The organism is Olleya sp. KKT75 (genome assembly GCF_055635485.1).
In genome coordinates this window covers 280,514-511,199 of sequence record NZ_CM145759.1, presented here as the reverse complement: position 1 = coordinate 511,199, position 230,686 = coordinate 280,514, and the positions used below count along the sequence as shown (strand labels likewise).

At 32.9% G+C, this 230,686-nt stretch carries 185 protein-coding genes and 6 tRNA genes (2 of these 191 cut by a window edge); 91 read left to right on the top strand and 100 right to left on the bottom strand.

Annotation, left to right across the window (positions count from 1 at the left end; translation table 11 throughout):
• Positions 1 to 2,260: the 3' portion of a valine--tRNA ligase gene (locus ACZ2G2_RS02240; RefSeq protein ID WP_470393774.1), read on the top strand. The gene continues 377 nt to the left of window position 1, outside the view; 2,260 of the gene's 2,637 nt are visible here — the last part of the coding sequence; the start codon falls outside the window, past its left edge; its stop codon occupies positions 2,258 to 2,260.
• Between the two features lie 266 nt (positions 2,261 to 2,526).
• On the opposite strand, the gene ACZ2G2_RS02235 is transcribed toward ACZ2G2_RS02240, so the two are convergent.
• The 9 genes from ACZ2G2_RS02235 to ACZ2G2_RS02195 all read right to left on the bottom strand — a co-directional run bounded on the left by ACZ2G2_RS02235 (position 2,527) and on the right by ACZ2G2_RS02195 (position 13,236).
• A complete protein-coding gene (locus ACZ2G2_RS02235) occupies positions 2,527 to 2,712 on the bottom strand; it encodes a hypothetical protein (protein ID WP_470393773.1) in 186 nt (61 codons plus the stop codon).
• A gap of 508 nt (positions 2,713 to 3,220) precedes the next feature.
• On the bottom strand, positions 3,221 to 3,418 hold the full coding sequence (locus tag ACZ2G2_RS02230; RefSeq protein ID WP_470393772.1) for a hypothetical protein: 198 nt from the start codon (positions 3,416 to 3,418) through the stop codon (positions 3,221 to 3,223).
• A gap of 874 nt (positions 3,419 to 4,292) precedes the next feature.
• Complete coding sequence (locus ACZ2G2_RS02225; protein ID WP_470393771.1) at positions 4,293 to 5,582, bottom strand: HlyD family secretion protein; 1,290 nt, start codon at positions 5,580 to 5,582, stop codon at positions 4,293 to 4,295.
• Between the two features lie 60 nt (positions 5,583 to 5,642).
• Positions 5,643 to 5,870 carry a hypothetical protein gene (locus tag ACZ2G2_RS02220; RefSeq protein ID WP_470393770.1) on the bottom strand — a complete coding sequence of 76 codons (228 nt, stop codon included), beginning with the start codon at positions 5,868 to 5,870 and terminating at the stop codon, positions 5,643 to 5,645.
• Positions 5,871 to 6,078: 208 nt separating this feature from the next.
• Entirely contained in the window at positions 6,079 to 8,271 is a 2,193-nt protein-coding gene (locus ACZ2G2_RS02215) for a peptidase domain-containing ABC transporter (protein WP_470393768.1), read from the bottom strand.
• 101 nt (positions 8,272 to 8,372) lie between these two features.
• Entirely contained in the window at positions 8,373 to 8,549 is a 177-nt protein-coding gene (locus ACZ2G2_RS02210; protein ID WP_470393766.1) for a hypothetical protein, read from the bottom strand.
• Between the two features lie 120 nt (positions 8,550 to 8,669).
• The gene (locus tag ACZ2G2_RS02205) at positions 8,670 to 10,283 is read right to left on the bottom strand and encodes a vitamin K epoxide reductase family protein (protein ID WP_470393765.1); all 1,614 of its coding nucleotides are present in this window, start codon (positions 10,281 to 10,283) and stop codon (positions 8,670 to 8,672) included.
• A gap of 42 nt (positions 10,284 to 10,325) precedes the next feature.
• Entirely contained in the window at positions 10,326 to 12,881 is a 2,556-nt protein-coding gene (locus ACZ2G2_RS02200; protein WP_470393764.1) for a CHAT domain-containing protein, read from the bottom strand.
• Positions 12,862 to 13,236 (bottom strand): hypothetical protein, encoded by a 375-nt coding sequence (locus ACZ2G2_RS02195; protein ID WP_470393763.1) that lies wholly within the window; start codon positions 13,234 to 13,236, stop codon positions 12,862 to 12,864. The genes ACZ2G2_RS02200 and ACZ2G2_RS02195 overlap by 20 nt, the downstream gene beginning before the upstream one ends.
• A 149-nt stretch (positions 13,237 to 13,385) precedes the next feature.
• Here ACZ2G2_RS02195 and ACZ2G2_RS02190 point away from each other — a divergent pair, with 149 nt between their 5' ends.
• From ACZ2G2_RS02190 to ACZ2G2_RS02180, 3 genes are all read left to right on the top strand, one after another.
• Positions 13,386 to 13,949, top strand: a complete 564-nt coding sequence (locus ACZ2G2_RS02190) for an RNA polymerase sigma factor (protein WP_470393762.1) — start codon at positions 13,386 to 13,388, stop codon at positions 13,947 to 13,949.
• Positions 13,946 to 14,752 carry a tetratricopeptide repeat protein gene (locus ACZ2G2_RS02185; RefSeq protein WP_470393761.1) on the top strand — a complete coding sequence of 269 codons (807 nt, stop codon included), beginning with the start codon at positions 13,946 to 13,948 and terminating at the stop codon, positions 14,750 to 14,752. The genes ACZ2G2_RS02190 and ACZ2G2_RS02185 overlap by 4 nt, the downstream gene beginning before the upstream one ends.
• 121 nt (positions 14,753 to 14,873) lie before the next feature.
• Positions 14,874 to 15,680, top strand: coding sequence for a DNA/RNA non-specific endonuclease (locus ACZ2G2_RS02180; protein WP_470393760.1), 807 nt, complete (start codon positions 14,874 to 14,876; stop codon positions 15,678 to 15,680).
• 114 nt (positions 15,681 to 15,794) lie between these two features.
• Here ACZ2G2_RS02180 and ACZ2G2_RS02175 read toward each other — a convergent pair whose 3' ends face one another.
• The 4 genes from ACZ2G2_RS02175 to gcvP all read right to left on the bottom strand — a co-directional run bounded on the left by ACZ2G2_RS02175 (position 15,795) and on the right by gcvP (position 21,242).
• Positions 15,795 to 16,643: a glycosyltransferase family 2 protein gene (locus ACZ2G2_RS02175; protein WP_470393759.1), complete on the bottom strand. Its 849-nt coding sequence runs from the start codon at positions 16,641 to 16,643 to the stop codon at positions 15,795 to 15,797.
• Between the two features lie 34 nt (positions 16,644 to 16,677).
• Positions 16,678 to 17,199, bottom strand: coding sequence for a class I SAM-dependent methyltransferase (locus ACZ2G2_RS02170; RefSeq protein ID WP_470393758.1), 522 nt, complete (start codon positions 17,197 to 17,199; stop codon positions 16,678 to 16,680).
• A 36-nt stretch (positions 17,200 to 17,235) separates the two neighbouring features.
• The gene (locus ACZ2G2_RS02165) at positions 17,236 to 18,294 is read right to left on the bottom strand and encodes a 3-oxoacyl-ACP synthase III family protein (protein WP_470393757.1); all 1,059 of its coding nucleotides are present in this window, start codon (positions 18,292 to 18,294) and stop codon (positions 17,236 to 17,238) included.
• A 95-nt stretch (positions 18,295 to 18,389) separates the two neighbouring features.
• The gene (gene gcvP / locus ACZ2G2_RS02160; protein ID WP_470393756.1) at positions 18,390 to 21,242 is read right to left on the bottom strand and encodes an aminomethyl-transferring glycine dehydrogenase; all 2,853 of its coding nucleotides are present in this window, start codon (positions 21,240 to 21,242) and stop codon (positions 18,390 to 18,392) included.
• A 162-nt stretch (positions 21,243 to 21,404) separates the two neighbouring features.
• Here gcvP and ACZ2G2_RS02155 point away from each other — a divergent pair, with 162 nt between their 5' ends.
• Positions 21,405 to 22,232 (top strand): UbiA prenyltransferase family protein, encoded by an 828-nt coding sequence (locus ACZ2G2_RS02155; RefSeq protein WP_090837474.1) that lies wholly within the window; start codon positions 21,405 to 21,407, stop codon positions 22,230 to 22,232.
• Here the strand turns inward: ACZ2G2_RS02155 and ACZ2G2_RS02150 are convergent.
• From ACZ2G2_RS02150 to ACZ2G2_RS02105, 10 genes are all read right to left on the bottom strand, one after another.
• Positions 22,212 to 22,469 (bottom strand): glycine dehydrogenase, encoded by a 258-nt coding sequence (locus ACZ2G2_RS02150; protein WP_245741085.1) that lies wholly within the window; start codon positions 22,467 to 22,469, stop codon positions 22,212 to 22,214. The genes ACZ2G2_RS02155 and ACZ2G2_RS02150 overlap by 21 nt on opposite strands.
• A 2-nt stretch (positions 22,470 to 22,471) precedes the next feature.
• Positions 22,472 to 23,026, bottom strand: coding sequence for a sigma-70 family RNA polymerase sigma factor (locus tag ACZ2G2_RS02145; protein WP_090837472.1), 555 nt, complete (start codon positions 23,024 to 23,026; stop codon positions 22,472 to 22,474).
• 57 nt (positions 23,027 to 23,083) lie between these two features.
• Positions 23,084 to 23,983 carry a TIGR01777 family oxidoreductase gene (locus ACZ2G2_RS02140; protein WP_470393755.1) on the bottom strand — a complete coding sequence of 300 codons (900 nt, stop codon included), beginning with the start codon at positions 23,981 to 23,983 and terminating at the stop codon, positions 23,084 to 23,086.
• A 7-nt stretch (positions 23,984 to 23,990) separates the two neighbouring features.
• Positions 23,991 to 24,866, bottom strand: a complete 876-nt coding sequence (locus ACZ2G2_RS02135) for a methyltransferase domain-containing protein (protein WP_470393754.1) — start codon at positions 24,864 to 24,866, stop codon at positions 23,991 to 23,993.
• A gap of 16 nt (positions 24,867 to 24,882) precedes the next feature.
• Entirely contained in the window at positions 24,883 to 25,311 is a 429-nt protein-coding gene (locus ACZ2G2_RS02130; RefSeq protein WP_090837468.1) for a hypothetical protein, read from the bottom strand.
• A gap of 336 nt (positions 25,312 to 25,647) precedes the next feature.
• Entirely contained in the window at positions 25,648 to 25,986 is a 339-nt protein-coding gene (locus ACZ2G2_RS02125) for a hypothetical protein (RefSeq protein ID WP_281846974.1), read from the bottom strand.
• A 55-nt stretch (positions 25,987 to 26,041) separates the two neighbouring features.
• Entirely contained in the window at positions 26,042 to 26,545 is a 504-nt protein-coding gene (locus ACZ2G2_RS02120) for a GbsR/MarR family transcriptional regulator (RefSeq protein WP_281846975.1), read from the bottom strand.
• A 121-nt stretch (positions 26,546 to 26,666) separates the two neighbouring features.
• Positions 26,667 to 28,697 (bottom strand): M3 family metallopeptidase, encoded by a 2,031-nt coding sequence (locus ACZ2G2_RS02115; protein ID WP_470393753.1) that lies wholly within the window; start codon positions 28,695 to 28,697, stop codon positions 26,667 to 26,669.
• Positions 28,698 to 29,260: 563 nt separating this feature from the next.
• Positions 29,261 to 29,743: a 5-(carboxyamino)imidazole ribonucleotide mutase gene (gene purE / locus ACZ2G2_RS02110; RefSeq protein ID WP_090837461.1), complete on the bottom strand. Its 483-nt coding sequence runs from the start codon at positions 29,741 to 29,743 to the stop codon at positions 29,261 to 29,263.
• Between the two features lie 4 nt (positions 29,744 to 29,747).
• Positions 29,748 to 30,902, bottom strand: a complete 1,155-nt coding sequence (locus tag ACZ2G2_RS02105) for a 5-(carboxyamino)imidazole ribonucleotide synthase (RefSeq protein ID WP_090837459.1) — start codon at positions 30,900 to 30,902, stop codon at positions 29,748 to 29,750.
• A gap of 120 nt (positions 30,903 to 31,022) precedes the next feature.
• On the opposite strand from ACZ2G2_RS02105, the gene ACZ2G2_RS02100 reads away from it, so the two are divergent.
• Complete coding sequence (locus tag ACZ2G2_RS02100) at positions 31,023 to 32,138, top strand: adenylate kinase (protein ID WP_090837458.1); 1,116 nt, start codon at positions 31,023 to 31,025, stop codon at positions 32,136 to 32,138.
• A gap of 77 nt (positions 32,139 to 32,215) precedes the next feature.
• Complete coding sequence (gene obgE, locus ACZ2G2_RS02095) at positions 32,216 to 33,211, top strand: GTPase ObgE (RefSeq protein ID WP_470393751.1); 996 nt, start codon at positions 32,216 to 32,218, stop codon at positions 33,209 to 33,211.
• 113 nt (positions 33,212 to 33,324) lie between these two features.
• Here the strand turns inward: obgE and ACZ2G2_RS02090 are convergent, their stop codons facing one another.
• Positions 33,325 to 34,431, bottom strand: a complete 1,107-nt coding sequence (locus ACZ2G2_RS02090) for an alpha/beta hydrolase family protein (RefSeq protein ID WP_470393750.1) — start codon at positions 34,429 to 34,431, stop codon at positions 33,325 to 33,327.
• A gap of 165 nt (positions 34,432 to 34,596) precedes the next feature.
• Here ACZ2G2_RS02090 and ACZ2G2_RS02085 point away from each other — a divergent pair, with 165 nt between their 5' ends.
• The 7 genes from ACZ2G2_RS02085 to ACZ2G2_RS02055 all read left to right on the top strand — a co-directional run bounded on the left by ACZ2G2_RS02085 (position 34,597) and on the right by ACZ2G2_RS02055 (position 40,581).
• On the top strand, positions 34,597 to 35,418 hold the full coding sequence (locus ACZ2G2_RS02085; RefSeq protein WP_470393748.1) for a TolB-like translocation protein: 822 nt from the start codon (positions 34,597 to 34,599) through the stop codon (positions 35,416 to 35,418).
• 39 nt (positions 35,419 to 35,457) lie between these two features.
• Positions 35,458 to 36,876 carry an alpha/beta hydrolase family protein gene (locus ACZ2G2_RS02080; protein ID WP_470393747.1) on the top strand — a complete coding sequence of 473 codons (1,419 nt, stop codon included), beginning with the start codon at positions 35,458 to 35,460 and terminating at the stop codon, positions 36,874 to 36,876.
• 325 nt (positions 36,877 to 37,201) lie between these two features.
• Positions 37,202 to 37,717, top strand: a complete 516-nt coding sequence (locus ACZ2G2_RS02075; RefSeq protein WP_470393745.1) for a hypothetical protein — start codon at positions 37,202 to 37,204, stop codon at positions 37,715 to 37,717.
• 116 nt (positions 37,718 to 37,833) lie between these two features.
• Positions 37,834 to 38,382, top strand: coding sequence for an STM3941 family protein (locus ACZ2G2_RS02070; protein WP_470393744.1), 549 nt, complete (start codon positions 37,834 to 37,836; stop codon positions 38,380 to 38,382).
• A 2-nt stretch (positions 38,383 to 38,384) separates the two neighbouring features.
• On the top strand, positions 38,385 to 38,786 hold the full coding sequence (locus ACZ2G2_RS02065) for a hypothetical protein (RefSeq protein WP_470393743.1): 402 nt from the start codon (positions 38,385 to 38,387) through the stop codon (positions 38,784 to 38,786).
• Positions 38,787 to 38,791: 5 nt separating this feature from the next.
• On the top strand, positions 38,792 to 39,856 hold the full coding sequence (locus ACZ2G2_RS02060) for a sensor histidine kinase (RefSeq protein ID WP_470393742.1): 1,065 nt from the start codon (positions 38,792 to 38,794) through the stop codon (positions 39,854 to 39,856).
• Positions 39,853 to 40,581: a LytR/AlgR family response regulator transcription factor gene (locus ACZ2G2_RS02055; protein ID WP_282068883.1), complete on the top strand. Its 729-nt coding sequence runs from the start codon at positions 39,853 to 39,855 to the stop codon at positions 40,579 to 40,581. The genes ACZ2G2_RS02060 and ACZ2G2_RS02055 overlap by 4 nt, the downstream gene beginning before the upstream one ends.
• A gap of 11 nt (positions 40,582 to 40,592) precedes the next feature.
• Here ACZ2G2_RS02055 and ACZ2G2_RS02050 read toward each other — a convergent pair whose 3' ends face one another.
• The gene (locus tag ACZ2G2_RS02050; RefSeq protein WP_470393740.1) at positions 40,593 to 47,165 is read right to left on the bottom strand and encodes an alpha-2-macroglobulin family protein; all 6,573 of its coding nucleotides are present in this window, start codon (positions 47,163 to 47,165) and stop codon (positions 40,593 to 40,595) included.
• Positions 47,166 to 47,376: 211 nt separating this feature from the next.
• On the opposite strand from ACZ2G2_RS02050, the gene ACZ2G2_RS02045 reads away from it, so the two are divergent.
• Positions 47,377 to 48,321 carry a tetratricopeptide repeat protein gene (locus tag ACZ2G2_RS02045; protein WP_470393739.1) on the top strand — a complete coding sequence of 315 codons (945 nt, stop codon included), beginning with the start codon at positions 47,377 to 47,379 and terminating at the stop codon, positions 48,319 to 48,321.
• Positions 48,322 to 48,324: 3 nt separating this feature from the next.
• Here ACZ2G2_RS02045 and ACZ2G2_RS02040 read toward each other — a convergent pair whose 3' ends face one another.
• Positions 48,325 to 49,068 carry a hypothetical protein gene (locus ACZ2G2_RS02040; protein ID WP_470393738.1) on the bottom strand — a complete coding sequence of 248 codons (744 nt, stop codon included), beginning with the start codon at positions 49,066 to 49,068 and terminating at the stop codon, positions 48,325 to 48,327.
• 161 nt (positions 49,069 to 49,229) lie between these two features.
• On the opposite strand from ACZ2G2_RS02040, the gene ACZ2G2_RS02035 reads away from it, so the two are divergent.
• Together ACZ2G2_RS02035 and ACZ2G2_RS02030 are read left to right on the top strand one after the other, a co-directional pair.
• Positions 49,230 to 50,585: a UDP-N-acetylmuramate--L-alanine ligase gene (locus ACZ2G2_RS02035; RefSeq protein WP_470393737.1), complete on the top strand. Its 1,356-nt coding sequence runs from the start codon at positions 49,230 to 49,232 to the stop codon at positions 50,583 to 50,585.
• 118 nt (positions 50,586 to 50,703) lie between these two features.
• Entirely contained in the window at positions 50,704 to 52,116 is a 1,413-nt protein-coding gene (locus ACZ2G2_RS02030) for a hypothetical protein (protein WP_470393735.1), read from the top strand.
• Positions 52,117 to 52,253: 137 nt separating this feature from the next.
• Here the strand turns inward: ACZ2G2_RS02030 and ACZ2G2_RS02025 are convergent, their stop codons facing one another.
• Positions 52,254 to 53,435, bottom strand: coding sequence for an MFS transporter (locus ACZ2G2_RS02025; RefSeq protein WP_470393733.1), 1,182 nt, complete (start codon positions 53,433 to 53,435; stop codon positions 52,254 to 52,256).
• Between the two features lie 184 nt (positions 53,436 to 53,619).
• Here ACZ2G2_RS02025 and ACZ2G2_RS02020 point away from each other — a divergent pair, with 184 nt between their 5' ends.
• From ACZ2G2_RS02020 to ACZ2G2_RS01900, 25 genes are all read left to right on the top strand, one after another.
• On the top strand, positions 53,620 to 54,894 hold the full coding sequence (locus ACZ2G2_RS02020; protein WP_470393731.1) for a DUF2851 family protein: 1,275 nt from the start codon (positions 53,620 to 53,622) through the stop codon (positions 54,892 to 54,894).
• 12 nt (positions 54,895 to 54,906) lie between these two features.
• Positions 54,907 to 55,134 carry a PspC domain-containing protein gene (locus ACZ2G2_RS02015; RefSeq protein ID WP_028283630.1) on the top strand — a complete coding sequence of 76 codons (228 nt, stop codon included), beginning with the start codon at positions 54,907 to 54,909 and terminating at the stop codon, positions 55,132 to 55,134.
• 3 nt (positions 55,135 to 55,137) lie between these two features.
• Positions 55,138 to 56,163 (top strand): potassium channel family protein, encoded by a 1,026-nt coding sequence (locus tag ACZ2G2_RS02010; RefSeq protein ID WP_090837433.1) that lies wholly within the window; start codon positions 55,138 to 55,140, stop codon positions 56,161 to 56,163.
• Positions 56,164 to 56,254: 91 nt separating this feature from the next.
• Positions 56,255 to 57,844 carry an alanine/glycine:cation symporter family protein gene (locus ACZ2G2_RS02005; RefSeq protein ID WP_470393730.1) on the top strand — a complete coding sequence of 530 codons (1,590 nt, stop codon included), beginning with the start codon at positions 56,255 to 56,257 and terminating at the stop codon, positions 57,842 to 57,844.
• Positions 57,845 to 57,931: 87 nt separating this feature from the next.
• Complete coding sequence (locus tag ACZ2G2_RS02000; protein ID WP_470393729.1) at positions 57,932 to 58,744, top strand: ComEA family DNA-binding protein; 813 nt, start codon at positions 57,932 to 57,934, stop codon at positions 58,742 to 58,744.
• Between the two features lie 24 nt (positions 58,745 to 58,768).
• The gene (locus ACZ2G2_RS01995) at positions 58,769 to 59,938 is read left to right on the top strand and encodes an acyl-CoA dehydrogenase family protein (protein WP_090837427.1); all 1,170 of its coding nucleotides are present in this window, start codon (positions 58,769 to 58,771) and stop codon (positions 59,936 to 59,938) included.
• A gap of 275 nt (positions 59,939 to 60,213) precedes the next feature.
• The gene (locus tag ACZ2G2_RS01990; protein WP_470393728.1) at positions 60,214 to 61,641 is read left to right on the top strand and encodes a carboxypeptidase-like regulatory domain-containing protein; all 1,428 of its coding nucleotides are present in this window, start codon (positions 60,214 to 60,216) and stop codon (positions 61,639 to 61,641) included.
• Between the two features lie 81 nt (positions 61,642 to 61,722).
• The gene (rpsU, locus tag ACZ2G2_RS01985; protein WP_090837423.1) at positions 61,723 to 61,917 is read left to right on the top strand and encodes a 30S ribosomal protein S21; all 195 of its coding nucleotides are present in this window, start codon (positions 61,723 to 61,725) and stop codon (positions 61,915 to 61,917) included.
• Between the two features lie 113 nt (positions 61,918 to 62,030).
• A complete protein-coding gene (locus tag ACZ2G2_RS01980) occupies positions 62,031 to 62,921 on the top strand; it encodes a tyrosine-type recombinase/integrase (RefSeq protein WP_101203868.1) in 891 nt (296 codons plus the stop codon).
• Between the two features lie 25 nt (positions 62,922 to 62,946).
• The gene (gene hpf, locus ACZ2G2_RS01975) at positions 62,947 to 63,261 is read left to right on the top strand and encodes a ribosome hibernation-promoting factor, HPF/YfiA family (protein WP_101203867.1); all 315 of its coding nucleotides are present in this window, start codon (positions 62,947 to 62,949) and stop codon (positions 63,259 to 63,261) included.
• Between the two features lie 87 nt (positions 63,262 to 63,348).
• A tRNA-Thr gene (locus tag ACZ2G2_RS01970) sits at positions 63,349 to 63,422 on the top strand.
• Positions 63,423 to 63,498: 76 nt separating this feature from the next.
• Positions 63,499 to 63,580 (top strand) — tRNA-Tyr (locus ACZ2G2_RS01965).
• A gap of 53 nt (positions 63,581 to 63,633) precedes the next feature.
• Positions 63,634 to 63,706: transfer RNA gene (locus tag ACZ2G2_RS01960), tRNA-Gly, on the top strand.
• Between the two features lie 11 nt (positions 63,707 to 63,717).
• Positions 63,718 to 63,789: transfer RNA gene (locus tag ACZ2G2_RS01955), tRNA-Thr, on the top strand.
• A 68-nt stretch (positions 63,790 to 63,857) separates the two neighbouring features.
• On the top strand, positions 63,858 to 65,045 hold the full coding sequence (tuf, locus tag ACZ2G2_RS01950) for an elongation factor Tu (RefSeq protein ID WP_470393727.1): 1,188 nt from the start codon (positions 63,858 to 63,860) through the stop codon (positions 65,043 to 65,045).
• 62 nt (positions 65,046 to 65,107) lie between these two features.
• Positions 65,108 to 65,180, top strand: a tRNA-Trp gene (locus ACZ2G2_RS01945).
• 88 nt (positions 65,181 to 65,268) lie between these two features.
• Positions 65,269 to 65,466, top strand: a complete 198-nt coding sequence (gene secE / locus ACZ2G2_RS01940) for a preprotein translocase subunit SecE (protein ID WP_028290299.1) — start codon at positions 65,269 to 65,271, stop codon at positions 65,464 to 65,466.
• A gap of 6 nt (positions 65,467 to 65,472) precedes the next feature.
• Positions 65,473 to 66,027 (top strand): transcription termination/antitermination protein NusG, encoded by a 555-nt coding sequence (gene nusG / locus ACZ2G2_RS01935; RefSeq protein ID WP_090837417.1) that lies wholly within the window; start codon positions 65,473 to 65,475, stop codon positions 66,025 to 66,027.
• Between the two features lie 70 nt (positions 66,028 to 66,097).
• The gene (rplK, locus tag ACZ2G2_RS01930) at positions 66,098 to 66,538 is read left to right on the top strand and encodes a 50S ribosomal protein L11 (protein WP_470393726.1); all 441 of its coding nucleotides are present in this window, start codon (positions 66,098 to 66,100) and stop codon (positions 66,536 to 66,538) included.
• Positions 66,539 to 66,557: 19 nt separating this feature from the next.
• On the top strand, positions 66,558 to 67,247 hold the full coding sequence (gene rplA, locus ACZ2G2_RS01925; RefSeq protein WP_470393725.1) for a 50S ribosomal protein L1: 690 nt from the start codon (positions 66,558 to 66,560) through the stop codon (positions 67,245 to 67,247).
• A 19-nt stretch (positions 67,248 to 67,266) separates the two neighbouring features.
• Positions 67,267 to 67,788, top strand: a complete 522-nt coding sequence (gene rplJ / locus ACZ2G2_RS01920; protein ID WP_470393724.1) for a 50S ribosomal protein L10 — start codon at positions 67,267 to 67,269, stop codon at positions 67,786 to 67,788.
• A 58-nt stretch (positions 67,789 to 67,846) separates the two neighbouring features.
• A complete protein-coding gene (gene rplL, locus ACZ2G2_RS01915; RefSeq protein WP_470393722.1) occupies positions 67,847 to 68,221 on the top strand; it encodes a 50S ribosomal protein L7/L12 in 375 nt (124 codons plus the stop codon).
• Positions 68,222 to 68,345: 124 nt separating this feature from the next.
• Positions 68,346 to 72,158 (top strand): DNA-directed RNA polymerase subunit beta, encoded by a 3,813-nt coding sequence (gene rpoB / locus ACZ2G2_RS01910; RefSeq protein ID WP_470393720.1) that lies wholly within the window; start codon positions 68,346 to 68,348, stop codon positions 72,156 to 72,158.
• A gap of 70 nt (positions 72,159 to 72,228) precedes the next feature.
• Entirely contained in the window at positions 72,229 to 76,530 is a 4,302-nt protein-coding gene (gene rpoC, locus ACZ2G2_RS01905; protein WP_470393719.1) for a DNA-directed RNA polymerase subunit beta', read from the top strand.
• Positions 76,531 to 76,624: 94 nt separating this feature from the next.
• Entirely contained in the window at positions 76,625 to 76,945 is a 321-nt protein-coding gene (locus ACZ2G2_RS01900; RefSeq protein ID WP_090837402.1) for a DUF3467 domain-containing protein, read from the top strand.
• 217 nt (positions 76,946 to 77,162) lie between these two features.
• Here ACZ2G2_RS01900 and ACZ2G2_RS01895 read toward each other — a convergent pair whose 3' ends face one another.
• Complete coding sequence (locus tag ACZ2G2_RS01895) at positions 77,163 to 78,752, bottom strand: peptide chain release factor 3 (RefSeq protein WP_470393718.1); 1,590 nt, start codon at positions 78,750 to 78,752, stop codon at positions 77,163 to 77,165.
• 398 nt (positions 78,753 to 79,150) lie between these two features.
• Here ACZ2G2_RS01895 and ACZ2G2_RS01890 point away from each other — a divergent pair, with 398 nt between their 5' ends.
• The 7 genes from ACZ2G2_RS01890 (at position 79,151) to ACZ2G2_RS01860 (ending at position 98,443) form a co-directional block, all read left to right on the top strand.
• On the top strand, positions 79,151 to 93,949 hold the full coding sequence (locus ACZ2G2_RS01890; RefSeq protein ID WP_470393716.1) for an SdrD B-like domain-containing protein: 14,799 nt from the start codon (positions 79,151 to 79,153) through the stop codon (positions 93,947 to 93,949).
• 72 nt (positions 93,950 to 94,021) lie between these two features.
• Positions 94,022 to 94,957 carry a PorP/SprF family type IX secretion system membrane protein gene (locus ACZ2G2_RS01885; protein ID WP_470393715.1) on the top strand — a complete coding sequence of 312 codons (936 nt, stop codon included), beginning with the start codon at positions 94,022 to 94,024 and terminating at the stop codon, positions 94,955 to 94,957.
• A gap of 21 nt (positions 94,958 to 94,978) precedes the next feature.
• Positions 94,979 to 96,892, top strand: a complete 1,914-nt coding sequence (locus ACZ2G2_RS01880; RefSeq protein ID WP_470393713.1) for an OmpA family protein — start codon at positions 94,979 to 94,981, stop codon at positions 96,890 to 96,892.
• A 124-nt stretch (positions 96,893 to 97,016) separates the two neighbouring features.
• Positions 97,017 to 97,556, top strand: a complete 540-nt coding sequence (gene idi / locus ACZ2G2_RS01875; RefSeq protein WP_090838976.1) for an isopentenyl-diphosphate Delta-isomerase — start codon at positions 97,017 to 97,019, stop codon at positions 97,554 to 97,556.
• Positions 97,537 to 97,947 carry a 6-pyruvoyl trahydropterin synthase family protein gene (locus tag ACZ2G2_RS01870; RefSeq protein WP_090838978.1) on the top strand — a complete coding sequence of 137 codons (411 nt, stop codon included), beginning with the start codon at positions 97,537 to 97,539 and terminating at the stop codon, positions 97,945 to 97,947. Before idi ends, ACZ2G2_RS01870 begins: the two co-directional genes overlap by 20 nt.
• 94 nt (positions 97,948 to 98,041) lie before the next feature.
• The gene (locus ACZ2G2_RS01865; protein WP_470393711.1) at positions 98,042 to 98,311 is read left to right on the top strand and encodes a hypothetical protein; all 270 of its coding nucleotides are present in this window, start codon (positions 98,042 to 98,044) and stop codon (positions 98,309 to 98,311) included.
• 58 nt (positions 98,312 to 98,369) lie between these two features.
• Positions 98,370 to 98,443: transfer RNA gene (locus tag ACZ2G2_RS01860), tRNA-Thr, on the top strand.
• A gap of 120 nt (positions 98,444 to 98,563) precedes the next feature.
• Here the strand turns inward: ACZ2G2_RS01860 and ACZ2G2_RS01855 are convergent.
• The 5 genes from ACZ2G2_RS01855 to ACZ2G2_RS01835 form a co-directional block, all read right to left on the bottom strand.
• Positions 98,564 to 99,262 carry a DUF4369 domain-containing protein gene (locus ACZ2G2_RS01855; protein WP_282069600.1) on the bottom strand — a complete coding sequence of 233 codons (699 nt, stop codon included), beginning with the start codon at positions 99,260 to 99,262 and terminating at the stop codon, positions 98,564 to 98,566.
• A gap of 51 nt (positions 99,263 to 99,313) precedes the next feature.
• Positions 99,314 to 100,621 carry a DUF819 family protein gene (locus tag ACZ2G2_RS01850; protein WP_090838984.1) on the bottom strand — a complete coding sequence of 436 codons (1,308 nt, stop codon included), beginning with the start codon at positions 100,619 to 100,621 and terminating at the stop codon, positions 99,314 to 99,316.
• A gap of 611 nt (positions 100,622 to 101,232) precedes the next feature.
• Positions 101,233 to 102,156, bottom strand: a complete 924-nt coding sequence (locus tag ACZ2G2_RS01845; protein ID WP_470393708.1) for an alpha/beta hydrolase — start codon at positions 102,154 to 102,156, stop codon at positions 101,233 to 101,235.
• Between the two features lie 400 nt (positions 102,157 to 102,556).
• Positions 102,557 to 103,150 carry an alpha-ketoglutarate-dependent dioxygenase AlkB family protein gene (locus ACZ2G2_RS01840; RefSeq protein ID WP_470393706.1) on the bottom strand — a complete coding sequence of 198 codons (594 nt, stop codon included), beginning with the start codon at positions 103,148 to 103,150 and terminating at the stop codon, positions 102,557 to 102,559.
• A 3-nt stretch (positions 103,151 to 103,153) separates the two neighbouring features.
• On the bottom strand, positions 103,154 to 103,513 hold the full coding sequence (locus tag ACZ2G2_RS01835; RefSeq protein ID WP_470393704.1) for a DoxX family protein: 360 nt from the start codon (positions 103,511 to 103,513) through the stop codon (positions 103,154 to 103,156).
• A gap of 44 nt (positions 103,514 to 103,557) precedes the next feature.
• On the opposite strand from ACZ2G2_RS01835, the gene ACZ2G2_RS01830 reads away from it, so the two are divergent.
• The gene (locus ACZ2G2_RS01830) at positions 103,558 to 104,223 is read left to right on the top strand and encodes a M15 family metallopeptidase (protein ID WP_470393702.1); all 666 of its coding nucleotides are present in this window, start codon (positions 103,558 to 103,560) and stop codon (positions 104,221 to 104,223) included.
• A gap of 22 nt (positions 104,224 to 104,245) precedes the next feature.
• Here ACZ2G2_RS01830 and ACZ2G2_RS01825 read toward each other — a convergent pair whose 3' ends face one another.
• Entirely contained in the window at positions 104,246 to 104,842 is a 597-nt protein-coding gene (locus ACZ2G2_RS01825; protein ID WP_317042606.1) for an RluA family pseudouridine synthase, read from the bottom strand.
• Positions 104,843 to 105,246: 404 nt separating this feature from the next.
• Positions 105,247 to 105,894 carry a YceI family protein gene (locus ACZ2G2_RS01820; protein WP_470393699.1) on the bottom strand — a complete coding sequence of 216 codons (648 nt, stop codon included), beginning with the start codon at positions 105,892 to 105,894 and terminating at the stop codon, positions 105,247 to 105,249.
• A gap of 166 nt (positions 105,895 to 106,060) precedes the next feature.
• Between ACZ2G2_RS01820 and ACZ2G2_RS01815 the strand changes: the two genes are divergently transcribed.
• From ACZ2G2_RS01815 to ACZ2G2_RS01755, 13 genes are all read left to right on the top strand, one after another.
• The gene (locus ACZ2G2_RS01815) at positions 106,061 to 106,624 is read left to right on the top strand and encodes a nucleotide exchange factor GrpE (protein ID WP_090838998.1); all 564 of its coding nucleotides are present in this window, start codon (positions 106,061 to 106,063) and stop codon (positions 106,622 to 106,624) included.
• 7 nt (positions 106,625 to 106,631) lie between these two features.
• Positions 106,632 to 107,756, top strand: a complete 1,125-nt coding sequence (gene dnaJ, locus ACZ2G2_RS01810; protein WP_090839000.1) for a molecular chaperone DnaJ — start codon at positions 106,632 to 106,634, stop codon at positions 107,754 to 107,756.
• 707 nt (positions 107,757 to 108,463) lie between these two features.
• A complete protein-coding gene (locus ACZ2G2_RS01805; RefSeq protein WP_470393697.1) occupies positions 108,464 to 109,387 on the top strand; it encodes an ABC transporter ATP-binding protein in 924 nt (307 codons plus the stop codon).
• Between the two features lie 2 nt (positions 109,388 to 109,389).
• On the top strand, positions 109,390 to 110,703 hold the full coding sequence (locus ACZ2G2_RS01800; RefSeq protein WP_470393695.1) for an ABC transporter permease: 1,314 nt from the start codon (positions 109,390 to 109,392) through the stop codon (positions 110,701 to 110,703).
• Positions 110,704 to 110,714: 11 nt separating this feature from the next.
• Positions 110,715 to 111,665 (top strand): mechanosensitive ion channel family protein, encoded by a 951-nt coding sequence (locus tag ACZ2G2_RS01795; protein ID WP_470393693.1) that lies wholly within the window; start codon positions 110,715 to 110,717, stop codon positions 111,663 to 111,665.
• A gap of 11 nt (positions 111,666 to 111,676) precedes the next feature.
• Entirely contained in the window at positions 111,677 to 112,561 is an 885-nt protein-coding gene (locus tag ACZ2G2_RS01790; protein ID WP_470393691.1) for a DUF6268 family outer membrane beta-barrel protein, read from the top strand.
• Entirely contained in the window at positions 112,561 to 113,724 is a 1,164-nt protein-coding gene (locus ACZ2G2_RS01785; protein WP_090839013.1) for a sigma-54-dependent transcriptional regulator, read from the top strand. Before ACZ2G2_RS01790 ends, ACZ2G2_RS01785 begins: the two co-directional genes overlap by 1 nt.
• A gap of 6 nt (positions 113,725 to 113,730) precedes the next feature.
• Positions 113,731 to 114,609 (top strand): PPK2 family polyphosphate kinase, encoded by an 879-nt coding sequence (locus ACZ2G2_RS01780; RefSeq protein ID WP_470393690.1) that lies wholly within the window; start codon positions 113,731 to 113,733, stop codon positions 114,607 to 114,609.
• A 222-nt stretch (positions 114,610 to 114,831) separates the two neighbouring features.
• Positions 114,832 to 116,229: a M20/M25/M40 family metallo-hydrolase gene (locus ACZ2G2_RS01775; RefSeq protein ID WP_470393689.1), complete on the top strand. Its 1,398-nt coding sequence runs from the start codon at positions 114,832 to 114,834 to the stop codon at positions 116,227 to 116,229.
• 3 nt (positions 116,230 to 116,232) lie between these two features.
• On the top strand, positions 116,233 to 116,700 hold the full coding sequence (locus ACZ2G2_RS01770) for a hypothetical protein (RefSeq protein WP_470393688.1): 468 nt from the start codon (positions 116,233 to 116,235) through the stop codon (positions 116,698 to 116,700).
• Between the two features lie 61 nt (positions 116,701 to 116,761).
• Complete coding sequence (locus ACZ2G2_RS01765) at positions 116,762 to 117,298, top strand: M23 family metallopeptidase (protein ID WP_470393686.1); 537 nt, start codon at positions 116,762 to 116,764, stop codon at positions 117,296 to 117,298.
• Positions 117,299 to 117,300: 2 nt separating this feature from the next.
• Positions 117,301 to 117,867, top strand: coding sequence for a hypothetical protein (locus ACZ2G2_RS01760; RefSeq protein WP_470393684.1), 567 nt, complete (start codon positions 117,301 to 117,303; stop codon positions 117,865 to 117,867).
• 2 nt (positions 117,868 to 117,869) lie between these two features.
• Entirely contained in the window at positions 117,870 to 118,247 is a 378-nt protein-coding gene (locus ACZ2G2_RS01755; protein ID WP_272023920.1) for a VOC family protein, read from the top strand.
• Here the strand turns inward: ACZ2G2_RS01755 and ACZ2G2_RS01750 are convergent.
• From ACZ2G2_RS01750 to lysA, 3 genes are all read right to left on the bottom strand, one after another.
• Positions 118,244 to 118,642, bottom strand: a complete 399-nt coding sequence (locus ACZ2G2_RS01750) for a response regulator (protein WP_090839028.1) — start codon at positions 118,640 to 118,642, stop codon at positions 118,244 to 118,246. The genes ACZ2G2_RS01755 and ACZ2G2_RS01750 overlap by 4 nt on opposite strands.
• Positions 118,635 to 120,134 carry a sensor histidine kinase gene (locus ACZ2G2_RS01745; RefSeq protein WP_470393682.1) on the bottom strand — a complete coding sequence of 500 codons (1,500 nt, stop codon included), beginning with the start codon at positions 120,132 to 120,134 and terminating at the stop codon, positions 118,635 to 118,637. Before ACZ2G2_RS01745 ends, ACZ2G2_RS01750 begins: the two co-directional genes overlap by 8 nt.
• 275 nt (positions 120,135 to 120,409) lie before the next feature.
• Positions 120,410 to 121,618: a diaminopimelate decarboxylase gene (gene lysA / locus ACZ2G2_RS01740; protein ID WP_090839501.1), complete on the bottom strand. Its 1,209-nt coding sequence runs from the start codon at positions 121,616 to 121,618 to the stop codon at positions 120,410 to 120,412.
• 199 nt (positions 121,619 to 121,817) lie between these two features.
• Between lysA and sucC the strand changes: the two genes are divergently transcribed.
• Positions 121,818 to 123,008: an ADP-forming succinate--CoA ligase subunit beta gene (gene sucC / locus ACZ2G2_RS01735; RefSeq protein WP_090839032.1), complete on the top strand. Its 1,191-nt coding sequence runs from the start codon at positions 121,818 to 121,820 to the stop codon at positions 123,006 to 123,008.
• Positions 123,009 to 123,044: 36 nt separating this feature from the next.
• On the opposite strand, the gene ACZ2G2_RS01730 is transcribed toward sucC, so the two are convergent.
• A complete protein-coding gene (locus ACZ2G2_RS01730) occupies positions 123,045 to 123,365 on the bottom strand; it encodes a DUF1456 family protein (RefSeq protein ID WP_470393681.1) in 321 nt (106 codons plus the stop codon).
• 475 nt (positions 123,366 to 123,840) lie between these two features.
• Between ACZ2G2_RS01730 and ACZ2G2_RS01725 the strand changes: the two genes are divergently transcribed.
• On the top strand, positions 123,841 to 124,242 hold the full coding sequence (locus ACZ2G2_RS01725) for a hypothetical protein (protein ID WP_101203082.1): 402 nt from the start codon (positions 123,841 to 123,843) through the stop codon (positions 124,240 to 124,242).
• On the opposite strand, the gene uvrB is transcribed toward ACZ2G2_RS01725, so the two are convergent.
• The 8 genes from uvrB to ACZ2G2_RS01685 all read right to left on the bottom strand — a co-directional run bounded on the left by uvrB (position 124,239) and on the right by ACZ2G2_RS01685 (position 143,132).
• A complete protein-coding gene (gene uvrB, locus ACZ2G2_RS01720; protein ID WP_470393680.1) occupies positions 124,239 to 126,242 on the bottom strand; it encodes an excinuclease ABC subunit UvrB in 2,004 nt (667 codons plus the stop codon). The two genes, ACZ2G2_RS01725 and uvrB, sit on opposite strands and share 4 nt — an antisense overlap.
• 55 nt (positions 126,243 to 126,297) lie before the next feature.
• Entirely contained in the window at positions 126,298 to 128,628 is a 2,331-nt protein-coding gene (locus ACZ2G2_RS01715; protein WP_470393678.1) for a choice-of-anchor L domain-containing protein, read from the bottom strand.
• Between the two features lie 61 nt (positions 128,629 to 128,689).
• Entirely contained in the window at positions 128,690 to 133,507 is a 4,818-nt protein-coding gene (locus tag ACZ2G2_RS01710; protein WP_470393676.1) for a choice-of-anchor L domain-containing protein, read from the bottom strand.
• A gap of 123 nt (positions 133,508 to 133,630) precedes the next feature.
• Entirely contained in the window at positions 133,631 to 135,469 is a 1,839-nt protein-coding gene (locus tag ACZ2G2_RS01705; RefSeq protein ID WP_470393675.1) for a T9SS type B sorting domain-containing protein, read from the bottom strand.
• Between the two features lie 32 nt (positions 135,470 to 135,501).
• The gene (locus ACZ2G2_RS01700; protein ID WP_470393673.1) at positions 135,502 to 137,955 is read right to left on the bottom strand and encodes a T9SS type B sorting domain-containing protein; all 2,454 of its coding nucleotides are present in this window, start codon (positions 137,953 to 137,955) and stop codon (positions 135,502 to 135,504) included.
• 1 nt (position 137,956) lies between these two features.
• Positions 137,957 to 141,304 (bottom strand): T9SS type B sorting domain-containing protein, encoded by a 3,348-nt coding sequence (locus tag ACZ2G2_RS01695; protein WP_470393671.1) that lies wholly within the window; start codon positions 141,302 to 141,304, stop codon positions 137,957 to 137,959.
• Between the two features lie 70 nt (positions 141,305 to 141,374).
• Positions 141,375 to 142,199, bottom strand: coding sequence for an ABC transporter permease (locus ACZ2G2_RS01690; protein ID WP_090839050.1), 825 nt, complete (start codon positions 142,197 to 142,199; stop codon positions 141,375 to 141,377).
• A 24-nt stretch (positions 142,200 to 142,223) separates the two neighbouring features.
• Positions 142,224 to 143,132: an ABC transporter ATP-binding protein gene (locus ACZ2G2_RS01685; protein WP_470393670.1), complete on the bottom strand. Its 909-nt coding sequence runs from the start codon at positions 143,130 to 143,132 to the stop codon at positions 142,224 to 142,226.
• Positions 143,133 to 143,230: 98 nt separating this feature from the next.
• On the opposite strand from ACZ2G2_RS01685, the gene ACZ2G2_RS01680 reads away from it, so the two are divergent.
• Positions 143,231 to 144,289 (top strand): hypothetical protein, encoded by a 1,059-nt coding sequence (locus tag ACZ2G2_RS01680; RefSeq protein WP_101203073.1) that lies wholly within the window; start codon positions 143,231 to 143,233, stop codon positions 144,287 to 144,289.
• On the opposite strand, the gene ACZ2G2_RS01675 is transcribed toward ACZ2G2_RS01680, so the two are convergent.
• The 5 genes from ACZ2G2_RS01675 to ACZ2G2_RS01655 are packed head-to-tail and all read right to left on the bottom strand — an operon-like array spanning position 144,286 to position 148,317.
• Positions 144,286 to 144,804, bottom strand: a complete 519-nt coding sequence (locus tag ACZ2G2_RS01675; RefSeq protein WP_090839056.1) for an IS1096 element passenger TnpR family protein — start codon at positions 144,802 to 144,804, stop codon at positions 144,286 to 144,288. The two genes, ACZ2G2_RS01680 and ACZ2G2_RS01675, sit on opposite strands and share 4 nt — an antisense overlap.
• A 39-nt stretch (positions 144,805 to 144,843) precedes the next feature.
• Positions 144,844 to 145,860: a COX15/CtaA family protein gene (locus tag ACZ2G2_RS01670; protein ID WP_470393669.1), complete on the bottom strand. Its 1,017-nt coding sequence runs from the start codon at positions 145,858 to 145,860 to the stop codon at positions 144,844 to 144,846.
• Positions 145,861 to 145,877: 17 nt separating this feature from the next.
• Positions 145,878 to 146,327 (bottom strand): GNAT family N-acetyltransferase, encoded by a 450-nt coding sequence (locus ACZ2G2_RS01665; protein WP_470393668.1) that lies wholly within the window; start codon positions 146,325 to 146,327, stop codon positions 145,878 to 145,880.
• Positions 146,328 to 146,332: 5 nt separating this feature from the next.
• A complete protein-coding gene (locus ACZ2G2_RS01660) occupies positions 146,333 to 147,748 on the bottom strand; it encodes a CCA tRNA nucleotidyltransferase (protein WP_090839064.1) in 1,416 nt (471 codons plus the stop codon).
• A gap of 8 nt (positions 147,749 to 147,756) precedes the next feature.
• Entirely contained in the window at positions 147,757 to 148,317 is a 561-nt protein-coding gene (locus tag ACZ2G2_RS01655; RefSeq protein WP_090839067.1) for an L-threonylcarbamoyladenylate synthase, read from the bottom strand.
• A 238-nt stretch (positions 148,318 to 148,555) separates the two neighbouring features.
• Here ACZ2G2_RS01655 and ACZ2G2_RS01650 point away from each other — a divergent pair, with 238 nt between their 5' ends.
• The 3 genes from ACZ2G2_RS01650 to ACZ2G2_RS01640 are packed head-to-tail and all read left to right on the top strand — an operon-like array spanning position 148,556 to position 152,169.
• A complete protein-coding gene (locus ACZ2G2_RS01650; RefSeq protein ID WP_470393666.1) occupies positions 148,556 to 149,800 on the top strand; it encodes a glycosyltransferase in 1,245 nt (414 codons plus the stop codon).
• Complete coding sequence (locus ACZ2G2_RS01645; protein ID WP_470393664.1) at positions 149,801 to 150,949, top strand: glycosyltransferase; 1,149 nt, start codon at positions 149,801 to 149,803, stop codon at positions 150,947 to 150,949.
• Entirely contained in the window at positions 150,946 to 152,169 is a 1,224-nt protein-coding gene (locus ACZ2G2_RS01640) for a glycosyltransferase (protein ID WP_470393662.1), read from the top strand. Before ACZ2G2_RS01645 ends, ACZ2G2_RS01640 begins: the two co-directional genes overlap by 4 nt.
• On the opposite strand, the gene ACZ2G2_RS01635 is transcribed toward ACZ2G2_RS01640, so the two are convergent.
• Positions 152,159 to 153,049, bottom strand: coding sequence for a glycosyltransferase family 2 protein (locus ACZ2G2_RS01635; RefSeq protein WP_470393661.1), 891 nt, complete (start codon positions 153,047 to 153,049; stop codon positions 152,159 to 152,161). The genes ACZ2G2_RS01640 and ACZ2G2_RS01635 overlap by 11 nt on opposite strands.
• A gap of 91 nt (positions 153,050 to 153,140) precedes the next feature.
• On the opposite strand from ACZ2G2_RS01635, the gene ACZ2G2_RS01630 reads away from it, so the two are divergent.
• Genes ACZ2G2_RS01630 through ACZ2G2_RS01620 form a run of 3 tightly spaced genes read left to right on the top strand, consistent with a single transcriptional unit; the run spans position 153,141 to position 155,593 of the window.
• On the top strand, positions 153,141 to 154,052 hold the full coding sequence (locus ACZ2G2_RS01630) for a hypothetical protein (RefSeq protein WP_470393659.1): 912 nt from the start codon (positions 153,141 to 153,143) through the stop codon (positions 154,050 to 154,052).
• Positions 154,045 to 154,842 (top strand): glycosyltransferase family 2 protein, encoded by a 798-nt coding sequence (locus tag ACZ2G2_RS01625; RefSeq protein ID WP_470393657.1) that lies wholly within the window; start codon positions 154,045 to 154,047, stop codon positions 154,840 to 154,842. Before ACZ2G2_RS01630 ends, ACZ2G2_RS01625 begins: the two co-directional genes overlap by 8 nt.
• Entirely contained in the window at positions 154,829 to 155,593 is a 765-nt protein-coding gene (locus ACZ2G2_RS01620; RefSeq protein ID WP_470393655.1) for a lipopolysaccharide kinase InaA family protein, read from the top strand. The genes ACZ2G2_RS01625 and ACZ2G2_RS01620 overlap by 14 nt, the downstream gene beginning before the upstream one ends.
• Here ACZ2G2_RS01620 and ACZ2G2_RS01615 read toward each other — a convergent pair.
• The 4 genes from ACZ2G2_RS01615 to ACZ2G2_RS01600 all read right to left on the bottom strand — a co-directional run bounded on the left by ACZ2G2_RS01615 (position 155,590) and on the right by ACZ2G2_RS01600 (position 159,371).
• Complete coding sequence (locus ACZ2G2_RS01615; protein WP_470393653.1) at positions 155,590 to 156,339, bottom strand: glycosyltransferase family 2 protein; 750 nt, start codon at positions 156,337 to 156,339, stop codon at positions 155,590 to 155,592. The genes ACZ2G2_RS01620 and ACZ2G2_RS01615 overlap by 4 nt on opposite strands.
• A 25-nt stretch (positions 156,340 to 156,364) precedes the next feature.
• Positions 156,365 to 157,438: a CDP-glycerol glycerophosphotransferase family protein gene (locus ACZ2G2_RS01610; RefSeq protein WP_470393652.1), complete on the bottom strand. Its 1,074-nt coding sequence runs from the start codon at positions 157,436 to 157,438 to the stop codon at positions 156,365 to 156,367.
• Between the two features lie 2 nt (positions 157,439 to 157,440).
• Positions 157,441 to 158,493, bottom strand: coding sequence for a glycosyltransferase family 9 protein (locus ACZ2G2_RS01605; protein WP_470393651.1), 1,053 nt, complete (start codon positions 158,491 to 158,493; stop codon positions 157,441 to 157,443).
• A 62-nt stretch (positions 158,494 to 158,555) separates the two neighbouring features.
• The gene (locus ACZ2G2_RS01600) at positions 158,556 to 159,371 is read right to left on the bottom strand and encodes a 2,3,4,5-tetrahydropyridine-2,6-dicarboxylate N-succinyltransferase (RefSeq protein WP_470393649.1); all 816 of its coding nucleotides are present in this window, start codon (positions 159,369 to 159,371) and stop codon (positions 158,556 to 158,558) included.
• 102 nt (positions 159,372 to 159,473) lie between these two features.
• On the opposite strand from ACZ2G2_RS01600, the gene ruvX reads away from it, so the two are divergent.
• The 4 genes from ruvX (at position 159,474) to mazG (ending at position 161,897) form a co-directional block, all read left to right on the top strand.
• Positions 159,474 to 159,884, top strand: a complete 411-nt coding sequence (gene ruvX / locus ACZ2G2_RS01595) for a Holliday junction resolvase RuvX (RefSeq protein ID WP_272023897.1) — start codon at positions 159,474 to 159,476, stop codon at positions 159,882 to 159,884.
• An 8-nt stretch (positions 159,885 to 159,892) separates the two neighbouring features.
• A complete protein-coding gene (gene def, locus ACZ2G2_RS01590; protein ID WP_090839093.1) occupies positions 159,893 to 160,486 on the top strand; it encodes a peptide deformylase in 594 nt (197 codons plus the stop codon).
• Positions 160,487 to 160,591: 105 nt separating this feature from the next.
• The gene (locus ACZ2G2_RS01585) at positions 160,592 to 161,014 is read left to right on the top strand and encodes a DUF5606 family protein (protein WP_101017609.1); all 423 of its coding nucleotides are present in this window, start codon (positions 160,592 to 160,594) and stop codon (positions 161,012 to 161,014) included.
• 109 nt (positions 161,015 to 161,123) lie between these two features.
• Positions 161,124 to 161,897 carry a nucleoside triphosphate pyrophosphohydrolase gene (gene mazG, locus ACZ2G2_RS01580; protein ID WP_470393646.1) on the top strand — a complete coding sequence of 258 codons (774 nt, stop codon included), beginning with the start codon at positions 161,124 to 161,126 and terminating at the stop codon, positions 161,895 to 161,897.
• Positions 161,898 to 162,468: 571 nt separating this feature from the next.
• On the opposite strand, the gene ACZ2G2_RS01575 is transcribed toward mazG, so the two are convergent.
• The 38 genes from ACZ2G2_RS01575 to htpG all read right to left on the bottom strand — a co-directional run bounded on the left by ACZ2G2_RS01575 (position 162,469) and on the right by htpG (position 212,702).
• Complete coding sequence (locus ACZ2G2_RS01575; protein WP_470393645.1) at positions 162,469 to 164,373, bottom strand: DUF349 domain-containing protein; 1,905 nt, start codon at positions 164,371 to 164,373, stop codon at positions 162,469 to 162,471.
• 94 nt (positions 164,374 to 164,467) lie between these two features.
• On the bottom strand, positions 164,468 to 165,235 hold the full coding sequence (locus tag ACZ2G2_RS01570) for a shikimate dehydrogenase family protein (protein WP_470393643.1): 768 nt from the start codon (positions 165,233 to 165,235) through the stop codon (positions 164,468 to 164,470).
• Positions 165,204 to 166,223 carry a DUF368 domain-containing protein gene (locus ACZ2G2_RS01565; protein ID WP_470393641.1) on the bottom strand — a complete coding sequence of 340 codons (1,020 nt, stop codon included), beginning with the start codon at positions 166,221 to 166,223 and terminating at the stop codon, positions 165,204 to 165,206. The genes ACZ2G2_RS01570 and ACZ2G2_RS01565 overlap by 32 nt, the downstream gene beginning before the upstream one ends.
• Complete coding sequence (locus ACZ2G2_RS01560) at positions 166,224 to 167,237, bottom strand: DUF368 domain-containing protein (protein ID WP_272023890.1); 1,014 nt, start codon at positions 167,235 to 167,237, stop codon at positions 166,224 to 166,226.
• A 53-nt stretch (positions 167,238 to 167,290) separates the two neighbouring features.
• The gene (locus ACZ2G2_RS01555) at positions 167,291 to 168,679 is read right to left on the bottom strand and encodes a tetratricopeptide repeat protein (RefSeq protein ID WP_101203055.1); all 1,389 of its coding nucleotides are present in this window, start codon (positions 168,677 to 168,679) and stop codon (positions 167,291 to 167,293) included.
• A 142-nt stretch (positions 168,680 to 168,821) separates the two neighbouring features.
• Positions 168,822 to 170,009 carry an aspartate aminotransferase family protein gene (locus ACZ2G2_RS01550; protein WP_470393639.1) on the bottom strand — a complete coding sequence of 396 codons (1,188 nt, stop codon included), beginning with the start codon at positions 170,007 to 170,009 and terminating at the stop codon, positions 168,822 to 168,824.
• 3 nt (positions 170,010 to 170,012) lie between these two features.
• The gene (locus ACZ2G2_RS01545) at positions 170,013 to 171,821 is read right to left on the bottom strand and encodes an OstA-like protein (RefSeq protein WP_470393637.1); all 1,809 of its coding nucleotides are present in this window, start codon (positions 171,819 to 171,821) and stop codon (positions 170,013 to 170,015) included.
• A gap of 127 nt (positions 171,822 to 171,948) precedes the next feature.
• On the bottom strand, positions 171,949 to 173,220 hold the full coding sequence (locus ACZ2G2_RS01540) for an adenylosuccinate synthase (protein ID WP_470393636.1): 1,272 nt from the start codon (positions 173,218 to 173,220) through the stop codon (positions 171,949 to 171,951).
• A gap of 2 nt (positions 173,221 to 173,222) precedes the next feature.
• Positions 173,223 to 173,690, bottom strand: a complete 468-nt coding sequence (locus ACZ2G2_RS01535) for a Fur family transcriptional regulator (protein ID WP_090839114.1) — start codon at positions 173,688 to 173,690, stop codon at positions 173,223 to 173,225.
• A gap of 95 nt (positions 173,691 to 173,785) precedes the next feature.
• On the bottom strand, positions 173,786 to 176,005 hold the full coding sequence (locus tag ACZ2G2_RS01530; protein WP_090839116.1) for a RelA/SpoT family protein: 2,220 nt from the start codon (positions 176,003 to 176,005) through the stop codon (positions 173,786 to 173,788).
• Positions 176,006 to 176,141: 136 nt separating this feature from the next.
• Entirely contained in the window at positions 176,142 to 177,125 is a 984-nt protein-coding gene (locus ACZ2G2_RS01525; protein ID WP_101203051.1) for a peptidase associated/transthyretin-like domain-containing protein, read from the bottom strand.
• 506 nt (positions 177,126 to 177,631) lie between these two features.
• Positions 177,632 to 179,425, bottom strand: coding sequence for a DUF885 domain-containing protein (locus ACZ2G2_RS01520; RefSeq protein ID WP_470393635.1), 1,794 nt, complete (start codon positions 179,423 to 179,425; stop codon positions 177,632 to 177,634).
• A gap of 50 nt (positions 179,426 to 179,475) precedes the next feature.
• On the bottom strand, positions 179,476 to 180,717 hold the full coding sequence (locus tag ACZ2G2_RS01515) for a DEAD/DEAH box helicase (RefSeq protein ID WP_470393634.1): 1,242 nt from the start codon (positions 180,715 to 180,717) through the stop codon (positions 179,476 to 179,478).
• Positions 180,718 to 180,795: 78 nt separating this feature from the next.
• Positions 180,796 to 181,800, bottom strand: a complete 1,005-nt coding sequence (locus ACZ2G2_RS01510) for a transglutaminase domain-containing protein (protein WP_470393632.1) — start codon at positions 181,798 to 181,800, stop codon at positions 180,796 to 180,798.
• A 10-nt stretch (positions 181,801 to 181,810) separates the two neighbouring features.
• Positions 181,811 to 182,473, bottom strand: coding sequence for a carboxypeptidase-like regulatory domain-containing protein (locus ACZ2G2_RS01505; protein WP_281848040.1), 663 nt, complete (start codon positions 182,471 to 182,473; stop codon positions 181,811 to 181,813).
• Positions 182,474 to 182,636: 163 nt separating this feature from the next.
• Positions 182,637 to 183,542 carry a c-type cytochrome gene (locus ACZ2G2_RS01500; RefSeq protein WP_470393630.1) on the bottom strand — a complete coding sequence of 302 codons (906 nt, stop codon included), beginning with the start codon at positions 183,540 to 183,542 and terminating at the stop codon, positions 182,637 to 182,639.
• A gap of 43 nt (positions 183,543 to 183,585) precedes the next feature.
• Positions 183,586 to 185,844, bottom strand: coding sequence for an FUSC family protein (locus tag ACZ2G2_RS01495; RefSeq protein ID WP_470393628.1), 2,259 nt, complete (start codon positions 185,842 to 185,844; stop codon positions 183,586 to 183,588).
• Between the two features lie 51 nt (positions 185,845 to 185,895).
• Positions 185,896 to 188,280 carry a B12-binding domain-containing radical SAM protein gene (locus ACZ2G2_RS01490; protein ID WP_470393626.1) on the bottom strand — a complete coding sequence of 795 codons (2,385 nt, stop codon included), beginning with the start codon at positions 188,278 to 188,280 and terminating at the stop codon, positions 185,896 to 185,898.
• Positions 188,281 to 188,347: 67 nt separating this feature from the next.
• A complete protein-coding gene (locus ACZ2G2_RS01485) occupies positions 188,348 to 188,986 on the bottom strand; it encodes an MOSC domain-containing protein (RefSeq protein WP_470393625.1) in 639 nt (212 codons plus the stop codon).
• Between the two features lie 9 nt (positions 188,987 to 188,995).
• Positions 188,996 to 190,321, bottom strand: a complete 1,326-nt coding sequence (locus ACZ2G2_RS01480) for a hypothetical protein (RefSeq protein WP_470393623.1) — start codon at positions 190,319 to 190,321, stop codon at positions 188,996 to 188,998.
• A gap of 48 nt (positions 190,322 to 190,369) precedes the next feature.
• A complete protein-coding gene (locus ACZ2G2_RS01475) occupies positions 190,370 to 191,317 on the bottom strand; it encodes a tRNA dihydrouridine synthase (protein ID WP_281848044.1) in 948 nt (315 codons plus the stop codon).
• Between the two features lie 52 nt (positions 191,318 to 191,369).
• On the bottom strand, positions 191,370 to 191,981 hold the full coding sequence (locus tag ACZ2G2_RS01470; protein WP_470393621.1) for a YkgJ family cysteine cluster protein: 612 nt from the start codon (positions 191,979 to 191,981) through the stop codon (positions 191,370 to 191,372).
• A gap of 173 nt (positions 191,982 to 192,154) precedes the next feature.
• The gene (locus tag ACZ2G2_RS01465) at positions 192,155 to 192,499 is read right to left on the bottom strand and encodes a ribosomal protein L7/L12 (RefSeq protein WP_090839141.1); all 345 of its coding nucleotides are present in this window, start codon (positions 192,497 to 192,499) and stop codon (positions 192,155 to 192,157) included.
• A 2-nt stretch (positions 192,500 to 192,501) separates the two neighbouring features.
• On the bottom strand, positions 192,502 to 194,334 hold the full coding sequence (locus ACZ2G2_RS01460; RefSeq protein ID WP_470393619.1) for a Xaa-Pro dipeptidyl-peptidase: 1,833 nt from the start codon (positions 194,332 to 194,334) through the stop codon (positions 192,502 to 192,504).
• A gap of 205 nt (positions 194,335 to 194,539) precedes the next feature.
• Positions 194,540 to 194,749: a helix-turn-helix domain-containing protein gene (locus ACZ2G2_RS01455; protein ID WP_470393617.1), complete on the bottom strand. Its 210-nt coding sequence runs from the start codon at positions 194,747 to 194,749 to the stop codon at positions 194,540 to 194,542.
• Between the two features lie 790 nt (positions 194,750 to 195,539).
• On the bottom strand, positions 195,540 to 196,019 hold the full coding sequence (locus tag ACZ2G2_RS01450; protein WP_470393616.1) for a hypothetical protein: 480 nt from the start codon (positions 196,017 to 196,019) through the stop codon (positions 195,540 to 195,542).
• Positions 196,020 to 196,165: 146 nt separating this feature from the next.
• Complete coding sequence (locus tag ACZ2G2_RS01445; protein WP_470393614.1) at positions 196,166 to 196,645, bottom strand: hypothetical protein; 480 nt, start codon at positions 196,643 to 196,645, stop codon at positions 196,166 to 196,168.
• Positions 196,646 to 196,696: 51 nt separating this feature from the next.
• Positions 196,697 to 197,293: an outer membrane beta-barrel protein gene (locus tag ACZ2G2_RS01440; RefSeq protein ID WP_470393613.1), complete on the bottom strand. Its 597-nt coding sequence runs from the start codon at positions 197,291 to 197,293 to the stop codon at positions 196,697 to 196,699.
• Between the two features lie 1,052 nt (positions 197,294 to 198,345).
• Positions 198,346 to 199,272 (bottom strand): hypothetical protein, encoded by a 927-nt coding sequence (locus tag ACZ2G2_RS01435; protein WP_470393611.1) that lies wholly within the window; start codon positions 199,270 to 199,272, stop codon positions 198,346 to 198,348.
• A gap of 591 nt (positions 199,273 to 199,863) precedes the next feature.
• A complete protein-coding gene (locus tag ACZ2G2_RS01430) occupies positions 199,864 to 200,466 on the bottom strand; it encodes a hypothetical protein (protein ID WP_470393609.1) in 603 nt (200 codons plus the stop codon).
• Positions 200,447 to 200,959, bottom strand: a complete 513-nt coding sequence (locus ACZ2G2_RS01425) for an RNA polymerase sigma factor (RefSeq protein WP_470393607.1) — start codon at positions 200,957 to 200,959, stop codon at positions 200,447 to 200,449. Before ACZ2G2_RS01425 ends, ACZ2G2_RS01430 begins: the two co-directional genes overlap by 20 nt.
• 258 nt (positions 200,960 to 201,217) lie before the next feature.
• Positions 201,218 to 201,787 carry a hypothetical protein gene (locus ACZ2G2_RS01420; RefSeq protein WP_470393605.1) on the bottom strand — a complete coding sequence of 190 codons (570 nt, stop codon included), beginning with the start codon at positions 201,785 to 201,787 and terminating at the stop codon, positions 201,218 to 201,220.
• A 135-nt stretch (positions 201,788 to 201,922) separates the two neighbouring features.
• Positions 201,923 to 202,672 carry a hypothetical protein gene (locus ACZ2G2_RS01415; RefSeq protein WP_470393603.1) on the bottom strand — a complete coding sequence of 250 codons (750 nt, stop codon included), beginning with the start codon at positions 202,670 to 202,672 and terminating at the stop codon, positions 201,923 to 201,925.
• A 395-nt stretch (positions 202,673 to 203,067) separates the two neighbouring features.
• Entirely contained in the window at positions 203,068 to 203,268 is a 201-nt protein-coding gene (locus ACZ2G2_RS01410; protein ID WP_470393601.1) for a PspC domain-containing protein, read from the bottom strand.
• A 547-nt stretch (positions 203,269 to 203,815) separates the two neighbouring features.
• Positions 203,816 to 204,181, bottom strand: coding sequence for a hypothetical protein (locus ACZ2G2_RS01405; RefSeq protein ID WP_470393600.1), 366 nt, complete (start codon positions 204,179 to 204,181; stop codon positions 203,816 to 203,818).
• 256 nt (positions 204,182 to 204,437) lie between these two features.
• Positions 204,438 to 207,890, bottom strand: a complete 3,453-nt coding sequence (locus ACZ2G2_RS01400; RefSeq protein WP_470393599.1) for a pyruvate carboxylase — start codon at positions 207,888 to 207,890, stop codon at positions 204,438 to 204,440.
• A gap of 464 nt (positions 207,891 to 208,354) precedes the next feature.
• Positions 208,355 to 210,577: an ATP-binding response regulator gene (locus ACZ2G2_RS01395; protein WP_470393598.1), complete on the bottom strand. Its 2,223-nt coding sequence runs from the start codon at positions 210,575 to 210,577 to the stop codon at positions 208,355 to 208,357.
• A 208-nt stretch (positions 210,578 to 210,785) separates the two neighbouring features.
• Positions 210,786 to 212,702, bottom strand: coding sequence for a molecular chaperone HtpG (gene htpG / locus ACZ2G2_RS01390; RefSeq protein WP_470393596.1), 1,917 nt, complete (start codon positions 212,700 to 212,702; stop codon positions 210,786 to 210,788).
• 245 nt (positions 212,703 to 212,947) lie between these two features.
• Here htpG and ACZ2G2_RS01385 point away from each other — a divergent pair, with 245 nt between their 5' ends.
• A complete protein-coding gene (locus tag ACZ2G2_RS01385) occupies positions 212,948 to 213,958 on the top strand; it encodes a 3-oxoacyl-ACP synthase III family protein (protein ID WP_090839150.1) in 1,011 nt (336 codons plus the stop codon).
• Between the two features lie 71 nt (positions 213,959 to 214,029).
• Positions 214,030 to 214,218, top strand: a complete 189-nt coding sequence (locus ACZ2G2_RS01380) for a hypothetical protein (RefSeq protein WP_470393593.1) — start codon at positions 214,030 to 214,032, stop codon at positions 214,216 to 214,218.
• A 430-nt stretch (positions 214,219 to 214,648) separates the two neighbouring features.
• Here the strand turns inward: ACZ2G2_RS01380 and ACZ2G2_RS01375 are convergent, their stop codons facing one another.
• On the bottom strand, positions 214,649 to 217,093 hold the full coding sequence (locus ACZ2G2_RS01375; protein ID WP_101203036.1) for a TonB-dependent receptor: 2,445 nt from the start codon (positions 217,091 to 217,093) through the stop codon (positions 214,649 to 214,651).
• Positions 217,094 to 217,197: 104 nt separating this feature from the next.
• On the opposite strand from ACZ2G2_RS01375, the gene ACZ2G2_RS01370 reads away from it, so the two are divergent.
• The gene (locus ACZ2G2_RS01370) at positions 217,198 to 217,560 is read left to right on the top strand and encodes a CoA-binding protein (protein WP_470393592.1); all 363 of its coding nucleotides are present in this window, start codon (positions 217,198 to 217,200) and stop codon (positions 217,558 to 217,560) included.
• Here the strand turns inward: ACZ2G2_RS01370 and ACZ2G2_RS01365 are convergent.
• Positions 217,544 to 219,031 carry a sodium:solute symporter gene (locus ACZ2G2_RS01365; RefSeq protein WP_101203034.1) on the bottom strand — a complete coding sequence of 496 codons (1,488 nt, stop codon included), beginning with the start codon at positions 219,029 to 219,031 and terminating at the stop codon, positions 217,544 to 217,546. The two genes, ACZ2G2_RS01370 and ACZ2G2_RS01365, sit on opposite strands and share 17 nt — an antisense overlap.
• A 203-nt stretch (positions 219,032 to 219,234) precedes the next feature.
• On the opposite strand from ACZ2G2_RS01365, the gene recR reads away from it, so the two are divergent.
• The 3 genes from recR (at position 219,235) to ACZ2G2_RS01350 (ending at position 222,355) form a co-directional block, all read left to right on the top strand.
• Entirely contained in the window at positions 219,235 to 219,852 is a 618-nt protein-coding gene (gene recR, locus ACZ2G2_RS01360) for a recombination mediator RecR (protein WP_090839503.1), read from the top strand.
• A 6-nt stretch (positions 219,853 to 219,858) separates the two neighbouring features.
• Positions 219,859 to 220,956 (top strand): glycosyltransferase family 2 protein, encoded by a 1,098-nt coding sequence (locus ACZ2G2_RS01355; RefSeq protein ID WP_470393589.1) that lies wholly within the window; start codon positions 219,859 to 219,861, stop codon positions 220,954 to 220,956.
• Positions 220,957 to 221,050: 94 nt separating this feature from the next.
• On the top strand, positions 221,051 to 222,355 hold the full coding sequence (locus ACZ2G2_RS01350; protein WP_470393587.1) for a dihydrolipoamide acetyltransferase family protein: 1,305 nt from the start codon (positions 221,051 to 221,053) through the stop codon (positions 222,353 to 222,355).
• A gap of 134 nt (positions 222,356 to 222,489) precedes the next feature.
• Here ACZ2G2_RS01350 and ACZ2G2_RS01345 read toward each other — a convergent pair whose 3' ends face one another.
• Entirely contained in the window at positions 222,490 to 222,864 is a 375-nt protein-coding gene (locus ACZ2G2_RS01345) for a nuclear transport factor 2 family protein (protein ID WP_090839161.1), read from the bottom strand.
• A 139-nt stretch (positions 222,865 to 223,003) separates the two neighbouring features.
• The gene (locus tag ACZ2G2_RS01340) at positions 223,004 to 223,642 is read right to left on the bottom strand and encodes a glutaredoxin family protein (protein WP_282069547.1); all 639 of its coding nucleotides are present in this window, start codon (positions 223,640 to 223,642) and stop codon (positions 223,004 to 223,006) included.
• Between the two features lie 150 nt (positions 223,643 to 223,792).
• On the opposite strand from ACZ2G2_RS01340, the gene ACZ2G2_RS01335 reads away from it, so the two are divergent.
• From ACZ2G2_RS01335 to ACZ2G2_RS01295, 9 genes are all read left to right on the top strand, one after another.
• Positions 223,793 to 224,566, top strand: a complete 774-nt coding sequence (locus ACZ2G2_RS01335) for a 3'-5' exonuclease (RefSeq protein WP_470393584.1) — start codon at positions 223,793 to 223,795, stop codon at positions 224,564 to 224,566.
• A gap of 59 nt (positions 224,567 to 224,625) precedes the next feature.
• A complete protein-coding gene (locus ACZ2G2_RS01330) occupies positions 224,626 to 225,237 on the top strand; it encodes a fumarylacetoacetate hydrolase family protein (protein WP_470393582.1) in 612 nt (203 codons plus the stop codon).
• Positions 225,238 to 225,579 carry an Hpt domain-containing protein gene (locus ACZ2G2_RS01325; RefSeq protein WP_090839168.1) on the top strand — a complete coding sequence of 114 codons (342 nt, stop codon included), beginning with the start codon at positions 225,238 to 225,240 and terminating at the stop codon, positions 225,577 to 225,579.
• On the top strand, positions 225,579 to 226,829 hold the full coding sequence (locus ACZ2G2_RS01320) for a competence/damage-inducible protein A (RefSeq protein WP_470393580.1): 1,251 nt from the start codon (positions 225,579 to 225,581) through the stop codon (positions 226,827 to 226,829). The genes ACZ2G2_RS01325 and ACZ2G2_RS01320 overlap by 1 nt, the downstream gene beginning before the upstream one ends.
• 81 nt (positions 226,830 to 226,910) lie before the next feature.
• Positions 226,911 to 227,147, top strand: coding sequence for a 50S ribosomal protein L28 (gene rpmB, locus ACZ2G2_RS01315; RefSeq protein ID WP_090839172.1), 237 nt, complete (start codon positions 226,911 to 226,913; stop codon positions 227,145 to 227,147).
• Positions 227,148 to 227,174: 27 nt separating this feature from the next.
• Positions 227,175 to 227,357 (top strand): 50S ribosomal protein L33, encoded by a 183-nt coding sequence (gene rpmG / locus ACZ2G2_RS01310; protein ID WP_055435478.1) that lies wholly within the window; start codon positions 227,175 to 227,177, stop codon positions 227,355 to 227,357.
• Positions 227,358 to 227,394: 37 nt separating this feature from the next.
• Positions 227,395 to 227,547, top strand: a complete 153-nt coding sequence (locus ACZ2G2_RS01305) for a DUF4295 domain-containing protein (protein ID WP_090839173.1) — start codon at positions 227,395 to 227,397, stop codon at positions 227,545 to 227,547.
• 167 nt (positions 227,548 to 227,714) lie between these two features.
• Positions 227,715 to 228,689 (top strand): signal recognition particle-docking protein FtsY, encoded by a 975-nt coding sequence (gene ftsY / locus ACZ2G2_RS01300; protein ID WP_090839174.1) that lies wholly within the window; start codon positions 227,715 to 227,717, stop codon positions 228,687 to 228,689.
• Between the two features lie 82 nt (positions 228,690 to 228,771).
• Positions 228,772 to 230,421 carry an amidase family protein gene (locus tag ACZ2G2_RS01295; protein WP_470393576.1) on the top strand — a complete coding sequence of 550 codons (1,650 nt, stop codon included), beginning with the start codon at positions 228,772 to 228,774 and terminating at the stop codon, positions 230,419 to 230,421.
• Here the strand turns inward: ACZ2G2_RS01295 and ACZ2G2_RS01290 are convergent.
• On the bottom strand, positions 230,418 to 230,686 hold the end of the coding sequence (locus ACZ2G2_RS01290) for a serine hydrolase domain-containing protein (protein WP_470393575.1). The gene runs 808 nt beyond the window's last position; 269 of the gene's 1,077 nt are visible here — the last part of the coding sequence; its start codon lies beyond the right edge, outside the window — the gene reads right to left on this strand; the stop codon is at positions 230,418 to 230,420. The two genes, ACZ2G2_RS01295 and ACZ2G2_RS01290, sit on opposite strands and share 4 nt — an antisense overlap.

The window sequence follows — 230,686 nt, the reverse complement described above, 5'->3', positions numbered from 1 at the left end:
TGAACAACTTAAAAAATTAGGATGTTCTTGCGATTGGGAACGCACAAAATTTACAATGGACGACGACATGTCTGAAGCTGTAATTAAAGTATTTGTGGACCTACATGACAAAGGATTAATATATAGAGGTTACCGCATGGTAAACTGGGATCCGGAAGCAAAGACAACGTTGTCTGATGAGGAGGTTATCCATGAAGAGCGTCAAGGAAACTTATACTACATAAATTATAAAATTGAAGGAAGTGATGATACATTAACTATCGCTACAACACGTCCTGAAACAATATTTGGAGATACAGCAATTTGTATTAATCCAGAAGACGAAAGGTTTGCACACTTACGTGGAAAGAAAGCCATTGTGCCAATTTCTAATCGTGTTATTCCTATAATCGAAGATGACTATGTTGATATCGAATTTGGAACAGGGTGTTTAAAAGTAACGCCTGCTCATGACGAAAACGATAAGAATCTTGGAGATAAACACAAATTAGAAGTTATTGATATCTTTCATGAAGATGCCACATTAAATAGCTTTGGATTACAATTTGAAGGTCAAGATCGTTTTGTTGCTAGAAAAAATGTAGCAAAGGAATTAGAAACAATTGGTGTTTTAGTGAAGACTGAAACGCACATGAATAAAGTCGGGACCTCAGAACGTACAAAAGCAGTTATAGAGCCAAGATTAAGTGACCAATGGTTCTTAAAAATGGAAGAGTTGGTAAAGCCAGCAATTGAAGCCGTTTTAGGAGAAGATGCTGAGATTAAATTATTTCCGAAGAAATTTGAAAATACATACCGTCACTGGTTAGAGAATATTCGTGATTGGAATATCTCACGTCAATTACTTTGGGGACAACAAATCCCTGCTTATTTCTATGGCGATGGAAAAGAAGATTTTGTAGTTGCAGAAACATTAGAAGACGCTGTTTTAAAAGCTCAAAAGGTAACAGGAAGAGCAGATTTAAAGGCAACAGATTTAAAGCAAGATACAGATGCTTTAGATACATGGTTTAGCTCTTGGTTATGGCCAATGTCTGTTTTTGATGGTATCCGTAATCCAGAAAACGAAGAAATTAAATATTACTATCCTACTAACGATTTAGTTACCGGTCCAGATATTTTATTCTTTTGGGTAGCGCGTATGATAATTGCAGGTTATGAGTATAAAGACCAAAAGCCATTTAACAATGTATACTTAACAGGTCTAGTACGTGATAAACAACGTCGTAAGATGAGTAAGTCTCTTGGGAACTCACCAGACGCTTTAAAATTAATTGAAGAGTATAGTGCAGATGGTGTTAGAGTTGGGTTACTATTAAGTAGTGCAGCAGGAAACGATTTAATGTTTGATGAAACTTTATGCCAACAAGGTAAAGGTTTTGGTAATAAAGTATGGAACGCCTTTAACTTAACTAATCTATGGGAGGTTAATGATACAATAGCGCAACCTGACTCAAGTAAAATTGCTTTAGATTGGTACGAAGCTAAATTTAGCGAAGCCCTTTTAGAGATTGAAGATCATTTTAGTAAATACCGTTTAAGCGATGCTTTAATGTCTATTTACAAACTGATTTATGACGATTTCTGTGGATGGTTGCTAGAGATTGTTAAACCAGCATATCAACAACCAATTGATGCTGCAACGTATAATAAAGTGATGGCTATTTTTGAGGAAAACTTAAAAATATTACATCCATTTATGCCTTTCTTAACGGAAGAAATTTGGCAATATATTGCTGAAAGGACTCCAGAGGAAGCATTAATAGTTTCAAAATGGCCGGTAGCTAAACCTGTAAATAAAGAATTGATTTCTCAGTTCGAATTTGCTTCGGAAGTTATTTCTGGAATAAGAACGGTAAGAAAAGAAAAGAATATTGCTTTTAAAGATGCTATTGGTTTTTCTGTAATAAATAATGAAAATTCAAATACAGCGTTTGACACCGTTATTGCAAAATTAGGTAATCTAGAGGCTATCCAGTACGTTAAAGAACCTGTAGAGGGGGCATTAACATTTAGAGTAAAATCTAACGAGTACTTTATACCAATGGATGGTGCAATAGATGTAGAGGCTGAAATTGTAAAGTTAACAGAAGAGTTAAACTATACTGAAGGTTTTCTTAAATCAGTACAAAAGAAGCTGTCTAACGAGCGCTTTGTTGCTGGAGCTCCAGAACAAGTTGTCGCTTCTGAGAAGAAGAAAGAAGCAGATGCTTTAGCGAAGATCGAAACTTTAAAATCTAGTTTAGCTAGTTTGAAGTAGTTAAAATAGACTAAGCGTAGTCGATATGCTTTATAAAATTAAAAAGCCTTTCCAATTGGAAAGGCTTTTTTGTTATTCAGGTCATTGGTTAATTGCTATTGATTATTTCCCTTAAATAACTAACTACATATTAGTTACCTAATCATTAAAAATGTTACCCTTTTTTTTAATTTTTTAAAATTAAACTTCATAAAGAGCTGTAGATTAGTGACTTGTATTTTTATTTTTAAGCATATAACATGTTAGTTATAACATGTTTTGTTGTTTTAATCTAATAAATTTATAATCTCATTACAAATCAATTCTGATAATTCATTTTTATCTAAATGGCATTCTTCTACTAGTTTAGAAGTCGCACATTCAGTATGTATAACGTTTACGCTTTTTTTAAGCGTATCATTTTGAGTATTTATACCAGAAATTGTAATATAAAGTAGAAAAACAAATGCCATTTTTTGTATTAATTTAAAAAGCCTTTCCGTTAGGAAAGGCTTTTATGGTTATTGGTTGATTTTGACTAGTCCCCTTAGTAAATAACTAACTCACTGTAGGTAGGTTCTTAGGTTATGTAAAATGTTACCCTTGTTTTTTTTTTTTTTTTGAAAATGGAATTTGAAAACTTTATAAAAAAAACAGTTTAAATGTCTAGGAATTAATAAGGTAGTTTATGAGGTTGGATTATTTATAATTAGTAATTTAAAAAGCCTTTCTAACTGGAAAGGCTTTTTTGGGAATTTGGGAATTTATCAGTTTTGGTTGATTTTGATTCTTCCCACGTAATAAATAACTAACTACATATTAGTTGCAAAATCTATAAGTTTGTTACCCTTAGTTTTTGCAATTAAAACCCTTTTTTGTAATTTTAAATTGTAAAGCTTTGCAAAAGAGGTGATTATGTCGTTGTTGTTTCAAGAAAAATAAAAGAAAAGTCTTTCCAATTGGAAAGACTTTTTTTATAAACTAAAACTCAGTTTCTCTTTTTTTACATTGAGGGCAATTAACACGTGGACAACATTCTTTTACTTCTACAAAGGACTGTTGGTTACTATCAGATAACCCTTGAGTTGGCACATCAATTTTACATCTACAGATTCCTCCATTAATGTTTTTTTGTTCGGTCTTAGTTAAAACTGAACCTAAGTTTTTTAAATTTTTCATGTTTTTGTTTTTTATAAATTAAATTTTAACAGGGTGGACAAGCATGACTGCCACAGCATCTATCGTTGCTGTATTCCATTGTTATTCCATGTGTTGGTATCCTTATTTTACATTTACAAATACCACCATTAATTATTTTTTGTTCAGCCTTAGATAGTAATGAACCTAAGTTTTTTAAATTTTTCATTATTAAAATTGTTACAATTAAAAATGCCTTGATCAATTTGAGACACTCAAGGTTTGTGTCTAGTTATTAAATTTTTTACAATAAAATTATCCGTCAATTTTAAAACGCTCTATACTCTATTGTTTATTAGCATGGCGGGCATCCGGAGTAACCACAGCATTTTCGTTCTACTCGTTCTATTGGCTGAGGCTGTCCAGGAACTTTAATACGACATTTACATATACCACCATTAATAGTTTGTTGTTCAGTTCTAGACAGTACAACACCTAAGTTTTTTAAGTTTTTCATTATAAAATTATTATTATTAAACATGAAGTGATGATTTTAAGACAATCACAATTTATGTCTATTATTTTTGTTTTATTTTTTGATAAATCGTTCTAATTTAAGGTATAAATAACTATTGTTTTGAGTGTTTTTTTTGCTTTAACAAGCACATTTACTTCTATATTTACAACTTCGGCTATCGTTGCACCACTCATCAGCACTAAATGATTGTGTTAGTTCATTTGAAGGTTTTCTTATACAGCATTTGTCGACACCACCATTAATAGTTTGTTGTTCAATTCTAGACAATACAACACCTAAGTTTTTTAAATTTTTCATTATAAAAATTATTATTGTTAAATATGAAGTGATCATTTTAAGACAGTCACAATTTCTGTCTATTCCTCGCGAGAGAATGTTTTATTTAAATATGTCTTTTACTTGATAAAAAAAGCGTTCGGTTAATCTTAATTTTTCGGTTATAATCTCTGCAGAACCTCTCATTTCTTGTTTAAACTCAATTGCTTTTTTGTAAGATGTTATTAAGTTAGGGGGTAGTTGTGCAAGTATTAAATAATTACCATCTTCATCCGGTATAAGCGAAATATGATTAACCTTGGCCTGTAAAGTTCCGAACTCTGCTTCTGGATAATTTTCTAATTTGATATTTACATTTTGACCTACTTTTAGTTTACCTGAATTGGTGGCTGGTGTTTTTAATTTTGCTATAAATGAAGAGCTTTCGCTTGGGATTATTGTAAATAATAAATCGTTTTGATTTACAGTTTGGTTTTTTGTCCAATAGTTAGAATAGGCAACTTTACCATTAATGTTAGATTTTAGTACATATTGTGTTTCCCAGTCTTTTACAGCTTTTTTTAATTGATTAAAAGATTGAATAACCCCTTTTAGTAGCATCATTTCTTCTTTTGTTTTATTTATTTCCGATCCTTTAGAGGTTTTGTTAGCGTTACCAATAGATTCTCTTAATTGTGAGATAGAAGCTTCAAAGCTTTTTAAATTTTGTTTTGCTTGTAGAAACTCTATTTGTTTGTTTTCATATTCTAAACGTGCAATAGTACCTTGATCAAATAAGGTTTTGTATCTGTTTAAATCTTTTTGCTTTAAAGCTAATTGTGATTGGTTTAGTACTAATTGTTCTTTGCTATTTTTGAGTCTTCTGCGTAATTCTGATATCGAGTTTTTATTTGCTATTGCTTCATTAGAAAAAGGTTGTAAATCTTTGTTTAATGTATATTGGATGTAGTTGTTTTCAAATAGCGCGTATTGCGTATCTATATCTCCTAGAAATAGAACAGGTAGATGGTTTACAGGAAAATAAAAAGACTTTGTGTTTACTTTAATAGTATCTATTATTGATTTTAGTTTATAAACGTCTTTATAGTTAGAGGTGTTTTCTAAAATGGCAATTGGGCTATTTTTTGTAACAGTACTATTGTCGTTAATTAAAATAATTTCAAATTTACCTGTAGTTTTTGCTATTAGTTTTTCTGGTGGTATTTTGGTGGTTAGTAAGGCTTCAGTAGCTATTCCATCTGGATATTTTATTAGCCAACTTAAACTAAAAAACAACAGTATTAAACCTAAAAACAGGAAGTTGCCATAACGTATCATCCAATGTGGTACATAGGATAGTATATCTTGTACTTGTTCGCTTCTTAATTCTATTTCTTCTAGTTTTTTTGACATATGTTTTTATTTTTAATAGGAAGAGGTTTTTAGACCTCTTCCTATTTATATAAGTGTTTATTAAGCACATATTGGATCAGTACCATTTGCACATAAATTGGTGCATAATACCACTCTAATGGTATTTGGGAAAGTAAGGCATACACCGTATTCTGGGCCGATACCACCAGAACCAACGTTTCCGTTACCTGGACCTCCAGGGAAACCGGCAATAGGGTCGCCTCCTCCATTAATAGTTTGTTGTTCTGCTTTAGTTAAAGCTTGACCTAAATTTTTTAAATTTTTCATAATAAAAATTGATATAAATTATTTAGTCTTGATCGTTTAAAGACACTCAAGATTTGTGTCTATTCCTCGCGAGAGAATTCCTTTTGTCATTGCGAGTATTACGAAGCAATCTTTTTAATTGAAGAGATAGCTTTGTCGTTTCATTACTCGTTCTGATATTATTTTTTGTTTCCAATTTGATAGGTTTCGACTGCACTCAACCTAACATTTAGTTTCCCAATTCTAATTGGTTTTTTACTAAGTTGTAATAATTCCCTTTTTTTGCTACTAATGCTGCATGGTTTCCAATTTCTACAATGTTCCCGTTATCTAATACTACAATTTGATGTGCATTTTTTACCGTGCTTAATCTGTGTGCAATAACAACTACTGTTTTGTCTTGGAAAAAAGTATCTAAGTTTTGCATAATTACTTTTTCGTTATTGGCATCTAAAGCTGAGGTGGCTTCATCAAAAAACAAATAATCTGGATTTTTATACACAGCTCTTGCAATAAATAAACGTTGTTTTTGTCCTGTACTTAACCCAGTACCTTCTGCACCTATTTTGGTGTTGTATGCTAGCGGTAAAGACTCTATATAGTCTCTTATGTTTGCCACTTCTATAGCGTGTGCTAATCTTTTTTTGTCTACAATATCTTCTCCTATTGCTATATTATTGGCAATAGTATCGTTAAAAATGTAGCCTTCTTGCATGACTACTCCATAATGATCTCTCCATGTTTTTTGAGAAATATTTTGTATTGAAAATTGATTTAATAATATGTCGCCCTCATTAGGTTTGTAGTAGCCTAATAGTAGTTTCATTAGTGTCGTTTTTCCACTTCCACTTGTGCCAACTATGGCTGTGGTTTTGTTTGCAGGAATAGTTAGGTTTAAATCTTTTAAGACCTCAATGTCGGAACCAGTGTAAGAAAAAGTTAAGTCTTTAACTACTATATTTTCGTTTTTTGGAATGGCTTTTATTTTGCTTTGTGGATCTAATTCTTCGTTTTCCATATTGTGGATTTCACTTAATCGATCTAAAGATATTTTAGCATCTTGTAATTCTCTGACAAAATTAATAAGCTGTTGTACAGGAGAGTTTAATTGTCCTACTATATATGATATAGCCAACATCATACCTAAAGTGATGTCACCATCTATTACTAGTTTTGCAGACAGTATGGTAATAAAAATATTTTTAAGTTCGTTTATAAAAGAAGACCCAACACTTTGCGTTTGTTCTAGAGCCAAACTTTTTATCGAGACTTTAAACAGTCTAGCTTGTGTATGCTCCCAAGCCCAACGTTTTTGTTTTTCGGCATTGTGTAGCTTAATATCTTGCATTCCATTAATAAGCTCTATAACGGTGCTCTGTTCTTGGCTTAAGGCCGAAAAGCGTTTGTAATCTAATGTTGCTCTTTTTTTTAAGAAGATTTTAATCCATAGAAAATATAAAAAACTACCAACTAGAAATATGGTAAATATTTGAATGCTATAGTAACATAGTACAAAACTGAATACTATAAAGTTTACCATAGAAAATAACACGTTTAGAGACGAGGTAGTTAGTATTTGTTCTATACGCTTATGGTCGTTAATACGTTGTAGTAAGTCTCCTGTCATTTTTACATCAAAATAGGAGATAGGTAATAGCATTAATTTTATAAAAAAATCTGAAATTAATGAGATGTTTATTCTAGTGCTTATATGCAGTAATATCCAACTTCTAATAATTTCAATAGCTGTTCTACCAATAAATAGGGCAATTTGAGCAAATAGTATAAGATATATAAAGTTTAGATCTCTGTTTTTTATACCAACATCTACTACGCTTTGTGTTAAAAAAGGGACCACTAATTGCAGTAAACTTGCGGCTAGTAATCCAATACAAAGCTGAATTATAAAGCTTTTATATTTTATTAAATATTTGGTTAAATAAGTGAAGTTAAATTTTTGTGCTTCGTCTTCATCAAACTGGTTGTTATAAAAAGATGGAGTAGGATCTAATAATAATGCAATACCGTCTTGTATTGTGTCAGTAGCATTGTTGCCAATCCAAAATTTTAAAAATTCTTCTTTTGTGTAAGTAATTAAGCCATGTGCTGGATCTGAAACGTAGAATATGTCTTTTTTAATTTTATAAAGCACCACGTAATGATCCTTGTTCCAATGTAATATGCAAGGTAGTGGTGCTTTTTTTAATTCTTCTAAAGTTAATTTAACTCCCAAGCTGCGTAAACCAATAGTCTCACTAGCGTCACTTAAGTTAAGTAGACTACTACCTTCTCTAGTGGTTTCGCTAATGGTTCTAATCTGTGCAATAGATAGGGTTTTTTCATAATGCTTAGCTATAATTTTTAAGCATGTTGGCCCGCAATCCTTGGACTCTGCTTGTTTGTATGTTGGGAATTTGTTCAAAGTTAAATCTGTTATAAGATGAGAGGGGAGGTTCTTTTTCCCTTTTTTTATGCCATTAATTACTTTAGTAATATTATAAAGCTTTTATCATTGGAATAAGATTAAAGATTATTCGGATCACATCTATTAAAATACAAGCAAAAGCATTCCTCTCTGCTAATTTCTGTTAGTGTATCACAAAAATCTGGTTGCCTCAATAAATGTGGTTTTCCTCCACCAATAATTGTTTTTTGTGCTTCCCTTGTTAAAGCTGTTCCTAAGTTTTGTAATTTTTTCATAATTAAAAATGTTTAATAAATTATATTTGCTGTGAACATTAAAGACACTCACAGTTTGTGTCTATTCTTCGCGAGAGAATTTTGTTTAAGTAAAGCCCTTTAATTAGGGCTTTACTGTTTTTATAAGGTTTCTTGTAATTGGTTGGTGTTTTGGGTGCTGTAAGTGTCGTGTAAGTCTTCTATAAAATATAATAAATCAGCTCTTTCGTAAGCTTTTGGATAGGATTTACCGTTAATTAAAATAGCGGGTGTAAAATTAATATTTTTGTCTAGGCACCATTTGTTTTCAGCTTCCAGATTATTAACGTAATTATTGGTATCACTGCATTTCCCCCATTTAGATAGCCATGTTTTTATGTCGCCATTATTATAAATATCGTGCATTGCTTCTAGGCATTTAACTTCTCCTTTTGTGTTAAAAAGCTCCATTAACCTGCTAGTAACTTGTACGCCATTACTTTCTATATTATTAGTGTTAATATTAAATCTAACTGTAATATTGATTATGTTATGGTGTTTTTTTAAAATCGATTCCACTAGATTGTGAACACTTTTACAATGTCCGCAAAAAGGATTTGTGATTACAGTAATATTTAGAGGTGCATTTAAGTTACCCAACACTATTTCTGAGGTATCAATTATATTGGTCGTAACAGATTCAGACTGTTGTAGTAGTGTTTTAAATAAATCGTAATTATTTTTAAATTTAGCAGACTGTATCTTTAGTTTTTTAAAATCCTGTTCTTGTTTTAATCTGGAGCTAATAAATAGCCAAACTGAAGCTATGGTAATAAAGGCAAATCCTATTATTAATGTAGGTTCTATTTTTAACAAAGAAAATGTAGCGTTAGACAAGAAGTAAATAGACGCTTGTAATACTAAAACCGAAGCTATAGCTAAGCATAAAACACACCAGTTTTTAGATATTTTTATTTGATAGTAAATGGAGTATACTACAACAGGTGTTGCTGCTAAGCTTATTAAATATAATGTGTTTATGGATTTGGTTGTAAGGCTAATAAAGACAGCAGATATACTAATGGATAAAAAATAAACAAGACTAATATCGCTAAGTTTAATGTTTTTGTAAATGGTCGCTCCTTTAGAGTTTAAAACAGCATTACAGTTTGTGGTTTTACTTTCTTGAGAGCAAATACTATCTATTATTTTGGAACTTATACCAAGATCATGTTGTATAATTAATAGGCTTACTACTATACCGGTTATGGTTAATCCAAAATAAATGGAGGCATATAACCCAGGTGTAGAATAAATAAACAAAATAATTAGTAGCGCTAAAGCTGAAGCAAATAATGGTTTTTGGAAGCTTGTTGTCGAAACTTCGTTTATGTTTTTTGTTTCGTCTTTTTCTACACCAACAACAATACCCGTAAACTGCTCTAAGAAGCTAGTTTGGGTTATAGATTTTTTTTCTTTGTTATTATGTATCGTTTTATAGTGTTCTCCTTGCTTTATAATTAAAGCGAAATCCGTAACACCATCCACGTTTAATTGTGCTATAAAACTATTTGGTAATTGTTCTAATGTTTCTTTGTCCACAGGAACACGAATTGCAATATTCTCTACATCAAAATGATTTAGAACTCCTGTTATTGCGTGTAAACTTGGGTAGGAAGGATGACTTTGTATTTGGAAGTCCAGTTCTTCACTATCAATATTTATTTTGTTTTTTTGAAGTAGGGACTGTACTAAAAAGGATAATGTATCTTTCAAAATAGTTAAGAATTATGATTTCTTAACAGTTCTGATTTGTTGTTACTTGTTACCCTTGATTTTGTATTTTTTTAATAAAAAAAGAAAGAATACAGTAATAAATGTAGTTATTAGTGCGGTGTTAATTAAGTTATTATTTGTTTTTATTGCAGAATCATCACCAATTAAAATCAAAGAAGACCAGTAGTAAGGAGAAGCTTCACTTAAACTATGAGTCTCTAAGTAATCTAGTTTGGCTTGTCTTAAAGCGGCGCTTTTTGATTTATCCTTTTTTATGTATTTATAAAAAGATAATGTTATTTCCGCGTTTGATTTATCATTAACATTCCACAATGATGAGATGACACTTTTAGATCCAGATTGTAAAAATCCTCGAGCTAAACTAAAGACACCTTCTCCTTTTTTTATGTCGCCTAAAGATGTTTTACAAGCGTTTAATACAACTAACTCTGCTTGATTCTTAATTTTGTTTATCTCATTTAAACTAATCTTTTTGTCTCTGAAAGCAATCCAAGGTGTTATGGAATCGTTGGCATTAGCATGAGAGGATATGTTTATTATGTTGTAGTCATAGATGTATTTTTTAAAGTTATCTGTTGTAGCTGAATCTTTTTGGAAGTTGTCACCATTTAATTCTTTAGTTATTTGTTCGGATTCGTAAAGGCTATTGTTAAGCGGTTTTAAGTTGTCATAATTAAAAGCATGAGGAGCAAAACTGATTAATGTTTTTTTAGGACTCCTTTTTATTAAATTATTCTTTAAAAGAAAAGAATAGGAATAGGCGTAAGATGTTTCATGCGTTTTAATTAATAATTCATTGTTATGATATAGGGTTTCAAAAGGTATATTTTGAAGGTTGTAATCTGGAATTATTATTAATTTTCTTTTTATATTTAAATTTGTAGGTAATAATGTTTTTGATATCATATTAGCACTTTTTTTTAGTGCAATTAAATCTGCTTTTTGTGATATCGGTTTTGAAATTAAATCTAAGTATATTTTTGTGTTTTTGTTTAAGTCGTTTACATTCAAAAGTTGGTGTAAAATAGCTTCCTTTTTTGTTATGTTTAGTAAATAACCTATCGTATCATTTATTATATAATCTAATACTGCTGTATTGGGCTTTAGGTTATCTTGAACTTGTTTTAATGTTGCTATTTTTTCTTCATTTGAAAAATCTTTTACTTTATAATTAGACATTTTAAGGTCCTTATATATTTCAAAATCTATCTCTCCTTTTGATTTATTGTTATCTATGTGTTCTAAAAGTAATATGGCTTTGTTTTTTTCAATAAAGTATAATGCGGATTCTGGTTTGTTTAAATTAAAACACGTTTTTGTCGCTTCTGAATATAGTAAGGATGCTTTTTCTTGCCAGAAAAGTTTAGATGCACTGGTATTACTTTCATATCTTATTAAGTCTAGTAGATAATCACTGATCTTAAATGTTTCTAACGCTTCATTGTTGCGGTTTAGTTTGTTTAATAAAATCCCTTTTCTAATAAAATTGTTTAATAAGTAAAATTTATGAGTATTTGTGTTTAGTGTGTTTTTATCAATTTTTATTATCGAAGTGCTTTGTTCTTCATTGGTTAAAAGATTAATTGATTTGTTAATGTTTAATAATGAAAGGTCCAGTTGCAGTGTTTGATGGAAGTAGTTTGATATATTAAAATGTATTCTGGATTTATGTAGTTTGTTATTTGTATAAAGTAAACTTTCTTTTAGGTAATTAATGGAGTTACTTTTGTTTGTCTCCATAAAAAGACAACCTATGTTGTTTAAGATTTCTGAGATCCGCGAGGAGTCTTTTATTTTTCTTGCTAATATTAAACTTTTGGTGTAGTTTTTTAAACTAGATTTAAAGTTCTTGTCGGTATTTAAGTACAAGTACTCGCAATATGTGTTTCCTAACTGTTTATAGATATCAATAATCCTTTTTTTTGGTATTCCGTGATTAGGTGATTGAAGTAGTAATTCTGCTTCATCAAATAAGTTTAGAGCTTTTATAAAATTTGATTTATTTTTTACATTTTTTAAATTTATACAAGCATTTATTATGATGCCCGCATGGAGATTGGCATCTATTGTTTTAGATAATTGCATTGCTTTTTCGTAATGAAGCTCTGCGTTAAAATAGTCGCCAAGAACAAAATAAATTTGGCCCATTTTTTTTAAGGAAAGGGCAGAAATTCGAGGATATTTTTGTAATAAAGTTGTCTTATTGTAAAAATATAATGATTGGTAATAGTCTTTTTTTAGATAATTAAAGTACCCTAAATTTTTTAATATTCTACTTCTTATTTCGTCATATTTATTTTGATATAACTGGTTATTCTCTAATGTTTTTAAATTTATAGTAATAGCTTTTTCTAATTTTCCATTTCTTCTAAGCCATTTAGTATACTCATGTAAATCATAGAAATTTATAGTAGTTAAATTAGAAAAGAGGCTATCTAAAGTAGCCTCCTTTTTTTCTTTTGAAATAGTATTTGAGTTAATTTTCTTTAAAAAATAACTAGAGTTTGTTTGTGCAATTAAACTAAAGCTAATAAGAAAGAAAATAATAACTAGTTTATTATGGCTGATCGGTTTCATGTTCGTCATTATTGTATTCAAAATCGTGCACTCCTTCACCAAAACCATCAGGGGTTTCATCTTCTCCGTGATCAATTAAATCATCATTATCTAAACTGTTGTCATCTGCACTGTCGTCTGTCCCATTTGTATTCCCATCGTTCGGTGTCCCGTCAGAGTTGTTTTCATCCGTATCTTCACTAGGAGGTATTCTTTTGCCTGTTGGGTTTACGGCTGCAAGTCTTGCAGACTCTGTTGTGTTAATATCTTCTTCTAATTCGTCCTCTATACTATCTACTGAGCAGTTAAAAAGGCAAATGCTAAAAATTAGGAGTATTAGTTTTATTGCAGAATACTTAGTTTTAGACGCTTTCATTGTGTTTAGTTTTATATGTTAATACTAAAACGTTTCTAAATATATATATTTGTTACCCAAGTTCAATGATTTTATTTGTAAATATAATTTTCAATTCTTTTAGGGTATCATTTTTGATGCTTTAAATTAATCTAATCAACTTTTTTTTAATGGATAATACAAATTACTTTATTAACGGTTTAAAAACCCAAAACGAAAAAGTAATACTAGAGATTTACACTAATTCTTATCCCAACGTGAGGCGTTTTGTACTTCAAAATTCAGGACAAGAACAAGATGCACAAGATGTGTTTCAAAAAGCAATAATCCAAATTATGGCTAGAGTGCAGGTTCAAAACGTAGTTATTAAATCTACTTTTGATGGATTTTTGTTTACCGCTTGTAAAAATTTGTGGCGTAGAGAGTTAAATAAATCAAAACGGATGGTAACATTTGATCAACCTATTGAACTAAAGGATGAAGCTAATGATATGGCACAGTCTGTTTTAGAGCAAGAGCGATGGGAGTTTTTTCAAGAAAAGTTAGAGTTAATTTCCGGGAATTGTAAAGAAATTTTAAAACGTTTTTTTAAAAAAATGCCTTATAAAGATATTGCCAAGGAGTTAGATTATAGTGACGACAATGTGGTTAGACAACGTGTGTTTAAGTGCAAGAATAAATTAACCCAAATGATTAAAGAAGACAATCGTTATAATCAATTAAAGACATTATGATTTTATCTGAAAACCTACTATTACAAGCAGATAAGTACTTGGTCAATAAGTTGACCGAACCCGAATTAGGTGCTTTTTTACTTGAACTGAATAGTAATGCGGAATTGGCAGATTACGTAGCAATTAACAAAGAAATGAGTATTCAGTTTAGTGATACGGACTGGCAATTTATAGAGGATTCGGATGCAAACAATACCAAAGACTTACAGACGTATTTTAAAAGTGATGAGGCAATAGCATTAAAGTCCGCGCTAAATGATGCAGCAAAAAAACATAAAACAATTAGTAAGCCTAATAAGGCAAATAATAGTAGGGTGTTCTCGTTTTTGGCATTAGCAGCATCTGTAATTTTACTTGTTGGTTTATTCTTTTTAAATAGAACTTCTGATATTTATGATAGTTACAATTCTTGGACCGAGTTACCTTCTATGATAGAGCGAGGTGAGGTTAAAAGTGCAATATTAGAAAATGCTGAAATTAAGTTTGTCGCTAAAGATTTTGCTGGAGCTAACAAATTATATACAACGTATTTGACGAAAACTAAATCAAATAATACTAACGTATTTTTATATTTAGGAATTACACAATTAGAATTAAATCAAAACAAGAACGCGTTAGCTACCTTTGATAAGGTAATAGACAGTGATAGTATCGATTTTTCTAAAGGCTATTGGTATAAAGCGTTGGTGTATTTAAAAGTAAAAGATAATTCTAATGCGATAGCGCAATTAAAATTAATAACAAAAGACAACAGTAATTACAAGTATAACGAAGCTCTGAAATTATTGTCGCAGTTGGAGTAGTATTTTTTAAGTCGAAGTCAAATCTGGTATTTCGACTGATATTATATATGATTTTAAAAGCCTTTTCAATTGGAAAGGTTTTTTTTATTTCAAAACTGTATATTGTGACAAATAGTTAGATATGTCAAATAAAACAAAATATTCTTTATTAACAGCGCTGGTTGTAATATTAACTTATGGTGCTAAGGAGTATATTAATGTTCAGGAACAAACGGAAGTTGTAGCACAAGGTAAAACGGTTAAATCAGACACTAACGAATACTTTTTACCAACAAGTACTACTGGACAAATTGTGCATCATGATGGTTATAGTTTAAGTTATAGCGAGCCACATGAGCAAGCAGAGTGGGTAGCTTATGAGCTTAAAAAGTCTCACTTATCAAAAAGTGACTTTAAAAGACCTTATTTTGAAGTAGACAATGCTGTAAAAACAGGTGCCGCACATTGGCGTAATTATAAAAAATCAGGTTATGATCGTGGCCATTTGTGTCCTGCTGGAGATAGAAAATATAGTAAAGCTGCGCATGACGAAACTTTTTTGACTAGTAATATTTCTCCTCAACGACATGATTTTAATGCAGGTGTTTGGAATCGATTAGAACAAAAGACTAGGTATTGGGCTAGTAAGTATGATGGTGTTTTTGTGGTTTCTGGAGGTATTTTAAAAGGAAAAATGAAAACTATTGGAACAGAAAAAGTGGCTGTGCCTAATCAGTTTTATAAAGTATTGATAGATAATAATTCTGGTAAGACTAAAGTTATCGCATTTTTGATGCGTCATCAAGAGTCTGATCAGCCATTATATAAATTTGTAACTTCAGTTGATACTATTGAAAATTTAACCGGAATTGATTTCTTTTCAGAATTAGATGATGCTACGGAGAATAGATTAGAAGCCTCTAGTGATTATAAAGGCTGGAGCTTTTAGATTGAGACTTATGTTGAAATTTTAAGGCAAAAGTTAGAAGCTGAAAAGTAATATTTGGCGAAAATGATTCTTTTACTGTTTAAGTGATTTTTTGTTATTTCTAATCTGTGTTTTCTAAACTAATTTTTTCTTTACTCCGGTCCATCGCAAGTTTCTAATAAATTGACCTTCTTCAATAGATACTAGTTGTTCTGGTTTGTTTTTTACAGCTTTTAAGTAACCAATAATATAATCTTTAAAGTAGCGGAAGCTTTTCTTTTTTAAGCCCATTTTTAAGGCTGTTATGAGTGTAAGTGTAAAACCGTAGCGCATTTTGTACATCGCTTCACCTTGCAGGTATTTTGCACCTTTATTATAGCTTGCGCCTGTAGGTTTTAAATGTTTAACGTGTAATGTCTCATCTAATACAATATCGTAGTTATTGTATTTAGCTAATAACTCATCAATAGTATCCCAACCCATTGCTCTTTTAAGTTGTCCGATAGCTTCAAAACAATCTTTGCGGTAGGCTTTAAGTGCACCTCTAATATGGTCTTTTCCAGTTATAGACTCTAAAACCCAATCATTATTTTTTTGAATATAACAATAACCAGCAACCATCCCAATGGTTTTGCTTTTATTAAAATGAAGCGCTAATGTTTCTAAATAATTTAAAGGAAAAATAAGATCGGCATCAAATTTACAAAGTACATCGTAATTGGTGTTTAAAACCTCATAGCCTTTGTAAAAGGCGTTGATTATTTTAGTTCCTGGTAAATGTTTGTTTGATGACGTAACGTTAACTAAAGTGATGTAGTCATGGTGCTTCTGAAAGTCTTCTACAATACTTCTTGTGTTATCCGTAGAGTTATCATTAACCACCACAATTTGTTTAGGAAGTAACGTTTGGTCTACTAAAGACTGTAGTGTTAATCCAATAGAAGACTCTTCGTTGTGTGCTGGAATAATAATGCTGAAATTCAAAATAGAAAATATTAGAATTTAAAGTTAGATGTATTTAAGCGCGTTCAGCATAAATAATATAATATCTAGGGGTAAACCATCTTAAAATTGGTCTAATTCCTAATTTTTTTGTTGGATTGGTCCATTTTTGTCTGTCTATAATTTTCCATCCCGTTTTTTCTAATAACCAATCTAATTGCCAGTCTTCAAACTCGTGATAATGTCTATCCCATTTATCTGTTTTACTTCTGTAAGCAGAAGAAAACCATAATCTAAGGGGCACGCTTATTACTAATTTGTTTGCTTTTATACTTTGTAAAACAGTGAAAGGATTTAATAGATGTTCAAATATCTCAAAAGCAGTGACTACTGTTGCGTCTGAGTTTTTAATTGCTGATGTGTCAAAATCTAGATCTTCACCTGTCGTATTTTCTACTACAAATGCGTGGTCCTTTAAAATTTTGGTAAACGGGTTTTCTACACCTAAATCTAACACTGTTTCAGATTTAGAAATATGCTTTTCTAAAAATTGATAGGTTAGTTTAAAGCGTTTATGCGGAAAGGTTTGTTCGTACACAAAAATAGATTTTAGTCAGAAATGGATTCAGACTTTTTATTGTTTATAAACTATAGCATTAATATTCATACCTGCCCCAACACTAGCAAAAAGGATAACATCTCCTTTGTTAATTTCTTGGTTTTCTAATTGACCGTTCAAAATCAAATCGTACAAAGTAGGTACTGTTGCAACACTAGAATTACCAAGAGTGTTAATACTCATAGGCATAATTCCTTCGGGCATTTTCATGTTATGCAATTTGTAAAAACGTTTTACAATAGCTTCATCCATTTTTTCGTTAGCTTGATGAATCAAAATCTTTTTAACATCTGTTATAGCGTAACCACTTTTCTCTAAACATGATTTTAAAGCTAATGGCACGTTTGTTAAAGCAAATTCGTAAATCTTACGACCATACATTTTAATGTAACGACGTTTACTATCAGACTCAGGCTTGTTAGTTTCTCCGAAGAAAATATAATGTGCTTCGTCATAAGCAAAAGTTGCAGATTCGTGCGCTAAAATACCACCTTCTTCAGTAGTCTCTTCAACTATAACAGCACCAGCACCATCACTATAAATCATAGAGTCACGGTCATGTGCATCTATCACTCTAGATAAGGTTTCGCTACCAATAACCAAACAGCGTTTAGCGATACCTGCTTTAATAAAAGCATTAGCTTGTATAACGCCCTCTATCCAGCCTGGACAACCAAAAAGCAAATCGTATCCAACGCATTTAGGGTTTTTAATTTTTAAAAGGTGTTTTACACGCGAGGCTAAACTAGGGACAGTATCACTTTGTTCCGAGTCTATTTTTACATCACCATAATTATGTGCTACGATAATATAATCTAAAGTTTCTTTATCGATTTTTGCATTTGCAATAGACTTTTCGGCTGCAAAAAACGCAATGTCAGAGTTTGATAATTCAGGTTTAGCATAGCGCCTTTCCTCAATACCTGTTATCGCTTTAAATTTTTCTACGATAACTTCATTTGGGCTATTTATTTTAGAACCATCTGCATTTAAAAATTCGTGATTGTAAAAATCTTCATTTTTTTCTATCGTACTCGGGATGAAGCTTCCTGTGCCTGTAATCTTAATATTCATATAAAAAGAAATTGCCTTTAATTATTTAACTACAAAGATAAGCAGTAAATATTAAAGGCAATTTTAAATGATTATTTTTTTACGATGTTCAACGCTTAATTTGCCTCTACATATGCTTCAATAGGTGCACAAGTACAAAATAAGTTACGGTCTCCGTAAGCATCGTCAACACGACGTACAGAAGGCCAGAATTTGTTGTCTATCACGTAGTCCAATGGGTATGCAGCCTTTTCTCTAGAGTAAGGTAGTAACCATTCGTCACTTGTTAACATCGCTAATGTGTGTGGCGCATTTTTTAACGGATTATTATCGTCATCCTTTGATGCAGCATCAATTTCTTTTCTAATAGAAATCATAGCATCACAAAAACGATCCATTTCTGCTTTGCTTTCGCTTTCCGTTGGCTCAATCATCATCGTTCCTGCAACCGGAAAAGACACTGTTGGTGCATGAAAACCATAATCCATTAGTCGTTTTGCAATATCTACAACTTCGATACCATTTTCTTTAAACGGACGACAGTCGATAATCATTTCGTGGGCTGCACGACCTTGCTCTCCAGAATACAACGTTTCATAAGCACCTTGTAACCTGTGCTTGATGTAATTTGCATTTAAAATGGCAATTTCAGTTGATTTTTTTAAACCTTCTGTAGCTAACATTTTAATGTAACCATAAGATATTAGACAGACTAAAGCTGATCCAAAAGGTGCAGCAGAAATAGCAGTAATAGCTTGATCTCCTCCTGTTTTGATTACTGGGTTACTTGGTAAAAATGGCACTAGTTGTTTAGCAACACATATTGGTCCAACACCAGGTCCACCACCACCGTGAGGTATAGCAAATGTTTTGTGTAAGTTTAAGTGGCAAACATCTGCACCAATATTACCTGGGTTAGTTAAGCCTACTTGTGCATTCATGTTGGCACCGTCCATGTAGACTTGACCACCATTATCGTGTATTATTTGTGTTATATTTTTAATTCCTGACTCATAAACACCATGTGTTGACGGGTAGGTTACCATTAAGGCAGCTAAATTATCTTTATGTAATTCTGCTTTTTCACGTAAATCGTCAATATCGATATTACCGTTTTCATCTGCTTTAGTAACAACCACTTTCATCCCGGCCATTACTGCACTTGCAGGATTGGTTCCGTGAGCAGAACTTGGTATTAAACAGATGTTTCTGTGATGATCCTCTCTAGATTCGTGATACGCTCTAATAACCATTAATCCAGCATACTCACCTTGAGCACCAGAGTTTGGTTGTAAAGAGGTTCCTGCAAAACCTGTGATTTCCGTTAGTTGGTCTTCTAATGCTTTTAACATTTGTTGGTAACCTTCGGCTTGATCTATTGGCACAAATGGGTGAATACTTCCCCAGTTTGGATTACTTAAAGGTAGCATTTCTGAGGCTGCATTAAGCTTCATTGTACAAGATCCAAGTGCAATCATAGAGTGATTTAATGCTAAATCTTTACGCTCTAATCCTTTGACGTAACGCATTAATTCTGTTTCAGAATGGTGCGTATTAAAAACGTCTAAAGTTAAAAATGACGTTTGACGTTGTATTGAATTTTGAATATTGTTTGCGTCAGTAAAACCATCTATTGTTACTGCCGGCTTTGTTTCCGCTTCAGCGAAAATTGAAATAATCTCGTTTAAATCGTTTACAGAAGTTGTTTCGTTTAGAGAAACCGTTACTGTAGTATCATTAGGGTAATAAAAATTAACCTCACGTTGTTCTGCAATTTTTTTTACTGCAGACGCATTAGCTTTAAGCTGGATGGTATCAAAAAAGGCAGTGTTTACTTGCTCGATTCCCATTTTAGTTAAGGCGTCGGCTAAAGTAGAGGCTGCATTATGTACTTTATTAGCTATAAACGTCAAACCTTTTGGTCCATGATACACGGCGTACATACCAGCCATAACTGCTAATAGTACTTGTGCAGTACAGATGTTAGAGGTTGCTTTGTCACGTTTAATGTGCTGCTCTCTAGTTTGTAAAGCCATACGTAAAGCTCTGTTGCCATTAGCGTCTTTTGTAACACCAATAATACGACCAGGTATATCACGTTTGTAAGCTTCTTTAGTAGCGAAATAAGCGGCGTGTGGACCTCCGTAACCCATTGGGATACCAAAGCGTTGTGTAGTACCAACTACCACATCTGCACCAAATTTACCTGGCGCTTCTAATTTTACTAAACTTAAAATGTCTGCAGCTACTGCTACTTTTATGTTATTAACATTTGCCTTTTCTATAAAAGTTTTGATATCTGTAATTTGACCATCTTTTCCTGGGTATTGTAAAATAGCTCCAAAAAAGTCTGACGAAAAATCAAATGTTGCTTCTGTACCAATAACTAGCTCAATTCCAATTGGAGTTGCTCTGGTTTGCAATAATGAAAGTGTTTGCGGTAAAATAGCATCACTTACAAAAAACTTGCAAATCCCTGCTTTTTTCTGGTCACGTGCTCTAACCGAGAATAACAAACTCATAGCTTCTGCAGCAGCAGTACTTTCGTCTAATAAAGAGGCGTTTGCTAATTCCATTCCTGTTAAATCAGTAATCATGGTTTGGAAGTTAAGCAATGCTTCTAAACGCCCTTGCGCAATTTCTGCTTGATAAGGTGTGTAAGCTGTGTACCAACCCGGGTTTTCTAAAACGTTACGTTGTATAACAGCCGGAAGGATTGTAGGATGGTACCCTAATCCAATGTAGGTTTTATAAGTTTTGTTAAGTTTTGACAGGGTGTTAATATGATTTGAGTATTCATATTCTGTCATTGCTTCGTCTAATTGTAATTCTTTTTTAAGACGAATTGGTGCAGGAACGGTTTCAGAAATTAGTTGTTCTATAGAATCTGCATTAACTGTTTGAAGCATTAGTTTTTGATCATTTTCTCTAGGACCAATGTGACGTAATGCGAAAGCGTTTGTATTCATTTGTGTTGTGTTGTTAATGTCCTATTTTGGAGGACTGACAATAAATTTTAGTTGCTTTTTTAATGATTGCAAAATTAACAAAAACTAATAGAAAGTTTTGTTAAAAATTGAAAGTTTTCAACTATTAGGCTGCTTTATTAACAGATTAATTATTTTTGCCTAATGAAGGTGTTAAAACAACTTTTAGATTTTTACATAAATAGCAGCGTGCATGTTGCCTTAGCAGTGTATGCACTAAGTTGGGTAACTCTAAAAAAGTTTGATATAAATTATGATAGCAGTGTGTTGTGGTTTAATTTTTATGCCACAATAACGGGTTATAATTTTGTAAAATATTTTGGGATCGCCAAGTGGCATCATAGAAGCTTGGCTAGTTGGTTGCGCGTCACACAAGTGTTTTCTTTGGGTTGCTTTATTTTAATGTGCTATTATGCATTACAATTAGCGGAAGAGTCGTTGGTTTTGATTGCTATATTTGGAGGTGTTACTTTTTTATACGCCATTCCTTTTTTACCAAAAAAATGGTATTTAGATGCCCAACAAAACCTGAGAGATATTAGTGGGTTAAAAGTATATATTATTGCTTTGGTGTGGAGTGGGGTAACCGTTATTTTGCCACTAGTAAATAATGAAGTGGGCTTTAGTGAGGACGTGATTGTGTCCGTTTTACAAGTTTTTATATTTGTAATTGCTTTAATGTTGCCTTTTGAAATTATAGACTTACGTTATGACAGTCTAAAATTGGCGACAATACCTCAGAAAATAGGAGTGAAGCGCACAAAACTACTAGGTCTTGTTTTGTTACTTATATTTTATTTATCAGAATTTTTTAAAGATACCATTCAAACAGACTATTTAATAACACAATTAATAGTCTGTTTAGTGTTAGGTATATTTATACTATTTGCTAACCAAAACAGGACAAAATATTATACGTCCTTTTGGTTGGAAGCCTTGCCTGTCTTTTGGCTAGTGTTGATGCTTATTTAACTCTTTTTCAAAAGACGACTTTATGGTGTCTTTTTCTCTAGAAGATAAATTATTTGCTTTTACTTTATTAACTAGTGCAGTAAGTTTATCGTTTGTTTTTGAGTGTTGCCTGCATACAGCACACATTAAACTATGAAATTTAAATTTTATTTTTTCAACGAATGACGCTTCATCGTATTGTGCTTTGTCACAGATGTGACCGGATTCCTCGCAAGAAATCATAAATTTATTCATCATTTTTAAAACCAATTATTTTGTAGGCAACTTGCCATAGATACTCGGGCTCTGTGTATTATTACCCACAGATTAGACGCAGTAATTTCTAATTCATTACAAATAGTTTCCGTTTCGTAATTTAAAATTGTTTTCATTTCAAATATCTGAGCTTGCTTTTTTGGCAATTTTGATAAACAATTATCAATTGCATCGGCTAGTTCGGTATTTTCAATGTTGTCTTCTGCTGTTTTATCGTAAGGATCAGCAACGCGTTCCTCTAGCCAATCGCCTTCGGTTTCGCTGTCACTATTATAGGACATTCTAACTTCTGCTTTTCCTTTGTTAGAATTGATTTTACGATAATGGTCAATGACTTTTCTTTTTAAAATTGAAACTAACCATGTACGTTCGCTAGCTTCGCCTTTAAAATTTTTCATACTTTTTAGACCAGCTAAAAATGTTTCAGAGACTAAATCTTGCGCGATAGCTCTATCATTTACACGCGTAATGGTGTAATTAAACAGGTAATCGCTGTATAAATCAATCCATTTATTGGGATCTATTTTGTGATTAGGCATATAAATAATTTTTCTTTTTCAGGCTAAAAATAGTAAAATTAGAACAAACCTTAAGTTTTATTTTTTTAATACGTTTTCTAATGCTGTTTTTATGTTTTCAAACTTAAAAATAAACCCATGTTGTAGTAATTTTTCAGGTAAGACATTTCTGCTTTTTGTAACCAATTCTGTTTCTGTGCCTATAAAGAATGCTCCAAGTTTTAAAAGCCATAAAGGATGAGATATTCCAAACGGAACTTTTAATACATGTCTTAAACTTTGCATTAGTGTTTTATTATCTGTGGGTTGAGGTACACAAAGATTAAATACACCTTCTAATTTTTGTTCCATTAAAAACTGAATGGCACTAGTAAAATCATCTTCATGTATCCAACTTACTTTTTGTTGTCCTGAGGCTTGTTTACCGCCTAGTCCAAAACGTGTTAATTGTTTTAAAGGGATTATTGCACCACCATTTTTACCCAATACAATAGAGGTGCGTAAGATTACTTTTTTTGTTTTTGGGGTTGTTATTGCATTAAAAGTTTGTTCCCAGGATTTAGCGATGTTCATAGAAAAATCATCGCCTATTATTCCGTTTTGCTCGGTATTTGGAGTGTCTAAAGATCCTTTATATATTGTTGCAGTGGAAGAGTTAAACCAATACTTAGGTGGATTGTCACACAGGTTGACAGCTAAGCCAAGTAAATTGGTGGTGTCAATTCTGGAATTGTAAATTGCTTTTTTGTTTTTATCTGTATATCTACAGTCCACAGATTTTCCTGATAGATTTATTAATGCGTCTGCATTTTCTAAATGTTTAGTCCAGTCTCCAAGGTCTTTTCCATCCCAAAATATGTCGTTCTTAGATTTTGGTTGTCTGCTTAGAATCAAAACAGTATAATTTTGTTTTGTAAAATGAGTTTTTAAGACTTGCCCTAAAAATCCCGTACCGCCTGCTATGATTATTTTTTTCATTTTTAATTTATTTAGTACAAGTTATAATGTAATACCCAAAACTTTTCATGTGTAGTCCAGATAATAGTGCATAAAAAGACCCTTGCAAGTTATGCAGACTTTCTTTTTTAAAACCTTTAAGGGTTATTATATTTTTCATGAAGAACCCCATAATTGTAAATGGAACATGCAATACAGAAGGAGCTACTCTAAGCGAAGCGTCTTCTATTTTGATATTTGTAAAGCCAACAGATTGAAGCTTTTTAACCATGTTATTTTTGGTTTCTAACTTTTCTAAACTCCAATGACTACACAGTTTGTGATACGCGTATTTACCACCGTAACATAATTCTGTTTCTTCTTTTTTCAAGAAAGCATCAGCAATAACTAATTTGCCATCTGGCTTTAAGATCCGGTAAGCTTCTTTTAGTGCTGTTTTGCTATGACCAGAATGACAAAAACTTTCTATGGCTAAAGCCGAATTAAAACTGTTAGATTTAAACGAGGTGTTATTGTAGTTTTCTTTTAGGATTGTTCCTTTTAAGCCTTTTAGTAATTGGTTTCCTTTTTTTACTTGAAAATCGGATAATGTAACACCAAATGCAGTCAGGTTTTTATGTTTTTTAATAGCATATCGCATGGAGCCACCCATACCGCAACCTAAATCAATTAGAGTTGCTTTTTTGTTTGTGTAATTAAAGCGACTAATCACTTGATTTGTCATTTGGTTTAACATTGCGTCTCTTTTAAAAGGGTTTGTTTTAAAAGGAATGTAGTATCCAAAATGCATATTAAAATCTTTACTCCAAAACTCATAATCTTCTGTTGCTTCGTTATAGAAGTCAACCATTTCTATTCTGTTTTGTTCTGACTGTTCAACTTGCGCTGTGAGTATCGTTTTCATAAGTCCTGCGTTTTAATTAATTACAAATATTTAAAATGAATAACCAAGTATATATAATTGCGAATGTCACAAATAGGGTATTCATAAAGTAACTTCCAATTTTAAAGATTGTTTTTTTCGGAATGTCATACATTGGATAATAAGCTATTTGCGTAGCTACTTTACCAACCCAATAGGCAGCGATTAGTCCTGTTAATGCGATTGCTAAGTGTGTTCCGTTTTTTAAATCTGTAGGTATTAGAATTGCTATTAATCCAAAAGAGAAATTTAAACCTTGGATATAACGCCCATAAGTTTTAGCAATTTCTTGATTTAACGGTTTTAGTTGTTTAACATCATTATACCAATCAAAAACGTTATGACGGATATAGGGGTAGATTAGGGCAGTGAATATTTGGCCACAGCCTCCTAAAATTATTAACCAATTTGGAATTTGAATTGTCATGATTTTGAGATATTATAAGTTATATATAAATGGAAACAAGCTAGGAATAAGGACACTATTGCCCATATAAATAAAACACCTAATTCTTCACCTTTTAATTGTTTAAAAAATATGATCAGAAACACTGTTAGCACTGCGTAGCTAGTAAAAAGTATTTGGTTTGTTTTAGTTAGCGTTTTAAATCTGTTAATTATAATTAGGCTTATTACTATTTGTATAGTCCCTAAAATAGGTAATGCTATTATTCCGCCCCAAAAGGTTAAGCTAAGTAATATAGTTATTAAGACTGACCAATAATTGACTTGATATATGTTTTTCATAATCTTGAAATTAACCTTAGGACTCTTTTGAGATTTGGTAATTAACAAACACCAAGTACAGTCCAATACACATAGGGATTATTAATAGAAAAATAGCGTTGTAATCTTTTAGAGTTAACAGGTTTGCAAATACGACATAAGAGATAAGCCAAATTGCAATTTGTATCCAATAGTAACTTAGTAGTTTTTTGTTTGCTTTGGAGTATTGGTATGATTTAGTTTGTAGATATATTGCTATAATTAGTTGTATTATTCCTAGCACTAATTGTGCAAGTGCACCGTATACTATTTCTATTAAGAATAGTAAAATGACAAATAAATAAGTGATTAGATTAAAAGATAGTAAATTTCTCATAGTTATAGTTTTTATTAAACTTTCAGAAATTACTGAAAGTTTAATGTAAATTTTTTTATTTGAATAGTTTAAGTAAAGATTTAGTAATCCAGTTTTGTTTTTGATTTACCAATTTATTTATCATCACGTCCATAGTTTCGGTTAACTCGTGAAGTGCTTTGGTTTGTTTAATTAATTCTTGAGTTTTGGCTGTACCATCATCTGCAATACTAGACACATCGCTTAGTACTTTTACTACAGGTTTTATTTCTCTTCTGCTACGTTCTACCGCAATAATTCTTGCTAATTCTTGCACGTCTTTTTCAGTAGTAAAAAACTCTTTACGCTCTCCAGCAACTAATGTTTTGGTAACAATACCCCAATCCATTAATTGTCTTAGATTCATACTTGTATTACCTCTAGAGATTTTTAAATCCTCCATGATCTCCTCCATAGATAATGGTTTAGTGGATATAAAAAGAAGCGCTTGTATTTGTGCCATAGCTTTGTTTATTCCCCATAAAGAACCTAAACTTCCCCAAGTACTAATAAATTTATCTTTTGCTTCTTGATATTCCATGTTACAAATATATAACTTATTTTTAAACTTTCAGTAATTATTGAAAGTTTAATTAGTTTAATTAAAAAAGCCACTCTTAACTTAATTAAGAATGGCTTGATTTGTTTAGTTTAAATATGGATTATTTAATCAGTCCAGCACGTTTTAATAACGCTTCAGGTTTTGGTTCTTGACCTCTAAAACGTTTGTATAATATCATTGGGTTTTCTGTACCGCCTTGAGACAACACGTTGTCCTTGAATTTTTTTGCTACGTCTTTATTAAAAATACCTTCTTCTTTAAAATAGTCAAATGCGTCAGCATCTAAAACTTCCGCCCATTTATAGCTATAATACCCAGAAGAGTATCCGCCTTGAAAGATGTGTGCAAAAGCAGTGCTCATACAATTTTCTTTTACGTCAGGATATAAGTTAGTGTCTTTAAACGTTTTGTATTCGTGTGTTTTTACATCTGTAATATCAGATGGATTTATACCATGCCAGCTCATGTCTAAAAGACCAAAGCTTAACTGTCTTAAGGTTTGCATCCCTTCTTGGAACGTCGCGCTCTCTTTAATTTTTGCAACTAAATCCATAGGGATCACTTCTCCAGTTTCATAGTGTTTTGCAAATAACTCCAAAGCTTCTTTTTCATAACACCAGTTTTCTAACACTTGACTTGGTAGCTCTACAAAATCCCAAAATACACTTGTTCCAGATAAGCTTGGGTAAGTAGTATTTGCAAGCATACCATGTAATCCATGACCAAACTCATGAAACAAAGTAGTTACTTCATTAAACGTTAATAAGGATGGTTTGCTTTTAGTTGGTTTTGTAAAGTTACAGACATTAGAGATGTGTGGTCTTTCATTAATACCATCTTTAATAAATTGAGGCTTGTAAGAAGTCATCCATGCACCATTTCGTTTTCCTGCTCTAGGGAAAAAATCAGCGTAGAATATTGAGACTAAATCATTGTTCTCATCTAGAACTTCATAGGTCATAACATCTTCATGATACTTATCTATGGTGTCAATTTTTTTGAATTGAAGTCCAAATAATTTGGTAGCCACTTGGAAAGCACCATCAATAACATTCTCTAATTTAAAGTAAGGCTTAAGTTGCTCGTCATCTAAATTAAATAGTTTTTGTTTTAATTTTTCAGAGTAGTAAGCTGAATCCCATTTTTCTAATTGATCAATATTATCAAGTTCTTTTGCGAAATTTTCTAATTCGGCAAACTCACGTTCAGCAGCTGGCTTAGCTTTTACTAATAAGTCCTGTAAAAATGAGTTTACTTTTTCTGGCGTTTCTGCCATGCGCTCTTCTAATACAAAGTGCGAATGCGTTTTATACCCAAGAAGATTAGCACGTTCAAAACGTAATCTTGCAATATCTAATACATTACTTTGGTTATCCAAAGCATCATTTTTAAAACCTTTAGCTCCTGAAGCTTTTGCTAATTTTTCGCGTAGATCTCTACGGTCAGCATACGTCATAAAAGGTATGTAGCTTGGGTAGTCTAATGTTATTAGCCAACCGTCTTTGTCTTTGCTTTCTGCTAGTTGCTTAGCAGCTTCTTTTGCGCCTTCAGGTAAACCAGAGACTTCCTCTTCTTTGGTTAGTAGCATTTCAAAAGCATTAGTCTCTGCTAATAAGTTCTCTCCAAACTTTAATTTAAGACTAGCTAACTGTTTGTCAATAGCTCTTAATTTTAGTTTTTTGTCTTCAGATAAGTTTGCACCGTTTCTGGAAAAGCTTTTGTATTTTTTATCTAATAATGTATTTTGTTCTGTTGTTAAATCTAAACTGTCTTTAGAGTCAAAAACCGTTTTAACTTTTGTAAACAACGCTTGATTTAATGTAATGTCATTTCCAAACTCTGTTAGAATAGGAGAGATGTCTTGTGCTATCTTCTGAATCTCGTCATTAGTTTCAGCTGAGTTTAGATTGAAGAATATACTAGTAACACGTTCTAGTTGTTGTCCAGAAAACTCTAACGCTTCAATGGTGTTTTCAAACGTTGGGACAGCTGTATTATTTACTATGGCGTCAATATCTTTTTTAGCCTCTTCAATAAGTTTTAAAATGGCTGGTTTATAGTCTTTATTTTTTATAGATTCAAAAGGAGCCGTGTTGTATTTAGTATCGAAAGTATTTAGTAGTATATTCATTATAATGGTGAAATAAAATATTTGATGTTAAAATTACTGTTTTAATTGCGTTTTAATTATATAAATGTCTATTTTTGCCTTGATTTTTTCCCGTGAGCTGGTTACTCACTTAAAAATTATTGATTAATAGCGATAAAAAGCCTCAGATTCTTCTGAGGCTTTTTTTTGCTTATTTTCATGTTTTTCTGCTACTCGTCTTAATATTATCTCCTTTAATCTAAAAGAAAAAATGTTTCTCAACAAATATGTTGTTATTTTAATAAAAGTGACATTTTTGTATCTGTTTTTTTGATATGTGTTTTATACACATTGACTAGAAAAATAATAGCGATGGAAGCCTCAAATTTATTTTGGGGCTTTTTTATTTTATTTAATTTTCGCCTTTAAACGTTTATTTTTGCATTTTACCGAAAACGTTGAAAAATTGACTTGTTAATTGTCAAAACAGAAGGATTAAGAAGACCTTTGATATAAGTTTTTTTGGTGTGGGTTTATTTACCTCATATATAAAAAGATTAATAGCGATTGAAAACCCCAACCTAGTTGGGGTTTTCTGTTTTTAGCTATTTAATATCTTTTGCAGCTTGTTCTACTTTTAATTTTAAACCCTCTTTATAAGCAATAACTTGATCCAATACCGCTGGATCAGAAGCTCCAATAATTTGAGTAGCTAATATACCTGCGTTTTTTGCTCCGTTTAAAGCCACTGTTGCTACAGGAACACCTCCTGGCATTTGAAGTATGGATAATACTGAGTCCCACCCGTCAATAGAGTTGCTGCTTTTTACAGGGACACCAATAATTGGTAAAGGACTTAATGAAGCTACCATACCTGGTAAATGTGCTGCACCTCCGGCTCCTGCAATAATTACCTTAATACCTCTTTTATGAGCATTTTTACTAAAGTCAAATAATTTTTCTGGAGTACGATGTGCCGAAACAATATCAACTTCAATTTCAATTTTAAATTCTTTTAAAATATCTATAGCGTCTTGCATGACTGGCATATCGCTATTGCTTCCCATTATTACTGCTACTTTGTTCATTGTGTTATAAACTTATTACTTTAATACTCTTTTTTACTTCTTCAGCAATTTGACGTGCTGTACTTAAATCTTGATCCACAATAGTAACATGTCCCATTTTTCTAAAAGGACGTGTTTCTTTTTTACCATAAATATGCGGTGTAACACCATCCATAGCCATTATAGACTCTATGTTTTTATAATGTACTTGCCCTGTATAACCTTCTGCTCCAACTAAATTAACCATGACACTAGCAACTTTATTATCAGTCTTACCAAGTGGTAAGCCTAAAATAGCACGTATGTGCTGTTCAAATTGAGAGGTGTAACTAGCCTCTATAGTTTGGTGCCCAGAATTATGTGGTCTTGGAGCAACTTCGTTAATTAATATTTTATCGTCTTCCGTTTGAAATAACTCGACTGCTAATACACCAACATGGTCAAAAGCTTGAGATGCTTTTAGTGCAACTTCTTGTGCTTTTTTAGCGACGTCTTCACTAATTCTTGCAGGACAAATAACGTATTCTACTTGATTAGCTTCTGGATGAAATTCCATCTCTACCACAGGGTAGGTTTTTGTTTCTCCGGTAGCGCTTCTTGATACAATAACTGCTAATTCGTTTTTAAAAGGTATTAATTGCTCTGCTATACATTCGCCTTTAGGCAAATCTTTTAAATCCGCAAGAGAGCGTACTATCTTAACACCATTACCATCATAACCAAATTGTGCTGCTTTCCAAACAAATGGTAAGGTTACGCCTCCATTATCAATAGCGTCTTCAATTTCTGACGCATAAGCAAATCTGCTAAATGGTGCTGTTGGTAAATTATGATCTTGGTAAAATAATTTTTGAGTTGCTTTATTTTGGATACGACGTAATGTTTTTGATGATGGATATACTTTTGTTCCTTCGTTTTCTAGTTTTTCTAGAGCAGCAACATTAACATTCTCAATTTCGATAGTTAAGACATCTACCTGTTTGCCAAATTTATAAACGGTATCAAAATCCATTAAATCACCTTGTTCAAAAACGTTGCAAGCCATGCGACTTGGCGCTTCATTACTTGGGTCTAAAACATAAGTTTGTATATCAAATTTTCTTGTATTATAAAGTAGCATTTTGCCTAATTGGCCACCACCTAAAATACCTAATTTAAAGTCAGAAGAAAAATAATTCATTAGTGATAAAACGTGTTAGCTACAAAAATACATTTTAAAACCAAAACAGTGCCTAAAAATCGAATTCAAATATCTGTAAAGCAGTCACAAATGCGTATATTTGCGCTTTAAATTTATAAAATGCAAACTATTACGCTTCACGACAAACAGTTTAAGCCATTTATTTCTGAAACAGAATTAGATGATGCAGTAACAAGAATGGCTAATCAAGTGGCTAACGATTTAGGAGACGAAGTACCAGTGTTTATTGGGATTTTAAACGGATCGTTTATGTTGGTTAGTGATTTTGTAAAAAAATATCCAAAACCTTGTGAGGTTACATTTATTAAATTAGCGTCTTATGAAGGCGTGAAATCTACAGAAGATATTCAGCGCTTAATAGGTTTAACGCAAGATTTGACCGGACGTACCGTAGTTATTTTAGAGGATATTATAGATACTGGTAACACGTTGGTTGAAGTACACCGCATTTTTGAAAACGAAAACGTAAAACAATTATTAATAGCAACCTTATTTTATAAGCCAGAAGCTTACAAAAAAGATTTTAAGTTGCATTATGTTGGTATAGAAATACCTAATAAATTTATTGTAGGCTACGGATTAGACTATGATGGATTAGGAAGGGACTTACCAGCAGTATATCAATTAAAAACCACACAACACATGACTAATTTAGTGCTATTTGGACCTCCAGGTGCAGGAAAAGGAACTCAAGCAAATTTTTTAAAAGAGAAGTATGATTTAGTACACATATCTACAGGAGATGTCTTTAGATATAATATCAAAAATCAGACGGCTTTAGGAACATTAGCTAAATCTTACATGGATAAAGGACATTTAGTGCCAGACCAAGTTACTATCGATATGCTAGAAGCAGAGGTAGAACGTAATGCTGGGGCAAAAGGGTTTATTTTTGATGGTTTTCCAAGAAACGAAACACAGGCTAAAGCATTAGATAAAATCATGACTGCTAAAGATTCTGAAGTTAGCGCAATGGTTGCTTTAGAAGTTGAAGATGAGGTATTAGTACAACGTTTATTAGAACGTGGGAAAACTAGTGGAAGAAAAGATGACTCTGACGAATCTATTATTAGAAATAGAATTAAAGTTTATTATAACGAAACTGCAATTTTAAAAGACTACTACGCAGCACAAAATAAATATTTTGGAGTAGATGGTATTGGTAGTATTGAAGATATTACTAAACGCTTAAACACTGTAATTGACAAATTGTAATACAAACATGTTTGTTTGAGTTAATAAGTATAAGTGAAAACTTTTACCTGTTAACGTTTTAACTTTTTAACTAAATTATGACTGAGGGAAATTTTGTAGACTACGTAAAAATGCACGTCTCTTCTGGTAACGGAGGAAAAGGATCTGTGCATTTACATCGCGAAAAATTTATTACAAAAGGTGGACCAGATGGAGGAGATGGTGGACGTGGAGGACACGTTATATTAAGAGGAAGCTCTAACCTTTGGACACTATTGCATCTAAAATTTAAAAGACATATTAGAGCAGGACATGGTGGGCATGGAAGTAAAAGTAGAAGTTCTGGAGAAGACGGTCAAGATATGTACGCAGATGTGCCATTAGGTACTGTTGTAAGAGATACTGAAACTGACGAAATCCTTTTTGAAATTACTGAAGAAGGAGAAGAGCGTATTGTGGCTCAAGGAGGTAAAGGAGGTCTAGGAAACTGGAATTTTAAAACACCTACTAATCAAACACCACGTTACGCGCAACCTGGTATTCCGTTAGAAGAACGTTTTATAACCTTAGAACTTAAAGTTTTAGCAGATGTTGGTTTAGTTGGTTTTCCAAATGCAGGAAAATCTACATTACTATCTGTAGTAACTTCAGCAAAACCAAAAATTGCTGACTATGAGTTTACGACACTAAAACCTAACTTAGGAATTGTAAAATACAGAGATTTTCAAACCTTTGTAATGGCAGATATCCCAGGGATTATTGAAGGAGCAGCAGAAGGAAAAGGATTAGGATACTACTTTTTACGTCATATAGAACGTAACTCTATCTTACTGTTTTTAATACCGGCAGATGCACCAGATATTAATGCTCAGTATGAGATTTTGTTAGATGAATTAAGACGTTATAATCCGGAAATGTTAGATAAGGATCGCATGATTGCTATCTCTAAGTCAGACATGTTGGATGATGAGCTTAAAGCTGAAATGAAAGAAGAATTAGATAAAGTATTACCAATACCTTATCAGTTTATATCAAGTGTAGCACAACAAGGGTTAACTGAGTTGAAAGATTCGCTTTGGAAAATGCTTAACTAAGTATTCAATTATTATATAAAAAAGCTTCCTATTGGAAGCTTTTTTTGTGTTTATAGAATTTGTTATTCTGAGCTACGATACAAAATCTATATTATACAATGTTAATAATTACTCTAAAATCTAGCATTAATCCAATCTGACATTATTTTTAAAACAACAGGAGAGAAGGTTTCTTCGTTTGTAAAATATTCATTTAAAAGCCCTGTTTTAGCTGTTTGAAATAAGTGATTATATCCTTCTAATTGTTTTATCGTGACATCCTTATTATTTGCAGTTTTAAGATGTTTTTCAATTTCAGGCAAGTTAATTTCAGGTAACACTTGTACATCTTTTGATCCGTTTAATACAAGAATAGGACAGTTGGTTTTCTCTAAATAAGGCTTAGGGTCTAGTTTTATAAACGCTTGCAACCAAGGATTAGAAAGTTGTGTTTTTAATTGATTAATAGTATAATCATTAACATATACTTTAAAAGGGCTATCCTCCGTTTCTAATTTGATTTTAAATTCTTTTAAAGTATTTTCGATAGCTATTTTTTGTTTTTCAACCTCAGTTTCAGAAAACATAGCTTGGTATGCAATAGTGGTTAATTGATTATTAAAAGCAATACCTTCATCGGTAGCTCCTTGTAGTTTTGCTATCTTTTTACTTTGCGATTGTAGTATTTTTTGACCATTAACTCCAGGTCCTGCAAGCATAATAATGTAGGCAACATTAAGATTTGTAGAAGCAACGATAGGTGCTATTAGCCCACCTTCACTATGGCCTATTAACCCAATTTTTGAAGTGTCAATATCTGTTCTAGATTTCAAGTAGTTTATACCCGCTTCTACATCCTTGGCTAAATCAAAAGTGGTTGCTTTACTAAAATCACCTTCGGACTTAGCGGTACCACGTTCGTCAAAGCGCAGCACAGCAATACCTTGATTGGTTAAGTAGTCCGCTATAACCCAAAACGATTTATGAGCCATCATAGTACAATCTCTATCATGTGCGCCAGAACCATTTATTAAAATAACAACTGGCGGTTGTTTTATATCTTTTGGTAGTGTTAATGTGCCTGCTAACGTTATACTATCCGCGTCTTTATTTACAAACGTGACGTCTTCAATTATATAATCAAATGGTCCTTTTGGTGTTTGTGGTTTTTCGGTTTGTGCAAAAGATATCGTGTAAATAAACAACGTTAATAAGGATATTACTTTTTTTAAAGGCTTCATATTAATGGATTTACTTGATATTTCCGTTTATCATTATTAGTTGACCGCTCATCATAATTTCAATTTTAAAAGCAGATTCTGGATATATCTTTATAAAAACAAATGTAACAATTTACTGTAATTGATTACTAATAAGGTAACTACTAATAATAAAAAGCAACCATCATGAAAAAACCAAACACAAAATTAGTATTAAGTATTTTAGCTTTACTGCTATCCATTAGCACATTTGCTCAAGATATTTCTGGATCTTGGAAAGGGATATTGACTGCGCAAGGTCAAGATATTCCTTTATTATTTAATGTAAAAAACGATAGTGGCGTGTTGTCATCTACAATGGATAGTCCTTCGCAAGGTGCAACAGGGATTCCTATGGATAAAACCATTTTTGAAGATAACCAATTAACCATCACTTTTACACAAGGCGGTATTAAATATGTTGGTGTTTTAGATAAAGAAGCTATTAATGGAATATTTTATCAAGGCGGGATGGAGTTTCCTTTAAATCTAACAAAAACCATAAAAACCAAACCAGGCGATGTGTCTTTGCCATCTTCTAAAGATGCTTTAGATAAGTTGTCTGTTTTTGATAATGGAACATATAAATATTCTACTGAAGATTATTTTGAAGATCCAGCAACTAGCTCTTTTCAATTTTCGCCTAAAGGAAATTACTTTTCATACAGAGAGAAAGACGCTAATGGGAAAAACCATGTGTATGTAAAAAATACTAAAACTGATAAGATAACACTTGCCATAGAAGAAGGTGAGGAGTTAATTAGAGGTTATGGTTGGGCTAATGATAATAGATTAGTTTATGTAAAAGATAATGGGGGTAACGAAAACTATCAACTATTTGCTGCTAATATTGATGGAAGTAATCCAAAAGCATTAACACCGTTTGATGATGTACAAGTTAATTTTTCTAACCTTTTGGCGGATCAACCAGATCATGTTATTATAATGATGAATAAAGATAATAAGTAAATATTTGAGCCTTACAAAATCAATATTGTAACGGGAGATATGGAAAAACTGTTTGAAAATAAAGACGCAACTTCACCTATTGCGGGTTATGAATTTGATAAAGATGGTAATTTAAGAGGCTATACAAAACAGCAAAATGGAGTGGAGTATGTGTTAAATTACAGAACAGAAGCTGATCAACCTTTTAATGAAGTGGTAACTACTAATTGGAAAGATTCTTTTTCTATCGTAGCTTTTAATTATAATACACCTTATAAGCATGATGCTTTTGTATTAACCAATTTAGAGAGTAACACAAGCGAATTAGTTTTATACGATTTAGCAAAAAAAGAAATAATAGAAAAGGTGTATAGTAATCCAACTTTTGATGTAGGTGGTGTTAGTCGTTCTAAAAAAAGAGGGTATGAAGTGGATTACTATTTTTATACAGGAGAAAAAACACACATTGTACCGGTAAGTGATTATTACAAAAAGCTAGATAAAAAATTCAAAAAAGAGTTTGGAGATAAAGTGTTCTCTATTGTGGATAAAACTGAAGACGAGGATAAGTATTTGGTAATTATACAGACAGATAAGCTTTATGGAACATACTATACTTATGACGTGAAAAGTGACACGTTTACAAAGCTATTGGATTTAATGCCACAACTGCATGAGGAAGATATGGCAGAAATGAGACCTATTAACTTTATATCTCGAGATGGTTTAAAAGTCTATGGTTACATCACAATACCAAATAATATTAAAAAGGGACAAAGAGTGCCATTAATTGTAAATCCTCACGGAGGACCTTATGGTGTTAGAGACTATTGGGGTTTTAATCCAGAAACGCAATTGTTTGCAAGTAGAGGGTATGCTACTTTACAAGTTAATTATAGAGGGTCTGGTGGTTATGGAAAAGAATTCTTTTTAAAAGGAAATAAGCAAATTGGGAGAAAAATGCTTAACGATTTAGAGGATGCTGTAGCTTATGCTAAAACCTTAGATTTTATTGATGGAAATAAAACAGCTATTTATGGCGCAAGTTACGGCGGATTGGCAACTTTAGGTAGCCTTGTTAAAACTCCAGATTTATATACTTGTGGGATAGATTATGTAGGTGTTAGTAATCTGTTTACCTTTTTTGAGTCTTTTCCAGAATATTGGAAACCTTACATGCCACAATTTAATGAGCAGTGGTATAATACTGAGGATGAAAATGATCAAAAGATTATGACAGAAGTGTCTCCTGCTTTACACGTCGATAAAATTACTAAACCATTATTTGTAATTCAAGGTGCTAATGATCCAAGAGTTAATATAGACGAATCTGATCAAGTTGTAAAAAGTATGAGAGCTAGAAATATAGAGGTGCCTTATATGGTAAAGTATGATGAAGGACATGGCTTTTCTCATGAAGAAAATAGAGTGGCATTGTACAAAGCGATGTTAGGTTTTTTTGCACAACATTTAAAGTAATCCAGCCAAAACCAATCAAAACCAACCAATCAATTAGTTAGTAAAAAGCCTTTTAAGCGTAATCTTAAAAGGTTTTTTTATGACTTAAAACCTCTTGTTTCCGCTTAGCATAATCTATTTACCACTCGTCATATTATCACTTTTAAATGCCTAATGTGGCTGTATATTTATACTATCAATAAAAAACGAGTAGTAATTATCAATCAAAAACAACAGTGTTATGATCAATCTAGTAAAAGCAGTCGTTCAATTAATCATTGACGTCGCTTTAAATTAAAACCAATAATTAACCTAAAACCAATAATTAACCTAAAACCAATACACCATGACAACATCAAAAACAAACAGAACAGACACATTTGAACAACAATTATCAAAATTTAAAAAGATGCTTATAGGGGCTAATCTGGCTAAACTATCATCAATTCTTTTAATAACTATTTCATTAGCGTTAGCATTTAAATCTAGAGATAATAGTCTATCTGTAATGCTATTGTTAATAGGTGCTTTAGCTCAAATCTTTTATATAGATAAATTTATGTCTCTAAAAGAGATAAAACAAAAATCCTATACACAAATGTCCTTATTAGCAAGTATTGCAAAACTTAAGACCTATATGTCTGGACGTAAAAAATATGAAATGTATTTTATTGCTTTTTGGATGTTAACTCTAATTCCTTTTTTAGAAACTTATTTTAGTTCAAATGTCTATGGTGTTTTAGGTGTTGTTCTTTACATAACTATTGTTGGTTTTTTAGGTAACTTAGCATTTAAAAAATCAGACAAAGTGATTTTAGAGCTAGAAATGACCATGAGTAAAGAACTAGAAAATTTTATATAATTACATATTACTGTAAACAGATTAAAAAAATAAGCAGTAAAAACGTGTATAACAATAACGAAGCTTTATTATTGAAAAATGTTAAGGGCTAAACCAACTAATACTATTTAAAACAAATGAACAATACAATGGAAATACCATTAAGTAAGAAAAAAATAATATTCGGAATTATTATCTCTTTTCTATTTGTAATAGGTACTGTGTGGATAATGTTTAATACACATTTATATCAAAATTTTCCTTTAAAATTTATGAGAGATCCTTTAGTGTTAAGAATTGTAGTGGGCTTTTGTTTACTGTTTTTTGGAGCAACAGGTGTTTATCTAATCACAAAATATTTTGATAAAAAACCGGGATTGATTATCAATCAAAATGGAGTTGTAGATAATTCAAATGCAACTAGTATTGGGCTTGTTAAATGGGGAGATATTACAGGTGTAGAAATTAAGCATGTAGCTTCAACCAAGTTTATTTTAATTAATTTAAAGAATCCAGAAGCATATATTAGTAAAGCAAATTCTAAAATAAAAGCAAAACTAATGAAATCTAACATGAGGTTGTGCGGTACACCAATTGCCATAACTTCAAATAGTTTGATTTATAATTTTAATGACTTAGAGCAACTATTACAAACTGAGTTTGCTAAACACAAAATCAATGCTTAATTATGGGGTTTAAAATAAAAAAGGCTATTATGATTTTAGTTGTTTTGTCTATTTTTATAAGTGGCATTGTAGCTGTAATTACTTTTTTATTAGGTATGCATCATGGCTACGATGCAGCTATTTTAAAGACTGTGGTTGAAAATAATTGTGACTGTCAAGTTTCAGCTTTAAAAGAAAATATAAGTAACACACGTCTTATTAAGGATTTAAAGTCTAAAAAAAGAGCCAAAACATTTTCATTGCAATTATCTAATTGTAAATATCAATCTTTAGACCATTTAAAACAAGATATTTTAAATGCTTTAAAAAAACAAAATTTATGTTTGGATCTGACTATTTCTTTTAAAGTTTTAATGCCAGATAGTAATGCACAAATATTTAATATTAATAATTGTAACCTGTAAAAGAGATGTCTAAAAAAGCAATTTATTATTGGTCAATACAAATTATAGTCTGGACATTGTTAAGTGTTCTTGTAGCTTTTTCTTATTGGTTTGGAGGTAATCAGTTAGAGTTAAAGCTATGGCAATTAATATTAGATTTTTCTGTAATTATGGTGTTAACTGTAATTACAAGTCATTTACTAAAACAAGCATTAAATAGGTTTGTTAAGTTTGACAACTTAAAGCTAATAGATGGTTTTAATGTTGTTTGGTTATTATTTGTTTTTACAAGCCTGTTTTATGTTGCTTTTTTACTATATAATTATTTAGTATACAATTATCTTTATGATAGGTCAGATGTTTTATCACACGAGTCTCAAAACTTAAAAAATAATATAATTGTATTTATTAACTATGGTTTGTATTTTATTGTATGGACCGTTTTTTATGTCGCAATAAAAGGGTTGATGCAATTAAATAAAAGTAGAGAGGCCAGATTAGCATTAGAAGCTAATTTAAAGGAGTCTCAGCTCAATACCTTAAAAGGGCAAATTAACCCACATTTTATGTTTAATAGTTTAAATAATATTCGTGGATTAATGTTGGAAGATGTTAATAAGGCTAGAGTTATGTTAACTAATTTATCAGAAACCTTAAGGTACTCTTTAACTAAAAGCGAAGTTAATGCAATTGCTCTAGAGGACGAATTAGAAATGGTTGAAAATTATGTGGCAATATCCAAAATTCAATTTGAAGACCGGTTACAATTTACTACAGATTTAGACTCTAATACTTTAAGTTGTAAAATACCACCAATGATTATACAAATGTTAGTTGAAAATGCATTAAAACACGGTATTTCAAATTTAAAAAAAGGTGGTCAAGTATGTTTAATTACTAAAATAGAAGAGGATCAATTAAATATAATAGTATCAAATTCGGGAGTGTTAAATGTTGCTCAAAACTCAACACAATTGGGACTAAAAAATATTAAGCAACGTCTTAAGTTATTATATGGTGATTCAGCCATGTTTAATCTTGTAGAAATAGATAACCAGGTGGTTGCCACTATTAAAATGCCATTATTATGAAAATATTAAAAGCAGTTATTGTTGAAGATTCTAGATTGGCTAGAAATGAATTAAAAGAGCTTTTAAAAGCACATAAAGAAATTGAGCTTATTGGCGAAGCTGAAAACGTAGACGAGGGGTTTAAGCTTATAAATGAAACTAATCCAGACTTACTTTTTTTAGACATTAATATGCCGGAAAAAGACGGGTTTGAGCTTTTAGAAATGCTAGACGAAGTACCTACTACTATTTTTACAACCGCTTTTGACGAATATGCTATTAAGTCGTTTGAGTATAATGCGTTTGATTATTTATTAAAACCCATCAATCAAAAACGCTTTTCTGCAACAATAACAAAAGTCTTAGAACAAAGTCAAGACCTTCCAAAAACAGAAACCAAAGAAGTCGGCTTGAGCTTGGATAAAAAGATTTTTATTAAGGACGGCGAAAAATGTTGGCTAGTAAAAGTGCAGGACATTTCTTTATTCGAAATTGTTGGTAATTACACCCGAGTCTTTTTTGATGGTAACAAACCATTAATTTATAAATCACTTGCTCAAATAGAGGAGAAACTGCCTTCAGATATCTTTTTCAGAGCCAACAGACAACAAATTATTAATATCAATCACGTTAAAAAAGTAGTCTCTTGGTTTAATGGAAAATTAAAAATAGAACTGAATTCTGGAGAAGAAATTGAAATCTCAAGAAGACAGTCCTATATATTTAAAGATCAGTTAAGTTTTTGATGGCGTATTAATTATTCTACTTCAATACGAACACCTTCACTATGACTGCTAAATTCTGGTGCATACATACTTTGTATGGTTGTAATACCATTACTCATATTACCAGCATTGTTAACCCGTAAATCATATTCAAAAACATAAATACCTTTTGGTAAATAGTCAAAAAAGAAATTTGTTGACGCATCCTTAGTGGCTTCGTAATATCCTAAACCATCTTGATACTTATATTTACTTAATACATTTATAGGCTCTAAACCTGCAGCACGCATATCTTTCATGTGTACAAATTCCATAGCACGATCACTTCTTAACTCTATACGGACCCTCACTAAATCGCCAACCTTTAGTTTGCTGTCTTTAGTTATGGCAGTAATAACTTCACCGGTATTAGTATTGGTTTTTAAATACAATTGCTTTTTCAGTTTTAAAGGGGTTTCAGCAGAGGTTATTTTATCTAAATCTTCAAAATATTGCCAGTATAAACTTCCCCAAGCAATGCCATTTCCTTTTTTAGTCAGCTTGACATCTGCCATTTTTGGTGTGATTTCAGCTCCGGACCAAGACGTTTTGTAGTAACCTGTTCCAGCTTCTACTTTAACATCTTCTAAAGTCGCAGGGGTTATTTTTTCGCCACCTAAAACCACATCTACCATATCGGTAACACTTAACCAATCATTACCTTGTAATAGTAATGCATACACTGCATCTGTGGTTGCTTTAGTTGTTTTCCATCGGTTGGTTTGTTTATTTTTAAGTAACCAGATCTTAAGATTGTCAATAGTTTTTGTTTGCTCTGCTTGCGCTTCGATAGCACTTAGTTTGACATCAGTACTTGTTAAATCTATTTCGGCAAAAGCTTCAATCATCAAGGCTTGTGTTTCGATAGACGCTTGATACCAGTAGTAAGAATTGGTGTTTTCTTTCCAGTACATACCTAACTCGTCAGACGTAATACTGTTTTCTTTTACCGATTTTAAAATAGCATTAGACGTTGTTTTATCCTCGTTTCTATTCATAATTAGTGCCATCATTCCTTTTGCATATAAAGGACGTTTTAGCCAGTAATTTCTAATCTGTGACAAGTAATATTGGTGTATGTCTTGCTGCTTTTTAGATAACTTGTATTCCGGAAAAAAGCTACGCATGTATAGATAATGTAACTGCGTATAACTTAAATGATCTTTGGTGTAATCCACGTCATTAGTATACTTTGTTAAATCGTTATATTCTTTTTCAAATGCAGCATCTAAATAATCTAAAGCATTTTCAACCATGTCAGTAATGTCTTCATCCTTTTCACTAATCACATTTAATTTTTTAAGATGTCCAAAACCAGTAATAATATGTTGCGTGATGTAACGGTTAACACGGTAATCTCCAAACCAAGACCAACCACCATTACTCATTTGGTTGTTACGTAGTTTTTTCTTGGCGCGTTTTAACTCGCTATTCATTTTATTTAAATCGAATAATAATGCAATACGTTTTTTCTGTTCCGTTTCCGATTGTGCATCACGTAACCATGGTGTTTCCTGAATTAAAATAGATTTTAATTCTTGGTTTTTTTCAAGGTTACTTAATAACGCATCTGTATTTTTCCATTGGCTAAACACCTCTTTTATACGTGGATTGCTATTTACAATATGACTTGCTAAGGCATTAGCGTAAAATCTACTAAACGTTTGCTCGTTACATTCATATGGATATTCCATTAAGTATGGTAGCGCTTGTACTGCATACCAAGCAGGATTGCTAGTCATTTCTAAGGTTAATTTATGGTGCTTTAAAGTGGTAGACGTGTTAGTCTTTAATTTATCTAAAGTAAAGGTTCTGCTCTCGTTGCTTCTAATCCACATTGGCAAGGTTTCTGTTACTAACATGCGGTTAGTTAAAACGGGTAAAGCGTTTTGTTCACCATCACTAAAATTGCCTGATTTAGCTAATATTTTATATTGTACAGCACTTACATTATCTGGGATAGACAACGTCCATGTGACTTGTGTGTTGCCTTTCGCTTTCGCGGAAAATGATTGCTGGTTTAAAGTATTTGCTAATTCCGAATCTATAGATTTTCCGGTCAATGCATCAAACAACTGAAGCACTGCAGTACCCGTTAAATCTTTTGTACTAAGATTAGAAATTTTTGTGCTAATCTGTATTTGATCCCCTTGACGTAAAAAACGTGGAGCATTAGGTAGTACCATCAAGTCTTTTTGTGTGACTGTTTGCAAAGTTTTTTTAGCATAATGACCTTGCTTATCATGTGCAAACAAATTAAGATTCCATCTAGTCAAAGCTTCAGGAGTTGTAAAGTTAAACGATACATTGCCCTCTTTATCTGTGGCTAATTGTGGAAAGAAAAAAGCAGTTTCTTGTAAGTTGGTTCTTGCTTTTACATCAGAAAACGCTTTTTTTGCTCCATTTTTTGTGGTTATTATTACTACTCCGTTCGCGCCTCTGTTTCCGTATATGGCAGTAGAAGAAGCATCTTTTAAAACAGAAATACTTGAAATTTGGTCAGCGTTTAAAGCTCTAAACTCTGCTTCTGATAACGCAACACCATCGACTATAAATAGAGGTTTTGATTCGCCATTTAAACTATTAACTCCTCTTAAATTAATTTCTGTAGAGTCATCCTCGTAGTCAGCTTGATTTGAAGTAATGTTTAATCCCGCAACTTGACCTTCGAGAGTTTGTACTAAACTAGCATTTGGTCTAGAGGCTTTCATTCTGCTATCATTACTATAACCAGCCACAACTACTTTATCTAAACTTTCATTATTCTGATATAGACTAATATTAATAACATTATCAGACCCTACAGTTTTTTCGATAATTGAATAACCGACATAATTAAAAATTATAACATCGCCTTTTTTTACTTTAATTATATACTTTCCATCAAAGTCGGTACTTGTTCCTGTATCCGTTCCTTTTACTTGTATTGTTGCACTAGGGAGAGGTAATCCGTTTGCGTCAATAACTGTTCCTGAGACATAACCTTTTTTAATTGCACTATCATAGGACGTTACAACGCGATCAATTCTAAGTTTATTTAAATACTGATTGTACACCCAACGGTTATTATTAATAGTAAAGCCAAACCAATTAAATTGATCAAAGCTTTTTGAATTATTAAAGGTGTCATAAGTATACGGTCTATTAACTCTAAACGAAGTGCTTCCAAAGCTATTACCATTATTACGTCGGTATGATGCGTAGTAACTTCTTGGTGTAAAGCTAGAGTAGTTCCAATTATGAGATTTAAATTGATCTAAAGAGGCATCGTACATACTAGCTAAAAACTCGGATGCTATTTTTTCGCCTTTAGTGCCTTTAATTTTAAAGCTCCAAGTTTCATCAGTTCCAGGTTGTAGCTTATCTCTAAATGTTAAAGTTTCAATCTCTAATTCTGTTTTAGGATAGGGCACATTAATAGTCATACTACCTCCTTTATAACTATTAAAAGCAGCTAAACTATAATGGATCCCAAAACCTCCTAAATCGTTTTTGTCTACAGGTATGGATACCGTCTTTTTGTTTTGATTTAATTGGATGACATAATTTTGTTCGATTTGATAATTGCGTTCTACACTTACGGTAACAGTAATATCTTTTGCAGCAGTTGCTAAAGTTAGTGTTACGGTATCGCCAATGTCATAACTTGTTTTGTCTGTCGTAACTGTAATTAATTGTTGATCTGCTAAGGTGTTGTCTTTATCTGAAAACAACATGGTTTTAGCTTTGTCTTTAACCGTTTGTCCAAACTTGTCTTTGGTTTCAAGCGCTATTATATAAGCTCCCGATAACCATTTTTTAGTGTTTTTTAAATCTAGCGTTTTTGACTTTTCAGTATCAAAGGTTTCACTTAATATTAAGTCGCCTTTTTTCCAATGTTCTGGATTGTCTTCATTAGTGTAAGCATCATGTGGAAAGTAGTCCTTAAAAGTGTCTTCAGTAAATCCAGCATAATCTGGAGCAACCCATGGACGTGGTCTCAATACAGTATTGGGTGCTTGTAGCTTATAGATTTTTAAAGTCCCTTTTGCAGCAACAAATTGACCATTTAGATTTTGTGTTGTAATAGTAATTTGATTATCCTTTTTAGATTTGTCAATAACAGGAGTAATGCCAATAGTTGCTGTTAAAGCGTGATATCCTACTTTTACAATAGTTGAGGTGCTTCTAGTTTCTCCGTTAATATCTGTGACATCTGCTGTAACTTCATAACTAAAAATAGGTAAGCCTGATTTGTCTACTTTTTCATCTGGAATAGCTTTAAAAATAATATCGTAATTACCTTCTGCATCAGTTATAGTTTCGCCATGTGTTATTTCTTGCGCGTCACTATTGTAACTTGGTCTATACCATCTGTACCATGCAGGATATTGTACATTTCTAACTACACGGTATATCACTTTAGCATCCGTGATTTTACTTCCTGCAAAAGCTATAGCTTCACCTTTTACGGTAACACTATCATTTACTTTTATAGTTTCTGTAATTGGATTAAAGTTGGTTTCGAATTTAGGACGCTTATATTCTTCAACAGAAATAGTAGTGTTTCCATAAATCTTATTGTCGTTAATCTGAATGCTATAATTACCGGTAAGTCCGTCGTTGGGTAAAATAAATTCCCCAGAAATGGATCCAAAGTCATTAGTTATAAGGTCTAAATCACTTACTTTTTCACCATTAGTGTTATATAGAATAACGTTTAGTTTTTGATTAGCGATTACATTAGTGGTATTGACTTTGTTTTTTAATGCGATGGCTTTAAAATAAACGGTTTGCGATGGTCTGTAAATACTACGATCTGTAAAAATAAATGCACGATAATTGGTGTCGTTATTATCACGATTTTTATAGTAGTTATTTAAGTAGTAATTGCCAAAATGGGCGGTATCTGATTTCGATTTGATAGTTAAGGCTATTTGATTACGCTTATTGGTGTTGGTTTTATTAAGTGTAATTATTCCTTTGGAATCTGTCGTACTGTTTGTAGTACTTAAAATTTCATTACGATAAATGTAATCGATTGCTACTGTTACATTAGCTAAAGGTTGTCCGTTGTTACGATCAATAACTTGGTAAAATTCTTGGTTTTGGTCTTCAAAATTTACTATTGCAATATTAGTGACTTGCGTTAAGGCTGTTGCAAAAAAGTTGGTATCTAAATCTGTAGATTGTCCTACAATAAGGTATAATCCGTTGTCTAGTTTTGGAACTAAGGTTTCAGTAGTGTGTTGCTGATAATCGTTTTCGTTTTTTAAAGACGATGTCCACGTTTTTTCAACTTTAAGTTTGTCTATAAAGGCTTTCTTTTCGTCTTCTTTATATAGTTTAGAAAAAGCATCACGTTGTTTTTTTGAGATCAAATGAGCGTTAAAGGTTAACTGTGCCACATTGGTGTATCTAATTAAAAAACGAGCATGTGTTTTGATGGGCACAAATTGCTCCGCAGTAATAGTAAGATTAGGTTGCTCTATTTGAGACTGTAACGTTTTACACAAGCTAGCACCTTTACTTTCTGGGAAATCTGCAATAACTTGCTTGCAAATAGCATAAGCATCTTTAATTTTAAATCTTACATCAGGATTAGTGTCTTTGTTAAAACTATGACCTTGCGTGTTGTAATACGTCGCTATTTTAAAGTTGTACAAGGCAGAAACTTCATGTCCTTTATGTTTTTCAGCTTCAGCTTGTAACGCCTTTAAATAAATCGCGTCTTTATTGTTAAAAGTACTGTGGTAATAGACAAAGTCTAGACGCTCCGTATTAACGTCGGTTAAAGCGTATGGGGTTTTGTCTTTTAAGTGAAATTTAATTAAATCCTGATATACTTTTAAGGCTTGTAACTGTAGTGAAGTGGAATCTTTAGAGGTGATGTTTATCTTAGAAAATGCTTCTGAAGTATTTAAGTAAGAAGCATTGTCTATCGTAAATTTATAAGCTGGCTGTGCAATTCTGTTTTCCGATGTTTTGTAAAACTCAATAGCATTATGACTTAAAAAATCAAATAATGTTGGTCTGTAGATTTTGGTGTCTTTCCCTTTTGTAATGATGGCTTCAAATTGACTAATATCCGTTTGTTGTAATATTAAACCATTATGTAAAGAGTTATCAAAATGTGTTTTTATTTCAGTAAAAAGTATCTCTAAGTCCCAAGTACGGAAATCTATAGCATCTGCCTTGACTTCGGTTTTGGTACGTCTATAAAATTGATATCTGTTTTGTTTAAAATATTGCCAATATAAAGTCGCCAACATATTTTCTAATACATTTTTTGTTGGAGCTTGACTTTTAGCAATTTCTGCTTTAAAACTATTAATAATACTTAGTTGTGCATCCTCTTCTAATAATAAAGCAAACTTACTTTTAAACAATAAAACTTTAATACGTTGGTCTGTATTGTTTTCTGCTATAGCTTTGGACTCTATGACTTTAAGAGCTTCAAGCGCTGTTTTAGGTAGCCCGTTAATCTCGTGCGCCTCAACTTGATTCCAAAGTTTGGAATAGTTGTTGGTTTGAGAGTGCGAGGTAGCAAAAAGTAAAATCATTAAAAAAGTGGATATGTGCTTCATTTTATTAATTTTTAAGCAAAGTACTTTAGTTTTTTAGTTGTTGAAAACATAAATGCGTAAAGTGGACGTTTGAATGAGTAACGTGTCACGGATTTAAAGTTAAATAATATTTAACCAATTAATACAAAAACAATACCAATAGAATACTATTTTTGTAAACCTTTAATATTCAATCATAAAAAGCACATATTAAATCAATATCTATAAATACATGAAATTATTTTTAATCGCTTTATTATTTCCTGTAGCGCTTTTAGCGCAAACCTCTATAGAAAAAGGTCAGGATTATATCACTAATAAACAATTTGCTAAAGCAGAGCAGGAGTTAAGTGCTTACGTAAAATATCATGCCGATAATTTACAGGCTATTGAGTTATTGGGTGACGCTTTTGGACATCAGAAAAAATGGGATGAAGCTGCTACAGAATATAAAAAATTAGTAGCCTCTAAACCAAATACCGCTAATTACCACTATAAATTAGGAGGTGCTTTAGGGATGAAAGCCTTATCCGTTAGTAAAATATCAGCTTTAGGAATTATCGGAGATGTAAAATCTTCTTTTTTAAAGGCAGCCGAATTAGATGCTAACCATATCGAAGCACGTTGGGCATTAGTAGAGTTGTATATGCAATTACCAGGTATAATTGGTGGAAGCAAAAAGATGTCTTTAAAGTATGCTAATCAGTTAGAAAACTTATCTAAGGTAGATGGTTATTTGGCTAAAGGTTATATTTATGAATATGATGATGAGCCAGAATTAGCAGAAGAGTATTACCTAAAGGCCATTAAAGTAGGTGGGTCTTTGACTTGTTATGAAAAGCTTACCGCTTTGTATGAAAAAGAAAAACAACCAGAAAAAGCAGTCTCTAATATCGAAGCTGCACAAACAAAACACCAACGTAATAGCTTACATTACCAAATAGGTAAGGTGTGTGCGGACTATAATGTGCAATTGGAAAAAGGGGAACGTTGTTTGGTAGCGTATATTCAAAATTACTCAGCTAAAGATGGTGTGCCAAAAGCTTGGGCAAATTACCGTTTAGCACAAATTTATAAGCATAAAAAAGACACTATAAATGCTTTGAAATATATTAATTTGGCGCTTGCCGAATTACCAAGTATTGATGTGTTTACTTCTTTTAAAAAGAATTTATAGGCTTTAATTTATACGAGAGAAAAAGCGGTAAGCAACGTAAGCGATAGCAATGGCTATAGAAATGTAGAAACCAGCACCACGTTTTTTTACTTTCTTTTCAAGTATAGGTCCTTCTGCGGAAGCGTCCTCATCGGTTTCTATTTTTGGAGCAAAATACAAATGACTTTCTTCAGTTTTGTAACTGTCAATTTTTCCGATGTATTTTAAAACATCTTTTCGTGCTACGTAAATCTCTTTATGGTGTTTAGGATTTACATGTGATATTGCATCACAAATATATAAACAGTGTGCAATAAGTTGCTTTTTGCCATTTTCAATAACTTCAGATTGGTCTAATCTATTGCAGATATTTAAGATTAAAACATTTAATGTATTATTCACTAAAGGGACATTAAAGTTTTCAGGCTTTTCATCTACGATAGCTTTAGTCTGTTTTAATACGTTTAATGCGTCATTAAGTTTTGGGTAATACTGTGCAGCAACAACATCAATAACTTTAGGCGTTGCTAAAAACTCAAGAGATCTTAAAAAAGCACTAGTTTTAGCATTGTTTTTAGAGTCTATTTCGTACTTTTTATAAATAGTCTTAAAGCTATCTATATATTGTGTTTCAATATGGTTTTTAAAGTCTTGATCAGCAAAATCTAAATTAGAAAAATCAGAAAAGCCGGTAATTTCTTTACCGTTTAAAAGTAGATTCAAGTACTTGTGATCACTAATTTGGTGATCAATGTTTTCCGAAGTCATAAAAGCGATTTATTATTTCTGTTAGACAATAATACCCCTAATAATGTAAAGTTCAAATTTATTTGATTTTTTAAATTGAAAAAGATTTAGAAAAAGGGTGTAATCAATCCTTGATTTTTGTTCGCAATTAGTATCTTTGATTACTCTACAAAACAAGTATAATGAACGTACATTTTATAGCTATTGGCGGAAGTGCCATGCACAATTTAGCATTAGCATTACACAATAAAGGCTACCAAGTAACGGGTAGTGATGATACTATTTTTGAACCTTCAAAATCTAGATTAGAAGTTAAAGGATTATTGCCTGAAACTTTTGGGTGGTTTCCAGAAAAAGTAACCGGTAATTTGGATGCTATTGTTTTAGGGATGCATGCCAAAGCTGATAATCCTGAGTTGTTAAAAGCACAAGAGTTAGGCTTAAAAATTTATAGTTATCCTGAATTTTTGTATGAGCAATCTAAGCATAAAACTAGAGTGGTCATTGGTGGAAGTCATGGTAAAACAACTATTACATCAATGATTTTGCATGTCATGCATTATCATGATCGTGATGTAGATTATATGGTTGGTGCACAACTGGAAGGGTTTGACGTTATGGTTAAATTAACCGATGATAACGATTTTATCGTGTTGGAAGGTGACGAGTATTTAAGCAGTCCGATTGATAGACGACCAAAATTTCATTTATATAAGCCAAATATTGCATTATTAAGCGGGATTGCTTGGGACCATATTAATGTGTTTCCGACTTATGAAAACTATGTAGAGCAGTTTAGCATATTTGTAGATAGTATTGTCAAAGGTGGAAGTATTAATTATAATGAAGAAGATTCTGAGGTAAAACGTGTTGTTGAAGCTTCAGAAAACCCAATCCGTAAGATTGCATATAATACACCAGAATATACTGTTGATAATGGTGAAACACTATTAGAAACTCCAGAAGGTCCAATGCCTATTGAAGTATTTGGAAAACATAATTTGAACAATTTAGCAGGCGCCAAGTGGATTTGCCAACATATGGGAATTGACGAAGACGATTTTTATGAAGCTATTTCTACCTTTAAAGGAGCTAGTAAGCGTTTAGAGAAAATTGCGGAAAGTAAAACGAGTGTGGCTTACAAGGATTTTGCACATTCGCCAAGTAAGGTAAAAGCAACAACAAATGCGGTTAAAGAGCAATACGCAAATCGCACATTAGTGGCGTGTCTGGAGTTGCACACGTATAGTAGCTTAAATGCTGAGTTTTTAAAGGAATATAAAGGTGCTTTAGATGCAGCAGATGTTGCAGTTGTCTTTTATAGTCCGCATGCAGTAGAGATTAAAAAACTAGATTCAGTGTCAGAACAGCAAATTGCAGATGCTTTTCAACGTGAAGATTTAATTATTTACACCAATCCAGAAGATTTTAAAAACTATCTATTCTCTCAAAAATTTGATAACAAAGCGTTGTTGTTAATGAGCAGTGGTAATTATGGTGGTTTAAATTTTGATGAGGTAAAGGGGTTGATTGGGTAGTATGTTTCTTTTTAAAATAGCCATTATTAAGTATTTCTCCTTTTAGTAGCAAATCCAAAATGGTTTTTGATTGTAACATTTGTGCATAAATGTCTACTAATTAGAATAAGACATTGGTATGCAATTTAAACGACTATTTTTTGACAATTCAGTAAATCTTAAATCAATATCTAAGCAGCAATTTATAATAGCTTTAGTTATTGGTTTAGCTTCTGCTTTTGCAATTTATAGTTTTTTTTATGGTCTAAGAGAATTTTACAGAGTATTATCTGTTCAAAATTATATGCCTATTATTTTAAGTGAAGATAAAAGATCGTTTTATAATTTGTTCTTTGCTGGGCTTTCAATGATTTTTGGACAATCAATAATGTTAAGCATTCTTATTAGTCGACCACAGAAAGTATTTTCAAGAAGAAATAATAAACGCCAAAGAATATTAAATGATCAAGTATTTTTAAATTTTAATGTTGCATTTTGGATATGTGAAATGGCACTTTTTTTTGCGGATTTTCTTACGTTTAGTGATTTGTTTTATCCTTTAATACTTCTAATAATTGTCATGTACCTTGATGTATGGAAGGTTTTACTTCAAGTGATTGGAAAAAAGAGATATAAATATTTATTTATACATTTTGTTGTTTTTTGCTTATTGACGTTTGGATTGTCAAAAATTAATAATATCAATTATCAAACGGTAGATGCATTTAGTTTAAAAAGTTACACTAATATTAATTTGCCAAAGTCAAATTATAAAACTGTAAATAGACGATATGTAGATGATTATGATTTAAATTATGTTTTAATAAATAACCCTGACGGAACATTATCTGTTAAGAATTATGAAAATAAAGTAGTAAATATTAATGAAATATGTTCTGAGCTAGTTGATCGAAAAAAGGGCATGCGAGAAGTAATGATTCCAAGACTTGCTGTTAATATATTTGCGGATAGTACAACGAATTTGGTGAAACTAAAAGCTTTTGAAGAACGTTTATTTGCAATACAACAAGGCATAGTGAATTATGTGGTTTTTAATGAAGATGATTACTCTCGACGATTTGAAAAAAAATATGTTTATAATCGATTAAATCCGGATGTTGAGGCTTTTAAAAACACTAATAGTACTTTCTATAAAGAGTTGCCTCCTTTTTTATTCAATCCAACTACGCTTTTAGGAATAGACAATAATGGCTATGATAAAAACATATTGAAGGTTAACCTTAATAGAAATGGTGTTTTTATTGATGGTTATAAGGTGTTTGATGATCTGTTAATTAGAATTTTGAAAAATAATATTGCTGAGGATATTCTAATTGAATATGTGATTTCTGAAGAGTCAACTTATCAAGATTATATATGGGTGCTATCTTCACATAAAAAAGTAGTTGAAGAATTACGACAACAACATCAAACTATTAAGTTGGAATACGATGATAAATATAGATGTTTAAATAAAAAAGCTTTTGAAGCGGAAAGGGATTCTTTAAGGGAATTATATCCTTTTATCAAACGAGAAGTTTTAAAGAATTAAAACTATCTATTCTCTCAAAAATTTGATAACAAAGCGTTGTTGTTAATGAGCAGTGGTAATTATGGTGGTTTAAATTTTTATGAGGTAAAGGGGTTGATTGGGTAGTATGTTTAAATAGAATAGACTATTATGAATTATTATAATACAGTCGTTTTGTGTTTACGTCCCAAAGCAATCAAACCTAATATTGGTCCTAAAGCCAATATAAAATAGATGCTGTTGGAGCTTGATAACTCAACTAGAGAAGTCATCACCTGAATACTAATTATGGTAATAGTAAACCCAAGACAGTTAACTATGGTAAGTGCGGTTCCTTTTAATTCAGAGGAAGCATTTTGAGCAACTAAAGTAGAAAGTAATGGCGAATCAGCAACGACTGCCATTCCCCAAAATATAAGAAAACCAATAAATAGCGTTTCCGAAGTTGTGGTAAATACTAATGGAGATATTAAACAACAGACACACGATAAAAGCAGCGCGATAAACGCTGTTTTTTTTGTGCCCATAATTTGCGCTATATAACCACTAAAGATACAGGATAATCCTCCTAGCCCTATAATTATAAAGGATAATAAAGGGATGTTAAAGGTGACGTCTGTGTTTATGATGGTGTATTGTTTTAATATTATAGGGACAAATACCCAAAAAGTATAAAGTTCCCACATGTGACCAAAATATCCAAAAGCAGCAGCTCTAAAATCTCGTTTCTGAAAGACGTTAAAAAAGGCACTTAAATTTGTGTTTTGGCTAGGTTTCCGGTAGGGACCATCAGGTACTAATAGTAACATTAATAGTCCTCCAATTATTGCAAGTACTGAGGTTGTAATTAAAACAGATTTCCAAGGATATGTTGTTGTAAAATCTTTTAACAAATGCGGAAAGGCAGTTCCTAATACTAATGCACCTACCAGAAAACCGAGTGACTTTCCTAAGCCTTTATTGTAATAATCTGCAGCTATTTTCATTCCTATTGGATAAATTCCAGCTAGAAAAAAACCAGTTAAAAAGCGAAGTGTTAGTAGAGATATCAAGGTGTGACCGTTCCAAATAATTCCCAAGTTAAATGCAGATCCAAATAAGGCACTAATAAAAAAGACTTTTGAAGGCGAAAACCGATCTGCAATTGTTAAAATAGCAAATAGTAATGTTCCTATAATAAAGCCAAATTGTACTGCAGACGTTAAATGACCTAAGGCGGTAACTTTTAAATTAAAGTTTAATACCAAGTCATTAATCACACCATTACCTGCAAACCATAGGCATGTGCAACAAAAATGAGAAATTACAATTACAGGCAGTATTAACTTAAAATGTTTCAATATTAGTGGTGTGCTTTGTTTGATTTAATATAGCGAAGTTAGTGGTTTTTTAGCTTAATTTTTTAAGTTGAAAGTACAATTGGTTAATACTTCCTTACGACACCTGGTTGATTAATTGCTTATTTTTCTTACAAATAATGACTGCTTATTTGTAAATCTCAAAAGCGAATCTTACATTTAAACCATGCAAGAAGATTTTTTACACTACTTATGGAAACTTAAAAAGTTTGAAACATCAAATCTTCAAACCACTAAAGGTGAGTTAGTAAGTGTAAAACATGTCGGGACACACAACCATCATACTGGCCCTGATTTTTTTAATGGACAAATACATATTGATAATCAATTATGGGCTGGTAATATTGAAATCCATATTAAATCTAGCGATTGGTTTGTCCATAATCATGAAGAAGATCCTAACTATGATAATGTTATTTTACATGTCGTTTGGGAGCATGACACAGAAATTTTCAGAAAAGACAATACACAAATACCAACTATAGAACTTCAAAATTACGTTTCGGAAACTGCGTTAACTAATTATCATAAATTGTTTAGTAGTCAGCAAACTTGGATTAATTGTGAGCATACAATTACAGAGGTTAACCCATTTATAGTTAATAACTGGTTGGAGCGTTTGTATTTTGAACGTCTGGAACGTAAAGCAAAAACTATCGAGTCTATTTTAGAAACATCAAACAATGATTGGGAAGCGGTAATGTTTAAATTATTAGCCAAAAACTTTGGACTTAAAGTTAATGGAGATCCCTTTTTTAGCTTGGTTAATAGTTTTGATTTTACTGTAGTAAGAAAACAACAGAGTAGTCTGCTAAGTTTAGAAGCTTTGTTTTATGGTCAGGCTAGTTTGTTAGATAAAGAAGTGGAGGATATTTATTATATAGGACTTCAAAAAGAATACACGTTTTTAAAACAAAAATTTAAATTAGACAGTAGTAGTGTTAGTCCGTTACAGTTTTTTAGGTTGCGACCGCCAAATTTTCCCACTATTAGATTATCACAATTGGCTAATTTGTATCATTTGCACCAAAATTTGTTCTCAAAGGTAATTGCTTCGGAAAACCTAGAGGCTATTTATAAATTGTTTTCGGTGTCAACCTCACCTTTTTGGGAGTCACATTATACGTTTGAAAAAGTTTCTAAAACCAGAAAAAAGCAGATAACAAAGTCGTTTATTGATCTATTGTTAATCAATACAATTATTCCGCTTAAATTTTGTTACGCAAAACAACAAGGTAAATCTATTGAGGAAGAGATTGTTAGTTTTATGCAACAATTAAATCCAGAACAAAACGGAATTGTAGATAAATTTAAAAGCTTAGAAGTTTCAGTGACATCAGCTTTGGAGAGTCAAGCGGTTATTCAACTTAAAAATAATTATTGTGATGCAAACCAATGTTTAAAATGTGCTATTGGTAATACTATACTTACTCAAAATTAATTATCTTGCAATATGCAATTCTTATATAAACAATTACACTATTTTCAAAAACGTGGTTATCACGTCTGTCAGCGTATTGCTGACCGTTTGGGGATTAGAGCTAAAGTAGTACGTACAACGTTTATGTATTTAACATTTGCGACACTTGGCTTTGGATTTGCATTGTATTTATTTTTAGCATTTTGGATGCGTATTAAAGATATTGTATACACTAAACGCTCTTCTGTGTTTGATCTATAACTTATGACTAACCCATTAATAACTCTCTACAGGTCTAAAATATATACAGCCATAACCTTATTACTAATATTGTTAGTAATTGGTGTTTTTGGGTTTAGATTTATGTCTAACTATACTTGGATAGACGCCTTGTACATGACAGTAATCACCATTACGACAGTAGGTTTTGGAGAGGTGCAACCTTTGGATGATACCTCAAAAATATTTACAATATTCTTAATATTAAATAGTGTTGTCATTGTTGGTTATGCCTTAACAATTATTACTGAATTTATTTTAAGCAGAAATAATATAGAAGAATTAAAACAAAAGAAAATGCAGAAAAAAATTGATGGCTTGAATAACCATATTATTATTTGTGGTTATGGTCGAAACGGAAAACAGGCTGCAACCAAGTTATTAGCACACAAACAACCTTTTGTTATTGTCGAAAAAAACAAGGAGGTTATTGAAAAATTTGAAGATGAAAATATGCCTTTCGTGTTTGGAAATGCTAACGAAGATGAAGTCTTATTGCAAGCAGGTATAGAGCGTGCCAGTAGTTTGATTTCGGCTTTACCAAATGACGCAGATAATTTATTTGTTGTGCTTTCTGCTAGACAAATGAAAAAGGATTTACGCATCATAAGTCGTGCATCTCAAGAAACATCCTATGAGAAGCTAAAGTTAGCAGGTGCTAACAACGTTATTTTACCAGATCGTATTGGTGGTGATCACATGGCGTCTTTAGTAGTTGTTCCTGATTTAATAGAATTTATTGATAATCTTGCTATCGTAGGAGAAAGCAATATAAATATAGAGGAAGTTCAAGTCGAAAAATTATACGATCCAAATACAGGTATCAAATCTATCATAGATTTAGACTTACGCCACAAAACAGGATGTACAGTTATAGGGTTTAAAAGTGGTGCAGGTGAGTATATTGTCAACCCAGAAGGCGAACTAAAATTAATACCTGGTTCTAAAGTTATCGTATTAGGAAGACCGGAACAAATTAAAAAATTGAATACTGTTTTTAGTTTAGACTAATACGGTATTTAACAAGTTTTCTTTTAAAAATTCACCATTTTTTTGCATCTTGCTAATCTTAATTAAAATTTTACTAACTAATAATTAAATTATGAAGAAATACCTTCTTTCAATTTTTACATTAATATTACCGCTTTTGACCTTTGCGAAGGAAGAAAAAGGTTTAGATCAGATTATCGACGAAAAATTCGGAGACGCTACAGGCTGGTTTGTTGATCTTATTTTTTATCAAATAGATTTTGGAGGAGGAATTAAAATATTTTGGGTATTGTTCCCTTTAATTCTGGGAGCGCTTTATTTTACATTCTATTTTAACTTTATCAATTTTAGAGGTTTTTTTACATCTATAAACATTGTAAGAGGTAAGTATGATGAGTTAGATCATCATGAGTCTATGATTGCTGCAGGAGATTCTACTCCAGGTGGTGATAATATAGAAACTATAGCTGTTGAAAACCACGAAGGAGAAGTGTCACACTTTCAGGCATTAACTGCTGCTTTATCTGCAACAGTAGGTTTAGGTAATATTGCAGGGGTTGCTATTGCTGTATCAATTGGTGGTGCAGGAGCAACGTTTTGGATGATTGTAGCTGGGTTTTTAGGTATGGCATCTAAGTTTGTAGAGTGTACACTTGGTGTTAAATACAGAGATATTGGAGAAGACGGAACCGTATATGGTGGTCCAATGTACTACTTAACTAAAGGACTTAAGTCTAAAGGTATGGGTGGTTTAGGAAAAGTTTTAGCTGTTCTTTTTGCAATATTTGTAATTGGAGGTTCTTTTGGAGGTGGAAACATGTTCCAAGTCAATCAAGCGTTTCAACTAGTAGAAAACATTACAGGAGGAGACCAATCTTTCTTACATGGTTATGGATGGGCTTTTGGTCTAGTAATGGCTGTTTTAGTAGGTATTGTAATTATTGGTGGAATTAAAAAAATTGCTAAAGTAACAGATAAGATTGTGCCATTCATGGTATTAATATATGTGTTAGCATCTTTATTTGTGATTTTTGCTAAATATGATATGATTGGAGATGCATTTGCTCAAATCTGGAATGGAGCTTTTAGCCCAGAAGGAATGGCAGGTGGTGTTGTTGGGGTATTAGTACAAGGATTTAGACGTGCAGCGTTTTCAAACGAAGCAGGTATTGGTTCGGCTTCTATCGCGCATTCAGCTGTAAAAACAAAATATGCTGCAAGTGAAGGTATGGTTGCTTTATTAGAGCCATTTATCGATACAGTTGTAGTATGTACAATGACAGCTTTAGTTTTAATTATTACAGGATCTTTAGCAGGTGCAGGACCATCAAGTGATGCAGAAGCTATTTTAATGACTTCAGGAGCTTTTGGTAGTGTTATTAGCTGGTTCCCATATGTGTTAACAGTTGCAGTGGTGTTATTTGCTTTTAGCTCAATGATATCTTGGTCTTACTATGGTTACCAAGGATGGTCTTTCCTATTTGGAAGAACTAAAAGAGCAGAGTATACGTATAAAGTAATTTTTTGTGTATTTGTAGTAATTGGTGCAGCAGCAAGTTTAAATTCAGTAATAGGATTCTCTGATGCAATGGTATTTGCTATGATGGTTCCAAACATGATTGGATTAGTATTATTAGCGCCAAAAGTTAAGTCAGAACTTAAAAAATATATGAGCGTTATTAAAACGTTTAATGCGTCATAAATAAACTATATAATGTTTAATCAATCCCACTTCATGTTTTCTAAAAAACAAAGGAGTGGGATTTTTTTATTGGTATCAATAATTTTAATGCTACTTGTGTTTTTTCATTTTGTATTACCATCACTCTTAAATACAACTCCTGACTTTGATTCTAAAGATGCTGAAGTTGATGCTTTTATTAAACAAGTAGATTCGCTTAAAGCAATTGAAATAGAAAAGCGTAAACCAAAAATCTATCCTTTTAATCCTAATTTTATAACAGATCATAAAGGCTATACTCTAGGAATGACTACTCAAGAAATTGATAGATTATTGGCTTTTAGAAACCAAGATAAATGGATCAATTCTGTTGGTCAATTTAAGGCAGTAACAATGGTTTCAGATTCTTTATTGGCTAAAATATCTCCTTCTTTTAAATTTCCAGATTGGGTAACTAATCCAAAGCCAAAACAAAAGACGTTTTCTAAGACATTTTCTAATACACCAAAGACCATAAGTCAGAAGTTAGATTTAAATTCAGCTACAGCTGCACAACTTCAAAAAGTATATGGTATCGGACCTTCTTATTCAGAGCGTATAGTAAAGTTTAGAACAAAGATAAATGGGTTTCATTCGTTTGTAGAGTTGCAAGAGGTGTATGGATTAACGCCAGAAGTTATTCAAAACGTAAAAGATAACTTTGTTATTAAATTACCAAGAGCAATTACCAAAATGGCTTTAAATAAAGCAACTAAAGAACAGTTGGTTACTATTAAATATATAGATTACGAAGTAGCGCACAATATAATAGAAGAAAGGACCTTGCGTGACGGGTTTAAATCCATTGACGAATTAACAAAAGTTAACGGTTTTCCTGTTAATAAAATACAGATAATTAAGCTATCTTTACGTCTAGATTAGAACTTAACAATAACACAACGTATTATGGGAAATATGTACTTCAGTGAAGAGCATAATTTATTTAGAGAAAGTTTACGCGATTTTTTAAAAAAAGAAGTCGTTCCTCATATTGATAAATGGGAAAAAACTGGAAGTATAGAACGCTTTATTTGGAAAAAATTTGGCGATATGGGCTTTTTTGGTATTAGTTACCCTGAGCAATATGGCGGAATGGATTTAGATATTTTCTATATGATTATTTTGCTAGAAGAATTGCAAAAAATCAATTCTGCTGGTTTTGCAGCTGCAATGTGGGCGCATGCTTATCTTGCAATGACGCATTTAAAAGCGGAAGGTAGTGATGCCATAAAAGAAAAATATTTAACTGCTAGTATTACAGGAGACATGATTGGGTGTCTTTGTATTACAGAACCTTTTGGTGGTAGTGATGTTGCAGGAATGCGATCTACAGCAGTTAAAAAAGGAGATACATACGTAATTAATGGGTCAAAAACATTTATTACAAACGGAGTGTACAGCGACTATTTAGTAGTAGCAGCAAAAACAAATCCTGAATTAGGTAACAAGGGGATTAGTATTTTCTTGATTGATAGAGATACGCCGGGTGTATCTGCAACTAAATTAGATAAATTAGGTTGGAGAGCATCGGATACAGGAGAGATTGCATTTGATAATGTAACTATTCCAGCTTCTAACCTAATGGGAGAAGAAAACAAAGGCTTTGCATATATTATGCAGCATTTTGCGACGGAACGTCTAATTATGGGGGTAAATGCACATGCTAGAGCAGAGTTTGCTTTAGATTATACAATGCAATACATGTCAGAGCGTACAGCTTTTGGTAAAACCATAGATCGTTTTCAAGCTTTAAGACACCGTTTAGCAGATCATATTACAGAAGTAGAAATCTGTAAAACGTTTAATTATACAATTGCAGATAGATTAGGTAAAGGCGAGTATGTTGTAAAAGAAGCAACAATGTCTAAATTAAAATCTACTAAAGTAGCGGACGATGTTATTTATGATTGTCTTCAGTTTTTAGGTGGTTATGGTTATATGGAAGAATATCCATTGGCACGACTATTGAGAGATAGTAGATTAGGACCAATAGGTGGTGGTACTTCAGAAATTTTAAGAGAAATTATCGCTAAAATGGTAATTGATGGTAAAGACTATAAGCCAGCTACGAAATAATTTGATTAGCTTTTTAGCGAAAATTCTTCCAAATTATCGCTAAAATGGTAATTGATGGTAAAGACTATAAGCCAGCTACGAAATAGTTTGTTTAGCTTTTTGGCGAAAATTCTTCCAAATTATCGCTAAAATGGTAATTGATGGTAAAGACTATAAGCCAGCTACGAAATAATTTGATTAGCTTTTTAGCGAAAGCGGTAATGCGTTTTCGCTAAAATGGTAATCGTTATAACCGATTGCAATCCTGCTAACAAATAATATTTAAATTTTTTATAATGAAATTGACTCAGATCAAATCCTCAGTAATTATTATCTTTTTACTAGTAGGAAGCTTTGCTGTGGCACAAACCGAAATTAAGAGTAAGGTTACAGACTTTATGAGTATGTTACCTATTGAAAACGCCAGTGTGTATGTTCAAAACACAACCATTGGAACAATAACCAATGCGGATGGGAAGTTTGTATTATTGGTGCCTAAGGCATTTGAAAAGGATACAATTATAATTTCTTCAATAGGGTTTAAAAGCTACAAAACAACAATCGATCAATTTGATAACTCACTAGATATACTTTTAGAAGAAGATATTGCGTCTTTAGACGAAATTTTAATCGTTGCTGAAAATAGACCTAAAACAGGTAATGATATTGTAATTAGAGCTTTAGAAAGGTTAGAAAACAACCTGCCTGAGCAGCCTTATCTTCAGAAAGGGTTTTTAAGACATAAAGAAAGAAACAAGAAACAATTTAAATGGTTAGTAGAAAGTGCTATTACTTTGTACGACGATTCCAGTTATGTTACAGGAGGTGCAGACAACTTAAAAATAAATGTAGATCAGGTTAGAAAAAGTTACGACTTACGTGACGTAGATAGCTTATTCTCTTATTCAACCTATTTAAAGTATAATGCTAATGTTAATTTAAAGCCCAAAAACTTAAGACGTGATACAATTGCTAAGTCATCTTTAATAAAGTCCATTAAATGGAATGACACCAGGGTAAATGGATTAGAAAACTTATTTAAAGGAAAGCTTAATTTAGTCCGTAACTCTAAAAGTCCAAAAGCATTATTGGGTGATGATGTTTTAAAAACACATCAATTTAAATTGGATACTATTTTAGTAGACAACGAGCGCAAAATTTATAAAATTAAAATTGATAAAGGAGAAAACTTTGCGGGTTTAAACACGGAAGGGATTTATAACGAAGGATATATTGCAGAAGGTTGGATTTATATTTATTGGGATAATTTTTCAATTAAAAAAATCGAATACCAACTTAGAGCAGGGTCTGACGCACAAAAAAATAGGAGTAAAACGTTATTTGATACGCAAATCAATCATAAGCTTGTAATCTCTTATATGGAGTATCAGGATAAAATGTATCCTAATTATATCTATTATGAAACACCTAAACTAGTTAACGTAGGTTATAAGCCAACGGGTAAGATAAACAAGGAAGAAGAAGCGCTGTTTAATAAGGAAGAACGTTTTTATTATACAGTACAAGAAATACTGTTTACAGAGATAATTCAAGATCCAGAAGTAATTGAAGCTGCTTTGCAACAAGATTGGGATCCAGATATTTTTTCAGTTAAACCGTACAATAAATTGTTTTGGGATAACTACAATACCCTTTTAGAAAGTGAAGAAGACGAAAAACTAATTAAAGATTTAACAAAGCGATCGTCTCTTTTTAAACAATAAAATTAAATTTATGAGTGCTCAATTTAAATAACTTTCTATATTTGCACCTCAAAATTTTAAAAGAGAGGAGGTTAAGATACTATGTTAGTAATTCCATTAAAGGACGGAGAAAATATAGAGAGAGCATTAAAACGCTACAAACGTAAGTTTGATAAAACAGGAACGCGACGTGCTTTGCAAAGTCGTAAGCAGTTTACAAAACCTTCTGTAGGTAATAGAGTTAAAGTTCAAAAGGCTCAATATGTACAACGTTTAAGAGATCAAGAAGCTGTGTAAGCAGTTGCAATTAATAATAAAATCCCACTAAATTTTTAGTGGGATTTTTGTTTTTCCAGTAATCTGATACAAAAAATGGTATATTTATCGGACTTAAATACTTTACATACATAATGCTATTACAAGCCTTTTTAGATTATCTGTTATTAGAAAAAAAATATTCTAGTCTAACAGTTAATGCTTATAAGAAAGATATAGAATCCTTTTTGTTTTTTTTAAATGAAGAAGAACAGAATAATACGATTAATGAGGTTAATTATGCTCAAATTAGAACATGGATTGTTAGTCTTGTTCAAAAAGGGATAGCAAACAGAAGTATAAACAGAAAGATTTCTGCTCTAAATAGCTTTTTTAAATTCTTACTTAAAATAGAAGAAGTTAAAATAAATCCATTGTCAAAACATAAGGCACTTAAAACTAGTAAAAAAGTTCAAATCCCTTTTTCTGAAAACGAAATAACAACCGTTCTAGATCAAATAAGTCATAATTCAGATTTTGAAGGGTTAAGAAATAAGCTAATTATAGAATTGTTTTATTCAACAGGAATGCGTCGTATAGAATTGATTAACATTAAATTAAAGGATGCCGACTTAGAAAACAAAACAATTAAGATTTTAGGTAAAAGAAATAAAGAGCGCATTGTGCCATTATTACCGTCAATTGTAGAAAGCATAGCAAATTATAAAACGGAAAGAAATAAATTAGAAGTTATTACTGATCAAACGCATTTGTTTTTAACAAAAAAGGGCGTTAAAATTTATGAAACTCTTGTTTACAGAATTATAAATGATTACTTTAGTAAGGCTTCAAGTAAGGTTAAGAAAAGCCCCCACATACTTAGACACTCGTTTGCGACCCATTTATTAAATCAAGGTGCAGAGATAAACGCGGTAAAGGAGTTATTAGGGCATTCTAGTTTAGCAGCCACTCAGGTATATACTCATAATAGTATTGCAGAGTTAAAAAAAGTGTATGCCAAAGCACATCCTAGAAGTAAAAAATAAATGTTTAACCACAAAAATTTAAAGTATGAAGGTAAACACACAGGCAATTAATTTTAATGCCGATCCCCAATTATTAGAATTTATTCAAAAAAGAATGAATAAATTAGAAATGTATTACGATAAGGTAATTCAGTCAGAAGTCTATCTAAAGGTCGAAAAGACTAGTAATAAACTAAATAAAGTTTTTGAAGCCAAGATAAATGTACCCGGAGATAGCTTTGTTGTTAAAAAACAATGTAAGTCTTTTGAAGAGGGTGTAGACGGTGCTGTAGCCTCTTTAGAAAGGCAGTTAAAAAAGCGAAAACAAAAATTACGAGAAAATTTTAAAAATATTTCATAAAAATGTTTTGAATAATTAAATAAATCTATACATTTGCAGTCCGTTAGAAATAGCGGGCTTTTTTTAGAAGTAAAAAGAGTAAAAAAAGCCGATGTAGCTCAGCTGGCTAGAGCAGCTGATTTGTAATCAGCAGGTCGTGGGTTCGAGTCCCTCCATCGGCTCAAAATAAAGTTAAAATAAATTATAAATTGTTTTAACTTTATGTAAGTTCTTTAATAGAGTGAAAAGTTTAAAATTGGGGAGATACTCAAGCGGCCAACGAGGGCAGACTGTAAATCTGCTGACTACGTCTTCGCAGGTTCGAATCCTGCTCTCCCCACTTTTTTTTAATTAGAAAAGTTAATTTTAGACGACAAAGGATTTTAAATAATTGCGAGAGTAGCTCAGTTGGTAGAGCGTCAGCCTTCCAAGCTGAATGTCGCCGGTTCGAACCCGGTCTCTCGCTCTAATATTTAAGCCGGTGTAGCTCAGGGGTAGAGCGTTTCCTTGGTAAGGAAGAGGTCACGGGTTCAATTCCCGTCATTGGCTCTGAATAAAGAATAAAAAATTAAGAATACACTAATATTATTATATAACTAAGATTAAATTATTAAAACATGGCAAAGGCAACTTTCGATCGTTCAAAACCACACTTAAATATTGGTACAATTGGACACGTAGATCACGGTAAAACAACTTTAACTGCTGCTATTACTAAAGTATTAGCTGATGCAGGTTTATCAGAAGCAAAATCTTTCGATCAGATTGATAACGCTCCAGAAGAAAAAGAAAGAGGTATTACAATTAACACTTCTCACGTTGAATATTCAACAGCAAATCGTCATTATGCGCACGTAGATTGTCCAGGTCACGCCGATTACGTTAAGAACATGGTAACTGGTGCTGCACAAATGGATGGTGCTATATTAGTAGTAGCTGCAACAGATGGTCCAATGCCACAAACTCGTGAGCATATCTTATTAGGACGTCAGGTAGGAATTCCTCGTATGGTTGTATTCATGAATAAAGTGGATATGGTTGATGATGAAGAGTTACTTGAATTAGTAGACATGGAAATCAGAGAATTATTATCATTCTACGAGTATGATGGTGATAATGGACCTGTTATTGCTGGTTCTGCTTTAGGAGCACTTAACGGTGAGAAAAAATGGGTAGATTCAGTAATGGAATTAATGGAAGCTGTTGATAGCTGGATTGAAGAGCCAGTTCGTGATATGGACAAGCCTTTCTTAATGCCTATTGAAGATGTATTTTCTATTACAGGTCGTGGTACAGTAGCAACTGGACGTATCGAAACTGGTGTTGGTAATACAGGTGATGCTGTTGAGATTATTGGTATGGGAGCTGAAAAGTTAACATCTACAATTACAGGAATTGAAATGTTCCGTCAAATATTAGATAGAGGTGAAGCTGGAGATAATGCAGGTATCTTATTAAGAGGAATTGAGAAGTCTCAAATCTCTAGAGGTATGGTTATTGTTAAGCCAGGTTCTGTAACACCACACGCTAAATTTAAAGCTGAGGTTTATATCCTTAAAAAAGAAGAAGGTGGACGTCATACTCCATTCCATAATAACTACCGTCCTCAGTTTTACGTTCGTACAACTGACGTAACAGGAAACATTGCGTTACCTGAAGGAGTAGAGATGGTTATGCCTGGAGATAACTTAACAATTCACGTTGAGTTAATCCAAAAGATCGCAATGAATATTGGTCTACGTTTCGCTATACGTGAAGGTGGTAGAACAGTAGGTGCTGGTCAGGTAACTGAAATTTTAGACTAATTTATAGTTTATAAAGTATAAAGCTAAGACACTTCGTTCGCGTGGTGTCTTGGTTTTTATTTACGGGCGTAGCTCAGTTGGTAGAGCACTGGTCTCCAAAACCAGGTGTCGGGAGTTCGAGTCTCTCCGCCCGTGCAAATTGAGGTAAAGGATAATAATTATCCTTTACCTCAAAATAGAATAAAGTAGTCCGCTCCATAGGAAGACATTTAAACAAAGACATATGGCTGGAATAGTAAACTATATAAAAGAATCATTTGGAGAATTAAAGAACAATGTAACTTGGACACCTTGGTCTGAGGCACAAAGTTTAACGATCCTAGTGGCTGTTTTTTCAATTATTTTCTCTTTAGCAATATGGGGAATTGATACTGTTTTTAGTAAAGTTATTAGTTTATACTTTAACCTTATAACAGGATAGATCATTATGGCTGAAGTTGGAGAAAAAAAATGGTACGTAGTTAGAGCTGTAAGTGGTCAAGAGAATAAAATCAAAACTTATATCGAGAACGAAATTTCAAGATTAGGTCTACAAGATTATGTAGAGCAGGTTTTGGTACCAACAGAAAATGTAGTTCAAATCCGTAATGGTAAAAAAGTAAACAAAGAAAAAGTTTACTTTAGTGGATACATTATGATTAAGGCTAACCTTACAGGAGAAGTGCCTCATATTATTAGATCAATAACTAATGTTATTGGTTTTTTAGGTGCTACAAAAGGTGGTGATCCTTTACCTTTAAGACAATCTGAAGTTAACAGGATGTTAGGTAAGGTAGATGAGTTATCTGTTGATGCGGACGTTAATGTTGCAATACCTTATACAAAAGGAGAAACGGTTAAAGTTATTGATGGACCTTTTAATGGTTTTGATGGAACTATCGAAAACATTAATGAAGAAAAGCGTAAGCTTGAAGTAATGGTTAAAATTTTCGGAAGAAAAACACCATTAGAGTTAAGTTACATGCAAGTAGAGAAGATTTAATAATTGTTACAATAAAGAGTACTTCTTTTAGGCTTCCACTTAAAATAAGTACAAAACAAAAACATTCAAAATGGCAAAAGAATTAGGTAAAGTAGTTAAGCTACAAGTAAGGGGAGGTGCAGCGAATCCGTCGCCACCGGTTGGACCCGCTTTAGGTGCTGCTGGAGTAAATATCATGGAATTCTGTAAGCAATTTAATGCAAGAACCCAAGATAAAGCTGGTAAGGTTTTACCAGTTGTGATTTCGGTTTACAAAGACAAGTCTTTTGACTTTGTAATCAAAACACCTCCTGCTGCAGTACAATTATTAGAAGCGGCCAAAGTGAAGAAAGGTTCAGGTGAACCACACGTTAAAAAAGTAGCAAAAGTTTCTTGGGATCAAGTCAAAACTATTGCAGAAGATAAGATGGTAGATTTAAATGCATTTACTATTGGTTCTGCAATGAAGATGATTGCTGGTACTGCAAGATCTATGGGTATAACTGTTAAAGGTGGTGAAGCACCAAATTAACCTAAAAAGATTTTAAAAAATGGCAAGATTAACAAAGAAACAAAAAGAATCTGTAGCAAAAATTGAAAAGGATAGAGTATATTCTATCAAAGAAGCTTCAGCATTAGTAAAAGAAATAACTAATACAAAGTTTGACGCTTCTGTAGATTTAGCAATTCGTTTAGGGGTTGACCCAAGAAAAGCTAATCAAATGGTTAGAGGTGTAGTATCTCTTCCTCATGGTACAGGTAAGGACGTTAAAGTTTTAGCATTAGTAACTCCAGATAAAGAAGCAGAAGCTAAAGAAGCAGGTGCTGATTACGTTGGTTTAGATGAGTACCTTGATAAAATCAAGAGTGGTTGGACAGACGTTGATGTGATTATTACTATGCCTAGCGTTATGGGTAAATTAGGACCTTTAGGACGTGTATTAGGACCTCGTGGTTTAATGCCTAATCCTAAGACTGGTACTGTAACTATGGATGTAGCAAAAGCTGTAACTGAAGTTAAGGCTGGTAAAATTGACTTTAAAGTTGACAAAACTGGTATCGTTCATGCTTCAATTGCAAAAGCATCTTTTAGTGCTGATAAGATTGAGGAAAATGCAAATGAATTATTAACAACAATAATGAAACTTAAGCCAACTACTGCTAAGGGAGTTTATGTAAAAAGCATTTTTATGTCTTCTACTATGAGTCCAAGTATTGCTGTAGAAACTAAAATAGGTTAGTAGTTAAAAACTTTATATTATGACTAGAGAAGAAAAATCACAAGTAATTAAAGAATTAACTGTACAATTAGCCGATAACTCTAATATCTATATAGCGGATATTTCTGGTTTAAACGCAGGAACTACTTCTGACTTACGTCGTGCTTGTTTTAAAGCAGACATACAGTTAGCTGTTGTTAAAAATACATTACTTGAAAAAGCAATGGAAGCTTCCGATAGAGATTTTGGAAACTTACCATCGATATTAAAAGGAAATACATCTGTGATGTATTCTGAAACTGGGAATGCTCCAGCTAAGTTAATCAAAGCTTTCAGAAAAAAATCTGAGAAGCCTTTATTAAAAGGTGCTTTTATTGAGGAAGCGGTTTATTTAGGAGATGACCAATTAGATATGTTAGTAGACATCAAGTCTAGAGAAGAGTTAATAGGGGACATCATAGGATTATTACAGTCTCCTGCTAAAAACGTTATCTCGGCTCTTAAATCAAGCGGTGGAACACTTTCAGGTATCTTAAAAACATTATCTCAAAAAGAGGGATAATTCAAACATTACGCACTTTTACAATTATATATTATTAAAAAATTAAAACGATAGAAAAATGGCAGATTTAAAAGATTTCGCAGAACAATTAGTTAACCTTACTGTTAAAGAAGTAAATGAGTTAGCTACTATTTTAAAAGATGAATATGGTATCGAGCCTGCTGCTGCTGCAGTAGCTGTTGCAGCTGGACCAGCTGGAGGAGGAGATGCTGAAGAAGCTCAAACTGAATTTGATGTTATTTTAAAAGCAGCTGGTAGTTCTAAATTAGCAGTTGTAAAATTAGTTAAGGAATTAACTGGTTTAGGTTTAAAAGAAGCTAAAGGTTTAGTTGATGATGTACCAAGTGCTATCAAAGAAGCAGTTTCTAAAGATGAAGCAGAAGCTCTTAAGACTCAGTTAGAAGAGGCAGGAGCAGAGGTTGAGCTTAAGTAAGCTTACCAAATAATTTTACAAAGGTTTAGGTCTGGAGCATTCGCTTTAAGACCTAAACCATTTGTCGTATATAGTGATCAACTATATAAAATAATATTTTTTTTAATCAAAATTTCGTCCATTGATGTTAGTAACACAAGCTGAAAGATTAAATTTCTCGTCTATTGTAAATAGAACGGAATACCCAGATTTCATGGATATTCAGATTAAATCCTTCCAGGATTTTTTCCAGTTAGAAACAAAATCTGAAGAAAGAGGTGATGAAGGTCTTTATAACACCTTCATGGAAAACTTTCCAATTACAGACACACGTAATCAATTCGTTTTAGAATTTTTAGATTACTTTATTGATCCGCCGAGATATGCTATTGATGAGTGTATTGAAAGAGGACTAACCTATAGCGTTCCGCTTAAAGCAAGGTTAAAGTTATATTGTACAGACCCTGAACATGAGGATTTCGAGACCATTGTCCAGGATGTGTATTTAGGAACTATACCTTACATGACTCCATCTGGTACTTTTTGTATCAATGGTGCAGAACGTGTGGTAGTATCTCAATTGCATAGATCACCAGGTGTCTTTTTTGGTCAATCTTTCCATGCAAATGGAACCAAATTATATTCAGCTAGAGTTATTCCTTTTAAAGGATCGTGGATAGAATTCGCTACGGATATTAACCAAGTAATGTATGCGTACATTGATAGAAAAAAGAAGTTACCTGTAACAACTTTATTCAGAGCAATTGGTTTTGAACGTGATAAAGACATTTTAGAGATTTTTGACTTAGCCGAAGAGGTTAAAGTTTCAAAGTCTGGTCTTAAAAAAGTAATCGGTCGTAAACTTGCTGCACGTGTTTTAAATACATGGCATGAAGATTTCGTTGACGAGGATACTGGTGAAGTAGTATCTATTGAGCGTAACGAGATAGTATTAGATCGTGATACAGAATTAGATAAAGATAATATTGAAGAAATCCTTGACATTGATGTGAAAACTATTCTTTTACACAAAGAAAGTGCACAACAAGGAGATTACGCAATCATACATAATACACTTCAAAAGGATCCAACAAATTCTGAAAAAGAAGCTGTAGAACATATTTACCGTCAACTACGTAATGCTGAGCCGCCAGATGAGGAGACAGCACGTGGTATTATTGACAAATTATTCTTTAGTGATCAACGTTACTCTCTTGGAGAAGTAGGTCGTTATAGAATGAACAAGAAACTACAATTAGATATCGGAATGGATAAGCAGGTGCTTACCAAAGAAGATATCATTACTATAATCAAGTACTTAATCGAGCTGATTAATTCTAAAGCAGAGATTGATGATATTGATCACTTATCTAACCGTCGTGTTCGTACAGTTGGAGAGCAATTATCTTCTCAGTTTGGTGTTGGTTTAGCACGTATGGCACGTACTATCCGTGAGCGTATGAACGTTCGTGATAATGAAGTGTTTACTCCTATTGACTTAATTAATGCTAAGACGTTATCGTCTGTTATTAATTCTTTCTTTGGTACAAACCAATTATCTCAGTTTATGGATCAAACCAACCCTCTTGCTGAAATTACGCACAAGCGTCGTTTATCTGCACTAGGACCAGGTGGTTTATCTAGAGAAAGAGCTGGTTTCGAAGTACGTGATGTTCACTATACTCACTACGGAAGACTTTGTCCAATTGAAACTCCTGAGGGACCAAACATTGGATTAATTTCATCTTTATCTGTATATGCTAAAGTGAATTCTATGGGATTCATTGAGACACCTTATAGAAAAGTTACTGATGGGGTTGTGGATATTAAAGGAGATCCAATTTATTTAAGTGCAGAAGAAGAAGAAGATAAATTAATCGCTCAAGCAACTGTTAAAGTTGATGAGAATGGTAAGATTTTACATGATAAGGTAATTGCACGTATGGAAGGTGACTTCCCAGTAATGGATCCAAAAGATATCCATTATACTGATGTTGCACCAAATCAAATTTCGTCTATATCAGCATCTTTAATTCCATTCTTGGAACATGATGATGCCAACCGTGCATTGATGGGATCAAACATGATGCGTCAAGCGGTACCATTATTACGTCCTCAAGCACCAATTGTTGGTACAGGATTAGAGAGACAAGTTGCTTCAGATTCTCGTGTATTAATTAATGCAGAAGGAGAAGGTGTTGTACAGTATGTCGATGCTAATGAGATTGTAATTAAATATGAAAGAACTGATGACGAGGCTAAAGTTAGTTTTGATAGTGATATCAAATCTTACGCTTTAGTTAAGTTTAGAAAGACTAACCAAGGTACTTCAATTAATTTAACACCTATCGTTAAGAAAGGTGATAAGGTATCAAAGGGGCAAGTGTTATCTGAAGGTTATGCAACTCAAAAGGGTGAACTAGCTTTAGGTAGAAACATGAAAGTAGCCTTTATGCCTTGGAAAGGGTATAACTTTGAGGATGCAATTGTAATCTCTGAGAAAGTTGTACGTGAAGATATCTTTACTTCTATTCATATTGACGAGTATTCTCTTGATGTTAGAGATACTAAATTAGGTAACGAAGAATTAACTAACGATATTCCTAACGTTTCTGAAGAGGCTACTAAAGACCTTGATGAAAACGGTATGATTCGTATTGGTGCTGAAGTTAAACCTGGTGATATATTAATTGGTAAGATTACACCAAAAGGTGAATCTGATCCAACTCCAGAAGAAAAATTATTACGTGCTATCTTTGGTGACAAGGCTGGAGACGTAAAAGATGCTTCATTAAAAGCATCACCTTCTTTACATGGTGTTGTTATTAATAAAAAATTATTTTCTAGAGCAGTAAAGGATAAACGTAAGAGAGCTCAGGATAAAGAAGATATTAATAAATTAGAGAATTTATACTACACGAAGTTTGACGAATTACAAACTGTATTAGTTGAAAAGCTTTTTACAATTGTAAACGGAAAAACGTCTCAAGGTATCTTCAATGATTTAGGAGAAGAAGTTTTACCAAAAGGTAAGAAATTTACTCTAAAAATGTTAAATGCTGTTGATGATTATACCCACTTAACTGGCGGTACATGGACAACAGATGATCATACTAATAAGTTAGTAGCTGATTTAATTCACAACTACAAGATTAAAGAAAACGATTTACAAGGGTCTTTAAGACGTGAAAAGTTTACTATTTCTGTAGGGGATGAGTTACCAGCAGGTATTATCAAGTTAGCTAAGGTTTATATCGCTAAAAAACGTAAGTTAAAAGTTGGTGATAAAATGGCGGGACGACATGGTAACAAAGGTATTGTTGCACGTATTGTACGTCAAGAGGATATGCCTTTCTTAGAAGACGGAACTCCTGTAGATATCGTATTAAATCCATTAGGTGTACCATCTCGTATGAACATTGGACAGATATATGAAACAGTATTAGGATGGGCTGGACAAGATTTAGGTCGTACTTATGCAACACCAATTTTTGATGGGGCTACAATTGATCAGATTAACGAATTAACTGATGAAGCTGGAATTCCTAGATATGGTCATACATATCTTTATGATGGTGGAACTGGTGACCGTTTTGATCAACCTGCAACAGTAGGTGTTATTTACATGCTTAAATTAGGGCATATGGTAGATGACAAGATGCACGCACGTTCTATCGGACCGTACTCATTAATTACGCAACAACCTTTAGGAGGTAAAGCGCAATTTGGAGGTCAGCGTTTTGGAGAAATGGAAGTTTGGGCACTTGAGGCTTACGGAGCATCTGCAACGTTAAGAGAAATCTTAACTGTAAAATCTGATGACGTAGTTGGTAGAGCTAAAACTTACGAAGCTATCGTTAAAGGAGAGCCAATGCCAGAACCTGGATTACCAGAATCTTTCAACGTTTTAATGCACGAATTGAAAGGATTAGGATTAGACATTAGATTAGAAGAATAATTTTAAGTGAGTCGAGCAGTCTGTAAATTAATTTTACGGACTGCTTTACAAACTGAACACTATAAGAATTATGGCAAAAAAACAAGATAAGAATACAGTACAGAGATTTAATAAAATCTCTATTGGTTTAGCATCACCAGAATCTATTTTAGCAGAATCTAGAGGTGAAGTTTTAAAACCAGAAACTATCAATTATCGTACACATAAACCAGAACGTGATGGTTTATTCTGTGAGCGTATTTTTGGTCCTGTAAAGGATTATGAATGTGCTTGTGGTAAATATAAGCGTATTAGATATAAAGGTATTGTTTGCGACCGTTGTGGAGTTGAAGTTACTGAAAAGAAAGTACGTCGTGATAGAGTAGGACACATTAACTTAGTTGTGCCTGTTGCTCATATCTGGTATTTCCGTTCTTTACCAAACAAAATTGGTTACATATTAGGTTTACCGTCTAAGAAATTAGACATGATCATTTATTACGAGCGTTATGTAGTAATACAAGCTGGTAATGCTAAGAATGAAGAGGGAGAGCCTTTACAAAAATTAGACTTTTTAACTGAAGAAGAATATCTAAACATATTAGAAACACTTCCTCAAGATAATCAATATTTAGATGACACAGATCCTAGCAAGTTTATTGCTAAAATGGGAGCTGAGTGTTTAATTGACTTATTGTCAAGAATTGATTTAGATACATTATCATACGAGTTACGTCACAAAGCAAATACTGAAACGTCTAAACAACGTAAAACAGAAGCTTTAAAACGTCTACAAGTAGTTGAAGCTTTACGTGAATCTAATGAGCACAGAGAGAATCGTCCTGAATGGATGATCATGAAAGTAGTGCCAATTATACCACCAGAATTAAGACCTTTAGTGCCTTTAGATGGTGGACGTTTTGCAACTTCAGATTTAAATGATTTATACCGTCGTGTAATTATCCGTAATAACCGTCTTAAAAGATTGGTTGAGATAAAAGCACCTGAAGTTATTTTACGTAACGAAAAACGTATGTTACAAGAATCTGTAGATTCTTTATTTGATAACACACGTAAATCATCTGCTGTTAAAACTGATTCTAACAGACCATTAAAATCATTATCAGATTCACTTAAAGGTAAGCAGGGACGTTTCCGTCAAAACTTACTTGGTAAGCGTGTTGATTATTCTGCACGTTCTGTAATTGTTGTTGGACCAGAACTTAGATTATTTGAGTGTGGTTTACCTAAAAACATGGCTGCAGAATTATACAAGCCTTTCGTAATTAGAAAATTAATTGAAAGAGGTATTGTAAAGACAGTTAAGTCTGCGAAGAAAATTATAGATAAAAGAGAACCAGTTGTTTGGGATATATTAGAAAATGTTTTAAAAGGACATCCAGTACTTTTAAACCGTGCTCCTACATTACACAGACTTGGTATACAAGCATTCCAACCTAAATTAATTGAAGGTAAAGCAATCCAATTACACCCATTAGCTTGTGCGGCATTTAACGCCGATTTTGATGGAGATCAAATGGCTGTGCATTTACCATTAGGACCTGAAGCTATATTAGAGTGCCAAATGTTAATGTTGGCATCTCACAATATCTTAAACCCTGCAAACGGGGCTCCGGTTACTGTACCTTCTCAGGATATGGTACTTGGTCTATATTATATGACTAAGCACAGATTATCTACACCAGAAGTAAAAGTAAGAGGTGAAGGATTAACATTTTACTCTGCAGAGGAAGTAACTATTGCTTACAATGAAAAGAGAGTTGAATTAAACGCAGGAATTAAAGTTAGAACAATGGACTTTAATGACGCTGGCGAATTAGTACTTCAAGTAATTGAAACTACTGTTGGTCGTGTTTTATTTAACGAAAAAGTACCAGCAGCAGCAGGTTATATTAATGAAGTATTAACTAAGAAGTCTTTAAGAGATATTATTGGTAATATTTTAAAAGTAACTAGTGTACCTGAAACTGCAGATTTCTTAGATGAAATTAAAACTTTAGGATATTACTTCGCATTTAAAGGAGGATTATCATTTAGTTTAGGAGATATTATTATCCCGCCAGAAAAGCAATCTATGATTGATGCTGCCAACGAAAAAGTTGATGGTGTTACTGGTAACTATAACATGGGATTAATTACAAATAACGAACGTTACAACCAGGTTATTGATATTTGGACATCTACGAATGCTGAATTGACAGAATTGTCAATGAAACGTATTAGAGAAGACCAACAAGGATTTAACTCGGTATATATGATGCTTGATTCTGGAGCCCGTGGATCTAAAGAACAGATTCGTCAGCTTACAGGTATGCGTGGATTAATGGCTAAGCCTAAAAAATCTACTGCAGGAGGTGGATCTATTATTGAAAACCCGATTTTATCTAACTTTAAGGAAGGTCTTTCAATTTTAGAATACTTTATATCAACTCACGGTGCGCGTAAAGGACTTGCCGATACAGCACTTAAAACTGCCGATGCAGGTTACTTAACACGTCGTTTAGTAGACGTTTCTCAAGATGTTATTGTTAACAGTGAAGACTGTGGTACATTAAGAGGTGTAGAGGTTTCTGCACTTAAGAAAAATGATGAAGTTGTTGAGAAATTAGAAGCACGTATTGTAGGTCGTATTTCATTAAATGATGTATATGATCCATTAAGTGAAGAAGTTTTAGCTGAAGCTGGTCAATTAATTGACGAAGTAGTAGCAGCTAGAATTGAAAATTCACCAATAGAAACAGTTGAAGTACGTTCTCCATTATCTTGTGAAGCTAAAAAAGGGATCTGTGCTCAATGTTACGGTCGTAATTTAGCTACTAACAAAATGGTACAACGTGGTGAAGCAGTTGGTGTAGTAGCAGCGCAATCTATTGGAGAGCCTGGTACACAGTTAACACTTCGTACGTTCCACGTTGGAGGTATTGCAGGTAACATTTCTGAAGAAAACAAACTTGCAGTTAAATTTGACGGTATTGCAGAAATTGAAGATTTAAAAACTGTAAAAGGTACTGATAACGATGGTAACGCAGCTGATGTTGTTATTTCTCGTACATCAGAAATTAAATTAGTAGATAAGAAAACTGGAATTACTTTAAGTACTAATAATATCCCTTACGGATCTCATGTTTTAGTTAAAGACGGAGATGCATTAAAAGCTGGTGATGTTGTTTGTTCTTGGGATCCATATAACGGAGTTATTGTTTCTGAATTTGCTGGAAAAGTGAGATATGAAAATATCGAACAAGGTATTACTTATCAAGTAGAGATTGATGAGCAGACAGGTTTCCAAGAAAAGGTGATTTCAGAGTCTAGAAACAAAAAAATAATACCAACACTTATTGTTGAAGATGGTAAAGGTGAAGCAATTCGTTCTTACAATTTACCAGTAGGTGCCCACATTATGATTGATGATGGAGAAAAAATTAAGGTTGGTAAGATCTTAGTTAAAATTCCTCGTAAATCATCTAAAGCTGGGGATATTACAGGAGGTTTACCACGTGTAACAGAATTGTTTGAAGCACGTAACCCTTCTAACCCTGCAGTTGTTAGTGCAATTGATGGTGTTGTATCTTTTGGTAAAATTAAGAGAGGTAATCGTGAGATTATTGTAGAATCTAAATTAGGTGAAATCAAAAAGTATTTGGTTAAGTTATCTAGCCAGATTTTAGTGCAAGAAAATGACTTTATTAAAGCTGGGATGCCTTTATCTGATGGTTCTGTAACACCAAACGATATCCTTAATATAAAAGGACCATCTGCAGTACAACAATACTTAGTTAACGAGGTACAAGAAGTATATCGTTTACAAGGTGTAAAAATTAATGATAAGCATTTTGAAGTTGTTGTAAGACAAATGATGCGTAAAGTAAGAATTATTGATTCAGGAGATACTATTTTCTTAGAGGATCAATTAGCTCATAAATCTGATTTTATTGAAGAAAATGATAACATTTTTGGAATGAAAGTGGTTGAAAGTGCTGGAGATTCGTCTACATTAAAAGAAGGACAGATTATATCTGCTTTCCAATTAAGAGATGAAAATTCAATCTTACGTCGCGAAGATAAGCAACTTGTAGTAGGAAGAGATGCACAGCCGGCAACAGCTACGCCAATCTTACAAGGTATTACAAGAGCATCATTACAAACTAAATCGTTTATATCTGCAGCTTCTTTCCAAGAAACTACTAAAGTATTAAACGAAGCAGCAGTAGCTGGTAAAGTTGATCATCTTGAAGGTCTTAAGGAGAATGTAATTGTAGGACATCGTATACCAGCAGGTACAGGTATGAGAGCTTACGAAAACATAATTGTTGGATCTAAAGAAGAATTTGATCAAATGATGAAAGCTAAACAAGAAGTTAATTATAACTAATTGTTAGACTTAAATGTATAGATTAATTTCTAAATTATAATAATTAAAAGAATCCTGCAGTAATGCGGGATTCTTTGTTTAAAAAAATAAGAGAATGGCTGATAGCAATGATAATAAACCAAAACAAGGACAAATAAATATTGAGTTAGACGAGAAAATCGCGGAAGGTATTTATTCTAACTTAGCAATAATTAATCACTCAGTATCTGAGTTTGTTGTTGATTTTGTTAGTATAATGCCTGGTACTCCAAAAAGTAAAGTGAAGTCAAGAATTATATTGACACCACAGCACGCTAAACGACTTTTAAAAGCATTAGGAGAAAATGTGCAGAGATTTGAAAAAGCACATGGCGAAATTAAGGATTATGAACAACCACCAATTCCTTTAAATTTTGGACCAACTGGTCAAGCATAAAAAAAAGCCTTTTTACAATTAAGTAAAAAGGCTTTTTTTAATGTATGCTTTAGTATAAATAAAAATTATAATTTTTATAAATAAAATAATTTTAAACTATAGATCTCGAGTAATCTAGTTCTTTAAACTGTTGTTTAAGCGATTTTTGAGTAAAAGCAAACATAGTAGCTATCGATTGTTAATTTGTTTGTTAAATACTATTTAAAATCGATATTTATTATTCAAATTCAGATACGTAGTGAAATTTGATGCTAGGATATTTTTGTTGTGTCATTTGTAAAGAAAAAGGAGAGTCTGCTAAAAATACTAATTGGCCCCTTTTGTCTTTTGCTAAATAGCGTTGTTTTACTCTTAAAAATTCCTTGTACTCGTTATTTTTCTTATCATTAGGTTCTACCCAACATGCTTTGTATACATTTAGATTTTCATAAGTACATTTTGCACCATATTCGTGTTCTAATCTATACTGTATAACTTCATATTGTAAAGCTCCTACAGTTCCAATTACTTTTCTACCATTCAATTCTAATGTAAATAATTGCGCAACTCCTTCGTCCATTAGTTGGTCGATCCCTTTGTTTAATTGTTTAGATTTTAATGGGTCAGCATTGTTTATGTACCTAAAATGTTCTGGAGAAAAACTCGGGACACCTTTGTAATTTAATATTTCACCTTCCGTTAGTGTATCTCCAATTTTGAATGTACCAGTATCTTGTAAACCAACGATATCACCAGGATAAGAGATGTCTACAATTTCTTTTTTCTCAGCAAAAAAAGCATTCGGGCTTGAAAATTTTACTTTTTTATTATGTCTTACGTGCAGATATTGTGTGTTTCTTTTAAATTCACCAGATACAATCTTAACAAACGCTAATCTGTTTCTGTGATTGGGATCCATGTTTGCATGTATCTTAAATACAAATCCCGAAAATTTATCTTCTTCAGGTTTAACTAAACGTTCTTCACTCTGTTTAGCACGAGGTTTAGGCGCTATTTCTACAAAACAATCTAATAATTCTCGTACTCCAAAACTGTTTAAAGCTGAGCCAAAAAAGACCGGTTGTAAATCTCCTTTTAAGTAGTCTTCATTGCTAAACTTAGGGTAAATCCCTTCTACTAATTCAATTTCCTCTCTTAATGTATCAGCAGCTTTATCTCCTATCAGTTTTGTAAGTTCGCTGGAGTTTAAGTCGTTTATTTCTATAGTATCCTCTATGTTTTTACGACTGTCACCGCTAAAAAGGTTAATATTTTTTTCCCAAATATTATATATACCTTTAAAATCATATCCCATACCAATAGGGAAACTCAACGGTGTGACTTTTAGTTTTAATTTTTGCTCTATTTCATCTAATAATTCAAATGCATCCTTCCCTTCTCTGTCCATCTTATTAATAAAGACAATCATTGGTATGTTACGCATGCGACAAACTTCCACTAATTTTTCGGTTTGCTCCTCAACCCCTTTAGCAACGTCTATAACCACAATAACACTGTCTACAGCAGTTAATGTTCTAAATGTATCTTCAGCAAAATCCTTGTGACCTGGTGTATCAAGTATATTTATTTTAATGCCATCATATTCAAAAGCAAGTACAGAGGTTGCAACAGATATACCACGTTGGCGTTCTATTTCCATAAAATCACTGGTTGCACCTTTCTTTATCTTATTACTTTTTACTGCTCCAGCTTCATTAATTGCACCACCAAAAAGTAATAGTTTTTCGGTTAAAGTTGTTTTTCCTGCATCAGGATGCGATATAATTCCAAAGGTCCTTCTTCTTTTTATTTCGTCTAAGAATTTCATTAAATAAATTTTTACAAATATAGATGTATCACGTTTAACGTCCTATTCAGAAAATCATTTATTGTGTTTTATGGTATTTATTTTTTTTGTGTAGTTTATCTATGTTTCTTCTTGTTAAAACGGAGATTTAGTAATATCTGTACAACATGCATTTCTTTTAATCGATTAAAACTGTATTTAATCGTGTTTCTTGTCGTTTTGTCGTTGGTTTTCTTGAAATTTTTTCAGCCAATTTTAACCAATAAAACAGCTCTTTAACGAAAATTAACACTTTATAGCGTGTAATTAAATCAAAAAACTCTTTAAGTATTTACATTTGTCCCCAATGTGGTTTAACCCTCATTTAAAAGTATTATCCCAAAAAAAATTGATTATAAAATAATTTTACCCTCAACAACATGAAAATCTTTACTCGATTCTCTAAAGTAAAATCACTTACATTTTTAGTGTTTACTTTATTTTCTTTTTCTAGTCTGTTTTCGCAGACTAATGCACCAAGTATACAAAGTGGTGTTTCTTTTCAGTGGAGTGATGTGCAAACAACACTAAATGATCCTGCTACTATCCAAAGTATTACTGTGGATGGTCGTGTTTTTGTAGACTTTGGTATTGCTCAGTCTTATGAAATGACACAATTAGGTGCTACTGGTGGAGATGCTGCTAATAGAATTTGGGAGAACAACACTGTAGTAGAATCTACAAGTGCAAGTCCAACTTGGGATGCTTCGGCTCTGTCCGCGTTTCAAGATAAAAACTTGAATCACTTTTTTGAAACTTCTAATAACGGTGAGGCTATTTGCGATAATTTTGCAGCAGTTCAAACAACATTAGTTGCTCAAAAGCAGACATTTTCTTATTCTCCTGGAATACCTAGTACTTCTGGAAGCATTATTGCCATTACAGAGCGTAATGCTAATAATTGTTATCATATTGAGTTTTTTGGTACGCCAGTAGGTGGAGGTGCTAATCAATCTTTAGGTTCTACTTTTGTAAATCCTCAAGGTGGAGTATGGTACGGACATGGTGGTACTGGAACTAGTAGTAGTTTTGGGACAGTAGGTACAATTACGGCTCCAACTGGTGCTGCTGATTATTGGTTAAGTGATAGAGTGGTTGTTACTAATGGTGGTACTATAGGTATCGCTCTTTTTTACGTTAATGATATTGCTCCTCAAGGGTCTATTATTACGGATGTAAGAATAACGGCTACAAGTAGTGATCATGGGGATGGTAAATTATTTATCTTTTCTTTACCAGATGAAGATGGTGATGGATTTAGTGATATCGATGATTTAGATGACGATGATGATGGTATTTTAGATATTGATGAAGCAAATGGTTTTTCTCCGAGTTTTGATGAAGATGGAGATGGTATACCTAACTGGAAGGATACAGTAGATAATGGTACAGGAGATGGTAGCTTAACTGATTATGTTGATGCTAACGGAGACGGAGTGCCAGATGTTTATGATTTTGACGGTGACGGAATCCCTAACCATTTAGATTACGATTCTGATAACGATGGTTGTTATGATGCTTTAGAAGGTGGTGATGCTATAGTTATAGGTGAAGTTTTAGCTAATGGTAAATTAGATGGAACTATTGATGCTGTAACTGGTGTGCCAGATAATGTAAATGTAACTACAGGTCAAACGCTTGGAACGTCTCAAGATGATACAGCGTTTGATACAAACGGACAATGTGATAGAGACAACGATGGAGTTTTAGACGGTAGTGATATTTGTCAAGGATCGGATGATACTGTTGATACTGATAATGATGGTGTGCCTAATGGTTGTGATTTAGATAATGATAATGATGGTATTTTAGATGCAAATGAAGGCACTTGTGCTTCTCAAGTTTTATCTGGAACATGGGTTATTGCTGGTAATACAGCTTCTTATGATTTTGGAAACGGAATTATTGCTCAAGTAACTACTGATAATCCTACTAGTCCTAGTGATTTTGTGTTTGCTCCAGGGACTTTTTCTAACGGTTCATTTTGGACAGAAAATTTAGCAGGTGCAGCATCACTACAAAACAGTTATGTATGGGATAGAACATTAACTGTTAATTATGTAGATGCTTTAGGTAATCCAGTTACAGTTACTAATCCAATAATTTATTTAGATAGAGTTGGAGGTACGGATGGCGTTACAACACAAAATACTGCAATTGTAACATTACAAAACGGTTTAACATGGACTACTTTATCAGGAACGTCTGATTTTAGTACAACAGCAACTACCGTTTTTGATTCAGGAAATAATACAGATGCTGATTTATCACATACCCAAGAAGCAACTCAAAACAATTCTGATGGAACAGCTGCTGGTACAATGCAAATTAATGGGGAGGTTTCAACTTTTACCTTACAATTTGTACAAGGTGGTTTATTCGGAACAGGTACGGATGGTATCGAATTTATTTTATCTGCATGTAAAAGTTTAGATACAGATAATGATGGTACACCGGATTACTTGGATACTGATTCAGATAATGATGGTTGTTTTGATGCTGTAGAAGGTGGTGACAATATTGCTTTAACTAGTGTAAATAGTGATGGTACTTTAAACGGTACTATTAATACTACAACTGGGGTAGCAAATAATGTAAATACTACTAATGGTCAATCTATTGGAGGTTCTATAGACGGAACACCTTCAGATCCAAATGGTCAATGTGATTCAGATGGAGATGGTGTTGTGGATAGTCTTGATATATGTGAAGGTTCTAACGATAGTTTAGATTCTGATAGTGATGGCGTACCTAATGGTTGTGATTTAGATGATGATAATGATGGTATTACTGATGCTAATGAAGGAATAGCAGATTTATGTTCTACTATAGATTTAACTAGTTTAGATGGTAGTATTAATTCTATAGTTGATGCTAATGCTGCTAACCTTACAGTTGGTGGTGCTACTTTAACATTGGCGCAATCTTTTACAGGAGGAGCTACACAAGATGAGAATGATATAAATAATAGTCATACTGGAGCTGCAATTGGAATTAAACATGGTGTTTTCTCTAATAGTACTGCTCAAGTTATGTCAGATACTTATAGTTTCTCTGAATTGGTAGTTAATCAAACAGTAACTATTTGGGATATTGACCAGACAGATACAATGATTTTTGAAGGTTTTAATAATGGTGTTTTTGTACCATATACAGTTGATGTATTAGGATCTTGTTTAGCTAAGAGTGGTAATGTTTTTACTACAAACGGTCCAGCTTGTGAAATTGGTTCTAGTCAAAATGTAAATAATGCATTTACTATTACTTTTAATGGACCAATAGACCAAATTGCTATTAAATATTATGATCCAGTAAATACAGGTGGTTCTTATACAATTGTATTTGAAGAAGGTTGTACAAGTAAAGATACAGATGGAGATAATATTCCGGATTACTTAGATAATGATAGTGATGGAGATACTTGTCCAGATGCTATTGAAGGTGGTGGATCTTTAGATAGTACAAATGTAGATGCTAATGGTCAATTAACAGGAACTGTAGATTCTACTACAGGTGTACCTAGTGATGTAGATGCTAATGCAGGTCAAACAGTTGGTGATTCTACAAATGATTTAGTAAATGCTTGTTTAGGAAGCGTAAGCGGAACAGTAGTAGATGAGAATGGTGATCCAGTATCAGGAGTCGTAGTTACTTTAGATGATGGTGATGCAGCAACAGTTGATCCAACAGTAACAACAGGAGTTGATGGAACATATGAATTTACAGATGTCTCAGAAGGAGAATATACAGTTGTAGAAACAATCCCAGCAGATACAACAGTAGTTGATGGCGATACATCAGATGATGGTGATACTGTAGCAAATACAGACACAACAGATGCAAGTATTCCAGTAACAGTAACAACAGGAGAAGTTGATGCAGATAACAACTTTGAGAATAGTCCAGCACCAGGAAGCGTAAGCGGAACAGTTGTAGATGAGAATGGCGATCCTGTATCAGGAATCGTAGTAACATTAGATGATGGTGATGCAGCAACAGTTGATCCAACAGTAACAACAGGAGTTGATGGAACATACGAATTTACAGATGTACCAGTAGGAGAGTATGTAGTTACAGAAACAACACCAGCAAATACAACAGTAGTTGATGGCGATACAACAGATGATGGTGATACTGTAGCAAATACAGACACAACAGATGGAAGTATTCCAGTAACAGTAACAGCAGGAGAAGTTGATGCAGATAACAACTTTGAGAATAGTCCAGCGCCAGGAAGTGTAAGCGGAACAATCGTAGATGAGAATGGCGATCCTGTATCAGGAATCGTAGTAACATTAGATGATGGCGATGCAGCAACAGTTGATCCAACAGTAACAACAGGAGTTGATGGAACATATGAATTTACAGATGTACCAGTAGGAGAATATACAATAGTAGAAACAACACCTGCAAATACAACAGTAGTTGATGGCGATACAACAGATGATGGTGATACTGTAGCAAATACAGACACAACAGATGGAAGTATTCCAGTAACAGTAACAGCAGGAGAAGTTGATGCAGATAACAACTTTGAGAATAGTCCAGCACCAGGAAGCGTAAGCGGAACAGTAGTAGATGAGAATGGCGATCCTGTATCAGGAATCGTAGTAACATTAGATGATGGTGATGCAGCAACAGTTGATCCAACAGTAACAACAGGAGTTGATGGGACATATGAATTTACAGATGTACCAGTAGGAGAGTATGTAGTTACAGAAACAACACCAGCAGATACAACAGTAGTTGATGGAGATACAACAGATGATAGTGATATTGTACCAAATACAGACACAACAGATGGAAGTATTCCAGTAACAGTAACAGCAGGAGAAGTTGATGCAGATAACAACTTTGAGAATAGTCCAGCACCAGGAAGTGTAAGCGGAACAATCGTAGATGAGAATGGCGATCCTGTATCAGGAATCGTAGTAACATTAGATGATGGCGATGCAGCAACAGTTGATCCAACAGTAACAACAGGAGTTGATGGAACATATGAATTTACAGATGTACCAGTAGGAGAATATACAATAGATCAAACAACACCAGCAGATACAACAGTAGTTGATGGCGATACAACAGATGATGGTGATATTGTAGCAAATACAGACACAACAGATGGAAGTATTCCAGTAACAGTAACAGCAGGAGAAGTTGATGCAGATAATAACTTTGAGAATAGTCCAGCACCAGGAAGTGTAAGCGGAACAATCGTAGATGAGAATGGCGATCCTGTATCAGGAATCGTAGTAACATTAGATGATGGCGATGCAGCAACAGTTGATCCAACAGTAACAACAGGAGTTGATGGGACATATGAATTTACAGATGTACCAGTAGGAGAGTATGTAGTTACAGAAACAACACCAGCAGATACAACAGTAGTTGATGGCGATACAACAGATGATGGTGATACTGTAGCAAATACAGATACAACAGATGGAAGTATTCCAGTAACAGTAACAGCAGGAGAAGTTGATGCAGATAACAACTTTGAGAATAGTCCAGCACCAGGAAGTGTAAGCGGAACAATCGTAGATGAGAATGGCGATCCTGTATCAGGAATCGTAGTAACATTAGATGATGGCGATGCAGCAACAGTTGATCCAACAGTAACAACAGGAGTTGATGGGACCTATGAATTTACAGATGTACCAGTAGGAGAATATACAATAGATCAAACAACACCAGCAGATACAACAGTAGTTGATGGCGATACAACAGATGATAGTGATACTGTAGCAAATACAGACACAACAGATGGAAGTATTCCAGTAACAGTAACAGCAGGAGAAGTTGATGCAGATAACAACTTTGAGAATAGTCCAGCACCAGGAAGTGTAAGCGGAACAATCGTAGATGAGAATGGCGATCCTGTATCAGGAATCGTAGTAACATTAGATGATGGCGATGCAGCAACAGTTGATCCAACAGTAACAACAGGAGTTGATGGGACCTATGAATTTACAGATGTACCAGTAGGAGACTATACAATAGATCAAACAACACCAGTAAATACAACAGTAGTTGATGGCGATACAACAGATGATGGTGATACTGTAGCAAATACAGACACAACAGATGGAAGTATTCCAGTAACAGTAACAACAGGAGAAGTTGATGCAGATAACAACTTTGAGAATAGTCCAGCACCAGGAAGCGTAAGCGGAACAATCGTAGATGAGAATGGTGATCCAGTATCAGGAGTCGTAGTTACTTTAGATGATGGTGATGCAGCAACAGTTGATCCAACAGTAACAACAGGAGCTGATGGAACATATGAATTTACAGATGTACCAGTAGGAGAGTATGTAGTTACAGAAACAACACCAGCAAATACAACAGTAGTTGATGGCGATACAACAGATGATAGTGATACTGTAGCAAATACAGACACAACAGATGGAAGTATTCCAGTAACGGTAACAGCAGGAGAAGTTGATGCAGATAACAACTTTGAGAATAGTCCAGCACCAGGAAGTGTAAGCGGAACAATCGTAGATGAGAATGGCGATCCTGTATCAGGAATCGTAGTAACATTAGATGATGGCGATGCAGCAACAGTTGATCCAACAGTAACAACAGGAGTTGATGGAACATATGAATTTACAGATGTACCAGTAGGAGAATATACAATAGTAGAAACAACACCGGCAAATACAACAGTAGTTGATGGCGATACAACAGATGATGGTGATACTGTAGCAAATACAGACACAACAGATGGAAGTATTCCAGTAACAGTAACAGCAGGAGAAGTTGATGCAGATAACAACTTTGAGAATAGTCCAGCGCCAGGAAGCGTAAGCGGAACAATCGTAGATGAGAATGGCGATCCTGTATCAGGAGTCGTAGTTACTTTAGATGATGGTGATGCAGCAACAGTTGATCCAACAGTAACAACAGGAGTTGATGGAACATACGAATTTACAGATGTACCAGTAGGAGACTATACAATAGATCAAACAACACCAGCAAATACAACAGTAGTTGATGGCGATACAACAGATGATGGTGATACTGTAGCAAATACAGACACAACAGATGGAAGTATTCCAGTAACAGTAACAGCAGGAGAAGTTGATGCAGATAACAACTTTGAAAATAGTCCAGCACCAGGAAGTGTAAGCGGAACAATCGTAGATGAGAATGGCGATCCTGTATCAGGAATCGTAGTAACATTAGATGATGGCGATGCAGCAACAGTTGATCCAACAGTAACAACAGGAGTTGATGGAACATATGAATTTACAGATGTACCAGTAGGAGAGTATGTAGTTACAGAAACAACACCAGCAGATACAACAGTAGTTGATGGCGATACAACAGATGATAGTGATACTGTAGCAAATACAGACACAACAGATGGAAGTATTCCAGTAACAGTAACAGCAGGAGAAGTTGATGCAGATAACAACTTTGAGAATAGTCCAATAGTAGGAGATTTAACAGGAGTTGTATTTGAAGACATCAACGGAGATGGCGTACAAGATCCAGGAGAAGAAGGAATTGCAGGAGTAGATGTAGTTATTACAGATGTTGACGGAAACGAAACAACAGTAACAACAGATGCAGATGGTATTTGGGAAGCAACAGACATTCCAGTAGGAGATACTGTAGTTGATGTTGACGAAACAACGTTACCAGCAGAAATTACAGATACATTAACAACAACGGATTCAGATCCAGAAACAATTACTGTAGTAGAAGGAGATAACCCAACAACAGATGATGGATTCGCACCAGTAACTTCAGGATTAACAGGAGTTGTATTTGAAGACACCAACAATAACGGTGTTCAAGATGCAGGTGAAGAAGGAATTGCAGGAGTAGATGTAGTTATTACGGATGTTAACGGAGACGAAACAACAGTAACAACAATAGCAGATGGTTCATGGTCAGCAACAGATCTTCCATTAGGAGATGCAGTAGTTGATGTTGATGAAACAACATTACCAGCTGATATTACAGATACTTTAACAACAACAGATTCAGATCCAGAAACAGTAACAGTAGTAGATGGAGTAACATCTACAACAGATGACGGATTTGCACCAGCAGTAGGAGATTTAACAGGAGTTGTATTTGAAGACATCAACGGAGATGGCGTACAAGATCCAGGAGAAGAAGGAATTGCAGGAGTAGATGTAGTTATTACGGATGTTGACGGAAACGAAACAACAGTAACAACAGATGCAGATGGTATTTGGGAAGCAACAGACATTCCAGTAGGAGATACTGTAGTTGATGTTGACGAAACAACGTTACCAGCAGAAATTACAGATGCATTAACAACAACGGATTCAGATCCAGAAACAATTACTGTAGTAGAAGGAGATAACCCAACAACAGATGATGGATTTGCACCAGTAACTTCAGGATTAACAGGAGTTGTATTTGAAGACACCAACAATAACGGTGTTCAAGATGCAGGTGAAGAAGGAATTGCAGGAGTAGATGTAGTTATTACGGATGTTAACGGAGACGAAACAACAGTAACAACAATAGCAGATGGTTCATGGTCAGCAACAGATCTTCCATTAGGAGATGCAGTAGTTGATGTTGATGAGACAACATTACCAGCTGATATTACAGATACTTTAACAACAACAGATTCAGATCCAGAAACAGTAACAGTAGTAGATGGAACATCAGCAACAACAGATGATGGATTTGCACCAGCAGTAGGAGATTTAACAGGAGTTGTATTTGAAGACATCAACGGAGATGGCGTACAAGATCCAGGAGAAGAAGGAATTGCAGGAGTAGATGTAGTTATTACAGATGTTGACGGAAACGAAACAACAGTAACAACAGATGCAGATGGTATTTGGGAAGCAACAGACATTCCAGTAGGAGATACTGTAGTTGATGTTGACGAAACAACGTTACCAGCAGAAATTACAGATGCATTAACAACAACGGATTCAGATCCAGAAACAATTACTGTAGTAGAAGGTGATAACCCAACAACAGATGATGGATTTGCACCAGTAACTTCAGGATTAACAGGAGTTGTATTTGAAGACACCAACAATAACGGTGTTCAAGATGCAGGTGAAGAAGGAATTGCAGGAGTAGATGTAGTTATTACGGATGTTAACGGAGACGAAACAACAGTAACAACAATAGCAGATGGTTCATGGTCAGCAACAGATCTTCCATTAGGAGATGCAGTAGTTGATGTTGATGAGACAACATTACCAGCTGATATTACAGATACTTTAACAACAACAGATTCAGATCCAGAAACAGTAACAGTAGTAGATGGAGTAACATCTACAACAGATGACGGATTTGCACCAGCAGTAGGAGATTTAACAGGAGTTGTATTTGAAGACATCAACGGAGATGGCGTACAAGATCCAGGAGAAGAAGGAATTGCAGGAGTAGATGTAGTTATTACAGATGTTGACGGAAACGAAACAACAGTAACAACAGGAACAGACGGAACATGGACAGCAACAGACATTCCAGTAGGAGATACTGTAGTTGATGTTGACGAAACAACGTTACCAGCAGAAATTACAGATACATTGACAACAACGGATTCAGATCCAGAAACAGTAACGGTATTAGAAGGTGTAGCAACAGAAACAACAGATGATGGATTTGCACCAGTAACTTCAGGATTAACAGGAGTTGTATTTGAAGACACCAACAATAACGGTGTTCAAGATGCAGGTGAAGAAGGAATTGCAGGAGTAGATGTAGTTATTACGGATGTTAACGGAGACGAAACAACAGTAACAACAATAGCAGATGGTTCATGGTCAGCAACGGATCTTCCATTAGGAGATGCAGTAGTTGATGTTGATGAGACAACATTACCAGCTGATATTACAGATACTTTAACAACAACAGATTCAGATCCAGAAACAGTAACAGTAGTAGATGGTGTTACATCTACAACAGATGACGGATTTGCACCAGCAGTAGGAGATTTAACAGGAGTTGTATTTGAAGACACTAATAATAACGGTGTTCAAGATGCAGGTGAAGAAGGAATTGCAGGAGTAGATGTAGTTATTACGGATGTTAACGGAGACGAAACAACAGTAACAACAATAGCAGATGGTTCATGGTCAGCAACAGATCTTCCATTAGGAGATGCAGTAGTTGATGTTGATGAAACAACATTACCAGCTGATATTACAGATACTTTAACAACAACAGATTCAGATCCAGAAACAGTAACAGTAGTAGATGGAGTAACATCTACAACAGATGACGGATTTGCACCAGCAGTAGGAGATTTAACAGGAGTTGTATTTGAAGACATCAACGGAGATGGCGTACAAGATCCAGGAGAAGAAGGAATTGCAGGAGTAGATGTAGTTATTACAGATGTTGACGGAAACGAAACAACAGTAACAACAGATGCAGATGGTATTTGGGAAGCAACAGACATTCCAGTAGGAGATACTGTAGTTGATGTTGACGAAACAACTTTACCAGCAGAAATTACAGATACATTAACAACAACGGATTCAGATCCAGAAACAATTACTGTAGTAGAAGGAGATAACCCAACAACAGATGATGGATTTGCACCAGTAACTTCAGGATTAACAGGAGTTGTATTTGAAGACACCAACAATAACGGTGTTCAAGATGCAGGTGAAGAAGGAATTGCAGGAGTAGATGTAGTTATTACGGATGTTAACGGAGACGAAACAACAGTAACAACAATAGCAGATGGTTCATGGTCAGCAACAGATCTTCCATTAGGAGATGCAGTAGTTGATGTTGATGAAACAACATTACCAGCTGATATTACAGATACTTTAACAACAACAGATTCAGATCCAGAAACAGTAACAGTAGTAGATGGAGTAACATCTACAACAGATGACGGATTTGCACCAGCAGTAGGAGATTTAACAGGAGTTGTATTTGAAGACATCAACGGAGATGGAGTACAAGATCCAGGAGAAGAAGGAATTGCAGGAGTAGATGTAGTTATTACAGATGTTGACGGAAACGAAACAACAGTAACAACAGATGCAGATGGTATTTGGGAAGCAACAGACATTCCAGTAGGAGATACTGTAGTTGATGTTGACGAAACAACTTTACCAGCAGAAATTACAGATACATTAACAACAACGGATTCAGATCCAGAAACAGTTACTGTAGTAGAAGGTGATAACCCAACAACAGATGATGGATTTGCACCAGTAACTTCAGGATTAACAGGAGTTGTATTTGAAGACACCAACAATAACGGTGTTCAAGATGCAGGTGAAGAAGGAATTGCAGGAGTAGATGTAGTTATTACGGATGTTAACGGAGACGAAACAACAGTAACAACAATAGCAGATGGTTCATGGTCAGCAACAGATCTTCCATTAGGAGATGCAGTAGTTGATGTTGATGAAACAACATTACCAGCTGATATTACAGATACTTTAACAACAACAGATTCAGATCCAGAAACAGTAACAGTAGTAGACGGAGTAACATCTACAACAGATGACGGATTTGCACCAGCAGTAGGAGATTTAACAGGAGTTGTATTTGAAGACATCAACGGAGATGGAGTACAAGATCCAGGAGAAGAAGGAATTGCAGGAGTAGATGTAGTTATTACAGATGTTGACGGAAACGAAACAACAGTAACAACAGATGCAGATGGTATTTGGGAAGCAACAGACATTCCAGTAGGGGATACTGTAGTTGATGTTGACGAAACAACGTTACCAGCAGAAATTACAGATACATTAACAACAACGGATTCAGATCCAGAAACAATTACTGTAGTAGAAGGTGATAACCCAACAACAGATGATGGATTCGCGCCAGTAGATATGGATTCAGATGGAGATGGTGTTTTAGACTCTGTGGAAGTTGCAAATGGAACAGATCCAAACAATCCATGTGAGTATAACGTAGCAGATATTACAGAAGTAATCACAGCAACAACAGATTGTGATATGGATGGATTAACTGATGCAGAAGAAATCAACGGACCAGATGGAGATCCAACAACAGATGATGGAACAGACCCAACGGATCCTGATACAGATGGAGATGGTGTGTTAGACGGAACGGAAGTTGCAAATGGAACAGATCCAAATGAGCCATGTGAGTATAATGTAGCAGATATTACAGAAGTAATCACAGCAACAACAGATTGTGATATGGATGGATTAACTGATGCAGAAGAGATCAACGGACCAGATGGAGATCCAACAACAGATGACGGAACAGACCCAACAGATCCTGATACAGATGGAGATGGTGTGTTAGATGGAACGGAAGTTGCAAACGGTACAGATCCAAACAATCCATGTGAGTATAACGTAGCAGATATTACAGAAGTAATCACAGCAACAACAGATTGTGATATGGATGGATTAACTGATGCAGAAGAAATCAACGGACCAGATGGAGATCCAACAACGGATGATGGAACAGACCCAACAGATCCTGATACAGATGGAGATGGTGTGTTAGACGGAACAGAAGTTGCAAATGGAACAGATCCAAACAATCCATGTGAGTATAACGTAGCAGATATTACAGAAGTAATCACAGCAACAACAGATTGTGATATGGATGGATTAACTGATGCAGAAGAAATCAACGGACCAGATGGAGATCCAACAACAGATGATGGAACAGACCCAACAGATCCTGATACAGATGGAGATGGTGTGTTAGACGGAACGGAAGTTGCAAATGGAACAGATCCAAATGAGCCATGTGAGTATAACGTAGCAGATATTACAGAAGTAATCACAGCAACAACAGATTGTGATATGGATGGATTAACTGATGCAGAAGAAATCAACGGACCAGATGGAGATCCAACAACAGATGATGGAACAGACCCAACAGATCCTGATACAGATGGAGATGGTGTGTTAGATGGAACGGAAGTTGCAAACGGTACAGATCCAAACAATCCATGTGAGTATAACGTAGCAGATATTACAGAAGTAATCACAGCAACAACAGATTGTGATATGGATGGATTAACTGATGCAGAAGAAATCAACGGACCAGATGGAGATCCAACAACGGATGATGGAACAGACCCAACAGATCCTGATACAGATGGAGATGGTGTGTTAGACGGAACAGAAGTTTCAAATGGAACAGATCCAAACAATCCATGTGAGTATAACGTAGCAGATATTACAGAAGTAATCACAGCAACAACAGATTGTGATATGGATGGATTAACTGATGCAGAAGAAATCAACGGACCAGATGGAGATCCAACAACAGATGATGGAACAGACCCAACAGATCCTGATACAGATGGAGATGGTGTGTTAGACGGAACGGAAGTTGCAAATGGAACAGATCCAAATGAGCCATGTGAGTATAATGTAGCAGATATTACAGAAGTAATCACAGCAACAACAGATTGTGATATGGATGGATTAACTGATGCAGAAGAGATCAACGGACCAGATGGAGATCCAACAACAGATGACGGAACAGACCCAACAGATCCTGATACAGATGGAGATGGTGTGTTAGACGGAACAGAAGTTACAAACGGAACAAATCCAAATGATGCTTGTGAGTATAACGTAGCAGATGTGACAGAAGTAATCACAGCAGCAATAGATTGTGATATGGATGGTTTATTAGATGTTGAAGAAGTTACAGGAGTAGATGATCCGTCTACACCAGCTGATCCAGCAGGAAATACAACTGATCCTTCAGATCCTGATACAGATGGAGATGGAGTAACAGATGGACAAGAAGCTTTAGATGGAACAAATCCAAATGATGCATGTGACTATGTAGTAGCAAGTATTACATTGATTATTGATTCAGGAGCAGATTGTGATATGGACGGATTAACAGATGCGGAAGAGCTTACAGGAGTAGATGATCCATCTACACCAGCTGATCCAGCAGGAAACACAACTGACCCTATAGATCCAGATACAGACGGAGACGGAGTAACAGATGGACAAGAAGCTTTAGATGGAACAGATCCTAATGATGCATGTGACTATGTAGTAGCAAGTGTTACATTGACTATTGATTCTGGAGCAGATTGTGATATGGATGGTTTATTAGATGTTGAAGAAGTTACAGGAGTAGATGATCTATCTACACCAGCTGATCCAGCAGGAAACACGACTGATCCTACAGATCCTGATACAGATGGAGATGGAGTAATTGACGGACAAGAAGCTTTAGACTTAACAGATCCTAATGATCCTTGTAATTATTTATTAGGAAGTATTACTTTAGCTCAAGATTCAGTATTCCTTGATGCGGATTGTGATGGTGATGGAGTAAGTAATGGTCAAGAAGAAATAGACGGAACAGATGCATTAGATCCTTGTGATTACTTAGCAACAAGTCAAGATATTTCAATAGTATCTGCAGCTTGGGAAGCAATTGATTGTGATGGAGATGGTGTAGTTAACGGAACAGAATTAGAAGATAGTACTGATCCTCAAAACCCATGTGACTTTATTACATCAAGTACTACAGTTCCTCAATCTATGGAATGGTTAGCAGGAGATTGTGATATGGATAATGTACCAAACGGTGAAGAATTTCCTTTAGGAGATACAGATGGAGATGGTATACCTAACTGGATGGATACTGATGATGATAATGATGGTGTAGATACTATTAACGAAGATTATGCTGATACTGATGATTCTGATGGTGATATAGATCCTACGGGAGATGATGATCCAACTAACGATGATACAGACGGAGATGGTATTCCAGATTACTTAGATACGGATGATGATAATGATGGAATTTTAACTCCAGATGAGTATCCAGACCCTAATGAAGATGGTATCGGATTCGGTGATGATGCAGTAGATAGTGATGGTGATGGTTTACCAGATTACTTAGATGTAAACAACGCAGCGCCTTCTGAAGATGATCTTGAAATATTTAATGCGGTTACGCCTAACGGAGATGGTGAAAACGATGTGTTTATTATAAGAAACATTGAGCTTTACCCTGAAAATACTGTTAAGATTTATAACAGATGGGGAGTTATTGTATATGAAACGTCAGGATACGCTCAAAATGGAAACTTCTTTAAAGGAGAGTCTAATGGTAGAGTAAATGTTCAAGTTGATGAGCAATTACCAGTAGGAACTTACTTCTATACTATTGAGTATAATAAGTCAGGTGAAACTAAATCAAGAGCTGGATACTTATATATCCAACGATAATAATTAATAAAAAAAAGAGATAGCCTTTCAAATGGCTATCTCTAATTAAAGAATAATTATACCCTATTTATAATGAAAAATAAAATTTTAATTTTAGTAACTCTTATAAGTGCTTTTAGCTTTATAGATGTTTCTGCCCAGCAAGATGCTCAGTTTACTCAGTATATGTATAACACTATGAGTGTAAACCCGGCTTACGCAGGGTCTAGAGATGGTTTAAGTGCGTTATTGTTATACCGTACGCAATGGGTTGGATTAGACGGTGCGCCAGATACTGGTACGTTCAATATCCATTCACCTATTGGAGGAGAAGACGGTAAGGTAGGTTTAGGTTTATCTGTTGTAAATGACAGAATTGGACCAACACAAGAAACTTATGTTGATGTTGACTTTTCATATACTATTAATACATCGGATAAAGGAAGGTTATCTTTAGGTTTAAAAGCCGGTGGTCACTTTTTAGATGTTAAGTATTCTGAATTGAATCAATATAATGCTGGGGATCCATTATTACAAACGGATATCGAAAACAAATTTTCGCCAAATGTAGGTGCTGGTATATATTACCGTAGCGCAGACAAGTGGTACTTAGGTTTATCTGTTCCTAATTTATTAGAAACAAAGCATTTTGATGAAGCTTCTTTATCTCAAGCGACAGAAAGAATGAATGCTTATTTAATTGGAGGTTATGTATTTGATATTAATACAGACTTAAAATTAAAGCCTGCATTCTTAATGAAAGCTGTAACTGGAGCACCATTACAAGCAGATTTAACTGTAAATGCATTATATAAAGAGAAATTTACTGTTGGTTTAGCATACCGTTGGTCTGCAGCATTAAGTGGGCTTTTAGGATACCAAGTTTCGGATAGCTTAATGCTAGGGTTTGGATATGATAGAGAAGTGACAGATTTAGGTCAAACACAATTTAATTCAGGTTCTTTTGAAGTGTTTTTAAGATTTGAACCAAGAGATCTTACTAAGATTTTATCACCAAGATTCTTTTAATATATATAGACAATATAGATTATGAAAAATAAATATATACTTTCTACTTTAATCATTTTACTAACATTTACCTTTTCATTTGCACAAGATGATGGTATCTCTTCTAGTACAGATAAAAAGTACGATAAACTTTCTTACATAGAAACAACAAAAGAATTGTTGAAACTAGTAGAGAAAGGAAATAAGACACCAGAGGTTTACAAAAAGTTAGCTAACTCTTATTATTTCAATACTCAGATGGAGGATGCCTCTAAATGGTACGGAGAGTTATTTAAATTAGATGCAGTTGTAGAATATGAGTATTACTACCGATATGCAATGAGTTTAAAAGCAATTGGAGACTATGAGAATGCTAACGTAAACATGAGAAAGTTTGCTACTTATAAGCCGGAAGATTCTAGAGCAATATTATTTTCTAAATCACCAAATTATTTAGAAGCTATTGAAGCGCTTTCAGGAGATTTCGAATTAGAAAATTTAGATTTAAACTCTCGTTTTTCTGATTTCGGTACTTCTTTTTTCAAAGATGGAATTGTTTTCGCTTCATCAAGAGGGGAAGGTAAATTATACAAGTGGAATGAACAACCATTTTTAGATTTGTATTATTCAGTTAACGAAGCTGATGATGTAACACCATTTTCTGCTAAATTAAACACGAAGTTTCACGAGTCTTCTACTTCATTTACTCAAGATGGAAACACAATTTACTTTACTAGAAATAACTATTTCAAGGGTAAAGTTAAAAAAAGTGATGAAAAAGTTAATGGTTTAAAAATCTTTAAAGCTGAATTTATTAATGGTGCATGGACTAATGTAGTTAGTATGCCATTTAATAATAACCAATACAATGTAGCTCACCCAGCATTAAGTTTAGATGAAACTAAATTATATTTTGCTAGTGATATGCCAGGTACTCATGGTAAGTCTGATATCTACTATGTTGATATCTTAGAAGATGGTGCTTACGGAGAACCAGTTAATTTAGGTGGAGATATTAATACTGAAGGAAGAGAAAATTTTCCTTATATCAGTAACAACGGAACACTTTACTTTTCTTCTGATGGACACCAAGGATTAGGAGGTTTAGATATTTTTATGACTAAGCTTGATGATGTTAATCATGAAGTAGTAAACTTAGGGAAGCCTTTAAATAGTTCTCGAGATGATTTTGAGTTTATTATTGACGAGTTTTCTAACACAGGATATTTAACTTCTAATAGATATAACGGAAAAGGAGATGATGATATTTATAAGTTTACTAGAACATTCTGTACGCAATTAATCTCTGGTACAACAGTAAACAAATTGACTAACGTTATTATACCTTACGCAAGTGTTGTAGTTATAAACGAAAAAGGAGTTGAAGTACAAAACTTAACTTCTGATCAAAATGGGGCATTCAGTTATGAAGGACCATGTAACAAACAAAAGTATAATATCATAGCATCTAAAGATGGTTATATTCAAGCGGATCAAACATTCTTAGTTAATCCTAAGAAGAAAGAGGATGTGGTTTTAAAACTTAACTTAACACCAGAAACTACAAAACCTGCAGAAGTTGGTATGGACTTAGTAGAAGTGTTAGATTTAAATCCAATATACTTTGATTTTGACAAGTCTAACATTAGAGCAGATGCTGAAGTTGAATTATGGAAAGTAATTAATTACATGAGAAAATATCCTTCAGTAAGAATCGATGTTCAGTCTCATACAGATTCAAGAGCAACAGATGATTACAACTGGGCATTATCTAACAGAAGAAACGTTTCAACTAAACAATACATAATCCAGGAAGGTGGTATTGCTGCTGATAGATTAGAAGGTAGAGGTTATGGAGAAACAATGTTAGTAAACAGATGTAGTAACGGTGTAAAATGTACCGAAGACGAACATGATTGGAATAGAAGAAGTAACTTTATTATTATCAACAGATAGTATTTAAGTTTATTTATCATAGTAAAAAAAGCACCTCTTTTAGAGGTGCTTTTTTTTATTAAATTCTATTTAAAATAAATTTTTCAATTATCTAAGTATTAACTTTGTGTATTAATTATAATTAATGAAAGAAGAAAACGTAATTTTAGTAAATGAGTTTGATGAGCAAATAGGATTGATGCCTAAAATGGAAGCGCATGAAAAAGCGCTGCTTCATAGAGCATTTTCAGTATTTGTATTTAATGATCAAAACGAATTAATGTTACAACAAAGAGCATTAAGTAAATACCACTCTCCAGGATTATGGACTAATACATGTTGCAGTCATCAAAGAGAAGGAGAAAGTAATATACAAGCTGGTACTAGACGCTTAATGGAAGAAATGGGGTTTGCAACCACACTAGAAGAGAAAACATCTTTTATATACAAAGCACCCTTTGATAACGGTTTAACAGAGCACGAATTAGACCATATTATGGTTGGGTATTATCAAGAAGACCCAAACATTAATAAAGAAGAAGTAGAGGCTTGGAAATGGATGCCATTAGAAGATGTTAAGTCGGATATTATTAATCAACCAGAACTATATACGGCTTGGTTTAAAATAATATTTGATAAGTTTTATGAATTTATAAATATCAATCATGAGAGTAACAGTAAGTAGAAAAGCACATTTTAATTCAGCGCATAGATTGTATCGTAAAGATTGGTCTTTTGAAAAAAATAACGAGATCTTCGGGAAATGTAATAACCCAAACTATCATGGTCATAATTACGAATTGATAGCTAGTGTTACTGGAGCAATAGATCAAGAAACAGGGTTTGTTATAGATGTCAAGATTTTAAAGGATATTATTAAGGCTGAAGTCGAAGATGCTTTTGATCATAAAAATTTAAATTTAGATGTACCGGAGTTTAAAGATTTAAACCCAACAGCAGAAAATATAGCTGTGGTTATCTATAATAAAATAAAGGCAAAACTTAAATCTAACTTAGAGCTAGAGGTCACGTTGTACGAAACACCAAGAAACTTTGTTAGTTATTCTGGCAAATAATCTATCTAATATAAATAAAGGCTTTAAAATGCATATAAATAGTTTTAATTTCGAACTTTATATGTAGCTTTGCAGCTAATTAAATTAAAAAGTTATGGCAAATAAAAGAGACCTAAAAAAAGACATTAATTACGTTTTAGGAGATATTATTGAAGCAGTATACGTTTGGGAATATTCAAACACTGATAAGGACAATTCTAAAAGTGAAGCAATTATAGATGACGCTATTGAGACATTTGACGATCTTATTTCTAAATTAAACACAAAAGTTGAAGAAAATAAGAAGGCTCATTTTAATGGTATTAAGTCTGACCTTGAGGTTAAAGGACGTGCGTTGATTGAAAGAATAAATAAATTAGGATAATTTATTTGAAAAAAAGTTTGCCAATGTAATAGTTAGTATTATATTTGCCAACTCTTTTGCCGATGTAGCTCAGCTGGCTAGAGCAGCTGATTTGTAATCAGCAGGTCGTGGGTTCGAGTCCCTCCATCGGCTCTAAAAAGCTTCTCAATTTGAGAAGCTTTTTTTTTGCCTATAATTGAAGCTTTAACTCAAGGCATAAAAAAAACCATTTAATAAATTAAATGGTTTTTTTTATAAGTGTAAATTGGTAATCTACTGTTCTGATTTTTTAATATCTAGGATGTATTGATTTAATTCTTTACCATACTTTGATGCTTTTACTTTAGGAGACAATACACTATTGATTGTATCTAAGTATTTGACATTAGCATCATATATTTCTGATAGCGCTAAATAAGGTGCTACTTCACTATCGCTATGCGAAACAGCAAAATTGGCAGTATATAAATATTTTCTTTTTGTAAAGGTTTTTAAAGCAGTTTCTGTCTTTTTAAGTGTAATGGTATCATTATCCTTTGCAGCATCAAACAACGCTTTAGTAAGGTCTAAATTTTTGTCGTTAAACTTACTGATCATAGATAAGTATTCCTCTAAAGTTTCGTGTTGCTTTGAGCCTTTTATTTTAGCATCATAAGCAAAGTTATCTAATGATGTTTGTATTGTAGTCAACCCTTTGTCTCCAAAAAACGAGATACGATCATCTTCTTTTGTGTTTTTATTTAGGTATAAGTAAAACATTTCTGGCTCTGTAATGTCTGAAACTAGCTTAAAGTCGGAGGTACCATTTATTATTATGGAATCCATAGTAACTAAAACAGTATCTTGAACCTTCTTTAAATAGATTGTACCTTTTTTTAATCCTTTGACAGTTCCGGTTACGGTTAATTTGTCAGTGTCATTCCCACAAGAAAATATAGAAACTAATAGTAATAATGCAATAATTTTTTTCATCTAAAATTTGTTTTTAACGTTGGCAAATATCAATTAAAAAATACAATAATACTAACCGCCCGAGGCTAATTGCATTAAAATTGTACAACCAATTGCGGCTAAAGTACCAACAGCGTATCCAAATACAGCTAACAACACGCCAACAGTGGCTAGTGATGGATGGAAGGCGGAAGCAACAATAGGAGCAGAGGCTGCACCACCAACATTAGCTTGACTACCTACTGCTAAAAAGAAATAAGGCGCTTTTATAAGTTTAGCAATACCTATCAATAGTAAGGCATGGATAGTCATCCATACAAACCCAATAGCTATTAAGCCTACATTGTCAAATATAGAGCTGATGTCAATTTTCATTCCAATAGTAGCAACTAGTATGTAAATAAATACGCTTCCAAATTTACTTGCGCCTGCACCTTCGTAATTTTTAGCTTTTGTAAACGATAGTAAAATAGCAACAATGGTTGCTATACTTATCATCCAGAAAAACGTACTATCTAAAAATGTAAATGTGTTTTTTATTGTTGTAGACTCGATCTCGGATATTATTCTTCCAAAAAAAGGAGCTATGTTATCAGCACTAAAATGAGCAAAACTTACTGTTCCAAAAGCAATTGCGGCTAGTAACATAAGGTCGGTAACTGTTGGGTTGCGTTTTACACTTTCCGTAAACTTGGACATTTTTTCTTTTAAAGCTTCAATAGACGATGTGTCAGCTTTTAACCATTTGTTTATTTTAGCGCGTTTTCCTATTCCTATTAATAGTATGGCCATCCAAACATTAGCCACAACTATATCAACAAAAACCATTTTACCATACTCTGCTTGATTATAACCGTAAATTTCTAGCATTGCGGTTTGGTTAGCGCCTCCACCAATCCAGCTTCCGGCTAAAGTTGATAATCCTCTCCATACAGCATCAGGACCTACGCCCCCAACAGTCTCTGGCGAAATGGCAGATATTAGCAATATTGCTATTGGACCTCCAATAATAATACCTACAGTTCCTGTAAAAAACATAATCAGGGCTTTCCAACCTAAATTAAATACTGCTTTTAGATCAATACTTAGTGTCATAAGTACTAAAGCAGCAGGTAATAGGTAACGACTGGCAACAAAATATAAGTTTGTTTTATGCGCTACAACAGTACCGGTATTTGTAGTAGTTTCCCATTCTGGAGCTATTAAACCAATGGTTGTTAGTATTGCGGGTAGCATATAGGCCATAAATAGTCCTGGTACAATTTTATAAAATTTTTCCCAGAAGCCTCCTTTTAAAGATTCTGTGTAAAAAATCAAACCTAATGCAAGCATTAGTACCCCGAAAACAACGGTGTCGTTTGTAAATAATGGTTCACTCATAGTGTTGGTATATTATTAACGCAAAATAATCAAATAAAATGGTTATTTAAAGCTCATAAAATAAAGTTTGGCACAGCATTTGTATTATAGAAGTTGTAATCAAATATGATGACTTTCTTACACTAGGTGTGGTTACCTAAACAGAAACGAGTAATGATTACATTGGTTGGTTAGTATGAAAAAGCACTCTTTTTAGAGTGCTTTTTCTATTTAATTATTTTAGTAAATCTTTAACAATCCTAAATGTTAGTTAGTTGTTATTGGCACGACTGTTGTATTATTAGAGTTGTAGTTATATATGTTGACTTTCATTAGGTGTGGTTACCTAGACAGAAACGAGTAATAATTACATTGGTTGGTTAGTATGAAAAAGCATCCTTTTTAGGATGCTTTTTCTATATAATACATTTAATAAAGCTTTAACAATACGTTGTTTATTGTAACTAGAAATGGCATGACAATTGCATTACTGTAATAGTAATTATATATGTAGACTTTCACTTAGGTGTGGTTACCTAAACGAAACGAGTTGTAATTATCATATTTTTGGTTGGTTAGTATGAAAAAGCATCCTTTTTAAGGATGCTTTTTCTATTAGTACTAATTGTAAATTAATGATTTATAAACGTAGTAATACAGTTTAGTAACTCTGGAGATAGAGGTCTTTGTGACTCGTTGTAAGATTTTGAATTTTCTAGATCACCACCAGAGATAGTAACTAAAACGTGATTCATGTTTGGTATAATCTTCAATTCTGATGTAGGTGCAGCATCATGTAATAGTTTAGCTTCGGCTTCACTTACTTGTAAATCTTTTGTGCCATTTGTAATCAAAATAGGAATCTCCAAAGTACTTAAAATCTCTGTTGGATTGTATTGCATCCAATTCATAATAAAACGTTGCGTTTCGATATTAAAAATAGAAGATAGGGCAACAGGATAATCCGTTGTTGTTTTTCCTGCTTTTAAAAGTTTGAAAATTCTTTTGGTATCCGCCGTAAATTGCGGTGCTGTTTTTTCTACTTGTTCTGTAATAAGTTGATCAATACTTAAAGCAGTTCCTGCTATGGATATAAAACCATCGGCAGCATCTTTAGCGGCTAACATCCCAATTAAACTACCTTGGTCATGACCAATAATATAGATATGCTTATAATTATTTTTAGTCTTAAAGTAGGTCATTACGGCTGATGCATCTGCCACAAAGTCATCAAACATAATATTATTAGCTACGGTCTTATTGCGTATTTGTTTAACAATCCTTTTGTCATATCTAAATGTTGCAATATTTTGGTTTGCTAAATGTGTAGCAAGTTTTTTTATATTATTTGTTTTCTGAAAATTTTGATTACCATCTTTATCCGTTGGTCCTGATCCACCAATAATTATAGCCAGTGTACTAGCTGGTGTACTCGGCTTTAAAAGTGTCCCGTTAATATGCTGGTTTATAGCAATATCTTGACTAATAGGCGTGGCATCTTGTGCGTTAGCAAAAAATGAAGTTATTGCAAGTAGTATTAAGATGTGTAATTTCATATAAAGCGTTTTGATCTACTAAGACAAATAAAATGCCATACTCAAATTTACATCTAATTATTGGCATAAAAAACCGAATGTTATTATTTTGAAACGTGTTTTTAATCGATTAAAAACACTGGTTAATCGGTAAATGTTAAAATTTAATGCGTTTCATCGATTTATATTGTTTTTAAACGTGAAATACGTGAATAAGTTTTATGTTTGTAGTGTACTAGAAATTACATACTTTTTAGTTCAATGGATTAATTAATTATTATTTGCATTATTAAGTTTATTTTAAACTAATGTAAAATGCCAAATAGCAAAAAGCCAAGGTTGAGGGACCTTGGCTTTTTTGTTTTTAATAGTTATTTAAACGTATTATAAAATTGAAAATTTAAATCTTTACTAAAGCAATCTATTTTATAACTCTAAAGGTTAAATTGATTCTAGGTTTTATAACTCTTTTTGTTTTGGCAATTTGATGCAGCCAATGATGTTGCGTTTCACCTTTCATAAGTAATAAGCTACCATGCTCTAGTAATAGTTTGTGTTTTAATTTAGGGTTGCCTTTATGTTTTAAATTAAAATAACGTGGTGCTCCTAAAGTTACAGAAGCTATAATCGGGTTATTCCCCAATTCTTTTTCGTTATCGGCATGCCAACCGTTACTGTCTTGACCATCTCGATATAAATTTGCTAAACATGTTGTAAAAACGGTTTCAGCTTGTTGCTCTATAAGTTTTTTTATTTCGCTTAAAGCGGAAGTAAAGCCGTGCGGTTGCATGGTTATATTTGAGTAACTATAGGGTTTGTTATTGCTAGCAAACAAGGCAGTAAGTCTAGGTTGTGGATGTGTTTTTCCAAAAACAGTAATATCATCTTGTTGCCAAGGAATAGTTTTTAAAAAACGATCAAAATAGTTGCCGGCATCTTTTAAATCTAAAAAACCAGGAAAGTAACTAATGTCAGCATCGGGTAAATTAAGTTTTATTTCTTCAGAAAATAACATAGACTAAAATTTTAAGTAGTAAAATGCCCAATACATTAATCCAAATTGTAAAGGAATACGAAGTATTAGCGCCCATTTAGGTATTCCAGCGGAAGCTTTTTTACTAGATAACATATTAAAATGAACCATTAAAAACACTGTAAGCATAGTAATTATACCATAAATAGAAATGGTTTTTAAGCTTGGAATACAAATGGTTATGGCTAGTAACACTTCTACTATTCCACTAAAATAAACTAGTAATTTATGGTTTGGTAAGTAGCTTGGCATTATACGCATATACATTTTGGGTTTAATAAAATGCATAATTCCGGCAAGTAAATACATTACAGACATTATATAAAGATGCCAAGGATAAGTCATAGTTAGTGTTTTATTTTATAAATTTAGCCTATAATTTAGATACCATGAAGTTTACTCTAGCTCTTTTACTAACATTTTTTACAACTATTTGTGTTGCTCAACTCCGCGAAGGTTTTGTATATGCACAAGATATTATTGATGATCTAGCGGTAGAATTAAGATACTGTAACGATGATAATTTTGTAGGACAACAAATAGATGGCTATAATAAAGAAGTTGTTATTATGACAGATTTGGCAGCTAAAGCACTGCGCAAAATTCAGGATACTCTTAAAACACAAGGATTAGGTATAAAAATTTATGATGCTTATAGACCACAACGTGCGGTAAATCATTTTGTAAGATGGGCTAAACAAATTAACGATACATTACAAAAAGAAGCGTATTACCCAAATGTTAAAAAACGAAATTTATTTAGTCAAGGTTATATTGCCTCTAAATCTAGACATAGTAGCGGGAGTACTTTAGATTTGACTATTATTAATTTAGAAACAGGGGAAGAGCTTGATATGGGTACGCCTTATGATTTTTTTGGCCCAGAATCTTGGGTTGTAAATAATAAGTTAACCAAAAAGCAACAAAAAAATAGACAGTTGTTACAACATGTCATGTTGACTAACGGTTTTAGGAATTATCCAAAAGAGTGGTGGCATTTTACCTTAAGAGGAGAACCTTACCGTAACCAGTATTTCGATTTTCCTGTAGAGTAATATCTATACTGGTAATAGCGCTTTATGCTGTTACAAATATCTTTTTAAAACCTTTAGGTAATTCATCCTTTATATACAGTGCTTCATTAGTAAAAGGATGTGTAAATTTTAAAGAGTAAGCATGTAAAAACATGCCTTTTCCATTTAAAATTAATGGTGCTGTTCCATAGGTTTTATCTCCCAAAATTGGATTGCCAATACTAGCTAAATGTTTTCTTAGTTGATGTCTACGTCCAGTTTGAGGGTGTAGCTTTACTAAATTTAGTGTCGTAAATCTTTTGGAAGGTACTGTGTTGTAAACCTTAAAATCTGAAGCAGCATATTTACCATCTACTGTATCATTAATGTTTCCGCTTTCAGGCATAGCACCGATTGCAATTGCGTAATAGGTTTTTGTAATGGCTCTGTTTTCAAATATTTTATTTAAAGCAGTAATGCTACTACTTGTTTTTCCTATTAATAAGATACCAGTAGTAGCGTAATCTAAGCGATGGACTGGTTGCGGTATTGTGGCATCAGGTTGTGTGCTTTTTTGTAAGTTTTGTGTAAGCGCATTAGCAACAGTTTTAAAAGTGTTTCCGCTAACTAAAATCCCTGCTGGCTTGTGTACAATCGCCAAATAATCGTCTTCAAATAAAACCTTTAATTTAAAGATTAGTTTGGTTTTTGTTCCTTCGTTTTCCGAAGCAAATAATGTAATAGTTTCTCCGCCTTTTATAAAGGTTGCAGAAGTTGCTGTAATTCCATTAACAGTAATTAGCTCCTTTTTTAATGTTTTTTTTAATGCAGACTTAGTTGTAATGGTTTCAAATAGACCAACACCATAGTCTTGCAGTCTTATGGCATTAGATTGTAATGGTGCTATATGTGTTTGTATAGGTTTAATTTTAAAGTCTTTTGATAACTATTAATATAATATTTTTTTCGCAAAGTTATTAGTATTACTTGACAACGTCAAATTGACCGTATATCAAAAAAGCCACAACTTAAGTTGTGGCTTTTAATATAAATAATTAGTAAGTATTATGCTTTTTTAGCCTTAACTACTATTTTGATTTCTACATCATCTTTAATCATTTTGTCTCCCAATGCAGCAGCATTTAAGGATTTGCTAGAGTTGTGCATGATGTTCCATTCCGTTCTATTAATAGTAAATGTTTCACTTGAAATAGTTACATCATCACCAGTTACAGTTACTGTTGCAGGAAATGTTACATTCTTTTTAATACCTTTCATAGTAAGGTTACCGCTTACGTTATCACCTTCTACTTTAGTAATTTCAAATGCAGCAGTAGCAAATTTTTCAACGTCAAAAAAGTCATCACCTTTTAAATGGCTAACTAATTTACCGTTAGCTTCATCATCTGCAGGTATATCTGTACATGCAATAGTATTAATGTCAAACATAAAAGTACCACCTACTAATTTGTCTCCTTCAAATTCGGCAACACCATTAGATACATTTATTGTTCCTTCGTGTCCACCAACAATTTTGTTTGCTTTCCAAACAATCATAGAAGTAGCAGCGTCAGCTTTAAATTTAGCAGCTTCAGTATTTTGTGCAACAGTTTGTGCTTCTCCTGTTTTTGCTTCCTTAACGTCACTTTTACATGCAACAACAGTTAATCCAACTATGGCAACAGCAAAAAGATTTAATACAATTTTTTTCATGATATAAGTTTTTAGTCTTTAGTGATTTATTATGCAAATATATAAATAATCTTCCATGGAAACTAATTAAATATTTGTTAAAATAAATAATGACATTTTGGCATTATTTATAGTAATGGCAGTACTTTTGCCATCCCAATTACAGTATTTTAAATTAAGTACAACAATGAGCAAGAAAACTAAAAGAGAAGCAGACATAGAAGAAGAAGTGAATACAACTTCTAATCAATCAGATACAACTACAACACCAGAAGAAGCGGAAGTGGTAGAGCAATTATCTGTAGAGGATCAATTAACGGTAGATTTACAACAAGAAAAAGATAAGTTTTTACGTCTTTTTGCAGAGTTTGAAAACTATAAAAAACGTACGTCTAGAGAGCGTGTGGAATTGTTTCAAACAGCAAGTAAAGATGTAATGGTGTCAATGTTGCCAATTTTGGATGATTTTGAACGTGCTTTATTACATATTGATGAAGATAAAGAAGCTGAAGAGTTACGTAAAGGTGTTTTATTAATTTATAACAAATTATTAAACGCATTACAACAAAAAGGTTTGGCTACAATTGAGGTTAGAGCAGGAGATACATTTAATGCAGATCATCATGAAGCTATAACACAAATACCTGCACCTACAGCAGATTTAAAAGGTAAGATTATAGACGTTATTGAAAAAGGATATAAACTAGGCGAGACTGTTATACGTTTTCCTAAGGTAATTATAGGACAATAATATAAGTATGGCTAAAAGAGATTTTTACGAAATATTAGGTATTAACAAATCAGCGACACAAGCTGAGATAAAAAAAGGGTACCGTAAAAAAGCAATCGAATTTCATCCAGATAAAAATCCGGATGATAAAGACGCTGAGTCTAAATTTAAAGAAGCAGCTGAAGCTTATGAAATACTAAGCGACGAGAATAAAAAGGCACGTTATGACCAATATGGACACCAAGCTTTCGAAGGAGGCGGTGGCGGTGGCTACAGCGGTGGTGGTATGAATATGGACGACATCTTTAGTCAGTTTGGAGATATCTTTGGAGGCGGAGGCTTCGGAGGAGGTGGTTTCTCTGGTTTTGGTGGCGGGCAACAGCGTCGTGTTAAAGGAAGTAACTTACGTGTACGTTTAAAACTAACATTAGAAGAAATTGCTAATGGTGTTGAGAAAAAAATAAAAGTAAAACGTAAAGTTCAAGCACCAGGAACTACATATAAAACGTGTAGTACTTGTAATGGTTCTGGTCAAGTTACTAGAGTTACAAATACTATTTTAGGACGTATGCAAACGGCATCTCCTTGTACAACTTGTGGAGGAGCAGGTCAAACTATAGATAAAAAACCTAGTGAGGCAGATGCACAAGGTATGATAGCTAAAGAAGAAACTATTCCTGTAAATATTCCTGCAGGTGTAGTAGATGGTATGCAGCTTAAAGTTTCTGGTAAAGGTAACGAAGCACCAGGTAATGGCGTTTCTGGAGATTTATTAGTAGCTATAGAAGAAGAAGCGCATGAGTCTTTACAACGTGAAGGAGATAATTTACATTATGATCTTTATGTAAGCTTACCAGATGCTATTTTAGGTAACTCTAAAGAGATTGATACAGTTACTGGAAAAGTGCGTATTAAGATTGAAGCAGGTATGCAATCAGGAAAAATATTACGCTTACGCGGAAAAGGTATTCCTAGCATAAACGGTTACGGAAAAGGAGATTTATTAGTACATGTTAATGTTTGGACGCCAAAAACGTTAAACAAAAAACAAAAAGATTTCTTTGAAAGTATGCGTGAGGACGAACATTTTTCACCTAAGCCGGAACGCAGTGATAAGTCGTTTTTCGAGAAAGTAAAAGATATGTTTTCTTAATTTAAACAGTATCTTAGTTATATGATTAGTAAGAAAATCCGCTGTAAAAAGCGGATTTTTTTTGCCTTTTGTTTAACTATTTAAATCATTTAACATCTTAGTTTAATAAAAAATATTATATTTGATATATCGCTAGCCTAGCTAGTGATAATTTTTCTTTTTCATAGCAATTTTTTCCCATCCTTTATTTATTTAAAGGGTGGGTTTTGTTTTTAATGAGACTTTTACTTTTGAAGCGCATAGCGCGAACAAAAATAAACTAGTCGAATTAATCCCAACGCAGGTTGGGATCCAAGATGGTAATAGGTGGGCTTTTACTTTTAAAGCGCATAGCGCGAACAAAAGTAAACTAGTCGAATTAACCCCAACGCAGGTTGGGATCCAAAAAATATAGAAGATGGACTTTTACTTTTGTAGCGCAGCACGCTAACAAAAGTAAATTAGTCGAATTAATCCCAAAGCAGATTGCAATGCAAGATGATAGCAGATTAACCTTTAATTTTCTACTAAATACTTTTTCTAATTTTTGGATGCTAGTTATAGCCAAGGTGATACCTCTGGTGTAGTTGTCTTAAAGATTAAAGTGTTTATAATAAAATTGGTTACACCTAGTTAAAAATAAGTAAATCTATTACGATACTATTTTAACATTTTCTATATTTACAAAGCGCGCTATAAGCAGTCGTACTAATCAATTTTAAAAATCTATGAGCAACCTTTTAGAGGTGCATCAAGTATCTAAGAATTTTGGAAACTTTACTGCACTTAATAATGTGTCTATAACTGTGCCTAAAGGCAGTATTTTTGGTTTACTAGGACCAAACGGAGCAGGAAAAACAACTTTAATTAGAGTTATTAACCAAATAACAATGCCAGATTCTGGACATGTTTTGTTAGATGGAGAAGCTCTTAAAAATCATCATGTTAGAGATATTGGCTATTTACCTGAGGAGCGTGGTTTATATAAGTCTATGAAGGTAGGAGAGCAAGCGTTATACTTGGCACAACTTAAAGGAATGCAAAAGGCAGAAGCTAAAAAACGACTAAAAATGTGGTTTGAGCGTTTGGAGATTGGAGATTGGTGGAATAAAAAAATACAAGAGTTATCCAAAGGTATGGCTCAAAAAATTCAATTTGTTGTTACCGTTTTACACGAGCCTAAATTATTAATCTTTGACGAGCCTTTTTCTGGATTTGATCCAATAAACGCTAATCTAATTAAAGATGAGATTTTAAGACTACGTGATAATGGAGCAACTGTTATTTTTTCTACACACCGTATGGAGTCTGTAGAAGAGTTGTGTGATCATATAGCATTAATACATAAATCTAATAAAGTATTGGACGGTAATTTAATGGATATTAAACGTCAGTTTAAAACTAATACATTTCAAATAGGTATTAATCCTAATAATAGTGGATTAGAACAAGAGTTAGCTAGCAAGTTTAGTGTTACGCCAGCCGAATTTAAAACACTTGGTGACGATTTAAAACTTAATATTAAGTTGTCAGAGAATGAATCTGCTAACGACTTATTAAGCTATTTAAATAATCAAGGACAAATTTCTCATTTCGTAGAAGTTATTCCTAGTGCTAACGATATTTTTATTCAAACTGTAAAGAATAACTAATTATGAATCATCTTCCACTTATTATACAACGCGAATACTTAACCAAGGTTAAGAACAAATCATTTTTAATAATGACTGTACTTAGTCCGTTAATTATGATTGCGTTAATTACTGTTGTGATGTATTTATCACAAATGAATAACAATAAGCAACGAACAATTTCTGTTTTAGACGATTCAGGTTTTTTAACTGAAGCGTTTATAGATACAGAAAACACAAAGTATAATGTGTTAACGGGACTTACACTTGACAATGCTAAAAAGCTAGTCGAAGAACAGGGTAATTATGGATTGTTGCACGTTAATAAGATTCAGAATTTTGACAACGTAGGCAGTGCTGTTCAGTTTTATTCTGAAGAGTCTCCATCACTTTCTATTATTTCTTCTTTAGAAAATAAAATAGAAAAGGAGCTTACTAATCAAAATATGGCTCAAAAAGGAATTGACTTAGCAACCATAAAAGCGTCTAAAATTAGTATTGATATTGCACAAGAAAACTTTACAGGTGTAAAGTCTTCTAAGATAGATAGTGTTGTTAAACTGGCATTTGGTGGTGCAGCGGGTTATCTGTTATTCATGTTTATTATTATTTACGGTAACATGATTATGCGAAGTGTTATTGAAGAAAAAACAAGCCGAATTATAGAGGTTATAATTTCTTCAGTAAAGCCAATACAATTAATGTTAGGTAAAATTATAGGAACGTCTTTAGCCGGAATTACTCAGTTTGTAATTTGGATTATTTTAGGAGGTGTTTTACTAACGGTTGTATCAGCTATTTTCGGGATAGACTTCGCGCAAGCACAAACACCACAGCAAGAGTTAATGCTTCAGGCTATGGATAATCCAGGAACGGGAGAAAAAGTACAAAGTTTATTTACAGCTTTTTATAATTTACCATTAGCCAATTTGGTTATTGCTTTTCTACTGTTTTTTATTAGTGGGTACTTGTTATATGCCTCTTTATATGCAGCAATTGGTGCAGCAGTAGATAACGAAACAGATACACAACAATTTATGTTGCCTATTTTAATGCCATTAATTTTAGCAGTTTATGTAGGTATGTTTACAGTAATTGAGGATCCACATGGTACGGTAAGTACTATATTTTCGTTTATACCGTTTACATCTCCAGTTGTAATGTTAATGAGGATACCGTTTGGAGTGCCAATTTGGCAACAAATAGTGTCGTTGTTATTACTGATAGGGACATTTATGGGAACTGTATGGTTTGCAGCAAAAATTTATAGAGTTGGTATTTTAATGTACGGAAAAAAACCAACGTATAAAGAGTTGTTAAAGTGGATTAGATATTAATAAATAATAGAATGCAAGAGAGTAAAGTCGCAGACAAAATTGAGGAAGGTGTAGAGAAGATGGGAGATGCTATTGTAGATAGTTCTGCGTGGGAAAAGCTTGTCGAATTTTTAAATTTTAAGATCTATACATTTACAGATAATCAAGATCAGATCACAGGTGTTTTAAAAGTAAAATATTTACTGCTTGTTATTCTTGTGTTATTGCTTACAACCTATGTCTTGCGCTGGGTAAGAAAGCTAGTAACTCAAAAATTACCAATAGAAGATAAAGCAAAGTTTGTAACTGTGTTTTCATTTGCACGTTGGATTATCTACGGTATTGTTTTTTTAGTTGTAATAGATTCTTTAGGAATAGATATAACAGCAGTTTTTGCAGCTTCAGCAGCATTATTAATTGGTGTAGGTTTGGCTTTGCAAACATTATTTCAGGATATTATTTCTGGAGTGTTTATACTTGTTGATCAATCTGTACATGTTGGTGATATTATTGAAATAGATGGTAAGGTAGGACGTGTTGAAGAGATTAAATTACGTACCACAAGAGCTGTAACTATTGATAATAAAGTATTGGTAATACCTAATCACTTGTACTTAACTAATAGTTTGTATAACTGGACTCAAAACGGATCGACTACTAGAGAGTCTGTAGATGTTGGTGTCGCTTATGGAAGTGATGTAAACTTGGTTAAAAAGTTGTTATTGGATGCAGCCAAGTCTAGTAAATTAGTTTTCAAGCAACCTGCACCGACAGTCTTATTTACAGATTTTGGAGATAGTGCATTAAATTTTAGAGTCGCTTTTACTATTGAGGATAGTTTTAATTCTAGAATTCCAAAAAGCGAAATCAGATTCGCAATTGACAAACTGTTTAGAGAGCATAATATTACCATACCATTTCCGCAAAGAGATGTCCATATTATTCAAGATAATAATCAAAATAACTCAATATCAATCAAATAATTAGTCTGTTTATGCAAAAGCATTTTAAATTTTTCTTGTTTGTCTTTGTCCTAATAAGTGCTGTTAATACTGCTAATGCTCAGTTAACAGATTTAGCACGTGTAGAGTATTCTTATATTCCAAAAAATAATTCCGAAGACAGTTTTGATAGGTTTAGGTTTCTACTAAATTACCCTATAAAAATGAGCGAAGGTGCTTACCTTTTAATTGGTGGTGAGTATAGTAGAATTACATTAAACTTGGAAGATAGTTACCCATTTCCAACTTCTAATTTAAGACGTTTGCATGTTTTAGATTTTAATTTAGGATACACTTTTAAAATGTCTGAAAATTGGAGATTTGGCGCAAAAATAACACCAAGATTAGCTTCTACTTTGCGACATAAGATCTCAGGAGACGATATCTTTTTAAACGGAGGGGTTTATGCAATTAACGATAGGACTAAAGATAAAACGGCTAGCAAACCATATAGATTAGTTTTAGGGCTTACCTATAATACTACAACAGGTATACCATTACCACTACCTTTTGTTAGTTATTTTAGACGTGTTAACGAGAAATGGTCTTATAATTTAGGAGTGCCAAAAACTAATGTAAAATATTATATAAACGAAAATAATATCATCCAAACCTTTGTTGGGATTGATGGTTATTTTGCCAACACACAAGAGCGTTTTTCAATTGATGGTAAGGAAGCGGATAGCGTCTCATTATCATTAATATTAGCAGGTATTGGGTATGAGTATTGTTTTACGGACCATTTAGTATGGTACGCTTATACAGGTTACACATTAAGTATGAGTAATAGGTTGAGAGACGAGAACAGAGAAGATGTATTTAAGCTTGACAACGTCAATACATTTTATTTAAGAACAGGATTTAAATTTAAAATATAATGCCAAAAATTTTAGTAATAGAGGACGAAGCAGCAATTAGGAGAGTATTAGTTAAAATCCTTTCGGAGGAAAACGATACGTATCAAGTAGAAGAAGCTGAGGATGGATTAGTTGGTATCAATAAAATTAAAAAAGAAGATTACGATTTAATTCTGTGTGACATTAAAATGCCAAAAATGGATGGTGTTGAGGTGTTAGAAGCAGCAAAAAAGATTAAGCCAGAAATACCAATGGTTATGATCTCTGGTCACGGAGATCTAGATACAGCTGTAAATACAATGCGTTTAGGGGCTTTTGATTATATCTCAAAGCCGCCAGATTTAAACCGTTTATTAAATACCGTACGTAACGCGCTAGACAGAAAAGAATTAGTTATAGAAAACAAAATTCTAAAAAGAAAAGTTAGCAAAAAGTACGAAATGATTGGTAATAGCGACGCTATTTCTCAAATCAAAGATATTATAGATAAAGTGGCACCAACGGATGCAAGAGTTTTAATAACTGGTCCAAACGGAACAGGTAAAGAGCTTGTAGCGCACTGGTTACACGAAAAAAGTACACGTGCAAAAGCACCAATGATAGAGGTTAACTGTGCAGCAATACCGTCAGAGTTAATAGAAAGTGAGCTTTTTGGTCACGTAAAAGGGGCGTTTACAAGTGCAGCAAAAGACAGAGCTGGTAAATTTGAAGCAGCTAATGGCGGAACCATTTTTCTTGACGAAATTGGTGATATGAGTCTATCTGCTCAAGCAAAAGTATTACGTGCTTTACAAGAAAGTCGCATCCAACGTGTTGGTAGCGATAAGGATATAAAAGTAAACGTACGTGTCGTTGCAGCAACCAATAAAAATTTAAAAAAGGAAATCGCAGATGGTAATTTCCGTGAGGATTTATACCACAGATTAGCGGTAATACTAGTTAAAGTGCCTGCTTTAAACGAGAGAAGAGAGGATATCCCGTTATTAATTAATCATTTTTCCGCAAAAATTGCAGAAGAGCAAGGTACTGCACATAAATCATTTTCGGCTAAAGCCATAAAATTATTACAAGATTACGACTGGACAGGTAACATTAGAGAGTTGCGTAATGTTGTAGAAAGATTAATAATATTAGGAGCAGCAGAGGTGAGTGAGCAAGACGTAAAATTATTTGCAAGTAAATAAAACAGCATGAAAGACATCCAAATTAAAGATCATAAAATCACTTCAAAAATTAAGCTTAGTGACCTGCCAAGTAAATTGGACTTAGAAACAGACAAAGACACTACAGAGGACGCTTTACGCAAAGTAAGACGCCAACTAGGTAAACTGCAAGACACCATGTATGCGCACGGTAAATATTCGGTTTTAGTATGCTTACAAGGTATGGACACGTCAGGAAAAGACAGTTTAATACGCGAAGTTTTTAAAGATTTTAATGCCAGAGGTGTTGAGGTAATGAGTTTTAAAGTTCCTACAGAATTAGAGCTTAAACACGACTACCTTTGGAGGCACTATATAAAGCTTCCGGCACGTGGTAAATTTGGCGTTCATAACCGTACACATTATGAAAACGTATTAGTAACACGCGTCCATCCTGAGTATATTTTAGGAGAAAAATTACCGTTTGTTAAAAGTATTGACGATGTAAACGAGGCCTTTTGGGACAAACGTTTTGAGCAAATCAATAATTTTGAAAAACACTTGACAGATAACGGAACATTGGTTTTTAAATTCTTCATGAATCTGTCAAAAGACGAGCAACGTAACAGATTACTGCGTCGTTTAGACAAGCAAGAAAAAAATTGGAAGTTCTCAGCAGGCGATCTAAAAGAACGTAAACTTTGGGACAAATACATGGATTGTTATCAGGATGCCATTAACAGAACAAGTACAGACTATGCGCCTTGGTATAACATTCCTGCAGACGATAAACCTACAGCACGATTGGCTGTAGCACAAATTTTATACGATACATTAAAGCAATACACAGATATAAAAGAGCCAGATTTGGACGATAAAACCAAAGCTAATTTACATTTGTACAGAGAGCAATTAAATAACGAATAGTACAATTAGGGCGTTACCACAAGGGTCGCGCTTTCCATTATATCTTTTTTTGCCATTTGTGGCAGCAAAAAAAGGATGCCATTTCAATCGCTAACGCAAACCGCATGATCTTAAAAAACAACTAAAGCGGTTAATCAAAATAAAATAGGAGACCTGATAGGATTAAATTTCTATCAGGTCTTTCCATATATAAATACTATCTTTAAAGTAAAATTACCAACCATGAAAAAACTAGCAATTCTTTTTGCATTATTACTATCCATTACCGTCTCAGGACAATCGGATCAAGACGCATTAAAAACTATTTACAGCCAATCGTTAACTAATGGTAAAGCTTACCAATGGTTAGATTATTTGTCTAACAAAATAGGAGGACGTTTGTCAGGATCTGCAAGTGCAGAAAAGGCAGTACAATACACAAAATCTGAATTGGAGAAATTAGGATTAGACAAAGTATGGTTGCAAGAAGTAATGGTTCCAAAATGGGAGCGTGGCGCAAAAGAAGTCGCGCACTTTACAACCAATAATACAACCTTAGATGTTAATATTTGTGCATTAGGAGGTTCTGTAGCAACGTCTACTTCAGGATTGGAAGCACAAGTAATAGAAGTTAAAAGCTTTGAAGAGCTAGCGGAACTTGGAGAAAAAGTAAAAGGAAAAATAGTGTTTTTTAATGGCGCTATGAATCCTGAATTAATACACACGTTTGAAGCTTACGGAGGGTGTTCTAAACAACGTTATGCAGGTGCTTATGAGGCTGGTAAACTAGGAGCAGTTGGTGTAATTGTACGTTCGTTAAATTTACGTCAAGACGATTTGCCACATACAGGAAGCATGGGGTACATGGATTTGCCAAATGAGCAACGTGTGCCATCTGCTGCAATAAGTACAAATGATGCTAATAAACTGTCAGAAGCCTTATTAAAAGACAATAATTTAAAATTCTATTTTAAACAAAGTTGTCAAGTATTTGAAGATGTTTTATCATATAATGTTATCGGAGAAATTACGGGAAGCGAATTTCCGGATGAGTTTATGGTTGTTGGAGGACATTTAGACTCGTGGGATTTAGGAGACGGATCTCATGATGATGGTGCAGGAGTAGTACAATCTATGGATGTTATCAGGTTATTAAAACAAAGCGGTATCAAACCAAAACGTACTATCAGAGTCGTGTTATTCATGAATGAAGAAAACGGATTACGTGGTGGAAAAAAATATGCAGAAGAAGCACTACGTAAAAATGAAAATCATGTTTTTGCTTTAGAGAGTGATTCTGGAGGGTTTTCTCCTCGTGGGTTTAGTTTTGATTGCAGTGAAGCAGCATTAAATAAAGTGTTAGGTTGGGAGTCTTTATTCAAACCTTATTTAATTCATTATTTTGAAAAAGGGTATAGCGGAGCAGACATTGGTCCATTAAAAAATGAAACAATTGTCATGGCTGGTTTACGTCCAGATTCTCAGCGTTATTTTGATCATCATCACGCAGCAAACGATACATTTGACGCAGTAAATAAACGTGAGTTGGAACTTGGTGCAGCAACAATGACAAGTTTAGTGTATTTGTTTGATAAATACGGGACAAGTAATATCCCTCAGGTTAAGGAATTTAAAGATTAGGAATTGGATTTTTTAACTTATTTATTAGAGAGTTTTTTAGAGATCTATCTGTTTTTTGCCGATTATAAATTCTGGAAAAAGAAAAAAGCACAACGCAAATACGAAAAGGAACATGGGCTTCCTAAACAGCTTATGATTTATCCGCCAGACAAAATTTATCTAAGAGTAGGATTATTGCTTCTTATTTTAGCTATTCCAGTTTGGTTTCTGTTTTCCATAAATAAAAACAAAAATGAAATGACTAAGCAGATGACGCAGATTCATGAATTGCTAAAGGCCGAAAAAAAACAATTCAATACATATCCAAAACAATTAAACTCAATTATTAGAAACAACCCTCTACATAGAGACTTGACAGTAGATGTATGGGATAACCCCTTTTCTTATATAGTCACAGACGACGGGTTAACTTATTCCTTAGTTTCAAAAGGACCTGACGGTATTCTAAATACAGAGGACGATGTGGAATAACCATAAATTGCTGTTTTTATTTTGTGTGCTTTTTTTTCAATGTAAAAAAGAAAGAGAAGTAATGGTCGGTATTAAAAAGCAAAATATAACAGTAGATGCGCTAAAACTTAAAAGAGTGGAGGTGGACACTTTTAAAGTGACTAATGGTTACGATTTTCCTGTAGGTAAACCAGATGCAAAACAGTATTACAATGCGCAAGGCTTTCAAGTTAATTATCATTTAGGAGATGATTGGAATGGTGTTGGAGGCGGTAATACGGATTTAGGAGATACGATATATGCTATAGCAAATGGGTATGTGTCTTTTGCAGAAGATATAAAAGGTGGTTGGGGTAATGTGATTAGAATTGTACATTATAATCCTGATCAGTCTAAAATTGAATCGGTATATGCACATTGTCAATCCATATCAGTAGTAAAAGGCCAATACATTACAAAAGGAACTGTTATTGGGACGATTGGGACAGCGGATGGTACTTATTTAGCACATTTGCATTTAGAGGTAAGAGATGCTCTAAACATGCCAATTGGTCCAGGATATTCTTCAGATACAGAAGGGTATTTAGATCCAACAAATTATATTAATAATAATAGATAAAAATGAAAACAAAATTATTTTTTATAACCTTAATTATAACAACTACAATGCTTTCGCAAACCAAAGAGTTACCCTATTATGAATTGCCAGAAGCATCAAAAACGTTTACTGCTGGTACAGTTGCAGCAAGACAAGTAGATGCTTTAGGATTTCGATTTTATCATGCTACTGATGGATTAACGGAAGCAGATTTAGTTTACAAGCCATCTGATTCTGTTAGGACAACGGGAGAAACGGTAAAGCATATTTATGAGCTATCAATAATCGTTTTAAATTCGACGTTAAAACAAGAGAACGTTAAGGACAACACTGTGTTGGATTTTGAAGCACAACGTAGTGCAACGTTAAATAATTTAAAACAAGCAGCTGATATATTAAGAGCAAGTGAAGATATTTCAGAATTTGAAATCATATTTGGATTAAGTAGAATTCAGTTTTGGAATAATATTAATGGTCCAATAGCAGATTCTATATGGCATTGTGGCCAAATAGCATCATTTAGACGGATCACAGGAAACCCAATCAGTCCAAAAGTGAATCATTTTTCGGGTAAAGTAAAACAAGATTAAGCATGAATAGACCAACATTACATCAAATTCATCCCGTTTTACCGGTACAGAATGTGTTAGCTGCCTTATTTTTTTATACTCAAAAACTTGGGTTTGAAATCGCTTTTGCGGACGATCCAAAAGATCCAAAATACGCAGGTATTAAACGTGACCATGTAGAGATTCATTTACAATGGCGAGACGATAAGGATTGGGATTTTAATGTAGACAGACCAATGCTTCGTATTGTAACGCAATATGTAGATAGTTTGTATGAAGAACTAAAGGATAAAGAGGTGTTTCATCCAGAAACAGCTGTAGTGAATACAGATTGGCAAACTAGAGAGTTTGCGTTTTACGATTTATATAAAAATGGATTAACCTTTTATCAAAATATTTAAAGACATTTACGTTTTATTTCTTGTAAACTTTGATTATTAAGCGGTTTGCTAATATAACCGTTAACTAATGTATTAGTTGTTGCTTTTCTAATATCTAGATTGTCCACAGAAGAGCTTGTTATAAAAATGGGAATGTCTTTATTAAAATTACTAATTTTAAATGCTTCTAAAAACTCCCAACCATCCATGATAGGCATATTTATGTCTAATAGGATTACATCAGGCAAATTGTCTTTTTTATTTTGCATAGTAATTAGCCCATCTAATGCTTCTTTTCCATTTTTAAATACAAGTTGATTGTCCGAAAAATTATTTATTTTCAATAGTTTTCGGACAGCAAAAGTGTAAATAGGATCATCGTCGATGATACAAATTAAGTCTAACGAATTATTCATAATTAAAATAGATTATAAATTTAGTACCTTCTCCTACAGTACTTTCCACTTCCACTGTTCCGCCCAGTGCTTCAATCTGATTTTTTACAATAAATAGCCCAAGTCCTCTTGCTTCTTTATGTTTATGAAACACGTTATACATTCCAAATAGTTTGGTGCTATGCTTTTCTAAATCAATACCTAAACCGTTATCAGTGATAGAATACATAACATGAGATTCTGTTTGTAAGGCTTCAATTTCTATTTTAGGGTTTACACCAGGTCTTTTATATTTAATAGCATTGGTTAATAGATTTATAATAATGCTATCTAAATAAGCAGGTATGGCTTTAATTGTAATGTTTTTATCTACAGTAATGTCTAAGTCGACTTGGTTTGCGATTATAACACCATTAATAGTGCTTAGTGCATTATTGGTATACTGCAGTATATTTAGGGGTTCTAGTTTGTTGTTGTCTAAAGAGTTATATATAGCAACATCATTCAAGTTTTGAATGGTTTCGTTTAGATTTTCAACAGCTTGCTCGATTAATGGAAAATATTCGTTAGTAATAACTTCAGGATATTCTTCTTTCTTTAATTTTAAAAGCATGTCTAAATTACCACCATGTGATCTTAAATTATGAGATACAATGTGGGCAAAATTTAATAATCTTTCGTTTTGCTTAGAGCTAACCGTTAATAGGTCCGTTATTTTGTTTTTTCCTTTTTTAATTTCTGAGATATCATTAATATTCGCAATAAAATGTTTTGGTTTTCTATCGCTATCCCTTACTATTGTCAGTGACAAAATACAATGTACGCTAGAGCCATTTTTATGTAAATAACGTTTTTCAATTTGATAATTATCTAATTGGTCAGAAAGCATTAGTTTTAATTCTTTTTGTCCTTTTTTTTGATCGTCTAAATGGGTATGTTCTTTAAAGTGAGTGTTTAAAAACTCCTGTTCTGTGTAGCCTAACAGTTTGCATATACCATGATTTACTTTTAACCATTGGCCTTCTAGACTTAGTAATGCCATACCAGTTAGAGAATAGTCAAAAAGCGATCTAAACTGTTTCTCTTTTATAACGGTTTTTTTTGTTTCTAAAGTTTTTTCTGTAATGTCTTGAAATATCCCTCTAATTCCGGTGCAAATATTATTTTCCCATTTAGGATGTCCTATTGCTCTGACCCATTTTTCGTTTCCTTTAGCTGTAACAATTATAAATTCGTCATCAAATTGTTGTCCAGTTTCTAATGCAGCTTGAAATAGAAGCGTTATTTTTTCGCGATGAGAGCCTTCCTTATAAAAAAAGATAGCTTGACTAACCTCTGGAGTATAATCTGCTGCTACTTCATGAATTGTTTTTGTGAAAGAGCTCCATTTTAAAGTATTAGAAGTTACATCAAGGTCCCAAGAGCCAATAGCTAATGAGTCTTCAATTGTAGATAAAAAATCTTTATCATGGATTTCGTCTGATAATATAGTAGGGGACGTATCAGTAGACATGTTTAAGGGATTAGGGATAATATTTTAAAAATTTAACAGTAATTGGCGGGGAAACACCATTAACTGCGAAACTAATACTTTTTTTAGATTAAAAGCATTTTTATCGGTTAAAAAACACTGTATTAGGCTTTTAAAAGCCTTTTTTTAACACTTCACCGATTATTGTTGAAAATAATTATTATTAAATTTAGTTATAGTGCTCTGTAAATTAGTCTTTTATGTTAAAAAGCCATTTCTGTTTAGAAATGGCTTTTTTTTACTTAATTGATCAAGTATTACTTTAAATCAATCTCTATTTGATTATGTAATATGTCTTCAAAAGTTTCTCTTTTTCTTATTAAATGGGCTTCGCCATTATAAACTAATACTTCAGCAGGCCTGCAACGCGAATTGTAATTACTAGCCATAGAGTAGCAGTAGGCTCCAGCGTTACTAAAAGCTAAAATGTCACCTTCATTTATTTCTGAAATACGTTTATTATTGGCAAACGTATCTGTTTCGCAGATGTAACCTACAACACTGTAAAAGCGTTCGCGACCTTCTGGATTTGAAATATTTCTAATACCGTGTTGAGACCCATAAAGCATTGGTCTGATTAGGTGATTAAAACCACTATCTACTTGAGCAAAAACAGTTGATGTTGTTTGTTTTACAACATTAACGTTAACTAAAAATTGACCAGCCTCACTGACTAAAAATTTTCCTGGTTCAAAAGCCAAGGTTAAAGGTTTACCATATTCTTCGCAAAAATCATTAAACCTTTTGCTTAGCTTTTCGCCAAACTCCTCAATATTTGTTTCAATATCTCCAGCGCTGTAGGGTACTTTAAATCCAGATCCAAAATCTATAAATTCTAGACTTTTAAAGTTTTTAGCAGTTTCAAATAGTATTTCACTTGCGTACAAAAACACATCAATATCTAAAATATCACTTCCAGTATGCATATGGATACCGTTAATATTCATTTTTGTGTTTTCTACAATTCGTAATATATGTGGTATTTGATGTATGGATATTCCAAACTTACTATCTATATGTCCCACAGATATATTAGTGTTTCCACCTGCCATCACATGCGGATTTATTCTAATACATACAGGTGTTTTAGGATGCTTAGTTCCAAATTGTTCTAAAATGGATAGATTATCAATATTAATTTGGCAACCTAATTCTGCAACCGTTTCTATTTCCTGTAAAGAGACACCATTAGGGGTAAATATGATATTTTCTGCATCAAAACCAGCAGCAAGTCCTAATTGTACTTCCTGTAAAGACACAGTGTCCAAACCAGAACCTAGCTGTTTCATTAACTTTAAAACCGAAATATTTGATAATGCTTTAACAGCATAATTAATTTTTACTTGGTCTACGGATTTAAAAGCAGACGTCAAACGTTGGTATTGTGACGTGATAATGTCTGCGTCGTAAATGTATACAGGACTCCCAAAGTCCGCTGCTATATCTAGTAATTGGCTGTTTTGCATCATGTAATTTTTAGTCAAAGATATTTTTTTAAAGACATTAAAAAATTAAATTATAATAATATTACACATTTAAAACAAATTGTTAATTATTTAACAATTTATAAATTCTTCATTTTGTTAACTTTTTTCATAATTAAATATTAGGGTAAGTAAATGTGATTATTTACTTTTGTTATTCTAAAATTTTACTCTAAACAAGATGAATTTACACGAATATCAAGGAAAAGAATTATTAAGCAGCTTTGGCGTACGTATCCAACGTGGTATTGTAGCACAAAATGCTGAGGAAGCGGTTGCTGCAGCTAAAAAATTAACTGAAGATACTGGAACAGGATGGCACGTTGTTAAAGCGCAAGTTCATGCTGGTGGACGTGGTAAAGGTGGTGGAGTTAAGTTGGCTAAAAACTTAGACGCAGTTAAAACTATCGCTGGAGAAATTATAGGAATGGATTTGGTAACACCTCAAACTTCAGCAGAAGGTAAGCGTGTGCACCAAGTATTAATATGTGAAGACGTATACTATCCTGGAGATTCTGAGCCAGAAGAATATTATATGTCTGTATTATTAAATAGAGGTAATGGACGTAACATGATTATGTATTCTACAGAAGGTGGAATGGATATTGAAACTGTTGCTGAAGAAACACCACATTTAATTTTTACTGAAGAAATTGATCCTGCAACAGGAATCTTACCTTTTCAAGCACGTAAAATTGCTTTTAACTTAGGTTTATCAGGAGCAGCTTTTAAAGACATGACTAAATTTGTAACAGCATTATATACTGCTTACGATAAGTCAGACTCTTCATTATTTGAAATCAACCCAGTTTTAAAAACTAGTGATGATAAAATAATGGCAGTTGATGCTAAAGTAACAATTGACGATAACGCTTTATTTAGACATAAAGATTTAGCAGCAATGCGCGATTTACGTGAAGAAAATGCTATTGAAGTAGAAGCAGGAGAACAAGGACTTAACTATGTAGACCTTGACGGAAACGTGGGTTGTATGGTAAATGGTGCTGGTTTAGCTATGGCAACTATGGATTTAATTAAGCAAGCAGGTGGAGAGCCAGCTAACTTTTTAGATGTTGGTGGTACTGCAGATGCAGCAAGAGTAGAAATTGCTTTCGAACTTATTTTAAGAGATCCAGCTGTTAAAGCAATTTTAATTAACATTTTTGGTGGTATCGTTCGTTGTGATCGTGTTGCTCAAGGTGTAATTGATGCTTACAAAAACATGGGTAACATTAGTGTACCAATTATTGTACGTTTACAGGGTACTAATGCAGATATCGCTAAAAAATTAATTGACGATTCTGGATTAGATGTAATGAGTGCTACAGAATTCCAAGAAGCAGCAGATAAAGTACAAGCAGTATTAGCTTAATACTTTAATGTATATAATAAAAAAAAGAGCAACTATTTAGTTGCTCTTTTTTTGTGACTTATTGTACGTTTTATTTAAGTCTATTTTTTTAGGTTTCGCTTTCGCGGAATCATCGACAGATGGTTTCTCACCTTTTTTAGGCATTGGTCCTCTTAAGTGAATCACTAAGCCATTTAAAAAGTTACGTAAAATCTGATCTCCACATTCTACATAGTTAGGATGATCTTCTCTTCTAAAAAGCGCATTTAACTCTGATTTGGTAATCCTGAAATCTACTAAAGCTAAGATATCTACAATATCAGTATCTCTAAACTTATGAGCTACTCTTAGTTTTTTTAAAATATCGTTGTTTGTCATTATTTAAATTTAAAGTGTAAAAGTACAAACTTGTAAAGTTATAAGACCTAATTTACGTTTAATTTTGCTTTTACAAAATAATTAGACTTCTAAATACATACTTTGTATGTTTTAGACTTTACCGTTTTTAATAGTAATAGAATATCACTTTTATAATCAAATAGTCCGTTTCTAGCGTTTTGTGATTTAGTGGTCAATAGCGCTATGTTTTATTATTCGATTTTAAAGTAGAAAATATGTAGTGTAAAAGCTAACTTATTTTTTAACAGCAGATTGCGCCTTTTTAGTGAGGCTATAAAGCGTAGAAAAATAAGATTAAAATCTCACTAGTTTCTTTTTTAATAAATCTATTTAGGATAGAGGCAGCTAAAATAGCGTTGTATAACGCTCATTTTTTCGATAAGCGACTAATTTTCAACGATTATAAATTAGGTTTTATTCCTAACTTTATAAAGTATTATTTATCCCCAGAGTTATGCCTAAAAGAGTAGAGAAATTAAGCCTATTATCAGAGATGATCGCTTTTGCAAAAAGTGATGACAGATTAAAAATGGTAGAGTATACCTTTTTATTGTCAGTAGCGCAGCAATTAGATGTTTCAAGAGAAGATTTTGACTATTTAATTAACCATCCCGTAAATCGTAGACCACTTAAATCTCATAGCGAACGTATAGTACAATTCCATAGAATGGTATTGCTGATGCATGTGGATCAAGAACGTACCAAATCAGAATTAGCTAAGTTGTACAATTATGGACTTAGAATGGGATTAAGTCACGACTCCATAACTAGAGTGTTGTATTTAATGGAAGGTTTTCCTGATATGATGGTCCCTGCGGAGGTTTTGATAGATATTTTTAAGGTACAGTATAATTAGACTTTCAAGTCTTCTAATTTACCCTGATACATTTTTATTTCGTCACGCAGTTTAGCCGCAATAATAAAGTCTAATGCTTTAGCAGCAGCTTCCATTGTTTTACGTTTTTCTCTAATTTTCTTTTCTAATTCACCTTTAGACAGATACTCGCTTTCAGGTTCTGCAGCTCTTGCAGCCTCTAATTCATAACTATAAGTACTTACAGAGTTTTTTCCTAATGCACTGTCTAAACTTTTATTTAAAGCTTTTGGAGCTTGGTTATTAGCGGTATTGTAAGCTATTTGTTTTTCACGTCTGTACTCAGTTTCATCAATAGTTTTTTGCATACTTTTAGTAATCTTATCAGCATACATAATTGCTTTTCCGTTTAGGTTACGTGCAGCACGACCTACTGTTTGAGTTAATGATCTTGCCGAACGTAGAAAACCTTCTTTATCCGCATCCAAAATAGCTACCAAAGAGACTTCAGGTAAATCTAAACCTTCACGAAGTAAGTTTACACCAACCAATACATCATAAATACCTTTACGTAAATCTTGCATGATTTGAACACGCTCTAAAGTATCTACATCACTGTGTATATAATTTACACGGATATTAATTCGGCTTAAATATTTAGTCAACTCTTCTGCCATACGCTTGGTTAACGTTGTTACCAAAGTACGTTCGTCTTTTTCTATGCGTTGTTGGATTTCTTCAATTAAATCATCAATTTGATTTAGACTAGGTCTTACTTCAATAATAGGATCTAATAAACCTGTAGGACGTATTACTTGTTCTACATAAATACCATCCGTTTTTTGTAATTCGTAGTCAGCAGGGGTTGCACTAACATAAACCACTTGGTTTTGTAAGGCTTCAAACTCTTCAAATTTTAACGGTCTGTTGTCCATGGCAGCAGGTAATCTAAAACCATAATCTACTAAGTTTTCTTTTCTGCTTCGGTCACCACCATACATGGCATGCACTTGGGATATGGTCACGTGACTCTCATCCACAACCATTAAATAGTCATCTGGAAAATAGTCTAACAAACAGAATGGTCTAGTTCCTGGATCACGACCATCAAGGTAACGCGAGTAATTTTCGATTCCAGAACAATACCCTAATTCGCGTATCATTTCTAAATCAAATTCCGTACGTTCCTTTAGACGTTTTGCTTCTAAATGTTTACCAATTTCTTTAAAATAATCATATTGTTTTACTAAATCGTCTTGGATAGATTTTATAGCATTTTGCAGAATGTCTGGAGAGGTTACAAACATATTTGCAGGATAGATTGTTAGTCTATCATACTTTTCTACAATTTCGTTGGTTTGAATATTAAAAGATTCGATTTCTTCAATTTCATCTCCAAAAAAGTGTACTCTAAACGCATCATCCGCATAACTAGGAAAAATATCTACTGTATCTCCTTTTATTCTGAAATTACCATGTTTAAAATCGGCTTCCGTACGTGAATACAAACTTTGTACTAGTTGATGTAGTAATTTAGTACGGGAAATTTGTTGATCAACCTCAATAGAAATTACATTTTTCTGAAACTCGACAGGATTTCCAATACCATACAAACAAGACACAGACGCGATAACAATAACATCACGACGACCTGACAATAGGGAAGAGGTTGTGCTTAAACGCATTTTCTCGATCTCTTCGTTTATAGATAAATCTTTTTCTATATAAACTCCTGAGGTTGGTATGTAAGCTTCCGGTTGGTAGTAGTCATAGTAAGACACAAAATATTCAACCGCATTCTCTGGAAAAAACTGTTTAAATTCAGAATACAATTGTGCAGCCAATGTTTTGTTGTGAGCCAATACCAGCGTTGGTCTTTGGGTCTCCTCAATAACATTAGCGACTGTAAAAGTTTTACCAGAACCAGTAACACCTAATAAGGTTTGGTACTTGTCTTTATTGTCCAAACCAGTCACTAATTGCTTAATAGCTGAAGGCTGATCACCGGTAGGTTTAAAGTCTGAATGTATTTTGAATTTCATATGACAAAATTACAGAATAATACGCAGTTATTTCTTTAAAGGAAGGTTAAAGGTTTTAGCGCTTTAAAGTAAAATGGCCTTTTACAACAACACCATCTTTAAGTTGTAATTGATACCAATAGTCACTTGTAGGCAAGGGGTGGCCATTTAGAGTACCATCCCAACCTTGAGCTTCAGGAGTTATTACATAAAGCAGCTTGCCATAACGGTCAAATATTTTAATGTCTAAATTGGCGTTAAAATCTGGAGTTATACCTACAGGTTTCCAATATTGGTTATAAATGTCTCCATTTGGTGTGAAATATTTTGGAAAACCTAAGATAGCAATAGTTTGCTGTGTCAATCCGCATCCATTAGATTCTTGTACATAAACAGTATGTATTCCGGCAGGGATATTTAAAAATTGATTAGAATTTTGAAAACTAACGTTGTCTAAACTATATTCAAAACTGCCCGTATTACTTAGGTTTACAGTAATAGTATTGTTAGTTGTTTGTTCTGAAACGTCAATGTTTTCTATAATTGGCACTTGAGCGTTAGTTACAGTAATATCTCTTGTGTTTGAGCAACCATTTGGATTTGAAATTACAACAGTATACGTCCCCGTTTGGTTGACGTTAATTGAAGCTGTATTAAGATTAATGTCTACTCCGTTTAGTAACCATTGATAGTTGTAATTGCTAGGTGCGTCATTTAAAACACCCCCTTCTAAAGTGATGTTTTCAGGGTAATTATCCGGACAATAGCTTATGTTTTCATTAGCTAATATCATAGGTGTATTTAAAACATCTAATTGGACTTCGGTTAGCGCATAGCAATCGTTAGTGTCTGTTTTTACACGTACAATAATGGTTTGCGTGTCTTGTTGTGTGTTTTCAAAATTAATTGGCAACGGATTGCTTTCCGCGAAAGCGTTATCTAGAGTACTATAAAAAGTTATTGTCGCATTAGTTGGTACTTCTGTTTGTATTTGTGTAACAATAGTGTTTAAATTGAATGTAGAGTAACCATCAATAACAGTATCATCACAAGTTTCAACCGTATATGTTGGTAGTGTGTTGTTAGCAGTGCTTAATGTTATTTCTGATAATGTTGTACAGCTAGACTGATTACTTGTGATAACTGCAAAAATGATTTGATTTGTAGTCGTATTTTGATAGTTGTCAGGATTAGTAATGGTATTAATTTGCTGTTCTGCATCTGTTTGAGACGTGTAATAACCATCTATAGACAAGCTGTTATCCCCATTTGTTATTGCAATATTGGCTTCTAGTAAATTAAAATAGGTAATGCCATCAGGATCTAAATCACATTGTAAAAGCGTGGTGTTAGATACGTTTAAGGGGGCTTGCTGCTCTATAATAAGCTGACCGTAACTTATGCATCCGTTTTCTAAAGTAACTTCGACATTATACACGCCAGACTCTTGAGCGATTAGTGTTGCATTATTTTCTGAGGTTAATAGTATGTTGTCTTTAAACCAAGCGTAAGTATTATTTCCTGACTGAAACGCATCTAATGTTACAGAACTATTAGGGCATAATGCGTTATTAGTATCACTTAATAAGTTAGGGCCCAAATCTGTGGTTAGCTCAAAGCTACCGGCTTCTAAAAAAACTGCCGAATCATATCTGTAATTCTGTTCGTCAGCGATCACTAATTTAACCTGATAGGTCGTGTTAGGCGTTGTGATAGCATTTGCGGATAGTACTTTTGTTTGACCATTAAAATTAATTGGAGAGGTGGTATTATTCCAACTTCCAAAGTAAAATTGATTTTCGGCAGGACAACCACCAGGTATTGCAGGATGTACAGTGGTTACTTTTACAGGTGTTTGTGTTTCTGGTACTAACGCGATATTTTGATAGTCTAATTGTCCGCTTTCGCGAATTAAAAAACCAAATAAATCCGAATATTGACACGTGTTAGAATTACCTTCTTGATACTCTTCTGAAGCAAAAATATAGTTGAAGCTAATTTGCGTGGTCGTTGCAGTAAACTGAAACTCTATAACGGTAGCATTAGTAGTATTATTCTCGTTTAAAGCGGTTTCTAAATCAGAATCACCTAACCAATTTGTGGCATTATCATCACTTAAAGTTGTGTTAGGACCGTTTACATTATTAAGACGTCCTGTACTTAATACAATCCCACTTTGAAAAGGAAACGTTGTACCCGAAGCATCAAAATATCCATAGCTTTTATCTGTAGTTCCAAAATTACCACCGATAATATTAGTGACTTGTACATTGGTAATACAATTACTATCTATTAAAATATCCTCTATTAATTGCTGTGCAGAATACGTTTGAGAATCTGTGACAACATTTTGTGCAGACACAAAAGCTGTAGACAACATTAGAATAAAAATAATTACTTTTTGCATACCTGTTTTTAGTGGTAAGCAAAGGTAATGAGAATGTCTTTTCTAATAAAGAGAATAACTGTTAAAGCCTTAATGAAAAATGACCTTTGACCTGAAACTCAATAGCTCCCTTTTTTACGTCTGCCACAAACCAATAGTCATTTGCAGGCATTAAATTACCGTTATATCTTCCATTCCAACCTTGAGAGTTGTGGGTTAGTGTTTTTAGTAACTTACCATAACGGTCGTAAATGTTTACTATCGTACCAGAAAGTTGATTAACTCCTGTTATATGCCAAGTATCAAAATATCCATCGCCATTTGGTGTTACAAATTTAGGAGCGTCAATAATTACAATCTCTTTTGTGGTGGAGTTACATCCGTTTAAGTCTATTACCGTAATGTTATGCGGACCTAGTGGCACGTTGTTAAAAAAGTTAGATTCTTGTGGTTCTTCATTATCAAATTGATACAAGTAATCCCCAATTCCTGAAATTTCTACGGTCACATTGTTAGGGTCAGAAAAGTCTACGGTTTCTGTAAAATCAATAGTCGCAGCTTCAGACTCTGATACTGTAAATGTTGTTGAGGTTGTACAACCTGATGCTGTTGTTACTGTTACGGAATAGGTTCCTGTTGTTGTTACTTCAATATAGCTATTAGTATTGTTAGTTGACCAAGAATAGGTATCTGTTGGCACATTAGTTTCTGCAGATACTAATAAAGGTAAATTGTCTAAACAAAGTACTTGGTTTGGAATGTCTAGTTCTGGTTTTCTGTTAACTATTGTAGAGAAACTTGAAGTATTATAGCAACCAACAGCGTTATTTTGTATTCTTACAAAATATGATGTATTATTCTCAGAGTCTACATTAAGATCACTAATCGCATTAGTATTATTGTCAGCATCATTTTGAGAGGTAAAATAAGATACTGTAAAATTAGTTGCGCTTTGACTACCTAAAACAATATTAGTTTGTTGGCTTAAATCAAACATGGCAAACGTATCATAATCATCGTCACAAGTTTCTAAGTCTTGTAAATTTCCAATAGTAGGTGTTGGGGTTGCAGTTAAAATAAATGAACCAATATTATAACACGGGCTACTAGTATAATTTGCTCTGATAAATAAGGTTTGATTACCAATAGTATAATTGTAATTAGTATCTAATTGATTTTGTTCCGTTTCTGCATCGATTTGCGAGGTGTAATATCTCGCATCAATTGGTTGTGCTGTGTCAACTAATTCTGGTGTGATGTCATTTAAGTTACAAATTAATGAAGCGTTTTCACAGATGTCTACTGTCACATTTGGTGTAATAATTGGAGGTATGTCTACAATTAATTCTAAAGGAATTTCAGCATAACAATTAGAAATGGTATTTAATACTCTAATAAATACGATTTGTGGATTTACAGTATTAGCAAAATTTGTTGGGTTACTTATTGGATTAATGCCTTGTTCTAAATCTTCCGAGGACATAAAGTAAGCCACCTCAGTATTATCTTGTCTTATGGAAAGGACTTCAATTTCTGAAAGTGTTAAGTCAAAGACAGAAAGTCCATCTGTATTATCATCACAAACATGCAACGCACTAGCGCTATTAGTTAAAGGGACTGCAATAACATCAAATTCAAAGCTGACAATACCTTTACAAAAAGTTCCGTTATCTACCGTTACAAAAACCTCTTGTGGGTTTACTGTTGTTGTAAAACTATCAGGTAGTGGATTGATTTGTGCTTCTGCATCTTCTAAAGTTAAGTGATAAGTAACACTTAAAGATTCTGGAGACCCTTGTGTTATTTGGGTTGTTATTTCTGTTAAATCGAAAGTACTAAAGCCATCATTACTAACATCGTCACAAACATATACATCGGTTGGTGCATTATAGATTGGATTTGATCCCACTTCTATTTGAAACGAAGCGGTGCCATAACAATCAACATCTGTTACATTTTGAACACGAACATATATAGTTTGAGGATTACTTGTGTTTTCATAAATAGCATCTTTATCTATTGGATTATCTCCTGAGTCAGCATCAGCTTGAGAAGTAAAATAAAGTACATCTTTACCTAATTGACCATTTAATATTTCTGAATCTTTATCGGAAAAAAGGAATTCGCCAATTTGATTACCATCCGTTTCACAACTAATTAAAGTGCTAATATTAGTAAATACGGGTAATGTGTTGACGTAAATTATAAAGTTTTCTACAGAAAAACAGCCTGTAGTTGTGTTTTCTATTCTGCAAAATACTATTTGTGTATTGGCATCGTAGTTAGTAGGATTAGTTATTGGGTTAGTATTATTATTTGCATCTGATTGAGAACTGTGAAACGTAAACGTTCTGTTAGTTGTATCAGTAACCATTAACGGGATTCTTGAAGTTAAATCAATAATTGTAAATCCATCTTGATCAGTATCACAAATAGTAATGTTTTCTGGGTTAGCGCTTTCTGGTGCAGGTAATACTTGAATTGTCAAAGCTGAGGTTGCAGCACAACCATTTTGATTTTGTACACGTGCATAAACCGTTACAGGATTAGTTGTATTGCTATAAAATGGTGGTAATGGGTTATTATTTGCATCGGCGTCTGCTTGTGTTTCAAAATACGAAGTAGCACCATCTGTTATCCCTGTAGTGACATAATCATTAAAAGAAAATAAATCTATACTTGTAAAACCATCGCTATTATTGTCACAGTAGTTTTGTGTAGTTAATGCCTGAATTTCGATACCATCATTTATAATTAATTGAATTGAAGAATTGTGTGAACACGAATCGCTATTTAATGCAATAAATAAGGTGTGAGGGGCATCATTTACAACATACTCTACATTCTGATTTATAGCATTGATGTTAGCAATTAAGTCTTCTTCAGTTTCATAAAAATCTAATGTTACATTTTCTAAACCGTTAATTATGGCAATTGCCACTTGACGCAAATTAAAGTCTACAATACCGTCGTTTGGTACGACATCACACTCATAATAATCTGTGATTTGTGTCGCAGATTCTAATAAAAAGGTGTGTAATTCTAATGGAACTACAGAGGCACATCCTGTTGTATCATCTTCTACACGTATGTAAACCGTTTGAATAAATTCTTGAGAGTTTGGAAAGTTAGTAGGATTAGTAATTGCATTTGTTGCGCTAAAAGCATCCTCTGGAGTTTCGTGATAAGTTACAGTAACGCCTGTAATACCTTGTAAAACATCGTTAATATTAGTGGTTAAATCAAACGTGTCGTAACCCGTTCCTGCTTGCTCACAAGCATCTAATAATTGGCGGTCTGGATTTATTGCGGGATTAAAATTTATCTGTACATCCAAAGTTGTTGTTGTACTGCAACCTGTTGTCATGTCCAAAACACTAACAAATAGTGTTTCTGCATTACTAGCAGGGACATAAGGCGAGTCAATAGTGTTCTGTATATTTTGAGCATCCGTAAGATTGTAGTGGTAATTTACAGTGTAATTAGAATTAGCATTAGTTATTTCTTCATCCTTCACAGTTAAATTTACTCCAGAACTTCCGTTAGAACACACTTGTAAAAGTGTTGGGTCCGTTATGGTCAAAAAGGGATGTAATATTAAATCAAAAGCATCGATATAAACACAACCGCTAGCTGTGTTTTCTGCTCTGTAATATATGATTTGCTCAGGGTTAGAACTTACAAAAGTTGAAATTGCATTAGTGTTATCTTCAGCTTGTAATTGTGTAGTATGAAATGTTGTAGTGTACGTTGCATTTGGTAATGCTGATTCTATTTCTGAAACTTTCGGTGTTAAATCAAAAGTTGCTTGACCATCATTTGAAGCGTCATCACAAATTTCAATATCTGTTATTGTTGGTCCATCTTGGATAGTGTTAAGTGCTATGGTAACTGCATCTTCAAAAGTACAGGTGTCCATGTTTAAAGGTACTGTAATTTCTACTTTATAATTCCCGTCTGTAGTTACTAATAGTGTGCTATTAGTTTGTCCAGTGATTATTGTATCGTTTAAAGACCAAACATAAGTAGCATCAGGATTATTTGTGTTAGCATTTAAGGTTACAGAAGCATCACATGTATTTATATCTTCTCCAAGATTAACACTATCCGTAAAGCTATTACCTTCAATAAATACAGCAGAATCAAAATTACGGTCGGTTTGATCCGCAATAACTAATTTAATATGGTATTGTACATTAGGTGTAATACTTGCCGAAGCACTTAATACTGCGGTACGACCATTAAAATTAGTGTCTCCTACATTATAACCTTCAAAATATTGACTGTTTTCTTCTGGGCAAAAACCAACTATTTCATCATGTATTGTATTTGTATTTACAGGTGTATTTGTACCTGGAACAATTGCTATATTTTGATATGGATTACCACTACCAGCTTCGCGAATAAGAAATGCAAATCCGTCAGAGTATAAACAAGGGTATTCAGCAAAATACTCTTCAGATGCTAGTATGTAATTAAATTGTACGGTACTAGAACTTGATATAAAATCAAAATCAATAGAAGTTGCATTTAATGTATTTGTTATGCCTAAAGCTGCTTCTAAATCTGGATCTGTGGACCAATTTGTTGAGCCTTCATTTAAAGGGTTTGTATTTAGGGTATTACCTCCAGAATTTGCTTGTCCGGTAGATAACACGATTCCATTTTCAAAAGGGAAGTCAGAACTAGCGCTTTCAAAATAACCAAAGCTAGAAAAACCATCTACGGTTCCGTTTATGGTAGAAGTAATATTTGTAACTTCTACGCAGCCTTGTACTAAATTGTTTTCCACCAATTGTTGGGCAGAAAAAGAGTCGTTAATAGATACTTGCTGAGCATAACCAACCGTGGTTAGTAAGCCGATAATAGCAATAATCGGGTGTTTTAGGTTAAGTTTCATCTGTTTTTCGGTTTTGGGAACCACGATAAACGTCGTATTTCATCGTTTAAAGTACAAAATTAGACTATTTATCGATTAAATACAAATTATATCGATTAAAAGTTTTAACTAAATTATTGTCTTTTAATAGTTTACGTAAACCCAGCCTGTTTTTGTAGGATAATTCGGGTCTTTGAGGTGAAGAACATAAAAATAAGTACCGACGGGAACGGTTTTTCCATGGTTAGTTAACCCTTGATTTATTTGACCATACCATTTGGTATTATCATTTCCTTTAAAAACTAAAGTACCATAACGATTGTAGATTAAAAGGTCGTGATTTTCAAATATGGAATACAAACCTTGAATATTAAAATAATCGTTTATTGAATCTTGATTAGGAGAAAATCCTTGAGGTATGTAAGGTGGACAGTTTTGGGTTACTAACTGAAACGTGTATATGTCAAAGCATTGGTCTGTTTCTGCTTTTATAAAAATGTTTTGCGGTGTAGTATTAGCTATGTAGTTATTTGGATTGGTAATAGCGGTGTTACTTGTTATATCATCAAGCGTTTTGTAAAACAGAAAATTAGAATATTGACTTTGATTGATTTGTGATAACGCTTGCGTTAAATCAAAAATGGCACTATTATAACCTTGATTACATTCTAAAAGAGAATCTATAATAATAGTTTCTGGAAATGCTATTAATGTTATGGCCTGATTAGTTGTATTATTTTCCTCGTTAGTTTCAGTTATTATCCCTTCGTTGTTTCCGTTGTTATCTATTGCAAGTTGGATATTAAAATTATCCGGAACGTTATCCGGAATTTGGATTGTAATTTGACTGGTTTCATTACCATCAATTGGTATGTCATTAGTAGTTTGACTTTGTGCGACTAATAGGGTGTCAATAAAAAAAGCAATTGGCGTGTTAGCCGGTAATATATCTGTACTATTAGTGTTAAAAACAGTGTAGTCTATAGTGACTAATCTACTTGCACAACTAACATTATAGGTATTGACCATTATGGTAGCATCGGGTAATTGACTATTTAGTACTGTAATTATATTATTTATAATTATTAAATCAGCTCTAAAGATTCCGTTAGTGTCCGTTGCTCCAGTTGTTAGGTTAATTGTTACTTCGGTATCGCCAATTTGAATATTGTTTTCAATGTTATAAACGTCTAAATCGACGTTATAAAAATCAGTAGCATTAGTAAAACTATTGGTGCCATTAAAGGCATTATCTGCTAAATTTAGTGGAGGATTAGATAAGGTGTTTCCGTTAATAGATAGGGATTCTCCATAATTTAAAGCATTATCGCCTTCCCAAGCTAAAAAACCTATTTTAGCATTATTATTGTCCAAAACGTTTATGTTTTCTAGGACTATTGTTTTGTCTTGTACGTCTCCATTTATAATTTCTAAACCTAAAAAAAGATTGATTTGATTTAAAGGCAGCGTATCGTCTTGGTATATCACGTATAAACTCCAACCAGCATAATTTGTTCTGTTTTCGCAGTATCCAGGTGTGTTGGCTAATACATCAGTAATGTCTAAGTCGGAAAATACGTAAGTTCCATCACCTTCTGTAATAATTTGACCGGTAACATCGGCGTAACTAGCAAAATAAGTTAGTTGATTGGTTGTTCCAGCATTATAGTTTACAGTGTACGTGTCCTCTGCGACTATGGTAGTTGTATTTAATGTAACCGTGGTATCTCCCGGTCCAGAACCAGACCAAAATAAATAGGCAGCGGTAATGCTAGTATTTGTGGGTAAGTTTAAGGTTGCTTGAGAGGAGGGAAGGATCTCGCAAAAACTTTGTGATAAGTTGTTTTCTGCTTGATTTAAAGTGTTCCCAATGGCGGTGTAATCATATCTACCATTAAATTGTTGAAATAGTGTAATATCTTGCGCATGTGCTTGTTTAAAGCAAAGTAGTAAACATAAAAAAGCAAAATACAATTGTTTCATTGGTACTTGGGGTTCCTTAAAAATACAACATATTATCGTTTTAAAGTAAAGTGGTTTTTATAAACTCGACCATCTTCTAGCTTAACAATAAACCAATAATCATTTGTTGGCATTTGTAAGCCATTAAAAGTACCGTCCCAACCTGTGTTTAATGCAGTAAATTCTTTTAATAGTTTTCCATATCTATCAAAAATTTGAATGGTTGAATTTGGCTGAACCTGATTGGAGGCACCATAAATTTGCCAAAAATCATTTTCGCCATCATTATTAGGTGTAAAAAATAAAGGAAAGCCAATTACGGATAGTTGTTGGTTAACAGTCCCACAATCGTTTTTTATATCTTTAACATTAACGGTATAAAATCCTGGAGAGATATTATTAAATACATTACTGTCTTGGAAGCCTGTGCTTTCTCCTAAAAAATCTATAAGTTCAAATTCATAGTCACCTTCTCCAGAGGTTAGCACCGTGACTTGGTTTTCATCTATAGTGCTATCAACAACCAAAATATCATTAATAGTTGCAATGTTAGAAGGGTTTACGGTTATAGTTTTGACCTTGGAGCACCCTAAGCTATTAGTGACTGTAACAGTATAACTATCAATAGTATTAACATCTATACTAGTTGTTGTTTCGCTTGTATTCCAACTATAGGTATAATTATTTAAAATATCATCAGTATTTCCTGCAGTTAAGTTTATAGTTTCAGGATAGTTATTTAAACAATAAAACAATGTTTGATCGTCTTCAATTTGAGGTAATGGTATGATGGTTAAAGTTACTTCGTTTATCCCGTAACAAGCATTGTTGTCTTCAACTCTAACGTAAATAGTTTGATTATACGGCACTGTATTAGTGTAGTTATTTGATAGTTGGTTTTGTTCTAAAAGCGCATCGTTATAATTTTCGTAATAGTTAATGTTTAAATCTGCAGGGAGACCAATTAATATATCTATGGAAAAATCGCTTAAATTAAAGGTGTTTAAACCATCTTCAGAATCTGCGTCGTCACAAACAGAAGCTGCATCATAATTACTAATTGATGTTGTGCTGACTTCTAAAGTTAAAGTCGCAGTTGCAAAACAGTTGGTGTTTGGGTTAGTTACAACAGCGGTAATAGTTTGCGGATTGCTAATGTTGCTATACCCTAAACTATTTATGGCATTTGTTTGGCTTAAAGCCGAAATTGCATCTGGGTAAAAAACAATGTTTCTATCAGTAAATCCTGCTGTTAGGTCATCAAATGCTTCGTCTAAATTAAAAATTGTAAACCCATCAATTGAACCATCTTCATCACATTGAAACAGAGCACTGTCATTGGTAATTATAGCTTCATTTACTATTAAATTTAATGCTATTGTAGATACACAACCTGGATTTGATACGTTTTCTACTCTAACAAAAACAGTCTGTACATCGGGAGTCGTATTATAATAGTTATCCGCTAAAACATTTGTGTTATTAGATGCATCTATAGTTGTTGGATGGTATGAAAAAGTAAAATCAGAAGTATTTGCACCGCCAATTTCAGTGTTTTTATTAGGTAAATAAAAAAAAGATTGACCATTGGTATTGCTACCGTCCGAAGCGTCATCGCAAACTTGATAATCTGAAGGTGCATTTATTGCGGGACCAGTGCCTATGATTAATTCAAACGGAACAATAGTATAGCAATTAGTTATTGTATTGGTTAATCTGCTATAGATGGTTTGTGGATTAGTCAAGTTGGTATATGGACTTAGTAATGCGTTTGTATTTATATTGGCATCACTTTCTGTTTCGTGATAGGTAATCGTTACATTATTTTGACCACCTATAATTGTAGGTGTGTTTTCTTCTAAATTAAATGATGTAATACCGTCATCAAACGGACTTGTTAGGTCACAGTTTTCAATTGCAATTTGATTAGCGTTAAAAGCAGCGCTAGTTGGTGGTTCTGAAAATTGTGCAGTTCCAGTCCAATCAATACTAAATGGACTGTTACCAACAGGTCTATCTATGACAATATAATAAGAGTCTCCTGCGCTAACATTAATGGCGCTTACAAAACTATTACCATCTACTCCAGGACCTTCCGCTGTATCTGAAGCTGTAGCGCTTAATCCTGTTAAGTTATTGCCTTGATTGGCTGCTTGTGGGTTGGTGGTGGAGCATCTTATTGCTTGACCTATATTACCACAGGACACGTTTGGTCCAAAAATAAAAAAATCATAATCTTCTGTTATAGCATTACTGTCTGGTGTAAGTGTAAATGCTAAAGTTCCACTATTTACTGTGGTTACTTTTAGCCATATACTATTGGTTTCTTGACTAGAGCAAATATTGCTTCCTGATAATTCTTGTGTACCAATACCGTTAACATCTAAGCTAACGTTAGAGTTTCCACACACCGTGATGGCATCAATACAATCTGTTGGTTGTTGCGAGTATCCAAAAGAGTAGATAAATAAACAAACAAGAAATAGGGTTTTATTAAGTGATTTCAAATTATCTTTTTAAAGTAAAGTGGTTTTTGTAAAGCCTTCCGTCTTGAAGTTTTACAGTAAACCAATAGTCATTTGTTGGTAAAGGTAGACCATTAAAAGTACCATCCCAACCTTTGCTATTAGGTGTAAATTGTTTTAGTAATTTACCATATCTATCAAAAATTTGAATGACAGAATTAGGTTGAAATTGACTTGAAACGCCATAGACTTGCCAATAATCGTTTTGACCATCGTTGTTTGGCGTAAAGAAAAGCGGAAAGCCTACTACAGAAAATAGTTGGTCAATTGTTCCGCAGTTATTTTTTATATCTTTTACGTTTACTGAATAAATTCCAGGTTTAACATTACTGAATATATTACTAGATTGAAAGCCTGACGATAGGTTTTCGGCATCTATTAATTCAAAAGTATAATCACCTTCTCCTGATGCAATAATAGTAACAACGTTATTGGTTATGTTACCATCAATGACCTCAATATTTTCAATGGTTGCTATGTTTGAAGCTTCTACTATAATCGTTTTTGTTTTTTCGCATCCTTCTGCGGTACTTGCTGTTACGGTGTATGTTCCTGCAGCATTTATTTCAATTGTTGCTGTAGTTTCATTTGTAGACCAATTATAACTATAGCTATTGTTGGTTGGGTTTGAAGCTGATAATTCTATAGTCTCAGGAAATTCATTTAAACAATAAAAAACAGTTTCGTCTTCAGACAATTCAGGTAACGGGTTAATGGTTAATAAGACTTCATTAATACCGTAACAAGCATTATTGTTTTCTGCTCTGGCGTAAATAACTTGACTGTATGGTGTTGTATTGGTATATGTAATTGGTAGTGAATTAATTTCAATTAAAGCATCGTTATATGTTTCGTAGTAATTAATTGTAAGATCATTAGGAAGCCCATTTAATATTTCGGTTGAAAAGACGTCTAAATTAAACGTGTTAATACCATCTTCTGATTCTAGCTCATCACATACAGGTGGCGCTATAAAGTTATTAGTTTGTGTGACGCTAACATCTAAAGTTAATGTGGCAATAGACTTGCAATTAGTAGTGTTGTCTGTCACTACGGTATAAACTGTTTGAGGACTTGAGTTGTTATTGTAAGCGCTTCCGTCTATGGCATTAGTTTCTGCTATAGCATCGGACATATTATTATAAAAAGCTGTTGAGGTATTTGAAATGTTGTTGGTAATTTCAGGTATGCTTTCGTTAAGATTAAAGGTGGTTAATCCATCTGCAATACCATCTTGATCACATTGAAAAAGTATTACATCCAATGCAATAGGGACAGGATTGATTGTAATTTCAAAACTTCCTGTATTAAAACAGGTTGGATTGTCAATATTTTCTAGTCTAACAAAAAGCGTTTGATTTACTGGTGTTGTATTATAATAATTGTTTGGCAGAGGGTTACTATTTATATCGGCATCTGCCTGAGAAATATGATACGAAATAGCATATGTTAATACGCTTTGATTGTTATATACCTGATCATTAAAATCTGCTAAATTTAGTGTGGTTTGACCATTGCTGTCGTCTCCATCAGTCATATCGTCACAAGCGGTGTAGTCTTGTAAACTATTAATTATTGGTGTGTTAAAAACAGAAATAGTAAAACTTGTAGTATCGTAACAATTAGGATTATTAATATTAGAAATTCTCGCAAATATAGTTTCTTGAGGATTTGTGTTACTATATGGGCTCATTAGTGCGTTTTGATCTAAATCTGCATCTAATTGTGATGCGTAATACTGCACATCATAAAATCCTAAATTTTGATTATCTATAATAGCGTCGTTTTGAGAGGATAGATTGAATATTGCTATTAAATCATTATCATTATCATATTCACAAATAATTATATCATCAGGTTGTGTAGCCACCGGGATATCAAAATATGTAACAATAGCTTGACCTTCTTTTTTGTCGCAATCAATATTATTTATTTCTATTAAAACCTCATAATTACCATTTTCTGAAATTAACAGTTCATTTACAATCGTGGGTGTTGGTATTTCTATTCCGTCTACGGTCCATGTGTAAACTGCTCCTGGGATATCTTCTGCAATTAAGGTGTAGTTATCACCTGTGCATAGTGGTAAATCAATACTATTTGAAGCATCTGTTGGTATTATATCTATTTTTTCAGAGAAAAAAGAGGCTATAAAAGGCGGTAAACCTTGTCTAGAGCTTCGTCCATTTAAATCTATGGCTTGATGTTGGTAGTTTGGTGCGATGACACTATTAGGGTTATTTATAACACTTAAATAAGGTGTTCCTTGGTCATAAGTAGCACTCAAAGAGCGATATATTTTAAGATCGGGACCTAACTGTAATGCACTTCTGTACATAACTCTTTGGTCTAAAACTTGCTCTGTAAGACTTATGTTAGGTGCTGTTAAATTATACTGAAGTAATGCACCATATTGTGCGCTTGGGTTGGTGAAATCTTCTGACAGTGTTTCAAAATAAGTCGAAACATATAATATTTGATTATTAGGAGAAAACTCTACTCCGTATGGGGATTGAGGTTTGTTGGTCGGTGAGAATTGGGTATTAATTTGTTGTGGATTACTAACTATTCCCGTTGCCTTATCAAAATCAAAAAGGTAAAGCCCATCCGCAACATTAGCACAAGCTAATTTAGTACCATCAGGGGAAAACTTAAGATAACCTCTTCTTTCTGAAATAGTAAATGGTAAAGTAGAAACAACAGGAGTTAAATTTACGCCCGATGCAGCACTGACTTCAAAAGCATAAAATGTATTGTTATTATTGTCAACAGCATTTGCGTTTGTACGTGCATCATCATCAGCATAGGTAACAACCCATATGTTTTGAGATTGACAATCTTTTAATATGGCGCTTAATTTTTCTGAAGCTTTATTAAGTAAAAATTGATTTTTTAAGGTCACCGCGCCTAAACCGCCATTTAAGGACATATCTACAACAGAGTAGTTGAAACCATTGTCAGGATTAGATTGGAAATTTGTATCCTGAGTAAAAATATAAAAAATAGTCGTTGATTCCGGTTTTGGTACTATTATAGCAGATTGTGTGCTTGATTGATTTCCAAATAAACCTGTTCCATTTGGCATAATTGTATGCTGACTGGTATATACATTTTCACCGTTAGTATAAAACAACAAATTGCCATCACTATCTGATATACTAGTACAGCCTTCCTCTGTAACTAATAATCCATCAGTTAATGCTGACACAGCATTGGTATTTGTATTAAAATTTATTCCTGCATTATTTCCAAAATACCAGTTTGAAGCTTCATTTTGGGCTACAATGGTGTAACAAAAAAACAGGGAAAGGATTAATATTATATTCTTCATATTTTATAGCGCTTGGTAGTAAAGATATTATAAAATATTTATTTAATATAAATGTTAAGTATTATAATTCCTACAAGTCTCGTTTTTGTAATAGTTTGTATGACCCGTATATAAATAGAGCAGTCCAAACCACAACAATCCCTATTTCGTTCCAATGCACAGCATAGTCATAAAGGAGTTCTGTTTTTTCTGGCGACTTCATTAATACAATACGTCTAAAGGGCTCGTCTATTAATTTCCACATGGATTTTAATGGGAAATAATTTTGGATGTTAGTTGCTATGTCATCATCATAGTTTTTTGCTAGTATCGCATATACAATCCATTCTAAAATAAAAAGGATAAACATAAAACCAAGCGCAAATGCTGATCGTTTGACTAATACGGCTAGAAAAAGACATAAACTAAAGAAGCCAACAAGCTTAACAAAATAGGCTAATAAAAATATAATTTCGCTATGCATGTAATAGGCTTCCGTATCTCCGGAGTAATACAATCCAATACATAAAGTAATTAGTCCAATTAATAACGTGGATACCAAAGCAAAAAAGACAATTGCAATAAATTTGGAGAGTATAAATTCTTTCTTGCTTAAACCATCAATTAGGTTTTGCTTAATCGTTTTATTGCTATATTCATTACCAATCATACTTACTACAACAATAGCAAAAAACAGTTTGAATTGGGCTGTAAAAAAAGTTGTTATGTGCCAAATGTATGGAAAGTCAAAAATACCAACGCTTCCTAAATCTATCGTGAATAAGCCGAAAAAATTGATTTTAAATGACGATAATAATATTATAAAAAAGGGCAGTATAAAAGAAAAAAAGATAAGTATTTTACTACTTCTGTTTTCTAGTAATTTTTGTAATTCTATGGATAATAGTCGAAACATGATTGCGGTTTGTTAAGGTAGTGGTTAGTTAGCGTCGTTTAGATCGTCTGTAAGTTGAAGGAATTGTTCTTCTAAACTTTCTTTTCTCAATACTAAGTGAGATAATAAAATGCCTTTTTCTAATAGCTCTTTGTTAAAAGCAGCAGCAGACATTGGTTGATCAATAAAAGCAGTTACTAAACCTTCCAGAATTTTGGTGCTTTTAATATTTGGATGCGCTTCTAGATAGTTAATTAAGTCATCAGTATTTTCGCTTTTTAATTCAAAAAAACCGTTGCTTGATATCATTTGATCTACAGGACCTTCATATAATTTTTCACCTTTTCTAAGTACGACAACATGAGAGCACACTTTTTCTACTTCGTCCAATAAATGAGACGCTAATAAAATGGTAGTACCTTGACTGGCTATGTCTTGTATTATTGCTCTAATTTGATGTATACCTTGGGGGTCTAAACCGTTTGTGGGCTCGTCTAAAATTAAAATTTCAGGATCGTTAAGTAAAGCGGATGCAATTGCTAGGCGCTGTTTCATCCCTAAAGAAAACGTTTTAAACTTACTGTCTTTTCGGTCTAAAAGACCTACTAATTCTAGTTTTTCGTTAATTTTATCTTCACTGATTTCTTTAATTTTACATACTAATTTTAAGTTTTTGTATGCAGACATATAAGGGTAAAAGTTTGGACGCTCAATAATAGCTCCAACTCTTTTTAATGCTTCATGTGTAGTGGTGTCTCCTCCAAACCAACTAAAGTTTCCGCTAGTAGCGTTGACAACATTTAAGGTAACACCCAAAGTGGTTGATTTTCCACTTCCGTTTGGTCCTAAAATACCATAAACGTTACCTTTTTGAATTGTAAAGGATAAATTATTGACAGCGGTTAAATTGCCATACTTTTTAGTAAGATTACTAATGCTAAGAATAGTTTCCAAGATGTGTGGTTTTTTGATTGGTTTAATAGTAAGACGATAGATTGTTAAAAATGTTACAAATTAAAATATAGTTTATAAATTTGAGAACAGATAAATTTATGAAAGATTTAAAAATTTCGAAGAAAAAACCGTCTTACCCAATTAGCGATAGATTGAATAAGTATTTAACAGAGTACAACCGTAACTCTAAAATAACTATTCTATATGACGATTTATTGCGTTTTCAGGGTGCCATAACGGTTTATGATAAAGATGATAATGATACGCTTTGGGTACGTGTGTATTTTAGCGAATTTGATAGAGAAGAAATTGATCTTAGTTTAAAAAAGGTTTACAGTAGACTCCACTCTGATGGAAATGTTACTGCTAACGCCTTTTTAAATATTGATGCCATAGACTATTGTACTTTTGGAAATTCTAAACCTTTTAGAGTAAAAATCAGGAATATTATAAATGACAATTACACCTATTTTTATGTCAAAAAAGCCGATGCTTCCCGTATTTACGGCTTAGAGTTAGAGCAGATGTTGTCTCCATATCAGTTAAACTTTATGGTGCACGGTAACACTTTAATAGAGGAGCATATTGCGGGAATACCTGGTGACGAGTTTATAAAAAATAATTTACCAGATTGTTCAGAACGTGAAAAATCTCAGATTGCAAAAGAGTTTGTTAAGTTTAACGAGCGTTGCATGATTAGATTACTAGGGGATATGCGTGCTTATAATTACGTAATTGTACCAACGCATGATTTTGATCACGTTGTGTTTAAAATTAGAGCTATTGATTTTGACCAACAATGCTACGAAGGGAAGTTTAAGGTCTACCGACCTCAGTTTTTTAAGGAAAATTTAAAATTAGTACAACTAGTCGCTAAAAAGTTTACTCAAGAATCTATAGATCAATATAAAATTGAAGAACGTTCTATAGTTGCAAAACGTATGATAAGTTATAACGACCGTATTGCCCAATTACTTGATTGCATGGTTAATGACGAAATATCAAATACAGCCAATATAGAACTTCTAAAGTCTAAAATATACGATCACACGTTAGATTTAGAATTTAAGAAAAGTAAAAATATGGGCGAAATTTTGAAAAACGCACTAAACTTTGTTAAACGTAATTATGAAGATATGAATACTCAGGATTTTTAATTCCAGTTTTCTTCAAAGTCTAAATTATCATAATCGTCAATATTAAAATCATCGTCCTCTAATTCGTCTTCAAATTCATCTTTCTCTGCTTCAAACACTTTTTCAGGTGCTTCAGTAGGTACTTGACCTTGAACGTACATTAGGTTAGGGTAGTCTACACCTTCGGCAACTTCAACAATTTCAGCTAATTCAACAAAAAAGGTCCACATACTCATAAAGTCGTAAACGTAAATTAATTTTGTTTGTGCTTCGTGTACAGTATCAGATAAAGAGGTTTCATTCATTAATCTAACCTCGTTTAATCCATCACTCATGTCAAAAAGGCTAATTTCTTCACCTTGATTCCACTCGTCATCACTTAAATAAAAAGAAGCCATTTCATTACCTTCAAAGCCAAAACATTGTGTGATAACATTATGTAGGTCTTCCATAGTATCGCTTTCGCGAATTTCAAAATCTCTGAAGATATCTTCTTTGGTATCGTTGTCTAATATAACTCTGAATCTGTAAATCATAATAAAAAAATAAGTGTGTAAAGATAGTGCTTTTAGCTGTTATTTACTAAAACGGTGTAACGTAAATGTCATTGCGGATAGCAATAAAAACGCACCTACTTGATGGGCAACACCTAACCAAACAGGAACTTGTAATAATAAGGTAAAAACCCCTAATGTAAATTGAAAAAACACGAGATACATTAATAAATTAAGCGCTTTACGTTGGTAGTTGGTTTCGATATATTTTTTTCCTTTAAAAAATATTAAAACAATAAATAGTACTACAACATATGCCAAGGTTCTGTGCACAAATTGCACACCGCTTTTACCTTCTGTTAAATTAGCAAATAGAGTTTCTCTTTCTAAATATACACTTTCGTGAATTAATTTTCCTTCGCTCATCATTGGCCAATGGTTGTGTACCCATCCAGCATCTAATCCTGCAACAAAAGCACCATAGATTATCTGAATAATTAACACTAACATACCTGCTTGCACTAATCTTTTAAACCTTGTATTTACAATTTTGTCAAACGGGAATATCAAATCTAGTGCGACCCAAAAGGTGACAGCAAAGGTTATAAATGCAGTTGTTAAGTGCATGGCTAACCTATAATGGCTAACGTCTGGTCTGTCAACCAAACCGCTTTTAACCATGTACCAACCTAAAAAGCCTTGTAAAGCACCTAGGCACATTAATCCTATCGATTTTTTTATGGTAGGTCCTGTTAGTTGCTTGGTAATTAAAAAATATAAAAACGGAAAGAAAAATACTAATCCAATAAAACGCCCAATAACACGATGGATCCATTCCCAGAAGTAAATGTCCTTAAATTCTTCAATATTAAAATGATTGTTTAGTTTTTGGTATTCAGGAAACTGCTTGTATAAGTCAAAAGCCTCTTGCCATTCTACATCATTCATAGGAGGGATAGTCCCAGAGATAAGTTTGTAATTAGAAATGGCTAATCCTGAATGTGTTAATCGGGTGATGCCACCAACAATGACCATTATAAAAATTAATAAACAACCCGTTAATAGCCAATAGATAACTTTGTTATTGTCCTTTTTCATATTGCTTTTTCTTTAACTTACAATGCTTTTTTAAAGCATATACTTTCTTTTACACCTTTATATTGACCGTAATTATCGATGATTTGATAATTACATTTTTTATAAAAATTAACCGCTTCTATTTGTCGTATGCCTGTTTCTAGGATACTATGCGTGTAGTTTAATTGTTTAGCCCAAACTTCTAGTTGTTTTAGAATAGCGGATGCAACACCTTTGCCTCTTGCAGCTTCAGTGGTAAACATGCGTTTAATTTCGACAGTATTGTTGTCAAAAGGTTTAAACGCTGCGCAACCAACAGGCGTTTTGTCATGGTAGGCAACTAATACGTGTTTTATGTTATCTAGACCGTTGTATTGATTGTAAAAATCGTGATCATCGCCATCTGTGATTTTAAGAAAGCGGTCTAGTTTTACAACTAGATTTTTAAAGTCGATGTTTTCAGAATTTGTTTTAATTAATTCTAACATGATTTTTAACTTTTAATTAATCCTAGAGCTTCCCCTTTTTTAATCATTAAATTGAAAGCAGCATCGTGCTCGTTTGGTATTTCTCCTTCAAGAATGGCTTCTTTTATTGCTTCTTTAATGATACCAATTTCTTTTGAAGGCTTTAAATTAAACGTTTTCATAATTTCTTCTCCCGATACTGGTGGTTGAAAATTACGAACATGATCTTTCTCTTCTACTTCTATAATTTTATCTCTAACAATTTTAAAATTGTTGTGATACTTTTCAAATCGTTTTGGGTTTTTGGTAGTAATATCAGCTTCGCAAAGCGTCATTAAATCTTCAACGTAATCTCCTGCATCAAAAACTAAGCGTCTAACAGCAGAGTCTGTTACTAAATCTTGTGCTAAAACAATAGGTCTAGAGCTCATAAATACCATTTTTTGGACAAATTTCATTTTGTCATTTAATGGCATTTTTAAACGTTTAAATAAGTGATACACCATTTTTGAACCTTCAAACTCATGGCCATGAAAAGTCCATCCCACTTTTTTACTAAAACGTTTTGTTGGTGCTTTCCCAATATCATGTAACAAAGCAGCCCAACGCAACCACACATTGTCTGTGTTTTTAGAAATATTGTCTACTACTTCTAGCGTGTGATAAAAGTTGTCTTTATGAGTTTGACCTTCAACTTCATCAATACCCTTAAGATTAGTTATCTCTGGTAAAAAATGTTTTAAAAGCTTAGTTTTTTCTAGAAGTAAAAAGCCTTTAGAAGGTATTTTACTTTCTATAATTTTATTTAGTTCAACTATAATACGCTCTTTAGTAATGATATTTATGCGTTCGTTGTTTCTGGTAATTGCTTTTAACGATTCCTCTTCAATAATAAAGTCTAATTGTGTAGCAAATCTAACAGCACGCATCATACGTAAAGGATCATCACTATAGGTTATATCAGGATTTAAAGGTGTTTTTATTATTTTTCGTTCTAAGTCGGCTACACCATTAAATGGGTCTAAAAGATCTCCAAAATTAGATTCGGATAAGCTTAAAGCAAGTGCATTTATTGTAAAGTCACGACGATTTTGGTCGTCTTGTAACGTACCATTCTCTACAATTGGGTTTCTGCTATCTTCGTTGTAAGATTCTTTTCTAGCCCCAACAAATTCTATTTCTACGTCATTATAACGTAGCATGGCTGTACCGTAAGTTTTAAAAACTTGTACTTTAGGTTTGTTTGGTAGTAGTTTAGCAACTTCTCTAGCTAATTCTATTCCGCTTCCTACAGCAACAACATCAATATCTTTAGCGTCACCTCGTTTTAATATAAAATCACGTACAAATCCACCAATAACATAACTGTCTAAATTTAAGTTGTTAGAGGCTTCAGATATAAATTTAAATATTGGGTTTTGTAGGGCTTCTTTGTAATTCATAAAACTATTTACTCGCGGATAACTTTGACCTCTCCTCTATTACTTAGTTTTATAATAGTAGAAGGATTTCCTCCGTTTTTTTGTTGGTGCAAATTTACGACATAATCCACACCTTTTAAAACAGCTTCGCTAATTTCTTTAAAGGATTTTGGTGTTGGTTGACCACTTATATTTGCAGAGGTGGATACAATTGGTTTTCCAAAATATTTTATCAATTTTTCGCAAAAATCATGATTCACTATTCTAATTGCTAATGTATTGTCTTTTGCTACCAAATTTTCAGCAATACCAGCTGGGGCATCATAGATTACAGTGGTTGGTTTGTCCGCAATATCTAAAATTGTGTATGCTATTTTTGGCACATTGTCTACATGTCTTTCTAGCATACTATAATTATTAACTAAGCAGATTAAAGATTTATCATCCTGGCGTTGTTTTAGTTTGTATATTTTTTGGACAGCGTTAGCGTTAGTTGCGTCGCAACCAATTCCCCAAACGGTATCTGTTGGATAGAGTATAAGTCCGCCTTGTTTTAAGATTTCTATTGTTTCTTGTATTATCTCCTTCATTAGTCTATGTTCTTAGTTTTAATTGTAAAATTAGATTTGATTAAAGTATTTAATAGACAATTAAGCTTGCTGCTTTTTTATACTTTTTTTTAAGTAACAAAAATACAAATCAATAGTAGCTTTTACTCTAACTATTTTGCTTTTTTTGAGTTTGTTAATCGAAAAGGAAGTATATATAAGATGAAAACGAAAAATGGTACTTAATTATATCTATTTTTGTTTTTGATAAAATTGGATTATGAATAATATTTTAGGAGTTAATGTTTATGGTTACCTTAATGAGTTGTCCGGTTTAAGCGAGGCCGCCAGGACAAATATTGAAGCTTTAAATAAAGTAGGTGTAGGAACTAATGTTACCTGTTTTAATTATAGTAATCAGATTGTAAATTATGATTTCAATCATAAAAATACAGATGTAAATTATAAGGTAAATCTAATACATATTAACTTAAATTTTATTGAAGATTTTATACAAAACACGAATAAGCAATTTTTAGAGAATCACTATAACATAGTTTTTTGGGCTTGGGAGTTTATTGAGCCTCCAATTGAGGTTATGAAATACTTGTCGTTTTTTGATGAGGTATGGGTACCAAGTGATTTTTGTGTAGAAGCCTTATCAATAACATCTCCAATTCCAGTTGTAAAAATTCCGCATTCTATTCAATCGATTGCTGGTCATTTAAAACGAGACCATTTTTCGTTAAACGAAGATGTTTTTATTTTTTTAACTATATTCGACTCTATTAGTTCATTAGAACGTAAAAATCCGTTAGCTACAATTGAAGCTTTTAAACAAGCTTTCTTTAATAATCCAAAAGTATGTTTGGTCATAAAAACACATCATTTAGATATGTTTCCTGAGCAAGCAGCATTACTTGATAACGCAATAGCAGGGAGCGAAAATATTAAATTGATTAACGCTTCTTTTGAAAAAGAAGAATTACACGGTTTAATAAATGTTTCTGACGCTTATGTGTCACTACAACGATCAGAAGGATTTGGGCTGACTATGGCAGAGGCTATGTCTTATGGTAAACCGACCATATCCACCGGTTATTCTGGTAATTTGGAGTACATGAATGTCAATAATAGTCTTTTAGTGAAATATAAATTGATACCTGTAAGTGAGGATTATGGTTTAACTAAAAAAGGCTATTTGTTTGCAGATCCTGATGTTAATCATGCGTCTTTTTTAATGAAAAATTTAGTAGAAGATAACATTTTGTTTAGCAACTTGTCAGAAAAAAGTAAAGCAGATATACTCACCTATTTATCTCAAAATTCTATTGGTAATAAGATTAAAAATAGATTACAAACTATAACTGATAACTTTTTAGATAAAGAAGTTAAGACTTTAAAATTATTAAATAATTTAGAACAAAAGGATAAAGAAATTAAGACACAACTCAAAAAAATAAGAAAATTAGAGAAAAATGTTTTCATTCAAATGAAATATCAATTCAAGAAAATATTTAAATAAATGAAAAAAATACTTTTCTTCTATCCAGAAAATCCGTTACTAAAACATCAAGGAAACAATGCTAGAGCTTTTTGCTTGTTGGAATATTTTAAAGCACAAAACTATCAAGTAGATTTAGTGTCTTTAGAGCAACCACATAAAGAAAATTTTACAAATGCACATTTAGCTACTTTAAAAAACAAGCATTTAATTACAAATGGTTGGCTTTTAAAAAGGAATAAACGAAGCGGAATTAAATATTCAATATTTAGTTTAAAACGAAAAATCAACAATCTATTTAAAAATAAAGTTTCGGCCTTTAACAGGATTAGATTTGGTCAAGGTGAAGAATTAGCTTCAATTACAAAAGATAAAACCTATGATATTATCATTATATCCTACGCATACTATCATGGTTTTTTAAAATATTTAAATACAACTAATTCAAAAACAGTAGTTGATACACATGATTTTTTGACGTCACAGTTTCAAAATCATAAGCAATTTAATTTAGGAATGTATTTTAATAATGAAATCCAGTTGTTAAATGATTTTGATGATGTTTGGTCAATTTCATCAGAAGAACATTATTTGTATTCACAATTTTTAGGAGATAAAGTTAAATTAGCACCTCATGCACTAGAAGACAAATCTTCGGATAACAATCAAGAGAAAAGCATAGATTTAATTTACGTAGCAAGTGATAACAGCCACAATGTTAAAGCAGCACATTGGTTTTTTGACAACGTATACCCTTTATTAAATAAGGACATAACTATTACAGTCGTTGGGAAAATTAGTCAAGTTATTCCGGATTTTACTAATGTTATAAAACATACTTATGTTGAGGATTTATCAGATTTATACCAAGCTTCAAAAGTATCCATATGTCCAATGATAACAGGTACTGGTTTAAAAATTAAATTGGTGGAAGCGTTATCTTATGCTATACCTGTAGTTTGTAACGAGAGAGGATTAGACGGACTTTTAAATAAAACAAATAATGGTTGCCTAGTTACAAATTCTGAAACTGAGTTTGCTACATTTATAGAACAATTATTAACTGACAAAAAAATGTATGACAAGCAAAGTCAACTGGCAAGAGATTTTTTTAAACAGTCTTTTTCAAAACAATCGGTGTACACTAAATTAAATTCAAATCTAAGATGAGTTTTAAATCGCTTAAAAACAAGTACAAAATCTCTTTATTAACCAAAAGGTTAAAAAAAGAAAAGCAGACATTTGACATACATGATTTTACTTTTTCTAAAAAAAACGTTTTAATTATTGATGAGATTATTCCAGAATTTAATAAGGATTCTGGTTCTAGACGCTTAACCGAAATTATAAAATTACTGCTAAAAAATAACGTATCAGTATTTTTGGTTGCAGACTTAAAACAATACAAGTATAAGAGCGATTACCTTAAAAAGTTTATAGATTTGGGTGTTAATGTTTATCAACCTAGTGTAGATAGTCGTGGTAAGCTTGTTACAAAAGAAAGATTTATACAGTTTATTGCTCCAAAAATAACTATTGCGTGGTTGCACAGACCAATGATTTTTAACAAATTTCATACGTTAATTAAAGTTGCTAACCCAAATGTAAGATTAGTATTTGATATGGTGGATTTTCATTATGTTAGATTGTTAAGAGAGTATGAGTTAAGTGGTAATCAGGCTCTAAAGATTGAAGCTGAAAAATTTCTTAAAATTGAATTAGAGAATTGTAAGTTAGCAGATACTGTTATTGCTATCTCTAAAACAGATAAACAATTACTTAAACAACATTTTAATGCTAGTGAAAAAGTTGTGTTGATAAGTAATATACATCAACATGTAGACAAGAATTCTGATTTTACAGTTTTTGAAAACAGAAAAGATATTTTGTTTGTTGGAAGTTTTAGACATGACCCCAATAATGATGCTGTCAAATATTTAAAGCAAAATATTATGCCCTTAGTTTGGCAAACTTTGCCAGAAGTAAAAGTTAATATTGTAGGTAGTTATATTACCGAAGATATAAAAGCATTGGCCTCGAATAGATTTAACCTTTTGGGTTTTGTGGATAATATTAATGTGACATTAAACTCTGCTAAGTTGTTTGTTGCTCCTTTACGTTTTGGGGCAGGTATTAAAGGTAAAATAGGACAAAGTTTAGAGCATAGCTTACCATTGGTAACTACAGATGTAGGTGCAGAAGGTTTTGATTTTGAAAATCAGCAAGAAATAATGATTGCAAATTCAGCAGAGGAAATAGCTCATAAAATAGTTGCTTTATACACAAATAAAGCACTTTGGGATGCAGCTAGTGATAGTTGTCAAGGTATTTTAAAACCATTTTCATTAGCAACCACAGAAGCGCAAATACTACAAATAGTTAACCCTTAACTCTCATAGAAAAACGTAAAGGATCACCACCTTTTAAGACTATTTTAAAAGGAACTAAATGTTTTTTAGGTTTAAAAATGCTTTTCACCCCATATTTAAGTGTTAAAATAAAGCGTAAAAATTGATAATAAGTTGTACTGTAGTTTTTCTTTATTACGTAAAGATAGGATACTGTAAATTCTCGTTTTAAAGCGATATTACCGCTGCTTTTTCCCATATAATGTATAAATGAGGCTTTAGGATAAAACTCTGTAAAATAACCTTGTTTTTTTAACCGAAGACAAATATCCATTTCTTCATAAAATAAAAATATTTTAGGATCAAAACCGCCACACTTTTCATATGCTTCTCTTTTAAAAAACATAAATGCACCAGAAACTAAATCAACAGTAAAGGGCTCTGATAAATCTGATTTGTGTAATTTACTGTAATATTTTACAGGTTTTTTCTGGTCAAATAAATGATACTTTAAATCTATAAACTGTCGGTAACTATATTTAAAAATTTTCCCGTTTTCGTCTACTTGTTTTAAGCCAATACAACCTGTAGCGGGTTTTGATTGACTATAGGTTAGTAGTTGTAATAGAGCGTTTTCGGTTAGTTCTGCGTCGTTATTTACAAAAGCGATATGTTTACCTTTAGAGTGTTGGAAGCCTAAATGGTTTCCACCTCCAAATCCTAAGTTTTCTGTGCTTTTTATTAACGTAAAATCAATTTGTTTTAAGTGATTTTCTACTACGTTTAAATCTTCTGTTTTCGAGTCGTTATCTACTACAATTATTTCAAAATTTAATCCTTTGGTATATTTGTATATGGAGTCAATACAACCAATCGTATAGCTTGAAGAGTTGTAATTAATAATAATTATAGAAACGTCCATGTAGTAATTTTCGGTAAAAATAAATAAAACCAACAGATTGACTCACTTAAGTTTTTATTATTTGTTAGATTTGTTTGACTAATAATTTATAATGAAAAACATTGTTGTTGGCTTTTTGATGTCTTATGACTACGAAAAGTTAAAACTATCCATTCCTCCAGTTTATGATCAAGCGGATAAAATCTACCTTGCATTAGACCACAAACAGCGTACTTGGACAGGAATGTCCTTTGAGGTGGATCATAGTTTTTTTGAATGGTTAACTAGTTTTGACAAGGATAATAAGATTGAAGTTTATAGAGCTGATTTTTACATTCCAGAATTAAATGCTATCCAGAATGATACAAGAGAACGTCATTTATTAGCATTAAAAATGGGGATTGGTAATTGGCTAATACAAGTGGATTCTGACGAGATTTTTATTGGTTTTGAAAAGTTTGTAAAAACATTAAGACATCATGATAAGTACTTAGATAATCCAAAGGAAAACCCAATTCAGATAGCAGGATTTTTAATTAATATCTATAAATATTTGGAGGATGGATTGCTGTATGTTAAACAGCCTACAAAAGTGTTTTTGGCTACAAATTATCCTAATTACAAAACCGCTAGAAAAACTAAAGAACGCATTATTTACACCAACAATGTGCTTTTACATGAATGTTTATCTAGAACAGAGGAAGAGCTGCGTTTTAAATTTAAAAATTGGGGGCATAGCCATCAATTTAATAATCAGTTTTTTGATAAGTGGAAAAAGGCAAATAAAAATAATTATAAAACAATAAAAGACACCTTTTATTTAGATCCTAAGCTTTGGAAGTCTTTAGGTTATTTTAATACTAAAGATTTAAAGAAAATAGAGAAAATTATAAAAGCTAATCCTAGAATGTGTCACTCTAAATTTTATTTGTTTAAAAAAAATATAGGACAATATTTTAAGCATTTGGGACTTTTTAAAAAGAAGAAGGACGTTAAATTTGAAGGCTATTTTAAAAATGACTAATACCTTAATTATATCAACATACAATTGGCCCGAAGCATTAAGTTTAGTTTTGAAAAGCGTTTTAAACCAGTCAAAACTTCCAGATCAAGTTATTATTGCGGATGATGGGTCTACTAAAACAACTAAAGTGGTTATAGATGCCTTTAAGTCTAAAACAACAATTACGGTTCTTCATCTTTGGCAAGAAGATATAGGGTTTAGAAAAGCAAAAGTTTTAAATAGAGCCATAGTAGAATCTACAGGAGATTATATTTTACAGGTGGATGGAGATTGTATTTTGCATAGACATTTTGTTAAAGATCATTTGTCTTTAGCAAAACCAAGCCAGTATCTTTTTGGTAGTCGTGTTACCATAAAAAAAACGTTTTTAGATTCATTGTTTAAAAGAAAAGGTATTAATTTTTCATTTTTGTCTAAAGGAATTAAGAAACGCACTAGAGCGATTCATATTCCTTTTCTTAGCCATTTTTATAAATCTAGTCGAGAGTTTTCTAAAAAATATAGAGGATGTAATACGTCTTATTTTAAAACGGATGCTTTGGCTATTAATGGTTACAACGAAGATTTTGAAGGTTGGGGTCGTGAGGATTCTGATTTCGCATTGCGATTATTGAATAATGGGGTTATTTCAAGACGAATAAGATACAAAGCGATTGTTTTTCATATTTATCACTTTGAAAAACCTAAAAATAATTTAGAGAAAAATAATAGTATTGAGTTACAGACTATAAAAAACAATGTAACGTGGTGTGACAATGGAATTAACAAAGATAAAAGTGAAAACAAATAGACAAGTACATCCAGACTTTAAAATAAACGAATCAGTTTTAGATGACATTTTTGTTAATTTTGAAACTAAAGGAACGCCCTTTGGCGATCAAGAACGTAATACTTTAAAAACGTTTGATTTGCAAGGTTATATTGTAAATGTAAAATCTTTTAGGATTCCTAATTTTATTAACCAAGTAGCGTATCGTTTTTTTAGAAAAAGTAAAGCACAGCGCTCGTTTATTTATGCTAATAAACTTAAAGCATTAAATATTGGAACACCACAACCTGTTGCCTTTTATGAAGAAATGAGCACTTTTTTATTTAAAAAAAGCTACTATGTTAGTCAACAATTAGATTGCGATTATACTTATCGAGATTTAACTAAAGATTTTAATATACCAGATTACGAAACTATTTTAAGAGCTTTTACTAGGTTTACATTTAACCTACACGAAAATAATATTTTGTTTTTAGATCATTCTCCTGGAAATACATTAATAAAAAAAGTAGGAGAGGACTATCAGTTTTATCTAGTCGATTTAAATAGAATGCAGTTTAAGGATTTAAGCCTTGATGTACGTATTAAAAACTTTGCAAGATTAACCATTCATAAAAGTATGGTTAAAATTATGAGTGATGAGTACGCAAAATGTTCTGGTGCTGATTATGACAAGATTTTTAATTTAATGTGGAAAGAGACTGAAGCTTTTCAAGAAAAGTTTTATCGTAAGAAACGTTTAAAAAAGAAACTTAAATTTTGGACACGTTAATGATTTAATGTTTTTAATGTTTTGTATCTAAAGTAAACACCATAGGCACTTAAGTAGCATAGCGTAAAGCCTTCTTTACCATCTAAGAAACCTAGTCTAAAAATATAATTGACAATAAACTTGTATAGTGGTCTAAAGTGTAAATTAAAGATATTGGTTGTCTTTCCTTTTTTGCTTAGTTCTAACGCTTTAAGTTTAGCATAATGCTCCATTTTTGACTTGTAATGGGCTGCGCTAGCAAAGCTATAATGTAGCATATTGTTTTTTAAAAGACCAGTTTCTCCTTCAATTTTCGGCATTTCATGTACTATTTTATCTTGGATATAAGATACTTTATTGGTCTGGAATAAGCGGTAGGTCGTATCTGTTTGAAAACCACTAAACCTAATGCGTTTATTTTTAAAGTAGAATAAACGTTTTACCATGTAACCAGAAATAGAAGTGTCGCTATTGATAGTTGTAATTATTTCTTTTTGTAATGGTTTGGTTATCCTTTCGTCTGCATCAATAAATAGTACCCAATCTTGAGTTACCTGCTTTAAAGCAAAATTACGCTGTTCTGCAAAATTTTTAAATTTATGTTGTATTACTGTTACATTGCTAAATTTTGCTGTTTTTTCTAAGGTAGCATCGGTACTAAAAGAATCTACTACAATAATTTGGTCTACAAATGAGATGTTATTAATCAATTTCTCAATATGTTTCTCTTCATTAAATGTTATAATTAGCCCGGCTATTGTTTTCATTGTGTTTAGTTAAATGTGCTAATGATTACTTAGATATTGTAAAAGGTTTATTGTAACTTTTTAGAGTAAAAAGGTTTAGTCGTTTACGTATTTTGTATTTGCGTATTAGATTTAAAGGTTTGTTTTTCAACTCTCTTTTATCTTTATGTAATTGCATTATACTGGCATCAATAATACGTTGGCTTGATTTTCCGTCAAAATAAGGATGCAGGTCTTTTATAAATATTTCGATGTTTTTAAGTAATTTTTCTGGAAAACTTAAAGCTTCAATAAATCCTTTTTCGATATTATTTGATTGATTGATATCAATTAAATAATTGTGTTTAAACGTATGGTTAAATGTAACTACAGGTTTTTTTTGTAGTAAAAATTCCTGAATAGCAGAGGTTGTATCAGCAAACATGATATCTGCTTGCTTGTATAGTGGTACTAAGTCTGTTGTATTACAGTATGTGAAATTTCTGTTGTTTATTGTTTGCCACTTTTGTTTAATAATGTTAGGTAATTTTGGGTGTAATACCATTATAAAATTGTAATTCCCATTATTAGATAATCGCTTTATTTCTTGAAATACGTCGTCATTGTAAGCTAAGCTTAGACGCTCTGTAAAAGTAGAGGCAATCATAATAGTATTAGAGCTTTTTTTCTTCTCTATAGGAAATAAAGGGTCTACTTTACTCCAGCCTGTTTCTATAACTTCAAAATAAGGATGTTTTATTTGCTGTGCAATAAACCCTTTAGTTGATGATGGACCTTGTGTGCAGTATAAATCAAAAAGGCCGCGAAGTCTAAAGTGAGCTTCTCCATAGCTTTTTTTTGGTCTCTTATAAGTTAAAAACCCATGAAACACTTGCACTTTCAAGCCTGAAATAAAATCAGGAACATCATCAGTGGCTGTTAAAACAACATTCGGATTATAATCTATAACATCCTGTATCGTATTTAAAGCATTATCTTTTTGTTGTATTGCTTTTTTACCATCTCCAATATCTGCAAACCATTTTACAGTATAGCCTCGTTTTAAAATTTCTTTTTCCAGAGGAATACCAATTGGTAACGCATAACTGTATGATATGTAGATTAAAAATTTATAATTCATGCTTATAAGTTACTTAAAAACTTTTTAAGTTCGGGTTCTATAAATTCAGGTTTAAGTTTTAGATAAAACATCTCAGGATTCTTTTTTGCTTCGTTTTTATCGGTTTCCCCGTAAGGGATATAGTCTGATAAATGTATTGCTATATTATGTCCTGGCTCGTTTTTACTATACCAATTAGCTTTATTTAAATACGGCGAAAAAATAGTAAAAGTAGGAATGTTTAGTGCTTTGGCCATGTTATTTGCACCTCCTTCATTTCCTATTAAGGCATCACATTGTTGTGTAATGGCTAAAAATTCTCTTAAGCTTTTTCCAAAGATATCAAAAAAGATGTGCTTTTTTGTTTCTGGTAGACAGTAATCAAAAATAGCTTTTGCTTCTGTTTTCTGCTTTGGTATATAATTAAAAAGTATCTGAGCGTCTTTAGTATTTGCTACAAGACTATCTAACAATTCAGCCATATATTTAGCAGGATAGGTTTTTATAGGACTACTACCTAAAACACTAATCATAAATAGAGGTTTACTGTCCTTTATTTTGGAACGCTCTAAATATTTTTTAGCATTACTTATTTCTTGAGGTTTCAAATAAATTTGAGGGACTCTATTTTTAAAAGTAATATCTAAAGGTTCTAAAAGTTTTAATCTGTTTTCAATTGCTAAACTAGCATTGTGTTGCGGTTTTTTTAAACGCTGTACAGTATGCGAAAAAACAAATGCAGTATATTTTTTATGATATGCTATTTTCGTTTTGGCAGCAGTAAAAGCGCTGATAAGTGCAGTTCCTAATTTGCCATAAACATCAATAACAATATCGTATTTTTCTTTTTTTATAGTTTTTAAAAAGCGATAAAATTTTAGTTTACTCTTTTCAATTTCTGGAGTAATAAAAACAAAGTTATCAATATATGGGTTGTGCTCTACAACCGCATATGTGTGAGTATTAATAACATAATCTAGTTGTGCCTTCGGGTATTTTTCGCGCAGAGCTTCAAACAGAATACTACTTGTCAGTACGTCCCCAATCATTTTCTGTTGTACAACTAAAATTTTCAATCGCTATTTATTTTATATCAGTACTTTAATTTGTTTTGATAATTACTGTAATTCTAAATTAATTACACAGCAACATCATACTCTCTTAAAGCATCATTTAAAGACGTCTTCTTATTTGTACTTTCTTTACGTTTTCCAATAATCAATGCACAAGGGACTTGAAAATCTCCTGCAGCAAAGGTTTTAGTGTAACTACCTGGTATAACTACTGATCTTGCAGGTACACGACCTTTCATCTCAACAGGTGTATCACCCGTAACATCTATAATTTTAGTACTCATGGTTAACACCACGTTAGCTCCTAAAACAGCTTCTTTTTCTACGTGTACACCTTCTACAACGATACAACGTGATCCAATAAATGCACCATCTTCTATAATTACCGGAGACGCTTGTAAAGGCTCTAAAACACCACCAATACCAACACCACCAGATAAGTGTACGTTTTTACCAATTTGTGCACAACTACCAACGGTAGCCCAAGTATCAACCATGGTTCCTTCGTCTACATACGCGCCAATATTTACGTAACTAGGCATTAAAATTGTTCCAGCAGATATGTAAGCACCATGACGTGCAACAGCATTTGGTACCACTCTAATTCCTTTTTCTTTATACCCCCTTTTTAGTGGAATTTTATCATGATATTCAAAAATACCAGCTTCTAAAGTTTCCATTTTTTGAATAGGGAAATATAAAACAACCGCTTTTTTAACCCATTCGTTAACCTGCCAACCATCAGTTGTCGGTTCTGCTACTCGAAGTTTTCCTAAATCTAAAAGGTTAACCACTTCTCTAATAGCGTCTATCGTTTTTGCGTCTGTTAATAACTCTCGGTTATCCCAAGCATTCTCTATTGTTTTTTGTAATTCTGTCATGTCAATTTTAATTTAAGACAAATATAATTCGTAAAAATTAAAATATGGCACAATATTTAAGGTGTTAAGAGTATAAAACTATAAATTTGCACAAAATTTAATATGGCTCGCATTTTAGCAATTGATTTCGGAAAAGTTAGAACAGGATTAGCAGTTACTGATGAGATGCAAATTATTGCCTCTGGATTAACCACAGTTAATACTAAGGAGCTTATTGCATTTTTAAAAGACTATCTAAGTAAAGAGCAGGTCGAATTATTTTTAGTCGGAGAACCAAAACAAATGGATAATACGCCAAGTGAAAGTGAAGCGTTAATTATTCCGTTTTTGGTAAAACTAGAAAATGCATTTCCTAAGATTCCGATAAAGCGTGTGGATGAACGTTTTACTTCTAAAATGGCGACGCAAACGTTAATAGATAGTGGATTAAAGAAAAAACAAAGACAAAATAAAGCGCTTTTAGACGAGGTTAGTGCAACCATAATCTTACAGAGTTACCTTTATAATCAATAATAAATAGTATGATATTACCAATTGTCGCCTATGGCGATCCCGTTTTAAAGAAAAAAGCGACTGACATTACTAAGGATTATCCAAAGTTAAAAGAACTAATAGCAAACATGTACGAAACTATGTATGGTTCGTTTGGTGTTGGTTTAGCTGCACCGCAGATTGGATTGTCAATCCGTATGTTTATTGTGGATGCAACTCCGTTTGCAGATGACGAAGAAGTTTTAGGTAAGGAAGAAAGTGAGTTTTTGAAAAATTTTAAACACACCTTTATCAATCCAGTTATTTTAGAAGAATCTGGTGATGAATGGGCGTTTAATGAAGGCTGTTTAAGTATTCCTGATGTTAGAGAGGATGTATTTAGACAACCAAATATTAAAATTGAATATTTTGATGAAGACTTTAATAAGCAAACTATGGCATTAGATGGTTTGGCTGCTAGAGTATTTCAGCATGAGTATGATCACATCGAAGGGATTTTATTTACAGACCATTTATCTGCTTTAAAAAAGCGTTTGATAAAAGGAAAATTAACCAATATCTCTAAAGGGAAAATCAATGTAGATTACCGCATGAAATTTCCATTAATGAAAAAGAAACGTTAAACGTTTGGAAAACCCAAACTAACATAAGATATTTGCCATCCAATTTTTGAACACTATGCAGCGTCAAAGTGAAAGATAAAAGGATAATTAAAAACAAGAAACTATATGGCTTTAGATAAAGTATTAGCAATTGCAGGTAAACCTGGATTATATAAATTAGTAACTCAAACAAGAGGTGGCTTTATTGCTGAATCTTTAATTGATAATAGACGTATGTCTGTTGGAATACAACAAAACGTTAGTATTTTAAGTGAGATTGCAATTTATACTTTAACAGAAGAAGTACCATTAAAAGACGTCTTAAGTAAAATTAAAGACAAAGAAAAAGGAGCACAAACTAGTATTAGTCATAAAGACTCTAAAGATAAACTGGAAGAATACTTTTTTGAAGTATTACCAGATTATGATGAAGATAGAGTGTACCCAAGTGATATTAAAAAAGTAGTACAATGGTATAATATGTTACAAAAAAATGACATGTTAGACTTTGATACAGCTAAGACTGAAACGTCTGACGAAGAAGAATAAATTGACTTAATTTATAGATATTAAAAATCCAGCTTTTGCTGGATTTTTTTTGTTTATCATTTTTTAAGATGAAACAAATCAACGTACTTTTACAAAAACCTTTTTTTATATGAATTCTAGAGCAGACCAATTAAAAGCATTTGACCGTTTATTGACTATTATGGACGAGCTACGTGAGCAATGTCCTTGGGATAAAAAGCAAACCATGGAAACGTTACGTCATTTAACTATTGAAGAAACTTACGAGCTAGGCGATGCTATTTTGGAAGACGATTTAGAAGAGGTTAAAAAGGAAATTGGAGATCTTATGTTGCATATGGTTTTTTATGCAAAAATAGGAAGTGAGAAAAAAGCATTTGATATTGCAGATGTTTGTAATGGTATATGCGAAAAACTAATCCATAGGCATCCACATATTTATGGAGATGTTACTGTAAAAGATGAAGCAGAAGTCAAGCGTAATTGGGAAAATCTAAAATTAAAAGAAGGAAGAACAAGTGTTTTAGAAGGTGTTCCTAATAGTTTGCCTGCCTTAGTAAAAGCAAGCAGGATACAAGAAAAAGTAGCAGGAGTTGGTTTTGATTGGGAACGACCAGAGCAAGTATGGGAAAAAGTAGAGGAGGAGCTTAACGAGTTTAAAGTTGAAGTAGAAAAGGGCGATGTTGATGCAATGGAAGACGAATTTGGAGATGTATTGTTCTCTATGGTAAACTACGCTAGGTTTTTGAATATAAATCCAGAAAACGCCTTAGAACGCACGAATAAAAAGTTTAAAAAACGCTTTGAGTATTTAGAACAAAAAGCAAAAGGGTTAAACAAAGATTTAAAAGACATGACTTTGGGTGAAATGGATATTTTTTGGGAGGAGGCCAAAAAGCAGTAATTAGAAAATCTGTGATTTTCAAATACTAAGTTTTTTTGGGAGGAGGCCAAAAAACAGCAACTCTAATATTCTATTTGAGAGCGTCAAGAGACTATTCTATAATCCTGCTTTGGTAGGATTTTTTTTAATTAAAATTGAAAATTGAAAGAATGATCAACAGCCTTTTTTATGTAATTGTAGTCTAATTATTAGCTAAAAAAGAGGTCCTTTTTTGAATATATATTATTTTTTTTCAATCTAAAAAGTCCAAAACTATAATTGTACCGTATATACTTATAAATGACACAATATTTTTATAGAATATAGTTGATTAATAGCATACATCACACTGATGTCATTAAAAATAATTATTTCTTGTAAGCGAACAGAAGTAATTGGTTAGTTTAGTTAGGAGCTAAAATCCCACTTCTTTTTAGAAGTGGGATTTAGTTTTTTATAACCTTTTGTTCGTTAATAGCACGTGCGTCTTGTATTGTTGTGGTAGTCATGATTGGGTATTAGCGTTTTAAACAAAAAAAACCTGTTTAAAACATTATAATGTGTTAAACAGGTTAGTGTAATAAGTTAAATATTAAGAATATAAACCTTTTATTTTTTTCAATTTAGTAGTCCATAACACTAGATCGTCTTTATGTCTTGTAATGTTTTTATGCACATCTTTTACTAAAGGATTGTCCGATTTTACGTTAGAGAAAAACTGTAAGTTGTTTTCTAATTGAATGATTTCAGCTTTAATTTCATCAACTTTTTTCTGAATATAAAAACGCTCATTATCCAATGCTCTAGAGTCATCTCCTGAAGCTAATTGGTCTAATTTGTTTTCAAATTTAATTAATTCAGTTTCTGTTTTATTAAGATCTAAAGATTTAAATAGTCCATCTAAAGTTTCATTAAAATCACTTTCAATTTGACGCTTGTTACGCGGTACACGTCCTATGGTTTTCCAGCTATTAATTTGTTCTTTAATAGTCGCTAAATCAGTTTTTTGCTCTCCAGATAATTCTAGACTTTTAACAGCAGCTAAAAGCGTTTCTTTTTGTGTATAAGCTTCTTCTTCCTCAACACTTGCTGCGTTACGTTGTTCTTTTATACGGTCAAAGTAATGGTTACAAGCACTTTTGAACTGTTTCCATATTTTGTCACTGTCTTTTCTTGGTACATGTCCAATACGTTTCCAGTCACCTTGTATTTTTTTCATTAATTGCGTCGTCGCTTGAAAGTCATCACTTTCTTTATTGTCTTCTGCAATTTTAACTAAGGCTTGCTTTTTCTCTAAATTATCGTATTGGTCTTTCTTTAGCGTTTTATAGAATTCGTTTTTCTGTCTATTAAAATTTCTAACAGCTTCTTTAAAACTAGCCCAAGTTGCTTCGTTAACTTTTACAGGAACTTTACCTGCTTTGAAAAACTCTTCTCTAAGTGCTTCAATTTCTTTAATTTTGTTTTGCCATCCACCATGATTGCTAATTTTCTCGTTAGCTTTTTCATTAATTAGGGTAATAATAGCGTGCTTATTTAGCAAGTTTTGCTCGTATACTTTATCAAGATTTTTAAAGTAATCTTGACGCTTCGCATTTATTTTTTTTGTTGCTTCTTTAAAACGATCCCAGATTGGTTCTCTATGTTCTCTAGATACAGGTCCTAATTCTTCCTTCCAAATTTTATGTAAATTTTGAAGTTCTCTAAAAGCTCTGTTTGTGTTTTCGTCGTTTGCTAAAGCTTCTGCTTGCTCAATTATTTTAGTTTTTAATTCTAAATTACGTGCAAAGTCTTTGTCTCTTAAATCTCTATCTAAATGTAGTAAATCATAAAAACGTTCGACATTAAAATGGTAGCTATTCCAAGCGTTATTGTATTTGTCACGCGGTATAGGTCCTGCAACTTTCCATTGGTCTTGAAGCTCTTTAAATTTTTTGTATTTAGTGTTCATAGAGTCTTCAGCATCTTCTGTTAATGCCTTAATACCATCTATGATTTCTAATCTGTTTGTAAGGTTTTGTTTGTGGTTTTGCTCTATATTTTTATAGTGACCATTTAAACGTTGTTTATAATCTTTATAACTGTCTTTAAAACTGCGTTGTAAAGGAGATTGGAAACTAAAGTCAATGATGTTACCACCTGTGCTTAAAAACTCTTCCTTTTTCTCGTTAAGCAATTCTTGAAACTGCTTATCAAATTCTGTTTTTATAGCATCAACATGTTTTTTGATGGCTTGCACTTTTTCATTTTGTACTAAACGTTCAATCTCAATAACCAATTGTTCAAGGTTAAGCGACTCGTAATCTTTATCCTCAATGTTATGACGATCAACATTACCTTCATCCTCCGCATCCTCTGCATTAGAGTCGTCAATTTCATTCAACACTTCATCGTTATCTTCTGTTACAGAAGTTACTTCTTGAGGTGTTTCTGGTTGCACGTTTTCGTTAATTTCTTCCGTTCCATCTGCATTTTGCAGGTTATCTAGCTCTGACATTTTATAAATGTTTTAGTTTGTTTAATGTGTATTTAGCTTTTAAAGATAGTAACAACTTCAAAAACTACCAATATTTTAGGTGTTTACTCGTCAATTAAAGGCCTTTATTCCAGATTTTCCATGATTTTTCAGCCTGAAACACTAACATGTCATAACCATTTAGTGTTTTTGCACCTTTTTGCTTGCCTTCTTTTAAGAAAACAGTTTCCGATGGGTTATATATTAAATCGAATAAAATATGCGTGTCTTGGATTCCGTTATACGGAATTTTAGGTGCATCTGTAATATCTGGAAATGTGCCTACAGGCGAACAATTAATTATAATCTGATGGTCACTTATTATTTGTTCTGAAAGCGCGTCATAGGTGTAACTTGCTTTTTTTGAAGCTTGGCGAGATACAAAATGAAAGTCAATGTTCAATTCTTTTAAAACAAAAGCAATCGCTTTACTTGCGCCTCCTGTTCCTAATATCAAGGCTTTTTTATGTTGTTTTTTTAAGTGTGGTTTTATTGCTTTTTTAAACCCGTAGATATCTGTATTGTATCCTTTTAAATTTCCTTTTTTGGTGAATTTAATGGTGTTTATAGCGCCTATCTTTTTTGCTTTTTTATCTAATTTATCAAGAAAAGGAATAATACTTTCTTTATACGGTATGGTAACATTTAAGCCAGCTAAGGCTTTTGTTTTTAATACCTTTTTGTCAAAATCTTCAATAGTTTGAATATCAAAATTTTGGTAATTAGCATCTGTTATGTTCTGATCTTTAAATTTGTTTGCGAAATAATTTTCTGAAAACGAATAAGAAATATCCTTACCAATTAACCCGAAATTACGCTTGTTGTTGTCTTGTTTTTTGTCCATAAAGTTCTAATGCTAATACGATTGCTATTCCTAATAAAATATAAAAAATGGCTAAATACGTTTGGGTATTAAGTGGCGGTAAAAACCGCTCGTAGTTTTCTATGATTTTTTGACCTCTAGAGTCAAGTAATAAACTACCATTGTCGTTTAGTTTATATAGTGTATGTTTAAAAGGCCAAACAACACCTAGGGATCCTACAATAAATCCAATTATTGATGCTATTGTAACACTTTTATAATGTTTTAAAATATAATTTAGGGCGTGAGAAAATGTTACTAATCCAACCACAGACCCTATTGTAAATACGGTTAATACTTTTAGCATTCTTAAGCGCTCTAGGTTAGCAGTAAAGCTAAAATCACCAATAAGTATTTCTGAAAATGTGTCAAATAAAGCATTTACGGAATCTACTAATAATAACACATAGTTACCTAAAAGTATTAAGATAAACGAGCCTGAAAACCCAGGTAATGTCATACCTGAGACACTAATAATACCACAGAAAAACACAAATATAAGGTTGTCATTTTCTGTTGCTGGATCTAAAAAGCTGATTCCTAAACCTAGTGCAGTACCTATTAATAATGCTATAAAAGTGGTTGTTTTCCAATCTTTAAAGTCTTTGCTTATATAATAAATAGAACCAATTATCATCCCAAAAAACACACTCCATACATACAATTGGTAATGCGTTATTAAATAGTCTAAAAGTTTTGAGATGCTAAAAAAACTAACAATCATTCCTAAAAACAATAGACTTAAAAAACGACCATTGATATAGGTGTAAAAGGATTTAAACCGACCTTTAATTAGTAGTTTAAGTGCTGTACCGTTTACTTTTTGTAGAGAATATATAAATTCCTCATAGAATCCAGCAACAAATGCGACAACACCTCCAGATACGCCAGGAACCTTATTGGCAGCGCCCATGCCTAATCCTTTTAAGATTAAGAATAGTTTATCTTTAAATGTACGCGTGTTTTCCATTTATTTAGACTTGTGACCTACTTTTTCTAGAATAAAAATAGTTAAAAATCCTGCAATCATTAAAGCAATGGCTACTGCTATTTGTGGATTAGCTAAATAGTTATTTAACTCACTGTAGTGAAGCGGGTTTACACTTTGTTCTGCTATAGTTTTGTACGTATCAAAATCGTTTGTAGTTTTTTGGAAAAAGGAAAGCGTGCCAAAATCTGTAATGGTATTTAATGGTACAATGTCTCCGGTTTTATCAATCATTACGGAAACTGTTTTTTTCCAAGGCCACACCTTGTTTAAAGACCCTAATATAAAACCTGTCAGTATAGCTAGGGTTGTGTTGTGGTAATTCTTAAATAACCATTTTAAAACATGACTAAAACTTAATAATCCAACGACAGCACCTGTACCAAATAAGGCTATTTTTTTAATATCAAAATCATGAAAAGCATTACTTAATGTTTTGTAAGCTCCTAAAATTAATAAGATAAAACTACCTGAAATACCAGGAAGAATCATAGCGCAAATGGCTATAGCTCCTGCGACAAATAAAAAGTATGGATTATTACTGCTAGCTAGAGATGGTAAACTAGTAATGTAAAACGCAGCTAAAGCACCAATTACTAAAGCAATTATTGTACTAATGGACCATTTGTTAATTTGCTTACCAATAAATAAAATACTAGCTATAATTAAACCAAAAAAGAAAGACCAAATTAAAACAGGGTGTTGCTCTAGTAAATATTTTGCTAATCGCATAAACGATACAAAACTGATAATAATACCAGTTAAAAGCGCAACAATAAAGTTACCGTTTAGTTGCTTCCAAAACGCTGAAAGACCTTCTGTTTTTAGGGTTTTAAATAATGCTAAGTTAACACCGCTTATAGTAGCTATTAGCTCTTCGTAGATTCCAGAAATAAAAGCAATTGTACCACCTGAAACACCAGGGACAGCATCAGCTGCTCCCATAGCTACACCTTTTAAGGATATTAAAAGGTAATCTTTTAAACGTCTTTGCATAGTTTAATTTTTGTTAGTAATCAAAGGTATACAAAATTCGTTTTAAGTGTAAATTATTGTAACTTTTTTAATGCCTTCTTAAAGGTTGTAGATTCGTAAACCAATGGAAATAATTCTTCTACAATAAACAGATTTTCTGCATTAAAATCTAATGCGTTTTTTAAATGATAACTTCCTTTTTCTGTTTCTAACATACCATAATAAATACCTACTAATCTAAACTCGATATCAGCTTCTTCTGGATAAAATTCGGCAGCTTGAATTAAATTTAAACACGCTGCATCAGTTTCTCCTAATTTGATTAATATGTCACTTCTTTCTAACCAAGAAGATAATTCATAATTACCAAGTTCTATAGCACGTTTGTAACCACGTTCTGCTTCTTCTAAGAAGTTTAATCTATGGTTTATTTGTGCATATAGTTTCCAGTACACTGCATTTTCTTCGTTAATATTTATCGCTTTATTAATGTAATATAAAGCTTTTTGGTAATTTTTTTGCTTGTTGTAAAACTTAGTGATTGCAATCCAACCTTTGTCTAATAATGGGTCTTCTTTTACAGTTTTATAAAAGTATTGTTTGGCTAAGTCAAATTGACCTAGTTTTTCATGACAACATCCTAATCTTAATAATGCAAAAGCGGTTGGGTCATCTAACTCTAACGTCAAAGCGTAATTTTCAATAGCTTCGTTATAACGTTTAAGTTTTTCTAATACTTTACCTTTTTCTAGATAAGCCCCAACAAATCTGTCGTCAGAGATAATCGCAAAATCATAAGCACTAAGCGCTTTTTTATATTCTTTTAGTGTGTAAAATTGTTTTCCTAATTGGTGCCATCCTACTTCAGAATAAGGGCTCCCATTTAAATAATCATTTAAAAAATGGATGGCTTCTTGATTTTCATTTAAAAAATCAAAGCAATACATTACATTGTATAGTGACGAGTAATCTTCATTATCCTCAGCTAAACAACTCATGAAACTTTGTTTTGCTTGTTCGAAATTATCTAAAAACAAATATTCCATTCCAATTAAAGAATGTAATTCTGATGTTTCTTCAGACAAATCTAAAGCTGTAGTCAATATTTTTATGGCATCTTCATGCTTATCATCCTTGGATAATATATTGGCTTTTTGAATATAAATTTCTTCGTTAGAAGGTTCTAAAATATATAGCGCATCAAGTAATTGATTTGCTTCTTTTAGTTTGTTTTCAAATACAAATATTTCTACTTGAAACAATTTTAAATTAGTGGATGAGGGATGTTGTTGCAAACCTAATTTAATAGCTTTTTTGGCTAAAGACACCTTACCTTGATTAAGGTAATGGTGTATTATGTTCTCAAATTCATCCGAATCAAAAAACAACACATGGTTTGTTTTTAACATGGATTCGAACTTTTTAAGCGATATTTTATTTGGTTCTTCTTGACTAAACTCCATAGGCACTGTTTAGGTGTTTCTAGTGTATTAAATGTAATGTTCTATTAGCCTCATAATGTCAAAAACTGTTTTTGTTTTTAACAAAGTAATCAACAATTACAAGGTTTTAAGCGTTTTTGGGTGATTTGTAGTGACTTAGACTTTATTTAGTGTCACTTATTTTGTTTAATAAGTCAATAATAATGCCACAACCTTTAATTATTTCTTCGTTACTAATAGTTAGGGGAGGTGTAATTCTAATTGCTTTAGGCTCAAATAACAGCCAAAATAAAATTAACCCTTGATTTTGAGCTTCTAGTATAACCTGATTGGTTACTTCTGCTGATGTGGTTATGGCTGCCAACATTAATCCACGTCCTCTAATCTCTGTTATTAGTGGGTGTTTTAAGTGCTTTTTTATTAATTGTTCTTTTTTTAAGGCTTCTGCCATTAAGTCACTAGTGACAACTTCTTGTAAGGTTGCTAGTGCAGACGCTGCAATTAATGGATTACCTCCAAACGTTGTAATATGACCAAGTTTAGGGCTGTCCTGTAAGAGGTCCATATGTGCTTTTGACGCTGTAAATGCACCAATTGGTAAACCCCCACCAAGTCCTTTTCCTGTCACGACTATATCAGGAATGACATTGTAGTTTTGGAAACCAAAAAGTTTACCGGTACGTCCAATACCTGGTTGTATTTCGTCTAAAATTAATAAAGCACCTACAGCTTGGCATTTAGCCTTTAATTTGGTTAAGTAATTTACTTTAGGTTCTATAAATCCTGCGCCTCCTTGTATCGTTTCTACTATTACTGCTGCGGTTTTTGAAGTAATATGTTTAAAATGTGGTTCGTAATTAAAAGTAATATGACTAATGTCGGGCAGTAAAGGTCTAAATGGCGCTTTGCGTTCTTCAAAATCCATTAAACTTAAAGAACCCATAGTGTTTCCATGGTACGCATTATGTGCTGCTATAATTTGGCTACGTCCCGTAACACGACGTGCTAATTTTAAGGCACCTTCAATTGCTTCTGTTCCAGAATTTACTAAGTAGGTAGATTCTAAAGGATCGGGTAGGTGCGTGGCTATAGATTTGCAAAGTTCTACAGCTGGTTGTTGGGCATATTCGCCATAAACCATAACGTGTAAATATTTGTCAGCTTGGTTTTTTATGGCATTTACCACTTTTGGGTGACTGTGACCTAAAGTACAAGCAGACACGCCAGCAACAAAATCTAAATAAGATTTGTTATTAGTGTCAAAGATATAGCTGCCTTTAGCGTGAGATATTTCTAAAGCTAATGGGTATGGAGAGGTTTGTGCTTGGTATTTTAAAAACCCTGCTTTCATAAATTATTCTTTTTCCGTTACTGTTGCTTTTGCTGGTTTTGTAACAGCCTTCACATCTTTTTTTAGAAATTTTTTCGGAACAGTTCTAGAGGCTTTTGGTGCTTCTTCTTTTTTGTTAAGTTGTTTTTTGTCAGCTTCCGCATCTGCTTTGTTTATTCTGCCAAGCAATGCTTCTCCAAAAAATTCGTCGTCAGCTTTATAAGGTTCTAAACCTTTGATAACAGGAAGTACAAGTGGCGGATCATCTTTAAATAAATCTTCAACAGATGTTGGACGCTCATCATCGCGCCAATCAAAGCCTCTTAATTTTCTTGCATTTTCAGGTAAATCATCTTCTGTGTGCGTCTTAGCTTCAGGGTTAAATTCTCTTCTAAACTCGACCACTTCTTTATCTTCAATATAGATGACAATATTTGCGGATTTTGCTTTATCAATCCCTATTAATTCACCGTTATCATTACGTGTGTAATTAATAGATTCGGCATTTTTAAGAATATGGACCTCGTTAATATCATTATTATCATTAAATAATGCAATAAGTCGTTTACCGGAAATCTGATTATAAGCATTTTCGCTAATGGTATCTTTACTAATTGTAAAGGCATTATTAAAGACGATTAATGAATCTAATTTTTCTGAAACAGGATTTGATTTTAAATGAATGGTGTCTCCAGTCATTTGATTGTCAACATTCCAAAGTATAGGTTTTCTTGCAGCAGAAAAGGCGTCTCCTTTATTAAGCCTAGCTAGGTTAATTAACTGCGTTAAGCCCGTTTTTTGATCCGCATGTATTGAATCTGCTTTGGCGCTAATATCTTTCTTGAATATTTTAGCATTATAATAGCCTCTTGTAATACGGTGTTGCGGTTTTCCTGTAATCATTAACGTGTCCGCATGCATGTAAATACTATCTTTTTCTTGAATGGTAATAGCTAGTGCGCGTTTGGTAATGTAAACCGAATCTTTTGCACGATATACTTCTGCATAGTGGCCTTTAATAAGACTACTATTTACAGTATCCGTTACTGTAATATTATTGCTTGCAGACGCAAAATTACGCTTTCGATCAAAAAAGATACTATCACCTTTAACGACACGATTATCGTAATCTATTCTGGATTTTCTAACAAAATAACCGGTGTCATTTGTAGTGTCATAAAAACCACGTTCGCTATAAATTTTACTACTATCGCCAACTATAGTTGATGGTCCGTACATGTATGCGTGACCATTGTCTGAATAGTAATCTAATGTCTTTGTATTTAGTTCGTATTGTGGGTTGACTAGTTTTACACTATCTACAAAACGGTATTTTTTTTCGTTCATGTAATAGCGACCAATACGACTTGTAATAGTCCCAGAAGAATCTCTAACTACTTTTCCTCCAGATTTATAATAGGATTCTTGACTAGCTCTGTTAAAATATAAAGTGTCCGATGTAATAGTGGATTGTGGATCTGTAAGTACCACGTCACCACTAGCAAAAGCTAATTGTGTTTTACCAGAATATTCTACATATTTAGAGGTCAGATTAATGGTGTCACCTTGTTTCATGTTAACATTACCGTAGGCTTCAATAAAATCTTCCTTTCCATAAAAAATGGCTTTGTCACAAAACATGTCAATACCGTCATGGTAAATATGTACTTGACCTTGATCACTTCTAGTCAAGATGCTGGCTCCTGGAAAGTTTTCTTCATCAATATCACCAAAAGCACCGGAGTCTTTAATCTCAATATGTTTTTGTTGCGCCATTCCTAATTGCATAACAAATGCAAGGAATAAAAAGTATGTGTATTTATTAAATTTCAAGATGTAATTGTTTGACACAAAAATAACGATTTAATAGACTTGTAATTGTGTATTAGTAATAATTTAAGATGAAAAAACCTGCTATTAAATTGAATAGCAGGTTTGTAATTTAAACTTTGATTTTATATTACATAAAAATAGTCTGTTTTCTGTCTGGTCCAACAGAAACTATTTTAATAGGAATTTCTAATTCTTCCTCTAAGAAACTAATGTAATCATTAAGTTCTTTTGGTAATTGAGACGCTTCACTCATTTCAGTTAAGTCTTCGCTCCAACCTTTAAAGTCAGTATAAACAGGTTCTACATTTTCCGGTTCTATGTTAAACGGTAAATGTGTAATTGTTTCGCCTTTATATTTATAAGCTGTTGCTACTTTTAAAGTATAAAAACCAGAAAGCACATCACTTTTCATCATCATTAATTGCGTCACACCATTAACGCGACATGTGTATTTTAAGGCTACTAAATCTAACCAACCACAACGTCTTGCGCGACCTGTTACAGCTCCAAATTCTTGACCAATTCTAGCCATTTCTTCACCATCCTTATCAAATAATTCTGTTGGGAATGGTCCAGAACCTACACGTGTTGTGTATGCTTTAAAAATACCAAAGACTTCTTTGATTTGGTTAGGTGCAATACCTAAACCAGTACATGCTCCAGCTGCAGTTGTATTACTTGATGTTACAAATGGATACGTACCAAAGTCAATATCTAAAAGCGATCCTTGAGCACCTTCAGCTAAAATGGTTTTACCCTCTCTAAGTGATTGGTGTAAATACGCTTCGCTATCAATAAATTGTAATTCTTTAAGTTTTTCAATAGATTCAAAAAACTCTACTTCCATTTCTTCTAGATCGTATTGTACGTCTACATTATAGAAAGCAATCATTGCTTCGTGCTTGTTAGCTAAAGCTCTGTATTTTTCTTTCCAGCTATCCATTTCTAGATCACCAACTCTAATCCCATTTCTACCAGTTTTGTCCATGTAAGTTGGACCAATACCTTTTAAAGTAGAACCAATTTTGGCTTTTCCTTTAGAGGCTTCACTAGCTGCATCTAATAAACGATGCGTTGGTAAGATTAAATGTGCTTTTCTTGAAACAATTAGCTTTGCTTTATAATCAATATCAAATTGGTCTAAACCTTCTAATTCTTTAATAAAAACCACTGGATCGACTACGACACCGTTTCCAATAACATTCATTGCGTCTTTATGAAAAATTCCTGAAGGTATAGTACGTAGTACGTGTTTTATTCCGTCAAATTTCAATGTGTGTCCTGCATTTGGACCACCTTGAAAACGTGCTATAATGTTGTATTTAGAGGTTAATACATCGACAATTTTTCCTTTGCCTTCATCTCCCCATTGTAAACCAAGTAGTAAATCTACTGCCATTTTTAGTTAGTTGTATTGTTATTATTTTTTTTTCGATTTCCGTAAAAGTATAATGAGTGTTTAGAGATTTCGATATCAAAGACTTCTTCAATTGTTTTTTTAATTGCCTGAATTCTTGGATCACAAAATTCTATAACCTCTCCTGTGTCTTGAAGTATAACATGGTCATGTTGTTTATCAAAATACGATTTTTCGTAGTGTGCTTGGTTTTTACCAAATTGGTGTTTTCTAACCAAACCACAATCTAAGAGTAGCTCTATAGTGTTATATAACGTCGCACGACTAACACGATACTTTTTGTTCTTCATATTATCATACAAAGACTCTATATCAAAATGTTCTGTGTTTGAATAGATTTCTTGAAGTATAGCGTAACGTTCTGGCGTTTTCCTATGACCATTGTCTTCTAAAAAAGAAGTGAAGACGTTTTTTACAATCTCTTGATTTTTTATATCTGTTTTTCCGCTCATAAATACCCAACAAATTTACATCTTTTTTTGAGGTTGTACTCATAAAAAGTATAATTTGACAAATGTGTTATTAGACACTTATTAACAACTTAGCGTTAAACGCGAATAACTTTGTCAATACCATTAATTTTTTTAAGGTTATCTGTTAACTTTTTAAGCATGGATTTATTGTGAACTTTGACATTTATCTTGCCTTTAAAAACACCATCATCACTCTGAAAGCTTATGCTATTCATGTTAACATGCATGTTTGAGGATATTACTTTAGTAATTTCATTTACTAATCCTAAGTTGTCAATACCTGATAATATGATTTGTGCAGCAAACTCTTGTTGAGAAGAGTCTATCCAACGTGCTTGAATAATACGATACGCGTAATTAGATTGTAAACTAAGCGCATTTGGACAGTTTTTTTTATGCACTTTAATACCATCATTTATTGTAATAAAACCAAAAACAGAGTCGCCAGGGATTGGATTACAACAATTGGCTAATTTATAATCTAACTTTTCTTCCTCTTTACCAAAGACTAATAAATCATACTTATTAGTAATTTCTTCTTTATGTATATCGTCTGGATTGGTACCCGGTTTTCTATTAATTTTACTTTTTAGAAAGCTGACTAAAGCATTACTTCTAGACGCAGCATATTCCTTAAGCATAGTGTTATCAATACTTCCAGTACCAATACGGTAAAATAAGTCTAAACTAGTTTTTAAATTAAAATGGCTAACCATTTCGTTAACAGACTTTTCGTTTAGGGTAATTTTAAGTTGTTTTAATTTTCGTCTTAAAATCTCTTTACCATCTTCGGCAATTATTTTAGTGTCTTCTTTTAATAACGACTTTATTTTTCCTCTAGCTCTAGCAGTAGTCGCGTAGTCTAACCAGTTTGGGTTAGGTTTTGCACTTTCTGAAGTAATAATGTCTACTTGATCGCCACTATTTAAAACGTGACTTAATGGTACTAATTTTCCGTTTACTTTAGCTCCTCTAGTTTTTTTACCAACTTCAGTGTGTATACTAAAAGCAAAATCTAAAGGCGTAGCTCCTTTTGGCAACGACTTTAATTCCCCTTTAGGGGTAAAAACAAAAATTTCTTTAGAATATAAATTCAGTTTAAACTGTTCTACAAAATCTACAGCGTTAGTAGAGGCGTGCTCTAACGCTTCCTGTAGACGGTTAATCCACATGTCTAGATTATCCTCTTTGTCATCAGCATTTTTGTATTTGTAATGTGCAGCGTATCCTTTTTCTGCAATTTCGTTCATGCGCTCACTACGGACTTGTACTTCTACCCAGCGTCCTTTGGGTCCCATTACGGTAATGTGAAGTGCTTCGTAACCTGTTGTTTTTGGTGACGATATCCAGTCACGTAATCGGGTAGGATTGGGTCTAAAATGATCGGTAACTATGGAGTATATTTTCCAGGCCAAAAACTTCTCGTTGTCTCTGTCACTTTTGTATATAATCCTTACCGCAAACTTGTCGTAAACCTCGTCAAAAGTTACGCCTTGTTTGTCCATTTTTCTTTTAATAGAGAAAATGGATTTTGGACGTCCTTTTATGGTGTAGTTTAAGCCTTCTTTATCTAATGATTTTTTAATAACATCATTAAACTCTTCAATATAAGCGTCTTGCTGTTCTTTGCTTTCTTTTATATTGTGTAAAATATCATTGTAAATCTCAGGTTCTGTATATTTTAAACCTAAGTCTTCTAGTTCTGTTTTGATATTATATAACCCAATTCTATGTGCTAAAGGCGCATAAATATATAAGGTTTCTGATGCTATTTTTTCTTGCTTGTCTGGACGCATACTGTCCATAGTTTGCATGTTGTGCAAACGGTCTGCTATTTTTATAATAATAACTCTAACGTCATCATTTAAAGTTAATAGCATTTTTCTGAAGTTCTCAGCTTGTAAAGACACATCCATGTCTTTCTCTTTGCTTAAAGATGATATTTTTGTTAGTCCATCAACAATTTTGGCAACAGTTTCTCCAAATAAATCTTCGATGTCTTTGACAGAATAATTTTCGTTATCCTCTACAACATCATGTAAAAGGGCGGCAGCAATAGACGTTGCATCTAAACCAATTTGTTCTGCTACAATTTTGGCAACAGCAATGGGATGAAAAATATAAGCTTCGCCACTTTTTCTGCGTTGATGGCTATGGGCCTCAACAGCAACATCAAAAGCTTTTCTGATTAGTTTTTTGTCATCCGTAGATAAGGTGCGATAACTAACTTTTAAAAGCTGTTTATACGCATTTGCAATGTCTGCATTTTCTTTTTCAATATCAATTTCTGTCATAGACTGTGCTCCTTCATTTAAAATAGAATGAATACTAAAAATACTATAAAATTATGAATAGACCACATCCTTTACTCTAATTTTAATTGAAACTGAATAAGGTGCTTTTTTATTCGTTAAAACGAAATTATAAGACTTATTGCTCTTTATAAACTTCCATTTTTAATCCCATTCCATAATTGTTTAAACCTGCGTTTAATAGGTTAGAATTATTTACATTTTTCTTATCAAAAAGAATCCACTGTCCATTGTTATGAAACACACGTTTTATAAATGTTGTTTTGGCAGCAATTTGGTCTGTAAATGGTAATAAAGGTCTAAACGTGGTGGATACTTTAACAATACCACGTCGTGTTTTTACTTCTTTATATTTTTTATTGGGTAGTAACTTTCCGTTTTTATCCGTAAAACCAAGGACTTGGATGGATACGTAAATACCGTCTTTTGGCACAAAAATGTCAAATCCAGAAACATCAAATTCAAATATAGGTTTGGTGTCTTCTGTGGCAATAAAAATTACTTTTTCATAGGTTAAAACCTCTCCAGGTAATCCCTTGTCGTTTTTATAGAATTGTACTCTAAATAAGGTCGAAAAGGGTCGTTTGGCTTGTTTGTTTTTACCACGTTTGTCCCAATCTTTAGTTTCCGTTTTTATAGGAAGCAGTATTTTTGTTAAGTGCTTTGGTTTGGTGTCATTATTTGGAAAAAATACCGCAATTTCACTCTCTATTGTTGGCAACCAACATTTGTAATAATCGTTATGATCTGTAGGTTTTAACGTTACTTCTTTAAACTTTCCGGTAGGTCTAGCAATAACTATAACTTCGTCTAGTAAGTCTGCTTTAGATTCTAAAAATAGTGTGTCTTTTAATGTCGCTGTTGCTAACTTTAAATCTTTGTAGCCTAAGGCCGAAATAAATAGGGAGTCAATATCTGAATATAGTTTTTTTGTAAAATGAAATTTACCCTCGTCATCTGCAAACAAACCGTTTCCGTTTCCAAATGAAATAGTAGCAAAAGAGACCGGTTGGTTGGTTGTAGATAGTAGTGTTTTGTTTTGTGCTTGGCTTAAAGCCGAAATAAAAGCAAGACAAATTAGAAGTAGGTGTTTTTTTGACATGGTCTAATTTAAAGATTATACTTAAATGATTCAATAATTATTCCAATAATTTGGAAATTAAAAAGCCTTCTAGAAATAGAAGGCTTTTTTAATTTATTTGAGTATTGTATTATTAGTTTCTTGTGAGAACCTGAAACGAGTTCAGGTTGACGGGTGCGGTCTTATAATTCAAAGTTTATCATGAGAACCTAAAACCAATTCAGGTTGACGACTTGTATATCTTAATTTTATTAATGAACGTCATTCCGAATTTATTTCGGAATCTCATTATCTTGGATTGTTGAGTTTTAAGTGAGAACCTGAAACGAGTTCAGGTTGACGGGTGCGGTCTTATAATTCAAAGTTTATCATGAGAACCTAAAACCAATTCAGGTTGACGACTTGTATGTCTTAATTTTATTAATGAACGTCATTCCGAATTTATTTCGGAATCTCATTATTTTTGGGTGTTGTTTTTTATGTGAGAACCTGAAACGAGTTCAGGTTGACGACAGCAGTCTTATATTTTATTTAGACGCTTCAATCCATTGGTCAATTTTAGTTTCTAGTAGTGCTAATGGTACGCAACCTGGTTCTAATACTTGATTATGAAACTGTGCAATATCAAAACGATCACCTAAGGCTTTTTCTGCTTTAGCACGTAATTCTATGATTTTTAATTGCCCAATCTTATACGATAATGCTTGTCCTGGATTTGCCATATAACGTTCGATTTCCGAAATGATACTAGCTTCACTTTCTGCTTCATGGTCTAATGAGTATTTGATAGCTTGTTCTCTTGTCCAACCTTTAGTATGCATTCCTGTATCCACGACTAAACGTATGGCACGGTGCATTTCCATACCTAACATTCCAAAATACTGGTAAGGATCTGTGTATAATCCTAACTCTTTCCCTAGAGACTCGCAGTATAATGCCCAACCTTCTCCATAAGCACTATACCATAGTGTTTTTCTGAATTTTGGTAACTCGGTATCTTCTTGTTGTAAGGAGATTTGATAATGGTGTCCCGGAATAGCTTCGTGTAAAAATAAGGCTTCGTCACTAAAGACGTTATATTTTGAAGCATCAGGAATTGGTGTGTAAAAAATACCAGGTCGTGTGCCGTCTAAAGACCCTGGGTTATATTCTGCACTAGCAGAGGCTTCTCTAAATTTTTCAGTTTGTCTAACTTCAAAAGCTGTTTTAGGTTTAACATCAAATAGCTTAGCAATTTGCGGTTTCATGGTTTCATGTATCGCATTAAAGTTATCGATAATTTGCTTTGGCGTGTTGTATGGCGTTAAGTCTTTGTTGTTTCTAACAAAATCAAAAAACGAAATAATATCTCCTTTATACCCAACTTGTGTCTTTACTTTTTCCATTTCGGCAAGAATACGCTTCACTTCACTTAGACCTAAATTATGTATTTGGTCTGCAGTCATTGTAGTTGTTGTGTATAACTTGATTTGATGCTCGTAATAGGCTTTCCCGTTTGGTGTATCGTCAATCCCACTAGTTGTTCTACCAGCTGCCATATAATCGTCTTTCATAAAATTGTAAAGCGATGTGTAAGCAGGAATAACTTTGTTTGACACCATATTGGCATAAGCTGTTGTCAAACGTGTTTTGTCTTGCTCAGAAAAACTGTCTGGTAAATTTGTAATCGGCGTATAAAATAGGTGATCCTCTAATTTAGTTTCTGCAATTGTTTTTAATTGTGGGACAACCTTAGCAATTAATGCTTTTGGTAAAACATGTTTGTTGTCAATACCTGCTTTCATTTTAGTTTCAGCAGAAGCTACCCATTCTAAATACTGGTCTACACGTTGCAACCAATTGTCGTAATCTTCGACTGTATTAAAAGGCTGAGAACTTGCACCACTTGCCAGAGTACCAACCGTTAGTTGTTTGGTCCACATTTGGTTTATTGGGGTGTAGTTTTCATTAAAATCAAAACGTTCTAAATTAATATCGCAATCCCATATTAAAATGTCACGACTTAATTGTTGCTTGGCGTTAAGTTGTGAGTTGCTATAAGATTCCGCTTTAGCTTTAAAATCCGAATAGTATGCTTTTTCCTTTTCAGAAAAGGCGTCCGTTAGCGTATTTGGTAAGCTATTGTTATAGCGATTATCTCCAGCGGATGTCGCGCTTAATGGGTTTAATTTTAAACCTTCTTCATAAAAATCGTTTAGCATTGTACTAAAAGCCTCGTTTTTTACTAAAGTTTCAGTAGGTGTGTTGTCTTCTGTAGTTTTATCGTTTTTACATGCTGTAAATAATGTAATAACTAAAAGTAGGGTGAAGTAATGTTTCATTTTATGTTTATTTTGAAGGAGTAATTAAATTATTGATATCATGTTACTTATTAATACCAACGCTTTTTCTTCTTTTTAGACGCTTCACTTTTACGCCCTTTTTTATGCTTACTACCAGATTTAGCAGATTTGTGTATGATTGGTTTTGCTTTTGGATCTAAAGGATAAGGATGGTCGTCCATAACATCTAACTGTAAATGAATCAGTTTTTGAATATCTATTAAATAGCTTTTCTCGTCGGCACTACAAAGTGAGTATGCCATACCTGATTGACCTGCACGAGCCGTACGACCAATTCTATGGACATATGTTTCTGGTACATTTGGTAAATCAAAGTTAAAAACAGCATCTAAATGATCAATGTCAATACCACGTGCTGCAACATCTGTTGCAATTAAGATATTAATTTCTTTTTTCTTGAAGCGTTTTAAGGCGTCTTGTCTTGCTGTTTGACTTTTATCACCATGGATACTATCCGCTAAATAGCCATTTTTAAGTAAGGTTTTTTCTAATTTATCCACACCATATTTGGTACGTCTAAAAATTATAATGTTTCCTTTTATGGTATTACGAAGCAGGTGTAATGCTAATTCTATTTTGTCCTTTTTAGGTGTAAAATAAAGTAATTGATTAACATTTTTTGAAGTAGAACTGTTTTGCGCCACTTCAATACGTTGTGGCTCCGTTAAAATGGTACTCGCTAATTGCTCTACTTTATAAGGTATAGTTGCAGAGAATAATAACGTTTGTTTTGTTTTAGGACAAAGACGTTCAATCTTTTTAACATCGTCAATAAAGCCCATGTCAAGCATTAAATCTGCTTCATCTAGTACTAATGTTTGCACATAATCTAGATTAATTTCGTCTTGTTTATGTAAATCTAATAGACGTCCTGGTGTTGCAATTAAAATATCAATACCATTACGTAAAAGTTCTTTTTGTGGCTCTATAGCAGCACCACCAAAAATAACAGCACTTTCTAGTTTTGTGTGTGTTGAGTAAGCTTCAAAGTTTTCTGCAATTTGTATCGCTAATTCTCTAGTTGGACTTACAATTAAAGCTTTAATTTTTTTTCCTTTTTTTGGACCCTCTTGCTTATCATACAATAACTGTAAAATAGGTAATGCAAAAGCTGCGGTTTTTCCTGTACCAGTTTGTGCAGAAACAATCACATCTTTTCCGTTTAGTACTAACGGAATTGTTTTTTCCTGTACTAATGTTGGGTTATCGTATCCTTTTTCCGCAATAGCGCGCAAAATAGGTCTGTTAAGTTGTAAGTCTTTAAATGACATGAATTAGAATTTGCTACAAAGGTAGTTTTTTCCAAGCATTTAATGTGGTTTAATATTTTTAGAATAGCCTTGCTGTTTTTACTCTGTAATTACGCTAATAGTGTATGTTGCAACGATGTCGTTTTTGATTTTTAAATGGACATCATAAACTCCATTAGTTTCAAATTTGTAATTAAAGGATACTAATCCATTATCGTTTTTAAGGTTGGTTATTTTATAAGGAATAGTTTTAAAACCAGAATATTTAATTAGTGATATGTCTTTAGTGTCTAAGCTGTTTAAAGATTTAAAACGAATTTCTAAAGTATCGTCTTTTTTTATGGTTGTGTTTAAGTCACTAGGACCAATCGCAATGATTTTATGTGTAAATGTATCTCCATAAACTATTGGAGAAGCGCTAAAATCAGAGGTTATTAACGTGTCGTTTAATAACCATTTTTTATCCAACGGATAATGGTTTTTAGCAAATAGAGTAGGGTCTGTCAAAAAATAACCTAAGTTGTAGTCTTTGATAAATACATCGTTTACAAAATAGCCACTAGACCAAGTCGCATCACATAAATACCACTTGTTATCTAGTTTTACGGCATTCCAAGAGTGATTTGCTAAGTCTAAAGATGCCACATTTGTGGTTGTAGAGCGTCCAAAGCCATTAACCATTTTACAGTCTAAATTAACTAAAAAGCAAAGTTCCTTTATTAGGTAAGCATAACCTGTGCACATGGTTTTTTTATGCTTTAGTAATTTTTTGAATGCTGTTTTTTGATACTCATTATTCCATTTTAAATAGGCTAGACTATCGTTTTTAAAACGCTTACGTTGTTTACTAACTTTATTGTCTTGATTAAGATCGCCTTTTATATTAGTACAAACCCAAGTATAAATTGCTCTAAATTTTTCAGCATCATTATCTAATTTGTAAGTCAAATTATACGCAAGTAATGGTAAGTTTTTTAAACTAGCGTTAGCATTTAGTTTAGCAATATTATCAGCTCTAGTAAAATCGATAGTTTTAAAATCCGAAACTTGCGCAATAGTTAATTTAACTATGAAAAATAAAATTAGGGTGAGTACGTTTTTCATGTAAATAGAATTAGTCTTTTTTAGAAGAATACACTTCTTTAACTGCAACTTTACCCATCAGAATATAAGAATCGTCGTTTAAACTTACATTTAATACCATGTTTGTAGTTGCGCTAGTATTTTGAACAGTTACTTTTTTAGACTTGTAACCCACATAACTAAAGATTAAAACATCACCTCTTTTTACTTTTTGAGGAAACACAAAATTACCATCAAAATCAGATACGCATCCAAAAGCAGTACCTTGTAAAACTACATTTACTGCTGGAAGTGGTAAACCGTTTCCGTCTGTTATATTACCCGTAATGGACAAATTTTGTGTTTGGTTAATCTTGTTATTTGTTGACGTGTTTTTGGTTATTTGGTCTTGTGCTTTTACTGTCGAAAATGAAAATAGAGCGAAACAAGCCAAACCAATAGCACTGATAAAGCTAAACTTGCTTTTTGTAGGTTTTACCGGATACGATTTTAATTGTGTGCTTTTAAATCGACCACAAGTATTTTGAGTGTCTTTTTTATTGAAAAAGGTTTCAATTTGATTGGCATTCATTGTAGTAAAGTCAATCACTTCTTTTGTACAAGAATCACAAAAACCACCTTTTGGAGTTGGTGAAAATTGATTGAAGTTTTCCGAGCAAGGCGTCGTAATGTCTAAGTTGATTTGATTTTGCATGAGATATAGATTTAAATGTTATTATACATCAAACCTATATAAATAAGGGGTGGATTAAAAAGAGCAATGAGTTAACTGCACCTTTCAATGAGTAAAGTCTGTTTTTTTGATAGCATTTACTTAAAGCTAACTAGTCAAATGTTTGATTTTTCAGAAAAACGGTTTAGTCTTGTTCGCCTTCTGGTGCTTTGGCATTGTCAGGATTTGTTCCTTTTAAAGCATACACATAAGCTGTTACTTGACCAATTTCTTCTGGAGATAATACATGTCTCCATGCAATCATACCTTTTCCAGGTGTACCACCAAACGCGGTTATTTTAGCGATATTTTTTTTGCTTCCACCATGTAGAGAATAGTTGTCTGTTAAGTTAGGACCTATTCCTCCTTGTCCATGCTGTCCGTGACAAGCGCTACAATTATTGTAATATATTATTTCTCCAAAATCAATACTATTCTCGTCGTTTGTAGTTTTAAGTATGGGATTTTTTTTGTCGGAAGCAGCGGTTTCATTTTGAAGCTTATCTTTCCTTGTTTTTGTGATTTTCTCAAATTCTGGACTCATCGGAATTTGCTGTAAATAGGCAATTAAAGCTACGATCTCGGTTGTTTCTTTCGTATTTGACTCACTTACTTCTTTGGAGATCGTTGTGGTTTCATTAGTTAGTGTTTTCCAAATTGTATCCTGATCTACTTGTAATTTATTATCTCTAGTAATTTGTGATACTACAGTTTTGGTAAGTTGATTGGTCTTTAGTTTTGGGTATGCAGGCATTTTAGCATTAGGAATAACTATTTTGGGATCATTTATAAAATGAAACAACCACTGGTTAGAATACTTACCACCTAATCCATCCAGGCTAATCAGTTGTTCTGTTTTATTCCTTATTTGTTGTGTATGGCACTGACTGCAAAGTGATTGCGTGTAGATTATTTGACCATACGCAGCTATAATGTTTTCTTCAACTGTTGGGATAGCAGTATAAATGGCTCTGTTTTTCTTTACAGAACAACTTACTGAAAAAGTAATAATAGCAATACATAAGAGAATAATAGATGAGTACTGTTTCATTATAAGTTGTTTTTTATAGACCAAAGTAATATGATATAGCAAGTTAACTAAATACCGACTTATACTTTAATGTCGTTTTTGTTAAATTGGCTGATAACGATTTTAACCACAGTAATTGATTGTTAATTAAGTGGGCTTCCTGCAGGTTTAGTAATGTATTGTCGTCAATTATTGTTTGCCCGGCTTCAATATCACTATCTCGTTTTAAAGATAAATTATCATAGCGTTTTTGTAGTTTTTTATGCGCTTGATATATTTTGTTTTCTTCGGAAACAAGAACTGTTTTAGTACTTTCTAATTGCGAAGCAGAGTGCAGTAAAGTTGCTGTAATCCCTTCAATAATAGTATCAAATTCTTCTGAAGCTGGTGTTGTGCTATGGTTTAAAATATAACGCCCAATCGAAGCTATTGCAGATAATATGGTGTGGTTTAACGTGACCATTTCATAAATTAAAGCAGATTCTTTTTGTTTAGATTTTGGATCCTGCGTTAACCTTTGGAAGGCTGCATTTAGATTACTCATCGCTAAAAAAGCCTCTTTTCTAGATACTTTATAAGCCAATGTATTTTCTTCTTTGTCGTGGTAAAGTTTTTTGGTTGCTTTTAAATAATTACTATTAGAGGTAATTACGGTGGCTAATACAGTATCAAGGTTTTTGTATTCCCAACTCGGGAACAATAGGTAATTTGCTATTACTGCTATTATGGCACCAATTACGGTATCAATAACACGATACTGCACTACAGTAAAAGCATCAGGATCTATAAGTGCGTAAACAAATACAATGTGTAAGGTTATAAAAGCAGCACCTACTTTATAGCTTTGTTGTATTAATGAAAAAGCAAAGGTTAACGAGACAATCGCTAAGACTAAATAGACCGTTGTGTTTTTGGTAATTAAAATAATTGTTGTGGCAATTATAGCACCAATAATAGTACCGATAATTCTGTTTTTAGAGCGCGCTTTGGTTAACCCGTAATTGGGACGCATGATTACAATTATGGTCAGAATAATCCAATACGCATTTTTTAAATCTAATATACTTCCTAAAAGAAAACCAAACACAATGGCACTTGCTAATCGTAAAGCGTGCCTAAGCATTGGCGATTTTAAACTAAAATGCTGTACTAATATATTTAGTCTGTAATCTTGAGAGGTTAAAAACTGTTTAGATTCTTGTGGTTTTAAAGACGCTTTAGCATTGTTTTTTACTTTAGTTAAAACACGTCTGATAGCTTTTACTTCTTGTAATAATTGCTTTTGATAGTCTTGAAGGTTGCGCATGGTAATTGCACCTTCTCTAGCTTTTGGTAAAGTAACTTCAGTAACGTAATCCTGAATTGCAGTCTCTGTGTCTGCAGCTATTTTATTTATTAATTCAATATCAGGAAGATTGCCTTTTTTTATGAATAATTCAGACAATTTGATAAGGTGATTTCCTAGCTCTTTATTAAGTTTTTTAAAGGTATTTAAATGCTGTTTTTCTAAACCAAATAGGGTGTCAATTTTGGTGTAATCTAAAGTGTTTGCTAAGGCTAACTCAAAAATATCAATTAAGGATATAAAGATTAAGAGTCTTCTCTCATTAGAAAAAGAACGTCCTGAACGTTTTCTACCCTCTAAAAGTAGCTCTCTTAAGGTTTCGTGTTTTTCGCTTATTTGGGTTTGAAGGACTAGTGCTTTTTTAGCATACTTTTCACGCTTATTAGGCTTGGTTAATAGCTTGGCTCTTATTTTTAAATACTCGCCAGTAAGCGATAATGTATCCGATAATAATTGGTCATCGTCTTTTCTTGGAAAAACCCAATTTGATAATAAAGACACTACTAAATACCATAATCCACCAACACCAATTAAGCCGACGTGTAAAATAATAGATTGAAAATCGGGCTTACTAACCGCTAAGCCTAACACAATAGCTAATAATCCTGAAAATGATATTAAAGAAGCTCTGAAACCATAAGCAGAAATCAAACTAACCGCAAAACTTAAAACAGCAATAGCAATTAGTAGAATAATAAAAACAGGTTTGGTTAACAGGATTATAAACGTTACCAACATGGTTAGTATAATACTAATTAAGATACCGTTTATTTTACGTCTTAAGCTTCCTGGGACATCACTTGGTGCGTTTAAAAATGTCCCTAGAGCAATGGCGGGCGCATAAGCAAATAAGTCTATTAAATTAAAAACAGCTAATGGTAAAACAATAGCAACGGTTAAGACTACACCTCTATAAAAGCCTGAACCTTTAAGAAATAACTCGATTGTTTTTAAATGATTTTTAATCTTATTTCGCATTAAAACAAAGGTAGCTTTTAATGCCTTTCGGCGAAATTAATCTTGTGTTAATTATAACTGCAGTAATCCAAAGTCTTTCAGCTTTTGCATAGGTTTAGAAAACCAGAATAATTCAAAATCGTCTAACTGAGTTTCGAAGTCTTTTTTTAACGCTGAAAAAGAAACACTTTTGCCACTTGTTGGTTTTAGCGTTTCTAGTGTGTCAAGCAACCATTCGCCTTCAGGCTTATTTAATGTCATTTGAAGACGCTCCGTTTTATCATGAAACGTCAGGTCTAACAACTCATTTGTAAATCCTTTTTTAGTTTTTGTACGCTCTGCAACTAATGGTAAGTGTCCTAACCATACAATTTTTGCAGTTGGTTTTGTGGTTAGTGCGGTTTCTGTATTTAAACAGTCATCAATATGAAAAGGTGCAATTGAGGTTTGCGGAATCTCAAAATCAAACCATTCTTGTAAATCCATATCAAAACCAATCCCGTGCATAAAATTGAATAACGATTTTTTTAAACCGAAACTAAATTGGTTGTGATCAATACCCGTGCTATCCGTAAAGTCAATATCATTATTGGCAAACGAAATAGATTTATAATTTGGTGTGATGCCATATTCTGTTGGATTTAAACCAATCGGACTATGGGCTGTTAATGCAAATTGATGCCAGAACCCAGATTGAATAATACCTAATTCAAATAACTGTCTGACCATCTCTAAACTATCAACTGTTTCTTGTACCGTTTGTGTCGGGTAACCGTACATTAAATAGGAGTGGACCATAATGTTGGCTTGCGTAAAGTTACGCGTCACTTGCGCGACTTGCTCCACAGTTACACCTTTATCAATTAGTTTTAATAGTCTATCTGATGCCACTTCCAAACCTCCAGAGACTGCAATGCAACCTGAGGCTTTAAGTAGGTAACATAGATCTTGTGTAAAGTTTTTCTCAAATCTGATGTTAGTCCACCATGTAACGGTAAGTTTTCGTTTTATAATCTCTAAGGCTAACGCTTTCATTAATGCAGGCGGTGCAGCTTCATCCACAAAATGAAATCCGTTTTCGCCAGTTTGCGCAATTAATTGCTCCATACGATCCACTAATAGGGCTGCTGCAATGGGCTCGTAAATCTTGATGTAGTCTAAGGATATGTCGCAAAACGTACATTTTCCCCAATAACATCCATGTGCCATTGTTAACTTATTCCAACGTCCATCACTCCATAAACTGTGCATTGGATTGGCAATTTCGATAACAGAAATGTAATCCTCTAGTAATAAGTCAGAATAGTCTGGTGTCCCTACTTGTAGTTGTTTGTATTCTGGTCTTGTGGTGTTGTTTTTGTAAACTACTTTTCCATCTTCTAAAAGGAAGGTGCGTTTGTATTGTTTTTCTTTGCTATTGTGATCTTTGGTTATTGTAGTGCTTCGACTGCGCTCAGCATGACCTTTGTTGTTGCTATTTGTGTCTTTGGTTATTGTAGTGCTTCGACTGCGCTCAGCATGACCGTTGTTATTGCTATTTGAGTCATCGTTTTCTAGGGTGTTTTCTAGATTGTTTTCTAAATCAGTTTCCGCAGTACTTTGATTGTTATCAGGTTGACATACGTTTTGGTATAATAACGCAATGGGTAGCTCGCCATCGTCTAGCGTAATAAAGTCAAAGAAATCAAAAACACGTGTGTCTGTTACTTGACGTAATTCGGTATTTGGAAAACCACCACCAATTGCAATTTTAATCTCTGGATAATTCGCTTTTATAAATTGTGCACATCTAAACGCGCTGTATAAATTCCCTGGAAAGGGTACCGAAAAACAGATTAGTTTTGGTTGCACAGTTTTTAATCGGTCTTCTAAAATAGCCAAGGTTAACTGATCAATAAATGTTGGTTTGTTTTTTAGACTCTCATAAAGCGCGTCAAACGCATTGGCACTTTGTCCTAAACGCTCGGCATATCTGCTAAATCCAAAATTAGGATCGATACATTCAATAATAAAATCTGATAAATCTTCAAGATATAAGGTTGCTAAATGCTTGGCTTTATCTTGCATGCCCATTTCTCCAAACGCCCAATCCATATCTTCTAGTTGTTCAAATCTAGAGGCTTGTGGTAGGAAGTTTGTAGTACATATTTGTCTTGCTAAAGTTTGATTTTTACCTTGTAGAAATAAAATAATAGCATCTAAAGGCTGTAAATAATCATCTTTTAACGTGTAAATACGTTGCCCGTTTTCTGTCGAAATGGAGTCGTTTTCTATGGCTAAATCAAAAAGTTTTTCAAAGGTCTTTTTACTGAATAATTCTAAAATCACCTCAATCCCTAAATCCATCTGAAAGGCAGAAACCCCTATAGTATTTAAAAATCCTTTTAAATATGCAGTGGCAGGATAAGGCGTGTTTAATTGGGTAAAAGGTGGTGTTATTAGTAAAAGATCTTTCAAAAAAATGGCTTTAAAAATAGATTGGCGCAAAGATAACTTAATTGTTAGCTATCAGATTTGTGTTCTATTAGTTTTTTATAAAAGCCGCTAGTTTTTGACGTTTTTTTAGTGGTATGGCATCATTGTCTACAATTAAAGCTAACTGCGATTGGTCTTTTTGTTTAGAAAACAATAAGGTAAACAGTTGTGCGGTGGTTAGACTGTTGGTTGCCGCTTGTACCAATAACATGTGGTCTCCGGGTTTTACAAGTCCTTCTTCTAAAATGCGGATATAGGTTCCTGGGCGTGCATGATTGATAAATTGTTTAAGAATGGTCTGTGTGCCAAACCGTATACCCAGTTTAAAACAAGGTTCTCTAGGTTGTGTCACTTGGACTAGGGCGGTTCCTATTTTATATATATCGCCAACCCTAATTTTAGTTTCGTCTAATCCTTTTACGGTTAGGTTTTCTCCAAAAACGCCATAATTAAACGCTATGTTTGGGTATAGGTTTTTCCAATAGTCATAATGGTCTTCCGAAAATAAGTAACAGGCTTTAAAAATGCCACCATGATGCTTTCTGTCGGAAACCTCGTCACCTTTTACGTCTTCTTTTTCTAAATAAATACCAACATCTGTTGGGTTTTTGTACATGCCCGTGGTTTGCTTTTTTCCATTCCATTCAATGGTTGTTGGTTTGGCGATGTTAGTAGAAGTGATTTGCATGTTTGAGACTTAGTTTTTATAGTACCAAAAAGGGATGGTTATTATGGTGTCTTTTGTTTGTGTAGTGTCTGTTTTTGATAACCTGTAAATACTTAAGTCGTGTTTACCTTCTTTAATGTTTTTAAGAGATAATACTGTTTCAAAACCATTTTGATTTTGATTGTGTTTAGTATAGATAAAATCAGGTAGCGTGTAATTTAGGGTGTCAATTTTTAAGCTATAAATACTAGATAAGGTTTTAACGTATTCTAGTTTTAAGCTATCCGATATTTTTTTGATATTTCGATTGTATCCAGTGATGAAATCTGATTTATATCCTCTAATGTCTTCTTCAGGTTTTAGACCTTTGTTAAAGGAAAACACAGCATCTTCAATACTTTCATTATACTCAATAAATATTGGTAAATAAGACGTTGTTATGATTTTTGAAGGAATTGAAGCTTTATCAATAAAAAGATCTTCTTTTTTTATGTTTTCATCGTAATTTAAAAGGTTTGCAGAGAAGCTATTAGAATCCTCTGAAGCTGAGAAATAATTGGAACGATTAAAGCTAAATGCTAAAATAGTTGATAGTAGAAAGTAACTTGGGATGAGGATAAAACTTATTTGTTTTCCAAATTTGTTATCTAAAAAATTATGGACTAGTGGGCGATATAAAAAAGAGAGTGTTAAATAACTGAATAACCAATAAAAAGGAAAGTATATTTTTGCTAACCATTTATTTTTTTTAAAATACCCTAATGTTATAAAATCTAGAAAGGTTAAAATCATCCCTAGAATTGTGAAAATCATTAAAAAGACTCCTGTGATAAAAAACATTTTAGGTCTAATATCGTGGTCTTTAATTAAAAAATAACCTATTAAAACAAGTATTCCGGCATACAATAAAAAAGAAATCAGGTAAAACACTAATAAAAAAGAAACTGCAAATAAGACGCTACAATAGTCTTCTAGTTGTGATATATACTTATCAAATGAACCTATTTTTTTACGTAAATAATTGTCAAATTTAGGTCTGTATTTTAATTTTTTGTAATCGATGTCTCCTGAGACATAGCGTAACCCTAAAGCACCAATCCATAACCCACGAAGAACAACGTGAAATAATAAGGTTGTTAACAAAATAAGACTGGCGTAAATAGCTACGCTTAAAGCTATTCTAAAAAAAAGGTCTCCATCATTTTTTGCAATATTATAACTTGTTTCAAGCGGTTTTAACACTTGCGTCAAACCATAAATTGCAAACCCAGAAATAATTAATTCTAACTGCCAACTTTCTTGTTGTAGTTTATCTAGCCAAGCTTTAAAAGCTTTAGATCTATAATTATTTTGCATGGTTTTACTCTGGTTGGTTTCTGTAAATATAGAGTAAATATTGAAAAATTACTTTTCATTACTCAAAATACTAGCTACTGCTTGCTTGTATTTTACAGGATTCCCAGCTTTTTTAATGGCTTTGAATGTTTTTTGAGGATTAGAAAACGACTGCGAGAAAAACTCCCAAAAGCCTAACATTTTCATTTTTATTGGGGTTGGTCCCGATAGATACTCGTCGTACTGTTGGTAAATTGTATCATGAAATTGACTAAAAATCTCCCAACGGTCTTTAGGATATTCTGTGGTGTTATTTTTAATCATGCTTGGTAAAAATGGATCTGCAATTAGACCACGACCAATCATAAAATGATCAATACCCGGAAAGCGGGCTTCCATGGATTTAAAAGATGCTACAGACGTGATATCTCCATTGTAATATAATTTATGCTTTGTACTTTTAATGCAGCGCTCAAACGCCTCTAAATCTACAGGTCCTTTGTACAGTTGTTTTCCAATTCTGGCATGAATTGCAATATTTTTAAGCGGATAATTATCTAGAATAGGGAAGGCGTCTAAAATTTCTTCAGCATTGTCATAACCCATTCTCATTTTCATGGACACGGTTATATCACTTTCGTTATGTGCTTTTTTTAAGACGTCGTCAATTTTTGCAGGATTACAAATCAAACCTGATCCCATACCAGATTTAGTCACCATTGGATATGGACAACCTAAATTCCAGTTTAACTCTTTATACCCTAAACTTTGCACGTATTTAACTACAAACATAAACTCGTCAGGATCATTGGTCATTACTTGCGGAATCACTTCTAAGGTCGTGTTATTTTCTGGTTGTAAATCTAATTGATAGGATTGCTTAATTTTCAGCTTTCCGTTTAGCCTGATGTAAGGTGCGTAAAACGTATCGATACCACCAAAATAATGGTGAAACGCGTTACGGAATCTAAAATCCGTGAAGCCTTGTAAAGGAGAAGACAATAAAGTAATGGACATCTTAAGTATGCGGTAATATTAGTTGCGCAAATATAGTTTCAAAATATTACAATTACGCAATATTTACCAAGCCACTTGGAAAAGGTCTATAGGCATAGTATTGTAGTACTTCTTCAATTGCTAATTTTAGCGCCCTGTTTATTGGGACAATAACATTACCCATTGTAAAATCTATCTGCGACAGTTGCATGTAATACTCCGTAAACATCGGGATATATAGCCCATTATTTATGGCTTCTACAGTATCTTGCAAGGTTTCTTTTTGGTTTTCTTTTATAATTTTGCAAGTCACCATGCGTTTTTGCCCATACTTATCATTAGAAGCTGCATAGCCAAAAAGACGACAAACTAAACCGCGATATTTATAATTACTACATCGCCCTAGTGCGCTGTCTACTAAGTTTAGCGGCCTATAAATATGGCAAATGGAGTGTTTTGATTTTGTGTTTAATGTTTTTAGCGTGGTTTCGGCTTGACCGTTCAAAAAAAGATGAAACGCAAAAGGTAAAAACTCTAAAGGAGAAGCCTCCATGGTTGGGTTGGTACAACACTTACCACAACCTGTTGCACAATGCAAAGTTGTTTTGTTTTGAAAGGTTGAAATTTGGGTGTCTAACGTCTCAAATAACGCTTCCACTAATCGTACTCTTCGCTCTATAGACATTCCTTTTTTTTGAAGGTACGCTATAAATTTACCGTTTACGTTGTTTATTTTGGTTATAAAAAAACCACTTCTATTTGAAGTGGTTTTTAATGGGTCTATTGCAGACCGTTTAAGTTTTTATTGAAATCAAATAGAAGCTGAGGTTTGCCTGATACCAACAATAGTCTTGCTTTTTATTGATTTAAAAACAGATATAATGCAGCCACAAGACAAATGGCTAAAATAATTAGCACATATTTTTTGACTTGATTGGGTTTGCTGTATAACATCCCATTGCTAGATTGTTTTTTAATGTTTTGAATGTCTTTATCCATGTCTGGAACTTCAAAAGCTATTGTATGCGGTTTGCCATCGTAATACTCCGGATTGGCTTTTAAATTGTCTACAATGTCTTTGCTTTCTTTTAAACCTAAGTCTGTTTTTGCTCTCACGTATTTTATGGCAACCAGCTGACTTTCGGAAATTAATTCTAGAATAATCTCCTTGTCTAAAGTAATATTATTAATAACAATGTTCATAATTATTCAATCGCTTTTTTTAGGGCATCTAAACCACCAACAATAGGCAAGGTGATGCTTGTTTTATCTAAATCCACCGTTAACTCAGTCCCCGGTTTTGGATGTATTGTAAACTCTTTATCACTAGAAAAAATAACCAATCCAATTTGTTGTCCTGCTTTAATGATTTGATCATCTGGTTGTAGGTTAAACGTTAGATCGTAAAATTCGCCTTTCTTTAATGGTGCGCTTTCGCGTAATGATTTATGATTTTGTGGATCTGCCCAACCACGTGTAATAATATTATCTGTAATTACTTTGGCATCATCCGTATACGGTAAAGAGACTAGCATTACGGATAAATTGGCAGCTGGTTTACTACTAGATACGCTAATAGTTATTGTGCTTTCGCCAGAAATATGTACGTCTTGTTTTAAAGTAGCCGTACTGTATAATAAACGGTGGGTACTGTTTGTCGCTTGCGCATGTGCTTTCCCAGAAATGGTAAAATCATCCACTAACATTTCAGTTTTTTGTCTTTTACTTGGCGTTGTTGTTAAGGTACCAACTTGGTTTCCGCCTTTATTTAAATATAACGTCACGTTTTTAGCATCCGGATTTGGGTATGCAGCATAAGCAGTTGGTTGGTCCGGTCTGTCATTTTCTCTAACAATGCGTGCTTGAGGATCGTTTTCTACACCGTTGTCAATACCGTGTAAATAGTGAGTAAACCAACGGTTCATCATGGTCATTGGCGGTGGTCCACCATGTCCGTTTTGATGGTAATATATTTGTGTTGGTAAGCCCATTGCTTTGGCTTTTTGATAAATACGGTTACTATGTTCTGGCATTACATTCCAGTCGTTAAAACCATGTGACATTAACAAGGCGGCTTTCATCCCATCCATTTGGTTGAGGTAATCACGGTCGTTCCAGAAGTCGTTTAAATCTCCTGTTTCTCTGTCCATTCCTGCAGCCATTTCTGTGTCTCTAACGGTTTTGTTATTGTATGGTCTTTTTGCCTCGTCACCACTATGTATAAAATCATAAAGCACATCAATATCCTCTCCTAAATACCCTCCAGGAGAGCGCACTAATCCGTTTGATCTGTAATAATGGTAGGACGATGTGTTTGGTGCAATTGGTATAATGGCTTCTAATCCTTTAACGCCAGTGGTTGCAGCTGCTAATGGTAATGTTCCGTTGTAAGATGTACCTGTCATACCTACTTTTCCTGTGCTCCAAAAGGCTGTTACTTCTTGATCGCCATCTGGTGTTGTGTAACCTTTTGCGTCACCATTTAACCATTGTATAACTGCTTTTGGTGCTAATGCTTCGTTTGGTCCACCAACGGTAGGGCTACCTTGAGATAATCCGGTTCCGGGAGAAGACGAGTGTACAACAATGTAACCGCGTGGTACCCACTTCATGATATGCGAGTTTGATATTATTGGGCGTTTTCCTAAACGGGTTACTTCTGGGTGTGCGCGTTCTTGTGTTGGACGGGCTCCTAACTCGTGCTCCACATCCCACATAATACCAGGTACATCTGGTGCAACACCTGCAAAGTATGGGCTAGTTACGTAAATTACTGGTAGTTTTAAATCTTCGGTATCCGTTTGTGATGGTCTGGTAACAGACACGTGTACACGATCTAAAGTATCGTCTCCATCTGTGTTAAAAGAGGTTTCTACCCAAAGGTCATGCCTAATCCAATCTTTATAATTGCTAAATCCTTCTACAATTTGTGCTTCTCCATTTTCAAAAACGGGAACGGTTTTGTCTTGTGCAACACTTAAGGCTGAAGCCGAAAGTAATAGCGCTAAAACGGATGCTTGTAAGTACTTTTTTATCATAATAACGGCGTGTCTTGTTTGTTGGTTACAAGTTAGTTATTTTTTACGAATAGAAAAGTAGTGGTTTGTTAAGGTAATTGTAAATTTTTTGGGTGGTGTAGAGGTTATGCTTAGTTGTTTTGCTTTTTTTTGATTGCGAAAATTTGATTAATGTTTTATTATGCAAGTGTTTTTCTAATTAGGCTAGAACTTGCTTGTTTTTAACTCAGTTCTTTGTTGGTAAAGCGTTTTGTTTCACTAAGGGACTGTATTTTATTAACCAATAAGAAATAGTTGTTCTAGGAATATCATATTTTTTAGAAGCTTGGTTGTTTGAAATCTGACCATTTAAGATTTGGTCAACGACTAAAAGTTTGGTTTCTAAAGTAGCTTTTTGATAGCTTTTTTTTAGCCAGTGTTCCTTTTTTGTTTTCATAAGTGACTGTAATTAATTGCTTAATTTTTAGTCAACCTATTTCAGGAAAATTCATTTTTCAAATGTGTGGTAACGGTTTTGTGTATGGAAAGTTGCGTTTTTGTGTGCGAGGATTTTCCGAAGGAAAATCAGACGTAACAAAAATGCAACGACCTTTATTTAAGCACTAATGTAGCAATTTTTTATACACGTTGTTCTACACCGTTTTTTATTCAGCTTCATTCCGTTAATTCGTTCTATAAAGTTCGTTACTTATTTTAGAATATTCATTATTAATTTTCAAGTCCGAATATAATTTCAGCGTGTCATTTTGAATTGAAAATTTTACATTCACAAAGTGTTTCTTTTGTGATTTGCGTTTCGGAAGCCTACTTTCAGTCAAAGATTCCGTTGAGTTTAAATTCAGCGTGTCATTCTGCAAATTCCATTTACCATAATCCTTAACAGAAACTTGATTATGAGACCATCTGTCAAAATAATAAGTGGAATCGGAATAAATTCGCAGAGTTAGATAATCATAACCAAATCTTCCTCCTTTAAATTCCGTAAAATCATCTTTTTCAGAATATGGGTTTTTAAAGGATTTGCAAGAAACAAATGTCATTAATCCTAAAATCGCAAGTATGTACTGTCTTTTTTTCAAATGGTGTAGAACGAGATTGTGTATGGTTAGTTGCGTGATTTAAGGAACTAAGTTAGCAAATAAATCACAGATAGAATATTCCGCAGGAATGTTCGTAAGTAGGCTTAAAACAAGCAATTAATTATACACGGTGTTACCTGGAGTATTTTAATTTTTCATTTCAGATTCGATGTATTCTTTTAATGTCAAAGAAATCCATTTCAAAGCTGATAAATTTGTAGACAACATATCGTTTTCATAAGAATATCGATAATCTATAAAGTCCGCTTTAATATCAGATAAGTGTTCCTGTATTTTTGAGTTATATTTTTCTAAATATATATCCGATATTTTTTTTCTGTCGACCTCTTTTAATTTATTATAGAGATTTAGCAAATTATGTCCACGACTTGTTTCTATAGTTCTATCGTATTCTGGATATGATTTATTTTCTTTAAGTTTTAGAGTAACAACACTGGTAAGAGATTTCAAATATAATTCTATTGAAAATGCGTAATTAACTATTAAAGAACGAGTATGGAATCGCTCTTGAATATTTTCAGCAGTTTGATAAAATTCATTTGCTGATAAATATATCATTGGATTAATTCCTTTATTTATTATAGTTTTAGGAACTATGTTTTTCATATTACAGGTAACGTTGTTGTATAAGATTAGTTGCGTTGTTAAGCACTAAATTTAGCAAATAAAAACTGAATAGAAAATCCGCGAGGATTTTCGTAAGCAGTCTAGAAACTAGCAATTAATTTTATACGTTGTTGCCAGTAGTAGTTTTATTCAATTCGTTCAAATGTTACAGAAATGTTATAATAATTGTCACTTGGGTCAAAATCATTAAAAATTGTCATTGAATTATTTCCTGAAAATGTTATTTCCTTTGTTTCAATTTCTGTTTGTATTTGTGATGTATTAATATTTTCAAAATTAGTAGTTAACTTATATTGATTAGCCTGTAATTTGTCCCAAGTTCCACTTATTATATACTCATTTTGTTCAATACAATCGTTATTGTCATCTTGTTGAAAGCTAGTGAAAGTGTAATTCCCATTTTGTAAAAAGGTAAACGTTGTTACTTCTCCACAAGTATAACTGTCCGTTTCTTGAACTCCATCTACAACTTGTAATTCAGATATTGGTTTCCATATCCCAACAATTATTTCAGTTTCTGTTTGAGTGTTGTCATTATCATCAGATGAACAAGATAAAATTGACATTCCGATTAAAATAGTAAGTAGTAAATTCAGTTTTTTCATTTCGTATTTTTTTAAATTTTTAGTAACTTGTTTTATGTAGAAGTTTCTTTTCTATTCTAATATTTTTTGTAAATTAATGTTAGCTTTAAAAATTCCACTTAGTTGTTTAGAAGAAGAGTCGTTTAAAATATCGTTAAGTGAATAATCAAAATATAGTTCTAAACCAATATAATCGTTTATGTCAAAACCAAAAGCTAAATTTCCAGCAAAAACTCCATTAAAATTATTAATTATTTCAAATTGGTCATCTTTGTCAGATGCGCTTAAGAAAAAAGAATATCTAACACCTGGTCTTAAATAAAATCCTTTGTTATAAGTTTTTGATAAACTAAATTTAGCACTTGGATTTATGGTTAAATAATTGTGATTGATTATTAAATCATTACTCTCGTCAATAGAAAAATTAGATTTTCGATTATCGTAAGCTAGACTTCCATAAATGCCAATTTTTTCAGCAATTTTGTAATTTATAAACCCACCAAAATATATTCCATTTCCTTTTGGTGTAGTAGCATAACCTTTGTTGATTGTGTTTAATTCTAAAATAGTAGAAACACTTGTGCCTAATTCAACTCCATAAGTAATTTCTTGAGAGAAAATCGATTGAAACGATAACATTGATAATGCTATTAATAAAGTTTTTTTCATAATTTTTAATGTTTTTTTTAGTGAGTATGTTTTTCCGCTATTACTGGCAACGTGCTTGTGCATGACTTAGTATGCGTTGGTAAGTCAACTAAATTAATAAATAAAAACTACCCATTAGTGAAATTCGGCAGAATTTCACGAGACGCCTAAAACAAGCATATTAATTATGCACGTTGTTGCCACGCGTGGAATTTCGCTAATTATTTCACATAATCAATGTAATTCCGTTTGAGTGAAATTCAGCACAACAGTTGGAATTCGGTAATAGATTCATCCGCTTTCAATTCGGTTTTGAGTGAGGTTTAATAGTCTGAATTTCACACAAAGCTGCTTAAATTCCGCAAACTATATAAATTCCGTTTCATTAGAATTCCGCAAGAGTGAAATTCAGTTTACAGTAAGTTTTTCGGAATTTGAGTCGGCAGAAATTCGGGAATTTTAATGTCCAATTTTTTCAGTTTGAGTGGAATTCCGCTATGCTTGGCAACGTGCTTGTGCATGACTTAGTATGCGTTGTTAAGCAACTAAATTAATAAATAAAAACTAACATTAGTGAAATTCGGCAGAATTTCACGATACGCATAAAACAAGCATATTAATTATGCACGTTGTTGCCACGCGTGGAATTTCGCTAATTATTTCACATAATCAATGTCATTACGTTTGAGTAAAATTCAACACAACAGTTGGAATTCGGCAATAGATTCATCCGTTTTCAATTCGGTTTTGAGTGAGGTTCAATAGTCTGAATTTCACACAAGGCTGCTTAAATTCCGCAAACTATATAAATTCCGTTTGATCAGAATTCCGCCAGAGTAAAATTCAGTTTACAGTAAGTTTTTCGGAGTTTGAGTCGGCAGAAATTCGGGGAGTTTAAAGTCCAGTTTTTTCAGTTTGAGTGGAATTCCGCTATGCTTGGCAACGAGTTTGTGTATGGTTAGTTGCGTTGGCTAGGACTAAGTTAGTAAACAAAAACGAACCAGAGGAAAATCCGTAGGATTTTCCGAGTACACACAGAACCAGCAATTAAATATACACGTTGTTGGCTGTAGTTATTTGAATTTACCTCTTGACTTAAGAATTGTCAACTTTTTCAATTCAAAAAGCTCATTAATATCGTTTCCATAAAGAGCGAAAACTTTATTGTTTTCTATTCTAAAATAAGGCTCAGGATATCTTTTCTTTATGTTTTCAATAGTATCCAATTTTTCATGTTCAAAAATTACTGGATTTAGAAATTCCATTCTTTTTGGCTTGATTGGAAAATCATGTTCAAGATATCTATAATCACTCATTAAAAATGGAGATGCGAATTCGCCACTTTTCGTTTCGAGTAACTGCTGGTATTGATATTTTTCATGAACATAAATGTCACAATACTTATTAACGTATAAAACCAATTTTTCATAATCTTTAAATTTTGGCCAACCATAATGATCAAAAACATAAAATGTTACTGAGTCTTTTTTAATATCTCCATATAGGTTTTCAAGAACTTTATATTTTGCAATAAACTGAGCGTCCATTAGCACGTTACAAGATGCTTCTGGAACCTTTAACTCTAAGCTTATTTTTTCAGCTATGAAAACAAAAAGTTCCTGCTTTGGGTTATCACACTCGAATTCCCAATCACATGGTTTTAAGGTAATATTTTGATTTTCTAGTTTTAAATAGTCAGCAACAGAAATTGATTGAGTAACGTGATTAAATGATTTAATATAAATCGAATCGTTTTCATAAGCGCTTAAGCTAAAGAAACCATCATAATCTGTTTTAGTTACATTTTGATAGTTCATTGATAAACTATCAAGTCGGTTAGTTTCTTTATCATTCCACGAGACTGAGATTGTATCAACTGTAGAAATAATTACAGGATATTCTTTATTAGATATAATAATCCCTTCAAGGAAGACTTCTTTTTTGGAACAACTAAATACTAAAAGAAATAGTACAAAAGCAGTTAGATTGGGTTTATTCATGGTCTTCGTTAATTACAGCCAACGTGCTTGTGCATGACTTAGTATGCGCTGTTAAGCAACTAAATTAATAAATAAAAACTAACCATTAGTGAAATTCGGCAGAATTTCACGATGCGCATAAAACAAGCATATTAATTATGCACGTTGTTGCCACGCGTGGAATTTCGCTAATTATTTCACATAATCAATGTCATTCCGTTTGAGTGAAATTCAACACAACAGTTGGAATTCGGCAATAGATTCATCCGCTTTCAATTCGGATTTGAGTGAGGTTCAATAGTCTGAATTTCACACAAAGCTGCTTAAATTAAGCAAACTATATAAATTCCGTTTCATTAGAATTCCGCAAGAGTGAAATTCAGTTTACAGTAAGTTTTTCGGAGTTTGAGTCGGTAGAAATTCGGTGATTTTAAAGTCCAGTTTTTTCAGTTTGAGTGGAATTCCGCTATGCTTGGCAACGGTTTGTATAAGAATAGTTGCGGGTTTTAAGCTGTGAATTTAATAAATAAAACAACTAACCAAGAAAGTCCGTTTGGACTTTCGTAAATAAGCTAAAAGCCAGCAATTAATTTTATACGATGTTGGCAAACGTTATTCTAATTCAAATTCCTTAATTTCATTTAGTTTTATTCGAGCTGTATTTAAATCCAAATCCCATTTTTTATATATGTCAATAGAAAATAACTTTAAGAATAATATAATTCCAAATATTGCGAAAATAATACAAGAAATGAGATTTGAAAAAAGAGAGACCTTAAATATTAATTTTATTAAAACTGGAATAGAAGTCAGAACCCATAAAGCAACAATTCCTATGTCAAATTTTGAGTACTTTAAGATATGAATTTGAAATCTATGTATTGTTTTTTGTAATTCAATAATATTCATAGAATTATAATCTATTTTTTTTAGTGACATATGCTGAAAAAATGATAAGATCATAGCAAGACCAGCTATAAAAGCAGGTAAACTATATAGTAATTCATTTCGCACTATATATGCAAGGGATATTGAAATTATAGCATATAGCAATGCTAAATTTCTACCCAAAATAGAAATATTTATATATTCATCAAGTTTGCTTTTATAGTTTTCAACTGTAATTTCGTTGATTCTGTTTTCATTAATTTCAACACGGGAGATTAGTTTCTCTTGCTCTTTACTCCAAATTTCTTTAAGTTCGTTTATTTCCATTTTGATATGTTTTTTTTAATTTATTTTTTATTCTGTTGATTTTACTTCCAACATTGGTTTCTGTAATTCCAACGATATTGCTAATTTCTTTATAGTTATAGTCTTCCAAGTATAATAGTATAATCGCTTTATCAAAAGCATTTAGTTGGTCAATAAAAATATTTAGAATCCTTTTCCTATCTTTTATATCATCATTATGTTCTTCATAATCTTTTTCGATGAAGATTGAATCAATTGACAAATGTGTTGGTGTATTTCTGCTTTTTCTGTAGAAAGAAATAGAAACATTCATTGCTATCTTATAAATCCAAGTAGATATTTTGTAGTTTTTATTATACTTTTCAAGAGATTTCCATAATTGAATTAAAATCTCTTGTTCGAGGTCTTTTTTGTCTTGAGTATCTTTACAATAAATATTTATGACCTTATATAAGATTCCTTTATTTTCTTCTATAATTTTCTGAAATCGCTTTGTTTTATTCTCTTTGCTCAAAATAGGCTATTGTTTATATACTATTGTTCGCAAATAATTATAAAAAATCACAGTTTAGGATGTTTTTTTCGAAATTTAGAATATATGTTTGATGTTTAGGATGCAGTTTCTCTAATGTTTGCCAACGTTGTTGTATAAGATTAGTTGCGTGTTTTAAGCACTAAAGTTAGTAAATAAATTATAGATAGAAAGTCCGCGAGGACTTTCGTAAGTAAGCTAAAACTAGCAATTAATTTTATACGGTGTTGTGCTTAGTTTTTAATTCTTCTCTAAAAAGTTTTCAACTTCGGTGTAATAATCCTCTCCATAATATTTGTAAAAATCCCCATTCGGTTTAATAATTAGAAATGCTTCGCAATTTTGATGTTCAGTAAATACATTTTCATAGAAAAACCCTGAATCCAATATAAATTCAGCCGTTTTTTCATAAATATCTTCATTATAGGAATCTTTTGTATACACAAAGAAATCCAAAACGTTATTGTTAGAACTAATTCGGGATGAGATTCGTATTCTGTTGTTGACTACTTGCTTATTATCTTTTTCGCCAAATCGAACAGATATACAATTCGGCGCTTTCTGGTTAAAATTAACAAGAATAGATTTGTCATTAGGAATTGTAGTTTTTAATTCTGATTCCAAATTTTTTATTAATTCTTTGTATTCAGAGTTATTCAACTTTCCAGAATAAGCTTTTCTACTTTTCTTGTATTTTGAATTAGGTTGTGTATTTACATCTTTATTTTCAGTTGTTATTTTATTTGTTCCACAAGAAATAAGAAAAATAATTGATATAAAATAAGCTCTTTTTTTTAAGATTTTGTTCATAGATTATGGTTTGGTCAAATTAAGCACAACGTTGTTGTGTATGGTTAGTTGCGTGGTTAAGCAACTAATTTAGCAAATAAATCACAGATAGAATATTCCGCAGGAATGTTCGTAAGTCGGCAGTGAACCAAGCAATTAATTATACACGGTGTTGTAAGTAGTGTTTTTGTTTTCAATCATTCTTTTTATTTCATTCAAATGTGATGCACCATAGATAATAACTATTTTATTGTCTACAGAAGAAATAACTTTGTTAGCAACAAACTCGTTACGTAATTTTAAAATAAAATCTCTTTTAAATGCAGAAGATAATTCCTCTTTTATTTTTTTACACTTATAGGTAACTTTTTTTAAGTCAGTTCTGAAATCACAATTTGATAACTTTATTTTACCATATTTTTTTTCAAATTCTGAAATCAAGGTAATAATTGGAATATCAACTTTTTTGTCATTATCGTTAATATTCAGATTTTTTCGGTTTGGTTGATTTATGATTTTATCCTCCCCAACATATTTATATTTCCCTCTTAATTTTTTAGTTACTGTGTCATAACGTTTTGATGTAATTGATTTTCCGTAAAGTTTTCTAAATTTTCGTTTACTAATATCACTATCTAATGAATCAATATTTAGTGGGTTTTTTACAGTCTCATAATAAAAAATGAAATTATTTTTGCGCAATGAATCAATTTTTTTTCTTGCATCCGTATAAAATGTTTCATCTCCGAAATGGAACATTGGTATGAAGTAAATTTCTTTACTTTTATATTCAATTTTTTCTAAGGACACATAGTCAGGATAATCCAAGTTAAATTTTGAAGAACCACAAGAGATTAGAAATAAAGGAATGGAAATTAATAGAATTCTTCTAAATAAAGTGTTCATTAGTTTGTTCGGTTACATTACTTACAACTAGTTATATGGTGACTAAAGTAGTAAATATCCCTCAATTTTTACGGGATATGAGGAACTTTTGTTCCTGATTTACTTTTTAATTTTATACAAACCTACAACTATTATTACGCGTTTAAAATACGTAGAACTACGTAAATTTATTTGCTGCAACTAAGGTACAATTTTGTAATACTTAAGTTTTACGGGTTTCCGTAAAACAGAAAAATAAGCCACCTGATTAGATGGTTTTAGTTTTGAGATTCTTCACATCGCAAAGAATGATAGTTTTGTTTTGAGCGTAGTATTTTATTTAAACTAAATTTTTGAAAGCTCATAAAATAGTTCATTTTTATAAATAACTATTGAAAACATACTTTCGCAACCTTCTATGCTAAAGAATCATTATTAGAATTAGGCATCACAAAGTTTAAAATAGTATATATTATTAATCCAGAAGCTCCTAAAAATGTAGCAATAATGAATAATATTCTAACATGCAAAGTTTGCCAACCAAGGTACTCAGCAATTCCAGAACAAATACCAGCTATCATTTTATCATTAGATTTTATAAGTTTTTTATTGTTCATGTTTTTTATAATTTATAGTTTTTTTGGTTAGGAAAATGGTCATCTATTAAATAAGGTACAACGGTCTTGTGTAACCAATTATTGATTAAAGGTGTTAAATTTAAGTATATAATCAGAAATAATGAAAAGATCGGGTATCTGATAAACGGTAAAAAAAAAGCAAAATAAAATCACCTAACCGGTTGGCTATAGGTCCGCATTACTTATTTAGTGTTACGCAAATAATCCTGCTTTAAAATGGTCCCAATCAGAAAATAGTACTGTTGCTATAACAAATGTGACTACGATTAAAACTAATCGGATACGGTCTTTTTTTTTTAAATTAGTTATCATTTTTGTGGTTTTGGTTGGTTTAAGTTACTGTCTTCTAATTTATACTAGTTAGTAGCCAAAACTATTGTAATGTTACAGATTTAATGTTATTTTAACTTCCTAAACTAAGAGTATATACTTTTGGTTTATTCTATAACTAGTGTAGTTTACTTTAAACATAAGTTGGCTATAGACAGTAATAAGTAGTATATCTTTTAAGCTAGTCTTTTTATTATTAAAGATCACCAAATTTTTGATTTACACTATCATTTTCGATTTCAAACTCTACCCATTGATTAATCGCTGCTCCATTTGTATAATGTCCATGATTTTTAGTTTCCTTTTTTCCGTTTCTAGTGTATTCTAATATATAAGTTCCATCACTTTTATTGGCTTGCATATTTAAAAAACCAGAAGCAATTCCGTTAGGTCCAATGTTATCAAATTTTAGTTCCGTAAGATTTTCAGATGTTGTAAATCTTACGTTTTCAATTGGGGCATCAGATTTGTTTTCAATAGTGAATTCAATCTCATTTCCTTTACCAATTAATTTACAGGCGCTTAACGTTAGTATTATAATTCCTATTACTATTTTTTTCATTGTCTATTTTTATTATTCACAATCCTTAAATATCTTTTTTTATATTGTGTTTTCAAACTTATACGTTGTTATATATCTCTGTGAGAAATAAAGCGTTATAACATGTGCTTATTACAGCACTTATTTTTTAAAAAAACTAAGTTACAAAAATGAAATACATTGTAGGTCTAGTTTGCTTTATTGGAACAAAAAAACCACCTAAATAGGTGGTTTTTTTATTTCCGCGAAAGCGGTATTTTAATATAGTAAAGCTGTATTATTCTATGGTAACAACAAGGTCATTTTGTTTTACCATTTTCCCTTCTTTTAGTGTTACTGATTTTATAGTACCCGATTTAAAGGCAACTACAGTGGTTTCCATTTTCATGGCTTCTATAATAAATAGAGGATCGTTTTCTTTAACGTCTTGTCCTTTTTTAACTAAAACTTTGTATAAAGCGCCTTGTAATGGTGCGCCAATTTGGTTTTCGTCAGTTGGGTCTACTTTTGTATTAGTTTCGATTTTTATGTTTAACGAGGTGTCTAAAATGTCTACAAATCTATTTTCTCCGTTTACTTTAAAAAAGACGGTTCTCATACCTTCTTCGTTTGGAATACCAATGGATAGTAATTTAATGATGACTGTTTTTCCTGGTTCTAGCTCTATTAAAATTTCTTCACGAAGGGTCATACCATAAAAAAAGTTTTTTGTTGGTACTAATGCTAAGTTTCCATAGGTCTTATAGTTTTCGTGCGCTTGTTCAAAGACTTTTGGATATAATGTGTAGGATAAAAAGTCTTCCATCTCAATTGCACGAGTAAAGCCTTTTTGGAATTTCTTTTTGAAGGCTTTGTATTCTAAATCAAAATCTATTGGTTCTAGATGTGCGTTTGGTCTGTTGGTATATGGTTTTCTGTTTTTAAGTATAATTTTTTGAAGCTTTTTAGGGAAACCTCCTTCGGGTTGACCTAAATCTCCAACAAAGAAACTTATCACAGAGTCTGGAAACGAAATCTCCTCACCACGTTCCATAACATCTTTTGTAGTTAGATTGTTGGTTACCATAAAAATAGCCATATCTCCGACCACTTTAGAGCTTGGTGTTACTTTAATTAAGTTACCAAACAGTATATTAACCTCGGCATACATTTTTTTAACCTCATCAAAACGATCTGCTAATCCTAAAGCGGTAGCTTGAGGGCGTAGGTTACTGTATTGTCCACCTGGTATTTCATGTTCAAAGACCTCAGCGGTTCCTGCTTTTAGTCCTGATTCAAATGGATAATACAATTCACGCGTGTCTTCCCAAAAGTTAGAAAACTGATTTAGTTTGGGCATATCAAAAGCGTGTGCTCTTGGTTGGCCTTTCATCATCTCTACGGTTGCATTAAAGTTTGGTTGCGATGTTAATCCAGATAAACCACTTAATGCAACATCAACCACATCAACGCCTGCTTCGATAGCTTTTAAATAGGTTGCTGTTTGTAATGATGATGTATCGTGTGTGTGTAAATGTATGGGTACGTTTACGGTATCTTTTAATGCGGCAACTAGCTCTGTGGCTGCGTAGGGTTTTAATAATCCTGCCATATCTTTTATAGCAATCATATGTGCTCCAGCATTTTCTAAATCTTTGGCTAGCTGTGTGTAGTATTTAAGATTGTATTTTGTTTGGTTTACATCCAATATATCTCCTGTATAACTTAATGCTGCTTCTGCGATTCCGCCTGTTTTGTTGCGGACATAGTTTATACTTGGTTCCATTGCTTTTACCCAGTTTAGAGAGTCAAATATTCTGAAAATATCAACACCGTTTTCCCAAGATTTTTCAACAAATTTCTCGATTAAATTATCAGGATATGCTTTGTAACCAACACCATTAGAGCCACGTAATAACATTTGGAATAATATGTTTGGTACTGCTTTACGCAATTCTCTTAAACGTGTCCAAGGACTTTCGTGTAAAAAACGTAAGCAAACATCAAAGGTGGCACCTCCCCAAACTTCCATACTAAAAGTGTTTGGATGGTTTTTTGCAAAACTTTCGGCCACTTTTAGCATGTCATAACTACGCATTCTGGTTGCTAATAACGATTGATGCGCATCACGCATGGTGGTATCCGTAAAATGAATTTTTTTCTCGTCTTTTAACCATGCACAGAATTTTTCTGGACCTAACTCCGTTAACAAGTCCTTTGTTCCTTTTGGATAGGGATCTGACAAACTAAATTTTGGCACTTTTGGGGTTCTGAAAACTTTGTTTTCTTCAATGTTTTTAACATCAGAATTTCCGTTTACACTAACTTCTGCTAAAAACTGAACGACTTTTGATGTTCTGTCTTGTGGCAGTTTTATTTTGAATAAGGCAGGCGTATTTTGAATAAAATTTACAGTCACTTTACCATCCTTAAAAGTGGGATGCTGAATGACATTTTGTAAAAAATGAATGTTTGTTTTAACACCTCTAATTCTAAATTCTTTTAAAGCACGTACCATTTTACGTGTTGCACCATCTAGAGTTCTTCCGTGAGAGGATACTTTGACTAGCATAGAGTCAAAAAAGGGACTGACTTTATAACCTTGGTAAATACTTCCTGCGTCTAGACGGATTCCCATTCCGGAGGCACTACGGTAAGTTGTTACTGTACCGTAATCTGGTGTAAAGTTGTTTTGAGGGTCTTCTGTGGTTAATCTACATTGTAAAGCAAAGCCATAGGTTGCTAATGTGTCTTGTCCGTAAATTTTAATTTGATCGTCTGATAGTTTATAACCTCCAGCAATAAATATTTGTGTTTTTACAAGGTCAATTCCTGTTACCATTTCGGTAACCGTATGTTCTACTTGTATTCTTGGGTTGACTTCAATAAAGTAAATGTTGTCTTGCTGATCTACCAAGAACTCTACAGTTCCAATATTATTATAACTTACTTTGGTTGCTATGGCGACTGCGTATTTATAAAGGGCTTCTTTTACTTTAGTAGACACATTAAAAGATGGCGCAATTTCTACTACTTTTTGATGACGTCGTTGTACAGAACAATCTCTTTCAAATAAATGACGAATGTTACCATGTCTGTCTGCTACAATTTGTACTTCGATATGTTTTGGGTTTTCGACATACTTTTCTAAAAACATAGTGTCATCACCAAATGCATTTAAAGACTCATTACGTGCAGAGTCAAAGTTAGTTTCTAAATCTTCGGCAGATCTAATAATACGCATGCCTCGTCCACCACCACCAGAAGCTGCTTTTAGCATTAAAGGATACCCAATACTTTCTGCTTGCGATATTGCTACTTTTAAAGAGGTTAATTCTTTTTTATTACTTTCTATAATAGGGACTTGACATTGTTCTGCTATTTTTTTAGCTGTAATTTTATCACCCAAAGCATCCATAACTTCTGGGTCTGGTCCAATAAAAACAATACCGTGTTTAGCGCATCGTCTTGCAAACTCTGAGTTTTCAGATAAAAAACCATAGCCTGGGTGTATCGCATCTACATTTTTAGATTTTGCTAAATCTATAATGCCATCCATATCTAAGTATGGTTTTAAAGGCTGATTATCGTCACCAATTTGATACGATTCATCCGCTTTGTTTCTATGTTGCGAGTAGCGATCTTCGTAGGTGTAAACTGCTACTGTAGCAATATTTAACTCTGTACAAGCACGTAATACTCTAATAGCAATCTCTCCTCTATTAGCAACAAGAATTTTTTTGATTTTCATTTTTAGTGTGTGTGTTAGTGTGTGTTGTGTGATACTATAGTTTTTTATAACGTCTGTACAAACCTTTAAAAACCACTGTTAAGCGCTGATTTTTAAAAGTGACATAAGTATAAAGGGGTGTGATTTAAAAGAACGTTTATCACTTTAAAAGTGTGTTTTTTACTGTTTAGACCATTTAAAGACAAATTGTGAGTCTGTTTTTTAGACCTATGGCTATAAGGTAATTTTTATTTTTTAAAAATACAATGCATGCATAGTATTTTTTGTTATTTCAATACAAACAGTACAAAATCGGGATTAATAACCTTTTTGATATAGGTGTAGGGGAGTAGTTGCGCTTTTTTTATCGCAATTTATATTGCAGTAATGCCCATCGTGTTTTATTAAAAAGAAGGCATGCAGTAGCAATACTATCTAATAAAGTAAATAGTACGGATTAATTTATAATTAACTTGATGTAGTCTTTAGTTGTAGTTTAAAACGTCCTCTTTGGCTATGGCTTGGTATAGTTTTTCAATCTCAATAGGTTTCCATAGGATGTCATTAAAAAGCTTAGCATGCTCTTTATTATTCTTGGTTGTCATAACATCCGCCGTAATGGCAAATATTGGCGTGTCTTTATTTAAGTTACTTTCGGTCCTGATTAATTTGGTTGCATCAATACCATTCATTTCTGGCATGTGTAAATCCATTAAAATAAAATCGTAAATTTTATTTTTAGCATATTCTACAGCTACTTTACCATTTACAGCGTGTTCTGTTTTAATACCCCATTTAGATAACACTTTGGTAATAAGTGTGGCATTCATTACGGTGTCTTCGGCTAATAGAATAAGTTTATTTTTTAGCTGATTAAAAATTGGTTTAGGTTTAGCTACCATTGGTGCTATGCGTTCTAATTGGATTGTAAAGTAAAACTCAGAGCCTTTTTGTTCTTTACTTTTTACTTTGATAACGCTGTCATGCAATTTAACTAGTTCTTTTACTATGGCTAATCCAAGACCTGTACCGCCTTGCTTTTTAGTCATAATAGGTTTTATTTGAGAAAAACTATCAAATATTTCTATCAAGTCTTTTTTAGGAATACCTTCTCCTGTATCTTTTATCTTAATTAAAAGCGTGTCATGCGTTTCGCTTTTTTCTTTCAATTTAATCTTAAAGGTCACTTTACCTTTTTCTGTAAACTTAATAGCATTACCAATCAGGTTACTAAGTATTTGTGTTAGTTTGGTTTGGTCTATTAGATAGTTTGTGGTGTCCGGAACATTGTTTTTTAAAACTAATTTTAAGCCTTTAGACTGTGCTAAATTTAGATGTAGATTTAAAATATTTTTACATAACGTATCAAAATTAGTGTTTTCTACTTCTAGGTTTGTTTTTTTAGAGTCTAGTTTAGAAAAGTCTAAGACGTTATTTACTATGCTTATAAGGTTGTTAGAGGCAAACTGTAGACTTTCTATTAGCTTTTTGTTTTCTCCAAAAACTTGGTCTTCAAGAATAGCTACAATGGTAGTCATGGCATGTAGCGGTGTTCTTATCTCATGACTCATTACAGATAAAAACTCTTGTTTTAGTTTTAATGCTTTTTGATCGTCCTCGTTTTTTTTCTCTATTATTTTTTGTTTCTCTTTTTGAAGTAAGGCTTCATGTTCTAACACGTTAGTTTTGTTAATCAAGCTATAGTTATCCATAACTTGTTGCGTCTGCGTATTCATGATTAATTCTTTCTCTGTAAGGTACAGTTCAAGATATTTAAAAGCACTTTCAATTTGATTAGCCTTTTTGTATATGATATATAGTTGATGGTATCCTTTTATTTTGGTAATGGTAATGTTGTATTTAATAGACAGATTTAACCCGGTTAAAACCGCTTGTTCTGCTTTGTCTAATTGGTCTTGTTTTAAATATAGTTTCCCTAATTTATTGTAAGCCATACAAGCGCCCATAATTTCGATAACCTTATTGTAGGTTGTGATAGCTGTTAAAAAATCGTTTTCAGCTTTTTCAAAATCACCTAGAGCAAAATATATTTTTCCGCGTCCATAAATAGCAAACCCATAACCTCTAGTGTCTCCAGATTCTTTTTTTAGTTTTATGGAATGCTCTATCATTTTTATGGCATAACTGGTCTTATTGTTTTTTAGTAATAAACCTGATAGATTATTATATACGTTAGATTCTAGATTTATGCAGTTTACTTTTCTGGCATTTTTTACAGCCTCTTTGTAAGATTTAAAAGCATTGGATTGATCTCCAATATACTCGTAAGCAGTACCAATAGCTTTACCAACTTTAGACTGGTTTTTAAAGTCACCATGTTTTTTATAAATACGAAAGGCTTCGATTAAACAAATTAAACCTTCGTGATAATTATCTGTTTTATAATGGACACTACCAATGGTGTATTTAGAGTCTGCAATACCTAATTGGTCATCAATAATTGTAAAGCAAGCAACTGCTTCTGTAGCGTGTTTGGTAGAGTTTGCGTAGTCGCTAATAATCATGTAATACAAACCAAGCTGGTTTAAACTACGTCCAATTAATTGTTGGTTATTAAGGTTTCGGCTTAAATGCAGAGCTTTTTTTGCTAAGACAATACTGTTGGGTAGGTCTAGGGATCGATTATTATAAGCATTATTTAGAAGCTTATTAATGGCTTCTGTTTGTGGTAGGCTTTGGTCAATCATTAAAAAAAAATACTTGGTTGGGTAGGTAAACTTAATCAAAAATTTTGATAGTTATAGTGTATAACAGATTATGATACTGTTATTTATATTGAATAAAAAAAGCCACCTAAATTAGGTGGCTTTTAATTTCCGCGAAAGCGGTAGTGTTATATTTAAAGCGGTTTGTTATTGATATGCTAATGGCATTACAAAAACAGCCTGCCTTATGTTACTTTAATAACTCGTAACTACGTTTGATAAAGTCTGATAATTCTTTTCCTTTTAAAAGACCTTGAGATAAACGTGCTAAGTCTAAACTTTGCGTTATTAAATGTGTTTGCTTGTCTTTAGCTTCTGTGCTTAAAATCTCGTTAACTAAGTCAGAGTTTGTATTAACCACAAGGTTGTACATCTCTGGCATGTTACCAAACATTTGCATTCCGCCGCCACCACCTGACGCTTGCATCTCTTTCATACGACGCATAAATTCTGGTTGTGTAATCATAAATGGCGTTGCGTTGCTATCCATAGCTTCTAATTGTACCATAAATTTATCAGACGGTATTACTTCTTTCAATAGCTCGTCTAACGCTTTTGTTTGCGTGTCGTCTAATTTAGAGATTGTAGTTTCGTCCTTAGCAATTAACTTATCAATAGCGTCTGCATCTACACGAGAAAAAGTAATGTTTTCTTTAGTAGATTCTAATTTTTGCATTAAATGCGAAATAATAGGACTATCTAACAATAACACATCATAACCTTTGTCTTTTGCAGCTTCAACATAACTGTGTTGTGCTTCTTGGTTACTTGTATAAAGGATAACTAACTTACCATCCTTATCTGTTTGTTTTGCTTTGATAGCGTTTAATAACTCTTCGTAAGTAAAGTATTTACCATCTACCGTTGGGTATAATGCAAATGCATCTGCTTTATCAAAAAATTTGTCTTCAGATAACATTCCGTATTCAATAACAATCTTAATGTCATTCCATTTTGCTTCAAACTCTTCACGATTGGTGTTAAATAGCGACTTTAATTTGTCGGCTACTTTACGAGAAATGTAAGATGATATTTTTTTAACAGCACCATCTGCTTGTAAATAACTACGAGACACGTTTAATGGAATATCTGGACTGTCAATCACACCACGTAACATCGTTAAAAATTCTGGTACAATCCCTTCTACATTATCTGTAACGTACACTTGGTTTTGGTACAATTGGATTTTGTCCTTTTGCATTGCCATATCCTGTGTCATCTTAGGGAAGTATAAAATACCTGTAAGATTAAATGGATAGTCTACATTTAAATGAATATGGAATAATGGATCTTCGTGTTGTGCAGGATATAACTCTCTGTAAAAGCTAGTGTAATCCTCATCCGTTAAATCTGCTGGTTGTTTAGTCCAAGCCGGAGTAGGATTGTTAATAATATTATCTACAGTAATTTTTTTCTGAGGCTCAGTCGTTTCTTTACCTTCAGCATCTTTTGTAGTTGCTGGTGTATGGTCAGGGTCGTTTACTTCTTTAGTTCCAAATTTAATTGGCACCGGCATAAACTTGTTATACTTATAAAGTAAGCTACTAATACGTGCTTCTTCTAAAAACTCAAGAGAGTCTTCTGCAATGTGTAAAATAATCTCAGTTCCTCTGTCTGTTTTATCTGCATCTTCTAAAGTAAACTCAGGAGAACCATCACATGTCCAATGTGCAGCTGTTGTACCTTCTTTATGAGATTTAGTAATAATTTCTACTTTCTCTGCAACCATAAAAGCCGAGTAAAAACCTAAACCAAAGTGTCCGATAATTCCAGAATCTTTAGCACTGTCTTTATACTTATCTAAAAACTCTTCAGCTCCAGAAAATGCCACTTGATTGATATACTTTTCAACCTCGTCCGCAGTCATACCTAAACCTTGATCGATAATATGAAGTTTTTTACCTTCTTTATCAATTTTAACCTCGATTACTGGGTTTCCGTATTCGGCTTTTGATTCGCCAATAGTCGTTAAATGCTTTAATTTTAATGTTGCATCTGTACCATTACTAATAAGCTCACGTAAAAATATTTCGTGATCACTATACAAGAACTTTTTAATTAATGGGAAAATGTTTTCTACTGAAACATTAATACTTCCTTTTGCCATGATATTATTTATTTTTTTAATTCCGCTTAAAGCGAAAACTTATATTAATTTCTTAATCTTTAACAGTCAACAAAAATGCCAATTGCTAAAATGTGACAAGATGACACTTGTAAATACCCGAAACTATTATGCATGCATAACGAATAAGAAATAATTGTGAAATCATTATTTTTGAAAGCATTAAATTGCGATACTATTTTTTTTTAATGGAAAAAAGGAAGTAGACATAATAAAAATATAACTTAATGTACAATTCAAAAATTATTGGTTTAGGTAAATATGTACCTGACAACGTTGTAACAAATGCGGATTTATCCAAAATGATGGATACTAATGATGAGTGGATTACAGAACGTACTGGAATAAAAGAAAGACGTTGGGTAAAAGAAGGCTCTGGAGATACAACCGCAACAATGGGAGTGAAAGCTGCCAAACAAGCAATAGAACGTGCAGGTATTGATAAGGATGATATAGATTTTATCATTTTTGCAACACTAAGTCCTGATATGTATTTTCCTGGTCCAGGGGTACAAGTACAACATGCTTTAGATATTAAAACCGTAGGGGCTTTAGATGTGCGTAACCAATGTTCTGGTTTTGTATATGCTTTATCTGTTGCAGATAATTTTATAAAAACTGGTATGTATAAAAACATATTAGTTATTGGTAGTGAGTTGCACTCTCAAGGGTTAGATAAGACTACAAGAGGACGTGGTGTGACTGTAATTTTTGGTGATGGAGCAGGAGCTGCAATATTAACAAGAGAAGAGGATAATAGTAAAGGGATCTTATCTACGCATTTACATAGTCAAGGAGAGCATGCTGAAGAGCTAGTTTTAGTGGCGCCAGGAATGGGTAAACGTTGGGTAAGTGATATACTTGCAGATAACGATCCGGATGACGTTAGTTACTTCCCGCATATGAATGGTCAATTTGTATTTAAAAATGCAGTAGTCCGTTTTAGCGAAGTAATTATGGAAGGTCTAGCTAAAAACAATATGGATAAAGAGGCTATTGATATGTTAATACCACATCAAGCTAATTTACGTATTGCACAGTTTATCCAGAAGAAATTTGGATTAAGTGATGATCAAGTATTTAATAACATTATGAAGTACGGTAACACAACAGCTGCTTCTATACCAATAGCATTAACTGAAGCTTGGGAACAAGGTAAGGTTAAAGAAGGGGATAATGTTGTATTAGCTGCGTTTGGTAGTGGATTTACTTGGGGTAGTGTTATTATTAAATGGTAATTTATTTTGCTAGTTTGTGTTTTTGCTACTAATTAAGTATCTTTATGTGGTATTAATTAAACAATATAATTATGATCAAAAATAAAAAAATAGGTTCAGGGACACTTCTAATAGTTGTAGCATTATTTTTTTCCATTCAATTTTTAAATTTTAATACTCTAGTCGAAAAAGGAGGGATGATAAGTGTTTTATTTATTTTTGGTTTGGGAGTACATACAATTTATGATGGACTTAAGGAGAAAAAGAAAGCGAATGAATAACAGTCTTTTATTAAAGCAATATAATAATAATAATAATAATAATCTATATTTCATTGTATAGTTACTATCAAGAAAAAAAAAGCCAGAAACAAAATTTTGTTTCTGGCTTTTTAACTAACTAACTACTTAAACTTAACTATATAAATCTTTTTCTTGTTTTTTGTTGTGAAGACTAATTCAAATAAAAATAATAAAACTGATTTACTGTCTTGTTATAGTTAAGACGCATAAAAGAGAAATTTATTACGCTGACTATTAGTATTTAACGTGGTTTTAACACGGAAGGGGTCGATAACAAAAAATGATGTTAAAAAAACAAAACCCCAAAACTGATCAGACTTTGGGGTTTTTATCTAGCAACTAACTTAAACACTAACCATTAACTGTTTGTTAGCTACTAAATAACCTCTAGATGGTATTGTTTATACTATTACATAAATCCACCACCGGATTTAGTATCGTCGTCTCTTTGTTTTCTTGATTTAGCTCTGTATTTTCCGCCACCAAAACGGTACGATAAACGTCCGGAAATTTGTTGGCTTTCCCAGTTAAATCGACCTTGTTGTAAATAAGGAGTTTGGCCTTCAAACTGCGCGTACATGGTGTCAAAAATATCATTATAGCTTAAGCTAAAACTGGCTTTACCTTCTAAGAAGCTATAACGCATCCCTAGGTTTACCATTAACATATCTTCCATTTCAAATTGTATGTTTTTGTTTTTTCCGCTGTACATACCAAAAGCAGATAAACTTAAAGCTTTAGTGACTTTAAAATTATTAAAGGCTCTTACATTCCAAACGATATTGTCAACTTTAACTGTGTTTAAAACAATGTTTTGGTTGGTGTCAAAAGATTCGGCAACACTTTTTTGTGTTTGAGAAAATAAATCAAAACTACCATTAATACTCCACCATTTTGTAGGTCTATAGTTTGAAGATAATTCTATACCATAGGCAGAAGAGTTATCAAAGTTTAAGTTTGTAAAAAATAGTCTGTTAACATCTGATCTGTCTATTAGGATGGCTTGTTGTATTTCGTCTTCAATAATTCTATAAAACACACCTGCGGTAATACTACCGTTTTCTAACTGTCTTGTGTAATTGGTTTCAATGGAGTTTGTAAACTGTGGACGTAATTCTTGATTCCCAAATTGAGAGATTAAAGGCGTACTCCATTCTGGTAAAGGATTAACTTGTCCAATACCTGGACGATCCACACGTCTACTATAGTTTAATTGAAACGAATTTTTATCTGAAGGTGTGTACGTTAAAAACGCTGAAGGATATAGTTTAAAGTAATCATTATCAAATGGGATTGTCGTCTCATCGCTTGATGCTAAATCTTTTTTGAAAGCCTCAGAATCTACAGCAACAGTCTCAGCACGTAATCCAACTTGATAGCTCCATTTATCTAATGTTTTACCATAAGTAGCGTAGGCAGAATAAATATCTCTTGTATAATCAAAAGTAGTGGTTGTCGGAATGTAAACTCCAGATTGATTAGTTTCTCTTGCGTCAGATTGGTAAAAAATAGTAGTGTTAAACAAGCGGGCTTGTAAACCAAATTCTAATTTAGTAGTTTCTGATATAGGATTACTATAATCTAAATTTATTGTAGAGCTTGCTCTGTCAGTATCTGTGTTTTCTAAAAAGTTTGGACGTTGAGAGCTAAAAAAGTTGTTTCTAGAATCTGATAAACCATCATATGTATTGTGATCAACCTCTAACTCTAAACTATGTCCATCGTCATTAAAGTCGTGCTTGTAGTTAAAATTGTATTGTTCAGAATCGTTTCCGTTATCATTTCTAGTAAACTGAGATTCGTTTAAAGCAGCATTCGCTAAATAATTGATTTCAGAATCAACATTAACCCAACCGTCAAAAATATTTTGATTTGTAAATACAGAAATAGTATTTCTATCATCCAAATAATAATCTAAACCGACTTTAAATAAATGAGATTTGTTGTTATTTAGAATTTCAAATTTTTGCTGAATATCTTGTTCAACTCTATTAATCTCTCCAAAATTGAAGTTTTTGGTGACACTATTATTGTAAGAACCATATAAATTGAATTTTCCGTTACGGTAATTAGCATCAATCGAGCTATTAAATTTAGCTTCGATGTCATGCGATAGCCCAATATTTATATTCCCGTTAAATCCAATTTTTGTGTTTTTATGTAGTACAATATTAATAATACCACTCATTCCTTCAGGGTTATATTTTGCAGACGGATTAGTAATTAATTCGATGCTTTTAATAGAAGAAGATGGGATTTGTTTTAGTAATTGTTCCGCAGGAATGTTTGATAATTTACCATCTACCATAACTCTTACATTTTGGTTACCACGTAAACTAATAGAGCCTGTTTGTTGATCAACACTTACAGATGGTAAGTTGTTCATAATCTCGCTAGCAGTTGCTCCAGCAGTTTGTAAGTCTTTACCAATAGTAATTACTTTTCTGTCTACTTTTTGCTGTATTGTTGAGGTTTCTGCCACAATAGTTACTTCGTCTAGGCTAGTTGCTGCCTCTTCTAAATTAATAGTTCCTAAGTCTATAACTTTATTATCTTTAGTAATAACAATGGTTTTAGTCTGTGGTAAAAAACCTAAATACTCGATAGTAATTAAATTAGTGCCTTCTGGGATTTGTGTCACTCTAAATTGTCCTTCGTCATTTGTAATACCGCCAGTTATTAATTTATTGTTGGTGTCTTTTACAATGACGTTAACATAAGGTAAGGGTTGGTTAAGTGATACGTCTAATACATTACCGGTAACGGTTCCGATTTTGGGTAAAGCATTTGTTTTGTCTTGGGCCTGGATACTAAAGGTTAGCAATAGTAAGGCAATGGTGATTAGTTTTTTCATTGTTTGATTGATTATTTGATTGATGTATTTTACTTCTATTATAAAGACGCCTTAATTTGTAAACTGTTACTGTATATTTATATTATTTTTAAATTTTAACATTTATGAGCAAAAAAACGTTAGTCCTTGGGGCATCACTAAAATTAGATAGATATAGTAATATTGCATTGCGCAAATTGGTTAAGTACGGCCATGAAACGGTTGCTTTCGGGATGAAAGCAGGAGAAGTCGTTGGTGTTACTATTGATAAAGAATTACAACAATATCAAGATTTAGATACTGTTACACTATATTTAAATCCAACACGACAAAAAGAGTATTACAATTATATTGTAGGTTTAGATCCAAAGCGCGTGATTTTTAATCCAGGTACAGAAAACCCTGAATTGTACGTGCTTTTAAAAGAAAATAATATTGACTTTGAAGTCGCTTGTACTTTAGTATTGTTGTCTACAAATCAGTATTAGGTTTCGCTTTCGCGGAAATTAAAAGCAATCCTATAAATGTTATTAAACCATTTAAAGGAAGAATTTCCCAATGGAAAGCATACTTCCCAATAAAGCTATCAGGAAAGTTTGCAGGAAGCTCTGTAATAAAATAAGTGATTATTATAGACGCTAATCCTACAATCCAAGCAAAGTTGTCTTTAATAGAGCGCTTAGTTAGTATTCCAAATGCAAACAAACCTAATAAAGGACCATAAGTAAAGGTGGCAAACTTAAATAGGTTACCGACAACGCTACCTTCTAATTCATTAAAAATAACCACAACCACTATTAGTAATAAGGATACACCAATATGTACTTTTTTACGTAGTGGTTTTTGTTGTGCTAACGGTAATTTTTCAATATTTAAAAAATCAATAGAAAAAGATGTTGTTAGAGATGTTAATGCACTATCAGCACTACTGTAAGCTGCAGCAATTAGTCCTATTAAAAAGGTGATTTGTAGCCCAAGACCTAATCCTTGGTTCATAGCTATTTCTGGGAATAATAGGTCTGTTCTTACTTTGCCATCTACAACAGGGATAGAAACCCCAAATTGTTCAGAATATATAAATAATAAAGCCCCTAAGGATAAAAATATTACATTAACAAATACTAATAAAATAGACATGCTAAACATATTTTTCTTAGCATCGCTAGGATTTTTACAGGTTAAGTTTTTTTGCATCATATCTTGGTCCAAACCAGTCATAGCAATAGTTATAAATATACCTCCAATAAAGTATTTCCAGAAATAGATTTTACTGTTTACATCATCAAAAAAGAATAGCTGACTTTTAGCCTTAAAACTGTCCTTGTTAAATATCTCGGTTACGGACCAATCTAATTTATTTACAATTAAAAATATAGCAACAATAACAGATGTTAGCATGGCTAAAGTCTGCAGTGTATCTGTCCATACAATGGTTTTAATACCGCCACGTTTAGTGTATAACCATATTAATGCAATAGATATGACTACGGTTAACCAAAACGGAACGCCTAAGGCTTCAAATACAATGTATTGCATGGCTAATGCTACTAAAAATAGTCTAAAAGCTGCTCCGGTAACTCTGGATAATAAAAAGAAAAACGCACCAGTCTTATAGCTAACCGTTCCAAAGCGTTGCTCTAAGTATTGGTAAATAGAGGTGACGTTTAATTTATAATACAAAGGTAAAAGCACAAGAAGCACGACTAAATACCCAACAAAAAAACCAAATACACCTTGCATATAGGCAAATTGTTGTCCCTCAATCAAACCAGGAACCGATATAAATGTCACACCAGAAAGTGAGGCGCCAATCATTCCAAACGCAACAACATACCAAGGCGATTGCTTTTTTCCTTTAAAAAACACATCGTTAGAGTCGTCTTTTCCTGTAAAATATGAGATTAAAATTAGCACACCAAAGTAGGCTGCTATTAATAAAAGGATTTGTATCGAAGTCATAAAAATTGGATATAATGGACAAAATACAAAATTAGTATTTAGATAAAAGTTATTTGACAATAAACAGAAAATTATAACCGATTTTAGTTAAAAATGTACTGAAGGTTATTTTGTTTTTTAAGTTAAAACATATAGATTTTATTAACATAATTAGACTTAAAATAAATGCTAAAAGTAATAGCAAAAGCATTAATTTTGCAGTTATGGAATTTTCTTCAAAACTTCTTGAAAACGCAGTTAACGAGATCTCGCAACTGCCAGGTATTGGTAAGCGTACAGCATTGCGTTTAGCGCTACATTTATTACGTCAGCCTAAAGCGCATACACATGGGTTAAGTCATGCTTTAAATACCATGGTTAACGATTTAAAGGTATGTAAATCTTGTAATAATATTAGTGATAACGAGCTGTGTGATATTTGCTCAAACCCATTGCGTAAAGCAGATGTTATTTGCGTGGTCGAAGACATTAGAGATGTAATGGCTATTGAGAATACAGCGTCGCATAAAGGACTATATCACGTTTTAGGCGGAAAAATATCGCCAATGGACGGTGTGGGACCTCACGATTTAAATATTGTTAGCCTAGTACAAAAAGTAAGAGAAGGTCAAATTAAAGAGCTTATTTTTGCGTTAAGTCCAACTATGGAGGGTGATACAACAAACTTTTATATCTATAAACAAATTAAAGATTTTAGCATAGAAACATCAACTATTGCTAGAGGGATATCTGTTGGTGACGAGTTAGAATATGCTGACGAAATTACCTTAGGACGTAGTATCTTAAACCGAATTCCATTTGAATCTTCATTAAAGTTATAAGCATTAATGAAGCTATCCATAATTATATTAAATTATAACGTGCACTATTTTTTAGAGTTGTGTTTGCAAAGTGTATCAGCTGCAATTACAAATCTAGAAGCAGAGATTATTGTCGTAGATAATAACTCTTCAGATCAAAGTTGCGCTATGGTTAAGCAAAAGTTTCCTAATGTAAAACTGATTCAGAATAAGGAAAATTTAGGTTTTTCAAAAGGGAATAATATAGGTGTACAGCAAGCTAAAGGGCAGTTTTTGTGTATTCTAAATCCCGATACAGTGGTTCCTGAAGATTGTTTTGAGCAGTTATTTGAGTTTTCAAAAATTAAAAACGATTTAGGATTGTTTGCTTGCAAATTAGTGGATGGTAGAGGTTGCTTTTTACCAGAAAGTAAGCGTCAAATTCCAACACCCAAAGTGGCAATGAAAAAGGTGTTTGGATTTGATAAATCGTATTATGTATCCAATTTAAAACCAAATACGTCAGGTATAGTGCCTGTTTTTGTAGGTGCTTTTATGATGTTAGAAAAACAAATTTATCAACAGGTTGGCGGATTTGACGAAGACTATTTTATGTACGGAGAGGATATTGATTTGTCTTATAAAATCGTAAAAGCTGGTTTTGATAACATGTATTATGGTCCGATAAAAGTCATTCATTTTAAAGGCGAAAGCACATTAAAAGATGCCAATTACGCCCAACGTTTTTATGGTGCGATGCAGATTTTTTACAAAAAGCATTTTAAACGTAACTTAGTTTTTGATGCATTGGTTTGGATTGGTATAAAAATGGCTAAACATTTAAATAATAACGCTTTCGCGGAAATAAAGCCGGTTAGAAACCACACTATAGTATCTGATAAAAACTATCCTGAGTTAGAAAATAAAATAGCTAAACCACTTAATAAAGTTTCAGAATTATCAAAAACAGAAGCAGATACACAGGTTATCTTAGATGCTAACTATTTAAGTTTTAAAACAATTATTGAAACGATAATAAATTCTGAAAAAAATAAAAATTTAAGCTTTAGAATTCTTCCAAAAAACTCTAATTTTATCCTCGGAAGCGATTCATCAAAAAGCAGAGGCGAAGTGCTTCACTTTTAAAACGTTGCAAAATGATGCATAATAAGTAGTAAAAACGCTTATTATTTATTAATTTTGCAATTCAACACATTAAAAAGACTAGTAAATTATTAATATGGCAAGATTTGAACTTAAGTTACCTAAGATGGGAGAAAGCGTTGCTGAAGCAACAATTACTTCATGGTTAAAAGAGGTTGGAGATACTATTGAATCGGATGAAGCAGTTTTAGAAATTGCAACAGACAAAGTAGATAGTGAAGTACCAAGTGAAGTTGATGGCGTTTTAGTTGAAAAACTATTTAACGTGGACGATGTAGTGCAAGTTGGTCAAACCATAGCAATAATTGAAACTGATGGTGATGCTGGTACAACAACCGAAGCACCTAAGGCTGAAGCTAAACCTCAGGCAGCAGTTGCAGCACAGGAAGTATCTAAAACAATGGAAGCAGCCAAAGTTACTACAGAAGCGATTGCTTCTAGTGATGAGCGTTTTTATTCGCCTTTAGTAAAAAATATGGCTAAAGCAGAAGGTATCGCTCAAGCAGAGTTAGATACTATTGCTGGAACAGGTAAAGATGGTCGTGTTACTAAAAACGATATGATTACTTATCTAAAAGATAGAAGTGGTCAACCTGCAAAAGCAGTTGTAGCACCAAGCGCTCCAGCAGCTAAAGCAGCGCCAAAAGCAGCAGCGCCAATTGCTGTGTCTGAAGGAGATGAGATTATAGAATTAACTAGAATGGGAAAAATGATTTCTCATCACATGGTACAATCTGTTCAAACTAGTGCGCATGTACAAAGTTTTATAGAAGCGGATGTTACTAATATTTGGAATTGGCGTAAAAAAGTTAAAGATGGTTTCGCAAAACGCGAAGGTCAAAACTTAACGTTTACACCAATATTTATGGAAGCTATTGCTAAGGCATTACGTGAGTTTCCGATGATGAATATCTCTTTACAGGGTGATACTATCATTAAAAAGAAAAACATTAACCTAGGTATGGCTGCAGCTTTACCAGATGGTAACTTAATTGTACCTGTTATTAAAAATGCGGATCAACTTAACTTAGTTGGTATGACTAAAGCGGTTAACGATTTAGCAGGACGTGCAAGAGATGGTAAGTTAACACCAGACGATGTACAAGGTGGTACATATACCGTAACTAACGTAGGGACGTTTGGAAGTATCATGGGGACACCAATTATTAATCAACCACAAGTTGGTATTCTTGCTTTAGGTGCAATACGTAAAGTACCTGCTGTAATCGAAACGCCTGATGGCGATTTTATTGGTATCCGTTACAAAATGTATTTATCACATAGTTATGACCATCGAGTTGTAAACGGTGCGTTAGGTGGTCAGTTTGTAAAAGCAGTTAAGGATTACTTAGAAGCTTGGGACAAAAACAGAGAAATCTAAAACCTTTTATTGATATTTAGAGCGTAGCGAAGCATATCAGATATTAGAAATAAATAGTATAATACTAAAAAAGCACAATCTTAAGATTGTGCTTTTTTTTATGTGTTGTATTTAAATAATATATTCAGTAAGCATTAATACATGGTATTCTTGTTGGCAGATTGTTTTGGTATTTGCTGTATGGAATCCCAGTGTTCTATAATTTTTGCATCTTTATCAAATCTAAAAAAATCCATAGTAACATATTGATCGTTGTCTGGCCAAACCTGGTGGGTATGTAAAGCTACCAAATCGTTTTCTGAAATTATACGGACAAATTCTATTGATTTTTTAGGATACTCTTTTTTCATACGTTCAAAATATGCAATAAAACCTTCAATGCCATTAGCTACCGCTGGATTGTGTTGGATGTATTCTTTACCAACATATAATTCTGTTGCCTGTCTAGGGTTTCCTTCATATGCCATTTTGTAAAACGCAACAGCATTTTGTTTCATCTTTTCGTTCATAAGATTAGGTTTTGGTTGTTTTGTTTTCACTTTTAAAAATAAAGGATAGCAATAAATTTATCTAATTTTTTATGAATAATGTACCCATAATATACGTCTTTTATACTTTCAGGGGATTTGAACAGCCCATTTTTACTTATTAATTAAACCCGTCGCGTAACGCCTGAATAAAACTTTCTAGACTGTCAATGTCATTGTAAAGTTTGTCATCAATTTTCATGATCGGAATTTTATTGAAATCGCTTTTTGGCTTTATAGCTTTAAATTCTTTTATAATCTTATTATAGTTTGTTGTGTCTTTGTCCAAGTTGTATTCAGTATAACTAATCTTATTTTTGGTCAAAATATGTTTTGCATCTGGGCAGATGGTACAATCATCTTGCGTGTACAAAATGACAGATTTATTGTTTATTTCTTTGTCTAATTTAAAGTCAATAATCTCAAAGTCTTTGTCTATTTCTAAAGCGTAAGATACTTCGTTGACCACTAGTATATAAGTGTATTTACCTTCTTTACCGTTTAGTTTTACCATGGTTAAAACACGAACACGGCTGTTTCCTTTTATTGTTTGTAAAATAGGGCGTTCGCTACTGCGTCTAAAATCATTGGTGTCCACCTTTAAAAAGATGTCGTAAGATATAGAGTCTGTGTTTTCTATATAAATCTCATAGCGCTTGCCTTTAATTTCTTCTTGCAATTTAACATGCTTATGTTCGTTTTGTCCAAAAGCAGTTAGTGATAGTAAAGTAATAAATAGTAGTGTAAGGTTTCTTATCATTTTTTAAAAGTATTACAAAGTAAAAGTAACAGATTAGAATTATATTTGCATAAACCGTACCGAAAATTGTTTGTATTAAGTAAAATGCAGGTCATACTGCTTTTATTGTCTTTAATATGCTCAATTTTGGATGTAAACCAAAAAATAAATATGTCTTTAAACTTAACCAAGCCCATCTGTTTTTTCGATTTAGAAACGACTGGAATCAATATAACATCAGACAGAGTCGTAGAGATTTCTATATTAAAAGTGTTTCCAAACGGAAATAAAGAAAGTAAAACATGGCTAGTTAATCCAGGAATGCCAATTCCGGCTTTAGTGTCAGCAATACATGGTGTTACTGATGAGAGAGTTGCAAACGAACCTACATTTAAACAATTAGCACCAGAAATTAGTGCAATGATTAAGGATGCTGATTTAGCAGGCTTTAATTCTAACCGGTTTGATATTCCGCTTTTAGCAGAAGAAATGTTACGTGCAGATATGGAATTTGATATGAAAGGACGTGTTGCGGTAGATGTGCAAACTATTTTTCATAAAATGGAGCAACGTACCTTGGGTGCAGCTTATAAGTTTTATTGCGATAAAAGTTTAGAAAACGCACATACTGCAGAAGCAGATACTTTAGCGACTTACGAGGTTTTAAAGGCGCAAGTAGAACGTTATGACGAGTTGGAGAATGATACTAAGTTTTTAGCTGAGTTTAGTTCTAGACGTAAATTTGCTGATTTTGCAGGTTTTATAAGTTACAATAAAGAAGAGCAAGAAGTGTTTGCTTTTGGGAAACATAAAGGAAAACTGGTAACAGATGTTTTAGATAAAGAACCTGGGTATTTTGGATGGTTACTAAATGCGGATTTTCCATTATACACTAAAAAAATATTGACAGCAATTAAGTTAAGAGCCTTAAATAATAAGTTTTAATTTTATTTAATAGTTTTAATCCGAGACAAACTGGCACTGTCTCTAATACATAACAGCATATGAAATTAATCTGCATTGGTCGCAATTATACAGACCATATTAAAGAATTAGAAAACGAAAAACCTACAGATCCAGTAGTGTTTATAAAATCTGATAATGCAATACTTTTAAAAAAGCAACCCTTTTTTATTCCAGATTTTTCAGATGATGTGCATTATGAAGTTGAGGTTTTAGTAAAAATCAATAAGCTTGGAAAACATATAGATAAAAAATTTGCACATAAATACTACGATCATGTAGGGTTGGGGATAGACTTTACAGCACGTGATGTGCAAAAGCAATTAAAAGATAAAGGGCTACCTTGGGAAAAGGCAAAATCTTTTGATGGAGCAGCAGTAATAGGTAAGTGGATTGATAAGACAGAATTTTCTGACGTAGATAGTCTTAATTTTAGATTAGAAAAAAATTCTGAGGTCGTTCAAAGTGCAAATACCGACTTAATGTTGTGGAAAATCGACGAATTAATAGAATATGTATCAAAATATTTTACTTTAAAGATAGGAGATATTATATTTACGGGAACACCGGCAGGCGTTGGTAAGGTAATTGCTAATGATAAACTAAAAGGTTTTCTTGAGGATAGAGAGTTATTCTCAATAAATGTGAAATAAATGGAAAAACATTACAAACTACATAGGCTTAAAGAGTTAGCAGATAACGATCAAGAATTTTTATTTGCTTTAGCTTCTACTTTTATAGAAGAAGTGCCAGCGGATGCAGAAATATTAAAGGTAGCAGTAGAAAATGAAAATTATCTATTAACCTATCAGACGGCTCATAAAATGAAACCAACAGTAGACATGTTTGAGTTGGGAATATTAGACGACTTAATCGTAGTACAAGATTGGGGTAAGCTAGAGCAAAAGGATAAAAATATTACTGCACAATTAAATAGTGTTTTGGCTGCAATTGATAGAGCAACTAAAGAGATTATTCAAGATTTTAAACTATAATGCAAGCAGAAATAATTACTATTGGAGATGAGATACTGATAGGTCAAATAGTAGACACAAACTCTGCTTTTATAGGTAAAGCGCTAAACTCCATTGGTGTTTCAGTATATCAAATTACATCCATACAAGATGATAAAGCACATCTGTTAAAAGCATTTGCTGAAGCAGAAAAAAATGCGGATATTATCATAATTACGGGAGGTTTAGGACCTACAAAGGACGATATTACAAAGCACACGTTAGCCGAATATTTTAATGATACTCTAATTCAAGACGACGCTGTTTTAAAACATGTAGAGCAGCTGTTTAAAAAGTATATCAATCAGCCTATCTCGGATGTAAATAAAAAACAAGCCTTAGTCCCTTCAAAAGCAAAAGTACTAACCAATAGGTTTGGAACAGCACCCGGAATGTGGATTGAAAAAGGTGACAAAACGTTCATATCATTACCAGGAGTACCCTACGAGATGAAATCTTTAATCGAGTTGGAGGTGCTACCTAAATTAGCCGAAAAATACAAACGCCCTTTTATAATACACAAAACACTTTTAACCTATGGTTTAGGTGAAAGTGTAGTTGCGGAGCGTATAGAGGCTATTGAAGATGGTTTGCCAAATCATATTAAACTGGCGTATTTACCTGCTTTAGGAAGCGTTAGATTGCGTTTGTCAGGTATTGGAGAGGATGAAGCTAAGTTAGAACAAGAGATCCAGATCGAAATAGATAAAATACTGCCATTAATACAAGATATTTTTGTCGGTTATCAAGATAATACCGAAGGCTTAGAATTAATTATTTCTAAACAATTAACACAAAAAGGACAAACTTTGGCATTAGCAGAAAGTTGTACGGGTGGAAAATTGGCGGAACAATTTACATCACATTCTGGAGCATCTGCATTTTTTAAAGGTGCAATTGTCAGTTATGCTACGCAGACTAAAATTGACGTTTTGGACGTGCCAGAGGATTTAATAAATCGCTTTTCGGTGGTTAGTTCTGAGGTTGCGAAAGCTATGGCGACCAATGTTAGAAAAAAAATGAATTCGGATTTTGCAATTGCCACAACCGGTAATGCAGGACCAACAAAAGGAGATAGTGATGCAGAGGTTGGAACCGTTTTTATAGCTATAGCTACAAAAAACGGAGTTGAAGCTCATGAATTTACGATGGGAAATCATCGTGAACGCGTCATAAATAAAACAGTAAATAAGGCTTTAGAGTTGCTTCAAAAAGAAATTTTTAAAAATTAATTATTTAGCTCTTGTAAAATAGTAAATAATTAGTATCTTTGCACCTCGATTTTTAATAACATATTTTAAAGTTATAAAGTAATGTCAAGAGTTTGTGAACTTACAGGAAAGAAGGCAATGGTTGGAAACAACGTGTCTCACGCAAAGAATAGAACTAAGCGTACATTTGATGCTAATTTGATTAAAAAACGTTTTTATATTCCTGAAGAAGATAAGTGGGTAACTTTAAAAATATCTACATCAGCGTTAAAAACTATTAATAAAATCGGTATCTCTGCTACATTAAAAAGAGCAAGAGCTAACGGATTTGTAAAATAATTGCCCAAAAGGTAAAGTATAATAATTATGGCAAAGAGAGGTAATAGAGTACAAGTAATATTAGAGTGCACAGAGCACAAGGAGTCTGGACAGCCAGGAACGTCTCGTTATATTACAACGAAGAACAAAAAGAACACTCCAGATAGAATGGAAATTAAGAAATTCAATCCTATCTTGAAGAAAATGACCGTTCATAAAGAAATTAAATAATATTCTTTTTAATAAGAATACTAAAACCATATAAGTCATGGCAAAGAAAACCGTAGCATCTTTACAGACATCGTCTAAAAGATTATCAAAAGCAATTAAAATGGTAAAGTCTCCTAAAACTGGAGCTTACATGTTTGTTGAATCAATCATGTCACCAGAATTTGTTAGCGATTTTATGAAAGACAAATAGTCTTCATAAATTTATAATATACAAAAGCTACTTTCTATTAGGAAGTAGCTTTTTTGTTTTTAAAATATTGCGTTACTTTACAGTATAAAACTATGACAATGTAGCAGTCATTTAATTTAGGCTTTATAATTGTATTACGTCAACCAATAAAAACCAATAAAAAACAAATGAGTTTTTTTAAAAAAATATTTTCTTCAGAGAAAAAGGAAACCTTAGATAAAGGTTTAGAAAAATCAAGTACTAGCTTTTTAGGAAAGCTAAGTAAAGCAGTTGCTGGAAAGTCAAAAGTTGATGATGCTGTTTTAGATAATCTTGAAGAAGTTTTAGTATCAAGTGATGTTGGTGTAAACACAACATTAAAAATTATTGAGCGTATTGAAGCTAGAGTATCTAAAGATAAATATTTAGGAACTGACGAACTTAACAGAATTTTACGTGAAGAGATTGCTGGCTTATTGTCAGAAATTGACGCTGGAGAAGATACAGAATATAAAATACCAGTTTTACCAAAGCAAGCAGACGGTAGTAAAACACCTTATGTTTTAATGGTGGTTGGTGTTAATGGGGTTGGTAAAACAACGACAATTGGTAAATTAGCATATCAATTTAAAAAACAAGGTTTAAGTGTTGTTCTTGGTGCTGCAGATACGTTTAGAGCAGCTGCAATAGACCAATTGCAAGTATGGGCAGACCGTGTAGATGTGCCAATGGTAAGACAAGATATGGGATCAGATCCCGCATCTGTTGCTTTTGATGCGTTGGAATCTGGTGTTACTCAAAATGCCGATGTTATTATTATTGATACCGCTGGACGTTTACACAATAAGATTAATTTAATGAACGAGTTAACAAAAGTTAAACGTGTCATGCAGAAAGTGATTGGAGACGCGCCTCACGATGTTTTATTAGTTTTGGATGGTAGTACAGGTCAAAATGCATTTGAACAGGCTAAACAATTTACAGTAGCTACAGAGGTAACTAGTTTGGCAGTAACAAAGTTAGACGGTACGGCAAAAGGTGGTGTTGTTATTGGTATTAGTGACCAATTTCAAATCCCTGTTAAATATATTGGTGTTGGAGAAGGTATTGAAGACTTACAAGTGTTTAATAAATTTGAGTTTGTAGATTCTTTCTTTAAGTAATAATATCTCTATAGTTTATATATTCAAAGGAGTGCAGTTATGCACTCCTTTTTTATTTCGTATTTTTAGAAAAAAATAGCTCATGAAATTAGTTAGGCTTTGTCTTCTTTTAATAGTTTTAGTAGGTTGTAAAAACGATAATAAAACTAAAAGTACAGATGTAGATACATTAAAAGATAGCGTTATAGTTGATAAACCTTTTAGAGAGTTTAAAGTATTAGATTCTAAATATTTGTCTAACGCGATAATTTGGCAAGACCTAAATAGTCAATTAAAAAGTTTTACAGAAGCTAATTATAATGCACTTAAACCTATAGTTTTAGAACAAGACATTCCAACATTGCAGCAATATGTGTCTGATGGTAAATTAAGTTATGAAGCATTAACTAAATTTTATTTATTTAGAATTAGAAAATTTGATAGAGAAAACGCTTTGTCTTTAAATTCTGTGATAGCTATTAATCCTAATATTATTGCGGAAGCTAAACAGAAAGATAGTTTACGAAGTACTTTAAGCGATGCAAAAGTTTTAAAAGCATCGCTTTTTGGAATGCCTATTTTATTAAAGGATAATATTAATACTGCTAGTATGCCAACTACAGCAGGTGCAGTCGCACTTAAAGATAATACAACCCAAGATGCTTTTATAGTTAGTAAGCTTAAATCTAATAATGCTTTAATTTTAGGTAAAGCTAATTTAAGTGAGTGGGCGTATTTTTTCTGTGGCGATTGTCCAAGTGGTTATAGTGCCATTGGAGGACAAACTTTAAATCCTTATGGTCGTAAAACTATTGATACAGGAGGTTCTAGTTCTGGAAGCGCAGTAGCTGTGGCTGCTAATTTTTGTGTTGCTGCAATTGGTAGCGAAACGTCTGGATCAATATTATCTCCATCTAGCCAGAATTCGGTTGTTGGTTTAAAGCCAAAAGTTGGATTAGTTAGTCGTAGTGGTATTATTCCAATTTCGTCAACATTAGATACTGCAGGCCCAATTGCTAAAAACGTAACGGATACATCAATTGTTTTAGATGCTATTTATGGTTATGATGCGCAGGATGCAAAATCTTTTAAATCAAAGGATTTAAAAAATGTGGATACTAATTATACAAAATTTAAATTCGCATCACTACGAGGGAAGACATTTGGAGCTTTCAAAGGTTTGCTTGAAGATTCATTATACGTTAAAGCAATAGCTGATTTAAAATTACAAGGCGCAACGATTATAGAGTTTGAACCTAAAGATTACCAACTGCCAGATTTTTTAAGACTACTTAATTTAGATATGAAAAAAGACCTGCCAGAATATTTTTCTAAATATGGAGATCCTTCATTAGGTTTAAAATCAGTGGAGGATGTTATGGCATTCAATTTAAAAGATTCAATAAATAGTATGCCTTATGGTCAAAGTTTATTTGAAGGTATAGTAGCAGATAAAGCAACAAACGAAGAATTTTTAGAAATTAAAAAACAGCTAAAAATTAATGGATCGCTGTATTTTTATTTTGCCAAAAAACAACACAACTTAGATGCTTTTTTATCTATAAATAATTATCATGCTGGATTTGCTGCTGTAGCAGAAATTCCTGCAATTACAATCCCTATGGGATATACAACAATTGGAGAACCAAAAGGATTAACAATAATAGGTGATTCTGAAAAAGAAATATTGGAATATGCATATTTGTATGAGCAAGCTTCAAAAAAGAGAGTCGCACCATTAAAATACGACTAATCTATAACGTTATTTATCTGCTCCCAAAGTAAATTATCATAGTTTGATAGCGCAAAATTAGCATCATTTGCTGCGTTTCCCATTCTAACTATAACGAGGTCTTTACTAGGTGCGATGTATATTTTTTGATCATTTTTACCTAATGCACAATACATGTCACTAGGTGCGTTTGGTATTAATGTTCCGGAAAAAGCGACTTGAGTTTGTGGTAAATTAAAACTGTCCTTACCATTCAGCCACCATAAGTAACCGTAAGCTGGATTGA

Bases quoted from the DNA above. Each gene is read 5' to 3' on its own strand.
- ACZ2G2_RS02235 (WP_470393773.1), bottom strand. From the start codon at position 2,712: ATGGCATTTGTTTTTCTACTTTATATTACAATTTCTGGTATAAATACT.
- ACZ2G2_RS02230 (WP_470393772.1), bottom strand. From the start codon at position 3,418: ATGAAAAATTTAAAAAACTTAGGTTCAGTTTTAACTAAGACCGAACAA.
- ACZ2G2_RS02225 (WP_470393771.1), bottom strand. From the start codon at position 5,582: ATGTCAAAAAAACTAGAAGAAATAGAATTAAGAAGCGAACAAGTACAA.
- ACZ2G2_RS02220 (WP_470393770.1), bottom strand. From the start codon at position 5,870: ATGAAAAATTTAAAAAATTTAGGTCAAGCTTTAACTAAAGCAGAACAA.
- ACZ2G2_RS02210 (WP_470393766.1), bottom strand. From the start codon at position 8,549: ATGAAAAAATTACAAAACTTAGGAACAGCTTTAACAAGGGAAGCACAA.
- ACZ2G2_RS02200 (WP_470393764.1), bottom strand. From the start codon at position 12,881: ATGAAACCGATCAGCCATAATAAACTAGTTATTATTTTCTTTCTTATT.
- ACZ2G2_RS02195 (WP_470393763.1), bottom strand. From the start codon at position 13,236: ATGAAAGCGTCTAAAACTAAGTATTCTGCAATAAAACTAATACTCCTA.
- ACZ2G2_RS02190 (WP_470393762.1), top strand. From the start codon at position 13,386: ATGGATAATACAAATTACTTTATTAACGGTTTAAAAACCCAAAACGAA.
- ACZ2G2_RS02185 (WP_470393761.1), top strand. From the start codon at position 13,946: ATGATTTTATCTGAAAACCTACTATTACAAGCAGATAAGTACTTGGTC.
- ACZ2G2_RS02180 (WP_470393760.1), top strand. From the start codon at position 14,874: ATGTCAAATAAAACAAAATATTCTTTATTAACAGCGCTGGTTGTAATA.
- ACZ2G2_RS02165 (WP_470393757.1), bottom strand. From the start codon at position 18,294: ATGAATATTAAGATTACAGGCACAGGAAGCTTCATCCCGAGTACGATA.
- gcvP (WP_470393756.1), bottom strand. From the start codon at position 21,242: ATGAATACAAACGCTTTCGCATTACGTCACATTGGTCCTAGAGAAAAT.
- ACZ2G2_RS02155 (WP_090837474.1), top strand. From the start codon at position 21,405: ATGAAGGTGTTAAAACAACTTTTAGATTTTTACATAAATAGCAGCGTG.
- ACZ2G2_RS02150 (WP_245741085.1), bottom strand. From the start codon at position 22,469: ATGATGAATAAATTTATGATTTCTTGCGAGGAATCCGGTCACATCTGT.
- ACZ2G2_RS02145 (WP_090837472.1), bottom strand. From the start codon at position 23,026: ATGCCTAATCACAAAATAGATCCCAATAAATGGATTGATTTATACAGC.
- ACZ2G2_RS02140 (WP_470393755.1), bottom strand. From the start codon at position 23,983: ATGAAAAAAATAATCATAGCAGGCGGTACGGGATTTTTAGGGCAAGTC.
- ACZ2G2_RS02135 (WP_470393754.1), bottom strand. From the start codon at position 24,866: ATGAAAACGATACTCACAGCGCAAGTTGAACAGTCAGAACAAAACAGA.
- ACZ2G2_RS02130 (WP_090837468.1), bottom strand. From the start codon at position 25,311: ATGACAATTCAAATTCCAAATTGGTTAATAATTTTAGGAGGCTGTGGC.
- ACZ2G2_RS02125 (WP_281846974.1), bottom strand. From the start codon at position 25,986: ATGAGAAATTTACTATCTTTTAATCTAATCACTTATTTATTTGTCATT.
- ACZ2G2_RS02120 (WP_281846975.1), bottom strand. From the start codon at position 26,545: ATGGAATATCAAGAAGCAAAAGATAAATTTATTAGTACTTGGGGAAGT.
- ACZ2G2_RS02115 (WP_470393753.1), bottom strand. From the start codon at position 28,697: ATGAATATACTACTAAATACTTTCGATACTAAATACAACACGGCTCCT.
- purE (WP_090837461.1), bottom strand. From the start codon at position 29,743: ATGAACAAAGTAGCAGTAATAATGGGAAGCAATAGCGATATGCCAGTC.
- ACZ2G2_RS02105 (WP_090837459.1), bottom strand. From the start codon at position 30,902: ATGAATTATTTTTCTTCTGACTTTAAATTAGGTATTTTAGGTGGTGGC.
- ACZ2G2_RS02100 (WP_090837458.1), top strand. From the start codon at position 31,023: ATGCAAACTATTACGCTTCACGACAAACAGTTTAAGCCATTTATTTCT.
- obgE (WP_470393751.1), top strand. From the start codon at position 32,216: ATGACTGAGGGAAATTTTGTAGACTACGTAAAAATGCACGTCTCTTCT.
- ACZ2G2_RS02090 (WP_470393750.1), bottom strand. From the start codon at position 34,431: ATGAAGCCTTTAAAAAAAGTAATATCCTTATTAACGTTGTTTATTTAC.
- ACZ2G2_RS02085 (WP_470393748.1), top strand. From the start codon at position 34,597: ATGAAAAAACCAAACACAAAATTAGTATTAAGTATTTTAGCTTTACTG.
- ACZ2G2_RS02080 (WP_470393747.1), top strand. From the start codon at position 35,458: ATGGAAAAACTGTTTGAAAATAAAGACGCAACTTCACCTATTGCGGGT.
- ACZ2G2_RS02075 (WP_470393745.1), top strand. From the start codon at position 37,202: ATGACAACATCAAAAACAAACAGAACAGACACATTTGAACAACAATTA.
- ACZ2G2_RS02070 (WP_470393744.1), top strand. From the start codon at position 37,834: ATGAACAATACAATGGAAATACCATTAAGTAAGAAAAAAATAATATTC.
- ACZ2G2_RS02065 (WP_470393743.1), top strand. From the start codon at position 38,385: ATGGGGTTTAAAATAAAAAAGGCTATTATGATTTTAGTTGTTTTGTCT.
- ACZ2G2_RS02060 (WP_470393742.1), top strand. From the start codon at position 38,792: ATGTCTAAAAAAGCAATTTATTATTGGTCAATACAAATTATAGTCTGG.
- ACZ2G2_RS02055 (WP_282068883.1), top strand. From the start codon at position 39,853: ATGAAAATATTAAAAGCAGTTATTGTTGAAGATTCTAGATTGGCTAGA.
- ACZ2G2_RS02050 (WP_470393740.1), bottom strand. From the start codon at position 47,165: ATGAAGCACATATCCACTTTTTTAATGATTTTACTTTTTGCTACCTCG.
- ACZ2G2_RS02045 (WP_470393739.1), top strand. From the start codon at position 47,377: ATGAAATTATTTTTAATCGCTTTATTATTTCCTGTAGCGCTTTTAGCG.
- ACZ2G2_RS02040 (WP_470393738.1), bottom strand. From the start codon at position 49,068: ATGACTTCGGAAAACATTGATCACCAAATTAGTGATCACAAGTACTTG.
- ACZ2G2_RS02035 (WP_470393737.1), top strand. From the start codon at position 49,230: ATGAACGTACATTTTATAGCTATTGGCGGAAGTGCCATGCACAATTTA.
- ACZ2G2_RS02030 (WP_470393735.1), top strand. From the start codon at position 50,704: ATGCAATTTAAACGACTATTTTTTGACAATTCAGTAAATCTTAAATCA.
- ACZ2G2_RS02020 (WP_470393731.1), top strand. From the start codon at position 53,620: ATGCAAGAAGATTTTTTACACTACTTATGGAAACTTAAAAAGTTTGAA.
- ACZ2G2_RS02015 (WP_028283630.1), top strand. From the start codon at position 54,907: ATGCAATTCTTATATAAACAATTACACTATTTTCAAAAACGTGGTTAT.
- ACZ2G2_RS02010 (WP_090837433.1), top strand. From the start codon at position 55,138: ATGACTAACCCATTAATAACTCTCTACAGGTCTAAAATATATACAGCC.
- ACZ2G2_RS02005 (WP_470393730.1), top strand. From the start codon at position 56,255: ATGAAGAAATACCTTCTTTCAATTTTTACATTAATATTACCGCTTTTG.
- ACZ2G2_RS02000 (WP_470393729.1), top strand. From the start codon at position 57,932: ATGCTACTTGTGTTTTTTCATTTTGTATTACCATCACTCTTAAATACA.
- ACZ2G2_RS01995 (WP_090837427.1), top strand. From the start codon at position 58,769: ATGGGAAATATGTACTTCAGTGAAGAGCATAATTTATTTAGAGAAAGT.
- ACZ2G2_RS01990 (WP_470393728.1), top strand. From the start codon at position 60,214: ATGAAATTGACTCAGATCAAATCCTCAGTAATTATTATCTTTTTACTA.
- rpsU (WP_090837423.1), top strand. From the start codon at position 61,723: ATGTTAGTAATTCCATTAAAGGACGGAGAAAATATAGAGAGAGCATTA.
- ACZ2G2_RS01980 (WP_101203868.1), top strand. From the start codon at position 62,031: ATGCTATTACAAGCCTTTTTAGATTATCTGTTATTAGAAAAAAAATAT.
- hpf (WP_101203867.1), top strand. From the start codon at position 62,947: ATGAAGGTAAACACACAGGCAATTAATTTTAATGCCGATCCCCAATTA.
- tuf (WP_470393727.1), top strand. From the start codon at position 63,858: ATGGCAAAGGCAACTTTCGATCGTTCAAAACCACACTTAAATATTGGT.
- secE (WP_028290299.1), top strand. From the start codon at position 65,269: ATGGCTGGAATAGTAAACTATATAAAAGAATCATTTGGAGAATTAAAG.
- nusG (WP_090837417.1), top strand. From the start codon at position 65,473: ATGGCTGAAGTTGGAGAAAAAAAATGGTACGTAGTTAGAGCTGTAAGT.
- rplK (WP_470393726.1), top strand. From the start codon at position 66,098: ATGGCAAAAGAATTAGGTAAAGTAGTTAAGCTACAAGTAAGGGGAGGT.
- rplA (WP_470393725.1), top strand. From the start codon at position 66,558: ATGGCAAGATTAACAAAGAAACAAAAAGAATCTGTAGCAAAAATTGAA.
- rplJ (WP_470393724.1), top strand. From the start codon at position 67,267: ATGACTAGAGAAGAAAAATCACAAGTAATTAAAGAATTAACTGTACAA.
- rplL (WP_470393722.1), top strand. From the start codon at position 67,847: ATGGCAGATTTAAAAGATTTCGCAGAACAATTAGTTAACCTTACTGTT.
- rpoB (WP_470393720.1), top strand. From the start codon at position 68,346: ATGTTAGTAACACAAGCTGAAAGATTAAATTTCTCGTCTATTGTAAAT.
- rpoC (WP_470393719.1), top strand. From the start codon at position 72,229: ATGGCAAAAAAACAAGATAAGAATACAGTACAGAGATTTAATAAAATC.
- ACZ2G2_RS01900 (WP_090837402.1), top strand. From the start codon at position 76,625: ATGGCTGATAGCAATGATAATAAACCAAAACAAGGACAAATAAATATT.
- ACZ2G2_RS01895 (WP_470393718.1), bottom strand. From the start codon at position 78,752: ATGAAATTCTTAGACGAAATAAAAAGAAGAAGGACCTTTGGAATTATA.
- ACZ2G2_RS01890 (WP_470393716.1), top strand. From the start codon at position 79,151: ATGAAAATCTTTACTCGATTCTCTAAAGTAAAATCACTTACATTTTTA.
- ACZ2G2_RS01885 (WP_470393715.1), top strand. From the start codon at position 94,022: ATGAAAAATAAAATTTTAATTTTAGTAACTCTTATAAGTGCTTTTAGC.
- ACZ2G2_RS01880 (WP_470393713.1), top strand. From the start codon at position 94,979: ATGAAAAATAAATATATACTTTCTACTTTAATCATTTTACTAACATTT.
- idi (WP_090838976.1), top strand. From the start codon at position 97,017: ATGAAAGAAGAAAACGTAATTTTAGTAAATGAGTTTGATGAGCAAATA.
- ACZ2G2_RS01870 (WP_090838978.1), top strand. From the start codon at position 97,537: ATGAGAGTAACAGTAAGTAGAAAAGCACATTTTAATTCAGCGCATAGA.
- ACZ2G2_RS01865 (WP_470393711.1), top strand. From the start codon at position 98,042: ATGGCAAATAAAAGAGACCTAAAAAAAGACATTAATTACGTTTTAGGA.
- ACZ2G2_RS01855 (WP_282069600.1), bottom strand. From the start codon at position 99,262: ATGAAAAAAATTATTGCATTATTACTATTAGTTTCTATATTTTCTTGT.
- ACZ2G2_RS01850 (WP_090838984.1), bottom strand. From the start codon at position 100,621: ATGAGTGAACCATTATTTACAAACGACACCGTTGTTTTCGGGGTACTA.
- ACZ2G2_RS01845 (WP_470393708.1), bottom strand. From the start codon at position 102,156: ATGAAATTACACATCTTAATACTACTTGCAATAACTTCATTTTTTGCT.
- ACZ2G2_RS01840 (WP_470393706.1), bottom strand. From the start codon at position 103,150: ATGTTATTTTCTGAAGAAATAAAACTTAATTTACCCGATGCTGACATT.
- ACZ2G2_RS01835 (WP_470393704.1), bottom strand. From the start codon at position 103,513: ATGACTTATCCTTGGCATCTTTATATAATGTCTGTAATGTATTTACTT.
- ACZ2G2_RS01830 (WP_470393702.1), top strand. From the start codon at position 103,558: ATGAAGTTTACTCTAGCTCTTTTACTAACATTTTTTACAACTATTTGT.
- ACZ2G2_RS01820 (WP_470393699.1), bottom strand. From the start codon at position 105,894: ATGAAAAAAATTGTATTAAATCTTTTTGCTGTTGCCATAGTTGGATTA.
- ACZ2G2_RS01815 (WP_090838998.1), top strand. From the start codon at position 106,061: ATGAGCAAGAAAACTAAAAGAGAAGCAGACATAGAAGAAGAAGTGAAT.
- dnaJ (WP_090839000.1), top strand. From the start codon at position 106,632: ATGGCTAAAAGAGATTTTTACGAAATATTAGGTATTAACAAATCAGCG.
- ACZ2G2_RS01805 (WP_470393697.1), top strand. From the start codon at position 108,464: ATGAGCAACCTTTTAGAGGTGCATCAAGTATCTAAGAATTTTGGAAAC.
- ACZ2G2_RS01800 (WP_470393695.1), top strand. From the start codon at position 109,390: ATGAATCATCTTCCACTTATTATACAACGCGAATACTTAACCAAGGTT.
- ACZ2G2_RS01795 (WP_470393693.1), top strand. From the start codon at position 110,715: ATGCAAGAGAGTAAAGTCGCAGACAAAATTGAGGAAGGTGTAGAGAAG.
- ACZ2G2_RS01790 (WP_470393691.1), top strand. From the start codon at position 111,677: ATGCAAAAGCATTTTAAATTTTTCTTGTTTGTCTTTGTCCTAATAAGT.
- ACZ2G2_RS01785 (WP_090839013.1), top strand. From the start codon at position 112,561: ATGCCAAAAATTTTAGTAATAGAGGACGAAGCAGCAATTAGGAGAGTA.
- ACZ2G2_RS01780 (WP_470393690.1), top strand. From the start codon at position 113,731: ATGAAAGACATCCAAATTAAAGATCATAAAATCACTTCAAAAATTAAG.
- ACZ2G2_RS01775 (WP_470393689.1), top strand. From the start codon at position 114,832: ATGAAAAAACTAGCAATTCTTTTTGCATTATTACTATCCATTACCGTC.
- ACZ2G2_RS01765 (WP_470393686.1), top strand. From the start codon at position 116,762: ATGGTCGGTATTAAAAAGCAAAATATAACAGTAGATGCGCTAAAACTT.
- ACZ2G2_RS01760 (WP_470393684.1), top strand. From the start codon at position 117,301: ATGAAAACAAAATTATTTTTTATAACCTTAATTATAACAACTACAATG.
- ACZ2G2_RS01755 (WP_272023920.1), top strand. From the start codon at position 117,870: ATGAATAGACCAACATTACATCAAATTCATCCCGTTTTACCGGTACAG.
- ACZ2G2_RS01750 (WP_090839028.1), bottom strand. From the start codon at position 118,642: ATGAATAATTCGTTAGACTTAATTTGTATCATCGACGATGATCCTATT.
- ACZ2G2_RS01745 (WP_470393682.1), bottom strand. From the start codon at position 120,134: ATGTCTACTGATACGTCCCCTACTATATTATCAGACGAAATCCATGAT.
- lysA (WP_090839501.1), bottom strand. From the start codon at position 121,618: ATGCAAAACAGCCAATTACTAGATATAGCAGCGGACTTTGGGAGTCCT.
- sucC (WP_090839032.1), top strand. From the start codon at position 121,818: ATGAATTTACACGAATATCAAGGAAAAGAATTATTAAGCAGCTTTGGC.
- ACZ2G2_RS01730 (WP_470393681.1), bottom strand. From the start codon at position 123,365: ATGACAAACAACGATATTTTAAAAAAACTAAGAGTAGCTCATAAGTTT.
- ACZ2G2_RS01725 (WP_101203082.1), top strand. From the start codon at position 123,841: ATGCCTAAAAGAGTAGAGAAATTAAGCCTATTATCAGAGATGATCGCT.
- uvrB (WP_470393680.1), bottom strand. From the start codon at position 126,242: ATGAAATTCAAAATACATTCAGACTTTAAACCTACCGGTGATCAGCCT.
- ACZ2G2_RS01715 (WP_470393678.1), bottom strand. From the start codon at position 128,628: ATGCAAAAAGTAATTATTTTTATTCTAATGTTGTCTACAGCTTTTGTG.
- ACZ2G2_RS01710 (WP_470393676.1), bottom strand. From the start codon at position 133,507: ATGAAACTTAACCTAAAACACCCGATTATTGCTATTATCGGCTTACTA.
- ACZ2G2_RS01705 (WP_470393675.1), bottom strand. From the start codon at position 135,469: ATGAAACAATTGTATTTTGCTTTTTTATGTTTACTACTTTGCTTTAAA.
- ACZ2G2_RS01695 (WP_470393671.1), bottom strand. From the start codon at position 141,304: ATGAAGAATATAATATTAATCCTTTCCCTGTTTTTTTGTTACACCATT.
- ACZ2G2_RS01690 (WP_090839050.1), bottom strand. From the start codon at position 142,199: ATGTTTCGACTATTATCCATAGAATTACAAAAATTACTAGAAAACAGA.
- ACZ2G2_RS01680 (WP_101203073.1), top strand. From the start codon at position 143,231: ATGAAAGATTTAAAAATTTCGAAGAAAAAACCGTCTTACCCAATTAGC.
- ACZ2G2_RS01675 (WP_090839056.1), bottom strand. From the start codon at position 144,804: ATGATTTACAGATTCAGAGTTATATTAGACAACGATACCAAAGAAGAT.
- ACZ2G2_RS01670 (WP_470393669.1), bottom strand. From the start codon at position 145,860: ATGAAAAAGGACAATAACAAAGTTATCTATTGGCTATTAACGGGTTGT.
- ACZ2G2_RS01665 (WP_470393668.1), bottom strand. From the start codon at position 146,327: ATGTTAGAATTAATTAAAACAAATTCTGAAAACATCGACTTTAAAAAT.
- ACZ2G2_RS01660 (WP_090839064.1), bottom strand. From the start codon at position 147,748: ATGAATTACAAAGAAGCCCTACAAAACCCAATATTTAAATTTATATCT.
- ACZ2G2_RS01655 (WP_090839067.1), bottom strand. From the start codon at position 148,317: ATGAAGGAGATAATACAAGAAACAATAGAAATCTTAAAACAAGGCGGA.
- ACZ2G2_RS01650 (WP_470393666.1), top strand. From the start codon at position 148,556: ATGAATAATATTTTAGGAGTTAATGTTTATGGTTACCTTAATGAGTTG.
- ACZ2G2_RS01645 (WP_470393664.1), top strand. From the start codon at position 149,801: ATGAAAAAAATACTTTTCTTCTATCCAGAAAATCCGTTACTAAAACAT.
- ACZ2G2_RS01640 (WP_470393662.1), top strand. From the start codon at position 150,946: ATGAGTTTTAAATCGCTTAAAAACAAGTACAAAATCTCTTTATTAACC.
- ACZ2G2_RS01635 (WP_470393661.1), bottom strand. From the start codon at position 153,049: ATGGACGTTTCTATAATTATTATTAATTACAACTCTTCAAGCTATACG.
- ACZ2G2_RS01630 (WP_470393659.1), top strand. From the start codon at position 153,141: ATGAAAAACATTGTTGTTGGCTTTTTGATGTCTTATGACTACGAAAAG.
- ACZ2G2_RS01625 (WP_470393657.1), top strand. From the start codon at position 154,045: ATGACTAATACCTTAATTATATCAACATACAATTGGCCCGAAGCATTA.
- ACZ2G2_RS01615 (WP_470393653.1), bottom strand. From the start codon at position 156,339: ATGAAAACAATAGCCGGGCTAATTATAACATTTAATGAAGAGAAACAT.
- ACZ2G2_RS01610 (WP_470393652.1), bottom strand. From the start codon at position 157,438: ATGAATTATAAATTTTTAATCTACATATCATACAGTTATGCGTTACCA.
- ACZ2G2_RS01600 (WP_470393649.1), bottom strand. From the start codon at position 159,371: ATGACAGAATTACAAAAAACAATAGAGAATGCTTGGGATAACCGAGAG.
- ruvX (WP_272023897.1), top strand. From the start codon at position 159,474: ATGGCTCGCATTTTAGCAATTGATTTCGGAAAAGTTAGAACAGGATTA.
- def (WP_090839093.1), top strand. From the start codon at position 159,893: ATGATATTACCAATTGTCGCCTATGGCGATCCCGTTTTAAAGAAAAAA.
- ACZ2G2_RS01585 (WP_101017609.1), top strand. From the start codon at position 160,592: ATGGCTTTAGATAAAGTATTAGCAATTGCAGGTAAACCTGGATTATAT.
- mazG (WP_470393646.1), top strand. From the start codon at position 161,124: ATGAATTCTAGAGCAGACCAATTAAAAGCATTTGACCGTTTATTGACT.
- ACZ2G2_RS01575 (WP_470393645.1), bottom strand. From the start codon at position 164,373: ATGTCAGAGCTAGATAACCTGCAAAATGCAGATGGAACGGAAGAAATT.
- ACZ2G2_RS01570 (WP_470393643.1), bottom strand. From the start codon at position 165,235: ATGGACAAAAAACAAGACAACAACAAGCGTAATTTCGGGTTAATTGGT.
- ACZ2G2_RS01565 (WP_470393641.1), bottom strand. From the start codon at position 166,223: ATGGAAAACACGCGTACATTTAAAGATAAACTATTCTTAATCTTAAAA.
- ACZ2G2_RS01560 (WP_272023890.1), bottom strand. From the start codon at position 167,237: ATGCAAAGACGTTTAAAAGATTACCTTTTAATATCCTTAAAAGGTGTA.
- ACZ2G2_RS01555 (WP_101203055.1), bottom strand. From the start codon at position 168,679: ATGGAGTTTAGTCAAGAAGAACCAAATAAAATATCGCTTAAAAAGTTC.
- ACZ2G2_RS01550 (WP_470393639.1), bottom strand. From the start codon at position 170,009: ATGAAAGCAGGGTTTTTAAAATACCAAGCACAAACCTCTCCATACCCA.
- ACZ2G2_RS01540 (WP_470393636.1), bottom strand. From the start codon at position 173,220: ATGGCAGTAGATTTACTACTTGGTTTACAATGGGGAGATGAAGGCAAA.
- ACZ2G2_RS01535 (WP_090839114.1), bottom strand. From the start codon at position 173,690: ATGAGCGGAAAAACAGATATAAAAAATCAAGAGATTGTAAAAAACGTC.
- ACZ2G2_RS01530 (WP_090839116.1), bottom strand. From the start codon at position 176,005: ATGACAGAAATTGATATTGAAAAAGAAAATGCAGACATTGCAAATGCG.
- ACZ2G2_RS01525 (WP_101203051.1), bottom strand. From the start codon at position 177,125: ATGTCAAAAAAACACCTACTTCTAATTTGTCTTGCTTTTATTTCGGCT.
- ACZ2G2_RS01520 (WP_470393635.1), bottom strand. From the start codon at position 179,425: ATGAAACATTACTTCACCCTACTTTTAGTTATTACATTATTTACAGCA.
- ACZ2G2_RS01515 (WP_470393634.1), bottom strand. From the start codon at position 180,717: ATGTCATTTAAAGACTTACAACTTAACAGACCTATTTTGCGCGCTATT.
- ACZ2G2_RS01510 (WP_470393632.1), bottom strand. From the start codon at position 181,800: ATGAAAAACGTACTCACCCTAATTTTATTTTTCATAGTTAAATTAACT.
- ACZ2G2_RS01505 (WP_281848040.1), bottom strand. From the start codon at position 182,473: ATGCAAAATCAAATCAACTTAGACATTACGACGCCTTGCTCGGAAAAC.
- ACZ2G2_RS01500 (WP_470393630.1), bottom strand. From the start codon at position 183,542: ATGAAACAGTACTCATCTATTATTCTCTTATGTATTGCTATTATTACT.
- ACZ2G2_RS01495 (WP_470393628.1), bottom strand. From the start codon at position 185,844: ATGCGAAATAAGATTAAAAATCATTTAAAAACAATCGAGTTATTTCTT.
- ACZ2G2_RS01485 (WP_470393625.1), bottom strand. From the start codon at position 188,986: ATGCAAATCACTTCTACTAACATCGCCAAACCAACAACCATTGAATGG.
- ACZ2G2_RS01480 (WP_470393623.1), bottom strand. From the start codon at position 190,321: ATGCAAAATAATTATAGATCTAAAGCTTTTAAAGCTTGGCTAGATAAA.
- ACZ2G2_RS01475 (WP_281848044.1), bottom strand. From the start codon at position 191,317: ATGTCCATTACTTTATTGTCTTCTCCTTTACAAGGCTTCACGGATTTT.
- ACZ2G2_RS01470 (WP_470393621.1), bottom strand. From the start codon at position 191,981: ATGTCTATAGAGCGAAGAGTACGATTAGTGGAAGCGTTATTTGAGACG.
- ACZ2G2_RS01465 (WP_090839141.1), bottom strand. From the start codon at position 192,499: ATGAACATTGTTATTAATAATATTACTTTAGACAAGGAGATTATTCTA.
- ACZ2G2_RS01460 (WP_470393619.1), bottom strand. From the start codon at position 194,334: ATGATAAAAAAGTACTTACAAGCATCCGTTTTAGCGCTATTACTTTCG.
- ACZ2G2_RS01455 (WP_470393617.1), bottom strand. From the start codon at position 194,749: ATGAAAACAAAAAAGGAACACTGGCTAAAAAAAAGCTATCAAAAAGCT.
- ACZ2G2_RS01450 (WP_470393616.1), bottom strand. From the start codon at position 196,019: ATGAAAAACATAGTTCCTAAAACTATAATAAATAAAGGAATTAATCCA.
- ACZ2G2_RS01445 (WP_470393614.1), bottom strand. From the start codon at position 196,645: ATGAAAAAACTGAATTTACTACTTACTATTTTAATCGGAATGTCAATT.
- ACZ2G2_RS01440 (WP_470393613.1), bottom strand. From the start codon at position 197,293: ATGAAAAAAACTTTATTAATAGCATTATCAATGTTATCGTTTCAATCG.
- ACZ2G2_RS01435 (WP_470393611.1), bottom strand. From the start codon at position 199,272: ATGAATAAACCCAATCTAACTGCTTTTGTACTATTTCTTTTAGTATTT.
- ACZ2G2_RS01430 (WP_470393609.1), bottom strand. From the start codon at position 200,466: ATGGAAATAAACGAACTTAAAGAAATTTGGAGTAAAGAGCAAGAGAAA.
- ACZ2G2_RS01420 (WP_470393605.1), bottom strand. From the start codon at position 201,787: ATGAACAAAATCTTAAAAAAAAGAGCTTATTTTATATCAATTATTTTT.
- ACZ2G2_RS01415 (WP_470393603.1), bottom strand. From the start codon at position 202,672: ATGAACACTTTATTTAGAAGAATTCTATTAATTTCCATTCCTTTATTT.
- ACZ2G2_RS01410 (WP_470393601.1), bottom strand. From the start codon at position 203,268: ATGAACAATAAAAAACTTATAAAATCTAATGATAAAATGATAGCTGGT.
- ACZ2G2_RS01405 (WP_470393600.1), bottom strand. From the start codon at position 204,181: ATGAAAAAAATAGTAATAGGAATTATAATACTAACGTTAAGCGCCTGT.
- ACZ2G2_RS01400 (WP_470393599.1), bottom strand. From the start codon at position 207,890: ATGAAAATCAAAAAAATTCTTGTTGCTAATAGAGGAGAGATTGCTATT.
- ACZ2G2_RS01395 (WP_470393598.1), bottom strand. From the start codon at position 210,577: ATGATTGACCAAAGCCTACCACAAACAGAAGCCATTAATAAGCTTCTA.
- htpG (WP_470393596.1), bottom strand. From the start codon at position 212,702: ATGGCAAAAGGAAGTATTAATGTTTCAGTAGAAAACATTTTCCCATTA.
- ACZ2G2_RS01385 (WP_090839150.1), top strand. From the start codon at position 212,948: ATGTACAATTCAAAAATTATTGGTTTAGGTAAATATGTACCTGACAAC.
- ACZ2G2_RS01380 (WP_470393593.1), top strand. From the start codon at position 214,030: ATGATCAAAAATAAAAAAATAGGTTCAGGGACACTTCTAATAGTTGTA.
- ACZ2G2_RS01375 (WP_101203036.1), bottom strand. From the start codon at position 217,093: ATGAAAAAACTAATCACCATTGCCTTACTATTGCTAACCTTTAGTATC.
- ACZ2G2_RS01370 (WP_470393592.1), top strand. From the start codon at position 217,198: ATGAGCAAAAAAACGTTAGTCCTTGGGGCATCACTAAAATTAGATAGA.
- ACZ2G2_RS01365 (WP_101203034.1), bottom strand. From the start codon at position 219,031: ATGACTTCGATACAAATCCTTTTATTAATAGCAGCCTACTTTGGTGTG.
- recR (WP_090839503.1), top strand. From the start codon at position 219,235: ATGGAATTTTCTTCAAAACTTCTTGAAAACGCAGTTAACGAGATCTCG.
- ACZ2G2_RS01355 (WP_470393589.1), top strand. From the start codon at position 219,859: ATGAAGCTATCCATAATTATATTAAATTATAACGTGCACTATTTTTTA.
- ACZ2G2_RS01350 (WP_470393587.1), top strand. From the start codon at position 221,051: ATGGCAAGATTTGAACTTAAGTTACCTAAGATGGGAGAAAGCGTTGCT.
- ACZ2G2_RS01345 (WP_090839161.1), bottom strand. From the start codon at position 222,864: ATGAACGAAAAGATGAAACAAAATGCTGTTGCGTTTTACAAAATGGCA.
- ACZ2G2_RS01340 (WP_282069547.1), bottom strand. From the start codon at position 223,642: ATGATAAGAAACCTTACACTACTATTTATTACTTTACTATCACTAACT.
- ACZ2G2_RS01335 (WP_470393584.1), top strand. From the start codon at position 223,793: ATGTCTTTAAACTTAACCAAGCCCATCTGTTTTTTCGATTTAGAAACG.
- ACZ2G2_RS01330 (WP_470393582.1), top strand. From the start codon at position 224,626: ATGAAATTAATCTGCATTGGTCGCAATTATACAGACCATATTAAAGAA.
- ACZ2G2_RS01325 (WP_090839168.1), top strand. From the start codon at position 225,238: ATGGAAAAACATTACAAACTACATAGGCTTAAAGAGTTAGCAGATAAC.
- ACZ2G2_RS01320 (WP_470393580.1), top strand. From the start codon at position 225,579: ATGCAAGCAGAAATAATTACTATTGGAGATGAGATACTGATAGGTCAA.
- rpmB (WP_090839172.1), top strand. From the start codon at position 226,911: ATGTCAAGAGTTTGTGAACTTACAGGAAAGAAGGCAATGGTTGGAAAC.
- rpmG (WP_055435478.1), top strand. From the start codon at position 227,175: ATGGCAAAGAGAGGTAATAGAGTACAAGTAATATTAGAGTGCACAGAG.
- ACZ2G2_RS01305 (WP_090839173.1), top strand. From the start codon at position 227,395: ATGGCAAAGAAAACCGTAGCATCTTTACAGACATCGTCTAAAAGATTA.
- ftsY (WP_090839174.1), top strand. From the start codon at position 227,715: ATGAGTTTTTTTAAAAAAATATTTTCTTCAGAGAAAAAGGAAACCTTA.
- ACZ2G2_RS01295 (WP_470393576.1), top strand. From the start codon at position 228,772: ATGAAATTAGTTAGGCTTTGTCTTCTTTTAATAGTTTTAGTAGGTTGT.